Origin of the sequence: Actinomyces urinae (genome assembly GCF_900119695.1) — a bacterium.
Classification (GTDB): Bacteria; Actinomycetota; Actinomycetes; order Actinomycetales; family Actinomycetaceae; genus Gleimia; species Gleimia urinae.
Map to the genome: position 1 here is coordinate 1,394,893 of NZ_LT632547.1, position 230,686 is coordinate 1,625,578.

General features: G+C 56.3%; 190 protein-coding genes, 2 tRNA genes, 1 pseudogene and 1 riboswitch (1 of these 194 cut by a window edge). Of the genes and pseudogenes, 109 read left to right on the plus strand and 84 right to left on the minus strand.

What is annotated here, in order from left to right:
- Together BQ7114_RS07690 and BQ7114_RS07695 are read right to left on the minus strand one after the other, a co-directional pair.
- Window positions 1–290 (minus strand): annotated as a pseudogene (locus tag BQ7114_RS07690) (P-loop NTPase); the annotation flags it as partial.
- Complete coding sequence (locus BQ7114_RS07695; RefSeq protein ID WP_072344031.1) at window positions 257–1,144, minus strand: hypothetical protein; 888 nt, start codon at window positions 1,142–1,144, stop codon at window positions 257–259. The pseudogene BQ7114_RS07690 and the gene BQ7114_RS07695, both read right to left, overlap by 34 nt.
- A 60-nt stretch (window positions 1,145–1,204) precedes the next feature.
- Here BQ7114_RS07695 and BQ7114_RS07700 point away from each other — a divergent pair, with 60 nt between their 5' ends.
- From BQ7114_RS07700 to BQ7114_RS07735, 8 genes are read left to right on the plus strand one after another with little or no spacing between them, the layout of a single operon-like run.
- Entirely contained in the window at window positions 1,205–1,771 is a 567-nt protein-coding gene (locus BQ7114_RS07700; RefSeq protein ID WP_072344034.1) for a DUF6668 family protein, read from the plus strand.
- Entirely contained in the window at window positions 1,771–2,085 is a 315-nt protein-coding gene (locus tag BQ7114_RS07705; RefSeq protein WP_072344037.1) for a hypothetical protein, read from the plus strand. Before BQ7114_RS07700 ends, BQ7114_RS07705 begins: the two co-directional genes overlap by 1 nt.
- The gene (locus tag BQ7114_RS07710) at window positions 2,085–2,846 is read left to right on the plus strand and encodes a DUF8175 domain-containg protein (RefSeq protein ID WP_072344040.1); all 762 of its coding nucleotides are present in this window, start codon (window positions 2,085–2,087) and stop codon (window positions 2,844–2,846) included. Before BQ7114_RS07705 ends, BQ7114_RS07710 begins: the two co-directional genes overlap by 1 nt.
- Window positions 2,847–4,112, plus strand: coding sequence for a collagen-like triple helix repeat-containing protein (locus tag BQ7114_RS07715; RefSeq protein ID WP_072344043.1), 1,266 nt, complete (start codon window positions 2,847–2,849; stop codon window positions 4,110–4,112). It abuts the gene before it with no gap.
- Window positions 4,109–5,590 carry an SCO6880 family protein gene (locus BQ7114_RS07720; RefSeq protein ID WP_072344046.1) on the plus strand — a complete coding sequence of 494 codons (1,482 nt, stop codon included), beginning with the start codon at window positions 4,109–4,111 and terminating at the stop codon, window positions 5,588–5,590. Before BQ7114_RS07715 ends, BQ7114_RS07720 begins: the two co-directional genes overlap by 4 nt.
- A gap of 2 nt (window positions 5,591–5,592) precedes the next feature.
- On the plus strand, window positions 5,593–7,068 hold the full coding sequence (locus BQ7114_RS07725; RefSeq protein WP_143236832.1) for an ATP/GTP-binding protein: 1,476 nt from the start codon (window positions 5,593–5,595) through the stop codon (window positions 7,066–7,068).
- A gap of 44 nt (window positions 7,069–7,112) precedes the next feature.
- Window positions 7,113–8,777: a type IV secretory system conjugative DNA transfer family protein gene (locus BQ7114_RS07730; protein WP_230206007.1), complete on the plus strand. Its 1,665-nt coding sequence runs from the start codon at window positions 7,113–7,115 to the stop codon at window positions 8,775–8,777.
- Window positions 8,778–8,792: 15 nt separating this feature from the next.
- On the plus strand, window positions 8,793–9,854 hold the full coding sequence (locus tag BQ7114_RS07735; protein ID WP_072344051.1) for a hypothetical protein: 1,062 nt from the start codon (window positions 8,793–8,795) through the stop codon (window positions 9,852–9,854).
- A 47-nt stretch (window positions 9,855–9,901) separates the two neighbouring features.
- Here BQ7114_RS07735 and BQ7114_RS07740 read toward each other — a convergent pair whose 3' ends face one another.
- Genes BQ7114_RS07740 through BQ7114_RS07750 form a run of 3 tightly spaced genes read right to left on the minus strand, consistent with a single transcriptional unit; the run spans window position 9,902 to window position 12,631 of the window.
- Window positions 9,902–10,285, minus strand: coding sequence for a DUF4913 domain-containing protein (locus BQ7114_RS07740; protein WP_072344054.1), 384 nt, complete (start codon window positions 10,283–10,285; stop codon window positions 9,902–9,904).
- A 25-nt stretch (window positions 10,286–10,310) separates the two neighbouring features.
- Complete coding sequence (locus tag BQ7114_RS07745) at window positions 10,311–12,218, minus strand: relaxase/mobilization nuclease domain-containing protein (protein WP_072344057.1); 1,908 nt, start codon at window positions 12,216–12,218, stop codon at window positions 10,311–10,313.
- Window positions 12,215–12,631 carry a plasmid mobilization relaxosome protein MobC gene (locus BQ7114_RS07750; protein ID WP_072344060.1) on the minus strand — a complete coding sequence of 139 codons (417 nt, stop codon included), beginning with the start codon at window positions 12,629–12,631 and terminating at the stop codon, window positions 12,215–12,217. Before BQ7114_RS07750 ends, BQ7114_RS07745 begins: the two co-directional genes overlap by 4 nt.
- Window positions 12,632–13,122: 491 nt before the next feature.
- Between BQ7114_RS07750 and BQ7114_RS07755 the strand changes: the two genes are divergently transcribed.
- Both BQ7114_RS07755 and BQ7114_RS07760 read left to right on the plus strand, forming a co-directional pair.
- Window positions 13,123–13,383, plus strand: coding sequence for a hypothetical protein (locus BQ7114_RS07755; protein WP_072344063.1), 261 nt, complete (start codon window positions 13,123–13,125; stop codon window positions 13,381–13,383).
- Window positions 13,384–13,743: 360 nt separating this feature from the next.
- Window positions 13,744–15,435, plus strand: a complete 1,692-nt coding sequence (locus BQ7114_RS07760; RefSeq protein ID WP_072344066.1) for a hypothetical protein — start codon at window positions 13,744–13,746, stop codon at window positions 15,433–15,435.
- Between the two features lie 20 nt (window positions 15,436–15,455).
- Here the strand turns inward: BQ7114_RS07760 and BQ7114_RS07765 are convergent, their stop codons facing one another.
- From BQ7114_RS07765 to BQ7114_RS07880, 23 genes are all read right to left on the minus strand, one after another.
- Window positions 15,456–16,382, minus strand: coding sequence for a DNA adenine methylase (locus BQ7114_RS07765; RefSeq protein ID WP_083431797.1), 927 nt, complete (start codon window positions 16,380–16,382; stop codon window positions 15,456–15,458).
- A 449-nt stretch (window positions 16,383–16,831) separates the two neighbouring features.
- Window positions 16,832–17,245 carry a helix-turn-helix domain-containing protein gene (locus tag BQ7114_RS07770; RefSeq protein WP_072344069.1) on the minus strand — a complete coding sequence of 138 codons (414 nt, stop codon included), beginning with the start codon at window positions 17,243–17,245 and terminating at the stop codon, window positions 16,832–16,834.
- 66 nt (window positions 17,246–17,311) lie between these two features.
- On the minus strand, window positions 17,312–18,082 hold the full coding sequence (locus tag BQ7114_RS07775; protein WP_072344072.1) for a hypothetical protein: 771 nt from the start codon (window positions 18,080–18,082) through the stop codon (window positions 17,312–17,314).
- A gap of 173 nt (window positions 18,083–18,255) precedes the next feature.
- Entirely contained in the window at window positions 18,256–18,720 is a 465-nt protein-coding gene (locus BQ7114_RS07780; RefSeq protein ID WP_072344075.1) for a hypothetical protein, read from the minus strand.
- 152 nt (window positions 18,721–18,872) lie between these two features.
- Window positions 18,873–19,361, minus strand: a complete 489-nt coding sequence (locus tag BQ7114_RS07785) for a hypothetical protein (RefSeq protein WP_072344078.1) — start codon at window positions 19,359–19,361, stop codon at window positions 18,873–18,875.
- A 679-nt stretch (window positions 19,362–20,040) separates the two neighbouring features.
- The gene (locus BQ7114_RS07790) at window positions 20,041–20,595 is read right to left on the minus strand and encodes a recombinase family protein (protein WP_072344081.1); all 555 of its coding nucleotides are present in this window, start codon (window positions 20,593–20,595) and stop codon (window positions 20,041–20,043) included.
- Complete coding sequence (locus tag BQ7114_RS07795; protein WP_072344084.1) at window positions 20,595–21,416, minus strand: Fic/DOC family protein; 822 nt, start codon at window positions 21,414–21,416, stop codon at window positions 20,595–20,597. Before BQ7114_RS07795 ends, BQ7114_RS07790 begins: the two co-directional genes overlap by 1 nt.
- A complete protein-coding gene (locus BQ7114_RS07800; protein ID WP_070664752.1) occupies window positions 21,413–21,616 on the minus strand; it encodes an antitoxin VbhA family protein in 204 nt (67 codons plus the stop codon). Before BQ7114_RS07800 ends, BQ7114_RS07795 begins: the two co-directional genes overlap by 4 nt.
- Complete coding sequence (locus BQ7114_RS08955) at window positions 21,613–22,035, minus strand: antitoxin VbhA family protein (protein WP_230206008.1); 423 nt, start codon at window positions 22,033–22,035, stop codon at window positions 21,613–21,615. Before BQ7114_RS08955 ends, BQ7114_RS07800 begins: the two co-directional genes overlap by 4 nt.
- 1,034 nt (window positions 22,036–23,069) lie before the next feature.
- Window positions 23,070–23,318: a ribbon-helix-helix domain-containing protein gene (locus BQ7114_RS07820; RefSeq protein WP_072344092.1), complete on the minus strand. Its 249-nt coding sequence runs from the start codon at window positions 23,316–23,318 to the stop codon at window positions 23,070–23,072.
- Window positions 23,318–23,572 (minus strand): hypothetical protein, encoded by a 255-nt coding sequence (locus BQ7114_RS07825; RefSeq protein ID WP_143236833.1) that lies wholly within the window; start codon window positions 23,570–23,572, stop codon window positions 23,318–23,320. The genes BQ7114_RS07820 and BQ7114_RS07825 overlap by 1 nt, the downstream gene beginning before the upstream one ends.
- A 189-nt stretch (window positions 23,573–23,761) precedes the next feature.
- Window positions 23,762–24,916 (minus strand): ArdC family protein, encoded by a 1,155-nt coding sequence (locus tag BQ7114_RS07830; protein WP_072344098.1) that lies wholly within the window; start codon window positions 24,914–24,916, stop codon window positions 23,762–23,764.
- A gap of 1 nt (window position 24,917) precedes the next feature.
- The gene (locus BQ7114_RS09075) at window positions 24,918–25,052 is read right to left on the minus strand and encodes a hypothetical protein (RefSeq protein ID WP_268258628.1); all 135 of its coding nucleotides are present in this window, start codon (window positions 25,050–25,052) and stop codon (window positions 24,918–24,920) included.
- A gap of 13 nt (window positions 25,053–25,065) precedes the next feature.
- The gene (locus BQ7114_RS07835) at window positions 25,066–25,440 is read right to left on the minus strand and encodes a single-stranded DNA-binding protein (RefSeq protein WP_072344102.1); all 375 of its coding nucleotides are present in this window, start codon (window positions 25,438–25,440) and stop codon (window positions 25,066–25,068) included.
- A 44-nt stretch (window positions 25,441–25,484) separates the two neighbouring features.
- Window positions 25,485–26,423: a C40 family peptidase gene (locus BQ7114_RS09095; RefSeq protein WP_143236834.1), complete on the minus strand. Its 939-nt coding sequence runs from the start codon at window positions 26,421–26,423 to the stop codon at window positions 25,485–25,487.
- Complete coding sequence (locus BQ7114_RS07845; protein ID WP_072344106.1) at window positions 26,420–26,788, minus strand: glutaredoxin family protein; 369 nt, start codon at window positions 26,786–26,788, stop codon at window positions 26,420–26,422. The genes BQ7114_RS09095 and BQ7114_RS07845 overlap by 4 nt, the downstream gene beginning before the upstream one ends.
- Window positions 26,789–26,870: 82 nt before the next feature.
- The gene (locus tag BQ7114_RS08890) at window positions 26,871–28,307 is read right to left on the minus strand and encodes a hypothetical protein (RefSeq protein WP_143236835.1); all 1,437 of its coding nucleotides are present in this window, start codon (window positions 28,305–28,307) and stop codon (window positions 26,871–26,873) included.
- A 131-nt stretch (window positions 28,308–28,438) separates the two neighbouring features.
- A complete protein-coding gene (locus BQ7114_RS07855) occupies window positions 28,439–31,102 on the minus strand; it encodes a VaFE repeat-containing surface-anchored protein (protein ID WP_072344109.1) in 2,664 nt (887 codons plus the stop codon).
- A gap of 148 nt (window positions 31,103–31,250) precedes the next feature.
- Window positions 31,251–32,324, minus strand: a complete 1,074-nt coding sequence (locus BQ7114_RS07860) for a hypothetical protein (protein ID WP_072344112.1) — start codon at window positions 32,322–32,324, stop codon at window positions 31,251–31,253.
- A gap of 352 nt (window positions 32,325–32,676) precedes the next feature.
- Window positions 32,677–32,985: a hypothetical protein gene (locus tag BQ7114_RS07865; protein WP_072344115.1), complete on the minus strand. Its 309-nt coding sequence runs from the start codon at window positions 32,983–32,985 to the stop codon at window positions 32,677–32,679.
- The gene (locus BQ7114_RS07870; protein ID WP_230206009.1) at window positions 32,982–33,782 is read right to left on the minus strand and encodes a ParA family protein; all 801 of its coding nucleotides are present in this window, start codon (window positions 33,780–33,782) and stop codon (window positions 32,982–32,984) included. The genes BQ7114_RS07865 and BQ7114_RS07870 overlap by 4 nt, the downstream gene beginning before the upstream one ends.
- Window positions 33,783–33,859: 77 nt before the next feature.
- Window positions 33,860–34,654 (minus strand): tyrosine-type recombinase/integrase, encoded by a 795-nt coding sequence (locus BQ7114_RS07875; RefSeq protein WP_195906740.1) that lies wholly within the window; start codon window positions 34,652–34,654, stop codon window positions 33,860–33,862.
- Between the two features lie 405 nt (window positions 34,655–35,059).
- Window positions 35,060–36,073, minus strand: a complete 1,014-nt coding sequence (locus tag BQ7114_RS07880) for a LacI family DNA-binding transcriptional regulator (protein ID WP_072344121.1) — start codon at window positions 36,071–36,073, stop codon at window positions 35,060–35,062.
- Between the two features lie 176 nt (window positions 36,074–36,249).
- Here BQ7114_RS07880 and BQ7114_RS07885 point away from each other — a divergent pair, with 176 nt between their 5' ends.
- The 10 genes from BQ7114_RS07885 to BQ7114_RS07930 all read left to right on the plus strand — a co-directional run bounded on the left by BQ7114_RS07885 (window position 36,250) and on the right by BQ7114_RS07930 (window position 50,277).
- Window positions 36,250–37,461, plus strand: coding sequence for an ABC transporter substrate-binding protein (locus tag BQ7114_RS07885; protein ID WP_230206010.1), 1,212 nt, complete (start codon window positions 36,250–36,252; stop codon window positions 37,459–37,461).
- Between the two features lie 64 nt (window positions 37,462–37,525).
- The gene (locus BQ7114_RS07890) at window positions 37,526–38,476 is read left to right on the plus strand and encodes a carbohydrate ABC transporter permease (RefSeq protein WP_083431800.1); all 951 of its coding nucleotides are present in this window, start codon (window positions 37,526–37,528) and stop codon (window positions 38,474–38,476) included.
- Between the two features lie 89 nt (window positions 38,477–38,565).
- Window positions 38,566–39,348 carry a carbohydrate ABC transporter permease gene (locus tag BQ7114_RS07895; protein ID WP_230206011.1) on the plus strand — a complete coding sequence of 261 codons (783 nt, stop codon included), beginning with the start codon at window positions 38,566–38,568 and terminating at the stop codon, window positions 39,346–39,348.
- Between the two features lie 49 nt (window positions 39,349–39,397).
- The gene (locus BQ7114_RS07900) at window positions 39,398–40,789 is read left to right on the plus strand and encodes a glycoside hydrolase family protein (protein ID WP_072344133.1); all 1,392 of its coding nucleotides are present in this window, start codon (window positions 39,398–39,400) and stop codon (window positions 40,787–40,789) included.
- The gene (locus tag BQ7114_RS07905) at window positions 40,786–42,246 is read left to right on the plus strand and encodes a GH32 C-terminal domain-containing protein (RefSeq protein ID WP_072344137.1); all 1,461 of its coding nucleotides are present in this window, start codon (window positions 40,786–40,788) and stop codon (window positions 42,244–42,246) included. Before BQ7114_RS07900 ends, BQ7114_RS07905 begins: the two co-directional genes overlap by 4 nt.
- A 402-nt stretch (window positions 42,247–42,648) precedes the next feature.
- Entirely contained in the window at window positions 42,649–43,845 is a 1,197-nt protein-coding gene (locus BQ7114_RS07910; protein WP_072344140.1) for a cobalamin-independent methionine synthase II family protein, read from the plus strand.
- A 188-nt stretch (window positions 43,846–44,033) separates the two neighbouring features.
- The gene (locus BQ7114_RS07915) at window positions 44,034–45,230 is read left to right on the plus strand and encodes an ATP-binding protein (RefSeq protein WP_230206012.1); all 1,197 of its coding nucleotides are present in this window, start codon (window positions 44,034–44,036) and stop codon (window positions 45,228–45,230) included.
- Window positions 45,231–45,402: 172 nt separating this feature from the next.
- Window positions 45,403–48,615, plus strand: coding sequence for a DEAD/DEAH box helicase (locus BQ7114_RS07920; RefSeq protein ID WP_072344146.1), 3,213 nt, complete (start codon window positions 45,403–45,405; stop codon window positions 48,613–48,615).
- Between the two features lie 75 nt (window positions 48,616–48,690).
- Window positions 48,691–49,389 carry a TetR/AcrR family transcriptional regulator gene (locus BQ7114_RS07925; protein ID WP_083431842.1) on the plus strand — a complete coding sequence of 233 codons (699 nt, stop codon included), beginning with the start codon at window positions 48,691–48,693 and terminating at the stop codon, window positions 49,387–49,389.
- A gap of 150 nt (window positions 49,390–49,539) precedes the next feature.
- Window positions 49,540–50,277, plus strand: coding sequence for a phosphoglyceromutase (locus tag BQ7114_RS07930; RefSeq protein ID WP_072344152.1), 738 nt, complete (start codon window positions 49,540–49,542; stop codon window positions 50,275–50,277).
- Window positions 50,278–50,373: 96 nt separating this feature from the next.
- On the opposite strand, the gene phoU is transcribed toward BQ7114_RS07930, so the two are convergent.
- Window positions 50,374–51,024, minus strand: a complete 651-nt coding sequence (gene phoU, locus BQ7114_RS07935) for a phosphate signaling complex protein PhoU (RefSeq protein ID WP_072344155.1) — start codon at window positions 51,022–51,024, stop codon at window positions 50,374–50,376.
- A 177-nt stretch (window positions 51,025–51,201) separates the two neighbouring features.
- Here phoU and BQ7114_RS07940 point away from each other — a divergent pair, with 177 nt between their 5' ends.
- The 5 genes from BQ7114_RS07940 (at window position 51,202) to BQ7114_RS07960 (ending at window position 55,927) form a co-directional block, all read left to right on the plus strand.
- Window positions 51,202–52,386, plus strand: a complete 1,185-nt coding sequence (locus tag BQ7114_RS07940; protein WP_230206013.1) for a sensor histidine kinase — start codon at window positions 51,202–51,204, stop codon at window positions 52,384–52,386.
- Window positions 52,387–53,082, plus strand: a complete 696-nt coding sequence (locus BQ7114_RS07945; protein WP_072344157.1) for a response regulator transcription factor — start codon at window positions 52,387–52,389, stop codon at window positions 53,080–53,082.
- A 58-nt stretch (window positions 53,083–53,140) separates the two neighbouring features.
- Complete coding sequence (locus BQ7114_RS07950; RefSeq protein WP_072344160.1) at window positions 53,141–53,647, plus strand: CarD family transcriptional regulator; 507 nt, start codon at window positions 53,141–53,143, stop codon at window positions 53,645–53,647.
- 59 nt (window positions 53,648–53,706) lie between these two features.
- Entirely contained in the window at window positions 53,707–54,471 is a 765-nt protein-coding gene (gene ispD / locus BQ7114_RS07955; RefSeq protein WP_072344163.1) for a 2-C-methyl-D-erythritol 4-phosphate cytidylyltransferase, read from the plus strand.
- A gap of 70 nt (window positions 54,472–54,541) precedes the next feature.
- Window positions 54,542–55,927 carry an MFS transporter gene (locus BQ7114_RS07960; protein ID WP_072344166.1) on the plus strand — a complete coding sequence of 462 codons (1,386 nt, stop codon included), beginning with the start codon at window positions 54,542–54,544 and terminating at the stop codon, window positions 55,925–55,927.
- Window positions 55,928–56,017: 90 nt separating this feature from the next.
- Here the strand turns inward: BQ7114_RS07960 and ispF are convergent, their stop codons facing one another.
- Window positions 56,018–56,512 (minus strand): 2-C-methyl-D-erythritol 2,4-cyclodiphosphate synthase, encoded by a 495-nt coding sequence (gene ispF, locus BQ7114_RS07965; RefSeq protein ID WP_072344169.1) that lies wholly within the window; start codon window positions 56,510–56,512, stop codon window positions 56,018–56,020.
- Window positions 56,513–56,580: 68 nt separating this feature from the next.
- Between ispF and cysS the strand changes: the two genes are divergently transcribed.
- Together cysS and BQ7114_RS07975 are read left to right on the plus strand one after the other, a co-directional pair.
- Window positions 56,581–58,011, plus strand: a complete 1,431-nt coding sequence (gene cysS, locus BQ7114_RS07970; RefSeq protein WP_072344172.1) for a cysteine--tRNA ligase — start codon at window positions 56,581–56,583, stop codon at window positions 58,009–58,011.
- Window positions 57,996–58,649 (plus strand): rhomboid family intramembrane serine protease, encoded by a 654-nt coding sequence (locus tag BQ7114_RS07975; RefSeq protein ID WP_083431801.1) that lies wholly within the window; start codon window positions 57,996–57,998, stop codon window positions 58,647–58,649. The genes cysS and BQ7114_RS07975 overlap by 16 nt, the downstream gene beginning before the upstream one ends.
- On the opposite strand, the gene BQ7114_RS07980 is transcribed toward BQ7114_RS07975, so the two are convergent.
- The gene (locus tag BQ7114_RS07980) at window positions 58,633–59,418 is read right to left on the minus strand and encodes a fumarylacetoacetate hydrolase family protein (protein ID WP_072344175.1); all 786 of its coding nucleotides are present in this window, start codon (window positions 59,416–59,418) and stop codon (window positions 58,633–58,635) included. The genes BQ7114_RS07975 and BQ7114_RS07980 overlap by 17 nt on opposite strands.
- A 157-nt stretch (window positions 59,419–59,575) precedes the next feature.
- On the opposite strand from BQ7114_RS07980, the gene rlmB reads away from it, so the two are divergent.
- Window positions 59,576–60,547 (plus strand): 23S rRNA (guanosine(2251)-2'-O)-methyltransferase RlmB, encoded by a 972-nt coding sequence (gene rlmB / locus BQ7114_RS07985; protein WP_072344178.1) that lies wholly within the window; start codon window positions 59,576–59,578, stop codon window positions 60,545–60,547.
- Between the two features lie 29 nt (window positions 60,548–60,576).
- On the opposite strand, the gene BQ7114_RS07990 is transcribed toward rlmB, so the two are convergent.
- From BQ7114_RS07990 to BQ7114_RS08005, 4 genes are read right to left on the minus strand one after another with little or no spacing between them, the layout of a single operon-like run.
- Complete coding sequence (locus BQ7114_RS07990) at window positions 60,577–61,413, minus strand: energy-coupling factor transporter transmembrane component T family protein (protein WP_230206014.1); 837 nt, start codon at window positions 61,411–61,413, stop codon at window positions 60,577–60,579.
- Window positions 61,414–61,415: 2 nt separating this feature from the next.
- Window positions 61,416–63,371: an ABC transporter ATP-binding protein gene (locus BQ7114_RS07995; protein ID WP_072344182.1), complete on the minus strand. Its 1,956-nt coding sequence runs from the start codon at window positions 63,369–63,371 to the stop codon at window positions 61,416–61,418.
- A gap of 7 nt (window positions 63,372–63,378) precedes the next feature.
- The gene (locus tag BQ7114_RS08000) at window positions 63,379–63,933 is read right to left on the minus strand and encodes an ECF-type riboflavin transporter substrate-binding protein (RefSeq protein WP_072344185.1); all 555 of its coding nucleotides are present in this window, start codon (window positions 63,931–63,933) and stop codon (window positions 63,379–63,381) included.
- 43 nt (window positions 63,934–63,976) lie between these two features.
- Window positions 63,977–64,834: an SAM hydrolase/SAM-dependent halogenase family protein gene (locus BQ7114_RS08005; protein WP_072344188.1), complete on the minus strand. Its 858-nt coding sequence runs from the start codon at window positions 64,832–64,834 to the stop codon at window positions 63,977–63,979.
- Between the two features lie 277 nt (window positions 64,835–65,111).
- Here BQ7114_RS08005 and putP point away from each other — a divergent pair, with 277 nt between their 5' ends.
- Together putP and BQ7114_RS08015 are read left to right on the plus strand one after the other, a co-directional pair.
- A complete protein-coding gene (gene putP, locus BQ7114_RS08010; protein ID WP_072344191.1) occupies window positions 65,112–66,602 on the plus strand; it encodes a sodium/proline symporter PutP in 1,491 nt (496 codons plus the stop codon).
- A gap of 199 nt (window positions 66,603–66,801) precedes the next feature.
- Window positions 66,802–70,398, plus strand: coding sequence for a proline dehydrogenase family protein (locus BQ7114_RS08015; RefSeq protein ID WP_072344194.1), 3,597 nt, complete (start codon window positions 66,802–66,804; stop codon window positions 70,396–70,398).
- Window positions 70,399–70,472: 74 nt separating this feature from the next.
- Here the strand turns inward: BQ7114_RS08015 and BQ7114_RS08020 are convergent, their stop codons facing one another.
- Window positions 70,473–72,161 carry a glycoside hydrolase family 13 protein gene (locus BQ7114_RS08020; protein ID WP_072344197.1) on the minus strand — a complete coding sequence of 563 codons (1,689 nt, stop codon included), beginning with the start codon at window positions 72,159–72,161 and terminating at the stop codon, window positions 70,473–70,475.
- Between the two features lie 21 nt (window positions 72,162–72,182).
- Window positions 72,183–73,205, minus strand: a complete 1,023-nt coding sequence (locus BQ7114_RS08025; RefSeq protein ID WP_072344200.1) for a LacI family DNA-binding transcriptional regulator — start codon at window positions 73,203–73,205, stop codon at window positions 72,183–72,185.
- Window positions 73,206–73,491: 286 nt separating this feature from the next.
- Between BQ7114_RS08025 and BQ7114_RS08030 the strand changes: the two genes are divergently transcribed.
- The 14 genes from BQ7114_RS08030 to BQ7114_RS08095 all read left to right on the plus strand — a co-directional run bounded on the left by BQ7114_RS08030 (window position 73,492) and on the right by BQ7114_RS08095 (window position 92,100).
- Window positions 73,492–74,718, plus strand: a complete 1,227-nt coding sequence (locus BQ7114_RS08030) for a sugar ABC transporter substrate-binding protein (protein WP_072344203.1) — start codon at window positions 73,492–73,494, stop codon at window positions 74,716–74,718.
- 66 nt (window positions 74,719–74,784) lie between these two features.
- A complete protein-coding gene (locus BQ7114_RS08035; RefSeq protein WP_083431803.1) occupies window positions 74,785–76,404 on the plus strand; it encodes an ABC transporter permease subunit in 1,620 nt (539 codons plus the stop codon).
- The gene (locus BQ7114_RS08040) at window positions 76,404–77,309 is read left to right on the plus strand and encodes a sugar ABC transporter permease (protein ID WP_072344206.1); all 906 of its coding nucleotides are present in this window, start codon (window positions 76,404–76,406) and stop codon (window positions 77,307–77,309) included. Before BQ7114_RS08035 ends, BQ7114_RS08040 begins: the two co-directional genes overlap by 1 nt.
- A 247-nt stretch (window positions 77,310–77,556) precedes the next feature.
- Window positions 77,557–78,846, plus strand: coding sequence for an adenylosuccinate synthase (locus BQ7114_RS08045; RefSeq protein ID WP_072344209.1), 1,290 nt, complete (start codon window positions 77,557–77,559; stop codon window positions 78,844–78,846).
- 276 nt (window positions 78,847–79,122) lie between these two features.
- The gene (locus BQ7114_RS08050; RefSeq protein WP_072344212.1) at window positions 79,123–80,952 is read left to right on the plus strand and encodes a phosphoenolpyruvate carboxykinase (GTP); all 1,830 of its coding nucleotides are present in this window, start codon (window positions 79,123–79,125) and stop codon (window positions 80,950–80,952) included.
- A 150-nt stretch (window positions 80,953–81,102) separates the two neighbouring features.
- Entirely contained in the window at window positions 81,103–82,365 is a 1,263-nt protein-coding gene (gene purD, locus BQ7114_RS08055; protein WP_072345038.1) for a phosphoribosylamine--glycine ligase, read from the plus strand.
- 34 nt (window positions 82,366–82,399) lie between these two features.
- Complete coding sequence (locus tag BQ7114_RS08060; protein WP_143236838.1) at window positions 82,400–83,419, plus strand: hypothetical protein; 1,020 nt, start codon at window positions 82,400–82,402, stop codon at window positions 83,417–83,419.
- Window positions 83,419–84,285, plus strand: a complete 867-nt coding sequence (locus BQ7114_RS08065; protein WP_072344217.1) for a phosphoribosylaminoimidazolesuccinocarboxamide synthase — start codon at window positions 83,419–83,421, stop codon at window positions 84,283–84,285. Before BQ7114_RS08060 ends, BQ7114_RS08065 begins: the two co-directional genes overlap by 1 nt.
- Window positions 84,286–84,487: 202 nt before the next feature.
- On the plus strand, window positions 84,488–84,745 hold the full coding sequence (locus BQ7114_RS08070) for a phosphoribosylformylglycinamidine synthase subunit PurS (protein ID WP_034508853.1): 258 nt from the start codon (window positions 84,488–84,490) through the stop codon (window positions 84,743–84,745).
- Complete coding sequence (purQ, locus tag BQ7114_RS08075) at window positions 84,742–85,419, plus strand: phosphoribosylformylglycinamidine synthase subunit PurQ (RefSeq protein WP_072344220.1); 678 nt, start codon at window positions 84,742–84,744, stop codon at window positions 85,417–85,419. Before BQ7114_RS08070 ends, purQ begins: the two co-directional genes overlap by 4 nt.
- Before the next feature lie 322 nt (window positions 85,420–85,741).
- Window positions 85,742–88,195, plus strand: a complete 2,454-nt coding sequence (gene purL, locus BQ7114_RS08080; protein WP_072345060.1) for a phosphoribosylformylglycinamidine synthase subunit PurL — start codon at window positions 85,742–85,744, stop codon at window positions 88,193–88,195.
- A 236-nt stretch (window positions 88,196–88,431) separates the two neighbouring features.
- Window positions 88,432–90,144, plus strand: coding sequence for a helicase HerA-like domain-containing protein (locus BQ7114_RS08085; protein WP_072344223.1), 1,713 nt, complete (start codon window positions 88,432–88,434; stop codon window positions 90,142–90,144).
- 199 nt (window positions 90,145–90,343) lie between these two features.
- Window positions 90,344–91,678 (plus strand): NADP-specific glutamate dehydrogenase, encoded by a 1,335-nt coding sequence (gdhA, locus tag BQ7114_RS08090; protein WP_072344227.1) that lies wholly within the window; start codon window positions 90,344–90,346, stop codon window positions 91,676–91,678.
- A 68-nt stretch (window positions 91,679–91,746) separates the two neighbouring features.
- The gene (locus BQ7114_RS08095) at window positions 91,747–92,100 is read left to right on the plus strand and encodes a sterol carrier family protein (protein WP_072344230.1); all 354 of its coding nucleotides are present in this window, start codon (window positions 91,747–91,749) and stop codon (window positions 92,098–92,100) included.
- A 99-nt stretch (window positions 92,101–92,199) separates the two neighbouring features.
- Here BQ7114_RS08095 and BQ7114_RS08100 read toward each other — a convergent pair whose 3' ends face one another.
- A complete protein-coding gene (locus tag BQ7114_RS08100) occupies window positions 92,200–93,873 on the minus strand; it encodes a phosphoenolpyruvate--protein phosphotransferase (RefSeq protein WP_072345063.1) in 1,674 nt (557 codons plus the stop codon).
- Window positions 93,874–94,044: 171 nt separating this feature from the next.
- Between BQ7114_RS08100 and BQ7114_RS08105 the strand changes: the two genes are divergently transcribed.
- Window positions 94,045–94,302: an HPr family phosphocarrier protein gene (locus BQ7114_RS08105; protein ID WP_072344233.1), complete on the plus strand. Its 258-nt coding sequence runs from the start codon at window positions 94,045–94,047 to the stop codon at window positions 94,300–94,302.
- A 71-nt stretch (window positions 94,303–94,373) separates the two neighbouring features.
- Here the strand turns inward: BQ7114_RS08105 and BQ7114_RS08110 are convergent, their stop codons facing one another.
- Window positions 94,374–94,637, minus strand: coding sequence for a DUF4235 domain-containing protein (locus tag BQ7114_RS08110; RefSeq protein ID WP_072344236.1), 264 nt, complete (start codon window positions 94,635–94,637; stop codon window positions 94,374–94,376).
- A 131-nt stretch (window positions 94,638–94,768) separates the two neighbouring features.
- Window positions 94,769–94,868, plus strand: a riboswitch (TPP riboswitch).
- 60 nt (window positions 94,869–94,928) lie between these two features.
- On the opposite strand from BQ7114_RS08110, the gene BQ7114_RS08115 reads away from it, so the two are divergent.
- From BQ7114_RS08115 to BQ7114_RS08125, 3 genes are read left to right on the plus strand one after another with little or no spacing between them, the layout of a single operon-like run.
- Window positions 94,929–95,990, plus strand: a complete 1,062-nt coding sequence (locus BQ7114_RS08115) for a thiamine ABC transporter substrate-binding protein (RefSeq protein WP_072344239.1) — start codon at window positions 94,929–94,931, stop codon at window positions 95,988–95,990.
- 19 nt (window positions 95,991–96,009) lie between these two features.
- Window positions 96,010–97,713, plus strand: a complete 1,704-nt coding sequence (locus BQ7114_RS08120; RefSeq protein WP_072344242.1) for an ABC transporter permease — start codon at window positions 96,010–96,012, stop codon at window positions 97,711–97,713.
- 13 nt (window positions 97,714–97,726) lie between these two features.
- Window positions 97,727–98,725: an ABC transporter ATP-binding protein gene (locus BQ7114_RS08125; RefSeq protein ID WP_072344245.1), complete on the plus strand. Its 999-nt coding sequence runs from the start codon at window positions 97,727–97,729 to the stop codon at window positions 98,723–98,725.
- Between the two features lie 29 nt (window positions 98,726–98,754).
- Here the strand turns inward: BQ7114_RS08125 and BQ7114_RS08130 are convergent, their stop codons facing one another.
- The 4 genes from BQ7114_RS08130 to BQ7114_RS08145 form a co-directional block, all read right to left on the minus strand.
- The gene (locus BQ7114_RS08130; protein ID WP_072344248.1) at window positions 98,755–100,071 is read right to left on the minus strand and encodes a DUF4921 family protein; all 1,317 of its coding nucleotides are present in this window, start codon (window positions 100,069–100,071) and stop codon (window positions 98,755–98,757) included.
- Between the two features lie 192 nt (window positions 100,072–100,263).
- Window positions 100,264–100,671, minus strand: a complete 408-nt coding sequence (locus BQ7114_RS08135) for an ACT domain-containing protein (protein ID WP_034509081.1) — start codon at window positions 100,669–100,671, stop codon at window positions 100,264–100,266.
- 142 nt (window positions 100,672–100,813) lie between these two features.
- The gene (locus BQ7114_RS08140; RefSeq protein WP_072344251.1) at window positions 100,814–102,706 is read right to left on the minus strand and encodes an ABC transporter ATP-binding protein; all 1,893 of its coding nucleotides are present in this window, start codon (window positions 102,704–102,706) and stop codon (window positions 100,814–100,816) included.
- Window positions 102,703–104,433 carry an ABC transporter ATP-binding protein gene (locus BQ7114_RS08145; RefSeq protein WP_072345066.1) on the minus strand — a complete coding sequence of 577 codons (1,731 nt, stop codon included), beginning with the start codon at window positions 104,431–104,433 and terminating at the stop codon, window positions 102,703–102,705. Before BQ7114_RS08145 ends, BQ7114_RS08140 begins: the two co-directional genes overlap by 4 nt.
- Before the next feature lie 92 nt (window positions 104,434–104,525).
- On the opposite strand from BQ7114_RS08145, the gene BQ7114_RS08150 reads away from it, so the two are divergent.
- Window positions 104,526–105,143 (plus strand): hypothetical protein, encoded by a 618-nt coding sequence (locus tag BQ7114_RS08150; protein WP_143236839.1) that lies wholly within the window; start codon window positions 104,526–104,528, stop codon window positions 105,141–105,143.
- Window positions 105,144–105,150: 7 nt separating this feature from the next.
- On the opposite strand, the gene BQ7114_RS08155 is transcribed toward BQ7114_RS08150, so the two are convergent.
- A complete protein-coding gene (locus BQ7114_RS08155) occupies window positions 105,151–105,540 on the minus strand; it encodes an RNA-binding S4 domain-containing protein (RefSeq protein WP_072344257.1) in 390 nt (129 codons plus the stop codon).
- Window positions 105,541–105,578: 38 nt separating this feature from the next.
- Here BQ7114_RS08155 and BQ7114_RS08160 point away from each other — a divergent pair, with 38 nt between their 5' ends.
- Window positions 105,579–107,153, plus strand: a complete 1,575-nt coding sequence (locus BQ7114_RS08160) for an aspartate-alanine antiporter-like transporter (protein WP_072344260.1) — start codon at window positions 105,579–105,581, stop codon at window positions 107,151–107,153.
- A 66-nt stretch (window positions 107,154–107,219) separates the two neighbouring features.
- Here the strand turns inward: BQ7114_RS08160 and BQ7114_RS08165 are convergent, their stop codons facing one another.
- Together BQ7114_RS08165 and BQ7114_RS08170 are read right to left on the minus strand one after the other, a co-directional pair.
- A complete protein-coding gene (locus tag BQ7114_RS08165; RefSeq protein ID WP_072344263.1) occupies window positions 107,220–108,500 on the minus strand; it encodes a M18 family aminopeptidase in 1,281 nt (426 codons plus the stop codon).
- Window positions 108,501–108,509: 9 nt separating this feature from the next.
- Window positions 108,510–108,944, minus strand: coding sequence for a GNAT family N-acetyltransferase (locus BQ7114_RS08170; RefSeq protein WP_072344266.1), 435 nt, complete (start codon window positions 108,942–108,944; stop codon window positions 108,510–108,512).
- 147 nt (window positions 108,945–109,091) lie between these two features.
- Between BQ7114_RS08170 and thrC the strand changes: the two genes are divergently transcribed.
- Window positions 109,092–110,537, plus strand: coding sequence for a threonine synthase (thrC, locus tag BQ7114_RS08175; protein ID WP_072344269.1), 1,446 nt, complete (start codon window positions 109,092–109,094; stop codon window positions 110,535–110,537).
- Window positions 110,538–110,577: 40 nt separating this feature from the next.
- Here the strand turns inward: thrC and BQ7114_RS08180 are convergent, their stop codons facing one another.
- Both BQ7114_RS08180 and BQ7114_RS08185 read right to left on the minus strand, forming a co-directional pair.
- Window positions 110,578–111,240 (minus strand): LysE family translocator, encoded by a 663-nt coding sequence (locus BQ7114_RS08180; protein WP_143236840.1) that lies wholly within the window; start codon window positions 111,238–111,240, stop codon window positions 110,578–110,580.
- Window positions 111,240–111,620: a metallopeptidase family protein gene (locus BQ7114_RS08185; protein ID WP_072344276.1), complete on the minus strand. Its 381-nt coding sequence runs from the start codon at window positions 111,618–111,620 to the stop codon at window positions 111,240–111,242. Before BQ7114_RS08185 ends, BQ7114_RS08180 begins: the two co-directional genes overlap by 1 nt.
- A 231-nt stretch (window positions 111,621–111,851) precedes the next feature.
- Here BQ7114_RS08185 and dnaK point away from each other — a divergent pair, with 231 nt between their 5' ends.
- Genes dnaK through BQ7114_RS08205 form a run of 4 tightly spaced genes read left to right on the plus strand, consistent with a single transcriptional unit; the run spans window position 111,852 to window position 115,853 of the window.
- The gene (dnaK, locus tag BQ7114_RS08190) at window positions 111,852–113,717 is read left to right on the plus strand and encodes a molecular chaperone DnaK (protein ID WP_072345070.1); all 1,866 of its coding nucleotides are present in this window, start codon (window positions 111,852–111,854) and stop codon (window positions 113,715–113,717) included.
- Window positions 113,714–114,340, plus strand: coding sequence for a nucleotide exchange factor GrpE (locus BQ7114_RS08195; protein ID WP_034508901.1), 627 nt, complete (start codon window positions 113,714–113,716; stop codon window positions 114,338–114,340). Before dnaK ends, BQ7114_RS08195 begins: the two co-directional genes overlap by 4 nt.
- 29 nt (window positions 114,341–114,369) lie before the next feature.
- The gene (locus BQ7114_RS08200) at window positions 114,370–115,386 is read left to right on the plus strand and encodes a DnaJ C-terminal domain-containing protein (protein WP_072344279.1); all 1,017 of its coding nucleotides are present in this window, start codon (window positions 114,370–114,372) and stop codon (window positions 115,384–115,386) included.
- A gap of 11 nt (window positions 115,387–115,397) precedes the next feature.
- Window positions 115,398–115,853 carry a heat shock protein transcriptional repressor HspR gene (locus BQ7114_RS08205; RefSeq protein WP_072344282.1) on the plus strand — a complete coding sequence of 152 codons (456 nt, stop codon included), beginning with the start codon at window positions 115,398–115,400 and terminating at the stop codon, window positions 115,851–115,853.
- Between the two features lie 122 nt (window positions 115,854–115,975).
- Here BQ7114_RS08205 and BQ7114_RS08210 read toward each other — a convergent pair whose 3' ends face one another.
- Window positions 115,976–116,617 (minus strand): hypothetical protein, encoded by a 642-nt coding sequence (locus BQ7114_RS08210; protein ID WP_143236841.1) that lies wholly within the window; start codon window positions 116,615–116,617, stop codon window positions 115,976–115,978.
- Window positions 116,618–116,716: 99 nt separating this feature from the next.
- On the opposite strand from BQ7114_RS08210, the gene BQ7114_RS08215 reads away from it, so the two are divergent.
- The 3 genes from BQ7114_RS08215 to BQ7114_RS08225 all read left to right on the plus strand — a co-directional run bounded on the left by BQ7114_RS08215 (window position 116,717) and on the right by BQ7114_RS08225 (window position 119,767).
- Window positions 116,717–117,955 (plus strand): MurT ligase domain-containing protein, encoded by a 1,239-nt coding sequence (locus BQ7114_RS08215; protein WP_072344288.1) that lies wholly within the window; start codon window positions 116,717–116,719, stop codon window positions 117,953–117,955.
- The gene (locus tag BQ7114_RS08220; RefSeq protein WP_072344291.1) at window positions 117,952–118,689 is read left to right on the plus strand and encodes a type 1 glutamine amidotransferase; all 738 of its coding nucleotides are present in this window, start codon (window positions 117,952–117,954) and stop codon (window positions 118,687–118,689) included. Before BQ7114_RS08215 ends, BQ7114_RS08220 begins: the two co-directional genes overlap by 4 nt.
- A 94-nt stretch (window positions 118,690–118,783) precedes the next feature.
- Window positions 118,784–119,767, plus strand: a complete 984-nt coding sequence (locus BQ7114_RS08225; RefSeq protein ID WP_072344294.1) for a hypothetical protein — start codon at window positions 118,784–118,786, stop codon at window positions 119,765–119,767.
- Window positions 119,768–119,908: 141 nt separating this feature from the next.
- Here BQ7114_RS08225 and BQ7114_RS08230 read toward each other — a convergent pair whose 3' ends face one another.
- Window positions 119,909–121,975, minus strand: coding sequence for a prolyl oligopeptidase family serine peptidase (locus tag BQ7114_RS08230; RefSeq protein WP_072344297.1), 2,067 nt, complete (start codon window positions 121,973–121,975; stop codon window positions 119,909–119,911).
- A gap of 170 nt (window positions 121,976–122,145) precedes the next feature.
- Here BQ7114_RS08230 and clpB point away from each other — a divergent pair, with 170 nt between their 5' ends.
- Window positions 122,146–124,740 (plus strand): ATP-dependent chaperone ClpB, encoded by a 2,595-nt coding sequence (gene clpB, locus BQ7114_RS08235; protein WP_072344300.1) that lies wholly within the window; start codon window positions 122,146–122,148, stop codon window positions 124,738–124,740.
- A 101-nt stretch (window positions 124,741–124,841) separates the two neighbouring features.
- On the opposite strand, the gene BQ7114_RS08240 is transcribed toward clpB, so the two are convergent.
- Both BQ7114_RS08240 and BQ7114_RS08245 read right to left on the minus strand, forming a co-directional pair.
- Complete coding sequence (locus tag BQ7114_RS08240) at window positions 124,842–125,657, minus strand: serine hydrolase domain-containing protein (RefSeq protein WP_072344303.1); 816 nt, start codon at window positions 125,655–125,657, stop codon at window positions 124,842–124,844.
- Window positions 125,658–125,666: 9 nt separating this feature from the next.
- Window positions 125,667–126,428 (minus strand): exodeoxyribonuclease III, encoded by a 762-nt coding sequence (locus BQ7114_RS08245; protein WP_072344309.1) that lies wholly within the window; start codon window positions 126,426–126,428, stop codon window positions 125,667–125,669.
- A 65-nt stretch (window positions 126,429–126,493) separates the two neighbouring features.
- On the opposite strand from BQ7114_RS08245, the gene BQ7114_RS08250 reads away from it, so the two are divergent.
- Complete coding sequence (locus BQ7114_RS08250) at window positions 126,494–127,255, plus strand: SDR family NAD(P)-dependent oxidoreductase (protein ID WP_072344315.1); 762 nt, start codon at window positions 126,494–126,496, stop codon at window positions 127,253–127,255.
- A 101-nt stretch (window positions 127,256–127,356) separates the two neighbouring features.
- Here the strand turns inward: BQ7114_RS08250 and BQ7114_RS08255 are convergent, their stop codons facing one another.
- Window positions 127,357–128,805 carry a YkvI family membrane protein gene (locus tag BQ7114_RS08255; RefSeq protein ID WP_072344322.1) on the minus strand — a complete coding sequence of 483 codons (1,449 nt, stop codon included), beginning with the start codon at window positions 128,803–128,805 and terminating at the stop codon, window positions 127,357–127,359.
- 168 nt (window positions 128,806–128,973) lie between these two features.
- Here BQ7114_RS08255 and pyrE point away from each other — a divergent pair, with 168 nt between their 5' ends.
- On the plus strand, window positions 128,974–129,540 hold the full coding sequence (gene pyrE, locus BQ7114_RS08260; RefSeq protein ID WP_072344328.1) for an orotate phosphoribosyltransferase: 567 nt from the start codon (window positions 128,974–128,976) through the stop codon (window positions 129,538–129,540).
- A 155-nt stretch (window positions 129,541–129,695) separates the two neighbouring features.
- Complete coding sequence (locus tag BQ7114_RS08265; protein WP_072344333.1) at window positions 129,696–130,781, plus strand: Fic family protein; 1,086 nt, start codon at window positions 129,696–129,698, stop codon at window positions 130,779–130,781.
- 121 nt (window positions 130,782–130,902) lie between these two features.
- Here the strand turns inward: BQ7114_RS08265 and BQ7114_RS08270 are convergent, their stop codons facing one another.
- The gene (locus BQ7114_RS08270; protein WP_072344338.1) at window positions 130,903–131,760 is read right to left on the minus strand and encodes an HAD-IIA family hydrolase; all 858 of its coding nucleotides are present in this window, start codon (window positions 131,758–131,760) and stop codon (window positions 130,903–130,905) included.
- Between the two features lie 126 nt (window positions 131,761–131,886).
- On the opposite strand from BQ7114_RS08270, the gene BQ7114_RS08275 reads away from it, so the two are divergent.
- The 4 genes from BQ7114_RS08275 to BQ7114_RS08290 all read left to right on the plus strand — a co-directional run bounded on the left by BQ7114_RS08275 (window position 131,887) and on the right by BQ7114_RS08290 (window position 135,861).
- On the plus strand, window positions 131,887–132,561 hold the full coding sequence (locus BQ7114_RS08275) for a TrmH family RNA methyltransferase (RefSeq protein ID WP_072344343.1): 675 nt from the start codon (window positions 131,887–131,889) through the stop codon (window positions 132,559–132,561).
- A gap of 102 nt (window positions 132,562–132,663) precedes the next feature.
- Entirely contained in the window at window positions 132,664–133,689 is a 1,026-nt protein-coding gene (gene fbaA / locus BQ7114_RS08280) for a class II fructose-bisphosphate aldolase (RefSeq protein WP_016444689.1), read from the plus strand.
- A 124-nt stretch (window positions 133,690–133,813) separates the two neighbouring features.
- On the plus strand, window positions 133,814–134,596 hold the full coding sequence (locus tag BQ7114_RS08285; RefSeq protein WP_072344349.1) for a sulfite exporter TauE/SafE family protein: 783 nt from the start codon (window positions 133,814–133,816) through the stop codon (window positions 134,594–134,596).
- Between the two features lie 83 nt (window positions 134,597–134,679).
- Window positions 134,680–135,861: a hypothetical protein gene (locus tag BQ7114_RS08290; RefSeq protein ID WP_072344354.1), complete on the plus strand. Its 1,182-nt coding sequence runs from the start codon at window positions 134,680–134,682 to the stop codon at window positions 135,859–135,861.
- A gap of 128 nt (window positions 135,862–135,989) precedes the next feature.
- On the opposite strand, the gene BQ7114_RS08295 is transcribed toward BQ7114_RS08290, so the two are convergent.
- The 4 genes from BQ7114_RS08295 to BQ7114_RS08310 form a co-directional block, all read right to left on the minus strand.
- Complete coding sequence (locus BQ7114_RS08295) at window positions 135,990–136,925, minus strand: ROK family protein (RefSeq protein ID WP_072344361.1); 936 nt, start codon at window positions 136,923–136,925, stop codon at window positions 135,990–135,992.
- 30 nt (window positions 136,926–136,955) lie between these two features.
- The gene (locus tag BQ7114_RS08300; RefSeq protein WP_143236842.1) at window positions 136,956–137,735 is read right to left on the minus strand and encodes a glycerophosphodiester phosphodiesterase family protein; all 780 of its coding nucleotides are present in this window, start codon (window positions 137,733–137,735) and stop codon (window positions 136,956–136,958) included.
- Window positions 137,736–137,745: 10 nt separating this feature from the next.
- A complete protein-coding gene (locus tag BQ7114_RS08305; RefSeq protein ID WP_072344371.1) occupies window positions 137,746–138,990 on the minus strand; it encodes a DUF4032 domain-containing protein in 1,245 nt (414 codons plus the stop codon).
- A gap of 104 nt (window positions 138,991–139,094) precedes the next feature.
- Window positions 139,095–140,234 (minus strand): ABC transporter ATP-binding protein, encoded by a 1,140-nt coding sequence (locus BQ7114_RS08310; protein ID WP_072344374.1) that lies wholly within the window; start codon window positions 140,232–140,234, stop codon window positions 139,095–139,097.
- Between the two features lie 247 nt (window positions 140,235–140,481).
- On the opposite strand from BQ7114_RS08310, the gene BQ7114_RS08315 reads away from it, so the two are divergent.
- From BQ7114_RS08315 to BQ7114_RS08325, 3 genes are all read left to right on the plus strand, one after another.
- Window positions 140,482–142,179: a serine/threonine protein kinase gene (locus tag BQ7114_RS08315; RefSeq protein ID WP_230206015.1), complete on the plus strand. Its 1,698-nt coding sequence runs from the start codon at window positions 140,482–140,484 to the stop codon at window positions 142,177–142,179.
- 101 nt (window positions 142,180–142,280) lie between these two features.
- Window positions 142,281–143,069 (plus strand): DsbA family protein, encoded by a 789-nt coding sequence (locus BQ7114_RS08320; RefSeq protein WP_072344379.1) that lies wholly within the window; start codon window positions 142,281–142,283, stop codon window positions 143,067–143,069.
- A gap of 45 nt (window positions 143,070–143,114) precedes the next feature.
- Window positions 143,115–143,190: transfer RNA gene (locus BQ7114_RS08325), tRNA-Thr, on the plus strand.
- Window positions 143,191–143,364: 174 nt separating this feature from the next.
- Here the strand turns inward: BQ7114_RS08325 and BQ7114_RS08330 are convergent.
- The gene (locus BQ7114_RS08330; protein ID WP_072344382.1) at window positions 143,365–145,185 is read right to left on the minus strand and encodes an LTA synthase family protein; all 1,821 of its coding nucleotides are present in this window, start codon (window positions 145,183–145,185) and stop codon (window positions 143,365–143,367) included.
- A 106-nt stretch (window positions 145,186–145,291) separates the two neighbouring features.
- Window positions 145,292–146,329, minus strand: coding sequence for a LacI family DNA-binding transcriptional regulator (locus BQ7114_RS08335; protein ID WP_072344385.1), 1,038 nt, complete (start codon window positions 146,327–146,329; stop codon window positions 145,292–145,294).
- Window positions 146,330–146,496: 167 nt separating this feature from the next.
- On the opposite strand from BQ7114_RS08335, the gene BQ7114_RS08340 reads away from it, so the two are divergent.
- The 4 genes from BQ7114_RS08340 to BQ7114_RS08355 are packed head-to-tail and all read left to right on the plus strand — an operon-like array spanning window position 146,497 to window position 151,201.
- Window positions 146,497–147,372 carry a carbohydrate ABC transporter permease gene (locus BQ7114_RS08340; RefSeq protein WP_083309389.1) on the plus strand — a complete coding sequence of 292 codons (876 nt, stop codon included), beginning with the start codon at window positions 146,497–146,499 and terminating at the stop codon, window positions 147,370–147,372.
- A 3-nt stretch (window positions 147,373–147,375) separates the two neighbouring features.
- The gene (locus BQ7114_RS08345; protein WP_072344388.1) at window positions 147,376–148,176 is read left to right on the plus strand and encodes a carbohydrate ABC transporter permease; all 801 of its coding nucleotides are present in this window, start codon (window positions 147,376–147,378) and stop codon (window positions 148,174–148,176) included.
- The gene (locus BQ7114_RS08350; protein ID WP_072344391.1) at window positions 148,176–149,876 is read left to right on the plus strand and encodes a glycoside hydrolase family 43 protein; all 1,701 of its coding nucleotides are present in this window, start codon (window positions 148,176–148,178) and stop codon (window positions 149,874–149,876) included. The genes BQ7114_RS08345 and BQ7114_RS08350 overlap by 1 nt, the downstream gene beginning before the upstream one ends.
- Window positions 149,877–149,899: 23 nt before the next feature.
- The gene (locus BQ7114_RS08355; RefSeq protein WP_072344394.1) at window positions 149,900–151,201 is read left to right on the plus strand and encodes an ABC transporter substrate-binding protein; all 1,302 of its coding nucleotides are present in this window, start codon (window positions 149,900–149,902) and stop codon (window positions 151,199–151,201) included.
- Between the two features lie 292 nt (window positions 151,202–151,493).
- Here BQ7114_RS08355 and BQ7114_RS08360 read toward each other — a convergent pair whose 3' ends face one another.
- From BQ7114_RS08360 to BQ7114_RS08375, 4 genes are all read right to left on the minus strand, one after another.
- Window positions 151,494–152,345, minus strand: coding sequence for a carbohydrate ABC transporter permease (locus BQ7114_RS08360; protein WP_072344397.1), 852 nt, complete (start codon window positions 152,343–152,345; stop codon window positions 151,494–151,496).
- Window positions 152,345–153,466: a carbohydrate ABC transporter permease gene (locus tag BQ7114_RS08365; RefSeq protein WP_230206016.1), complete on the minus strand. Its 1,122-nt coding sequence runs from the start codon at window positions 153,464–153,466 to the stop codon at window positions 152,345–152,347. The genes BQ7114_RS08360 and BQ7114_RS08365 overlap by 1 nt, the downstream gene beginning before the upstream one ends.
- Window positions 153,467–153,586: 120 nt before the next feature.
- Window positions 153,587–154,828 carry a sugar ABC transporter substrate-binding protein gene (locus BQ7114_RS08370; protein WP_072344402.1) on the minus strand — a complete coding sequence of 414 codons (1,242 nt, stop codon included), beginning with the start codon at window positions 154,826–154,828 and terminating at the stop codon, window positions 153,587–153,589.
- A 37-nt stretch (window positions 154,829–154,865) separates the two neighbouring features.
- The gene (locus BQ7114_RS08375) at window positions 154,866–155,855 is read right to left on the minus strand and encodes a LacI family DNA-binding transcriptional regulator (RefSeq protein ID WP_072344404.1); all 990 of its coding nucleotides are present in this window, start codon (window positions 155,853–155,855) and stop codon (window positions 154,866–154,868) included.
- A gap of 128 nt (window positions 155,856–155,983) precedes the next feature.
- Between BQ7114_RS08375 and BQ7114_RS08380 the strand changes: the two genes are divergently transcribed.
- The 6 genes from BQ7114_RS08380 to BQ7114_RS08405 all read left to right on the plus strand — a co-directional run bounded on the left by BQ7114_RS08380 (window position 155,984) and on the right by BQ7114_RS08405 (window position 164,113).
- Entirely contained in the window at window positions 155,984–157,876 is a 1,893-nt protein-coding gene (locus BQ7114_RS08380) for a glycogen debranching N-terminal domain-containing protein (protein WP_072344406.1), read from the plus strand.
- 170 nt (window positions 157,877–158,046) lie between these two features.
- On the plus strand, window positions 158,047–159,339 hold the full coding sequence (locus tag BQ7114_RS08385; RefSeq protein WP_072344408.1) for an ABC transporter substrate-binding protein: 1,293 nt from the start codon (window positions 158,047–158,049) through the stop codon (window positions 159,337–159,339).
- A 74-nt stretch (window positions 159,340–159,413) separates the two neighbouring features.
- Window positions 159,414–160,490 (plus strand): carbohydrate ABC transporter permease, encoded by a 1,077-nt coding sequence (locus BQ7114_RS08390; protein ID WP_072344410.1) that lies wholly within the window; start codon window positions 159,414–159,416, stop codon window positions 160,488–160,490.
- Window positions 160,487–161,329, plus strand: coding sequence for a carbohydrate ABC transporter permease (locus BQ7114_RS08395; RefSeq protein WP_072344412.1), 843 nt, complete (start codon window positions 160,487–160,489; stop codon window positions 161,327–161,329). Before BQ7114_RS08390 ends, BQ7114_RS08395 begins: the two co-directional genes overlap by 4 nt.
- Window positions 161,330–161,363: 34 nt before the next feature.
- Window positions 161,364–163,025 carry a glycoside hydrolase family 13 protein gene (locus BQ7114_RS08400; protein ID WP_072344416.1) on the plus strand — a complete coding sequence of 554 codons (1,662 nt, stop codon included), beginning with the start codon at window positions 161,364–161,366 and terminating at the stop codon, window positions 163,023–163,025.
- Window positions 163,026–163,090: 65 nt separating this feature from the next.
- Window positions 163,091–164,113, plus strand: coding sequence for a LacI family DNA-binding transcriptional regulator (locus BQ7114_RS08405; protein ID WP_072344419.1), 1,023 nt, complete (start codon window positions 163,091–163,093; stop codon window positions 164,111–164,113).
- A 49-nt stretch (window positions 164,114–164,162) separates the two neighbouring features.
- Here the strand turns inward: BQ7114_RS08405 and BQ7114_RS08410 are convergent, their stop codons facing one another.
- On the minus strand, window positions 164,163–164,858 hold the full coding sequence (locus tag BQ7114_RS08410; RefSeq protein WP_072344421.1) for a M48 family metallopeptidase: 696 nt from the start codon (window positions 164,856–164,858) through the stop codon (window positions 164,163–164,165).
- A gap of 448 nt (window positions 164,859–165,306) precedes the next feature.
- Here BQ7114_RS08410 and BQ7114_RS08415 point away from each other — a divergent pair, with 448 nt between their 5' ends.
- The 3 genes from BQ7114_RS08415 to BQ7114_RS08425 all read left to right on the plus strand — a co-directional run bounded on the left by BQ7114_RS08415 (window position 165,307) and on the right by BQ7114_RS08425 (window position 177,846).
- Window positions 165,307–170,586 carry a YPDG domain-containing protein gene (locus tag BQ7114_RS08415; protein ID WP_072344424.1) on the plus strand — a complete coding sequence of 1,760 codons (5,280 nt, stop codon included), beginning with the start codon at window positions 165,307–165,309 and terminating at the stop codon, window positions 170,584–170,586.
- Between the two features lie 342 nt (window positions 170,587–170,928).
- Complete coding sequence (locus tag BQ7114_RS08420; RefSeq protein ID WP_083431808.1) at window positions 170,929–175,473, plus strand: G5 domain-containing protein; 4,545 nt, start codon at window positions 170,929–170,931, stop codon at window positions 175,471–175,473.
- Between the two features lie 363 nt (window positions 175,474–175,836).
- Window positions 175,837–177,846, plus strand: coding sequence for a bifunctional metallophosphatase/5'-nucleotidase (locus BQ7114_RS08425; RefSeq protein ID WP_072344429.1), 2,010 nt, complete (start codon window positions 175,837–175,839; stop codon window positions 177,844–177,846).
- A 61-nt stretch (window positions 177,847–177,907) separates the two neighbouring features.
- Here BQ7114_RS08425 and BQ7114_RS08430 read toward each other — a convergent pair whose 3' ends face one another.
- Window positions 177,908–178,588 (minus strand): uracil-DNA glycosylase, encoded by a 681-nt coding sequence (locus tag BQ7114_RS08430; protein WP_072344432.1) that lies wholly within the window; start codon window positions 178,586–178,588, stop codon window positions 177,908–177,910.
- A gap of 89 nt (window positions 178,589–178,677) precedes the next feature.
- On the opposite strand from BQ7114_RS08430, the gene BQ7114_RS08435 reads away from it, so the two are divergent.
- Together BQ7114_RS08435 and groL are read left to right on the plus strand one after the other, a co-directional pair.
- On the plus strand, window positions 178,678–179,271 hold the full coding sequence (locus BQ7114_RS08435) for a LytR C-terminal domain-containing protein (protein ID WP_230206017.1): 594 nt from the start codon (window positions 178,678–178,680) through the stop codon (window positions 179,269–179,271).
- 295 nt (window positions 179,272–179,566) lie between these two features.
- Window positions 179,567–181,186, plus strand: coding sequence for a chaperonin GroEL (gene groL, locus BQ7114_RS08440; RefSeq protein WP_072344435.1), 1,620 nt, complete (start codon window positions 179,567–179,569; stop codon window positions 181,184–181,186).
- A 117-nt stretch (window positions 181,187–181,303) separates the two neighbouring features.
- Here groL and BQ7114_RS08445 read toward each other — a convergent pair whose 3' ends face one another.
- The 4 genes from BQ7114_RS08445 to BQ7114_RS08460 all read right to left on the minus strand — a co-directional run bounded on the left by BQ7114_RS08445 (window position 181,304) and on the right by BQ7114_RS08460 (window position 185,248).
- Window positions 181,304–181,594, minus strand: a complete 291-nt coding sequence (locus BQ7114_RS08445; RefSeq protein WP_034509608.1) for a WXG100 family type VII secretion target — start codon at window positions 181,592–181,594, stop codon at window positions 181,304–181,306.
- 156 nt (window positions 181,595–181,750) lie between these two features.
- Window positions 181,751–182,950, minus strand: a complete 1,200-nt coding sequence (locus BQ7114_RS08450) for an HD domain-containing protein (RefSeq protein WP_072344438.1) — start codon at window positions 182,948–182,950, stop codon at window positions 181,751–181,753.
- Between the two features lie 72 nt (window positions 182,951–183,022).
- Window positions 183,023–184,522 carry a sensor histidine kinase gene (locus BQ7114_RS08455; protein WP_072344440.1) on the minus strand — a complete coding sequence of 500 codons (1,500 nt, stop codon included), beginning with the start codon at window positions 184,520–184,522 and terminating at the stop codon, window positions 183,023–183,025.
- A 3-nt stretch (window positions 184,523–184,525) separates the two neighbouring features.
- Window positions 184,526–185,248 carry a response regulator transcription factor gene (locus BQ7114_RS08460; protein WP_072344442.1) on the minus strand — a complete coding sequence of 241 codons (723 nt, stop codon included), beginning with the start codon at window positions 185,246–185,248 and terminating at the stop codon, window positions 184,526–184,528.
- Between the two features lie 142 nt (window positions 185,249–185,390).
- On the opposite strand from BQ7114_RS08460, the gene BQ7114_RS08465 reads away from it, so the two are divergent.
- The 8 genes from BQ7114_RS08465 to BQ7114_RS08500 all read left to right on the plus strand — a co-directional run bounded on the left by BQ7114_RS08465 (window position 185,391) and on the right by BQ7114_RS08500 (window position 193,739).
- A complete protein-coding gene (locus BQ7114_RS08465; RefSeq protein WP_083431810.1) occupies window positions 185,391–185,963 on the plus strand; it encodes a PH domain-containing protein in 573 nt (190 codons plus the stop codon).
- Window positions 185,964–187,613, plus strand: a complete 1,650-nt coding sequence (locus BQ7114_RS08470) for a PH domain-containing protein (RefSeq protein WP_072344445.1) — start codon at window positions 185,964–185,966, stop codon at window positions 187,611–187,613.
- The gene (locus BQ7114_RS08475; protein WP_072344448.1) at window positions 187,610–188,482 is read left to right on the plus strand and encodes a Rossmann-like and DUF2520 domain-containing protein; all 873 of its coding nucleotides are present in this window, start codon (window positions 187,610–187,612) and stop codon (window positions 188,480–188,482) included. The genes BQ7114_RS08470 and BQ7114_RS08475 overlap by 4 nt, the downstream gene beginning before the upstream one ends.
- An 83-nt stretch (window positions 188,483–188,565) precedes the next feature.
- Complete coding sequence (gene panC / locus BQ7114_RS08480; protein ID WP_072344451.1) at window positions 188,566–189,414, plus strand: pantoate--beta-alanine ligase; 849 nt, start codon at window positions 188,566–188,568, stop codon at window positions 189,412–189,414.
- A complete protein-coding gene (gene panD / locus BQ7114_RS08485; protein WP_083431811.1) occupies window positions 189,407–189,853 on the plus strand; it encodes an aspartate 1-decarboxylase in 447 nt (148 codons plus the stop codon). The genes panC and panD overlap by 8 nt, the downstream gene beginning before the upstream one ends.
- A gap of 151 nt (window positions 189,854–190,004) precedes the next feature.
- Window positions 190,005–191,552 (plus strand): lysine--tRNA ligase, encoded by a 1,548-nt coding sequence (lysS, locus tag BQ7114_RS08490; protein ID WP_072344454.1) that lies wholly within the window; start codon window positions 190,005–190,007, stop codon window positions 191,550–191,552.
- Window positions 191,553–191,608: 56 nt separating this feature from the next.
- Window positions 191,609–193,063: a TrkH family potassium uptake protein gene (locus BQ7114_RS08495; RefSeq protein ID WP_083431812.1), complete on the plus strand. Its 1,455-nt coding sequence runs from the start codon at window positions 191,609–191,611 to the stop codon at window positions 193,061–193,063.
- Complete coding sequence (locus BQ7114_RS08500; protein WP_072344457.1) at window positions 193,056–193,739, plus strand: potassium channel family protein; 684 nt, start codon at window positions 193,056–193,058, stop codon at window positions 193,737–193,739. Before BQ7114_RS08495 ends, BQ7114_RS08500 begins: the two co-directional genes overlap by 8 nt.
- Here BQ7114_RS08500 and BQ7114_RS08505 read toward each other — a convergent pair.
- Window positions 193,736–194,977, minus strand: a complete 1,242-nt coding sequence (locus BQ7114_RS08505) for an MFS transporter (RefSeq protein ID WP_072344460.1) — start codon at window positions 194,975–194,977, stop codon at window positions 193,736–193,738. The genes BQ7114_RS08500 and BQ7114_RS08505 overlap by 4 nt on opposite strands.
- 132 nt (window positions 194,978–195,109) lie before the next feature.
- Here BQ7114_RS08505 and BQ7114_RS08510 point away from each other — a divergent pair, with 132 nt between their 5' ends.
- Window positions 195,110–195,895, plus strand: a complete 786-nt coding sequence (locus BQ7114_RS08510) for an SDR family oxidoreductase (protein ID WP_072344463.1) — start codon at window positions 195,110–195,112, stop codon at window positions 195,893–195,895.
- Between the two features lie 3 nt (window positions 195,896–195,898).
- Here the strand turns inward: BQ7114_RS08510 and BQ7114_RS08515 are convergent, their stop codons facing one another.
- Entirely contained in the window at window positions 195,899–196,705 is an 807-nt protein-coding gene (locus tag BQ7114_RS08515; protein WP_143236844.1) for a DeoR/GlpR family DNA-binding transcription regulator, read from the minus strand.
- Between the two features lie 140 nt (window positions 196,706–196,845).
- Between BQ7114_RS08515 and BQ7114_RS08520 the strand changes: the two genes are divergently transcribed.
- Genes BQ7114_RS08520 through BQ7114_RS08530 form a run of 3 tightly spaced genes read left to right on the plus strand, consistent with a single transcriptional unit; the run spans window position 196,846 to window position 200,099 of the window.
- The gene (locus tag BQ7114_RS08520) at window positions 196,846–198,411 is read left to right on the plus strand and encodes an FGGY-family carbohydrate kinase (RefSeq protein ID WP_230206018.1); all 1,566 of its coding nucleotides are present in this window, start codon (window positions 196,846–196,848) and stop codon (window positions 198,409–198,411) included.
- Window positions 198,408–199,439: a 2-hydroxyacid dehydrogenase gene (locus BQ7114_RS08525; protein ID WP_072344471.1), complete on the plus strand. Its 1,032-nt coding sequence runs from the start codon at window positions 198,408–198,410 to the stop codon at window positions 199,437–199,439. Before BQ7114_RS08520 ends, BQ7114_RS08525 begins: the two co-directional genes overlap by 4 nt.
- A gap of 6 nt (window positions 199,440–199,445) precedes the next feature.
- Window positions 199,446–200,099: a class II aldolase/adducin family protein gene (locus BQ7114_RS08530; protein WP_072344474.1), complete on the plus strand. Its 654-nt coding sequence runs from the start codon at window positions 199,446–199,448 to the stop codon at window positions 200,097–200,099.
- Between the two features lie 90 nt (window positions 200,100–200,189).
- On the opposite strand, the gene BQ7114_RS08535 is transcribed toward BQ7114_RS08530, so the two are convergent.
- The 4 genes from BQ7114_RS08535 to glpK form a co-directional block, all read right to left on the minus strand.
- The gene (locus BQ7114_RS08535; RefSeq protein ID WP_072344477.1) at window positions 200,190–201,473 is read right to left on the minus strand and encodes an anaerobic glycerol-3-phosphate dehydrogenase subunit C; all 1,284 of its coding nucleotides are present in this window, start codon (window positions 201,471–201,473) and stop codon (window positions 200,190–200,192) included.
- On the minus strand, window positions 201,473–202,732 hold the full coding sequence (glpB, locus tag BQ7114_RS08540) for a glycerol-3-phosphate dehydrogenase subunit GlpB (RefSeq protein ID WP_072344480.1): 1,260 nt from the start codon (window positions 202,730–202,732) through the stop codon (window positions 201,473–201,475). The genes BQ7114_RS08535 and glpB overlap by 1 nt, the downstream gene beginning before the upstream one ends.
- On the minus strand, window positions 202,729–204,318 hold the full coding sequence (glpA, locus tag BQ7114_RS08545; protein WP_072344483.1) for an anaerobic glycerol-3-phosphate dehydrogenase subunit GlpA: 1,590 nt from the start codon (window positions 204,316–204,318) through the stop codon (window positions 202,729–202,731). The genes glpB and glpA overlap by 4 nt, the downstream gene beginning before the upstream one ends.
- 387 nt (window positions 204,319–204,705) lie before the next feature.
- Window positions 204,706–206,232: a glycerol kinase GlpK gene (gene glpK / locus BQ7114_RS08550; protein ID WP_072344486.1), complete on the minus strand. Its 1,527-nt coding sequence runs from the start codon at window positions 206,230–206,232 to the stop codon at window positions 204,706–204,708.
- A gap of 289 nt (window positions 206,233–206,521) precedes the next feature.
- Here glpK and BQ7114_RS08555 point away from each other — a divergent pair, with 289 nt between their 5' ends.
- Entirely contained in the window at window positions 206,522–207,490 is a 969-nt protein-coding gene (locus BQ7114_RS08555) for a sugar-binding transcriptional regulator (RefSeq protein WP_195906744.1), read from the plus strand.
- Between the two features lie 14 nt (window positions 207,491–207,504).
- Window positions 207,505–208,032, plus strand: a complete 528-nt coding sequence (locus BQ7114_RS08560) for an amino-acid N-acetyltransferase (protein WP_072344489.1) — start codon at window positions 207,505–207,507, stop codon at window positions 208,030–208,032.
- Between the two features lie 105 nt (window positions 208,033–208,137).
- Here BQ7114_RS08560 and BQ7114_RS08565 read toward each other — a convergent pair whose 3' ends face one another.
- From BQ7114_RS08565 to BQ7114_RS08580, 4 genes are all read right to left on the minus strand, one after another.
- The gene (locus BQ7114_RS08565) at window positions 208,138–208,698 is read right to left on the minus strand and encodes a PIN domain-containing protein (RefSeq protein WP_072344492.1); all 561 of its coding nucleotides are present in this window, start codon (window positions 208,696–208,698) and stop codon (window positions 208,138–208,140) included.
- Window positions 208,699–208,778: 80 nt separating this feature from the next.
- Entirely contained in the window at window positions 208,779–209,486 is a 708-nt protein-coding gene (locus BQ7114_RS08570) for a PspA/IM30 family protein (RefSeq protein WP_072345090.1), read from the minus strand.
- A gap of 101 nt (window positions 209,487–209,587) precedes the next feature.
- A complete protein-coding gene (locus BQ7114_RS08575) occupies window positions 209,588–211,576 on the minus strand; it encodes a coiled-coil domain-containing protein (protein WP_072344495.1) in 1,989 nt (662 codons plus the stop codon).
- A 43-nt stretch (window positions 211,577–211,619) separates the two neighbouring features.
- Window positions 211,620–212,795 (minus strand): hypothetical protein, encoded by a 1,176-nt coding sequence (locus tag BQ7114_RS08580; RefSeq protein ID WP_143236845.1) that lies wholly within the window; start codon window positions 212,793–212,795, stop codon window positions 211,620–211,622.
- Window positions 212,796–212,941: 146 nt separating this feature from the next.
- Here BQ7114_RS08580 and BQ7114_RS08585 point away from each other — a divergent pair, with 146 nt between their 5' ends.
- The 4 genes from BQ7114_RS08585 to BQ7114_RS08600 all read left to right on the plus strand — a co-directional run bounded on the left by BQ7114_RS08585 (window position 212,942) and on the right by BQ7114_RS08600 (window position 217,146).
- Window positions 212,942–213,319, plus strand: coding sequence for a cold-shock protein (locus tag BQ7114_RS08585; RefSeq protein ID WP_072344504.1), 378 nt, complete (start codon window positions 212,942–212,944; stop codon window positions 213,317–213,319).
- Window positions 213,312–214,055 (plus strand): DUF3027 domain-containing protein, encoded by a 744-nt coding sequence (locus tag BQ7114_RS08590; RefSeq protein WP_072345092.1) that lies wholly within the window; start codon window positions 213,312–213,314, stop codon window positions 214,053–214,055. The genes BQ7114_RS08585 and BQ7114_RS08590 overlap by 8 nt, the downstream gene beginning before the upstream one ends.
- A 95-nt stretch (window positions 214,056–214,150) precedes the next feature.
- Complete coding sequence (locus BQ7114_RS08595; RefSeq protein WP_072344508.1) at window positions 214,151–215,578, plus strand: NCS2 family permease; 1,428 nt, start codon at window positions 214,151–214,153, stop codon at window positions 215,576–215,578.
- A 266-nt stretch (window positions 215,579–215,844) separates the two neighbouring features.
- Window positions 215,845–217,146 (plus strand): MFS transporter, encoded by a 1,302-nt coding sequence (locus BQ7114_RS08600; protein WP_072345094.1) that lies wholly within the window; start codon window positions 215,845–215,847, stop codon window positions 217,144–217,146.
- A 116-nt stretch (window positions 217,147–217,262) separates the two neighbouring features.
- Here the strand turns inward: BQ7114_RS08600 and serC are convergent, their stop codons facing one another.
- Window positions 217,263–218,387: a phosphoserine transaminase gene (serC, locus tag BQ7114_RS08605; RefSeq protein ID WP_072344511.1), complete on the minus strand. Its 1,125-nt coding sequence runs from the start codon at window positions 218,385–218,387 to the stop codon at window positions 217,263–217,265.
- A 121-nt stretch (window positions 218,388–218,508) separates the two neighbouring features.
- On the opposite strand from serC, the gene BQ7114_RS08610 reads away from it, so the two are divergent.
- The 5 genes from BQ7114_RS08610 (at window position 218,509) to BQ7114_RS08630 (ending at window position 222,155) form a co-directional block, all read left to right on the plus strand.
- Window positions 218,509–219,204: a metal-dependent transcriptional regulator gene (locus tag BQ7114_RS08610; RefSeq protein ID WP_072344515.1), complete on the plus strand. Its 696-nt coding sequence runs from the start codon at window positions 218,509–218,511 to the stop codon at window positions 219,202–219,204.
- A gap of 111 nt (window positions 219,205–219,315) precedes the next feature.
- A complete protein-coding gene (locus BQ7114_RS09100; protein WP_195906745.1) occupies window positions 219,316–220,059 on the plus strand; it encodes a C40 family peptidase in 744 nt (247 codons plus the stop codon).
- Between the two features lie 128 nt (window positions 220,060–220,187).
- Window positions 220,188–221,117, plus strand: coding sequence for a universal stress protein (locus BQ7114_RS08620; protein WP_072344517.1), 930 nt, complete (start codon window positions 220,188–220,190; stop codon window positions 221,115–221,117).
- A gap of 74 nt (window positions 221,118–221,191) precedes the next feature.
- A tRNA-Arg gene (locus tag BQ7114_RS08625) sits at window positions 221,192–221,264 on the plus strand.
- Between the two features lie 195 nt (window positions 221,265–221,459).
- Window positions 221,460–222,155: an HNH endonuclease family protein gene (locus BQ7114_RS08630; protein ID WP_230206019.1), complete on the plus strand. Its 696-nt coding sequence runs from the start codon at window positions 221,460–221,462 to the stop codon at window positions 222,153–222,155.
- A gap of 201 nt (window positions 222,156–222,356) precedes the next feature.
- Here BQ7114_RS08630 and BQ7114_RS08635 read toward each other — a convergent pair whose 3' ends face one another.
- Window positions 222,357–224,579, minus strand: a complete 2,223-nt coding sequence (locus tag BQ7114_RS08635) for an NADP-dependent isocitrate dehydrogenase (RefSeq protein ID WP_072344527.1) — start codon at window positions 224,577–224,579, stop codon at window positions 222,357–222,359.
- Window positions 224,580–224,731: 152 nt separating this feature from the next.
- Between BQ7114_RS08635 and BQ7114_RS08640 the strand changes: the two genes are divergently transcribed.
- Both BQ7114_RS08640 and BQ7114_RS08645 read left to right on the plus strand, forming a co-directional pair.
- Window positions 224,732–229,252: a hypothetical protein gene (locus BQ7114_RS08640; protein WP_072344531.1), complete on the plus strand. Its 4,521-nt coding sequence runs from the start codon at window positions 224,732–224,734 to the stop codon at window positions 229,250–229,252.
- Window positions 229,242–229,505: a hypothetical protein gene (locus tag BQ7114_RS08645; protein WP_143236847.1), complete on the plus strand. Its 264-nt coding sequence runs from the start codon at window positions 229,242–229,244 to the stop codon at window positions 229,503–229,505. The genes BQ7114_RS08640 and BQ7114_RS08645 overlap by 11 nt, the downstream gene beginning before the upstream one ends.
- Window positions 229,506–229,945: 440 nt before the next feature.
- Here BQ7114_RS08645 and mscL read toward each other — a convergent pair whose 3' ends face one another.
- Both mscL and BQ7114_RS08655 read right to left on the minus strand, forming a co-directional pair.
- Complete coding sequence (gene mscL, locus BQ7114_RS08650) at window positions 229,946–230,353, minus strand: large conductance mechanosensitive channel protein MscL (RefSeq protein WP_072344538.1); 408 nt, start codon at window positions 230,351–230,353, stop codon at window positions 229,946–229,948.
- Between the two features lie 169 nt (window positions 230,354–230,522).
- Window positions 230,523–230,686 carry the 3' portion of an SAF domain-containing protein gene (locus BQ7114_RS08655; RefSeq protein ID WP_072344541.1) on the minus strand. The gene runs 457 nt beyond the window's last position, so only the last 164 of its 621 coding nucleotides appear in the window; its start codon lies off the right edge, out of view; its stop codon occupies window positions 230,523–230,525.

Genomic DNA, 230,686 nt, shown 5'->3' on the forward strand with positions numbered 1-230,686 from the left:
AACATGGGGCCGCGCCACACAACCGCCTGCCCATCCGGCACAAACATGCCGATCGACATGACCTTAACATCGTTAGCGATAGGCGGAATGATCATGCCGTCAATAACCTGCGGTTCGTGTTCAACGCCCATCATGCGAGGAATTGAAAAACCGTAAATGTCGGCGTCAACCACGCCGACCTTCAAACCTTGCTTTGCCATCGCAGTTGCGAGGTTTGCCGTTACGGAAGATTTTCCAACTCCGCCCTTACCTGAGGTCACCGCAATGACGCGAGTGAGGGAGCCGGGGCTGGCGCTGGCGCGGGTGCGGGCTGTGGCGCGGGTGCGGGTTCTGGTTCGGGCTCGGCTTGGGTGGGTTGTTCTGTTTCTTTAGTTGTCGCCTCGGTCGTAGCTTCCGTCGTGGCTTGCGTCGTTGTCTGCGTGGTCGCCTGGGTTGTAGCTTCCGTGGTTGGCTCGGTTGGTTTTTCGCCATCTGCTTGTAGCCCGCGCACGCTCAATACGGCCGCTAGTGCGATGAGGATGATGAGGATAGGCAAAATGAGTTTTAATCGTTTGTGTTGTCTTGGCTGGTTTTTACCTTCGTCTGCGCTTTGCGCTGCAGGTTCTACTTCTTCCTCTACTTCTTCTGCTGGCGGTTCTTCGCTTGTGTCTTGAGGCTCCTGGCTATCTGCTTCTTCTAAGAGTTCCGGTTGTACGGGCGCTTGGGGTGGAAGGCTGGCTTGTTTGTGCAGGGTTTGGGGTAGGTGTTGGGTTTGGTCTAGCGCGTCCTGTTCAAGGTTGCTGGTGTTGCTGGCTTCGCTGGTGTGGTTGTGGTTGCTGGCAACTATGGCGTTGCCGTCATTGCCGTCATTGCCGTCATTGCTGGCATTGCCAGTCTTGGTGCTTGGCGCGGTGTCTGGTGGCGGGGTTTGGTGGGTGTCTATGTCTCCGTTTGGGTGGATGCTCATGTGGTAGGTGCCGTCTGGGCCTGTGGCGGTTACGGGTAGGGTTCGCCCGTAGTGTTTGGCGATGGCACCGGCTATGTTCATGGCTTGCTTGTGGACGTTTGGCGCTGGTGGTAGTTGGGCTTGGGTGATGCCCGCGCTGGTGATGGTGACGGTGCCGTCAGTGTTTTGGGTGATGGTGATTGGTGGCCAGGCGGTCATTTCGTGTCCTTATTTTTCTTGTGTGCGCACGTTCTACGTAGTACGTAGAAGGGAGCGCACATGAGTGAAGTTAATCCGTGGGCTAACGCGCCTGTTGCGCCTGAGCAAGCGCCGGTAATGGCTAGGCCTGAGCGGGTGCGCGTGTGGAAGCCGGGCGCGCAAGTGTCTATGACGGGCGGGTTGCCGATTGTTTCTGCTAAGGGTCAGGATTGTCCGCTTTGGGTGGTGGCCGCTCATGGTGGGGCTGGGGCCACGTCGTGGGCGAGGCTTCTTGGTGCGGGCGATGCGGGCGTGTCTTGGCCTGATCCGAGCGGGTTTACTCGCGCGATCGTGGTGGCCCGAAATAGTTATGTGGGGCTTCGCGCCGCGCAAGCGGCGGCTATCCAGTGGGCTTCTGGCCAGGTAGAGCAAGTTGAGTTGGCGGGCTTGGTGCTGTCTGCGGACGCGCCGGGCAGGCCAGTTAAAGAGCTGGTGGAGCTGCGCAGGCGAGTAGAGGGAGCGTTCCCGCGCGTGTGGCTGGTTTCGTTCCAGACTGCTTGGCGCGCGCAGCTGGCGTGGGAGGCTCCCACCTCGCGTGAGGTTCGCAAGGTTTTGAAGGATTTGTCTTTGATTGGAAAGGAAGTTTAATGACTGTTTTTTCTAAGGGCGCTGCCCTGATTACTGCGGGTAAGGCACGCTTGGTAGCTGGCTTGACCGGTCTGGAGTTGAACCCGGTGCCTGTGGCTCCCCCTGGCGTGGAGGTTAAGGTGCAGACGGTGTTGAACTGGCTGATGTGGATCGCCGGGGCAACGGTGATTGTGGGCTTCATTATTGGCGGCATCATGCTGGCGGTCTCTAATGAGCGGGGCATGGGTAATGAGAATGTGCGCCGTATTGGCTTTGTGATTATGGGCGCGGTCGTGATCGCTGCGGCTGCGGCTCTAGCGAAAGCCTTGCTGTAATGGCTACGGAAGAAAAGGCTGCTACCAGCCTGGTTCGCCCAGGGTTTATTATCTCTGCCTTACTCGTGGTGGCCCTTATTTTGGGGCTGGCGTTCTTATTGTTTACCCGCGAGGACACGGGTAATGCCGGTGGCGATAAGCCTGTGGAGGTCTCAACTACCACACAGACAAACGGGGACGCGGCCAATGCCGCTCCAACCGGCAACGCGGGTCAGGCTGAGTCTGATTCTGTTTGTGGTCTTGTAGCTCGCGACCAGGTGATTCCAACTCAAGCTTTGCCGTCTGTGCCTGTGGAGGTGGGCACTCGTATTCAGGTGCCAAGTATTGACGGGTACGGCCCGGGCGTGAGGGAGGGAGTTTCGCACTGTTTTGCGCACAACCCCTCTGGCGCGATTCTTGCGGCTGCCAACTTCCTCACTTGGTTTTCATCGAAAGAACAGCTGGACGAGGTGGTTCCTGCGCTTATGGCCAAGGGGCCTAACCGGGATCGGTTGGAGTCTCAGATTAAGGCTGAATGGCAAGGTGAGACGGGATCGGCTTTGACGATTCGCGGGTTTAAGTACGAAGATCGCGGGCCAGATAACGCGATGGTGGTTCTAGCTGTTTCTCATGTGGCCTTCCCTGACAAGATTGCGGGGTTCCCGGTGGTGCTGGTTTGGCAGGACGGGGATTGGAAGGTAGAGGCTCCATCTACTGATTCTTGGGGTGAGCGGGTTATTGATTCGTTGCCTTTAGAAGGGTTCGTGGAGTGGGGCGCGTAAATGTGTCATTTTTGGGAGCTGTCTTGCAACATTAATGAGGCCGTGTCTGAGGCGACTGAGAACATTATTGCCCAGTGGGCGTTCAACATCATTCAAGATGTGTCGGCCACTTTGTTGAAGGTGGGCACGGTGTGGGTAGGTATTGACACGCCTAGCTTGGATGGAGCCGATTCTGCGGTTGGTTTCATCCATTCCACCACTCGCCTTCTCGTACTGGCTTTAGCTATCGGCTCGTTTGTGGTGGCTGGTATTCACTTGTCCTTTTCTAAGCGCGGGGAGGGGGCGATGAACGTTTTGCAAGGCTTGTTAGCGCTAGCTTTGGTGTCAAGCGTCTCTGTTGGTGCGGGCCAGCTTTTGGTGGAGGCTTCGGATGAGTTCTCCACGTGGGTTATTGGCTTGGCTGTCGAAGGTGATGCAGGCCAGTTTGGCGGCAAGATTCTAAACGTTACTGGTGTTACCGGCGGGCTAGGGCTAACGGTTTTGATCGTGGGCGGTCTGGGCGCACTGTTGGCAAACATGATCCAGGTTGGCCTTATGTTTATCCGCTCATCGATGCTGATTTTGCTGGTTGGGATCATGCCGTTGGCGGCCGCCACGTTTTCTACCAAGTGGGGTAGGGCGTGGCTAGGCAAGATCATCGCCTGGTTTTTCGCGTTCTTAATGTTCAAACCGGCCGCGTCAATCATTTACGCGGTGGCGATCAAACTGGTGCAGGGAGATTCGTGGTCCATTGCCGATGGCGATGAGCTAACTCGGTTCATTACCGGGGTAATCATGCTGATTTTGGCGGTGCTGTCGTTGCCCGCACTCATTACGTTCATGGTGCCAGCCACCGAAGCGCTAAGTAGTGGTGGTTCTGGTGCTGGAGCGGGTGCGGGCGCGGTTCTGGCTACTGGCGCGATGACGGTCGCCAGGGGCGCGGGAGCGGCCGCTAGTGGTGGTACTACCGCAGCGGCAGGCGCGGCCCTTGGCGCAGCCCAAACCGCCCACGGGGCGGCTAATAGCGCAGTGGCTGGAGGTTCTAGCGGCGGTGGTGATTCTAGTTCGCCTGGAGCGTCTGGCCCGGCAGGAGCTAGTGGCTCTAACGGTCAAGACGGCGCTTCTGGCACGGATGGGGCTGCAGGCCCGTCTGGAGCTAGTGGTCAAGATGGCGCTTCGGGCGCGGACGGGTCCGCGTCCACATCTGCCCCATCTGGTGCTAGTGAAGCAACAGATACGGGCGGCTCGCCAGGCGGGCCTAGTGGCGGGCAGGAGGCTCAGCGGTGAGTGATGAGGCGGTAAAGGTCCGCACCTACGGTAACTGGCGGGTTCCACGCCGGGCAGGTTTTGGCAAGCTCGGTTTTGGTGAGTCCTTGATTGTTTTGCTTGGCCTAGCCGTGGTTTCGGTGCTGGCCATGTCTAAAGGCGTGATGATAGCCGCGCTTGTTGCCGTGTTGTGGTCAGGCGCGGTGCTACTCGCGATTACTCGCGACGTGCACGGCGTATCAGTTTTAGAAAGGATTGGGCAAAAGATGCGGTTTCGACGAGCTGCGCGCAGGAAGTCAAACATTCACGCTTCTGGCGGCCTTGCGGTTGATCCAACGCAAGGTAAGTGCCACTTGCCAGGAATGTTAAGCGCTTCGCGTCTTAGCGAACACAAGGACTCTTACGAGCGTCCCTACGGGCTGGTTGAGCACGGTGATGGCACCCTTAGTGTGGTCATGTCTGTCTCGCCAGAGGGAGGCGGTCTGACCGACCAGGACACGGTGGATCACCAGGTGGCATTGTGGGGCATGTGGCTTGGCGACTTAGGCGGCCAAATGGGCGTGGCACAGGCCAGCGTGTGTGTGGAGACGATTCCTGATAGTGGGGATAGGCTACGCCGCGAGGTAGGTGCGCGCATGAGCGACCAGGCCCCACTGGTAGCCCGCCAAATCCTCAATCGAGTCGTGGATGACTATGGGCAGGGCGCGGCGAGGGTGCGCGCGTGGATTACGATCACGTTTGACCCGTCTAAGATGGGCACTTCGGCTAAGAAGCGCGCGCAAGTTGTTTCACGTATTTCTTCGGACTTGCCCGGTCTTACCCAAACGCTTATGGGCACGGGTGCGGGGGGAGTGCATCTTTTAACCGCGCGTGAGGTGTGTCAGCTCACGCGCGTGGCTTACGACCCGGCTAGTGAGGCCTTGTTTGAGCAGGCAGCTAATGCTGGTGAGGAAGTGGCTTTGACGTGGGAGGATGCCGGACCGATTAGGGCGGTGGCCGAGTGGGATCATTACCGGCATGATTCTGGTCTTTCACGCACTTGGGTAATGTCGCGGCCCGCGCGCGGATACGTCCAATCTGGCGTGCTACGCAAGATTTTGGAGCCGTCTCGGGACGTGCAACGCAAGCGCGTAACGATTGTTTACCGGCCTTTGGACGCGGCGAAGGCTCCAGCGGCTGCGGATGCGGATGTGAACCGCGCGGCCGCAAGGGTGGAGAACACGCCCCGGCCGACCGCAACTGCGCGCCGGGAGTTGCGCGCAGCCCAACAGGTAGCCGATGAGGAAGCATCGGGCGCGGGCTTGTTAGATTTCGCGCTGATTATTAGCGCCACAACTAGCGCCGATGAGCTAGATGATACTTCTAGCGCGGTCCAGGCACTGGCCGCTTCTTCACGCCTTTTGGTACGCCCGGCTTATGGCGCGCAAGATAGCGCGTTCGCCCTCGGTTTGCCCCTTGGGCTTCGCCCCGCTTCGCAGGCATTGTCTGGAGGCTGGTAGGCGTGGCTTTTGTAACTGACCTGGTATCAGCCCTTTTCACAGGCGCGCCTACCACTGCTGGCAGTAGGGGCAAGCCTGGTTCTGGCACGGTAGCTAATCACCCGGTGATCCAGCCTTGGCGCGCCACTTCTAAGCAAGTGTGCGGCATGTTCCCCTTCATCGTGGGATCGAACACGGCTTTAGTAGGAGCGCCCCTTGGCCGTGCCTTGCACGGTGGGGGAGCGGTTTGCGCCGACGAAATCTCGTGGTTTGAGCGCGGGCTGATTAGTGCCCCTTCGGCAATGGTGCTCGGCTTGAATGGGTTAGGTAAGTCATCGCTGGTTAGGCGCATGATTACCGCCTCGGCCGGATTCGGGGTACACACGATGGTGCTGGGCGATATTAAGCCAGACTATGTGGCTTTGATTGAAGCTCTTGGAGGCCAGGTAATCAGTATTGAGCATGGTGGTGCGGGTATTAACCCACTCGATGCTGGAAACGTTAGTGAGGCTGCGGAGTTGTTGGAAGCGGCAGGCAAGCTAGACGATCGCGACAAGCTCTTGGCCGCAGCCCATGAGCGTAAGAAAGACATGGTGTGCTCCCTGATCCACATTATTCGCCGCACGCCCCCTTCAGATAGGGAGGAGACGATTGTGGATGAGGCTATCCGTATTTTGGAGACCTATGATCGGCCAGTAGTTCTGGCTGATTTGTTAGAAGTGGTGCGCGCCGCTCCAGATGAGCTACGCGCAGCCGCACTGGATCGCGGCGATATTAACCACTACAGGGCGGTTACAGAGAGTCTGGAAGCGTCCCTAATGGCTTTGTTGTCGGGCCGTTTTGGCGGTCTGTTCGCGGTGGAGACCACCACGCCGATGATGATGGACCGCTCGGTCGCATTTGACGTGTCGGCGTTTAAGGAAGCCTCAGAGGACCTGCAAGCCGCGCTACTGCTTGCTACTTGGTCTTACGGGTTTGCAACCGTGGAGATCGCGCAGACACTGGCTGACGCGGGCGTTGCCCCGCGTCGGCGTTACAAGATTGTCATGGATGAGCTGTGGCGTATCCTGCGCGCCTCATCGGGCCTGGTTGAGCGTATTGACTCCCTTACTCGTCTTAACCGAACGGTTGGTGTGGGTCAGCTTATGGTCACGCACTCGATGGCCGATTTTAACGCGTTGGCTTCGCCTGCGGACCGGCTGAAAGCCTTGGGGTTTGTAGAGCGGTCGAAAATGCTGTTTTTGGGTGGCCTTCCCGCCCGTGAGATGGAGCTATTGGAGGGCGTTTTTGCTTTGACCGATAAGGAAAAGTCGATGCTCACCTCATGGAACGCGCCTGGCACGTATGACCCGACTACCGGTAGGGATGCCCCGCCCCTTGGTATGGGCAAGTTCATGCTGAAAACTTCCAACGCTCCAGGCACGCCGTTCCAGGTGCGTTTCGTAGCGGGGGAGGCGGCCTTGTCGGATACGAACCAAAGGTGGAACAAAAGAAGATGAGCACGCGCGATGATGTATCAACCTGGGAGCCGTCCACTGTTTTAATGGCGGTCTTTATCGCCATTGTGGCCGCGGCCAGCCTACTTATCACTCTTGGCGCACACGCCTGGGCGCTAGTGCGCGGGGTAGATGGTCTTTCATGGAACCCGTTTAGTCTCATGATCGAGTTGTTTACTGACCGGCTTGACCCAACCGGTGAGGTGTATTGGTGGATTGGCGGGGTAGGTGTCGGCCTAGTAGTCCTTGCCCTCACTGCTTTGGTGGTGGCATTGCCGCGCCGCTCTAAGCGCTCTAGGCGCGGTGATGAGGCCGCGAAATGGGCTGGAAGGGGCAAGGATATTGAGCCGATCACGCAGCGGGCTGTGGCCGCTAAAGCGCAGCGTTTAGGCGTTGAGGGTGCGGTCGGGTTTCCGGTGGGCCGCACGGTGGCTGGTGACGTGCCGGTAATGTCCTCGTTTGAGGACGTGTGTATCACCATTGCAGGCCCGCGTACAGGCAAGACCACCTCTTGGGTGGTGCCCCGTATTTTCGCAGCTCCAGGCGCGGTTGTAGCCACGTCCAACAAACGCGACATAGTAGATGAGACACGCGCACGCCGAGAGCAGACCACGGGTGAACAAGCGTGGGTGTTTGACCCTCAAGGGCTAGCTGGTGAAGAACAATCGTGGTGGTGGAACCCACTGTCTTACGTGACTGACTATGTGCAGGCAGGCGCGTTAGCGGACATGTTTTTATCTGCTGAGGACGTGTCGAATAAGGACGGTAACGACATGTGGGATCAGTGGGCTTGCCAACTGATCGCCCCGATGCTTTTAGCCGCCGCTAAGGCAGGTAGACCGATCACAGCTTTGCATACTTGGCTGTCTGACCAGACCAATGATGAGCCGGTTCTTTTGTTGCGCAGCATGGCTGGCGAGTGCGATGAGGAAGATGTGCAAGATGACCTGCTCAAGGCCGCCACGAGCCTAGAAGGGTTTATGGGTATGCCCGCTGAAACGCGCGGCAGTGTTTATGGCGGCGCAGTGCGAATCATGCACTTTTTGAACAACACTCGCCTCATGCGGTGGGTCACCCCCGTCAAGGGTATGCGCGAGTTTCACCCAGGCGAGTTTGTGAAAACACGCCAGAGCTTGTATTGCTTATCGCAAGAAGGGCGCGGGAGTGCAACCCAGATCGTTACACCGCTTACCGTGGCTGTGGTTGAAGCAGCCACAGCCTACGCCACTACCCAGCCGGGCGGTAGGTTGGCTACCCCCATGCTGATCGAGTTGGACGAGGCGGCGAATGTGTGTAGGTGGAACGAACTACCCTCGCAGTATTCCCATTTTGGTTCTCGCGGGCTTTGTGTAGACACGGTGCTGCAGTCATGGAGTCAAGGGGAGCGCGTGTGGGGCGAGAAGGGCATGAAGGCCCTTTGGTCTGCTGCGAATTTGAAGGTTTATGGCGGCGGCGTGTCAGAGCCAGAGTTTTTGCGCAACCTATCAGAGCTGATTGGCATGCATTGGGTGGACTCTACCCAAATTTCAAACTCAAGCCAGGGCCGGTCGTATTCAACATCTAAGGCATCCCAGCAAAGGCCCATTGCCACGGTGTCGGACTTGCAGGCACTACCGCAAGGGCGGGCGTGGGTGTTCGCTTCGGGCGCGGTAGCCACTTTGGTGCGGCTGATCCCGTTTTGGGAGCAGTCAGATTATGAGCCGGTTAAGTAGTTAAGGAAGATTGTCATGGCAGATCAAGTGATGAATGAGACCAATGCGGAAATGGTGCGCGCATGGCGAGTAGCTATGTCGGTGGGACGGTTCATGGCTATGCGCCGACACCAAGCCTTGCGCAAGGCCGAACAGTCCTCAGTCCAGCATGAACGCGCGTTGCGAAGGGCGATTGAGGATGAGCGTTTGTTAGCGCAAAAGGTATATGCTCTAGCGCTTGACGATAAGTGGTGGAACAGTGCTGTCCAAGATGACGCGGCCTACGTTTACGGTGTGGCTCGCAGGTTTAGCGATATTGACCCCCAGGCCGAGTTAGCAGCCCGCAGGTGTGAGAGGGAGGCTAAAGAGCGGTGGGGCATCGATGTTCACGCCCCACTGGCAAGCGTTAGTGATATTCCCAGCGTGGAGGAGGCTTTGCAGGACGCTCCCGTGCTCGACGGCGAGGACGCAGCCGAGTTGAAACCGGCTGTGCAAGAAGTGTTATACCGGGCCTATCAGGACGGGGAGTACCAGATGGTGGGCCAGGATCGGGCCGAAGCTATCTTGGACTACGTACAAGAGCAGAAGGCCACGGCCCCAGATTGGCTAAATAATCTTTGGCAAGAAGATTTATCCCACTGGCTAGACGGGGACGCTCACATCGCGCAGCGAGTGCGCGATATTTACCCCGACATTAAAGCAGCTGAGCAAATGCAAGCCCAAGCCGCGGGCATGGCCGCTCACGCTCAGCACGAGGCGCGCATTGAAGGCCGGGAAGGGCGCCAGGCGAGGCAGGAGCTAGAGGTGGGCGATCCTAGCGAGGCTGAAGAAGGAGAAGCGGTTAAGGAGATGAGCGAGGCCAAGCACGCCGGACGAGGCGCTGAGGCGGCGTGGGACACGATGCAGGCCCGCCAGGCACACGCCCAGTCCTTGCTGGATCAAGGAGCGGACCCGCAGGCGGTGCGCGCAGCGATGACGGCCGACAAGGGACTACATCGGCCCGCTAGGACGGCCACGCGCAAGACCAGCAAGACAAACACTACGCGCGCCCGCGTGCCCAGTAAGAAGGCGGCGCGCGTGCAAACCCGCCACATGTAGCACGAGATGAAGGCGGCCGACACTAGGTAGTGTCGGCCGCTAATGTTTTATTCGCGTGGAGCGATAGCTTTAGGATCGGCTGGCTCGCAAGGCAATTCCCCATCAGGGTGAGGACGCAGGTCACGGTGACCGCCCTCGACGCTGCAGCCCTTGAAGGGGCCATCGTTGTCTAGTAGTACCGCCATGATTGGATCAGCGTAGTTCACCAGCCACTGTGCAGATGCTAACGGCCCGTCGTGTACACGCATGTACTCCCATGCAAGCCATAAGGCTTGCAAGCGGTAGACCGCTTCGGCGTGTTTCCACCATTGCGGGCACCACGTCATCCGCCCTTTTGGCAGGGCGCGTTCGTAGATGCGCACAAGAAAATTACGCACGAACACATCCAAGGTGGGGTAGTACAAGTCTGGGGTATCTGCTTCTTCGCTCATACCTACTACGTGGGGTGTGCGCGCACTAGCGGGAGCGGCCACGCCCCCGTTCGGGTGGCTGCCAAGTTGGCATGTTTGGGTGCCGCGTTGGATGGTCTACCTTCTTCATCTGCGGGACCTCTCCAATACCAGGTAGCGGCGGCCGCTTATGTTTCGGCGTTTCGTCACTGTTGGCAGTGTCGTCATTCGCGGTCAAGGTTTGGTACATTTCAGCGATGTAGTCACGATGGCTATTACCATCAGGGGTGTCGCCGTGCTCTGTTGGTTTGGTAAAGCCTTGGGGAGTGGCAAGCCAGGGCCTGTGCTGGCGGATACGTTCATTCTCTGCCTCGTGACTATGTTCACCTACATTGGCTTGAGCTGCTACTGGCTCAATGATCTGCTCGGGTGAAAGGACCGGCTCCGGCTCGGTCTTGATTTCCGGGAGTGTGTCTTGTTGCAATGGCACCGGCTCGGCTTGCAACTGTGTGAAGGCTTGTAGGTGCGGTGCTTCCATGCGCACGCGCTCGTACACGCCGCGCGTGTCTCGCAACATTGCGGCCGCAGTGTTGGCCTGTTGGGCTTGCACGTACAAGTCGGCCAACGCTTTTACTAGCTCCATTGTTGCCACTAGCGCAAGCGCGTAGGACACTTCACTATTCTTTGGAGTAATAGCAGTGCTTAGTAGTTGTGCTCCAAGGACAACCCACGGGCTTGTCCCACCGTGTTGCACGGGTCGCTGTTTTAGTTGAGCGCTACGCCCCACTTGGCGCGCGCAGTAGTCCAACGCGCCTCGCATCTCATCGCTTAAGTCTGGTTGTTGCGCGGCGGCCGCGAGTAGCCCAGCCACGTCATTAGTGGCGTTAGCAAGAGCCAGTCGGTCAGTTGGATCAACCTTGGCTAGTTCGTCGCGGAAGATTTCCAAGCCGCGCTTGTGCCCAAGCCATTCCTCCCTCGTGTATGAGCGGCGGCCGCCTGCTAGGGGCATACCCTTCCAAGCGTCTTGCCACGCGGCAACCGCGTCAGTGGCGGACTCGATAGTGTCGGGCCAACGATCACGAAGCGCACTCAGCGTGAGGTCACGCGCGATTGATCCGCCCGCATACCATTGCGTCTTTACGCCCGGCTTAGTGTGTAGCGCGGCCGAGTAGCCCACCACCACATCGGTGCGTCCCTTAGCAAAGCGCGGACGCAACCTAACGCCCAGGCTACGCGCGCGGGCGATGAAGTCCACCTCGCTAGTAGCGGCCTTGGATGCTGCGCGCAAGCGTGACTCGAGCGCGGCCCGGTCGGTAACTTGTTTACCTGCTCGCGCTGCTGCGTTGAGCGCTTTAGCACTGTCGCACTTGGAGCTGCGCGCGTGTTCGCGCGACTCGACAATGCGCAGCTCGTATTTGTGTTCAAGCGTGTTGCACGCGCGCTGGCTACGCGGTTGATCGTTCCAGAAGTTCCACCTGGTGCCGTCTTCGCGAATAATGTTCGCGGCAATGTGAATGTGGTCCCCACCGTTCTTAGACGTGCCGTGATGGATGGCAACCCACCGGCACTCAGACTTGCCCGACGCGGCGGTGAACTCCATCTCGTCCATGAAGTCGCGCGCGATTGCCGCCCACTTGTCCTCAGACAATGGCCCCTCATCGGGGGAGAGGGACAAAGAACAGTGCCACACGTGGTTCGGCCCGTAATCGACTACGCGCGTCTTACCCATCTCAGGATCAAACTTGCGGATAGGCCCGCGCGGGAAGCATTCGGTCTCGTGCATGAATGAGTCGAGGTAGTTCGCTATCTCGCTTGCTTGAGCGATGGACAACTCCGACCAGTCGCCCCACCGGTTCATGATGGTGCTTGATCCAGCTACCAGGTGTGGCTCGGTGTGTTCGTTAGCGCGTCCAGGGCCAACCAGGTAACGCATGAGGCCGCCAGTGTCGCCGCCATCAACAATGTTGGGCATCATCGGCGCACACTCGCAAGTAAGTAGTTGATCTCATCAACGCTACGCTCGACTTGGCCTAGCACATCATTAATATGTTTAGGCAGTTCCTGTTTCGCGTGAGCGTAGCGAGTGAGTTGGTTGAGGTTGTTAGCCAAGCCGGTGAGCTTGCGACGGTAATCTCGCAAGTCGGTAATAACCTCAGCAAGATTGTCGGTATCAATTTCTTGTGCCGAAGCTGGATGCAATGCGGCGTGTACGAGAGTGCGTGAGAGTGACCAGCCTTGATTGTTCGCCTTAGCTTCAAGCAGTGCCCGCTCATCACTTGTTAAGTGAACACGCAACGACGAACGTTGAAGGCCGTTAATCGATCGGGGAGCGCGACGAACATCGCGCGGTGCAACGCGCTGCCTATCGGCCTTGTCCGACTCACTCATCAGTCTCAGTCTCCTCAGCGTAGCGACCCGAAGGGATCACACCTCTAGTGTGCCCCAGGTAGAACCTCGTGTCTACCTGCAAGCGTGTTATTGGTACCAATAACATATAGCTTGCTACCCAGGCGTCCGCGCACACTGTTGTGTGCGCTAGGGCGCGAGGTGGACGCACCTTGTGCGTTTGGTTGGCGTGGGTTGCAAGCTACATGGATGTGGCTTGACCGCTGCCGTGTTGCGCACGCGGGCGAGTCGCGCAACACGCGGGGAAGCGATGGTAAGTAGCGCGGCCGTGTCTGCGTTTCAATGTCGTAGCGTGAAGGCGCGCTGCTGCGCCTTGAGTCAAGAGCGTTGCTGATAGTTCGCACCCGCGCTTGCGTGGGTGCGTTGTTGGTTCGGTTTGGTCTGGTGGTTGTGCGCGTTTGTGCGCGCACAACCTACGTGGCTTACGAAGCCATTAACCCTTGGCTTTTTGTGAAGTGAAAGGAACACATCTAATGTCGAACCAATTCGATCCAGTGGCCAAACTGTTGAACCAAGATGAGAATAGGGAGCGCGCAGTGCGTGAACTCGGCGCGGCGATGGTCCAGCTTGAAACGGGCGTATCTTCATACAAGGACGCTTATAAGGCGGCGACTGGCGCGGGCTGGACAAAGCGTGAACTGAACGCGGCAGGTTTCTTCGACGTGGTGAAGCTACCCAAGGTGAAGAAGATCGATACCCAAGCTCACCGCGCGCCCTCTCCGGACTTGGGCTGAACATAAGGCGGCTAACCCCTCCCAGCGGGTTAGCTGCCTTATGCGCGAAGTCTCGGGCTGCACATCTTCTCGCGGTAGAACAAGTGACAGGTAGCATCATCTAAGAGTGGATAGATGTAAACCAGCTTTGCTACCAAGTCTCTGAAGTGAGTCTGGCCTCGTACTACGGGCGTGAGTCCGAATCGCCTTCACGCGATAAACAAGTATTCATCGTGTGATTGAGCAAAGTCGCATATCCGTAGGTGTCGTTATGGCTATATTCGAAACATGTGAAGTTCGTGTTGAGCGCGGCAGAGTCTGGCGATATTGCGCGTAATAGGTACAGGTTTTGCTTAGACTTAGTCCAACGTTAGGAGAATAATGCATCCGCGGCCCTTGCCTGTGAAATTAGTAGCTCTAGAGGAACTAGAACTTGACCTACGTAATTATCGTCTGCCGATACGCGTAACCGACGAGCATCAAGCCGTGCTGTATATGTTGGAGAATGAGAAGATACTCGAACTAGCAGAAGAAATTCTTAAATACGGTTATCTGGATAATGAGTTCCCCCTTGTGGTAGCTGATGTATCTAGATTCAAAGTTGTTGAAGGCAACCGGCGGGTTACAGCACTTAAACTGTTGAATGATCCGACGCTGATTGAAAAATATGGGCCAGACAAATCCCACCGGTATAAGCGCCTCAAAAACAAATATCAGGACAGGTACGCGAGTATTCCACCGCAAATCCGAGTGATGGTCGCTGATTCTGAGGAAGAACTCCAGCCACATATCGCCCGTCTTCATACAAAAATATCGAAAAAGCAATGGAGCACTGAACAGCAAGCACAGTTTTATTACGCACAAATTGAGGCGGGTACTACGATCGCACAACTCAAAGAGCGATATAACATAGGATCGCGCCTCAAGCGCCTGTTACAAACCGCATCGTTTTCTCATCTAGTTGAAGAGCTAGCGCGACGTTTGGATGACGAATCGATTAAACGATTAAAAACGATTAAACCATCCCCGCTCGAATACGCCTTAAAGGTAGATGAAATACGTGCCATAGTTGGAATAGAGTTCGCTCCAAGCGGGCTTCTATCCCCAGAGGGAACAACAGCAGATATAGCTAATACGCTGACTGATAATAATCTGAAAGCGCTCCTGCGATTAGCAACGCTGATGACAGATGCAGAGCCGAAGCTAAACACGCGACACCCAGCGTTAAGCGGAGATAGAAAAGCCCTAGAGACTGTTTTGCATTATCTCGAATATGGCGATAAGCCTATTGGAACTGGCAAGGCTCACATGGGTGAGTCAAACGCGGTCATCAATGAACCGACAACACATCATCCCGATCCTGTTCCCAGCTCTAACGTGTCGTCGCTTACTGAAGTCCCGCAACGGCAGACGCCCATGCAACAACCAGATGACAAACATAGTGACATAGCGGACCATGAAGAGCTCCACAACGTTACTCCCGAAGATGCCGATGCAGACTTGCAACAGCAATTAAAACGAAGCCTGAAGAGCGCCAAACGCGACGACACCAACCATGTTGGAAATAAATTCGCACATCTAGACCTGCGAATCGACGATAGCAATAATTTTATGGACGCCAATGCCCTAGTCCTCGGGATCCTTGAACACGGGGGCCTTCCACAGCGGGGCTCTTCTAGCAGACAGACAAAGCTCTATGTCCTAGCCCCAGCACTTAGACCAATATTCGAACTTACTATGGCCGGTCTGAGAGCGTCCAACATTGAAGAATTCCAGCTGGAACAACAGGGTCGTTCACGACTCCAAAACGATGTTCAGCAGGTTACAGACAGGCTCTGCGATACTGAGTTTATAAGGTACCTATCTGAGCAGTTTCCAAAGCTCGGAGGGTTTCATTCAGCCAAGTCGACCATCACAAATTGCAACTTCGTCAGGTCCGCAACAATAGTTGGCAACACAGCTTCTCATGGTTCTTACCGCAATCTATCTGAAGATACGTTGAAAAGCGCATTTAATGATGCCGTGCTCTTTGCGCTTTTGTGTCAACAATACGCTGTATACAAGAGGGGATAGTAGTTGGTGAGACTTGGCAGCTAAGTTACACTATTGCGGCCAATCTCCTTTACTATCGGTGCCAGGTTCGCTGATGCGACCAGGATCTCTTTTGCTTTTGTTTTCTTCTGCGCGGAATAATTGATGGACAAGGGGATGCAATAATCCACCTCGTACAATTCGTGTACCAATGGGTGATCGTCGTACGTCAATATCCAGTTCCCATCAGGATGACCATGAATTGTGGCTGCTAGCCCTTTGTGGTCATAATCTTCAAACGCATTTAAATACAAGCGTTTCCCAGCCTGAACGTAAGGTGGGTCAACATACAATAGGGTCTGATTGTCATTTCCATAGTCGTTGATCACGCTACGGCCGTCTTCATTTGTGACAGTTATCTTTCCTAAATGGGGAATTAACGCTTCCACGCGTCTCACAAGAGAATCCCGGTTGAATCGGGCATCCATCTTGTAATTGCCTGTTTGAGTCTTCCCTCCAATCACGCCCGCGTTTAATATTCCTGACCGATTTGTCCTATTTAGGTAAAAAAATGCTAAACCTAGTTCAGCAGAAGCTGAGGAGCCAGCCTTATAAATCGCTCGCTGACAATGCCACTCTTGCATGGTTAGAGGGACAGAATCAATAAAGTCAACAAGCCGTTGTGGGTCCGTTACTAGCAGGCGCCAAAACGAATATACGGCCGGGTCAAGATCGTTTATATGTAGATGGCCAATCCGTCCTGTCAACAGGAGAGCTAGGCCAGCGCCCGCACCACCGGCGTAAGGCTCAACATATCGGCTAATATGTCGGTTATGAGCGAGGATGTCGGCGAAAAATCCAGCGAGTTTCGCCTTCCCCCCAGGGTAACGCAATGGTGCAAACACTGAGTGCCCGTGCCTTGCCACAATACGCAGAGGCTCGGTAGAAAGTGGGGCCTCTACGCCCACGGCCACCGTATCTAACCCCATGCGCCCTCCTTATACCCCCAATAATAAACGAGAAAATGGTCGCCTTTTGCATCCACATTCATGTGCGCCCGTAATTTCGATGCTGTTCCTATTTTTGAATCGGATCTATTTCGTCACCCGCATTTTTCTTTTAGGCAAGTTCTTCCCTGTCGTAAATGTGGGTGGCGGTGAAAAGTAGCGCAATGATTAGCACTAGGCTGCTGGTTATTGGCCATGATGCTTCGCGGAGTGCCACTCTTGGCGTGGTGGATAGAGGTTGTGCACATTTGTGGGCGGCCTGTCCGTCCACACTTGGGCGCAAGCCAGTCGGCATGGCTTGTGGTAAACAATCGACACCCCAAGAAGTGTCGGTTTTCCACACGCCAGGCCGCCACACGCACCGCGTGAACCCGGCCGCGCTATGCGCGGCAAAATTTCAAGCGACAATCACTCGCGCGACGAGGTTATGCCTAATCTTCTTCCGCGACCGTGTTGAATCGAACTCGATAGCCTTCACCGGCAAGAATGGTGCCTATCGTAGAGATGAGCGCCTTGTGGTACTCCCAAGATTCGCCAGGGTGAGCCAGCTCGTGTGATTGCGGCGTTTTGAATGAAGCTATCTCAACTACTCGATCAACCTCATCTGCTGCCGCGTCGGCTTCGATCTGTTCCATTTGGTCAATCAAGCTATCAACGCTACTAAGCACGCGCTCGCCAAAGGCGGCGTGCAGGTCATCAAGGTCGCCAGCCGCTCCATCAGGTATGGGCATTTCGTTTTTCTCCCACCGCCGCACAGTGCGTTCAGCAACGTTAAGCAGTCCGGCTAGTTCTTCTTGGCTAACGCCTAGCCCTCGCCGCTTGTAATAAAAGTCCGTCCCATCCATTACTATCCTCTTTCTTGTGTAACCAAGGTTGAGGGGCAAGCCAAGTGCTTGCCCCTCAACCGCGCGTCAAGCGCGAGTGCGTCGTATGCACTCTAAGATGTGTTCCTGGTCCAACCAGGTAACGGCCGCAACCAGCGCGATATCGCTCGTGTCATCTACCAGGCTAGTGACCATCTGGCTTTGATAGTCAAGCGCTACCTCGCGCTCCGTGCCGTCATAGACTTCGATCGTGGCCTGTAGAGTATCAAGCGTTTCGATCACGTCCCCCTCAAGCTCACTAACGTAAACCGTGTCGCCGTCACACGCTACAAGCAAGGCTTGCCATGTCATTGCCTGACACAGATCAACCAGTGACGGGTAATCGGCATCGCTTCTCATACGGTCCGTGTCTAGTAGCTCAGAGCCAGATAGATAATCAAATACTCGCTGATAGGAAGCCTCATCAGCTAGCAAGTCTGCGATAGTGCCCGCCCAAGGGCCGAAGGCGGAAGTTGTGATAATAAAACGCTTCGGGTTTTTCACCATCGCATCGCGCGCGTCTGCCGCGTAAGCCGCATACTCGTCAAACGCTACGCCTAGCAAGCCAGTCTCACCATCCTTGAGGTCACGCGCGCGCCGCTCAAGCACCAGGGCTGCCGCCGCGTCGCTCGGGGCTTGCTGCGCGTGAGCGTGCAACACTGCCTCGCCGCTATCGATAGCGCTCATCGTGAGCTTCCACCCCTTAGAGACAAAATCGCGCTCTAGCGTGGCCCTGTAGCATGTCCTGCCGCCATCAATGACCTGCCACATTTTTTGACCGGCCACAATCTTCTTTGAGTTAAGTTTTTGTACCTGCATAAGAATCTCCTAATATCCTCTTGGCTGGGACTTGCTCCCTGTGTGCCTTGCTCTTACATTCTATGTCCGGTAAACCGGACATGTCAGGTGTTTTCGGGGGTTTCTTTTAATTTGGTGGGGTAGTGGCCACCCTTTCGAGTGGCCACTAGCAGGCTGTTAAGCCTGGATTGAGTTCATGACTGCCAGCCAAGCGCGTAGCAGTAAGGAAGCGGTGCGTGGAATAATTTATACGCTTTATCTTCACCGTGGATTGTGTCTACTACGTCTGAAATCCATAACACCACATCGTGATCGAAGCCGAAAGCAATTTCGATGGCATAGTCCTCTATCGCGCTACACCTCAATTCGTGATAGACGGTAGCAAAAGCTGTAAAAGCCTCTTTGTATTCCCGGTCTGTCTTGATTAGCTCATCGTGATTACTGTCTTGGCTTGTAATCGTCTGGTAAGCGTCCTGCATGATTGTGAGCACCTCATGCGGACGATTAGTGAGGATAATACCGCGCTTAGGGTTGAAAAAGTCTGCGATGGTTTCGCTCTCATTCTCGGCTATGTAATCACGTAGCCTGCCCACATATGGCCGCACATACGCTCGTGTCTGCCTTTGGGGATCGTAAATTACGAAGTCTTGGATGCTCATGATGTTTTCCTTTCTTCGGCTGGGACTTGCTCCCTGTGTGCCTTACTCTTATATTCTATGTCCGGTAAACCGGACATGTCAAGTGTTTTCGCGGTTTTCTATTAGTTTTGGTGGGGTGGTGGCCACCTTGTTGGCGGCCACCACGGTTAGGGTTATGCCGCTGGCTGAGCTTGCTTGACGTTGGTTCGGTTGGCCTGTGCTAGTCGCGCTATTTGCCATGCAAAGTCGGCCTTGCAGGTTTCTGGAATCGTGTCCTCCTGGCCTTTCCACTGCATGAACGTGTGCCACACGCGCCACGTGTTGTTGTCGAGTAGGTATAGGAACTCTGCGCCCGCGCGGTCTGCTAGTTCAATAACCTGCTTGATCGCCTTATCTTTGTCACCGTTTTCGATTGGGTAGATCGCGGCTACGTTGCGTTCAACTGGTTCGCCGTGTTCGGCGAAGGCTTTCCCGTCTCCTGCATAGGTCGACAGGGTGAGCTGTTCGCGGTCGCCCAAGTCAATGATTGGCTTAATGTCCTCGATAGTGGGGAATCCGAACTTGAGTGCTTGCCCCACGCCGGTTAGGTATCCGTCAAAGTGTACGTAGATGAAGCGGATAGCGTTTTCTTCAACGATTCCAACAAATGAGCGAGTAGACATTTTCAGTTTCCTTTCTTCGGCTGGGACTTGCTCCCTGTGTGCCGGTTGTGACTTTCTTTTTGCCTGCTGGCAAGGAGTCAATAAAGTCGCGATCAAGGTCTGCCCGTCACCTTTGGCAAGTGGGCGTGGGTCATGGAATAAATAACGAAGTGGTTTATGCCGTGAAAGCCCGCGCCCGCTTGAACGCGAAGCGTTTGACGGGCAGGCCGCGCGACGTAGACTCGAAAGCCAGCAGGAAAAAACCCTTAGATAACTAGAGTGCGCGCTTGCGCGCTCCTTGTTTCCACCACGGGTGGCTTAGAACAAATGAGGCCACGCCCGCGTGGTCGATAGGGGTTGTGCACATTTGTGGGCGGCCTGTCCGTCCACACTTGGGTGCAAGCCAGTCGGCATGGCTTGTGGTAAACAATCGACACCCCAAGAAGTGTCGGTTTTCCACACGCCAGGCCGCCACACGCACCGCGTGAACCCGGCCGCGCTATGCGCGGCAAAAGTTGGTCTGATCCGTCGTGGGTGGGGTATTGACAACCGCGCGCTATTGGTACTATCTTTTGAGGTAGCGGACCGCTTCCCCGCGCTTGCGGGGATGACCCGATTTTTTCAATCTAAGGGTTTTGTCCGCTTATTTATTCCCTGCGCTTGCGGGGATGAGTGAAGGCCCTCCACGTGAGGGCCTTCACTATTTATGAGGGTTCAAAGCTCTTGAGACGGTTGAGCGACTAACGCCTAGAACTCGGGCGATTTCAGCATTATTAGAGCCACTTTCTTGCATGGCTCTAGCGGTCTTTAATCGTTCAGGTGTCATGAGTGTGGGCCGTCCTCCAAGCCGTCCTTGGGAGCGGGCGGCGGCAAGGCCCGCTCGTGTGCGCTCTTTAATCAGATCGCGCTCGAACTGAGCAAAGGCTGCAGCCATGTGGAACACTAAGCGTCCACCTGGTGTGGTGGTGTCGATCGATTCGGTAAGGGAGCGAAACTCAATGCCGCGCTTGTCCAGGTCCTCAATAACTTCTACAAGGTGGGGTAGTGAGCGGCCTAAGCGGTCGAGTTTCCACACTACAAGCGTGTCGCCTTCGCGCAAGTAGTCCATTGCCTTGTCTAGCTGTGGCCGCATGGTCTTAGCGCCCGAGGCGTGGTCAGTAAAGATGCGGCTACACCCTGCCTGGGTGAGAGCGTCTATCTGTCCGTCCAGATTCTGCTCAAGAGTAGACACACGCGCATATCCAACAAGACTCACTACATCCCCCGTCCATAACCGTGCTTCATGCCCTTGCTTTGACGCGGTTTAGGCGCGACGTGCTGGGTTGGATGGTCCAGCTTCTTTATCTGAGGCACCTCTCCAATGCCAGGTAGTGGTGGCCGTAGTGGAGTGATGGCCTTGCTCAATACTTTTGCCAATCGCGTGTTGCTTCCTGTGGCTTGGCTGTAGAACCGGGCTGCTACAAAGTCCTCAAGCAGTGCCTTGCCGGGGGTGAGTAAATCTTCGTTGAGTTTGTATCCGGCGTGAGCGCAAAGCTGACTGTAGAAAATGAACTGGGTGCGAGTGTTGCCTTCACGGAAGGGGTGAATAGTGTTGATTTCGCCCCATGACTCAGCCAACGCCGATATAAACTCGTCGGAGGCTAGGCCGCGAAAATAGTCATTATCTCTAATGTAAGAGAATTGGTGTTCTGCCGCTTCGGTGAGTGCGGGTCCTGCGGGATAATAGTAGTAGGTGCGCCACGGGGCGTTAGCGTCTCCAGGAGGGTAGTCCACCACGTCGGCATGACCTTTCGCCATGAACGTATCTGGCGCGGTTCGTTCTTGTCCTGCCCATTCGTACACGTCTTGAAAAAGGTGGTAATGAATGGCTTTCATGTGCTGGTAATCAAAACTGCCGGGGATGGGGTGTAAACGCAGTTCACCCGCGCGAAGCGCGGTAGCGGCTTCTTCTGCTACTCGTAGTATTTGAGCGTCAGGCTCCCCATAGGGGTGGGCTGCCGTCACGAATTTATTTCTCAGCGTGGTCGTTCCTGGAATGTAATAGTCGTTCCAAGAGTAGTAACGTTGTTCGATCACTGTGTGCGGCGGATGTGTTGGATGACTTGGGCGAGGTATTCAGTGTCGCTGATTTGTCCAGATAAACACTGCTCGAGCAAATCTCTAATGTAGGCGTCAGTAACAGTGTGGCCAGCTAAAGCAAGCGCAGCATCTGCAAACGACATGGCCTCGCGTACTGCGGCCTGAGTTACTAATCGCGGTTGTGTTGGCACGCTCATAATGTTTCCTCACTTCCGTGGTACACGCCTACCGTTGCGTGTGCTCTAGCCCTGTATTCGTTAGCGTCAATAATACCCGCAGCGTAGTTGGTAAGGTTTTCGACATCTTCTCTGGTCAGCTCGAATCCTTCATGCCACAATGCCGCAAGCGTATTGCGCACGCCGAGGCGTTGCTGCTCATCAAGAGATTGGAAAAGTTTACGAAGTTCTAAGCGCTTAGTCTCAATTGCCACAACATCATCGGGGTCGATAGCACGAACCTGGGCGCGCAACGCAATTCCGGCTTGTTTCCAACGTTCTTGTTCTTCCAAAGCCGTAGCTTGACGCTCCCACTCGACATATTGACCACCGATACGGGTAGTCAGTTCCAAGAGGGCATCGTAGACCATAGGATCGAAAGCCTGCTTCATTTCACTCATAATGCCTCCCACGTGCTATTCGAATTCTACCGTAGATGCGTGCATTACTCAATGGGTGACGGTTCTGCACGGGTTGGGTTTTGGGCGCTAGTTTTGCACGTTTTGTTTGCTTGGTTTTAAGCGGTTTCTAGTTTTGGTAGTTCAGGCGTGCGTTATCGGTCGATAATGCACGCGCCGCGTTGTTGGACTAGGCCACGTCTAGGCTGAGGTCGGTTAATCAGATTTGTCGATTGAGACTGAAAAGCTGTCTTAGATTCGAGTGCGTATAAGTGTTAGGGGAAGCGGTTTGCCGTTCGATCATTTTTATGAAGTTAGTGACGGTAATACCAGAGCAGTTGATTCCCGACTCGTTTACTTCTGCCAGTATTTGCTTATCTATTTGATTAGCGAACCCGCCTGCTATGTAAGAAAAGAACGCTAGTGGATAACTGCTGTGACTGTAGGTGTCGAGTTTGCCAATGTAGTTGTGCACCATGCGGTTGTGGTGATCGCCAATGATCGAGTATTTCGAGTAGGCCACAACAGGTCAAGCAAAACAGACACGGCCGAAGCCGCTAACCAAACCAAACCAAACCGCCAAGCGTGTCCCAGGTACGTCTTGAACCAAGTCAGATGTTTCGGCAAATTGCGCCTTGCAAGGAGTCTCTGAGTGGGAGGGCTTCCTTGCAAGGCGCCTAGTGGGAATGTGTATAGATCAGTGTTACCAGGGCACGAATCCGTGGTAGGCTGCTTTGCCTTTATCTATGTCTTGGTCAATCTTCTCTAGGTATTGGCGTTCTTCTTTGGAACTAGCATTTCGGTGGTTTCTTCTGATGCTTCTTTGCACTGAAAAACGAGACAGAACAATGCTCAACACAATGGTTAGGCCTACTGCAAGCCAGAATGTCCAATCCATTTGGGCCTCTCTAAGAGATCAAGGGCGTTCCAGTCCAGCCCATGCCGCGCACGCGCGGGACAGAGCGAGGAATACTTAGTCGCCGGTTGAGATTAAGGGGGTCATCCCCGCACGCGCGGGGAAGAGATCCCTCCCCCCCCTAGAGGGATGCGGCTACGGCTTTGCGGATGAAGTCAGATCGGTTCTTCGTCTGGTTGTCTATGGCTTTGACCATCGACTTAGGAAACTTCACCGCGACGGTGATTAGTTGCTCGTCGCTAATAGCTGCCGGGCCGTGGTGGATACGTTCTAAGTGGCCTGTCCATGACTCTGATTCAAACTCGGCGCATAGTTGATCAATGTCTGCGTCAGTGATCGTGGTGCCGTTAGCTAGCTTGTATTCACTCATCATCTTCTCCTTAACGCCTTATCGATCTCGGTGCGGACTTTCTTAGTAGGTGGGGTCATTGCGTGGAAGATAAGCCAGTTGCCATCAGCAAGTAATGAGCCAATGAGTTCAACCTCTCTACCCTCGGGAGTTAAACCGATACGCACTTCCATCTCTCCAGGAACACGCACCGCTCCAACCAGATAATTCTCCCAAGCTGACTGCACCTGCTCCGTGGTCAAACCGTGCTTAAGAGCGTTCGGATGAACTACCACCACACCCCCTAATAATACCCATGATATTACCCATTATAATACCCGAAATAATACCGCGCTAGAGGTAGCCAGAATCTACGGTTAAAAATGTACAATAACTGTATTGATAATATACGCGCCCCATAGGGGTCTAGGGGTTAATTCCTAAGTCTGAAAACAGGTAAAAATGACCGGCGTTCAAGCTGGTTCCTATCTGCGTAGGGCCAGGCCTGCGGTTTGGTTTGGTGCGCGCCTGGTGGTGGTGGGGTGCTGGGTTGGATGGTCTAGCTTCTTGAGCTGTGGCACTTCCCCGATGCCGGGTAGTGGTGGTTTTGCGCGCGCGGGTGTTGTTTCTCCCGATTCTTCGACTTGGGATTGTTCTTGTTGTTGTTGCCGGGTTTGGGTGCGTTGCAACGTTTCTACTGCTTCTTCGCTGGGTGTTTGTGGGTTGAGCTGGTCGATGATCCAGTTAGAGTTTTGGATTACTCGCTCCCCGGTGGCGAGGATGGTTTCTTCGTCCGCGTTTGCCCATCCGGCGATGTATCCGGTGGAGTAGTCGGCCGTGTCTAGGCCGAAGTATTTACTGACTAGGTAGGCGCATGATTCGGCTTCTACTTCTTTGATTCCCCGGTGCATGGACTCGGCTTGGTCTGCATGGTCCATGTGTAGGCGGGCGTGACTGATCTCGTGGATGAGGGTTTTGAATTGGTGACCCTCGGGAGCGTCGGCGGCTACTGCGATGGTTTTCTCGCCTTGCCCCTCGATCATTGGCCGTATTGTTACCCCGTATGCGCCTCCAAGAGCTTTGCGCGTGGTTTCTTCGTACTTGTATCCAAGGTCTGCCACGATCTGTTTAGCGCGCTGCCACAGTTCTTCGGAGCGCTGCCCGGTTACTTGGGGCAGGTCTTTTCCCTTGATTGGCTCGCCTTGGGTTTGGTGGTAGCCAAACGTGGGGCGGACGGTAAATCCTGTGACGGCGCGTTTCCAGATAATGTCTTTCTTGTCGTATTTATCTAGCTCGTCTTTATCTATTGGCCGGTCCTGACCTTTTAGGAAGGGTAGCTTGTAGGTGACGGGGGCTAGAACTTGGTAGCTTTTTTCTCCTTTTTGGACTTGTCTACCTAGCTTTTTCCAAGCCGTGTAGGAAGCAAACGAGGATTCCATGCTTCCGCGCTTGCGTGCCTGGTTGTTGAGCCACACCAAGTTGCGGAATGAATACTGGGGCATTTGCGCCATGTAGTACAGCATGTCTTTCCATGTTTGCGTGTCTTTGAACCGGGATGCGGCGGCGGCTATTTCTTCGTGAGCTTTCGCGAGTTTCGCTTCGCGTTCTTCTTTGGCTTTTTCTTTGCTTCGACTAGCCATGTTAGTTGCCTACCTGGCCGGTTTTAGCTTCTAGGGCTTGGACTCGCCCCGTGAGTTGTTCGATCTGGTCTTGCTGGGCTTCGACCTGCTCGATGAGGGTTTCTACTAGCTCTAACGTGGTGTATTGGTTTTCCATTTGATTCTCCTGGTTAGTTGTTTTTGTCGTTTTGGGTGATGATGTGTAGTTCTTGGCGGGCAATGTCTGCTCCGATGTGGTCTACCCACACGTCGTGGGCTACTCGCTCTTGCCCGTCTTGACTGGTGTAGTCGCGGGCGCGGTAGGTGCCGGTGAAGATGATGGCGGCGTTACCGTTTAAGTCTTGGAAGTCTTTTAGTTTCACGGCGGCCTGGCCTTGGACTCTTAGGTAGTAGGCGGTTGTGGCCGCGTCCTCCCATTTGCCGCTTTCTAGGTCTTTTGCCCGGTCGTTCACGATCACGGTGGCGCGGCCTTGGTAGGTTCCGTCATCGTTCATGGTGAGTTTGACGGGGCCTGCTAGGTTTCCAGCTCGTACTATGTAGCTCACGGTTTCACTCCTTAAATTCAGTGGTTGGTTTGTTGTTTCTCGGGTTAGATGCGGACGGCTTGCCATTGCATGCCAAGCCAATAAGCGGTGTCGAGGGGTACTTGTTCGACGTGCCCGCCCACGTTAGGGGCGTGGATCATGAGCCGGTTCCCACCTGCGTCTTTACCGGCGTAAATACCGATGTGGTGGTAGTGCCCGCTACCCGGAGTGGCGAAGCCGATCAGGTCGCCTGGCTGTAGGGCTGATTCGTCTATGGGCGTGCCTGCTTTGGTAATGATGTCGTGGGCGGTGCGCACGTTGAGGGGTTGGCCAAGGTCGGCGTAGACGCGCACGACTAGGCCCGAACAGTCCAGTCCGGCCGCGCTGGTGCCTCCCCACACGTAGGGAGTGCCAAGATATTTTTGAGCACCAGCCACTACTGACGAGGCTGAGACACTGCCTTGAGTGTATTTTCCGGCCAGTTGTTTAATTTTGGCTACGTAGTCTTGCGTTTCAGAGTATGGGGGTATGCCCCGGTGTTGTTGTACTGCTCCAGGGCCTGCGTTGTATGCGGCCAGGGCAAGATCAACCACGTTGCCAACGGCTTGCCCGCTAGCCACGTAGGCTTTCACGGTCTCTACTAGCCCGCACATGAACTGGCCTTGACTAGCGATAGCGTCGATGGGGTCGAACGGGTCGGCCACGCCGTCCCCGTTTGCGTCTATCCCGTTAGAGGCCCACGTGCCAGGCATGAACTGGGCGATACCTTGCGCGCCTGCTGGGCTAACAGCGGTCGCGTCCCACCCGGATTCAGCCTCGATTTGTCCGGCGATGAGGCTGGGCGTGATTTCGGTGCAGATACTGCCCGCTTCCATCACGGCTTGTATGTATTCAGGGGGCACTCCCTCCAGGCCCGCTCCTGCTCCTTCAGCGTCGCCTCCAGCCATCATGAGGGGCAAGAGCATTAGAGGGCCTGCGAGGAAGGCGATTAGTGATTTTTTCACAGCCTGCGCCCTTGGCTTTGCTGCGCGCTTGCAGAATGATTGGGGTTCCTGGTGTGGCTGGCATTGCTGGCATTGCTGGCATTGTCAGTATTGTTGGTTGGCCCCGTCTGGTTTGGTTTGGTGTAAGGGTCTGCTAGGGCGATGATTTCGCGGATGCGTTCAGGGTTAAACCCGGATGAGCGGCCCTTTTGGGTCTCTATGATTGGGGCTGATAGTAGGCCTTCATTTTTGAACTGCTCTACCAGGTCGGGCCGCTTGCTCAAGTCGATAGCGTTATAGGTGATTCCTGCCTTGTCCAGCTTGCGTTGTGTTAGCGCGCAACCTGGACAGTGCGGGGTGGTGTAAATAGTAATGTTTTCGCTCATACCTACTACGTGGGGTGTGCGCGCACAGTTAAGGCCCACACCTTCTGGCGTGGGCCTTGACTGTTAATAGAGGACGTGAGGGTTAGTTCTCGCGTCGCTTAGTTGCAAGGGCGATGGTGCCTCCTGCGGCTAGTAGCGCTGCTGCGCCGCCTAGCATTGCCGTGTTTGCACCTGTCTGGGCAAGTGGCTGGGACGTAGCGTTATTCGTAGTGCCACTGGTCGTAGTGGGTGTTGTGGACGGGCTTGCCGTCGTGGTTTCCGACTCTGTCGGGTGCGTTGGTTCTGTCGCTGGGCTCGCCTCGGTCGTAGCCTCGCTGGTCGCCTCAGTAGTTGCCTCGGTTGTGGACTTAGTAGTCTGCTGGGTCGTGGCTTCCGTTGTGGCCTTAGTAGTAGCTTCGGTTGTTGCCTGGGTCGTTGCTTCCGTAGTCGCTTCTGTTGTCGCCTCGGTCGTTGCTTCCGTAGTCGCTTCTGTTGTCGCCTCAGTTGTGGCTTCTGTCGTTGCTTCCGTAGTTGCCTCGGTTGTAGCTTCGGTAGTTGCTTCCGTGGTTGGCTCGGTTTCGGGTGGTGTGGGCTCCGGCTCGGTGGTGTCGAACTCTATTTTCTGGCGCTGGATAGCCTCATCTGCAGCCTTGCCCGGGCCTGTGCGCACCGAGGTCAGCCCGTTAGCATCGATTTGGATAATGAGAGAGTAATAGCCTGTCATGATTTCAATTTCGGCTTCGACGGTTCCAGCTCCGGTAGCTTGCCAAGGTATTTGGAAGCCTTCGCTTGTGCTTTCGCCTTGCCATGTTTTAGTGCCACTGTCTTTGAATACGGCCGGGCCATCTAGGGTGGCCGTGGCTTTAAGCCCTTGGCTGGCCTTGCCTAGGGCGTTGATATAGCGCAGGTTGATCGTTCCCTCGGACGTGCCTGCGCCTTGGACGGTTGGCGTGCCGAACTTTTCGGGCGATGCGTTTACTGCTTGGTTAGCGTATTTTTTGGCCAGTTCCACCACGTCTGGGTGTTCTTGCTGCATGGCCGCTGTGGCCTTGGCGGCACGCTCGCGCGCGGGCCGAAGCAATTCTGAGTTCGGGTCGTGGCTAGGGTCAAGCGCATATGCCGAAGCGTCAAAGTTGAGCCGGTTAAGTAGTGATATGGCGGCGCGAGACTCGGCGGGATTAACAGATTCGTAGGTGGCTAGAATCCACCCCATCTGTGTGCCAGTCACACTGAGCTTTGGGTCTTGGTGGTTATCAACGTTGGTTGTGTTAAGAAAGTAGCCTTGCGAGTTGTAGGGGATTTTATTGGTGAAGATGGTGGACCAGATGAGGGGATCATGCCCGTCAGGGTTTTTCAATCCCCCAAACCATACAAGATCGTTATCGATTTGTAGGTGGTAGCCTTGCCCAACTTCTTCCAGCGGATCACCTTTTAACATGGGCGGTTCGGCGTTAGCTGCAAGTCCTGCGCTTGTAGCTAGCACGGCGGCGGCCGTGAAGGTCATTGCCGTAGTTTTTATGAGTGTTTTGAGTCTAGACACTGTTTTTCCTGTTCGTAACCGGTGTTGTTTCAGTCCGTGTTTAGGACTTCACCTATTACGTAGAGCGTGCGCGCACAGTTAAGGCCCACACCTTGCGGCGTGGGCCTTAACTGTTAATAGAGGGCGCGGGGTTAGTTCTCGCGTCGCTTAGTTGCAAGGGCGGCTGCGCCACCTGCGGTTAGTAGCGCTAGTGCTGCGCCTCCTAGCACTGCGGTGTTCACACCGGTCTTGGCCAGTCCCTTAGCTGCGCCGCCGCCAGAGTTGTCAGCGGCTGCGAGCTTAATGGTCTGATCCTTGTCACCTGCATCCTCGTGGGTGCCTACTAGCTCTCCATCAACGTCGTAGACGTATTCGAAGGCAACTAGTTCAGTGTTTGCCATGCCGGTAGTGTCCAGGTTGGCTACTACCTTCCCGCAGTCTTGCGGGGTTTGTGGCGTGAACTTAGCGGTTGCTTCGTATTCCTTACCGCCTACCTTGACCATCTTGCCGGTGGTCTTGTTGTGAATCTTGAGCTTGAGGGTGTACTCGGTGCCGGGAACGAGTTTTTCGTTCGCGTCACATACCTTGTCAATCAGCTTGGTGTCCTTGCCAGGCTTGAGCGTCTTTTCACCGTTTTCTCCGGTGAAAGTGGTCTTTAGCTTCGGGCCAGGCTCAAACGTGATTGTCTGGTTCTCATCGGTAATGTCAGCGTGGATGGTGATGGACTTGCCCTCGTGGAATAGTTCCTCGAAGGCAACCGTGGTCTTACCAGCAAACAGCGCCGCGTCTACCTCGAAGGCGACTTCGACACTGCCGTTAGCGGTTTCAGGTGTGAACTTCGTGGTCGAAGTGATTTCCTTACCCCCGCCGTCAAGCATGGGCTTGCCGGTTTCTTTATCCATGAGCGTGCCAACTACTTCGTATTCCTTACCGGGTTCAAGGTTGGTGTAGGTAACCACGTCGGTAAGGGTGCGTGTGCCGTATCCAGGGACCGGGCCGCGCTTGTTTTCGTACATGAGCGTGGTGTGAATACCAGGCTCACCTGCGATAGTGAACTGCTCGGTCACGTCCTCTACAGAAGTGGCTAGCGGGGCTACGCGGTCATCACCAGCGAAGGTAGAGATGAATACGTAGGTGCCAGCTACTAGCTTGCCGTCCGCACCAGTCTTAGCGATCCAGGAAGTATCACCAATGCTGGGGTAGAAGCCGTTCTTGGCTGGAATGGTGACGGTTTCACCGATCTTTTCAGCCTTGTCACGGTTCGCCTCCGTTACTTCAAGTCCAGCGGGGAAGAACAGCACCTCGTGAGAGATTTCTTTCTCGTCTGCCTTAAAGCCGGCCGCGCCTTCAAAGTTAGGGTGATCCTTGGGCATGCCGGTTACAAACACGTCATCTACCAGGTAAGTACCAGCCTTGGTGTCACGCACACTCAGCTGAGAATCAATCTGGGCGGGGTGCCTTACCGACGTGGTTTCCTCGGCTAGACCGTAACCATCAACAAAGTCGGCCTTAATGTACTTAGACCAATCAGCGTCTTGGTCATCAGCCTTTACTTCCCACACCCACGTGTAGAAGCCGTCCTTGGGAGCCGTGCCCGCGTTAGCGGTAATCACCGTTTCAGGCCCTTCTGCCTTGACGGTGACGGACTTGATTAGCTCTGCGCCTTCTGGCACGGTATCGCTCTGTTCTGCCGGTGCTAGTGCGGATACGTAGTAGACGCTTGCACGGTAGTTCACGGGCACGTCAGTGCCGTCAATGTTGAGCCATTTGCCGTCCCCGTAGTTCGGGTCAGCGTTTGGAGTGAACGTGTCAGTTAGTTCAGCGCCACTGTCGATGACCTTAGCGGTATCCACATTCGATACGCCTTGTGGGCGGAAATCGAAGATAACATCCCACGTCGGAGACTCAACCGTCTTAGCCGTGAGCTTCCCAATATCGTAAATCACGTCCTGGTTACCACCGCCAGGCGAAGAATGGCCAAGAACGGGCGAAACAATGTTTTTGAACTTTACGCTTGCACTAACCTTGCCGTTGCCAGTTGAATGCCACTTAATACCGGTAATGGGGGTAGATGCGGTAGTACCGTTATAAGTATTGGTGCCAGTTGCATCAAACGCTGCAGGACCGTTTAGGGTTACCGTGAACGGATAGCCCGGTGCTGCAACGCCATTGCCATTAACTAGACGTATTCCGTCGAGGGTGCCGTACATGCCATTATCAGTGGTTGCTTCCCCTGCTTCCCAACCGACTACACCGGCAGCCTTGGCTTCCGCGACCATCTGGCGGGCGCGGTTTTGCACGTTCGCGGGTGCTAGCTGTAGTAGCTCGTTCACGTTCTGCTGAGAAGCTGCTGCGCCGAACTGTGAGTTTTCAAAGTTCACGTGTGCAAGGAAGCCTGTAGCTGCCGCGTCCACGTCAGTATCGGAATGCTCCAAGGACTTCGGAGTCCATTTCTTCATGATGTAAGCCATCTGAGCAACATCCACGCTCAGATCGCTCGGACGGTTAAGACTAGGCTGGCTGGTCAGTTCTCCAGGAGTGGCCGCAACCGCTGCTGAGGGGTTCACCGCGTCGGCCTGGATACAAAGACCAGGCACGGGCTGGCCTTGGTAAGGAATCCAGGTGCCAAGCCATCCAACACTTCCTCCAATAGGCACACCTCGCACCCAAGAGCCTGCCGCTTGAGCAGGTAGGGCACTTAGAGAGCCCGCAAAGACAAGCGCAAGCGCTGTAAAGGCCAGAGCCAGCCGGTAAGCCAGTCCTCCCTTATTGGCGCGAGGCGCGCCTGGAGCTTGCGTGGTTATAGGAATACTCATTACTACTCCACTTTCAAATAGGTTTAATGATCGATCATTAAAAGGCTCGAAAGCCCTTCACCTATTACGTAGAGTGTGCGCGCACAAAGATGGCCCGCAGACACTATGTCCACGGGCCATCTGAATACTTAGCGATTAACTCGGCAAATCAGTCGCAGTCGCCTACACAGACTTCGCCTTGAATATCGCCGATCCAATCGCCGTTTCCATCTTGAGGTAGTTGGTGGTGCCAACTTCCATCCTGGTTATCTTGTATCCATTCGGGGTGATCGGAGTTGTAGCAGTATTGCCCACCACCACACACATCACCACCGCCAGAGCTGCCACTGCCGCTATTACTACCTGCGTTCCAGTCGCTGTAGCCGCCGCCACTGTAGTCATTGCCGCCGTAGTTGCCGTCGTAGGTTTGTTCGTAGCCGCCTGAGCTTTGCGCCTGCTCAGCCTGTGCTTTGGCTTTCGCTGCGCCATTTACAGCCTTGGTTGCTTCGTTCAAGGCTTTAGCACTCTTACTCGCCTCGTCAGCGCGAGTAAACGCGGCCTCAATGTCGGCCACGGCCTCTAGCGTTTCTGGCTTGGCTTGGTCGATAGCTTTAGCTTCTTTCAGCGCAGCATCAAGCTTGTCGGTCGCTTCTTTTTCTACGCCTTCACGGTTAGCTTTACCCGCCTGCTCGATTGCCTCGTTAAGGTTCTTTACTGCCTGGTCAAACTCAGTTGCGGCTTTGGCTGCGACTTCCTCGCGCACGTCTTTGAATGAAGCGGTGAGCTTATCGAGCACGTTTTGCGCCTGCTCTTGCGCGGCTTTAACCGCGTTTGTGGCTTCCTTGGCTTTTTCGCGCCCTAACGTGGAGGCATCCTGCACCTCAACGCTTGCCAGGTTGTCTGCTTCTTCTACCGCTTCGGCAAGGGTCTTAGTGTCGGTGTCTTTTGCGCGCTGCGCTGCGAGTTCAAGTAGCGCATCCGCCTGCGTCTTGGTCTGGTCTAGTTCGGTTAGGGTTTGCTGGTAGCTCGCTTGGGCTGTTTGGTATTGCTCGCGCGCGTTCTTAGTATCGGCCTGGGTTTTCCATGCCAACCCGACCGCTACTAGCACGGCGATTAGTGCTACTGCGATAGTGGCAATAATGGGCGGCCGCTTATACCAAGCCGGTTTAACCATAGTGGCTGGCTCACTCATCGCGACCTCGGTTGTTTCTTCTGGTGGAGTGTTGGACTGGTTCGTGCTCATGGTGTTTTCCTTTACTTGCTGGTGTCGAGTCTAGTTGATTGGTCCGCGTGGTCCGACTGGTAGGGTGCCGGCTCCGCGTGGTTGGACTGGTGTTTGTAGCCTTGTTCGGACTTGCTTGTTGTAGGCGATTAGGGCTTGTTCTACCCATTTGCTCCATGTGGTTGGTCCATCGTTGGCGAGGTCGGCTAGGAATAGTCCGCGTGCTTCGTCTGCTACTTTTTCATTTACGCGCACAGTGATCTTTTGCTTGCGGACTTGCTGTGGGCTTGGTGTGGGCTTGTCTGCTTGCAGCCCTGCCATGGGTTGTCCGATTACGCTTTGTCCAGCTAGGGCGCTGCGTCTGGGTTGTGGCTTAGTCATTGGTTTGTCTTTCTGCGAGTTTTCGCATGTGTTTGCGTAGTCGGTTTATGGCTTGAGCCGTTTCTGATAGGCGGGTTTCGAGCTGGAGTATTTGCTCAAAGTCTTTAGTGTCTAGCACTTGTTTGACTTGTTCTCGCCACGTGTAGTCCCCTGCCGCGATGCGTTCTGGTTCGATCCAGTATTGGAGGAAGTTAGCTATTCTTACCGTGTCGTTGTAAAGCAACTTAAGGTAGATTTCTTTGTCTTCAAGGCTTGCCTGGTTGTATGAGGCTAAGAGCTGTTTGTTACTGATTCGACTCATTGTTTGCCTGCTTGGTGGTTTTGGATTGCGTGTAGGTATTGGCTGTAGATGTCGGCGAGTTCTGCTGCTTCTTGTGTGGGCCATTGTTCTAGTGGCTTACTGGCTTCCACACTGTCTGCAATTGCTACTCGCTTGGGGATGGGCGGGTTGAAGATTGTCAGGCCGCGTTGTTCTACTTCGTGGGTTAGCTCACTCATCCAGTGCCCGCCACTGGTGGTTCGGGCTTCGTGTTGGTTAATAATGATTCCCCCGATTGTGAGTTCGGGGTTGTAGTAGGTGCGAATCTGGTCGATGGAGCCAAGTAGTCGGGCTAGTCCGTTAGCGCTCCACAGCTTGGAGTGCGTGACGATAAGGGCAATATCAGTGGCGGTTAGGCCATTGATTGTGAGTTGATCGAGTGATGGTGGGCAGTCGATAAGACACAAGTCGTAGTCGTGTGCGACTTCGTTCAGGGCGGCGCGTAGCCTGCTTTCACGCCCGGCTCCTGCTACTACTAGCTCGTCTCTTACTACTGGTAGCGCCTCACCTGTGGTGGGCACTAGGTCTACCCCGTCCCATAGGCCAGGCACGGTGACTTCGCTTATGGGTAGCTTGGTGCGGTTTGAAAGCACGTCGGCCAACCCCGTAGCGTCCTCGTCTACTGGGTGGCTTGCGAGACTACTGGTGATGTTGCCTTGCGGATCGAGGTCTACAACTAGCACGCGCATGCCCTCAAGAACGACGGCGCGGGCTAGGTGATAGGTGGTAGTGGATTTACCTACCCCACCTTTTTGATTACAAAGCGAGATGGTGAGCATCATTGTCTCCTTGGGTGTAGAGGTCTATTAGTTGCCATCATTGCCGTCATTGCTGGCAATGCTGGCGTTGCTGGCAGTTAGAACAAATAGTTGTTGAACACGTTTGGTAGTAGGTCTAGAGCTTGGCGTTGTAGGCGTACTGAAACGTTCATGTATAACGCGGTTGTTTGTAAGTTTTCGTGACGCATAAGGGTTTGAACTACGCGCGCGTCTACTCCTGCTTCGAGTAGTGCCGTGGCGAAATAGTGGCGTAGCTGGTGGGAAGTCATTGTGATTCCCACTCGCGCGAAGGCATTAGAAATGCTTGAGCCAACTGCCCTCCGTTCGACATGCGTGTTAGGGCACGTAGGGGAGGGGAACCACCAGCCACGTAGAGGGTATTGTTCAGCCTCATGCAAGATGATGGGGTGCACCGGTAGCGTGGCAGTTTTATCGCCTTTTCCAACCACGGTTATCATTCCGGTTGAGTGATCGAAGTCTTGTCCGCGTATCTTTGCTATCTCGTGGACTCGCAGCCCGGCAAAGGCAGCTAACATGATGCGGGTGCGCGTGGCAGGACGTAGAGGCGACGCGAGCACCGTTCGGAGCTGCTCATCCGTGATGGGGCGCGGTTGGTACTTGGGGCGCTTGGGGGATGCTACGCGAGACATGGGATTGTCCTCGCGGTGATCGCTAATCACTAGCCATTGGTAGAAGGCTCGCAGATGCACGTAGTACGTGTGGCGCGTGATCGCAGATGGCAACGCGGCAAGCCACAAAGTAATGTCCTCGAAATTGGCGACTTGCGCGTTCACTCCCGTTTGTCGAGTGAATTGGTCTACAACTCGCAATCGTTCATCAATCGTCCTGGGCGATAGAGAACGTGCAGACATTTCTACAGTCCATAGTCGTGCTAGTTGTTCGAAGGGAATAACAGTTTTGAGCATGACTAAAGTTTCGGCCATTAACGTTGGCAAGCGTGCCCAATCGCTGCAGTTCCGGGCATTGCTGGCAGTGCCATCATTGCCGGCAATGCCGGCATTGCCATAGTTGCTGGCAATACGGGCAAAAAGAAAAGTGAAGGGCAGGGTTAGTACAGATACTATGCCGAGAATGAGTGGGTTCTTGCGTCCAACTTGTAATGAATAGGTCGTGGGTTCGATTCCCACAGGCGGCTCTGAGTTGGCCCCCGCGAAAGCGGGGGTTTTCTCATGCCACGAGAATGATTACTGCAGTGGGCGGTTTCTTTCGCGTGTTGGCGGGAACCCTTTTAGCGTCGCGACCCTACTTGGCATCGGCTACGATCGGATAATCAAACGCGTAGGCAGGTATGTTGTTTGGGGCTCACCTGTTTCTGTGCCTTTAATCCGAGCGAATAAACGTTGTGCTGCAATGGTTCCAATCAGGGTTGGATCTTGCGCAACTACTGATAAAGGATTACTTAGTAAGTCTGCTAGCTCGAGATCGTCAAATGCGACATGGTCCAATTTCGCAGTTACGTACGTCGGGGCGTGAAGCGTGGAAATAGTGTTAAGGCTGTTTCCTGTGATTAATGCAGTGGCAGGTTCGTCTAGGGCTATACAGGTCTGGAGCGCAGCCTCTGCCCGTTCTGTGCTGGGATGCCCTAAATGTACTAAACGATCGTCAAATGCTATGCCTTCAGAAGCCAAAGCATCTCTGTAGCCTTGCACGCGTTCGTTGCTGGCGTACATGTCTACGGAATCGCCGATGTAGGCAATTCTCCTGTGGCCCCTCTTGATTAAATGCTGAGTCGCATCAAATGCGCCGGCGCGATTATCGGACAAAACCACGTCCGTAAGTAAACCGAGCGGAGATCTGTCTACGAAGACCACTGCCATTCCCGCATCAATTTCAAACTGCAAATACCCATGGTCTACCGGTGAAGGAATAATGATCAGGCCATCCACTCTTCTCGAAATCAAAGCTTGAATGGCTTTCCGCTCCCGATCCGGATTATCGGATGATGAAGCTGTAACCAAAAGATAATCTTCTTCGAGCGCAACTCGTTCTACTGCACTTGCTATGGAAGCCTGAATAGGCTCCGAGAGATTCTCTACGACCAGCCCCACCATCGATGATTGTCCCTGCCTTAGGTTTGCTGCCGCTTCGTTGCGTCGGAAATTAAGTTGAGCGATCGCTTGCTCAACAGTGGCGATGGTTTCTTCGCTGACATGCGGTTCGCCATTGACTACGCGTGAGACGGTTTTGATTCCCACACCCGCAAGTGCCGCAACGTCTTTCATTGTGGGGCGCGCAACTTTTTGACTGTTGTTTTTCTTAGGTGATGCCATCTCGTCCCTCCTGACAACGTTATCTTACTAATTTTAATCTATCTCTTAACCCTTGTAATAAACAGCTAATTGTGTGTATATTGTTTATGACAACGTTGTCGGACACTTTGGAAATAGTGAGAGGCTGATCGATGAAGATTAGGAAAACTGCAAAAGCAGTTGCTAAAGGAGCAGTAGTGGCAGTAGCAAGCGCTCTGGCGCTTACCGCCTGTGGAGGTGGAACCGGACAATCGTCAGCGGACGGCGGTCAGGTTGAGCTGCGGTGGATAATGTCTGCAGACTCCCAAGCTGAAGTGGATGTTTGGAATCATCTCGCGGAAATGGTGACTGAGAAATATCCCGATATCAAAGTGAAGTTTGAAAGCTCGCCATTTAAGGATTACTACAATAAGCTCACTGCTCAGGCTGCAAGTGGTGACCTGGCATGTATTGCAGGCCTTCAAGCACAGAGAGTTCCGGATGTCGGATCATTGTTCACTGACCTAAATCCGGCAATCGAGGCTGATGGATTCGACATTGACGGGTATGAGCCTTCTATTGTTGAAGGCTTGCAGCAGGACGGCAAGCAACTCGCTATTCCGTATGACGTTGGGCCGTACTTGTTGTTCTACAACAAGGATATGTTTGACGAAGCCGGCGTTGCAGAACCTTCGCCTGGGTGGAGCGAAAAAGAATTCCTTGATTCTGCACACGCACTCACTAAAGACGGTGTTTATGGTTATGTGGCCGATGGCAATCCGGACATGTGGTTGCCATATGCATTGAGCATCGGTGGCGATTATCTGAAAGACGGTAAGCCGAATCTGACAGATGAGAAGGTCGTTGAAGGGTTCAAGTGGGTAACCGAACTTGTTACGAAAGAGAAAGTTGCCCCAGCTCCGCCAGCTACAGGTGCCGCGAACTGGCCTGCCGACCAATGGCGTAATGGGAACGCGGCAATGTATGTGGATGGTCCTTGGCAGCTTATGAACGCTAAGAAGAACGTTGACTTTACACTCGGGATTTCCACGGTTCCCGCTTTTGATGGATCTAGTGTGACCACCATGTCAGGTACAGGATTCGGTGTAACAGAAAGCTGTAAGAATCCTGACGAAGCATGGAAGGCTATCTCCGTTATCATCGGGCCGGAGGCGCAGGAGTACATTGCCGGCGAAGGACGAGGTTTCCCGGCCTATATGGCTGCTCAGGATACCTGGTATTCGCTAGCCGATGTAGAGGGTGCGAAGGAAGCGATCGATACTGCGTTCGAAACCGTCAATGTCTACCGCACGGTGCCAAAATGGAACCAGCTTTCTGCACTAATGGAGCAGTACGGAGTTGAAGCCTTCAACGGCACATCTACGCCTGCCGAGGTCTTGGAACGAGTCCAAATTCAGGTTGAAAACTGATAACCAGTTTCTGAATTGCCCGTTGAGGCAATCCCGCTAATAGGCAGACTCAGAGGATACTTCAATGTCACAAACAGTGGTTTCATTAGCGAAAACCGGTGATGACAGGAACAGGTCAGATCAAAGAAACCGCCGAAGCAAGTTGCAGCGTCGAAACCTATTCGCTGCATTGGGTTTTCTAGCCCCTAATCTGCTGGGTTTTTTGATCTTCACGATCGTTCCTGTGGGCGCTTCCTTGGTGCTTGCATTCTATGAATGGCCGCTCTTGGGAGATGCCGTGTTTACGGGCGTGGATAACTTCGTCCGTCTCTTCACTGAAGATCCGGTTTTCTGGCAAATAGTAGGGAATACTCTCTATTTCGTTGTGGGGTACGTAGTGTTAAACCTCATCGTGTCTTTGACAATGGCGATTTGGCTAACGTCTCGCGTGAAATGGAAAGGGTTTCTGCGGTTTGTATTCTTCCTACCGGTGGTCTCACCTATGGTTGCTAACGCTGTGGTATGGAGGCTCCTTTATACTCCGGAGGATGGCCTATTAGCGTGGTTCTTCAAAACGTTCACAGGAGCCTCTGGTCCTGATTGGCTTGGTTCATCTGAATGGGCGATGCCAGCGGTGATCATCATGTCGGTATGGGCTGGGTTCGGCTATAACATGATCATCTTTATCGCGGGGATTGAAGGGATTCCCTCCACGGTTTATGAGGCCGCTGCGATAGATGGTGCAGGCTGGTGGCATCGTCTTTTCCGCATCACTCTGCCATTGCTCACGCCGAGCATATTTTTCGCAACAGTGATGACTGTGATCTCTTCGCTCCAAGTGTTTGCACAACCATTTATCCTCACCGGAGGAGGGCCAGGGGCTTCCACGACCACACTCGTGTATTACCTGTATCAGAAAGGTTTCCAAGCCTACGAGATGGGTTACGCATCCGCAATTGCTTGGTCACTATTCGTGTTGATCATGTTTATTACGGTCCTTCAGTTCCGTAGCCAAAAGAAGTGGGTGCACTACTAATGGTCATGTCTTTAAGCAAACAACAATCGCAAATAAACAGCCTTAGGACAGGGCCGCGGTGGGGGAGAGCTCTATCCCAAATACTGGTGATGGTTGCTGCCTTAATCGTCCTAACTCCATTTATCTGGATGGTCTCGACGGCTCTTAAACCGGCCAGTGAGGTTTTTGCATCTCCTCCCTCGTTGATCGGCTCGAAGATTCAGTGGTCAAATTTCGCAGACGTATGGACTTATCTGCCTTTTGGCAAGTTCATGGTTAACGGCGTTATTGTCGCTGGAATTGGAACCATCATGGTTGTCTTCACTTCCTCGATGGCTGCGTATGCATTCTCTCGAATCAAATGGAGGGGACGTGACGGGACGTTCCTGCTCTATCTAGGTACGCTGATGATCCCGCAGGAAGTGTTGATAGTTCCAATGTTTATCCTGATGCGTGAACTCGGATGGGTGAACAGTTACCAGGCTCTAATCGTTCCTTGGGCGTTCACGGCATTTGGAACCTTCTTGCTTAGGCAGTTCTTCCTTACCTTGCCTGATGAACTTGAAGAGGCCGCACGGATTGACGGGGCGGGACGATGGACTTCATTCAGTCGAATAATCCTTCCCCTGGCAAAGCCGGCACTTGGCACTTTGGCGGTATTTACATTCATCGGATATTGGAATAGCTTCCTCTGGCCGTTGCTGATCGTGAGCGATGTGAACATGGCAACCGTTCCACTAGGCCTAAACATGTTCCTTGGGCAGACCGGAAATCAATGGAACCTGCTTATGGCTGCATCCACTATTTCAGTTATTCCTAGTGCCATTTTGGTTCTCTTCCTGCAGCGGTACCTTGTGTCGGGAATTGCCCTCAGCGGAATGGGCGGCCGTTAACAGATCAGAATGAGTAGCAAATAGGCACATAAGTTTGAAAGGCGTATTAATGCATTCTTTGTACTACAAGCCGACAAAGGCTTGGTTCGGCGACTGTATGCCGGTTTTCGCAAAAGGCAAATTCTATCTCTATCACCAAAGAGATACGCGTAATCCGATTCCTTTGTTTGGAGAACCGTTTGGATGGTCGCTCGTAACTACTACCGATTTCGTTCATTTTGAAGACCACGGTGAGAGTTTGAAGCGTGGTGGCGATGATGACCAAGATCAGTATATTTTTGCAGGTAGCGTGTTTGAGGCTAACGGCTCCTTTTACGCTATGTACACCGGTTATAACCACAATTTTGTGCAGCAAAACAAGCCTTCGCAGGTGTTGATGATCGCAGAGAGCGATGACCTCATAACGTGGAATAAGACGGATGAGAAATTGGTTCCGCCCCAGCCGGGCTACGATCCTGATAACTGGAGGGATCCGTTCGTGCTTTGGGACGAAGAGAATCAAAACTATCTGATGATACTCGGTGCACGAAAGGACGGAGAGAAGATCCTTTCCGGTTCTACTGTTGCCTTCAGATCTGAAGATTTGAAGCACTGGCAGTTCGAGGGAGATCTCTGGGCGCCTGACCTGTACACCATGCACGAAATGCCAGATTTGTTCCGAATGGGCGATTACTGGTACCTGCTGACTACTGAATATAGCGATAAGAGCAAGACCATTTACCGGATGAGTAAGTCACTTGATGGGCCGTGGACTGCACCAGTAGACGATGCATTCGATGGGCGCGCATATTACGCGGCTCGTTCGGCTAGCGATGGAGAGCATCGGTATCTCTTTGGTTGGGTTCCAACCAAGACTGGTGATGATGACGAGGCTAGATGGGATTGGGGTGGAACGCTCGTTGTTCATGAAGTGTTCCAGCGAGAGGACGGGTCACTCGGTGTAAAACCCCCTGCTACTGTTGAGAAAGCTTTTGCAACACCCCGTGCAACATCTAATCCTGAAATTGAGATGCGTTCTGATGATGGCGAAACGCATCAGACCCTCGTTAATAAATCAGGGAATTTAATCTACTTGGAAGGAAATCTTGTTGTTGAGAAGGGGACTCGTAGCGTCTCTATTCGCATCTACGAAGATCCGGTGACCGGGGAAAGTTATGAGTTCCTAATCCTGCCGGGGGAGCAGCGTTTACTGTTCGATAGGCGTCCAAACTTCCCTTGGTACCAGTATGACAACAAGGGGATGGAACGACCTCTGACGCTGGAGCCAGGAGTGTCCCACAAGTTCCAACTTATTGTGGATGAATCTGTTGCCACGTTCTACATCTCGGGGGTCGCGCTTAACGCGCGCATGAATCGTCGCTTTGGTGACCGCTTGTCTGTCGGTGTAACAGACGGAGGCGCCGTTCTAAACAACCTTCGTTTCTCGCAGGAGTTGTCATGACCCAATCCTCGCTATTTTACCGACCCAAAAATGGTTGGTTCGGTGATGTTATGCCCATAATCGACGGCGACACGTGTCATTTGTTTTACACGCATCTAAATGCAGACGACACGGGCAGCCCCCTGTTCTCGAAGAAACTACAGTGGGGGCACCTATCTACAAAAGATTTTGTGACTTTCACCGAACATCCGATTGCTATTGAGGCAGGAGAAAGAGACGAACCGGATCTCCTGGCAGGGGCAGGGTCCGTCATCGGTCCCGTAGAAGGGCGCTACATAGCGTTTTACTGCGGCATTAATCCGCATGCTCCGGCGACAGGTAAGCCAGAACAAGTGGTTCTACGCGCGTTTTCGGAAGATCTAATGACCTTCGAAAAAGACACCGAATGGCAACTTCAAGCACCGGCAGGATATTACACTCATGCGTGGCGAGATCCTTTTGTTTTCAGGCAATCGGATGGTAGCTGGGAAATGCTCTTGTGTACGCAGCTGGATCAGGTCTCGGGGCGTCGCTCCGGTGTGATCGGTCGCATGCGGAGTGTGGATCTAGACAACTGGGAGCTCGAAGACCCGCTATGGCAGCCGGGGATAACTCTTGCGCCTGAATGCCCTGAAACGTTCGCTCTCGATTACGAAAACTACATTCTGTTTTCTACCTATTCTGATCGTTTCGCTGTTCGTTACCGGCGGCGTGATGCTGAGAAATGGACTATCCCTGCCTGGGACACATTGGATTCGAATGATCTTTACGCCGCAACCAGCGTTAATTTTAACGGGGAAAGCATCCTCATTGGTTGGCTTGCTACGCGAGCAGGTGACCGTGATCGCGGTGAGCGTCAATGGGGTGGGGACCTCGTGGCACACAAATTGGTGGTACGTGAAGATGGCAGTCTTGGCACCGTACCTCTTGAATCGCGAACCGGCGGTTACAACCCGCATCCACTCGACGTGCAGGTGCGTAAGGGAGAGTGGAGCGTAGACGCTAATTCAGTGTCCTCTGCCCCGGCTGCAGGCCTTAATTGGCTCAGCCTGGCAGAAGTAGATACTCGAAAGCAGAGTATTTGCGCTAACTTCACCGTCTCGTTGGACGCTGATTCCGAAGAGTCGGGTATAGCGTTATTCGCAGATGAGGAGTTCAGCCGAGGATACCTGCTGAGGTTTGAGCCGCGACGGGGTAGGTTCGTGTTCGATCGACGCCCTCACAAGATTTCGGTTCCGTTCGATTATGATGCGGAACGCGGTTATGTAAGCCAGCCAGATTTCGAAATTGAGCGTCCATTGCGTGAGGGGCTTACACACGAGGTTTCCGTCATTCTCGAAGGCACGTGTCTTTCCGTTTACGTGGATGATGTAGCTTTGACTACCCGTGCTTATGATTTGCGCGATGGTCTCATCGCCGCTTACGTAAGTAACGGCAGTATTGGGATTCATAATGCCTCTGTCGGAGTGCGTGCCTAATGTCTTAACACTGCGGATCGCAACAAACCCAGGTTGAATTGAGATGGCTGATAGCTTACATATGTGCGCCTTAATTCTCACAGGAGCATTAATCTGCAGGCCTAAAATCATCTTGGGAAATAACTGCCTAGACTTCTCTAAATGGTGGCCGTTTTAGGTGGTATACGCCGTTTGACCGTGCGGGTTGGGCTCGGTATAGACCGAGTTCAGCCCGCGCTTGTTTATCTTGAAGCATTGACCTGCTTTCTACATGATGGTCAGGTTGGGATGCGCGTATGCCTCTTAGCACAGCGTGGCACTCTGTCCACTTGCATGACCGGACTGTGACGGCATCGAATTCACTCCTCCCAAAATCGCTATCTTGAAAAGCACCATCGTCGATTTATTGTTGAAGGAGGAATGATGGCGATTCGTACCACCCACGTCGGCTCCCTGCCGCGTACTGATGAACTGCTCAACGCAAATTTGAGGAGAAAGGAGATGGGAGAGGCCATGTTCGCCCAGATCCTTCAATCTTCGGTAAATGATGTTGTTGCAAGGCAGCAAGAGATCGGCATTGACTGGGTTAATGACGGTGAGTACGGCCACGTAATGACTGAAAAACTCGATTTCGGTCCGTGGTGGTACTACTCGTTCTCGCGTTTTGCGGGACTTGAAATCACTGACAAAGAGTACCCGCTTGCACCACCCGCGTCCGGATCCAACATTCAGCTGGTGGAGTTCGAACAGCGCCGAGACTGGGTGAAGTATAAGGACGTTTATTCCGATCCGGAGGCTGCGGTACTGCCAGGCGTGAAGCAGCTGTCGGAAGATGACCAAACTAAGCAGGGCTTCCCTGCGATTACCGGTCCGATCGAGTACATCGGTCATGACGCTGTGAAGCAAGATATTGATGCGCTGGTCAGTGCTCTTGAGGCTAACGGAATTGATCGTAAAGACGGATTTATAGCTGCGGTTTCTCCTGGCTCGGCAGCCCGTCTGTCTAACGCCTACTACGACAATGATGAAGATGTCGTGCAGGCGTGGGCGCAAGCCCTTCGCGAAGAATACCGCGCCATTACGGATGCGGGCCTCACCGTGCAGATCGATGATCCGTCACTGGCGGAATCGTGGGATCAAATCAATCCTGCGCCTAGTTTTGATGACTACAGGCGTTATATCCAGGTGCGTGTTGATGCGATTAATACCGCGCTAGAAGGGATTGATCCTGATCTGGTGCGCCTACATCTTTGCTGGGGTTCTTGGCACGGGCCGCACACCACGGATATCCCATTGAAGGAAATCGTGGACAACGTTTTGACTGTAAACGCTAACTACATTTCGTTCGAGGGGGCCAATGCGCGCCACGAACATGAGTGGACGGTGTGGCGTGAAGTCGACCTGCCTTCGAACCTGGTTTTGGTTCCTGGCGTTGTCAGTCACTCTACAAACGTTGTGGAACACCCTGAGCTGGTAGCTCAACGCATTTCCAGATTTGTGGACATCGTTGGCCCAGATCGGGTGGTGGCATCCACGGACTGCGGCTTCGGGGGACGTATTCATCCCTCGATCGCGTGGGCGAAGTTGCAGTCATTGACTGAGGGTGCGCAACTAGTTTGAGTCCGCTTAGAAACGAAGCCTCCGCGAAAGCGGAGGTTTCGTCATGTAACGGCGGATTGTGAAGACAGAAAATGAAAATGTCGGCTAGGAATGCTTGAAAGTGTCGGATAGAATAGCGTGAAAGTGTCGGCTAGAAGCCCTTGAAAATGACGGATAGGTGTTTTGGTATGGCTAATTACATTCCTAGAGTGGCTGATAAATACCTCGTGGAGGCACTTCAGCGTGCAGGTGCGGTACTCGTTGAGGGGCCCAAAGGTTGCGGGAAAACCGAAACCTCCCGTCAAGCTTCCAAGAGCGAAGTTCAAGTTGATACCGATCCGAACGTGGCGATAGCAGTCGGTTTAGACCCGGCTCTTGTACTTGAAGGAGCTGTGCCTCGCCTCGTCGATGAATGGCAGATACATCCGGTGCTTTGGGATGTGGCTCGTCGGATAGTGGATCAACGTCGCGCCAAAGGGCAGTTTATACTCACCGGTTCAACGGCGCCGAGTGAGTCGGTGGCTAGGCACTCTGGCGCGGGCAGGTTTGCACGGTTAACGATGCGCACTATGACCATGTTCGAGTCTGGAGAGGCCTTTGGAGGTGTGTCGATATCTGCGCTAGCGAAAGGTGAATCTTTTACTAACGCCGGAGAAGACTGGACAGTTCATGACCTGTTTGAACGTATCTGCCGGGGAGGATGGCCGGGCAATCTTGACCTCAATATCAAACAGGCACAAGAGAACAACAAAGATTACCTGCGCACTATCGCCGAGGTAGACATAAATACCCCCGATGGTGTGCGTCGGGACCCTGTGCGGGTAATGGCCGTGCTCCGTTCTTTGGCTAGGGGAGTGGGAACAGAAATGAGCGTCGCCACAATTGCAGGCGATGCGGAAGTGACGCGGGAAACTGTGTCCGATTATCTGGATTCTCTTGCGCGAATTTTTGTTAGTGAAGATCAACCTGCCTGGACGCAAAAGTTGCGTTCGCGCGTGCCTCTTCGACAAGCTCCTAAACGTCACCTGACGGACCCGGCGTTGGCAATGGCCGCACTCGGCAAAGGACCCGAAGCTCTGCTGGGCGATCTCAATTACGCTGGTCAGCTTTTTGAATCGTTTGTTGTCCATGAACTGCGAGCTTTGACGCGAAGCTCCGTCTATCATGCTCGACTTCAGAACCAACAGGAGGTTGACGCTCTCGTTGAAGTAGACGGAACCGTCCTAGTGATTGAAGTGAAACTCGGGCACAATTCAGCAGTCGTAGACCAGGCAGCTGAAAACCTATTGCGGTTCAGTGAGCTTATAGATTTGCCCGCGGTTCCCCTCGTAATCACGGGTAGCGGATTGTCATATCGGCGAGAAGACGGAGTCAACGTAGCGTCAGTGGCTGCCCTTGAGCCTTAACTGTTGGTGAGGCGCTTTCTCGTGTAAGGGCAAAACCTAACAAGGAACTTGATGCAACCACGCCGGAATCCGCGTGTATTACGGGCTTCGCAAACTACCGACAGAAAATTTGCGCTGCGCTTTCGTAATATAAAAGCAAAGAACAAGCTGCGTAGTCTTCTGGAAGTGTTTGATGGACGAGCCTTTCGACCTGCCTCCCGGTCTATACGAAACGATCATTGACGCCGGTCTTGAAGTGGCTCTGCAAAAGTACGGCCAGCGCGTCGTAAGTGAAGCCATTGACAACGCGGACTTCCCCTACGTCATCTCCAAATACGTAGCGGAGCGCTTCGAAAACTCCCTCCTGAAAACCAAAGGGCAACACGAGAGATTCCTTCTAACAGACCGCGTCCTGGAAGTCATCAACGGACAGAACGACGGCAACAGAACAGACAAGCCGATTGCCTTGAAGGACGGCAGAGCGCAGCTACTTACCGAAATCAAAGCTTTCGACAATTCGGACAAAACGGTTAGGCCCGATACTCCGCTTACTGACGCGGCGCTACTGACCAACGCCGAGTATGACCCCTCTATTCAAACGGAGCTTAAGAAGGAGTTTCGTTCCGCGGACCGTGTGGACGCCCTCATCGCATTCATTAAATGGACGGGGATCCGCACTATTGCTGAAGAACTCGCTGATCTCAAAGTTCGTGGGGTTCCTATTCGCATCATTACAACCACGTACATGGGGGCTACAGATCGCAGAGCTCTTGACCGCCTCGTTCGCGATTACGGTGCCCAAATCAAGATCAACTACAACACCAAATCCACGCGCCTGCATGCGAAAGCCTGGCTGATTCACCGCAACACCGGCTACCACACCGCATTCGTAGGCTCCTCCAACCTGTCGGCTGCCGCTATGCAGGACGGCCTGGAATGGAACGTGCGTCTGGCAAAAAATAACACTCCCGCAGTATTTGAAAAGTTCGAAACTACCTTCGACTCATACTGGGCCTCGCCCTCGTTTGAAATTTACGATCCAGATCGCGACGCGGCAAAACTTGACCGGGCGCTCCAAGATGGGCGTGGTTTCGACACGAAACGCGACACGGAGCTCGACTTCACCGCACTGGATATACGGCCCTATCCCTACCAGCAGATCATGCTGGACGACCTCGAGTATGAACGAGCGATGGGACGCCACCAAAACCTTGTTGTGGCTGCCACGGGCACAGGGAAAACCGTTGTGGCGGCGCTCGATTACAAGGCGCTACGTGAACGCATGGCCAGCGAGTTGGGACGGCTCCCTCGCACTTTGTTCGTTGCCCACCGCAACGAGATTTTGAACCAATCCATGAGGACCTTCCGTGATGTAGTGAAGTCGCGGCAGATCATCTGGTCCACCTCCGACGGCTACAGCCTGGCGCGGCTCAACGACGCGGCACTGGTCGGCTACGACAACATTGCTTTCGCCTCTATCCAGTCGCTACGCGCGGATGTGCTAAACGAAATTCCGCGAGATTTCTTTGACATCATCATTATCGACGAATTCCACCATGCTCAAGCCGCCAGTTATCGGTGCCTGATGCGCCACTTCAATGCACGCGAATTGGTGGGCCTAACCGCAACCCCCGAGCGCGGCGACGGCGTGAACGTTGCCCTCGAATTCTTCAACGGGTGCGTGGCAAGCGAACTGAGGTTATGGGACGCACTAGAAGAAGGCCTGCTGTGTCCCTTCCACTACTTCATTCAATATGACGACACGGACTTATCCGGTGTGAAAATGGTGCGCGGTGACTACGTAACCAGCGAGTTGTCGAATGTCTTGACCGGCAATCACGCGCGTGTGCGCCAGATCGTGCAGGCCATGCGCGACAAGATCTTGAACGTAGAGTCCATGCGTGCACTTTGCTTTTGCGTGGACATTGATCATGCGAGATTTATGGCGGAGTCGTTTAGGAAGTTTGGTCTTAGAGCCGAGTATGTCACCTCCACTGAATCCTCTATGGAGCGTGACAAGGCGCTTGGAGCCCTCGCTAGCGGCCACATTCAGATCATTTGCTCAGTAGATATTTTCAACGAGGGCGTGGATGTACCGAGTGTGGATACGGTGTTGATGCTACGGCCAACCCAGTCGCCCACGGTGTTCTTGCAGCAGCTGGGCCGTGGCTTGCGACTGTCGAAAAACAAGACGGTGCTGACTGTTTTGGATTTTGTGGGTAATCAAAACGAGGCCTTCCGCTTCGATCTCAAGCTACAGGCGCTAACGGGTACATCACGCAAAAAACTCGTGGCAGCTGTGGAGAAGGGCTTTAGCCATCTGCCTGCCGGATCGCAGATTTTCCTCGAAGAAAAGTCGCAGGAGGTAATCCTCAAATCGATAAAGAACAATCTGAACGTATCTACGCAGAAACTACCGGCCGAAATCAGAAGCGGCGCCCTTGCCGCGCGGGTTGACGTGCAGGACTACCAACTCACGGATTATTTGAAAGATTCCCACCGCGACATTGCAGATATTTACAGTCGAAAAGACTTCAGAAAGCGCCCCATTTCGTGGAAGCGTTTACTGCACATGGCGGCCACGGGCAACGATCTTGCAGCGGATGCTTACGACGATGTTCGCCGCAGGCTTCGCGCTTTTGCACACGTGTCTGACCCGGAGCGGATCGAAACCTATCTCAAGATTCTTTCCACGCCACACTACCGTTACGAGGCGATGTCGGCGCGTGAAAAGTTTTACGCGCACATGCTCATGTACTCGTTTTGGCCCAGCGGTAAACGTGACGAGAAAAAGATCGCGTCCATCGACTACGCCTTGCAAATTTTGAGATCCACGCCGAACCTCGTTGATGAACTGAGGCAAATGTTCGTAGCTGTTAGCGATCGTACGAAGAAGCTATACCAGCAGCCCGCTGGCGAAATGGGGCTGTGGACGCCGCTTAAAGTGGGCGCGGCGTACACGCGCGAAGAACTGCTGGCTGGCATCGGCGTCGGATACGAGTTTCAAGGCCAGGCGCCCGGCGGCGTGCGTGAGGGGGTTAAGTACTGCGAGTACACCAACACGGAAGCCTTGCTGGTGACACTTGTAAAGTCGGAGGCTGACTATTCACCTAACACTCTGTACCGCGATTTCGCGCTTACGCCCACGCTATTTCACTGGGAATCGCAGTCTAACGCGGGGCCGCACACCAAGGCGGGCATGCGGTACCTGGAGGGGGAATCCAACATTGCCCTCTTCATCAGAGAGCATAAGAAAGACGCTTTGGGGGAGGGCGCGGCGTACACGTTTGCTGGTCCCGCACATTTGGTTGAAGCCAAGGGCTCGCGCCCGATGCGGATCAAGTGGGAGCTTGACCACCCGCTACCTCCAGACCTTTACATGTCCGCCCGGGCGGTAGCCTCCTAACTTGGCGCTTCAAACCGGGTAGGCTATCCAAACCCGCATGTAATCTTGAAGGCGCACGTGATGGGAGGGGGCGGCGTGAGCAGCAGGTTTGAGACCCAGCAGAGACTCATTGATGCAACGCGCGAGATCATAATCCTCGAGGGAGTAGAGGGCTTCACTCTGGATAACGTGTGCCGTCGCGCGGGTTTTACCAGGGGCGCGTTCTACTCAAACTTTTCTACCAAGGAATCACTGCTCGCGGCGCTCGCGGAGGACGAGTATGCGGATCTGATTGAGCGCCTTGACCTGCAGGTTGAAAAATGGCGTAGCGGCGACACGGCGAAGCCAGCACGGATCGACTCCCTGTTGTTTGACGCGATGGACGCGATTGGGGTTAACCGCACTCTTTACGCCCTCCACACTGAAATGCAGGCCCGTTCGGTGCGAGACCAGGAATGGGGCGCACGTCTGGCCGGCCTCAATGAGGAGTTTTTAACCGCTTTGGGGGGAGTCCTTGAAACGATCCTTAAGGCCGCAAGGCGTAAACCCGAAGCGCCGATGCGCGTGATCACTCACGCGGTGATCGGGATTGTCATGAGGGCAGCGGCCGTTGACGCCCTAGTGGAGAGCTATAAGGAACACCGGAGTGAGGCTCGAAGCCGCGTGGTTGGTCCGGCCTCGCCTGCGCGGATCGAACGCACGGTGCCACAACATCTTCCCATTGCGCAGTCGCCAGCTAAGCCGATTGTTGAAACGATCATTCCGCTTCTGTACGCGATGTCGAAACCTCTTTGAGTAAAGCTCCTCGCCGGATAGTGCGCCCTAAATCAAGACGTGTAGTAATTGGCGGAAAACAGGGGCAAACGCGCGACGAGTTGGAAGTTTATTGACCAAAACCAGGCTTAACCTAAAGACATTGACCGCCAGACATGGGATAATGAGGCCATGGCTTTTAAATTGATTCTGCTCCGTCACGGGCAAAGCGATTGGAACGAAAAGAACCTGTTCACTGGATGGGTTGACGTTCCGCTGACAGAACTAGGTAAGGAAGAGGCCGTTCATGGTGGCGAGCTTCTTAAGAAGGAGGGTGTCCTGCCGGACATCCTCCACACGTCCCTGCTTCGCCGCGCAATCTACACGGCAAACCTGGCGCTAGACGCCGCTGACCGCCATTGGATTCCAGTCAAGCGTTCCTGGCGTCTAAATGAGCGTCACTACGGTGCGCTTCAGGGCAAGAACAAGAAGGAGATCCGCGACGAGTACGGCGAGGATCAGTTCATGCAGTGGCGCCGCTCCTACGACGTACCGCCACCGGCAATCGAGGCTGGTTCGGAGTTCGCTCAGGATGGCGATCCACGCTACGCGGGCGAGCCGATTCCGGCAACCGAGTGCTTGAAAGACGTTCTCGAGCGTCTGCTTCCGTACTGGGATGAGCAGATTGTTCCCGATATCAAGAGCGGCAAGACCGTTCTGATTGCAGCGCACGGCAACTCGCTACGCGCAATCGTGAAGCACCTTGATGATGTTTCCGACGAGGACATCTCGGCAGTGAACATTCCCACCGGTGTTCCGCTACTTTACGAGCTTGACGAAGAAACGCTCAAGCCTATCAAGAAGGGCGGCACCTACCTTGATCCCGAGGCTGAGGCGAAGATCGCCGCTGTAGCTGCGCAGGGTAAGTAACCAAACTACAAGGGGGCGATGACCGTTACGGTCATCGCCCCCTTCTTGTGCGCTAAGAACAGTAGGGAGCGCCTCTAACTAGCAGGAACACGTAGCCTAGTCGGTGAGGAAGCGTTCGCCCTCGATCAGGTACATGACGTTGCGGCCAACATTGGTGGCATGATCGCCAAAACGCTCGTAATAGCGGCCAATCAGCGTCAGGTTAATGATCTGCGCAGGAGTGAGCACAAAGCTGGGATCCAAAAGCATGCGGTGGAGCTGCACGTGCAGGTCATCCATCACGTCATCATCGGTCTGCATTTGATTTGCGAGATCGGTGTTGGGATCTTCCATCAGCTTGGCAGTGTTCTCGCCCGCGATGCGCGCCTGTTCGCCCATCTTCGTGACAATCTGTGCGATCTCGGGCGGCAGTGCGTCGGTGTGCGCCTGCTGACGAGCAATAACCGAAATGTTGCGCGCAAGGTCGCCCATGCGCTCTAGCGTCTTGGTCATGCGCAGGCCGGTAACGATCAGCCGCAGGTCGCGGGCAACGGGAGCTTGCAGGGCCAGAAGTTGCGTGCACATCTCATCGATAATGTAGGCGAGGTCGTCAATCCGCTCATCTGCATCGATGGTCTGTTCCGCCAGTGCACTGTCATTCTCATCTAGTGCGCGTGAGGCGCGGCCAACAGCTCGTGACACCTGCCCCGCCATACGTGAAAGTTGGTTGCCGAGCTGGGTGAGCTCCTGGGTGTACATCTCCCGCATTCTTATTCCTCCAAGGTGGTGCTCGAGGCCCAAAGGGAGGGCCTACTTATAGCCGAAAGTAATAACACCATGCGCGGGTGTCCCGGCTGGATGCAACAGGTTAACGAACGGTTAACGGTTGGCGGATGTTTAGTGTAATCACGACAAGTGCCGGGTTTGCCCCCTATTGTCTATATTGTGGGTGGTGTAGAGACCAGTTTGCTAATTTTGGTGGCCCTCGTCGGTTTATTTGTGGGGGCCGGCGCGGGGCTTGCATTTCGCGTATCGCAATCCCAGATTCACGAATCAACACAGGAAGAGGGAATTGAGCCGCCTGTGAACCCGGAGCTTAAGTCGGCCCTCACCGCGATGGCGTCAAGCTCTGTCATTGTGGACAGCGAGAATCATATTGTGAGGGCGGATGCGCAGGCGTACACGCTCGGCCTCGTTCGTGACGAGGAGATTGCGCACACGCAGGTGCTTGAAATGGTTGAGGACGTGCGTAAAAACGGGGTGACACTACGCAAGAAGATGCAGCTACCTCGCTCGCGGTACTCGTCGGATTCTCCCATTTACCTAGATGTTCGCGTGGCGGCGCTCCTGGGCGGGCGCGTGCTGATTTTGATCGATGACGAGACGAAGCAAAAACGGGTTGACGCGGTTCGCCGTGACTTCACTGTAAACGTGTCCCACGAGTTGAAGACTCCGATTGGTGCCATTGGTCTGATTGCTGAAACTCTGCAAGACAGTGACTACGATCCCGAAGTGGTTCGCATGTTCGCTCCCAAAATGGCGTCGGAGGCTACGCGCCTATCCACTCTTGTGCATGACCTGATTGAGCTTTCGCGCCTGGAAACCGGCGATCCACTGATGCGGGCCCAGCGGATTAACATTGACGAGGTCGTGTGGGAAGCTGTGCAGCTCGAGAGCAACCAGGCGGCTGCCTCAAATATCGATATCGAGGTGGCAGAGCCGTGTGGTGGCATCGTGTGGGGTGACCATAACCTGCTTGTCACCGCGGTTCGCAATCTGGTGGATAACGCGATTCGTTACTCGGATCCGCACACGCGCGTGAGCGTGAAAAGCTCGGTTGTGGATGACCTGGTTCGCGTGGCGGTTGTGGACACCGGAATCGGTATGGACGAGGCCGAAAAGGAACGCGTGTTTGAAAGGTTTTACCGCGTGGATCCGGGTAGGTCGCGAAACACTGGCGGGTCGGGCTTGGGCTTGTCTATTGTGAAACACGTTGCTGCAGATCATGGTGGAACTGTTTCGGTGTGGTCCAAGAAGGGCCACGGTTCCACATTCACACTGGTGATTCCGCAAGCCGAGGGCGAAGAGAATGTGGATTCTGAGGATTTGGAAGAGAGCGAGGAAGGCTAAATGAAAACGATTTTAGTTGTTGAGGATGAGGAATCGTTGCGCACTCCTCTTGCTTTCAGTCTGCGCAGAGACGGGTACGAGGTGCTAGAGGCGGAAAGTGGCGAGGTTGCGCTAGCAACTCTGGAGGCCGCCACTCCTGATCTGATCTTGCTTGACCTGATGCTTCCGGGAATCTCAGGCACGGAGGTGTGCCGCCAGGTGCGCCGCACTTCGAAGGTGCCGATCATCATGGTGACGGCTAAAGACGATGTGGTAGATCGCGTGGTGGGGCTGGAGCTCGGCGCGGATGATTACGTGATAAAGCCCTACTCTTACCGCGAGCTGCTTGCGCGCATTCGTGCGGTGTTGCGCCGGCGCGTACCCGAAATTGAGAGTGGGGACGAGGAAGATGTCCTCACTGTAGGTAAGGTTCTTGTGCGCGTTGATCGGCACGAAGTCGAGGTGGATTCAGAGCCGGTTCACTTGCCGCTTCGCGAGTTCGAACTGCTTGAGCTTTTGATGCGCAACGTGAACCGCGTGCTTACGAGGACGCAGATTATCAACATCGTGTGGGGCCCTGATTATGTGGGGGACACGAAGACGTTGGACGTGCATGTAAAGCGCTTGCGTTCGCGCATTGAAACAGATCCTTCTAACCCGCAACTGTTGCAGACTGTACGTGGGTTGGGATACAAGATGGTGGATCCCCTCGAGTAAGTGCATGTAATTGCTGGTAAAATAGGGGCGTTGAGCTAACATCAGGAGTTTTACAGCAATGACATTCAAAGTGGGCGAAACCGTTGTGTACCCACATCACGGCGCTGCCACAATCGAAGAGATTTCTACGCGCAAATTTGCTGGCAAGGAAAGAACTTACCTTACGCTTCGCGTGACTACGGGGGATCTAACTATTCAGGTTCCTGCGGAGAATGTGGAGCTCGTGGGGGTTCGTGACGTCGTTGACGAAGAGGGTTTTGAAGAGGTCATGGATACGCTCCGTGAAGAGAACACGGAGGAGCCTTCCAACTGGTCGCGCCGTTACAAGGCGAACCAGGAGAAGATTGCGACGGGCGATATTGTTCGCGTTGCCGAGGTTGTTCGCGACCTGTCGCGTCGCGACGCCCTGAAGGGCCTATCTGCCGGCGAGAAGCGCATGCTCTCTAAGGCTCGCCAGATTCTGACTTCCGAGTTGGCTCTCTCGCGCGAGGTTGATGAGGACGTAGCTAGCGATCGCCTTGATGAGATCCTCGCGGAGGGGATTGAAGAGGCGGAAGAAGAATAAGCTGATCCTGCGATTTTGAGGCCGCACCTGCGGCCTCAATCTTTATGCGAGGAGGCGTAATGAGCAGTTCGGTATTTGCAGTAGTTACGGCTGCAGGTTCGGGATCGCGGCTGGGCTATGACATGCCGAAGGCGCTGGTGCAGCTAGCTGGAGTGCCCTTGGTGCGTCGAGCTGTGGATGGTATTCGCGTTGCGGGCGTGGATGGGGTTGTGGTGACTGCTCCGCCAACTCACTTGGGCAAGTTCGAACAGATTTTTGCTGGAGAACCAGATGTAGTTGTGGTTCCAGGGGGTAGCATCCGCCAGGATTCGGTGTATAACGGCTTGCTCGAAATTCCTCGCCTCGCCAAACGGATTGGCAAGGAATTGGATGAGCGCACACCCGTGCTCATTCATGATGCCGCCCGGTGCCTCACTCCCAAACGTGCCATTAGAGACGTCATTGAAGCGCTCGAGGGTGGGTTAAAAGCCGTCATTCCAGCGGTTCGCGTTACCGACACGCAAAAGGTTGTGGAGCCGGTGGGCGCCTCCTCGAAAATCGAAAGGGTCATTGGGCAGGTTGATCGCGCGCAGCTGCGTGGAGTTCAAACCCCGCAAGGATTTCACTGGGAAACCGCTATGCGCGCCCACGAGGCGGGCCGCGAACTCCTAGCAAATGGTGTGGAACTAACCGATGATGCGGGACTTGTGGAAGCCCTCGGTGAGGACGTGCACGTTACGCCGGGTAGCGCGCTGTCCATGAAGATTACAACCAAACTGGACCTGGTGGTTGCCACAGAAATCCTGGCCCGACCAGACCAGTATCAGAGCCTGCTGGACGAATAGCGCAGACCAGCAATGAAACGAATTGGTTTTTGAATCCATAATTTTGTGATTTCGGGTTAAAGTCAGAAGCGTGACTACTTCATCAACTAATCACAGCTTTGGCAACGAAGCCCCTGCAAAAAAAGAAAGCATCCTAAATAAGACCGTCTTGGCATGGTCGCTTTGGGACTGGGGGTCCGCCGCATTTAACGCGGTTGCCACCACTTTTGTGTTTTCCGTTTACCTGACTTCCGGCATGTTTGCCGATACTGATAAGGCATCAGAGTCGCTGAGCCTTGGCCTCACTATCGCGGGTTTTGTGATCGCGCTCCTCGCGCCGATTACCGGCCAGCGTGCGGACCGGCGCGGTAAGGGCACGTTCTGGCTGGGCTTCAACACCTACGTAGTGGTGATGCTGACCGGCATGATGTTTTTTGTCCACCCCGAGTCGGTGTTTGGCCCGCTCGGTGCAATGTGGCTCGGAATCGCGCTACTCGGCTTCGGTAACGTCTTCTTCGAGTTCGCGTCCGTGAACTACAACGCGATGCTCGCACGCGTGTCTACGCCCAAGACGATGGGTCGCGTGTCTGGTCTCGGTTGGGGCCTTGGTTACGTGGGCGGCATCATTTTGCTCTTGATCCTCTACTTCGGCTTTATCGCCCCCGAGGTGGGCCTGTTCGGTGTAACCGCTGAGAATGGACTGAACGTTCGCGTATCGATGCTGCTCGCCGCGCTCTGGTTTGGATTGTCCACAATCCCCGTTCTCATCGCGGTTCCTGGCCGTAAAGTGGAAGGCACTGACGAGGCTGGACACGAGTCGATCATCGACTCCTACAAGCTTTTGTTTAAGACCGTAAAAGATCTATGGAACGCATCGCCGCACACGATCTTCTTCCTGATCGCGTCGGCCATCTTCCGTGATGGACTCGCGGGCGTGTTCACATTCGGCGCTATCATCGCGGCCGGCACGTTCGGATTCAGCGCGGGTAACGTACTGATTTTCGGCATTGCGGCAAACGTTGTAGCGGGCATCGCAACTATCGGATTTGGTGCGTTGGACGACAAGATCGGCCCGAAGGCCGTCATTTTAATCTCGCTCATCGCAATGGTGGTAGATGGCATTTTGATCTTCATCCTTCACGATGCGGGCTCCGGCATGTTCTGGGTGCTTGGTCTGATTCTCACCGTGTTCGTTGGTCCCTGCCAGTCGGCTTCACGCACCTTCCTCGCCCGCCTTATTCCGCAAGGCCGCGAAGGAGAAGTATTTGGGCTGTACGCCACAACCGGCCGTGCCGTGTCCTTCCTCGCACCGCTGTGCTTCGGCCTGTCCGTGCGGCTTGGATCTAACTTCGTTCCCGAGGGAACTTCATCGCAGTACTGGGGCATCCTCGGCATTGTCCTCATTCTGTTTGTAGGTCTCATGCTGATCCTGCCGGTCAAGACCGAGCAGGCACATCTGGCTACCTTTGAGGACTGAACGCTATGAGCGAGCCGCAGCCGCCCGCGCAATTTTCATTTCGCGGTTGGTGGCGTTTGCGCTAAGGAGAGTTAAACCGCTTGGAGCGCGCTAGTCTACGCGCTGCACTAGTGCAGACGCGATGCCCGCAACTCCTTCGCTCCGCCCGGCAAAACCCAGCTTGTCGGTGGTTGAAGCGGCGAAACTGACCGGCGCGCCCACAACCTCGCTCATGCGCGTCTCCGCCTCGGCCCTACGTGCCCCGATGCGTGGGCGTTCCCCGATGATTTGCACCGACACGTTCACAATCGCGTAACCAGCCTGCTCCACCAGGCGTACTGTTTCGCGTAAAAGCGCCTCGCCGCTCGCGCCGGACCACTCGGGCCTTGACGTGCCGAAGTTTGTTCCTAAATCGCCCAGGCCCGCCGCCGCAAGTAGCGCGTCGCAGCACGCGTGTGCGGCAACGTCAGCATCGGAATGGCCTTCCAAGCCAACCTCGCCGGGCCATTCAAGGCACGCCATCATCATCTTCCGCCCCGAATTCGCGGGCGCAAAAGCGTGCGTGTCAAAACCAATACCGGTGCGAATAGGTAAAAGCGCAGTCATGGGGCCAGTTTAGCGCCGCGCGTTGAAGACGTTATGCCCTATGCGCGCAGGCTGGGTAGGCTAGGGGCGTGAATCTTCATCTTTACGACACCAAAAGCCGTTCTCTCCAGCCGTTAAAACCCGTTCATGAGGGCGAGGTTGGCATCTACCTGTGTGGAGCCACCGTGCAGGGTAGTCCCCACATTGGACACTTGCGGTCTGCGGTAGCGTTTGACACGCTGATTCGCTGGCTCAAGAAGAACGGTATGAAGGTCACCTACATTCGCAACATTACGGATATTGACGATAAAATTTTGAATAAGTCTGCCGAGGCTGGGCAGCCGTGGTGGGCATGGGCATCCAAGTTTGAACGCGAGTTCGCACAGGCTTACGACGCTCTTGGGCTTATTCCGCCCACGTTTGAGCCGCGCGCAACCGCGCATATCCTTGACCAGGTGCAGCTGGTGCAGCGCCTTATCGATCGCGGACACGCATACCCGGATGGGGCCGGCAACGTCTATTTCGATGTGCATTCGTTAGATGATTACGGTTCGCTGACCCACCAGGATCTTGCGCAAATGCGCACCACGGAAGACGAGTCGCAGATCGATTCCAGCGTCGAGGTGGGAAAACGGGACCCGCGTGACTTTGCCCTATGGAAGGCCGCTAAGCCCACCGAGCCGAGCACTGCTTCTTGGCAGTCCCCGTGGGGGCCGGGCCGTCCGGGCTGGCACTTGGAATGTTCCGCAATGTCGCGCCGCTACCTGGGGGAGGCGTTCGACATTCACGGAGGCGGAATCGACCTGCGTTTCCCACACCACGAGAACGAGCAGGCACAGTCCCATGGCGCTGGATGGCCGTTTGCAAGCCTGTGGGTGCACAACGCGTGGGTGACGATGAAGGGAGAGAAGATGTCGAAGTCTCTCGGCAACTCCCTGGTGGTTGCAGACATCTTGCAACGCGTGCCCGCACCGGTGTTGCGCTTCGCTCTGGGCACGGTGCACCACCGCTCTACCGTGGAGTATTCCGACGAGACCATCCGCGTGGCAGCCGCCGCCTGGGAGCGCATTTCTGGCTTCGTTCAGCGCGCCAGTGAGGTAGCGAGCGTGACCGAGAGCGAGGTGGCCGAGCGAGCTGTGCCGCAAGCTTTCGCAGATGCGCTCGACAATGATCTGAATGTGGCTGGCGGCTTGGCTGTGGTTTACGAGCGCTTGAAAGCCGGTAACCAGGCCCTCACGGATGACGCCGGGGGAGAGGTGCGCGAGGCGTTGCTGGATGTGCGCGCAATGCTCGACATTCTCGGCTTGGACCCGGCATCGCCGCAATGGGCCAGCGAAGAGGCGGAGGCCGGCGGGAAAGACAAGGCTCTGGACGTCCTCGTAAATCACTTGATTGAACAGCGCCAGCAGGCGCGCGGCGCGAAAGACTGGGCTACGGCCGATTCGATCCGGGACGGCCTGGCTGCCGCCGGAGTTGTTGTTGAAGATGGAGCTGACGGCGCCAGATGGCATATCGGCTAGATCCGCGCGTTCAAGAGGTCGTACCTCGCGGGCGCGGCCCTCTCTCGGAGCGTCTTGCCGGCCCTCTGGGCGTGGTCTTGCTCGTGTGGGTAGCATTCATCCTGCAACCGCTTGGAGGCCGGGAGTTACTGCTTAACTTCGGCGTTCCCGCCCACGATTTCACGAGGCCCTGGACCTACTTCACGTCCATATTCCTGCACGGATCCGTGGCACATGTAAGTGGCAACACGACATTCCTAGCTCTGCTTGGCGTCCTGATTGGGCTAGAAGGGACGCGGCGCTGGCTGGCCGTGTTCGTGGGGTCTGCAATCGGTGCGGGCCTGTTTATCAGCGCATTCACGCCAGCGGGCCTCACTATTGGAGCGTCTGGAATCGTGTTTGGCTACTTCGGATATATCCTTACGGCCGCCCTCGTGGAGAGAACCCCGTGGGTGAAACTGGTGCGGATCGTGGTTGCGATTGCACTTCTAAGCGCCTACAGCGCCACCATTCTTGTTGGTTTCCTACCATCTGGGGGAGTGTCCTGGCAGGCACACGTTGGTGGTTTTGTAGGCGGCATCGTGGTTGCGGTAATAGCCGAAAAGGTGGTTGAACCCAGATCCGAAAAGGCCACGCGGCGCCCTATAAATCGCTATTAAGCGTGGTGTTCCTGAGTGTTCCTAAATGTTCGATTCGGATTTCAATCGAATCGCCATCTTTCATGGGGCCGGCTCCTTTGGGCGTTCCCATCAGTACAGCGTCGCCTGCAACAAATGAGAATGCTTCGGAAAGGAAACTGATTATTTCCGGTATTGTTCGCTTCAAGTAGGCAGTGTTGCTTGACTGCACTAGTTTCCCAGATAGGTGCGTTTCAAGATTTAGATTTGACGGATCCTGAACACTTAGATCCGTATTGATCCAGGGGCCTAACGGACAGAACGTGTTTGCTCCTTTTGCGCGGAACCATTGGGAATCCAGCTTTTGCCACGGCTGAGCAGAAACGTCGTTTGCAATCGTGTAACCAAAGATGGCTTCTCCAACTTCAGATTCTGAGATTTTGCCGTCGGTATCTTTCATGATGACGGCCAGTTCTCCCTCGAATGTTAGCGAGTCTGTGCCCTCTGGCCGCACAATGAGGTCATCGGGGCCGCACACCGCACTGGAAGGTTTCAAGAATGCCATAGGGGTGCTGAACGGTTCCCGCTTTTCGCCGGGTGATAAGAAGTTATCCCCGATCCCAATGATTTTTGAGGGAACAACAGGAGCGAGCAGCTTACACGATTCCAGGGGTTGCGCTTCGCCCGTATGGTTTGCAGGACCCGCAATAGGATTTCCTTCAAAGAACTTAACTTGTGTGATGCCGTCCGGGTCCTCGCAAAGCTCACCGTATGTAGGAATGGAATGTCTTAAAACTCTTACTAGACGCATATTTAAAACTCTACAGCGCGGAGTTTCGAAAAATGGGTGGTTTTATCTAGCAATGCCATTAGTATTATTCGCCACGGGATTCTGTCGGACACGCTGCCAGTAAGGTCAGAACTGCCTGTAGAATGGGCGCCAGTAAATTAAGCAAAGGCAGGTAATCATGGCGGTTGATGGCGGCGCGCGCGGACGCAAGCGTGCAGGCAAAGGTCCAACCAAGGGAAGTGGCGGTCAGCGTCGGCGCGGACTACGCGGAAAAGGCCCAACCCCGAAGGCTGAAGACCGCGAATACCATGTAGCGTACAAACGCAAGCAGGAGCGCGAGGCCGAGCTGGCTAAGCAACGTCAGCGCGAAGCACACCGTAACCGCACCTCCATTAAGATCGCTCGCGGACACGAACTCATCGTGGGACGCAATCCCGTGTGGGAGGCCGTCGAGTCGGGCATCGAAATCATCCGCGTGTTCATCGCCAGTGACCCCACCGACGAGCGCATTGCCAGCGTTCTCCGCGCCGCGTCCACCCAGGGCGCTTCCATAATGGAATGCACGCGCCGAGACCTAGAAAACGCGTCCGGCGAAACCGCACATCAGGGCATCGGAATTGAAGTACCCGAATACGAATATGTAGCCGCAGCTGACCTTCTTGATATTGCACAAGACGACTTCAAAACCCCGCTTATCATCGCTCTGGATCAGGTAACCGATCCGCACAACCTTGGTGCCGTACTGCGTTCGGGCGGCGCATTTGGCGCTACCGGTGTGCTAATCACCGAAAGGCGTAGCGCCTCGGTGAACGCAACCGTGTGGAAGGTGTCTGCTGGCGCAGTTTCGCGAGTGCCCGTTGCGCGCGAAACAAACCTCGTACAGTCGCTACGCGCATTAAAAGAGGCAGGATGCTTCGTCATCGGCCTCGATGGTGGGGCAGACGTAAGTCTGCGCGACGTTGAACTAGCAAACGAACCACTCGTTGTAGTCACCGGAGCGGAAGGTAAGGGACTGTCCCGCCTGGTGCGTGAAACCTGCGACCAAATCGTGTCTATCCCGATCAGCTCCGCAGTTGAATCTCTCAACGCCGCTGTCGCGACCGGCATCGCGCTCTACGAGATTTCACAAAAACGAGCCACGCAGGGCTAAGCACAGTTTGCAATCGGAGTGGTCGGCCCCTAGATGAACGGGTTGTAGAACCGTCCTCCATTAACGGTAATGAGCCAGGCGGCCAGGGCAAGCAAGGCTACAGAAAGTGCGATGGCTACCCAGTCGCGGACAAGTAGCGGGCGAGTGGTGTACCACGTGCGCGTCTTGTGCTTACCAAACCCGCGTAGCTCCATCGCGGTAGAAATCGTTTCAATGCGTTCCAGGGAGGACAGTAATAGGGGGAACAGGATGGACGCGCTGTTTTTGACCCGCGTGCCGAATGAGACATCTTTGGACGTGTCGATCCCGCGAGCTTGCTGGGCTTGAGAAATCTCGCGGTACTCGCGCTGAACGTCCGGAATGTAACGCAACGCTAATGCAACCGAATAGGAAGCGCGGTAGGGAACTCCGATTCGGTTGAGCGACGAAGCGAACTCGGATGGGGACGTGGTGACAATGAACAGCAGTGCTACGGGTAGTACCGCGAAATACTTCAGCGTCACGTTCAACTGGTAAAACAGTTGCTCCGCCGTAAACGTGTAACGGTTAGTCAAATGCCAAAGCGGCGTGCTTGTCCCATAAATCTCGGTGCCGTACTGCGGGGCGAAGACGAAAATCATGAGGTTGTTCAAAATCATGAGGACAAAAATGAACCACAGCACGATCTTCAGTTTTGACAGCTCAATTTTTGAAGAGATCCACAAGAACACGGACACGAACACCATCAGTACTAAGAAGCGCGTATCAAACCCCAGCATCGCCGCGATGGAGGCGTTGATCATCATGATGAGCTTTGTGGTCCCCGTTAGGGAATGCATAAACGATTCGCGGGGAATATAACCTAAAACGGCAGTTCTTTCAGCCACTGTTATCGCCCCGTTCCCAAGTGTTTAGCGAGCACTACTTCGCGCCACTCGTTTTCGCGCACAATGAACTGTTCGATGAACGCGGTTGGGTCAAGCGTGCTTTCTGCCTTCGCGCCGGAGCGCTCGTTGGCGCTGTCGAGGAGACCCTGCTGCGCTCCGATTCGAACAGCCAGATCATACAGCGAGGTGGTGCGCAGTGACGCCGCGTGGGCTAGTTCGGGGTCTGCTAGCACGGAGGCGGAAGAACGAGCGGCTATCACCTTGCCATCAGACATGACGAGTGTGCGCTCGGTATATTCGAGCGCCAGGTGCATGTCGTGGGTAATCAGCACAATCGTGATGCCAGCGTTGTTCAAACCCTTTAGGAACTCCATGATTTCGGTGTAGTGCGCCCAGTCTTGCCCGGCTGTGGGCTCATCTAAAATGATGATTTCTGGAGTTGTAACCATCACCGACGCGATCGTGACGCGCTTGCGTTGCCCGTAAGATAGCGCAGATATAGGCCATTCCCGATACGCCCACAGGCCGCACGTGCGAAGCGCTTGCTCAACGCGCCGCTTCTTCTCTTCGGCAGAAATATCGAGGCCTTGCAGGGCCAGGGAAACCTCTTCAATGATAAGGGTTTTCGAAATCATCTGATTGGGGTTTTGAATGACAAACCCGATTCGGCGGCCGCGGCGGGTAATGGGAGAGTCAGTGATGTCCTCGTCATCTAGGTAGATGCGACCAGAATCTGGCTCTTCAAAACCGCAAATGAGTTTGGCCAGAGTGGACTTGCCCGCGCCATTGGTGCCGCAGATAGCAACTACCTCGCCGCGGTAAATCTCGGTTGAAACCCCTTTGATTATTTCAACTTCGTTAATCCCGAAATTGATGTTCTCCAGCTTCAAAATCGGGTCGGGCTTGCGCGGAGTCTTGCGTGGTTCACGCGCCCACTGCAAGAGCTCAGCCCGCGCATTATCTGGAATGTGAACGGAGCGTACAGACTCAGGTTGGTCCGCGGCCGTGACGTTGTGGCCGGCCATGCGCAGAGCCGTAATGTAGAGCGGTTCGCGAATCCCGTGATCGGTCAGTACTCGCGAAGCAATAATTTCGTTCGGCGTACCGTCCGCTACGATCTGGCCGCGATCTACAACAATTATGCGATCCACATGCCGGTGCAGAACGTCCTCTAAACGGTGTTCGATGATGATGACGGTTGCGCCCTCGGGTGGGCGCTGGTGTAACGCATCAATCGTCTCAATCGCCTGCTGGCCAGAAGCAGGGTCTAGGGAGGCAAGAGGCTCATCAAAAAGCAGAATCTGCACGTCGTCTACAAGCACGCTGGCCATGGATACGCGCTGCTTTTGGCCGCCTGACAAGTCTTGAGGGGAGGCCTCTAGGCGGTTCCCAATGCCAACGACGGAAGCCGCCTGTTGCACCCGCGAATGCATCTGGCCTTGCTCCACCAGATCGTTTTCCAGAGAGAAAGCAATGTCTTCTGCAACTGTTAGTCCAATGAACTGGCCATCGGGATCCTGCAGTACGGTGCCCACGATTTTAGAAAGCTCATGCAGGGGAGTTTGTGTTGGGTCAATGCCGGCAACCCTCACCGTGCCGGAATACTCCCCGGGGAAGCGGTAGGGGATGAGCCCGTTGATGACATGTGCCAGTGTGGACTTCCCAGAACCAGACTGGCCTACAATCGCAACCTTCTCACCCCGGTTGATCGTCAGATTGATACCCCGAAGGGTGGGCGAGGATTGCGCGCGATACTGAAAAGTGAAATCGCGAAACTCGATGATGGGTTCAGGCGCAGTACCTGACGAGGTCGGTTGGCCCTGCGAAAAGGAGGCTTCCGAGCCTAAGTGAGGGGTGGACTTTGTGGAGGCGTCATTCGCGGGGCGAGCCTGAGTGCCCGCAGCGCTTGCCGCACTGTCGGTGCTTGGGCCCGCCCCATTCGAATGAAACTCAGTCACAGCTGGCTTATTCCTTTTCCGCAAGCGAGCCGGCAGAAGTGCGGGTCTTCGCGTAGGCAATCACAATCAAGGAGCCAATGATAGCGGTGGTGAGGATGTTAGAAACACCAGCGACCGCTCCCTGAGTGAACACCTTCGAGGCCGGCTCAGAGTAGAACAAGATGTCCAAAAGCGGGGCTACGATACCCCACGACACGGCGTGTGCTACCACCACGGCAACGTTGAAACGTACCATGCCGCCACTGTTCATTGGGCTGTCCTGCACGTTATCTTTCAGCATCATTAGGCCCATGATCACGCCCGCAATTGCCGATGCTACGATCCAAGACCACCAGGGGCCGTACGAGGTGACGTCGATCAGGAAGTGCCCAATCAGTCCCATAAGGCCGGCAACCACCGGGCCGTAAAGCAGCGCGAACACGGCCAGAAGCGCGTATTGGATGTTAATGGTCGTGTTCGGAATCGGCGTTGGGATTACAAGAAAACGGCCGAGCACGAAGAAGAGGGCCGCGCCAATACCCGTAGCTACCACAGCAGTGGTTGGCGAAGTCTTATTAATCATTGTTTTCCTTCTACTTGTATTTGTACTGAACGGGATTAGGAGATTAGGCGAGGGGCGCGTCATTTAGCGGATACTCGAAATCCACCTTCCATTGCGTTCCCTGCCCAACCGAGTAGGCCATTGCGAACGAACCGCGGTTAATCGCGATAGCCATGTTGTCCAAGGAGTTCGTGTAAATGAGCGGTTCACCAACCGACACATCCGCAAACGAGCGCACGTACTTAAGCGGAGCTGAATAGACGTCCCCGTGCTGGTTTTCAATGTGTACGCGGACGTACTCGCCCATTTTTACGCCAAGTTCAAGGAATAGCTCGCGAGGAATGTTTGTCCAAAGCGACCCGTATCGAACGTCGTGCGTGTCAATAGTGCCGAAGGCCTTGTACTGTTCAATTTTCGGCTCCATGACGGGCAACTTGATGGCCTTCTCAACATCTAGGGAGGGGCCGACCTCCTCGAACGTGATTCTGCCCGATGCTAGCCGAGCGCCCGTGTACGCGTAGATGTCACGCCCGTGGAACGTGTAGGAGTGGCCCGAGCCTGGCAGTCGGTTAACAGACTCGTCAATCTCGCGAAGTTCATCCAAACCGTACGTAACAGCAATGTGGGTCAGCGTCCCGTTGTCAGGTGTCACGATGAAATGCCCAGACTTGGTTTTTGCCACCACGGACAGGCGGTCCGAGCCAACGCCGGGATCCACAACCGAAACAAACACCGAACCTGCGGGCCAGTAAATAAGAGTTTGTGCGAGCCTACAAGATCCCTCCCACACGTCGTAAGGAGGAATGTTATGAGTTAGGTCTTCGATGGGAAGACTCGAATCCACGCCGTACGCCACGCCGTGCATGGCTGACACGGCACCATCTGAATATCCGAAGTCAGACTGCAAAATTAGGGGCTTCATGGGTTTCCTGAACCTAGGGATCTCGGAACGGGTCCATCATACGTGCATACCCGGACAGTAGCTTCACGCGATCTCATAATGGACGCGTAGCGTCACGCAGTGCTCTAGAAGCGCATTTGTGTGCAAATGTCCTGTTATAACGCCAATTTCTTAAAAGTGACCGAAACGTGAGATCAACAGAGAGCCAAATGTCACGAAAAGATAACGAGCCTTGACATCGAGGTTCTTCGTCGCGAGTGTTAGGTTCACTGAAAACGCCCAGAAGGAGGATACCCGCATGTCGACGACGACATATCAGGCAATCGCCATGATCATCTACCTCGTAGCTATGATCATGATCGGCCTGCTTGCCTACAACCGAACGAGTGATTTTGACGATTACATGCTCGGTGGTCGCAAACTCGGCCCAACAGCCGCGGCCCTATCCGCCGGTGCATCCGACATGTCCGGCTGGCTGCTCATGGGCCTTCCTGGAGCTATCTACCTGAACGGTCTCATCGAAGGCTGGATCGCGGTTGGTCTAACCATCGGTGCCTGGCTTAACTGGAAATTCGTGGCGCCGCGCCTACGCTCCTACTCGCAGGTGGCGTCCGATTCTATTACCGTTCCCTCATTCCTTGGCCATCGTCTACGCGACCGCTCGCACCTTATCCGCGTCGTTGCGGGCATTATCATTTTCGTTTTCTTCACGTTTTACGTCTCGTCCGGCATGGTGGCTGGCGGCGCCTTCTTCGAAGCGTCATTCGGCATGAACTACCACCTCGGCCTTGTCATTGTTTCTGCAATCGTCGTGCTCTACACGCTAATCGGAGGCTTCCTTGCCGTGTCGTGGACGGACGTGGTGCAGGGCCTCATGATGGTCACTGCGCTCGTCCTTGTTCCAATCGTTGGCATCGTGCACGTGGGCGGCTTCTCCAACATGGTTAGCGCCATCAACGAGGTTGATCCCGCTATCTTCTCCCTCGCCGGTGGGGCTGCGGCGAGCGCGGCCGCGATGGGCATCATCTCAGCGCTTGCTTGGGGCCTCGGATACTTCGGCCAGCCCCACATCATCGTGCGCTTCATGGCCCTTCGCTCCGCGAAAGAATCTGCTGCCGCTCGCCGCATCGGCATCGGCTGGATGTTACTTGCAGTTATTGGCGCCGGCATGACTGCCCTCGTGGGTGTGGCAGTGTACAAGCACGACGAGGCCCAGCTGGCTAACCCCGAGTCGGTATTTATTTCGCTCGGCCAGCTCCTAATGCACCCGCTTATCGCAGGCTTCATGCTTGCCGCTATCCTCGCCGCAATCATGTCTACCATTTCTTCACAGCTGCTGGTCACGTCTTCTGCGGTTGTTGAGGACATCTACCGCGCGTTCACCAAGCGCGACCTATCGGGCAATGATGGCGTGCTCGCGGGCCGCGTTGTTGTGGCAGTCATCGCGATTCTGGCTGGAGCTCTCGCGTGGCCGCGTTCGGACACAATCCTCGCCCTCGTTGCATTCGCGTGGGCCGGATTCGGAGCTTCGTTTGGCCCCACCGTTCTGCTTTCGCTCTACTGGCGCAAGTTCACCTATCAGGGAGCTATCGCCGGCATGATCGCTGGAGCGGTCACGGTTGGTATCTGGGGCAATGTTTCGGGTGGCATTTTCGACCTGTACGAGATCCTGCCCGGCTTCCTTCTGAACCTCCTGTTCGCGGTCATTGTTTCTAACATGACTTACAAGCCGAACGGAGAGATCGATAAGGAGTTTGACGACGCCCTCGCTGGAATCTCGGCAGACTAATCCACACAAGTAGCGCAGCTCTTGCAAAGTGCAAGGGCTGCGCTCACGTGTGCACCAGGTATCGCACGCTAAAACGGATAAAAGTATCCGCGCAAAAGATCTACATTGCTTTACCTGTGCACCAGAAGAATTCCCCAATATAGTTAGAGCAAAACCTTCGCATAGCCTCGCATGCGTAAAGTCAATCAAAGGAGATCAAATGACTGCGCCGGAAGCAACGGACTTTTCCCAAATCGCAGAACGGGCGCTCATTCGGGCGCGCAAATGGGCAGACGGATCAACCAAATACCCGATTGATCCGGCCGCAAAGCTCCTTGCCGATGTCCTTGAAGATGAGGGCGGCCTTGACTACACCGTTTCGTTTGTCGATGGCGTTGTGAGGCCCGAAGATCAGCAGGTAGCGGCAGACCACCTTGCTGAAACCGGTAAGAAGAACCCGGATTTCCTCCCTTGGTACCTGCGCACCCCCGCCCTCATCGGTGGAACCGTAGGCAAGTTTGTTCCAGAGGTTTCCGTGCCGGCCGCACGACGCGTATTCCGCCAGCTAGTAGGCGACCTCGTTGTTGATGTAACCGACGACAAACTCGGCCCCGCAATCCAGCGTCTCAAAGCAGGCGGCGCCTCGCTGAACGTAAACCTACTTGGTGAGGCCGTTCTGGGGGACAAGGAGGCCGCGAAGCGTCTAGCCGACACCAAGCGCTTGCTTGAGCGCGATGACATCGACTACGTTTCACTGAAAGTTTCAGCCGTAACCGGTCCGCACAACCCGTGGGGTTACGACGACGTTGTAGATCACGCGTTCACCGAACTGCTCCCTCTGTACAGGTACGCCGCCGCGCACCCTGCCCGCAAGTTCATCAACCTGGACATGGAAGAGTACCGCGACCTGCACCTCACCATTGACGTGTTCAAGCGCCTGCTCGAGCAGCCGGAAATGAAGAACTACTCGGCAGGCATCGTGCTACAGGCCTACCTGCCAGACACACTCAACGCCATGAAGGACCTGCAAGCGTGGGCAGCAAAGCGCGTTGAAAATGGTGGGGCGCCCATCAAGGTGCGCGTGGTGAAAGGCGCGAACCTTGCCATGGAGCGCGTTGACGCCGCTATGCGGGGATGGGAACTAACCACCTGGGAATCTAAGCAGGCCACCGATGCGAACTATCTGCGCATCCTCAACTGGGCGATGACCCCCGAGCACCTCCAAAACGTCAAGCTCGGCGTTGCCGGACACAATTTGTTCACCATTGCAGCGGCTTGGGAGCTCGCCCTCGAGCGCGGCGTGCAAGACCAGATTGAAATCGAAATGCTCTCGGGCATGGCCACCCAGCAGGCTTCAGCCGTCCGCGAGGACGTAGGTAACCTACTGCTGTACGTGCCGGTTGTAAGCCCGGACGAGTATGACGTGGCAATCTCTTACCTGGTGCGCCGCTTGGAGGAAAACTCGGCGGATGAAAACTTCATGGCCTCCATCTTCGATATCGGCACCGACCCCGGTGCATTCGATAAGGAGAAGAAACGCTTCCTCGCCGCCGTTGAGCAGATGGAGCGCGAAGGTGACCGCCGCGTGGGTGCGAACCGCCACCAGGACCGCAGCACGGAAACGGCCGCAGACATTGCGAAGCCCGTAACCACTCCCGCGGGAGGTTGGACGTTCAAGAACACGCCGGACTCCGACCCCTCGCTGCCGGAGAACCTGCAGTGGGCACGTGACATCACTGCCCGCATCAAGGACTCCAAGCTCGGTAATGAAACTATCGAAGCCGCGGTAATCGACACTGAAGACGCACTGAATGAAATGCTCGATCGGGCGGTCGAAGGAGGCCGCGAATGGGCGGCACGCAGCGCTAAGGAACGTTCCGACCTCCTCCACAAGGTCGGTGTGGAACTGGGTAAGCGTCGCGGTGAACTCATCGAGGTGGTTGCATCCGAACTCGGTAAATCGCTTCAGCAGGCAGACGTCGAAGTTTCTGAAGCTATCGACTTTGCCCATTACTATGCAGAGCGCGCCCTTGACCTTGAGAATCTCCAGGGTGCCAAGTTCGAACCGGTAGATGTCACCCTTGTGACTCCGCCGTGGAACTTCCCCATCGCTATCCCCGCGGGCGGCACGATCGCGGCGCTCGCGGCCGGATCTGCAGCCATCTTGAAGCCGGCCTCGCTTGCTCGTCGCACCGGCGCAGTGTTGGCCGAATGTATCTGGGCTGCAGGCATCCCTGAAACCGCGTGCATTCTCGCCTCCGTTGGTGAACGCCAGCTGGGCCGCGAGCTAGTAACCGATAAGCGCGTTGGCCGCGTCGTTCTGACCGGCGGTGTGGAAACGGCAGAAATGTTCCGCTCTTGGGATCCCACCTTGCGCATCATGGCGGAGACCTCAGGTAAGAACGCCATCGTGATCACTCCGTCAGCCGATCTTGACCTCGCTGTGAAGGACGTGATCGACTCCGCGTTCGGTCACGCAGGCCAGAAGTGCTCGGCAGCCTCGTATGTGGTTCTCGTGGGATCAACCGGCTTTTCCAAGCGCGTGCGCAATCAGTTGGTCGACGCCGCGAGGTCTTTGCACATCGGTTGGGGAGACGACCTATCGGCAGAAATGGGGCCACTGTCGTCCGAGCCTGGAGAGAAGCTCCTGGCCGGCCTCACCACCCTAGATGAAGGGCAAAAGTGGGTGCTTAAGCCGCGTCGCCTTGATGACACGAACAGGCTGTGGAGCCCCGGCGTGCGCGTGGGCGTTGAGCCGGGATCTGAGTATCACATGGTCGAATACTTCGGCCCGATCCTTGGCGTAATGTGCGTTGACACTCTTGAAGAGGCCATTGAAGCTCAGAACATGGTGGACTTTGGCCTCACCGCTGGTCTGCACTCGCTTGACCCCGATGAGATCAACTACTGGCTCAACAACGTAGAGGCCGGCAACGTGTACGTTAACCGCGGTATTACCGGCGCAATCGTGCAGCGCCAGCCGTTTGGCGGATGGAAGCGCTCCGCGGTGGGCGAAACCACCAAGGCGGGAGGCCCGAACTACCTGTACGGATTTGGCGATATCAAACCCGTTGAGCCGGCCGCCGAGGGCGAGCGTGACGCCGCCTATCCGCCGGCTGTTGAACACGAAGCCAACGTGAAGGCACCGCAGCTACGCGAGCTCCTAGAATCTGCAAAGCGCCTGCTGTCAGAAGAGGATTACGCGCGCCTCGCGATTGCCGTCGAGTCCGACCAGCATGCCATCGACACCGAGTTTGGCCGGTTGCATGACCCGTCGAAGGTCGGCGTGGAACGCAACATCTTGCGCTACCTGCCCGTTGGCGCTCAGATTCGCGTGGGCAAGGACGCCTCTCTCTACGAGGTGTTCCGCGCGGTCTCCGCAGGTATCGCCCTGGGGGAGATCGTGAAGGTGGATCCGGATGACGAGACCTCGTTTATCCGCGAACTTCCGGCCGGAGCATACACGGGCATGGACCTCACGGTGTCAACAGAAACGTTCCTCCCAACCGATCCGTCAATCATGCTGGGCAATCTTGGCGTTGACATCCTCGTTGAAAACAAGCGCCAGTTTGCTGAGCGCGTTCAAGCTGAGGTGGAAGTGGGCGAGAATCTTGATATTCGCATCCGTATGATTGGCGAGGACGGCGACGAGCTGCGCCGCGCAGTAGACGGATCGATTGACGTTGCCATTTGGGATGGGCCAGTCACTACGTGCGGTCGCGTGGAGATTCTGCCGTTCGTGCGCGAGCAGGCAGTCTCGATCACGAATCACCGGTTCGGCAACAAGACTCCGCTCTCAACCCAGGTGTTGGTGTAGTAGGCGCTAGGAGTTTGGGCGGCTACCTCTTGGGGCGGTCGCCCAAACTCTTGCTCTGGCATAAAATCAGACGCTTATAGCGTGTACCAAACCGTCGAGTTTGGCGCGGCCTCCTCGCTAGAAACTTGGGCGGGAGTGACCTCATTGGTAGACAGCAAGATGCGTGCGCCCGCGGGTAGTGCGACGGCCTCATCAAACGCCATAACAATGTGCACGTCAGAGCGCCCAGGAAGCCTTGACACGTAGTGCAAATCGGCCTCCTGCGCGTCCAGAAGCTCGGCCCGGCCAAGTCCTAGATCTTCACGCAGGCGATACATTTTCTTGAAGAAGTTCAGGGATGAGGACGCCTCGGCTTTCTGCACGTCCACGGCAAGTGTTTTCCAACTTGCTGGCTGGGGGAGCCACGTGGAGCCGCTGGGAGAGAACCCAAAGCCTGGGGCGTTTGCTTCCCACGGCAGGGGCACGCGGCAGCCGTCACGGCCGGCTTCGCGACCCTGGGTGCGGTAGAAGGCGGGGTCCTCGCGCAGCTCGTCGGGCACGGCCATGTGTTCGGGTAGTGACAATTCTTCGCCCTGGTAGATGTACATGGAGCCGGGCAGTGCTGCTTGAAGGGCATGAGCGGCAAGGGCGCGGCGCCGCCCTAGTTCCGCGTCCGGTTGCTCTTCAAATGGGCGGATGCCGTTAGGTCCCTTACCAGTCGTGGATAGTCCAAAACGGGAGGCGGCACGCACCACGTCGTGGTTTGACAGCACCCAGGTGGTTGGCGCGCCCACAGTGTCCATCTCTTGCAAAGAGTGGGCTATCACCCGACGGTAAGATTCGGCGTCCACAGGTGAAGTGAGGAAGTCGAAGTTGAACGCCTGGTTCATCTCATCCGCTCGTACGTAGAGCTTCGCGTCCTCGGGTCTGTTTAGCCACGCCTCGGCAACTAGCGCCCGGTCGCCTTCGTACTCGTCCAGCACCTGCCGCCATTCGCGGTAGATGTCGTGTACGCCCGGCTGGTTCCACTGGGGAGGTTCGGGAACATCCTCGGGTAGCATGTTGCCGCCCGAAACCATGTCCCAGTGGTACTGGTAGTTTGGTAGATCAGGATCTTTTACGAGGCCGTGTGCCACATCTACGCGAAATCCGTCCACTCCTAGGTCCAACCAGAACCGCAGGACACTGCAAAACTCTTCGCGCACCCGCGAGTTGTCCCAGTTGAGGTCCGGCTGGGAGGAATCGAAGAGGTGCAAATACCACGATTCGTCGTTCTCCCAAGCAGAGCCGGGAGCGTCCGCACGATCTTTCACGCGCGTCCACGCCTTCCCACCAAAAACGGAAAGCCAGTCGTTGGGCACTTGAGAGCTCTCGCGGAACCAATATAGGTCACGCTCTGGCGCGTCCGGTCCGTCCGCAAGAGCCTTTTGGAACCATTCGTGTTGGTCCGAAGTGTGGTTAGGCACGAGGTCTACGATTACGCGAAGTCCAAGCTCGTGGGCCCGCGCAATTAGGACGCGAGCGTTGTCCAAGTTTCCAAATAGTGGGTCAATGGATCGGTAATCGGATACGTCGTAGCCGCCATCTTTTTGTGGGGACGCGTAGAAAGGGGAAATCCAGATAGCGTTGGCGCCTAGATTCGCAATGTGGTCAAGGCGCGAAGTGATTCCGGCGAGGTCTCCAATCGGCCCGGAGCTGGAAGCAAAGGAGCGTGGATAAATCTGGTAGATGACGGCCTCGCGCCACCATTCGCGTGAGGTGTTTGCCGGGTGAAGAATCTGCATGGTCCACGGGGCCCTATTCGTTTATGAGGATGTGGCCTGCTTGGCCGGAGCGGTGGTTTCACGTACCACCAGTTCTGGTTTGAACGTTGTGAGAGTCATTTCGTTGGGCGTTTGTTTGATACGAGAGACGAGGGTGGCTACCGCTGCCTCGCTGATGGCGCGCACGGGTTGGCGAACGGTTGTAAGCGCGGGGGATAGGAATGGCATCATTGCGGAGTCGTCAAAGCCGATGATAGAGACGTCCTCGGGAACGCTCATACCCTGGTCGACGATGTAGCGCATGGTTCCAAGCGCCATGATGTCCGAGGTGCAGATGATCGCGGTCGCACCTTGATCGAGGACGGCCTTGGCTGCTACCTGCCCGCCCTCTACGGTGAAGAGCGTTTCGGAATGGATAGGTGCGCAGTCGGGTAGCATTTGTTCCACGCATTCGAGGTAGCGTTCGAACTTGATCTGCGCCGGACTGAATCGTAGCGGGCCGGAAACAAACCCGATGTGTTTGTGTCCTAGGCCTACCAGGTGACGCATGGCCTGAGTAATGGCGTCCGCGTCGTCGGTGGAGAAGTCGGGAGCATCGATCTTGGCGTTGGCTCCATTGATTGTGACGAACGGGATGTGACCTTCGATCAGGTTTTGATAGCGCTGCGTGTTTGCTGTGAGGTCGGCGTGCAGGCCGGAAACAAATACCAGGCCGGCAACGCCTTGACTCATGATGCCTTCTACGAGGGAATCCTCGGTTGAGCCGGCCGCAAACTGGGTTCCAAACAGCGGGGTGTAGCCCTGCCGGAGCATTTCGGTGGATAGGTGTTGCACGAACTGCGGGAAAATGGGGTTGGTGAGCTCTGGAACGATCAGACCGATGAGTCCGCCGGAGCGGGCTCGCAGCTTTTCTGGGCGTTCATATCCGAGGAGGTCTAGGGCGCGAAGAACGGCCTGGCGAGTATCTTCGGCAACCTCTGATTTTCCGTTGAGCACTCTTGAGACCGTTGCGGCGGATACGCCGGCTTGCTGCGCAAGGTCAGATAAGCGCAGTCGCTCAGCCATTGCCACTCCTTTGTAGGCTGCTCTTACATCATGTTTGAAAATGGTCTGCAAATATTTGCACGTTACATAAAACACTACATGAGGTGCGGTAAAAATGAGAATAGTTCAATCTGTTCGTCTAGAAATCCGCCTATTCGCCCCTCTTTATAACCATTTGATTGCAATTCCTTACAGGAATCTCTGAAAACCCTTGCAAATACCTGAAAGCTCGTTACAATCAGGAGTGTCTAGATCGCTTGTGTGACAATGACGAACACAGTTTTAGGTTGAATCTCAAGGAGAAAAAATGCGAAGGGGCATTGCACTAGCAACAATTGGCGCTCTGTCTGTTCTTGGGCTTTCCGCATGTGGCGGCGGCTCAGGTACCACAGAGGTAGAGACCGATGGGTCAGCGGCAGAGTCCACCGGCCAAGGTCTAACCGTTTGGGTTGACGCCAACCGCGAAGCCGCGTTTAAGAAGGCTGCGGAAGCATACAAGAGCGCTACTGGTAACAACGTTGAGCTGGTTGTTAAGGATAACGACCAGATGCGCACCGAGTTTTCCACGCAGGTTCCAACCGGTCAGGGCCCGGACATTGCGTTTGGTGCTAACGACTGGATCGGCGAGTTCGTGAACAACGGCCTCGTAGCTCCCGTTGAGCTTGGCGACAAGGCGGGGGACTTCTCGGAAGGTTCCGTTGCAGCATTCACATTTGACGGCCAGGTTTACGGCGTTCCTTATGCGGTTGAGAACCTTGCAATCATTCGCAATGCCGACCTCGTTGACGCAACGCCTGCCACATTTGACGAAATGATTGAAAAGGGCAAGGCTGCGGGCACCGAGTACCCGTTCGTCATCCAGGTTGGTGACGAGGGCGACCCGTACACCATGTACCCGTTCGAGTCCTCCTTCACCGGCCCGGTGTTTGAGCAGAACGCTGACGGTTCCTACACTTCGAACCTCTCCATTGGTGGTGCGGAGGGTGAAGCCTTCGCTAAGTGGCTGCAGGAAAAGGGTAATGAGGGCGTCATTAGCCCCTCCATTTCTTACGACGTTGCTGTTGATGCGTTCAAGAACGGCAAGGTGCCTTATATTCTGGGTGGCCCGTGGATGCTCGCCGACTTTGAGGGCATGAACATCGCGGTTGATCCGATTCCGTCTGCAGGCCCGAACAAGGGTGTCCCGTTCCTCGGCGTACAGGGTGGCTTCATCTCGGCTAAGTCCGAAAATGCTCTGCTGGCTAACGATTTCCTCGTTAACTACGTGGGTTCGCAGGAAGTTCAGGACGAACTGTTCGCAATCGGTAACCGCCTTCCGGCTCTGACTGCTTCGGCTGACAAGGCTGCGGCTGATCCGCTAATGGCTGGCTTCCGGGCAGCATCTGAGGGTGGCTACCCAATGCCGAACATCCCAGAAATGGGTGCTGTGTGGAACTTCTGGGGCAAGACCGAAGCTCAGATCCTGAACGGCTCCGATCCGGCTGAGACCTGGAACAAGATGATTTCTGACATCCAGGCCGAGCTCGACAAGTAGTTCACTTAAAAAGGTGCGGCTGATTATTCCGGCCGCACCTTTTTAATAACAGGAACCGATGCTGATATGTCGCAAATGTTGAAAGAAACCGACGCAACACGTCGGAGGAAAGAGCGCCGCGCTGAACGCCGTAAGCGTGATTCTGTGGCTACCTCTTGGGGGCCGGGCTCCATTGTGAAGCTCATCCTCATGGCGCTTGTTAACGCGCTTGGCATTTACATTGCCGCAACCGCATTGAGTGGCGGATCCATGGTGCTCGGCATCGGAATGCTGCTCTTGCTTGTTGCCGTTGATTGGATCTACTTCTCCAAGCGAGACAGTCTTATTCCCGCGAAGTACTTGGCTCCCGGTCTCGTCTTCCTAATCATCTTCCAAGCGTTCACGATCGTTTACACCGGCTACATTGCGTTTACTAACTACGGTCACGGTCATATCCTCACGAAGGAAGCGGCAATCGAGTCGATCCTTCTGCAAAACAACACGAAACGTGTGGAGGGATCCCCCGAATACCCGCTCGCCATTGTGGAGCAGGGTAACGAACTAGGTTTTGCGGTTTTCGATGGGAACCAAGTGAAGGTTGGTAGCGCCGAGCAGCCGCTTGAGAAGGTGGGTGCGAAGGTCTCCAACGGGCGCATTACCGAGGTTGATGGGTGGAAGGTGCTTTCCGTCGCAGAACTGGGTGCGCGCCAAAGTGAGGTAACGCAGCTTCGAGTGCCTTTATCTGAAGACGTGAATGAGGGTGCAATCGGTACCCAAAACGGTATGACGGGCTTCCAGTTCACTTCGACCATTCAGTATGACCAGCAGACTGACACGATGGTGAACACGGATAACGGTACTGTTTACAAGGCCGATGACACGGTGGGTTCGTTCATTTCAGAGGACGGCAGCGCCCTGGGCGTTGGCTGGCGTGTTGGCGTTGGGTTTAAGAACTTCGTCGACGGGTTCTCGGGTGCACGTTACGCGCAGCCGTTCCTCAACGCGTTGGTATGGAACGTGATCTTCGCGTTCATGTCCGTGGTGACTACCTTCTTGCTGGGCATGTTCCTCGCGATTGTGATGAACGATGATCGCATGCGTGGGCGCAAGGTTTACCGAACCATCATGTTGCTTCCGTACGCTTTCCCCTCGTTTATGACCGCGTTCTTGTTTGCGGGCATGATGAACGAAAAGTACGGCTTCTTCAACCAGTTGCTTGGAGCTTCCATCCCGTGGCTCACCGATCCAACGATGGCCAAGGTTTCGGTGCTCCTGGTGAACCTGTGGATGGGCTTCCCCTACATGTTCCTGATTGTTACGGGCGCACTCCAGTCGATTCCTCACGACCTTATTGAGGCCGCAGAGATCGACGGTGCGAGCTCGATGGAAGTGTGGCGCCACGTGACGCTCCCGCAGCTCATGATTGCCCTCACTCCGTTGCTTATTTCATCGTTCGCGTTCAACTTCAACAACTTCAACCTGATTTACATGTTGAATGGCGGCGGCCCGGCAATGTCGGATGCTTCCGTCCCGGTTGGGCATACGGACATTTTGATTTCGATGGTTTACAAGATTGCTGGCCTAACTGGCGAGGCACTTCCAAACTACGGTCTGGCCGCAGCCATGTCGCTGGTTATCTTCCTGATCGTTGGCGCAGTGTCCATGTACTCCTTTAAGAAGTCGAATGCCATGGAAGGAGTGGCGTGATGAGCGTTCAAACAGTTACTGCAAGTGCGAAGCCAGCTGCAACGCAGAATCGGATGCCGTTTGGCAAGTGGTTCCGCGGTATTGGTTTCCGTCACGTCGTGGGTGTCCTCGCAGCGATCTACGCGGCTTTCCCCATTCTGTACGTGATTTCGGCGGCTTTTAACCCGAACGTTAAGACAACGCTCACGGGTGCAAACTCGCTGTTCTCATCGGTTTCAACCGAGAACTTCACGGAGCTGTCCGACACGATGTTCTGGACCTGGTTTGGCAACACGATCATCATCGGCGTGGCCACCTCGATCGGAACCGTACTGATGGGTGCCGCGGCAGCCTACGCGTTTTCGCGCTACCGCTTCTCTGGTCGCAAGCTTTCGCTTCAAGCCTTGCTGATCATCCAGATGTTCCCGCAGCTGCTGACCTTCGTAGCTATCTTCCTGCTTCTAACCACACTGGGTGAGGTCATTCCGGCGCTCGGTATTAACTCGAAGATGGCGCTGATCTGCGTGTACTGGGGCGGTGCGCTAGGCGCGAACACGTTCCTCATGTACGGCTTCTTCAACTCGATCCCGATTGATCTAGACGAGGCCGCGAAGATTGATGGAGCCTCCCACGCCCAGGTTTACTGGACCATTGTTCTACCACTGGTCATTCCGATCCTCGCGGTTGTAGGCCTGCTGTCCTTCATCTTGGCGTTCAATGATTTCGTGCTTGCGCGCACGATCTTGACCTCGCAAGAGAACTGGACGCTGGCGATCGGCATGAACATTTGGGTTGGTGGCAATGAGAAGAACTGGGATTGGTTTGCATCCGGCGCGGTGATTGCGGCTATCCCAATCTTGCTTCTATTCCTGTTCTTGCAAAAGTACATTGTTGCCGGTTTGACCGGTGGCGCTGTGAAGGGCTAGAAGTCTCCTGATGGTGGGGCGCTCGCTTGGTTGAGCGCCCCGCCATTTTTGTGCCGAGTCGTATGTGAGGACGAGGCGGGCTAGGTGCAGGGGGATCCGTCCTCAAATGTGGGACGAAGTGTGAGCAAAGTATCGTCCCTGCCGCACTTCACGTAGACTCTGGGAGGTAGAAGCTCCATTCTGCTCAAGGCAAAAGCCTTGAAAAAACGAGTTGCGCGAGGGGTAGGACCTCGCATGGAGGGTAAAAATGCCAGCGGTAATAGTCGTCGGAACGCAGTGGGGCGACGAGGGCAAAGGCAAAGCAACCGACCAGCTAGGCTCTGGTGTTGACCTGGTTGTTAAGTTCAATGGCGGAAACAACGCGGGCCACACTGTAGTGGTTGATGGAGAGAAGTACGCGCTTCACCTCCTTCCCGCAGGTATCCTCACCGAGGGCGTAACGCCGATCATTGGCAACGGCGTGGTGGTGGACCTTGAGGTCCTGTTCCAAGAGATCGATGAGCTGGCTAGTCGCGGCCGGGACACTTCTCGCCTGCGCATTTCCTCGAACGCGCACATCATTCCCTCGTATAACCGCCTAATGGATCGCACTACCGAGAAGTTCCTTGGCAAGCGTCAGATCGGCACTACGGGCCGCGGCATTGGCCCAACCTACGCGGACAAGATGAATCGCATCGGTCTACGTGTGCAAGATCTATTTGACGAGTCGATTTTGCGTCAGAAGGTCGAGGGGGCGCTCGCGAACAAGAATCATCTGCTGGTGAAGGTCTTCAACAAGCGTCCTGTTGATGTTGACGAGGTGGTGGCGGAGCTACTGTCTTACGCTGATCGCGTTCGTCCGATGGTTGTGGACGCCTCCCTGCTGGTTAATGATGCGCTGGATGAGGGCAAGACAGTGCTGTTTGAGGCGGGTCAGGCAACGATGCTGGACATCGACCACGGCACCTACCCGTTTGTGACGTCCTCGAATGCCACCGCGGGTGGTGCGTGTACGGGCGCCGGCGTGGGGCCCACGCGCATCACTTCGGTGGTTGGTGTGACGAAGGCTTACACGACGCGCGTTGGTGAAGGCCCCTTCCCCACGGAGCTTTTCGGTGACGAGGGCGACGAGCTGCGCGCTCGCGGCGGTGAGTTTGGCGTGACCACGGGCCGGCCTCGCCGCACCGGATGGTTTGATGCCGTGGTGGGCCGCTACGCGACCCGCGTGAACGGTTTGACGGATCTGGTTGTGACTAAGCTGGATGTCCTCACAGGGTATGAGCAGATTCCTATCTGTGTTGCGTACGAGGTGGACGGCAAACGCATGGATGAGATGCCTATGAATCAGTCCGACTTCCACCACGCGAAGCCCATCTACGAGTACATGCCCGGCTGGAGTGACGACATTACGGGCGTGCGCAAGTTCGAAGATCTGCCGACTAATGCACAGCGTTACATCGAGCGGCTTGAGGAGCTTTCTCGCGTGCGCGTGTCTGTGATCGGGGTGGGCCCGAGCCGTGATGCGGCGATTGTTCGTCACGACCTCGCGGCGAAGTAAAACCAAATAGGTAAAACTGCCTTTGCTTTTACGCCGGTCCCTTTGGGCCGGCGTAAATCGTCTTAGGCGCATTTGCAGACCGGCAAAAACCGCCATATTGCACAAATATGCGTTTGTGTATGGCTATTTCGGACATATTTGGCTCGTCCAGAACGTGCAAAGTCTTGTTAAATAAGCCATAATTAGAGGCAGTGGCCAAGACCCCTAAAAGGGGTCTAGTCGATACCTTTGGGTGCATACGGCACCCAGGAAATACAACGCCCAGGAGGCTTAGGTATGACCGTAACGATTGAGGATATCAAGTCGGCTGCCCCGGCTAATGTTCCCGAAGAAGTTATCAAGTGGGTTGCTGAGATCGCTGAGCTCACCACCCCGAAGTCAGTTTATTTCTGTGACGGATCCGAGGAAGAGTGGGATCGTCTCACTTCCGAGATGGTTGAGTCCGGAATGTTCACGAAGCTGAACGAGGAGAAGCGCCCGAACTCTTTCCTTGCTCGCTCCAAGCCGTCTGACGTGGCTCGCGTTGAGTCCCGTACCTTCATTTGCTCCGAAAAGGAAGAGGATGCAGGCCCGACCAACAATTGGGCTGATCCGAAGGAGATGAAGGAGACCCTGAAGCGCGTATTCACCGGTGCTATGAAGGGTCGCACCCTTTACGTAGTTCCGTTCTCGATGGGCCCGATCGGTGGCCCGATCTCCCAGCTGGGTATTGAGCTTACGGACTCCCCGTACGTTGTTGTCAGCATGCGCATCATGACTCGCATGGGCAAGGCTGCTATGGACCTCATTGCTGAAGGCAAGACTTGGGTTCCGGCTGTTCACTCCGTTGGCGTTCCGTTAGAGGACGGCGAGAAGGGCGACTCCTGGCCGTGCAACGACGAGAAGTACATCACCCACTTCCCGGAGACCAACGAGATTTGGTCCTTCGGCTCGGGCTACGGCGGTAACGCACTGCTCGGCAAGAAGTGCTACGCCCTGCGTATTGCTTCGACCATGGCACGCCGTGACGGCTGGATGGCTGAGCACATGCTCATCCTGCGCCTCACCCGCGAAGAGACCGGCAAGCAGTACCACATCACCGCGGCATTCCCGTCGGCATGTGGTAAGACCAACCTCGCTATGCTTCAGCCGACCATTGACGGCTACAAGGTTGAGACCGTTGGCGACGACATCGCTTGGATGCGCCCCGGTCCGGATGGCACGCTCCGCGCCATCAACCCGGAGGCAGGCTTCTTCGGTGTTGCACCGGGCACGTCTTACAAGACGAACCCGATGGCTATGGACACCATGCGCGCGAACACCATCTTCACGAACGTTGCACTGACCGATGACGGCGACGTCTGGTGGGAGGGCATCGACGGTGACGTTCCCGCACACCTGATTGACTGGCACGGCAATGACTGGACGCCGGAGAGCGGCGAAAAGGCTGCTCACCCGAACTCGCGTTTCGCAACGCCTGCTTCGCAGTGCCCGATCATCTGCCCCGACTGGGAAGCTCCTGAGGGCGTTCCGGTAGACGCAGTCCTCTTCGGTGGCCGCCGCGCTTCCAACGTTCCGTTGGTTGCCGAGCAGTTCTCGCCGGAGCACGGTGTGTTCATCGGCGCAACGGTTGCTTCCGAGCAGACCGCTGCTGCTGAGGGCGCTGTTGGCTCGCTTCGTCACGATCCGTTCGCAATGCTCCCGTTCTGTGGCTACAACATGGCTGACTACTGGGGCCACTGGATCAAGATGCAGAAGGAGCTTGGCGACAAGTTCCCGAAGGTATACCAGGTCAACTGGTTCCGTAAGGACAAGGACGGCAACTTCATGTGGCCGGGCTTCGGTGACAACGCTCGCGTTCTCGACTGGATCGTTCGCCGTCGTGCGGGAGAGGTCGACGCGATTGAGGGTCTCACCGGCTACTACCCGAAGTTCGAGGACTTCAACCTCGAGGGCCTCGACATCGACGAGAACGTTTGGGCACAGCTGTTTGAGACCGATCCGGTAGCTTGGGAAGCTGAGCTTGCTGACACGGAGAAGTACTTCGAGCAGTTCGGCGACAAGGTTCCTGCACCGGTCGTTGAGGAGCTCAAGAAGTTCCACGCTCGTATTGAAGCTGCTAAGTAATCCAACTTAGTTAAACGGGGGTCTGCGCTTTGCGCGGGCCCCCGCTCGCTTTTGCGTGCAATCGAGGCCGTCTTTTGGGCGTCTACGCATTTCAGTTTCAAAAATTGGCAGAATGGAAGAGTATTGCACCGCAACAATAAGGGTGAAACCATGAACATCTTGCTGCTTGGATCCGGAGGCCGCGAACACGCGCTGGCGCTCGGACTCGCACGTAACAACACCTTGTTTATTGCTCCCGGAAATCCTGGTACTAGACGCGTTGGTAGCAACGTGTCGATAAACCCGAATGATCCGGCTGAAGTTACGAAGTGGGCAACCAGTAACGGCGTTGACCTTGTGGTGATCGGTCCAGAAGCGCCCCTCGTTGCGGGTGTGGCAGACGCGGTGCGAGCGACGGGCCTGCCTGTTTTTGGACCTTCGCAGGCGGCAGCGATGCTGGAAGGGTCCAAGGCATTTGCCAAAGATGTGATGGAAAGTGCAGGTGTTGATACTGCTGCATCGGTAGCATGCAAGACAATGAGCGAGGTCCAGGCCGCGCTGTCTCGCTTCGAGCCTCCGTACGTGGTGAAGAACGACGGGCTGGCAGCCGGCAAGGGAGTTATCGTCACTCCTGATATTGATGCTGCTCTAACGCACGCGCGAGGTTGCCTGGAAACACCCGGGGGAGCGCTACTGGTAGAAGAGTTCATGGACGGCCCCGAGGTGTCCCTATTTTGCGTGACTGACGGCAAGACGGTGGTGCCACTTTTGCCCGCACAGGATTTCAAACGCGCCCTCGACAATGATGAAGGTCCAAACACGGGTGGAATGGGAGCCTATTGCCCACTTCCATGGCTACCGGAAGGCTTTGCTGATGAGGTTGTCGCAAAGGTAGCGCAGCCGGTGGTTGACGAGATGGCTAGCAGAGGCACGCCTTTTGCAGGCCTGATGTATTGCGGCTTGGTGATTACTAGCCGCGGCACACGCGTTATAGAGTTCAACGCGCGCTTTGGTGACCCTGAAACGCAGGTGGTGCTCTCCCTACTTGAAACGGATCTAGCTCAGCTACTGTTTGCCGCTGCAACCGGCACTTTGGCTGACTTGGAACCACTGCGATGGAGTGGGGCCGCCGGGGTAGGCGTGGTTGTGAGCGCCGAAAACTATCCGGCAACGCCTGTGCTTGGCGATCTCGTAGAAGGAATAGAAGAGGTGGAATCGGATCTGAACACGCGCGTTTACATCGCGGGCGTAAGTGAGGGCGAGGACGGCCTTGTAACGAGTGGTGGCCGCGTGCTCATGGTCAGCGCCACGGACAATACGATCGCGCAGGCCCGCGAACGCGCGTACGAGGGAGTAGCTAAGATCTCGATCCGAGGTTCACACCACCGCACCGACATTGCTGCTCGCGCCGAGCAGATCCGTATTCCCAGCTGAACTTAGGTGCCAAAGCGTGTAGGCGGTAGGCTAAATGAGTTCAGGGAAAGGCAGCGCCTTTATGACATGGAATGGCTCTGGTGAGCAGGGCGAAAATGCAGATAACGCTTCGCGTAGCTTAGATAGGTTGTTGCGCGAGACGCGGCGCCGGCTCTACGCGGCGGCAGCAAGTGCAGATGCCGAGGTGTTTGGGGAAGTCCAGGCGCTTCCAAACTCTGAGGTTGAGGCTATGGAGCGACGCTTGCGTGGAGGCCTGCGTTCGGCTGAGCTTGACCACCGCCGGGCAGTGGCTCGCCTTGCCAGCCCCGAAACCCCCTTGCCGTTTGCTGATGCGGCCTCGGAATTTGAATCTCCTGGCCGTATCAGTGGTCGGATTGGTACTCAGTATTCGCCAGAAGCGAGCGTGGATGAGGGGGAGCGTTCACAGCTAATGGGTGCGAGCCTTAGCAAGCTGGGGCTTTCCGAACTGGGGTTCACAAAGGGTTTGCCGGTGGGTGAACTGCCGCGTTTCAGTGTGAAACCGGGCCAGGCAGTGGTGGTGATTGGCCAAAATGGTCGGCCCGAGGATGCTCTGGACGTGGCAAGCCGCCTGGGTGCGCGCATGAGAGCCCCCTATGAGATTGTTTTGGCGGGTGCGCGAACGGTGAATCCCGGATCGGGACCGCGCGCTCGTTCGGCTGAGGAATTCGCGCAGATTCGTGAGGAAAATCCGGACGCGGTAGTAATCCTCTCGGTAGTTAATTCGTCCGTGGAATCGCATCAGCGCAACGCGGCTCGCATTATTTCGTCAACCGAGTTTGCTGCCGTGTGGGCGGTTGTAGATGTGCGATCCGACATGGCTAATGTGACGCGGGCGGTTAATGATCTGCCGGGCGAGGTTGAAGCTAGCATGATCGCTCTAACTCATGTTTGGGAGGCGGCAAAGCCCGGCCAGGTGCTCGAATGCGGAATCCCTGTGGGCCTAATAGATGGGGCTCCGGCGTCAACAGCATTGTGGTCGCTTGTTGCAGATGACGCGTATATTCGGATGGTTTCTAAGAACAAGGAGCAGTAGTGCAAAACATCGCGGGATTCAAACACGTTTCGTCGGGAAAGGTTCGCGACCTTTACGTAAGTGAAGCCGATGAGAATCAGCTTCTTGTTGTTGCATCTGACCGCATTAGCGCTTATGACTACGTGCTGTCCACACCGATCCCGGACAAGGGCAAGATCTTAACGCAGCTTTCCGCATGGTGGTTTGAGCAGTTGGGCTTTGACAATCACATGATTTCTATGGACGTGCCGGCAGAGGTTGCTGGCCGTGGCATGCTCTGTGAGCGTCTGACCATGTTCCCTGTGGAGTGCGTTGCGCGCGGATACCTGACCGGCTCGGGTCTCGCTGAATATCGCGAAACTGGTGAAGTCACGGGGATTGTGCTTCCCGAAGGGCTTACCGAGGCCTCCAAACTCCCTTCGCCAATCTTCACTCCGGCCGCTAAGGCGGAACTTGGTGAGCATGACGAGAATGTTCCGTTTGAGCGGGTTGTGGAGATGGTTGGCGAGGACGTGGCGGCAGCGCTACGCGACGCCACGCTGATGATTTACTCGCGTGCAGCCGAGATTGCGGCGGAGCGTGGCATCATTTTGGCTGATACGAAGTTTGAGTTTGGTGCGCGTGAGGATGGCTCCCTGGTGCTTGCAGACGAGGTACTCACCCCGGATTCGTCCCGTTTTTGGCCGGCAGGCCAATGGGTGGAGGGCCGGGTGACTCCATCGTTTGATAAACAGTACGTGCGTGATTGGCTAACGTCCGAAGCTTCGGGTTGGGATCGCGCGAGCGGTGCGCAGCCTCCAGCATTGCCAAGCGAAGTGGTGGAACGAACGCGTGAGCGTTACATCGAAGCATTTGAGTTGCTGACCGGCACCAAGTTCAACGAGTAGAGCTCCCAAGAACAAAGAAGTGGCTCCGTGGGCCTTCTAGGCGGCGGAGCCACTTTTTATTCTAATTACTAGATTTTGCCGCAAAACCTGGCCGCTTCAAAATAGCGTCCAAATACCGCCCGCCCCCTGTTTTTCAAGGGCGGCGCTTGTAGCATTAATTTGTAAGTCAACCGCTTCGACTTACGTCGGGAAGGAAGAAGTGATGGGACGCATCAAAGTCGAAATTCTGCCAAAATTCGAGATTCTGGATCGTCAGGGTAAGGCCGTGATTGCCGCGCTTGCGCGCGTCGATGTCACGGCCTTTAAATCTGTCCGTCAGGGGAAGACGTTCTACCTTGAAACTGAAGGCCCTGTTACCGAAGCTGATCTGGAAGTTGCACGTGAAGTTGCAACTTCTGTTTTGTCTAATCCAAATATTGAGGACGTCGTGAGCGTTGAGGCGTTGGAGGACGAGCGGTGAAGGTTGGTGTTGTAACTTTCCCGGGCACGCTCGACTCGGCGGCCACAATTCGTGCCGTTGAGCTTGCGGGCGGGCAGCCGGTAGCTCTTTGGCATGAGGATAGCGACCTGCACGGCGTGGACGCCGTGATTTTGCCGGGCGGCGCAACTTATGGAGATTACGTTCGTCCCGGTGGCCTCGCCACGCTATCACCCATCATGACCGCGATTGCGGCGGCCGCCGAGCAGGGGCTACCCGTCCTCGGTATTGGAAATGGGTTCCAAATTCTTTGCGAATCGGGCATTTTGCCGGGCGGTTTTGTAAGGAATGAGGACGGCCGTTACATCTGCCGCGATGAGTCGTTCAAGGTAAACGCAGATTCCGCGTGGACGTCCAAGTATGAGCAGGGCGAGGAAATTAGGCTTCCGCTACGCACAGCGACGGCTCTTTACGTTGCTTCTGATGAGGCTCTCAAAGAGCTGGAAGAGAAGAACTTGGTTGTGCTCCGTTTTGCCCACAATCCAACTGGTTCTGCCGCTGATATTGCGGGTATTCGCAGCGAGGCGGGGAATGTGGTTGGTGTAATCGCAAGCCCTGAGAACGCGGTTGAGGCCGGTTTCGGTCCAGAAACTGAGGCCGGACCGGCGGCCGGCACGGATGGATTACGGATTTTCACCTCGATTATCGCTAAGTAGCCCAATCTCAAAGAGTTACACGCGAGGGATTCAAGTCGAGAAGATTTTGCTTCTGTAAGGCTGTGAAAAACTCGCTTCCTTAACAACTTCAAACCCTGGTTATCCACAGGTTCGTGGAAACCTTGAAAATTCAATACACAGATGTGGACAACTTGGTGGATAACCTGTGGATCAACGCGGTGAACGCATGTTAACCCATAGAAAATTCGCCGGAAAATAACAGCAAGCACGTTAAACAGTGGTAGATGTCACGAGGCGTGTTTTGTTTGTACACATGTGTAATAGGCAAGACGGAATGGCAATGGTGAACAAGGAAGAGAATATGGGCGCGCAGACCATCTCTAACGTCATTTTTGAAAATCCCTGCCCAAGTGGGGTGCCAGACACGGTTGAGAACGCGAAAGCGACTCCTAACGAGGAAATGCCGTGGCACTCGCTTGGTCTTAAAGAAGATGAGTACAACAAGATCGTCGAGCTGCTTGGGCGCCGCCCCACGATCGCGGAGCTCTCCATGTATTCGGTTATGTGGTCTGAACACTGCTCCTACAAGTCCTCAAAAAAGCATTTGAAAGAACAGTTTGGTTCAAAAACCACCGAGGAGATGGGCAAGAACCTCCTGGTCGGTATTGGTCAGAACGCTGGCGTTGTTGATGTTGGCGACGGCTGGGCTGTCACATTCAAGGTTGAGTCTCACAACCACCCGTCTTACGTTGAGCCCTACGAAGGCGCGGCAACGGGTATCGGCGGCTGTGTTCGAGACATTATTTCTATGGGTGCCCGCCCGATCGCGGTTATGGATGGTCTGAATGTTGGCGATCCTAACCACCCCGACACCGCTCGCGTGGTTCGCGGCGCGGTTGACGGCCTGGCCGGTTATGGCAACGTTCTGGGTGTTCCCGCCATTGGCGGTGAGACCACGTTTGACTCCTCCTACCAGGGCAATCCGCTTGTAAATGCGGTTTGCGCCGGAGCTGTACGCCACGAGCATGTGCGCCTCGCCGACGCTAAAACGCCGGGCAACATGGTGGTCCTCTTCGGCGCGCGCACGGGTGGAGACGGCATTGGCGGCGCGTCGATCCTCGCCTCCGAATCATTTGAGGATGATGAGTCGATCGCACGCCCCACGGTGCAAGTTGGCGACCCGTACATGGAAAAGCAGATCATCGAATGTTTGATGGAACTGTTCGAAGAAGGCGTAATTGAAGCTATCCAGGACCTTGGTGCGGCGGGAGTTTCCTGCGCCACCTCGGAACTGTCTTCAAACGGCGGCACGGGCATGCACATTCACCTTGAGAACGTGCTGCTACGTGACCCCACGCTGACGGCCGGCGAAATCCTCATGTCTGAATCGCAAGAGCGCATGATGGCAACCGTTGCCCCGGAAAACATGGATGAGTTTTGGCGTATCGCAACCAAGTGGGGAGTGGAAGGCTCGGTGATCGGTGAGGTAACCGATACGGGGCGCCTCATTATCGACCACTTCGGACATCGAATTGTTGATGTGGATCCCAAGACGGTCGCCCACGACAGCCCGGTTTATGATCGCCCATACGCCAGGCCAAAGTGGCAGGATGCGCTGCAGGCAGACACGTCTGAAAAGCTTGCTCGCCCGGCGTCGGGTGAGGAAATCGCCGAGCAAATCAAGACGATCATCACTTGTGCTAACGGCGCTTCGAAGAAGTGGATGACGGATCAGTTTGACCATTACACGCTGGGTAACACCGCGATGGCGGCTCCCGATGACGCGGGTGTTGTGCGGGTGGATGCAAGCACGGATCGCGGTATCGCAATGGCGATCGATTCCAATGGTTGGTTCACGAAGCTCGACCCGTACGAGGGGGCGAAGCTCGCACTTGCAGCCGCTTACCGCAACGTGGCGGCTGTGGGAGCGAACCCGATCGCAATCTCGGACGGCTTAAACTTCGGTAATCCGGAGGACCCGGATGCGATGTGGCAACTCGTGCAGGCCATGACCGGCCTGGCCGATGGATGCAAGCAAATGAGCATTCCGGTAACCGGCGGTAACGTGTCGCTATACAACTCTTCTGGCACGCAGATGAGTCAGCCGGACTCATCGATCAACCCCACGCCAATGGTTGTCATGCTGGGTGTAATCGACGACGTGAAGCGCGCTCGCCCGTCCGGCTGGTTCGAGCAGGGCATGGCAATCTACCTGCTGGGCGATACTGCGGAAGAGCTGGATGCTTCGGCTTGGGCACGCGACGTGCACGGCCACTTCGGCGGTCTGCCTCCGAAGGTGGACCTGGACGCAGAAATGGCGCTTGGGCGCGTAATCCAGGCCCTGGTAAACACTGACGGCCCGGACGGCCAGCCTCTGATCCACGCCGCGCATGACGTGGCTGAAGGCGGCCTTGCGCAGGCGTTGATCGAGATGGCAACGCGCCGCGGAATCGGTGCCAGCATCGACCTGTCCGCGTACGTGAAGTCGCAGAAGATCAGCGACTTTGTAGCGCTGTTCTCCGAGTCCACTGGTCGCACGGTTGTTGCGCTTCCCGAGGGTGCAGTTCCGGCCCTTACCGCCGCGACGGAGGCTGAAGGCGTCAGTTGCACGCGCATCGGTATTTCGGGCGGCACACTGCTCACCATCGCTGGCTTTGACCAGCTGGGAGATGCGGGTGGTTTTGACGCGCAGGTGCTCGCCGAGGTTTCAGGTGAGGATATTCCGGATGGTGTTGGTCAATCCGGCCCGATCGTGTTCCGGGTGCGTGAACTTGCTGAGCAGATGGGCGCGGTGATTCCGGACCTGTTTGCCTAACCGGTTGAACCTATAAGAGAGGGGGTCTGTGGCTTTTGCCGCAGGCCCCCTTAGGTCGACCGGTTCCGCAGAACTAAGCTGACAACTTTTCTTCGCGGCGGCCCGAACCTAACTTCCAGTATTTATGACTGCGGGGCCGAGTGCAAAATTTTTCGCTCGATAAGTGCGTTCGTGCGCAGTACAGGAGCGACACGAGTAACGATTCTTCTGTCCGTGCTGGGCGCTACTATGAACGCATGAGTGACATGCCAGATCTGGAAGCATTGAAGAAAGCTGCGCAGGCAGCAGCAGAACAGGCCGCTGCCGCCCAGGCCGCGCTTGAAGCCGCGATGACAGCTGCTGTTTCGGATGATTCCGTTATCGGCCAGATTGCCAGTGGATACCGGTTTGAGGGCCAAACTCTGCCGCTCGGAGTTGCGCTAGACGATGGTGAGCCGCTGCCGGCCGCTAAGGTGGGGTTGCCGCTGGCGATGATGAACCGGCACGGCCTCGTTGCCGGAGCTACTGGTACGGGTAAAACCAGAACGCTGCAGCTGATGGCAGAAGGGCTTTCTGATGCGGGTGTGCCCTCGTTTGTAATGGATATCAAGGGCGATCTCACGGGCCTGCTTGAACCGGGGGACTCATCCGAAAAACTCCTTGAACGCGCGGGTAGTCTTGGGCAAGAGTGGCAGCCAAAGTCATTCCCCGTAGCGCTTTACAAGCTTGGTGAGGGTGGGGTTGGAATACCCATCCGCACGTCTTTGTCAGACTTCGGGCCGCTACTTTTGGCGCGCGTGTTGGATTTGAATGAGACGCAAGAGTCTGCGCTACAGCTGATCTTCCACTGGGCAGACATGCAGCACCTGGCCCTTATTGACGTAAAAGACCTGCGCTCTGTTGTGGGTTACCTGACGGGGGAGGGCAAGGACGAGCTGAAAGCGATTGGTGGTATTTCTTCGGCAACAGCCGGGGTGATCTTGCGCAAGGTCGCTGCGCTGGAGGCTCAGGGCGGTGACGTGTTTTTTGGGGAACCGGCTTTTGATACCTCGGATCTGCTGGAAACCAGGGGCGGAGCGGGCGTCATTTCTGTGCTGGAGCTACCTAATGTGCACGACCAGCCGGCATTGTTCTCCACGTTTGTGATGTGGCTGCTGGCCTCCCTGTTTCAGACTTTGCCGGAGGTGGGGGACCAGGAAAAACCGAAGCTCGTGTTCTTCTTCGATGAGGCCCACCTGCTGTTTAACGGAGCTTCAAAGGCATTCCTAGCGGAGGTTGTGAAAACCGTTCGGTTAGTGCGCTCCAAGGGCGTGGGTATCTTCTTCGTTACTCAAACTCCTAAGGACGTTCCCGAGGATGTCTTAGCTCAACTGGGGGCCCGTGTGCAGCACGCGTTGCGCGCATTCACTCCTACGGATGCGAAGAAACTAAAAGAGACGGTTTCTACATTCCCTACCTCTCCGTTCGATCTGGGCGAGATCCTTACCTCGCTGGGCACGGGCGAGGCTGTGGTAACCGTGCTGGACCGCAAAGGCCGGCCAACTCCGGTTGCTCCAACGCGTCTGTACGCACCGGCTGCGAACATGGGTGAGGCGAATGCGGCGGTAGTGCAGCAGCACGTGGCCGCGTCGCCAAATCTGGCGAAATACAAGGATGCGGTGGATCCTGAATCCGCTTTTGAACTGCTCGAACAACGTGTAGAAGCTGAAGCGCTTGCTCGCGAAGAAGAACAGCGAAGGGCGGAGGAGCAAAAGGCGCTTGATGCCAAGGCTAAGGAGCTAGAAAAGGAGCTTGCCCGTCAGGCGAAAGAGCGAGAACGTGAATATGAGAAGGCTCGGCGGGAGGCAGAGCGTGCAGAGCGCGCGGCGCAGGCAAGGCGTGAGCGTTTTGCAGATGACCTCCTGCGCACAGCAGGACGCACCCTAACTAGAGAGATTACTCGCACACTTTTTGGCACGCGCAGGCGCTAGCTGGCCCGCACGGACCGGGCAACAAGGGAAGATTTGTGCGCGAGGGTAACGTATACCACTACCGGAAAATGAGAAGAGAAGCATAGAAGTTTTTAAGTGAAGGTCTAGATGGTGTTTACTGTTTTATGACTGAGTTTTTCCTATTTGGAGATTCATCCGTGTGTAGCGGAAGGCTGCGCAGGATAAGAGGGAGACGAAAATGAAGAGAATTGAAGAGGTCTACGAGGAAGTCCTAAAACGAAATCCCGCAGAACCCGAGTTCCACCAGGCAGTACACGAAGTGCTGGAAACTCTCGCTCCCGCTATTAAGAAACACAGCCGCTACCAAGATTACGCCCTCCTTGAGCGTCTGGTAGAGCCGGAGCGCCAGATTATTTTCCGCGTCCCGTGGATTGATGATGAAGGTAAAGTCCAGGTGAACCGCGGCTACCGCGTTGAGTTCAATTCGGCGCTCGGCCCCTATAAGGGTGGTCTGCGCTTCCACCATTCAGTGAACCGAAACATTATTAAGTTCCTCGGTTTTGAACAGATCTTCAAGAATGCTCTAACCGGTCAGGGAATCGGCGGGGGCAAGGGCGGCTCTGACTTCGACCCCCACGGCAAGTCCGATAACGAAGTCATGCGTTTTTGTCAGTCATTCATGACGGAGCTGTACCGCCATATTGGCGCGCAAACAGACGTGCCGGCCGGTGACATTGGCGTGGGTGCGCGAGAGATCGGTTATCTGTTTGGCCAGTACAAGCGTTTGACTAACCGCTTTGAGGCCGGTGTGCTTACAGGTAAGGCCCTCGGCTGGGGCGGTTCGCTGGTGCGTACGGAGGCAACCGGTTACGGCACGGTCCTGTTTGCGCAGTCGATGTTGCAGACCAAGGGCGAGGGCCTGGCGGGCCAGCGAGTGGTTGTGTCCGGCTCCGGTAACGTGGCTACCTACGCGGTAGAGAAGGCGGAGCAGCTTGGCGCAATCCCTGTCACCATCTCAGACTCATCTGGTTGGGTTTACGACCCCGAGGGCATTGATGTAGAGCTACTACGTCAGGTGAAGGAAGTTGAGCGTGGCCGCGTGTCCGATTACGCGAGCCGCAAGAAGGGCGCGGAGTTCTATAAGGAAGGCTACGTGTGGGACGTTGCCTGCGACATCGCGCTACCGTGTGCAACCCAGAACGAGTTAAAGGAAGAGGACGCACGCACCCTCCTCAAGAACGGTTGCAAGGTTGTTGCTGAAGGTGCGAACATGCCGTGTACCCCGGAGGCCATTGAGCTGTTCCAGGAGTCGCGCATTCTGTTTGCTCCGGGCAAGGCAGCCAACGCTGGCGGTGTAGCAACTTCAGCCCTCGAGATGCAACAGAATGCTTCGCGCGCTCACTGGTCTTTTGACCGGGCAGAGCATGAGCTTACGAAGATCATGGAGAAGATCCATGATGATTGCCTTGAAACCGCGGAAGAGTACGGCCAGCCTGGTGACTACGTGCTGGGCGCGAACATTACCGGTTTTGAGCGCGTGGCTGACGCGATGCTCCAGCACGGCGTCATCTAAGTAGCCCGACGGGTTCGATAAGCTAAAAAGCGTGGCCTTTTGGCCGCGCTTTTTACTTTGGAGGAAGCATGCGCCAAATAGATGATGCGAAGGGCCTGGAGGCCGTGAAGCAGTGGCAGGAGGGCGGCACTGCGCGTCCGGTGGTGGCTCTTGCTACTCGTTGGAGCTTGGGCAAACTAGAGAGGTTGCTTCCGGGCCACGCGGTGGAGGTGCGCGTGCCGCCGTTTGGGGCGGTGCAAATCCTAGGAGGAACTACGCATCGGCGAGGAACTCCGCCAGCCGTAGTGGAGATGAATGCCAGCACTTGGCTTGAACTTGTAACCGGAAAAGTGGTGTGGAGCCAGGCCCTCGAAAATGGGGACATCACGGCTTCGGGGCAACGCGCAGATCTGTCGGCGCACTTTCCGCTGATTGGTTTTTAAGGTCCCCAACCCGTCCTAGCCTCGCGCGTAGGTCGAGGGGGAACGCGCATTGTGGGCCGCTCTCCCGGTGCGAATCGACCTCGCTGGCGTTAGGGCCTCCTAGCCATTGATTCCTAGCGCCTCGCGCACGCGATAGCGAGCATCGCCCTGATCCCACGCGCCCAGCACCGCCTCGGCGGCTGCTTGACACTGCTCCAGGGTGAACTGTGAGAGTTGTGCGCCAACGGCTTGCAATGCTGATGGGGACATTGAAAGCGAGGTGATCCCCATGCCGGTGAGTACGACGGCAAGCAGTGGGTCAGCTGCGGCCTCGCCGCAAACACTAACGGGTGTGCCGGTCTTCTTTGCAGCGCGAGCAATTTGATTGATGAAGGCGAGTGCGGCAGGCTGCCACGGGTCTGAATATTCGGCCAGGTCGGGTGAAAGCCTGTCGGCCGCCATCGTGTACTGCGTGAGGTCATTGGTGCCAATGGAGACGAAATCGACCAGCTCCATGAACTGCTCCGCCAGGATTGCGGTGGATGGAACTTCCATCATGATGCCCGGAATCATGCCGCGTTCGCGAACCAGACTGGCAAACCATTTCGCTTCAGGCAGGGTGGACACCATGGGAGCCATAACCCAGGTTTTGTCATGCCCGTGGCCCTGTGCCGCAGCTGCGATGGCATCAAGCTGGTGCGGAAGTAGATCGGGGTAGTGTCCGGATGTGCGCAGGCCGCGCACGCCAAGAGCCGGGTTGGCCTCCTCGTGCAAAGTTGCGTAAGGGACGGGTTTGTCCGAGCCGGCGTCAAGCGTGCGCACTACAACCTTGCTGGTTGGGAACGTGCCAAAAGCGGGCTCGTAAACCAGGCGTTGAGCTTCAACGGATGGCTCAGATTGCGAGTCTAAGAAGCATAGTTCGGTGCGAAGCAAGCCAATGCCTTCGGCTCCCAAACTGACGGCCTCCTGCGCGCTTTCTCCGTCACGCACGTTGGCAAGTAGCTCGATGCGCGTACCGTCCGCAAGACGCCCCGGGCCTTCCCACTGCTCAATCAGCTTGCGTCGCTTCTGGTCTTCCTCCAGCTGCCCCTTGGCCTCCTCGGCCGTCACCCCAACTTGGATGGTGCCGGCCCGACCGTCTACCAGCACATATTCGCCTTCGGAAATGTTGGAAATATTACGGGCAGCAACAATGCAGGGAATTCCTAGTTGGCGGGCGATGATTGACGTGTGCGAGGTGGGCCCACCCAGTTCGGTGACGAGGGCAAGGAAGATGTCCGGGTTGAGTCCGGCAGTGTCTGCCGGGCTGAGGTCATCAGCGAAGAGGACAACGGGGTGATCCGGCTTGGGCACCCCCGGTTCGGGCCTACCTTCGAGATGTGCAATCACGCGGTCACGCACATCGCGCAAATCCGTGGTGCGCTGCGCCATGATGCCGCCCTGGCGCTCAAACACGGTGACGAACTCTTCGGTTGCTTCCATTGTGGCTTGAACAGGCGGGATCCCGCGGGCAATGCGTTTCTTGATACCTTTGCGCCAGGCAGGGTCGCTAGCCATGGAGGCGCCTACCTCAAGCAGGGCGCTGGCGTGGCCGGTAGCTTTCGAGGCGCGCGTGCGTAGGTTAGCAACTACGGCGTCTGCGGCTTCCTCAAACTGCGCCATCGCCGCCGAGCGTTCGTACTCGGGTAGGTCCGGTGCGCTGAGGGCAGGAATACTGGGCCTGCGCGTCCACACCACGGGGGCGTACGCGATGCCGTCTACAACGGGCGTTCCATAAACAATTGATTGTTCCACGAGGATCACCTTTGTTAATTGTCCGCAACGTTTTAACAATACTCGAGTGAGGCTCATGAGGCGTCGATCGTTCATGCCCGCGCTCATTTGTAATGAATCGCACTGAGTTGCGTGGGTAGATAGAGCTGTTTTTATGAGAATGTATAGAAGGCGAGCTCGCGAGGAGGCGAAATGTACACGCAGACAGCACGGGTAGGTTCCGAAGTGGGACTACATGCCCGCCCAGCGGCTCTGATCGCTCGCAAGGCTCAAGAGTTCGAGGCCGCAGTTTTTGTGACCCTCGGTGAGGAAACAGTCGAGGCCACATCCGGGCTGATGATCATGACTTTGGGCGCTCAATACGGTGACGAGGTTGTGATCTCTTCTGAAGATGAAGAGGCCGTGAGGCAGGTCTCGAAGCTTGTTGAGCAGGCGATAACGCCGCTGTAACCGGATCCCGGCAAGTAAAAAGCCCGCAAGATGCGGGCTTTTTGGTGCCTCGGTAAGGCCAACTTGGGACTTTAGGAGGCGTCAGGTGCAGCTTCGATGCGCGGGGCAAAGAACTTCTTGGTGCTCTTTAGTGCGTAGCGGCGTGTCACTGAAACGAGTACACCGGAGATGACGGCAAACGCGATGAGCTCCGCGAACCTAGCCTGGTCTTCATCCTCGCCTTGCGGGGAGGGGCGCCCGGTGACGAGCTTCCAGCCCTGGTCAACTACCTTGTTTGCGATGATGCCGGATAGCGCTAGAGCGCCAGCGGTTGCGAGCTTATATGGAACGTCCACGGATTGTTACTCCAATCTTGAAAGTTATGGCTTTTGTTATCCATCATGCCTAGTTTTTGCCGGTCTCGCCAGATTTTGGGGGCACCCGGTGAGTCAGGATTAGATTGAATGGGGCCTGCAAGGTAGGCTTTTATGTGCGACAGGGGAGCGGTGATCCGCTGAGAGTGCGCGTTGCGCAGACCCTCGAACCTGACGGTTAGTACCGGCGTAGGAAGTCGAGTTCTCTAAACGCACTAAGGGTGCGATTCTCCTGCACGCAACTGAACCGTACATTTTTGTGAGGAGAAGTTAATGAGGCGTGTTTGGGCTGGCGTGGCAGTTGCCGCGGCATTGGTTTTGGCTGGATGTTCGTCATCCACAGGCGGATCGTCGCAGGAGTCTTCACCGGCTTTAGATGCCGGCGCAGGCAAGGTCACGGTTGTTTCATACGACTCGATGGATCTGCCCGAAGAGATGATTGCGAAGTTCAAGGAAGAAACGGGCTACGAACTGGAGGTTTCCCAGGTTGGTTCGGGCGGTGAGATGGTGAACCAGTTGGTTTTGACCAAGGATGAGCCGCTTGGTGACGTCGCATTTGGGGTAGACAACATTTCGGCTTACCGCGCGGTTGCCGAGGGCGTGTTTGCCGATGATGCGGGAGAGGTTCCCGAGTGGGCCGCCAAGCAGCAGATCGAGGGTGCCCCGGGCTTGGTGCCGTTTGATCAGGGCGATGTGTGCGTGAACATTGACCACGCGTGGTTCAAGGAAAAGGGAGTGGAGGAGCCAACCACTTTTGAGGACCTCACGGACCCGAAGTACAAGGACATGTTTGTGACGATGAACCCAGCTTCGTCCTCGCCGGGTATGGCACTGTTTGTTGCAACGGTTGGCGCGTTTGGTGACGGTTGGAAGGATTACTGGACGAAGTTGCGAGACAACGGCGTGAAGGTAACCAAGGGATGGTCGGATGCGTTTGGCGTTGATTATTCGGCAGGTGAGGGCGCTGGCCCGCGTCCGCTGATGACGTCGTACTCGTCGTCCCCGGCATACACGGCTAATGATGATCTAACCGAGTCCACCACCGGTGCGCTGCTGGACACGTGTTTCCACCAGGTGGAGTACATGGGCGTTCTAAGCGGCGCGAAGAACGTTGAGGGAGCGAAGGCATTTATTGATTTCATGCTGCAGGCTGAGCAGCAAGAGGTTGTGTCTGAGTCCAACTACATGCACCCGATCAACCCGGAGGCAAAGGCCCCGGAGGCGTTGGCAAAGTTCGGCAAGATGGCCGATAAGCCGCACCAGGTGGATGCTAAGACGATCGCGGAGAACCAGCAGGAGTGGCTGCGCGAGTGGTCTGACCTGATGGGTCAGTAATCCGGGATTCCGGCTGACCATGGCTGATTTGAGGCGGGCACTCCCAGACCGCGTCATACCACTGGCGTTGACGGTGGTGGCGGTGGGGGTGCCCGTCATCTTTTTGGCTATATTCTTTCTCGCTCCCACGGCAAACCTGGTGGGGCGAGGTTTTTTGGATTCGGCAGGATCGCTGGATCTGAGCGGATTTGTGCAGGTTTTGGGCAGGCCCCGCACGTGGCGAGTGGTGTGGCAAACCGTGTGGATGGCCGCGGTGGCAACCGTTTTGTCAGTGACGATCAGCTTGCCTTCCGCGTGGATTCTGTACCGCCGAGTTTTTCCTCTGCGAGGTGCGATTCGCGGGATTGTGGCCGTCCCGTTTGTGTTGCCGTCAGTGGTTGTGGGCGTGGCATTCCGCTCGCTGTTTATTGAGTCTGGGCCGCTCGGCTCGTGGGGTTTGGACGGCACCCACACGGCGATCATTATCGGCATGGTGTTTTTTAACTATTCGCTGGCGGTGCGCACTATTGGAAACATGTGGGTGCGTCTAGATCCGAAGATGGAGGAGGCGGCAGCTGCTCTTGGGGCGGGCCCGTTGCGAGTGTTCTTCACCGTGACGCTACCTCGGCTTATGCCGGCATTTGCGTCCGCAGCAGCGGTTATCTTCTTGTTTTGTGCAACTTCGTTTGGTCTCGTCCTCATTCTGGGTGGTACGCGAACGCAAACGGTTGAGACGGAGATTTACTTCCTTACCAGCGCGCTACTTGATTTGCGCTCCGCGTCAGTGCTGTCAATCGTGCAGCTGATAGTGATTGCGCTTGCCCTATGGATGGGGTCGCTTGCGCGCGGCGCTGGAGCAGCCACGCAGAAGATGCGCACGGACCTGGCTCCCCAGCCTCTCAAACGAGCGGATATTCCCGCTCTGGTTGCAACTTTGGTGCCCGTGCTAGTGCTACTGGTAGCTCCCATGGGCATGCTGGTGTGGAGGTCCTTGCACCGCTCTGGCCAGATCACATTTGCTAACTATCAAGACCTGTTCAATGTAGACGCAACAAAGTTCTTGCAAACCTCGGTAGTTTCTTCGACGGTGCGCTCTGTTGAAATCGCGTTGATTGCAATGGTGACAGCTGTGGTGATTGGCGGCCTGGTAGCGATTGTGATTACGCGCAGGCCAAGAACTCGCGCGGGTAAGGGAGCATTGAAGTTCCTGGACGGCCTGTTCATGCTTCCACTGGGCGTGTCCGCAGTGACCGTAGGATTCGGCTTTTTAATCACATTGAACCGCCCGCCGTTGGATCTGCGCGGCTCGTTCTGGCTGATCCCAATGGCGCAGGCGATGGTTGCCATTCCGCTAGTTGTGCGAGTGGTTAGCCCGGTCCTCGCCTCTATCGATCCGCGGCAAAAAGAGGTGGCGGGTGTGCTTGGGGCCGGCCCTCTTCGCACCCTGTTCGCAGTGGAAGGCCCATACGCTGTGCGATCACTGGCAATCGCGGCGGCGTTCGCGTTCTCAATGTCGCTGGGCGAGTTTGGTGCCACCAGCTTCTTGGCTCGCCCCGCTAATCCAACGCTTCCAGTGGCGATTTACCGGTTGATCTCACAGCCGGGCGCAACCGAGCAGGGCATGGCGCTAGCGGCCTCGGTTTTGCTGGCTGTGCTAGCCGGGTCGGTGATGGCAATCGTGGAGGCCGCCGCGGACCGCTCCTCTCGAACCGGCACCAGTGTGAAGCTTGTAGCGGGCATGTAGGGAAGAGGAAAAAATGGGTTTAAACCTTGAAAACATCGACGTGTTCTACGGCCGTGTGCACGCGGTGAAAAACGTATCCTTGCAGTTAGAGACGGGGCAGATCCTGGCACTGCTGGGCGCTTCCGGTTCTGGAAAGTCCTCGCTTTTGCGTGCTATTGCAGGGCTGGAGGCTTCCTCGGGTCAGATAGTGTTTGACGGCGAGGACGTTTCCCGACTGCCCGTGCACAGGCGCGGGTTTGGCCTCATGTTCCAAGATGGGCAACTGTTCCCACACCAGAACGTGGGGCAAAACGTGACGTTTGGACTGCGCGGACGCATTCCACGCGGCCAGTGGCAGGAGCGCGGCCAGCAGCTCCTTGACACGGTTGGTCTGCCAGGTACAGCGAGCCGTCGGGTAGCTACGCTTTCGGGTGGCCAGCAGCAGCGGGTGGCGTTGGCTCGGGCTTTGGCGCCGCGGCCTCGTTTGCTACTTCTTGACGAGCCCCTATCTGCACTGGACCGTGCGTTGCGTGAACAGCTTTCGGTGGAGATCCGTCGCATTGTGAAGGAAACTGGCACAACGGCCGTGTACGTGACGCACGATCAGGATGAGGCGTTCACCGTGGCGGACCAGGTTGCGATCATGGAGGACGGCGTGATTGCTCGCATGGGCACACCGGCGCAGGTGTGGGCGCAGCCGGGCACAAGGTCAGTGGCTAGCTTCTTGGGTTACAGTCCGATTTTGGGGGCCGAGGAGGCCGCGGCCTTCGGCGTGGACGTGGCTCCCGGCTTGGAGCTTGCGTGCGGCCCGGGGGCGTGGAGCGTGACTGATACGGCCGGCGAGGGGGCGGCGGTGCAGGTCGTGGAAAGCCACGCGGTACGCGGCGCCAAGCAGGTTACCGTGCAACTGGATTCGGGCAAGATCGCCCGGGTGAACCTGCCAATTCATGCGCGCGTGAGCGAGGCCAGCATGCGCGTCAAACTGGATGCGGAAAAATGCGCGCAGGTTACCTCAGGCGCAACCCACAACTAGCTGCGCGAATCCAAGGAGCCTCGACGCCGTTACGCGTCTAGTGCGGTGACGTCCACCTTGCACTCGTCGCCGATCTTCATGGGCGCAATCTTGCCCGCCTCACGAAGTTCAACCAGCTTTGGCAGAACGCGGTCACGCACACCCCACGGGTCGATCGTGTTCAGGTAGATGCGCGTGCCGCCCTCAAACCCGGCCAGAGTCGATATGCGCCACTTCAGCAGCAGACGCCAACGCATGGGGGAGGGCACATCAACGGGGCGGTGGTACCACTCCTCGTTGCAAGGAACTTCCGCTCCGGTGGCGGCGTGCATTGCGTGTACGAGGTCGGAGACGCCGCGCAACTTCTGCGGGCTTGCTTCCCAGGGGTTGTGCGCTTTGCCGAGCGGCCAGATCGCGATGGACGGGTAGCGGTGTCCGATGCCGGCGAGGGCGATGGCATGCTCATTTTGAGCAAGCAGTAGGCCGCGCGTGATGGCGGTGTGCAGGATTTTCTTGTAAATGTCGGGGTCGCGGCGGAGCCGGCCGAGCTCAGCTTCGGTTTGTACCGAATGCTCATCGATTGCAACTAGCTGCTTGTGCAGGTGGTCGAAAGAAGCTCCCGCGGGCTTAAGCCAGTTCTGGAAGCACGCCACGTATGCCACGTGCTCGTTGAGCTGGTACAGGTCCTCCATCGCCTCGATAGTTAGCTTCATGTACTGGTAGTGCTCCTCGGGCGTTAGCGTGCCCGAAGATGCCAGTTGCGTGTCCATCGTCGCGCCCGGCGTGTAGTGGCGTCTTGCAACAATGAGGTCGTGACCACCGCTAAAAAACCCGGAGGCTTCGGGTAGCAGTTGCGAATCGTCCAGGCTTGCAACCTCGTCCACGGTTTGCCCCGATGCCATGAGGCGGGCTTTAACCACTCGCATAACGTGGTCGTAACCCGCAGGGCTGGCCAAGTAGTCGGCCATCCGGCGGTGCTGTGCTTCGGAGGGGACGTGCCCGTGGTTTAGGTGCCAGTACTTGTAGGAAACGATCTCAAACAGGTTGGGAACCCGGCGGAACTCCGCCACGGTTTCACGCAGGTCTTCAGCGCGTAGGTTTTCAAGCTTTTGCCAAGTTCCGTCCTCGTGCTTTACTACGCGCGCTTTTTCAGGAGGGGTTTCGAGGTAACGGCGCTCGCAAAATGCACAGTATTCTCCGTGGCGCTCTAAATCGATTGGAGCCTGCGTGGTTGCGGGGACGGTTAAAGGACGATGTCCGCGTCCGGGAACGGTCCACACTTCCGTTCCGGTGAGCATGTTGGTTTGTTTAACAGTTCCATCGGCTAGACGCTCGATTGCTTTTACATCAGATTGCTCTTTGGACATACTCCAAGCGTAATGGATTGAGCCTGCCCAGGTGGGTAGAGGGGGCTGATTGAAGAATAAAGCGGCCAAATGAGCGGAAAAAGAATGTGCCCACGCTATGCGCGGGCACCGGTATGAATCTCGAGAATGTTGTGTGAGTTGCGGAGTTGGAAGTGCTACGTTGCTCGGCCAATACCGCTGGAGTCTGTTGGCTTACTGGGGGAGCCAGCCCTTTGCTTGCTCTTTGAGGTCATGGAGAATCTCAAGAGCCTCGTCTGCCTTATCTACTTGAACAAACAGGTGGTCGCGGTGGAAACCGGCGAGTGAGTTACAGGTGATAGATCGAGACGCAAGAATCTGCGCGATCGTCGCTGTAATGCCAATGGTTTCCAGCGAAGAAGGCACGTCAAGCGAAATCCGTGTGAAGCGCTTTTCAGTGGGTAGGCCAGCTTCGATTGCACGATCTTCAGAAATGACGATTGTTTGGCCCTCGTATTCGCGTACGGTTGCGAAGGGCTCAACGCCTTCTGGAATCTCATCAAGTGCTACGAAAACGTAGATTCCCTGCGGCTTCAGCTCCATGTTCGCAAGGATATGATCCAAAGATAGTGAACTTGTCATGTAGGCACCGTAACGCAAAATATACGTTCCGTGCGTGTCTGTCTCATGTCTTGATTCTCATTAAGCGCTCCGCCCGCGCGCTCGGAACAATCGGGGCCGGCTCTCCAGAGAAAGCCGGCCCGGGTGAGATGAAGCGCGAGGTTTATTCTTCGAACTGCAACGCGTGCAACTTTGCGTAAGCTCCTTGCGCCGCGAGTAGTTCTTCGTGACTGCCCTGCTCTACCACATCGCCATCTTCAAGAACTAAAATCACGTCAGCCGAGCGGATTGTAGAGAGCCTGTGTGCAATAACAAACGAAGTACGGCCCTTGCGTAGCCGTTCCATGGCCTCTTGAATCACGGCTTCTGTGCGCGTATCAACAGAAGAAGTGGCTTCATCCAAAATGAGAATGTCCGGCTTAGAGATGAATGCCCTCGCAATGGTTAGCAGCTGGCGTTCACCCTGTGAAAGGTTGGAGCCCTCGGCCTTCACAACCGTGTCGTAACCGCGGGGCAGGTGGCGAATAAACGAGTGTGCCTGCGCCTTCTTAGCGGCAGCGACTACCTCTTCCATCGAAACGTCGCGATCGGCGCCGTAAGCGATGTTCTCAGCAATCGTGCCTTCGAACAGCCACGTGTCTTGCAAAACCATGCCGATGCCCGCGCGCAAATCATCCTTATTGATGTCTGCAATTGAGCGGCCGTTAATCGCGATCTTGCCCGAATCAATCTCGTAGAACCGCATCAAGAGGTTCACGAGCGTCGTTTTGCCGGCGCCCGTGGGGCCTACGATAGCAACCATGTGGCCGGGCTCTACGCTCAAACTGAGGTCGCGAATAACCGGCTTTTCCGGGTCGTAGCCAAACCGCACGTGTTCGAATGTAATCGACGCATCGCGCAAATCTACTGGGCTTTCCTTTGGCGCGTCCTGATCCATTTCCTGCGCGTCGAGGAACTCAAAAATGCGTTCCGCAGAAGCAACCATCGACTGCGCCAGAGTAGCCAGCGAAGCGAGAGAGGCAATCGGATGCCCAATCTGGCGCGAATACTGGATGAATGCCTGCACTCCGCCCAGCGAAATCGCGCCGGCTGCCACCTGCAGGCCACCCGCAATCGCAACCAGAATGTAAGAAATATTGGATGTGAGCATCATCGCTGGTTGCATGAGCGAAGAAATTGCCTGCGCCCGCACAGCAGAGCCGTACAGGCTCTCATTGGCCTCATCGAACTGGCTGAGGAACTCGTCGTTCATTGAGAACGCCTGCACGACCTCGTGACCCGTGTAGGCCTCCTCTACGATGCCGCCCAGTTGCCCCGTGGCCTTCCATTGCTGGCGGAAGTAGGGCTGCGCTTTTTTCGCAATCATGCCGGCAACAATAGCGCCGAATGGGATCGCAATAATCGCCAGGATTGCCAGGCGCCACGAAATCCAAAACATCATGAACAAAATGCCAATGATGGTAAGGAAGCTTTCAAGCACCTGCTCAATCATTTGCGATAGCGACTGCGTAACGTTGTCCACGTCGTTAGTTACGCGCGACATGAGGTCGCCGCGCCTGCGTGAATCCATGTAGGATAGCGGGAGCTTATCGATCTTGTCCTGCACCTTCTTGCGAAGGGTGAAGCCCGTGTTCTGTACGATTTTACGAATGATCATGCCAACGGTTAAGTAGGACAAAGAAGCCAATGCGTACACGGTAAAAGCAAGCAGGAGGACGCGGGCAAGGGCTTCGAAATCTACGCTCGAACCAGGAGTCAGGTTCATGGATTCCAGCATTTGCGCCAGCTGACTATTGCCCTCGGTGCGCAACTGGGTCACGTACTGAGCCTTCGTCATGCCCTCGGGGATGAAACTGGAGGCGACGCCGTTGAAGATGATGTTTGTGCCATCACCCAGCAGCTTCGGACCAGCAACCGTGAGAGCTACCGCAAGGGCCGTCAATAATACGGTTAACGAAATGCGTAAACGCTCCGGGCGAAGCTCACCAAATAAGCGTTTTACAGAACTCCAAAAGTCGTTGGTGTCGTTTTTGTAAGCGTCGCTGTGAGAACTCATTTTGCCTCCCCAACCTGCGAATTAGCGATCTCGCTATATAGCGGGCAATCGCGCAGCAACTGCGAGTGCGTGCCAAGGCCCTGCGCTTGGCCCTCGCCAAGCACCAGAATCTGATCCGCATCCGCAATCGAGGACGTCTTTTGCGAAACAATCACCACCGCGGCCTCGCCAACATACTCGGGCAGGCCATCGCGAAGCCTCTTCTCGGTAGCTGCGTCAAGGGCAGAGAGGGAGTCGTCAAAAATGTACAGGTCCGCGTCGCGGTAGAGGGCGCGTGCAATCGCTAGCCTCTGCCTCTGGCCGCCCGAAAAGTTCTGGCCGCCCGTGTCTACCTCGGAATCGATTCCCTCATCGAGGGCGCAGACGAAGTCGTAAGCTTGCGCTCCCTTTAGTGCCCACTCAACCCGGTCACGGTCAATCAGCTTCTCATCCGAGCTGCCCGAAACCGTTGAAGCGATCGTGCCTGAAAACAGGTATGCCTTTTGCGGCACCAGTGAAATGCGGCGGCGTACCTCGGATAGGCGATAGTCGCGCACGTCCTCGCCATTCATCTGAACTTCGCCACCAACCACGTCAAACAGGCGCGGAATCACTTTTACCAAAGACGATTTGCCCGAGGCCGTTGGGCCAATCACGCCGGTCACGGACCCGCGCGGGAAGTTCACGGACAGGTTCTTGAGGACGGGAGCCTCAGCCCCTGGATAACTGATGGTCACATCGTTCAAGCTGAACTCGGCGGGGCCGGCCAGAGCCTTAGGGTGGCCCGGAACGTGCAAGTTGGACTTGGTTACCAGCACTTCGTTGATGCGCTCAGCGGACACTGAGCCGCGCGGCACCATCACAAAAATGAAACCGGCCATCATTACCGACATGAAGATTTGCATCAGGTAGTTGATGAACGCGATCAGCGATCCAACCTCCATGTTACCCGCTGCAATCAGGTGGCCACCAAACCAGATGACCAGCACCTGCGCCGTCCAAGTCACCAGTTGCGTGGCGGGGAACATGAACGCAAATAGGGCGCCGATCTTCATGGCTACCCCGCGCAGTTCAGTATTGACCTGCTCGTACTTGGCGCGCTCGGTTTCTTGCCGCACAAATGCGCGGATCACGCGCATACCCGAAAGCTGCTCGCGAAGCACAGTGTTCATGCGGTCAATGCGCTTTTGCTGCGTCTTAAACAGCGGCACCATCTTCCACATCACCAGGCCGATTACCGTCGCAATCAAAGGAACAACCACCAGCAGCATTTGTGACACTTGCACGCTTTGACGCAACGCCATCACAATCGCGCCCACGCCCATCAGTGGCGCCATTACGGCCATGGTTAGTGTCATGAACGTAACCATTTGTACCTGCTGCACATCGTTGGTTGTGCGCGTGATTAGTGACGGCGGCCCGAAGTGGGTTAGTTGATCCGTAGAGAACGTCTGTGCGTTTACAAACTGCTTCCGCCTGAGCCAGCGTCCCAGCCTCATCGACACTACGGCAGACAAAATGATTGCCAGCGTTGAGCACGTCATCTGAACCACAGTGAATGCGATCATTAACCCGCCCAGGCGCCAAACCGTTGCCGTATCGCCAACCACGACGCCCTCATTAATGATTCGGGCATTCAAATCAGGCAAAAATAGAGCGGCTACCGTCGCACCGATCTGCAAAAGAAAAATGCCAAGCAGTGTGGGAATGCGGCGGTGTAAGAACTTCCAAGCCAATTTGAAAAGCAACGAAACTCCCAACAAGCATTGACCTGAACCAGAACCAGAACCAGCCTCTAAGGCACGTAAAACAGGTCAGTAGACCATAGTAACTTTAAGACATGAGACAACTTAAGTCTTTTTCAGACAGTGTGTTAAAAATCGCGATCCACTACGCGTTTGCGCGCACCCACGGTCTCGCTCCGATTGAAACAGCCGAGGACTCCGGGGAGCTCGCCGGTATCCTCGCCGGCCTTGGCGTGGCTGATCCGGAGGGCAGGGCCGGGCAAATCCTCGCGCTTGCGGCCGCTTCTAAACGTCGGGCAGACGAGGGAGAGGGTGCCTCGCTCTCTGCACAAAGGTATGACCAGATGCGGGTTGAAATTCTGGCTGAACTGGGGCTTGAATCCGCGCGCGGAGTGAGGCTCTGGCCGCCCACTTACCAAACCATCATGCAACGGTTTGGCGGAACCTGGGCCGGCGCGATGAAAGGGTGTGGGCTCACAGCGTCTAGCGATGGGAAAGTTGGGCGCAAAAACGCCCGGTTTAGTGAAACCGACCGGATTCGCGCCATCCGCGCCTACCTCGCGGAATGCGAGAGTGCGCAAACCTCGGCCTCCTACGCCGGCTACACCAAGTGGGCTAAAGAAAACGGGCGCCCATCCGGCTCAAACATTCGCCAGGTATACGGAACTTGGAACCGGGCGCTAGAGCAGCTGGTGGGCCTCGAAAACGCTTAACGGGGCCTCAAATGCGGCCGGTGTTTGTATCGCGACCACGCAGGCGATCCAGTTCACGACGCTCGCGCTTAGTAGGCCTGCCTGAACCGCGCTCGCGGCGAGGAAGCGCCATCATGACGTACGCCTCGGGTCTCGGCTCTGAATGATCTACATACGCTTTTTGAGCAATCGGAGCGCCCACGCGCGTACGGAGAATCTGAACTACTTCTAGCACGCGATCAAAACCTTGAAAACGATACGTCACAGTGTCGCCCACACTCACTTTTTGGGACGGCTTAGCGGTAGAACCATTGATTTTTACGTGACCCGCCTTACATGCGGCAGTAGCTTGAGAACGCGACTTCAGCTGCCGCACGCTCCACAGCCACGTGTCTACTCTGACGGATTCATCACTCACATTCCCATGCTATAGGAGCTGTGGCATAGGCTAAGAGCGTGTTCGAAATTCTATCCCAAAGCGCTATCCTCACTTTCTTCCTGGTAGTGGCACTTGGCGCCGCATTCGGCCAGATCAAGTTTTGGCACCTAAAGTTCGGTGCGGCAGGAGCCCTCTTCGTGGGCCTGGCTCTGTCCGCCGCCTACCCTGACCTCGGCCAAAACATGTCGCTGCTACAGTCCATCGGACTCGCCATGTTTACCTACACGGTGGGTGTTGCCGCGGGCAGCACCTTCATGCAGCAGTTGAAGAGCCAAGCTCCGCTAATCGGCGCGGCCGCCCTAATGACCCTGGCCGCCGGCGTCGTCACCGTTGTGGGAGGCAAACTCCTCGAGATTCCCGCCGAGTTATCCACCGGACTGTTTACCGGCGCCCTCACCTCCGCGCCGGCCCTCGACTCCGCGCTGCGCGTCACCGGGTCTGCAACTCCGGGCGCCGGCTACGCCGTGGGCTATCCATTCGGCGTCATCGTTGGCATCATCATCGTCACCATCGTGGTGGAGCGGCCCTGGAAGGGCGAAAAAGATACGCCTTCACTTGCCGGCGCCGGCCTTGTAGCCCGCACCGCGCACGTGCAAAAGACCATCAACCTGCGCCAAATCGAACCGTGGGCGTGCCAGGACGTGCGCCTATCCTACCTGCGCCGCGGCGACAAAACCCGCGTGGTTGTCCCCGGCGAAGAACTCCAGCCGGATGACCTCGTTGTAGTGGTTGGCATTGAAGATCGCGTACACGAAACCATCGACATCCTCGGATATGAATCCAGCGTTCACATTGCAGATGACAGGCGAGCGGTGGACTTTGAAAAGATCCGCGTCTCCAACTCGGACATGACCGGACGAACCATCGCGGAGCTCAACATTCCCGTGAAGTTTGGCGGCATCATCACGCGCGTTACGCGCGGCGACCTAGAGCTGCTAGCCAAAGACGAACTGGCGCTACAACCCGGCGACGAAGTCTCGGTTTCCGTCCCGTCCTCGCAGCTGAGCGCGGTGCGTAGTTTCTTTGGCGATTCGGATCGTCGCATCGCCGAGGTGGACGCCCTCACCTTTGGGCTGGGCATGGTGCTCGGCCTGCTTCTTGGCCTTGTGTCTGTTCCCATGCCCGGAGGCGCAATGTTCTCACTTGGCGCAGCAGCCGGTCCGCTCGTGGTTGGCATGGTGCTGGGAGCGCTTCGCCGCACCGGCAACCTGATCTGGTCCATGCCAGAATCTGTGAACCTCACGGTGCGCCAGCTTGGCCTCCTGTTCTTCCTTGCGGCTCTTGGCCTTGGCGCCGGGCCCGCATTCAAGGAGGTCGTGGTTACCTCGCTCGGTTGGAAGGCCGCGATCCTCGCCACCTCAATTACCTTGATTTCTGCAACCCTGCTTGCCATTGCTGGCCGTCTGCTGAAGCTGTCCGGCCCTCGTACTGCGGGTGGCGTTGCCGGCTTCCTCGGCCAGCCCGCCATCATGCAGGCTGCCGCCGCGAAGGTTGCGGACGAGCGCATCGAGTCGGCCTACGCGGCCCTCTTTGCCTCCTCGATCGTGTTCAAGATCCTCCTGGTGCCAGCGATATACGCTTTCTTGGCGTAACAAACAGCCCTTCGTTTCCTAGGTGGAACCGAAGGGCTGTTGCGTTAGATTACGCAAGGCGGGCGCTTATGCGCCCTTCCAGTATTCTTCGAGCACGCGCGACATCGTCAGGTGGTCGCTAACGTGGCTCATTTCGCGAGCCGAGTGCATAGAGAGCAGACCAATGCCTACGTCCACGGTGGTGATCCCTAAGCGCGTTGCCGTTAGCGGTCCAATGGTAGATCCGCACGGCATCGCGTTATTAGACACGAACGCCTGCGCGGGCACTCCCGCAGCCTCGCACATGCGCGCCCAAAGCGCTGCTCCCACCGCGTCCGAAGCGTAACGCTGATTCGCGTTCAGCTTCAGCATCGGGCCCTTGCCCGGCATCGGATGGTTATTTGGGTCGTGGCGCTCGGCGTAGTTCGGGTGCACAAAATGCCCGGCATCAGCAGACACGCACGTGCTGCCTGCGAGCATCTGATGGTATCCGTCCTCGTCCTTGCCCAGGCCAGCCGCGATCCGACGTAGCGTTGTTTCAAGGATCGGGCCCGACGCTCCCGACCTGGTGGAAGACCCAACTTCTTCGTGATCAAATGCGGCAAACACCGCAATATCAGCAAAATCGGAAGCTTCCATGCGCTCTAAGGCGGTAAGGCCGGCGTGTACTGAAGATAGGTTGTCCTGCCGTCCAGCCGCGAAGAATTCCTCGTCCAAACCAAAACGAGCCGGAGCCTGCGTTGCAAATGACACGAGGTCGTGGCCCACAATGTCTCGCTCTGACTCCAGGCCAGCGAGCTGCGCCAAATGAGTGAATAGCGACTTGTCGCCCAGGGTCCACACCGGCTGCATGTGCTTTTGCCGGTCCAGCTTGAAACCTGAGTTAATATCGCGATCCAAGTGAATCGCCAGTTGTGGAACGCGCGCAATCGGGCCCGTCTTAACCAAGTGCTCGTTGCCGTGGCGGTCCATAATTCGGCCGGCAAACCCGATCTCGCGGTCCAGCCACGAGTTCAGCAGCAGGCCGCCGTACAGCTCGACATCAATCTGACCCCAACCGTCGGGCGACTTCGACGAGCCGGACGGTTTTACCTTCAACCCTGGTGAATCCGTGTGGCACCCAACGATCCGGAAGGCCGGCCGGACCGCCTCCTCGGGAATGAACCACGCCATCACCGCGCCATCTCGCACAAAGAAATGGCCACCCGGCGTGACATCCACCGGATCGCATTCAAGCATCTGCGAATACCCGTGGGCTTTCAGCCTGGTGGCAATCTCCCGTGCTGCGTGAAAAGAAGAGGGGGAAGCCTCAATGAACTTCCCGAAATCCTCTACCTGCTTAACTTCTGCATCACTAAAAATACTCACGTATCCAAACTAGCAGCAATAGCGGTACACATTGGTCTCACGCTGCTCAAAACCAGCCCGGCGGTACAGGCGATTCGCTGCCTCGCGGGTGGGGCGTGATGTCAAGTCCACGGTTTTCGCACCAATCTTGTGCGCGTACTCAACCGATGCGTCTACCAGCTGGCGGCCAGCGCCCTGACCGCGAGTTTCTTCGGCCACCACAACGTCCTCAACCCAGGCGCGCACGCCCGTTGGAATCTCGAACACCACCAGTGTTAGCATGCCCAAAATGTTGTCCGGATCATCATCTGTCGTGTACACAAATAGTGTTGTAGAAGGCTGTCCCAGGAAGCGTGCTACGTCCTCTCCGCTCATTGAAGTGGCAGAAGATGAAAGCTGTGGCAGTAGCTTGTTCATGCCGTCAATAACGGCCTTAGACGCCTCATTCACAATCTTGATAGCCATGACGTGTCCCCTTTGTGGTTGATAATTTTCTTCATTCTAAAACGAGGAGGGGGCCCGCGCGCAGACCTGGGATAAAGTGGCGCGCAACTTTTGCCCCACACTCTGGAACGCTCGGAAGCCAGGGCGCGAAATCGGTAGGCTTACCGCATGCGCTACATTTCTACTCGCGGAGTGCCAACCGACCGGGCCCGCACGTTCACCGAGATTCTCCTCGCGGGCCTCGCGCCCGATGGCGGCCTCTACATGCCTGTCGAATACCCGCAGGTAGATCCGGATACGCTGCTGGAATGGTCCAAGGTTTTCCGGGAAGAAGGATACGCGGCCCTCGCTTTTGAGGTAATGCGCCTCTACATTGATGACATTCCCGAAGAGGACTTGCGGGAAATGTGTAAGCGCGCATACAGCGTAGAGAACTTCGGTTCGCGCGCGGTTGCGCCCATGACGCAACTATCTGACCACATTTGGCTGTTGCACCTGTCTAATGGACCAACCGCTGCGTTTAAAGACATGGCGATGCAAATGCTGGGGCAACTTTTTGAGTACGCGCTGAGCCAGAGTGGGCAAGAGCTCAACATTCTGGGGGCAACTTCGGGAGACACCGGCTCTTCGGCCGAATACGCGATGCTAGGCAAGGCCGGAATCCGCGTCTTTATGCTCACGCCCGCCGGCCGCATGACGCCATTCCAGCAGGCGCAAATGTATGGCATTGATGACCCGGCGATTGTCAACATTGCTCTCGACGGAGTTTTTGATGACTGCCAAGACGTGGTGAAGGCAATCTCGGCAGACGCTGACTTCAAAGCGCGTTACAGCATTGGAGCGGTGAACTCGATTAATTGGGCTCGCCTGCTCGCCCAAGTGGTGTATTACGTAGCCGCATGGATCCAAGCTAGTGGCACGCCTGCCAATAAGGTCTCATTCTCAGTGCCAACGGGTAACTTTGGCGATGTTTTCGCCGGCCACGTCGCGCGCAGCATGGGCGTGCCCATTGACCGGCTGATTGTTGCAACCAACGAGAACAATGTACTTGATGAGTTCTACCGAACCGGCATTTATCGCGTTCGTTCCTCTGAGCAGACTTTCAAAACGTCAAGCCCGTCGATGGACATCTCTAAAGCGTCCAACTTCGAACGTTTCGTGTTTGACCTGGTTGAGCGTGACCAGGCGCGCGTGCGTGAACTGTTTGTGAACCAGCTGGGCGCTCGCGGAGAGTTCTCTTTGGCCAATACGCGTGAGTTTAAAGATGCGCGCCGTAAGTTCGGTTTCCTTTCGGGATCTTCAACGCACGCTGACCGGATCGACTCGATCCAGTCGGTATACCGCCATGACCGCGTCCTCATTGACCCGCACACCGCGGATGCGTGGAAGGTTGCGCGCGATGCTCTGCGCGGGGGAGCGGTGGAACAGCCCCTCATTGTCCTCGAAACCGCTCTTGCGGTGAAGTTTGCTGAAACCATTGAAGAGGCGTTGGGAATCACGCCGGAAGTGCCCGAGCGTTTCGCTTCGGTGATGGATGCCGGCCGCCACGTGGTAGATCTACCCAATGACCCTGAAGCGGTGAAGGCTCTGATTCGCGAGGTTGTAGACGGCTAAAGTCATGGCGCGCAGTGTGGTAACGCTGATGCTACGGCACTTAGGCGAAGAGCGTCCCCCACGGGATTAGGGCTACGCCTAGAATCACGAACAGTCCGCCAAGGGCGGCATCGATCGGTTTATGCAAGCGTTCATAACCTTGCACAAAAGCCGGCATTGACGCGGCGAGGGCAACCGCGGTGAACCAACAGCTGGAAATCGCTACCATCACCAGGGTGAGCGCCCCGCCTTCCAAAAAGGTGATCGAGGGCGGCAACATTGAGGCAAACAGAGTTGTGAAAAAGATGACCGCCTTCGGGTTGCCAACTGTTGTGGTCAAGAAACCGAGGCGGAATGCCTTCCAAGCCGGGTAGGGCTCGTTCGAGGGTGCTGCTGGCTCCTCATCCGCGCCTTCAGAGGGGGCCTCATTCCTCGCACGCATAAGTGAGACAAGAATACGGATGCCGTAGCCCGCAAGGAATATGGCGCCGACTAGGCGAACCGCGAAAAACGCAGTTTCAGAGCGTGAAATGAGGGCCACCACCCCGGCCATGGTGCCTACCGCCCACGCGGAAGTGCCCGTGCCAATGCCAATGCCCGTTGCTATTCCGCGGCTACGCCCCCTTGAAAGAGTCATGCGTAGCGTCGCCAGAAAGTCAGGGCCCGGCGAAATGACCGCCAGAGTGAACGTTGTTAAGAGCGTCATCCAAGTAGATGCAGTCACTACGCCCACCCGAGTTCGTGCAACTGATCGTCATCAATGCCGAAGTGGTGGGAAACCTCGTGCACGATCGTCACCTTAATCTCGCGTCGAAGTTCCTCCACATCTGCGCACATGCGCAGTAACGGTAGCCGGAACAGCGTTATCTGGTCGGGCAAGTCACCAAATCCGTAGTTGTCACGCTCGGTCAGATCGACGCCCTCATAAAGCCCCAACAGGTCAGAACCGTCCTCAGGTTCTTCGGCCACGAAAATCGCTACGTTGTCGGTGTTTTCGAGCATGGACTCAGGCAGCTGCGCAAGAACTTCCTCCACGAGGGTGGCGAAGGCGTCCTCGGATATGTCCAATGCGGTCTCGCCGCGCTCATCATTTTCGCTCGACATGTACCCGATGTTAACGGCCTAACGTCTGCCTACGCACGTCTAAGTCGTGGCCAAGAAACGCACAGCGTGGCGCGGTTCACACAAAACGGCTGAGAGGTGGGAATAAACGAAAGGCGCTAGAGGTTGAGCTTAGTAGACTCAAGTTTGGAGCATTCGGGTTGACAGGGTGGCCGCGAAAGGTAGACTTGAGTGCAACAGACTCAACTTGATTTTATGAAGGAGGCCATTGATATGGCACGTGCAGTAGGTATTGACCTTGGCACCACGAACTCGGCAATCGCCACGCTTGAAGGTGGCGAGCCCACAATCATCGCGAACGCGGAAGGTGTGCGTACCACCCCGTCCGTTGTCGCATTCTCAAAAACGGGCGAGGTCCTGGTAGGTGAAATCGCAAAACGCCAGGCAGTGACAAACGTTGATCGCACCATCATGTCGGTTAAGCGCCACATGGGCACCGACTGGGAAGTGAAGATTGACGACAAGGCTTACACGGCTCAGGAAATCTCCGCTCGTATTCTTGGCAAGCTCAAGCGCGACGCAGAGGAGTACCTCGGCGAGCCGATTACCGATGCAGTGATTACCGTTCCCGCATACTTCAACGACGCTGAGCGTCAGGCAACGAAGGACGCGGGCCGCATTGCCGGCATGAACGTAACCCGTATCGTGAACGAGCCTACCGCGGCTGCTCTCGCATACGGCCTCGAAAAGGGTAAGGAAGACGAGCTCATCCTCGTATTCGACCTCGGTGGCGGTACGTTTGACGTTTCACTCCTCGAAATCGGTAAGGACACTGAGGACGGCGCTGAGTTCTCCACGATCGAGGTTCGTGCAACTTCCGGTGACAACCGCCTCGGTGGCGACGACTGGGATAAGGCAATCGTGGACTGGCTGGTCAGTCAGGTAAAGAGCAAGACCGGTAACGACCTATCGAAGGATCCGGTAGCGATGCAGCGTCTGCGTGACGCGGCAGAGCAGGCAAAGAAGGAACTCTCATCCGCAACTTCCACGAACATTTCGCTGCAGTACCTCACGATGGTTGACGGCGTACCCGTCCACCTCGACGAGTCGCTGAGCCGCGCAAAGTTTGAGGAAATGACGGCTGACCTGCTTGATCGCACGCGCGCTCCGTTCGAGGCTGTGATCCGCGATGCGGGCATTTCGGTGAACGACATCGATCATGTGATCTTGGTTGGTGGCTCCACCCGTATGCCAGCTGTTGCCGAGGTGGTTAAGAAGATGACGGGCGGCAAGGAGCCCTCGAAGTCCGTTAACCCGGACGAAGTTGTAGCGCTTGGCGCTGCCCTCCAGGCAGGCGTAATGCAGGGTGACCGCAAGGACGTCCTCCTCATCGACGTGACGCCGCTATCGCTTGGCATTGAAACCAAGGGCGGCTTCATGACGAAGCTGATTGACCGCAACACCGCGATCCCGACGAAGTCCACGGAGATCTTCTCGACGGCTGAAGACAACCAGCCTTCGGTTCTGATCCAGGTGTTCCAGGGTGAGCGCGAGTTCGCTCGCGACAACAAGCCGCTGGGAACGTTCGAGCTGACCGGCATTGCGCCGGCTCCGCGCGGCATCCCGCAGATTGAGGTCACGTTCGACATTGACGCGAACGGTATTGTGCACGTGTCCGCTAAGGATCGCGGCACGGGCAAGGAGCAGTCGATGACGATCACCGGCGGCTCCGCACTACCGAAGGACGAGATCGACCGCATGGTTAAGGAAGCGGAAGCTCACGCGAAAGAGGACAAGAAGCGTCGTGAAGACGCGGAGGTCCGCAACCTTGCTGAGCAGACCGTATACCAGATGGAGAAGATCTTGAAGGACGAGGCGGACAAGATCTCGGACGAGACGGCGAATGCTGTCAAGACCGATGTCGAGGCCGTCAAGAAGGCGCTTGAGGGCGACGACACCGAAGCGGTGAAGAAGGCACTTGAGACGCTGAACGAGTCCGGCATGAAGATCGGCCAGGAGGTCTACCAGGCTGCACAGGCCGAGCAGGCCCAGCAGGCTGAAGGTCAGGCCGCTGACGCTGGTAATGAAGACGACGTCATCGACGCGGAAGTTGTCGATGAAGAAGAGGACAACAAGTGAGTGAAGAGCAAAATCGCGATCCCTTCGAGGACCGTGAGGAAGGTGCGGGGGAAGACCCCCGCACCGGCTCTGGCTCGCAATCATCCCCCGGCCAGCCAGCTGATCCGAATGATATTTCGCATTTGGAGGAGCAGCTTGCAGATGTCAACGCGGAAGCGGACGTCGATGATCCGGCGGCGCTGCGCGAAGAACTAGCGAAGCAGGGCGATGAGCTTGCGCGCGCGAGGGCTGACCATTACAACCTCACGCAAACGCACAACAACTATGTGCGCCGCTCGAAGGCCGACATGTCCAACGCTCGCAAAATCGGACAGAGCGAGGTCGTGGAGGCGCTGATGCCGGTGCTGGACGACATTGCTGCGGCTCGTGATGCGGGCGCGCTAGAAGACGGCCCGTTCGCATCGATTGCGAACAAGTTGGAGCAGACGCTGGCTTCCCAGTTTGGGATTGAGCGCTTCGGCGCAGTTGGTGATGAGTTTGATCCAATGATTCACGAGGCCGTTATGGCGCAACCATCTTCTGACGTGCAGGTGGAAACGGTTGCGCAGGTTATCCAGGCGGGTTACAAGATCGATGACAAGGTGCTACGTGCAGCGAAGGTCATCGTGGCAAACCCGCAGTAGCTGCAACAAAACTTTGGAGGTGAGAAGTAGTGGCTGGACAAGATTGGATGGAGAAGGACTTTTATAAGACGCTGGGCGTGTCTAAGGATGCGTCGGAGTCGGAGATCAAGAAGGCTTACCGAAAGCTTGCGCGCAAGCATCACCCTGACCAGAATCCGGGTGATAAGAGCGCGGAGGAAAAGTTCAAGGCGGTTGGCGAGGCCTACCAGGTTTTGTCTGATCCGAAGCAGCGTAAGCAGTACGACGCGATTCGTGCGATGGCTGGCGGAGGGGCTCGCTTCTCTGCGGGGCCGGGTGGTTCTGCCTCTGGGTTTGAAGACGTTTTCTCCATGTTTGGTGGGGGAGGAAACGGCTCTCGGGTTCGGTTCTCTACTTCTGGCGGCTCATCCGGTGCGGGTTTTGAAGATATCCTTTCGAACCTGTTTGCCGGTGGCGGCCAGGGTAGCGCCCCGAATTTCTCGGATTTCGCGGGTAGGGGAGCATTTGGCCAGGCCGCGCAAAAGGGCGCTGACCTCTCGGCTGCTACCACTTTGACGCTACGCCAGGCTGTGGAGGGTGCGACGCTGAAGATGACCGTCGAGGGACGGTCAATGACGGTGCGCGTGCCGGCCGGCGTGACGGATGGGCAGAAGGTTCGTTTGCGCGGCAAAGGCAGGCCGGGCGTGAACGGGGGGCCTGCGGGCGACCTCGTGGTTGCGATCTCGCTTGAGAAGCATCCGGTGTTCAGCCTGGACGGGCAGAACTTGCGCATGAAGTTGCCGGTTTCGTTTACCGAGGCCGCGCTAGGCGCAAGTGTTTCCGTACCGCTACTCGATGGCTCATCCGTGACAGTGAAGGTGCCGCAGGGCACGTCCTCTGGGGCGCTTTTGCGAGTCCGCGGCCGCGGCGTGAAGAAGGGGCGCAAGAAGGGTGACCTCATTATTGAAACTGAGGTTGCTGTGCCTAAGAACATGTCGAAGGAAGCGAGGGCGGCTGTGGCGAAGCTCGGTGAGCTAACCGCTGACTTCGATCCGCGTCAAGATCTAGAAGCAAACGCTCGTAAGTAGAAGGAGGTCATATGGCGAACAAGAGAGGTGCAACCTACGTTATTTCGGTTGCTGCTGAACTTGCGGGTATGCATCCGCAAACGCTTCGCCAGTATGACCGTCTGGGCATAGTCACGCCGGCGCGCACAAAGGGGCGGGGCCGCCGCTACAGTGCAAGCGACGTCGAGCGGCTGCGTGAAGTTCAGCGCCTATCGCAAGACGAGGGCGTGAACTTGGAGGGCATCCGGCAGATTCTAGAACTGAAACAGCGTCTAGACGAGACCGCTGAGGCTATGCAGCTAATGCGCGAAGAGCTGAAAATGCTGCGCGCGCTGGTGCAGGAGGAAAGCGAGAGGCGATCGCGCGTTTTTGCGGCCACACCCGATGGTAGTGTGCACACGGTTCGCCGTGGCAGGCGCGTGCGCGTTTCTGGTAATGAACTGGTGCGTCATCCACAATCAGGGGCGCTGGTACTTTTCCGGCGCTAGACCACATGGAATTGAAACTGGGGGTGAGTTTTCTCGCCCCCAGTTTTTCTGTTTGAACAAAGCTATCTTGTGCGTGCCGACGGTTTCGCTCAGTCGGTCATCCTCGCCAAGATTTGCGTCGACTAACCCACCGCCTCGCCGGGCTTAAAACTCATGGTCTCACCATTTTCGTGCGTGCACGTAGTCGCGCCCTCGTTTATTGCGCACGTGAACTTGCTGGCGGTGATGACTTCACCATCATTCAGGATGGGCGCTGACAATAGATTGTTTTCGCAAAACTCGGCAGAAAAATCGTCTAACGAGGCTGGGCCGCTCAGGCACATTTGCTGAAGCGGCACATCCGACTGGCACCTGCCGTACTCGACGCCGTCTGCGGAGAGCGTAGCTGCAGTTCCACTGAAAACACCCTGGTCGCACGGAGCGTCTTCCACGGGGAAAGGTGGGAATGCTTCACAGCGAACGTAAGGGGCGGAGGCTGCCCCCTCGACAATAATGGTGCAAAGAACCGAATGGTCACTGTTTGCAAACCAGTAGCCCGCATTGCCGGCCTGCGCTAGTTCCGTGTTGGCGCCAAGCTGATATGCATCCAGATCGACCTGCTTGGTGCTGGCCTCGGATGGAGCGAGACTTTGAGCGCTAGTTTCGGAAGAGGTGGTGAGTGGAATCGGAGTGGCCGGAGGGCCTGGAAGCTCTTCGTCAGATGAACACGCTCCAAAAATCATTGCGGAACAAGCGAGCGCGGTCAGTGCTACGTGGCGCTTCATTTCTAACTCCCAACGGCCCAAGACGATGAGCGTAATTATTTCGGTGACCCCAAACATTTGTAAACTGAGTCTTGTTCATCTTAACGAGAGGTGCGGACAATGCAGGTTGGTTTGCGCGGGTCCCTTGCGAAAAATGCGGGCCGTTTCGCGTCCTGGGCGTCGCAAAAAAGTGGCCGCGGGTCGGGCGGAGTGATTGGTGGCCGGGTTGCGTTAGCTCTTGATCCCAAGGTTTTAGACAAGGTTAGCCGCGGCAAGAAGATCGTTATTGTGACGGGTACCAACGGCAAATCGACTACCACCTCGATGGTGCGCGAAGCCTTGAAAACTAAGGGGCGCGTGGCATCCAACGTGCTTGGCGACAACATGACGGGTGGCGTTGCCGCCGCGTTGATTGAAGAGGACGAGGCCCAGTTTGCTGCACTGGAAGTTGATGAGCTCTACGTGCCGGCAGTTGCCCGGGCGGTGAAGCCGGCGGGTTTTGTGCTGCTGAACCTGTCGCGAGATCAGTTGGACCGAGTGGGTGAGGCCGGAGCGGTAGAGGCGCGAATCCGTCAGGCGGTTGATGAGAATCCACAGGCGTTTGTGGTGGCTAACTGCGATGATCCACTGATTGTGTCGGCCGCGTGGGATGCGAAGAGCCCGATCTGGGTGTCTGCGGGAGTGACCAGGACGGCCGACTCGGTGACGTTCCCCCGCACTAACACTCCGGTGATTCGCTCGGGCGATTCTTGGCACGTGCCCGGATCCTCATTCGCGCGGCCCGAACCCGCGTGGACAGTGAAAGATGGTGCGGTTGTGTTTGCGGGCGCTGCGCATCCCCTCGCTCTTGCCCTGCCCGGACGGGCAAACCAGGGCAACGCCGCACAGGCGGTTGCGGCTGCCCACGCCCTCGGGGTCAATATCGATCAGGCCATATCGCAGATCAACAAGGTCACGCAGGTGTCTGGACGCTATGCTCGCCGTAACTTGGATGGCCGACTAACTCGCATTGTCCTGGCAAAAAATCCGGCTGGATGGCAAGAATCGCTTTCCATGGTTGAGGAGGATGCTTGCATTATCCTCGCGGTGAATGGCCGGGTTGGGGACGGTGAGGATCTTTCTTGGCTGTGGGACGTGGATTTCGCGCCGCTACAAGGACGCAAGATCATCGTGTGCGGAGAGCGTCGCGCGGATCTTGCCGTGCGGCTGGAGTACGCCGACTTCGAGTTTGAGCTCGTCGAAACCTCGCAGGATGGCCTCGAACGCGCGCCCGAAGGCAATGTGGACGTGGTGGCTAACTATACGGCGGCGCACGGGCTTAACAATTGGATTTCCCGCGAATATGAGGAGGCCAAATGAGCGCCCTACAAATCGGTTTGATCATGCCCGAAACGATGGGCGCCTACGGTGATAGCGGCAACGCGCTCGTGCTTGAAAAGCGTCTGCAAAAGCGCGGTTTTGACGCTGAAATCGTGACCGTGCACGTGGGGGATGAGGTGCCGGATAGCCTCGATTTTTATCTTCTTGGAGGAAGTGAGGACGCGGCGCAGCAGGTTGCGGTGCAGCGGCTGGAAGAGTCGGGAGCGCTACGCCGAGCCGCGGATCGCGGAGCCATAGTTTTTGCGGTTTGCGCAGGTTTGCAGGTGCTAGGCACTTCGTATGAGGACGAGGATGGGCGCCAGGTGGATGGGTTGGGGCTACTCGATGCACAAACCCGGCGCGGGGCAGATCGTAGTGTGGGTGAACTTGTAACCACGGCTGTGTTGCAAGGCGTTGGCGAGCCCTTGACCGGGTTTGAAAACCACCTTGGAGTTACCGGGCTGGGGGCTGACGCGCAGCCGCTTGGAGCCGTCTTGCACGGACACGGAAATGCGTTAGATCTAAGCGGTGAGGGGCAACGCGTAGACGGAGCGGTGCAGGGAAGCGTGTTTGCAACCTACATGCACGGGCCCGTGCTGGCGCGAAACCCGCAGCTGGCGGATTACCTTATCCGTCTTGCAACCGGTCAAAAAGATCTGAACCCGATCGACACTGCCGCAACTGCGCTGTTGCGTAAACAGCGGTTGGAAACCTCCGGAATTACCCTCAAATGACCCTGAAATAGCCCTGGTTTTGCGCGTTATGCATTAAGTAAAATCGAGGGTCCAAGTAGTATGAAAGTGTAAGCCGCGAGCGTAAGGATTTACCATGAGCGACAATAAAGACTTTGACCGCAACGAGCCGCAAGACGGTGGGCAGGTGCCCGAGCAGCCGCAGTTTGGCCGCAGGATTGAGGACGAGCCTGGCTACGGTCAGCCAGGTTATGGACAATCCAGCCAAGGTGATAGCCACGGCTACAGTGGTTTGAACGGGGAGCAGCCCGATCACAATCAAGCCGGCCAGCCCGGTTACGGTCAGCCCGACTACAGCCAGTCCACTTATGGCAGCTATGGGTACGGAGAAACGAGTGGCCGCACTCAGCAGGACGCTGACGGTTATGGTCAGACCGGTTACAATCAGCCGGGTTATGGTCCGGCTTATGGGCAGCCTTCTAACGGTCAGCCGGAATATGGCCAATCTGGATACGGGCAGCCCGGCTACGGCCCGGCTTATGGTCAAAGTGGTTATCAGGGTGGCGGTAGAGCGCCGATGCAGCTTCCGGGTAGGGGCGGCTCGATTGCGATGATCGTGATTGGCGTGGTCATGATGTTTGTGATTGCTCCGGTAGCGTTCTTTATGGGCGTCACGGTAGGTACGCTTCAGTCCTTGGATACGTCTTCTTTTGAGCCGGTTCGAAACGGTGGAAGCATCGAGGTTGGAAGTACGGGCGTGGTCACGGTTGTTTATTCCAGTAGTCTCGATGGTCAGGTTGGTGCGGTAACCCCATCTTGTACTCTGGTTGGGCAAAATGACACCTATCCGCTGGTGTCGGTGGGCGATGGGGACGGTGCGATGGCAACTGATCTACCTGCCGGAACTTACACGCTGAAGTGCGAGAACGCGGACGGTCAGGACATCCTCGTTTTCGGTGGCGAGCTCGTTGACGACGTGCTCTCTTCGATCGGGCCAAGCTTGATTATTGCGACGATCGTCGGAATTGCTGGTTTGGCGCTGATGATTTGGGGCATTGTGAAACTTGCGCGAGTGAACCGCGAGCGCAGGGCTATTGAGCTGCGAATGCAAGGCTGGTAAGCCGCTTAGCGAAGTAAAAATGATCGGAGCGATAAAACGCTCCGATCATTTTTATGCTCTAGCCGTGCTTGGCCTGGACCCTCACGAGGGGGACATGCATGTTTGGCGATGTGACGGCTGCCGGGCAGGGAGGTGTGACTACTACTCGTCGCCTAGATGTTGCCAGAGAAACTCCCAGGCCAGTGCACTCATTTTTGCCCGCTGCTGGTTGTCGGCCGCACCGGCGTGGCCTCCTTCAACATTTTCGTAAAAGAGGACGTTGGCGCCCGCCTCATCCATTTTCGCAACCATGGTGCGCGCGTGGGCGGGATGCACGCGATCGTCGCGCGTGGAGGTGGTGAATAGGACCGGCGGGTATTTTCTGCCCGGCTGGAATAGATGGTAGGGGCTGAATGTTTGAATGAATTCCCATTGCTTCGGGTCGGATGGGTCGCCGTATTCTGCCATCCACGAGGCGCCGGCCAAAAGCGTGTGGAAGCGGCTCATGTCTAGTAGCGGAACCTCGCAGACGATGGCGCCGAAGTGCTCGGGATACTTGGTGAGCATCATGCCCATTAGGAGGCCGCCATTGGAGCCGCCTCGCGCGCCGAGCTGTTCTTTTGTGGTTACGCCACGAGCTACGAGGTCGTCAGCAACCGCTACGAAATCCTCGTAGGCGCGGTGACGGTTGGCTTGCAGTGCGGCTTGGTGCCACTTGGGGCCGTACTCGCCGCCTCCTCGAATGTTGGCAACCACGTAGGTGCCGCCGCGCTCAACCCAAGCCGGGCCAGCCGTGGCGAGGTAGGAGGGGGTCAGCGACACTTCGAATCCGCCGTACCCGTACAGCAGGGTTGGTGCGGGTTCGGTTCCCCGCGTGCTGATTTGGAAGTAGGGAACTTTGGTGCCATCTACCGAGGTCGCAAAGTGCTGACTTACTTCCACGTTTTGCGCGTTGAACGCCCCGGGGGCTTTGCGAACCATGGTGGCGCTCAGGGTTTCTCCGGATTTGGATAGTTCGAGCAGTGAGAGCATCATGGGCGTGGTGAAGCCAGTGGTGTGCAGCCACAGCTGGTCGCTGGTTCGGCTATCAACGGCGTTTACTTGGATGGTTGCGTGTGTGGGAACCTGTCCGTTGCCGCCGGTTGCTAGTTTCAGGTCGCGCCTGTCCCACCCCGTATGTTCGGTAGTGGGAGGGGTGAGGATACCCAGGCGATTGGAGACGTGGTGGAGCACGTTCACCACAACGTGATGCCTGGTAGTTGTGACGTCTTCTAGGGCAGAGGTGTCCGTGGGTGTAAACAGGCTGTGTGCTTCGAAGTCCTCGTCGAAGGCGTTGTCGAACTCGGTTGCAACCAGGGATCCTGCTTTGAAGGTTTTGTCGCCTACGGTCCAGTCTTTCTTTGGACGCATTAGCATCCAGTCGCGCCAGGGCCCGGCCTCTACGTGTGTTGGGACCTCGACCTTCTTGAGGGCGTATTGTCCCGTCGGGTCGGCAATGTACGTTTCTGATTCGTAGAACGTGATGAGTCGGCTGATGATTGTGCGTTGCCAGCCGGGCATTGAGTCGAAGTGGGGGAATACGCCAACGTCGCTTTTCTCGCCCTCAAAAATGATCTTTGCGTCCTCGAGGTCTTGTCCGCGCTGCCATAGTCGAACTTGACGCGGATAGCCCGAATCGGTCATGGTGCCTGGGCCGAAGTCGCGGCTTACTAGGATTTGGTTCGCTGTTATCCAGCTGCATTCCCCTTTTGACTCGGGCAGGTTGAAGCCGTCTTCAACGAACGTGCACGTGTCAACGTCGAATTCGCGAATCACGTCCGCATCGCAGCCGCCATCGGAGAGCGCGATGAGCGCCCGCGAATATTCGGGGAAGAGGAGGGAGGCGCCGTGGAACACCCACGCTTTATCTTCGTGCTTGGCCAGCTCGTCGATGTCGAGCAGGATCGCCCAGTCGTCTGCTCCTTGCAGGTATGCCGAGGCCGGTTGGCGCCGCCAGAGGCCGCGCGGGTTCTTCTCGTCAACCCAGAAGTTGTACGCAAAGTCGCCTCTTATACTGGCGTAGGGGATGCGGTCTGGATCGTCTAAAACGGCCTTAATCTGTTCTTCGATGTTTAAAAAACGCTTCGTCCCCAGCTCGCTAAGTGTGCGGTTGTTGTGGCGGTTTACCCAGGCAAGGGCCTCTTCGCCCTGAACCTCGTCAAGTAGTTCGATGTTGATCTTTTCATTCATGTTTTAAGTATCGGGCACTGGGCGGCTTGCGACTACTTCGAAACACGAAAGTCCTCTGCTGACTGTGAGCTGGTTCTCAAAAAACCTGAAGTTGAGTGGAATAGACTCAAGTTTAGAAGCGTTGTACTTCATAGATGACATTTGCCCAGTGGGCGAAAGGATGATTTGAAGTGGAGAATAAATTTACAACCAAGGCCCAGGAGGCGATCAGCGCAGCCGTACAAACCGCTGGCGCTGCAGGCAATCCTTCAGTTGAGCCCATGCACCTCCTAAACGCGTTGCTCGATCAACCTGAAGGCATAGCAATTTCAGTTTTGGAGGCCACCGGAGTTTCTCGTAAGGGCGTGGGACAGAAGGTCCGCGCCGCGCTAACCCAAATGCCGTCAACCCAGGGCGCCTCGGTTTCGCAACCGGCCGCCTCGCGTGCGTTCGGCAATATTTTGGTGGAGGCGGAGTCGGATGCGCGCGCCATGGGGGACGAGTACACCTCCACGGAGCACCTGCTCATTGCGCTCGCAAAATCTGACACGGATGCGGGCCGCATTTTGAATGAAGAGGGCGCTAGTGCAAGCGCCTTGCAGTCAACACTATCTGCGCTTAGGAAGGAGCCGATCACGACTGCTGACCCGGAGGACTCATTTGAAGCTCTGAAGAAGTATGGGCGCGATTTAACGGAGGTTGCGCGCGAAGGCAAACTTGATCCTGTGATTGGGCGCGATGAGGAGATTCGCCGCGTCGTTCAAGTGCTTTCTCGCCGTACCAAAAACAACCCGGTTCTAATCGGTGAGCCGGGCGTTGGTAAGACCGCGGTTGTGGAGGGTCTGGCGCAGCGGATTGTGGCCGGTGACGTGCCCGAATCGCTTCGCAACAAGAGGCTGATCGCCCTTGATCTGTCCGCTATGGTTGCGGGCGCCAAGTATCGCGGCGAGTTCGAAGAACGCTTGAAGGCTGTTTTGAACGAGATCAAGTCTGCAAACGGTGAGATCATCACGTTCATCGACGAGCTTCACACTATGGTTGGTGCGGGCGGTGGCTCCGAAGGCGCGATGGATGCGGGCAATATGCTCAAGCCAATGCTTGCGCGTGGAGAGCTTCGCATGGTTGGCGCAACCACCCTCGACGAATACCGGGAGAAGATCGAGAAGGATCCGGCGCTTGAGCGGCGTTTCCAGCAGGTGTTTGTGGGCGAGCCTTCCGTGGATGACACGGTTGCGATTTTGCGCGGTATTGCGCCTAAGTACGAGGCCCACCACAAGGTGACCATCTCTGATGGCGCGCTCTTGGCAGCCGCGGAGCTGTCCAACCGCTACATCACGGGCCGGCAGTTGCCGGATAAGGCAATCGACCTTGTGGACGAGGCGGCGTCTCGTCTGCGCATGGAGCTTGACTCATCTCCCACGGAGATCGACCAGCTTCGCCGTCAGGTGGACCGGCTTCGCATGGAGGAATCCTACCTAACCGAATCTGATCCCGAGGGTGAGGACGAGCAGACCGTTACGCAGCTTGAGAAGGTTCGTGAGGAGCTTGCCGATCTTGGGGAGGAGCTGGCTGCGCTAACCGCCAGGTGGGAGGCCGAGAAGGCTGGCCGTAACAAGGTTGGTGATCTGCGCGTGAAGCTTGATGAGCTTAGTACCGAGCTGGAACTCGCAATGCGCGAGGGCCGTTGGGAAGAAGCAGGACGCCTACAAAACGGTGATATTCCCCAGGTTGAGGCCCAGATCGCGAAAGCGGAGGAAACTGAGGATCGCGCTGATGAGGGCGAGCCGATGATTCCGGAGCGGGTTGGTCCTGCTGAGATTGCGGCCGTGGTTGAGGCGTGGACGGGAATCCCCACGGGCAGGTTGCTGCAGGGCGAAATGGAGAAGCTGCTTTCCATGGAGTCCTACATCGGTAAGCGCCTGATTGGACAGGTGGACGCGGTTCGCGCCGTGTCTGACGCGGTGCGCCGCTCTCGCGCTGGCGTGTCCGACCCGAATCGCCCAACCGGTTCGTTCATGTTCCTGGGCCCAACGGGCGTAGGTAAGACGGAGCTTGCGAGGGCGCTCGCGGACTTCCTCTTCGATGATGAGCACGCGATGGTTCGCATTGACATGTCGGAGTATTCGGAGAAGCATTCGGTGTCGCGCCTGGTTGGCGCGCCTCCGGGATATGTGGGTTACGACGAGGGTGGCCAGTTGACTGAAGCCGTGCGTCGCCGCCCATACTCGGTGGTGTTGTTGGACGAGGTGGAGAAGGCTCATCCGGAGATTTTCAACATCTTGTTGCAGGTGCTTGACGATGGCAGGTTGACGGATGGTCAGGGTCGTACGGTTGATTTTCGCAACACGATCTTGGTGCTTACTTCGAACCTTGGTTCGCAGTTCCTGGTGGATTCTTCGATGGGTGAGGACGAGCAGCGTGAGGCCGTGTTGAACACGGTTCGTGCGGCGTTCAAACCGGAGTTCCTGAACCGTCTGGATGAGATCTTGGTGTTCAAGGCGCTTACTAAGGAAGAGCTGTCGAAGATCGTTGATATTCAGGTTGATCAGATGGCGCAGCGTTTGCAGAGTCGTCGGATTGCTTTGCACGTTGATGATGGCGCGCGGACGTGGCTGGCTGAGCACGGGTATGATCCCGCGTTTGGTGCACGCCCGCTGCGTAGGTTGATTCAGCGCGAGATTGGAGACCGCTTGGCCCGCATGATTATTGGAGGCGAGGTCCAGGACGGCGGCTCGGTAACCGTAAAGGTAAGCGGTGATGAGCTGAAGTTGGAGGCCAGCGCCTAATCTGAGCCCAAGTTAGAGGGGTTAGCTCAATGAGCTAACCCCTCTATGCGTACATCTACGCTTAGTTCTTTTCCAAATTAAGCACCAAAGTACAGCCTGGGTCAGACCATTTCGAGGAAGTGGTCGCCCAGGGCTTGCCAGTTCTTGCGGTGCCACGCGCCAAAGGGCTGCGTTCCGAGGAATGCCATGGAGCGCCCAGATTCTGGGTCTACCCAAAGGAACGAGCCGGACTGGCCGAAGTGGCCAAACGTGGAAGCCGAGGCCGCGCGTGGGAACCAGGTGCGCACTTTCGCTCCCTTGATTTCAAAACCTAAACCCCACGTGTTGTCCGAATATCCTCCGTAACCCGGCGTGACGCCTTTCAAGCCAGGGTAAGCAACAGAGGTTGCCTCCCGCGCCAACTCAGGCGATATGAGGGTGGGGTTTTGAAACTCGCGGGCAAGGGCCACGAGGTCGCGGATGGATCCGGCCCCCGCGTATGCCGCAGATCCGTCGATGTGTGTTTCAACCAGGCCGAGCGGCTCTAGGACAGTTGCTTCAACCCAGTCCTCGAACGTGAATCCCGTGGTTGCCTCTACCGCCCAAGATGCTTCTTCGATGCCACGGTTCGAATAAATCCGTTTTTCTTGGGCACCGACCTCCAGCACGGGCTCATTGAAGGCAAGACCGGAGGCGTGGGCGAGCAGGTGTCGTAGCGTCACCACCCGCTGACCGTTGGCAATAGTCACCTCATCATCAAGGCTGATCATGGCCCGTTGCACGGCCACAAGAATCCCCATTGCGGAGAGCAGTTTGGTGACCGACATGAGGGGGTAAACCAGCATGGAATCGCCGTATTCGAGGACGTGGCCAGGCTCTATAAACGCCATCGAATACTCGAATGGCGGCCTCAGGTTGTCGGGCAGGCCGTCAGGCATTTCGGCCTCCTAAAACTCGATGATGACGGGCACGTGGTCAGAAGCGCCTTTGCCTTTACGCTCGTCGCGGTCAATCTGCGCGCCGGTCACAGCGGAGGCTAGGGCGGGGGAGGCGTAAATGAAATCGATCCGCATTCCCTCATTCTTGGGGAAGCGAAGTTTTTGGTAGTCCCAGTACGTGTAGTTGGTGACTCGCTCGCGCGTAACTTCTTCCATTCCGAGCTGCGCGAAGTAGTTGAATGCGTCGCGTTCGGGCTCTGACACGTGGGTTGCGCCCTCAAAAACGGAAATGTCCCACACGTCCTCATCGAATGGGGCAACGTTGAAATCGCCCACAACCGCTAGTTGACGCCCTTCCATTTGCGTGGCGGCGTGGTCGGCCAGGCCGTGCATAAACTCGAGCTTGTACTGGTAGTGCGGGTCGGTGAGCGAACGCCCGTGAGGAATATACGTGCTCCACACGCGAACCGGGCCGCACGTGGCGCCGATTGCGCGCGCCTCAACCTTGTCGCGGAATGCGGGCTGGCCGGGGAAGCTGGTTTCAACCTCATCTATTCCAACGCGAGAAGCGATTGCCACACCATTCCACTGGTTGTAGCCCACCATTTCCACCTGGTAACCGGCCTCTTTGAACGCGTCCAGAGGGAACTGGTCGGGCTTGCATTTCAGTTCTTGCATGGCAAGCACGTCAATGTCAGCGCGGTTCAAAAAATCAATTACGCGCTCGTGACGCGCGCGGATGGAGTTCACATTCCAAGTGGCTAGTCGCATGGTTTAACCCTACCTTCCGGCGTCAAATGTGGCATAAGGGAGGGGATGCCGCCTAACCTATTTGTATGGGTACTGCTTTGGTTACCGGGGCGTCTTCGGGCCTTGGGGAAGAGTTTTGTTGGCAGCTGGCGGCAGCACGGCACAATCTGGTGCTGGTTGCGCGCCGGGAGGATAAGTTGCGTGAGATCGCCGCCAAGATCGAGGCAGCCTCAGGCGTGCACACCGAGGTGCTCGTGGCGGACCTTGGCACCGCGAGGGGGCGCAAGGCGGTTGTGGAGCGGCTCCGCCAAGATGAGCGCCCCATTGGTCTGCTCGTGAACAATGCCGGTTTTGGCTTGGGCGTGCCGTTTCGTGAGAACAGTATGACCGCTGAAACAAAGGCGTTGGACGTGATGGTACGGGCCGTTATGGAGCTTACGCACGCGGCGGTGAATGCCATGTTCGACCGAGGTCACGGTGCAGTTCTCAACGTTTCTTCCGTTGCGGCGGACACCGGCATGGGCACATATTCCGCACACAAGGCGTGGGTGAAGGCGTTTTCCGAGGGAGTGGCGGAGGAACTGCGAGGAACGGGCGTGAGTGTCACGGCAGTCATGCCAGGCATGGTTAATACTGCGTTCCACGACAGGGTGCAGACGGTTCCCGAGGAGGTTCCAAAAATCTCTTGGATCAGCGAGGCTCAGGTAGTGGAACAGGCCCTCGCAGCGGTTCGTCGCCGCCAGGTGTTGGTCACCCCTTCGGCGCGCTATAAGGTAGCAATGTTTGCCACCAAGATGTCGCCGCGTTGGATGGTTCGCGCGGTCACTTCGCGCCTGCCCCACATGTGAGTGTTTTGAACTCGCGGGCTTTAGCTATTGCAGCCTCGCTCCTGGCCCGAAAGTCAGATTAAAGAGGTGGCCCCACTGCATGCGCAAGCCTGCGCTAACGGTTAGACAGGCTTTTCCGGGTTAGCTTCCTGCGTCGAGGCACTGGCGTCATCCGTCGAAGCCGAGGTAGATGCCGAGTCCGTTTCTTCCGCTCGGGCAGCTCCCTCGGTTGCCTGATCGGTTTCGGGCTCTTCGTAGTCGTCGAGGGCGTCCTCTTCGAGCTCCACGTTGGTGATCTCTTCGAAGTCGATCGTTGCTGGATGGTTGTAAGCTAGGCCCTCGTCTTCCAACTCGTCCACCACTTCAAGCACAGAGCTGGTTTGCAGGTCCGAGTTATCAACCGGTGATTGCTCAATCGCGTCGGCAAGCTGATCGGCATGTCCCTGGTGGAAGTGCTTGTCATGACGCATGAGGCGACGCAAGAGTTTGCGGATAGCCATGCGGCGCGCCACTTCCTCACGAATATCTTCTCGGCTTCGCACCCAGTGCACTACCAGAAGCAGAATCAGCAGCATGCCCGCGTAGCCGATCACCGGGTACAGGTAGCTCACAAACGTTTCGAATCCAACAAATGAGATCACGAAGCCAATCAGAGCCATCGAGACTAACCAGATGCGGAAGCGTTTTGGGTCGCCCTTTGAGAATCTGGAGGCGAGGGCGTAGTACATGCCGATTGCGGTGTTGAAGATCATGCCGAAAACCACGAACGCCATGACGGTGCCAAATGCGGGGTGGATGCTGGTTAGCAGCATGAGGGTGGGCATGTCAGAGTGGCCCACTTTGTCGATTTGTGTAAACAGGGCGGAGGACGCGATGAGGATCAGCAGGCCGTATATTATGCCGCCCAGCATGCCGCCGCGTCCTGCTACGCGGGGATCGCGGATTTGGCCTCCCATCACGATTGACATGGACACGGCCATTGCAAGCGCTAGAGCTACGTAGTTTGTCGCGGAAATCCACCAGTTTGGCAGGGTTGATCCGACTTCAATTGCCATGTCGTTAAGCTGCGCGAATGAGTAGTCGATGTGCGTGTATGACCAGATGGCAGCGCCAACGATCAGCACAATGATGAACGGCGTGATGGATCCTATGATTGCGGTCACGCGGTCTACGTCAAGCATGCCAACCAGGATTACCAGGACGGTGATGATGACAGATCCCACCCAGACGGGTAGCCCGAATTGTTGGTTCAGGCTGGTGCCTCCGCCGGCGATCATTACAAAGCCCATGCTAAACAGCGTGAGGGTGATGAGGATGTCGAAGAAGCGGGACGTGATGGGCGGGGAAACTTCGGTGAGCACGCGTTTGTGGTCGCTGGCGAGGAAGAAGGAACCGAGCTGGAGGATCGCGTATCCGGCGATTCCGAAGATTATAAGCGCGAGGGTGACCGCCCACATTCCTTGGACGCCAAATCCTACGAAGTATTGGAGGATTTCTTTACCTGATGCGAATCCTGCGCCTACTACTAGGCCTACGAAGGCCATCGCAACTGTTATTACTTGCCGGTTCATGTTTTGTGCCAGCTGTGTAGATTTGGCGGCTGGTACGCCTCAGTGCTTTTACTTTACCGAGTTTTAGCCGGCTTGGGGATTTTCGTTGCGCATGTAACGAAACGGGGGCGGGGCTAGGTTAATCGCGCGATTGTCGAGGGGAAGCTGGCTTTCGCTTACGATAGGGGTATGACTAACGATCCGCGCAAGGCCCGCCTGGCCGAACTTGTTAAAGAGCTTGCTGTTATTCACCAGAAGGTGACTTTGGCTTCGGGTAAGGAGTCTGACTTTTACGTTGATATGCGCAGGGCAACGCTGCATCATGAGGCGGCTCCTTTGGTGGGGCACGTGATGCTCGACATGCTCGAGGATAATGGTTTCGCTCCGGATGATTTTGATGCCGTGGGTGGCCTCACGATGGGTGCGGATCCGGTTGCGACGGCGATTTTGCATGCGGCGGCCTCACGGGGCTTGTCTGTTGATGCGTTCGTGGTGCGCAAGGAGGCCAAGGATCATGGCATGAAGCGCCAGGTTGAGGGGCCGTCTGTTGAGGGCAAGCGCGTGATCGTGTTGGAGGATACTTCGACCACGGGTGGCTCTCCGATGCAGGCGGCTCGCGCGCTTGAGGCCGCGGGCGCGCAGGTTCTAGCTGTTGCGGTGATTGTGGACCGCGATACCGGTGCGCGCGAGGTCATCGAGGGCGCTGGTTACAAGTATCTGAACGCTTTGGGGTTGGAAGACCTCGGCCTCGCCTAAGCTAAGCATCTTCACTTTCGTCTTATCGGGACGTGTACAGATTGTGTACACGTCCCGATAACGTGTTAAAAATTTCGCGAATTCTGTACACGTCTAGATAATGTGTTAAAAATTCGCCATAATTTGTACACGTCATGAACGTTTGGAGGTGCAAGATGAGTGTTGATCCGAAAAAGCCGTATCAGGATCTGCCGCCTCTTCCTCCTGCATGTGAAGTGGAGACCCCGGAAGTACTGCGCGCAGTTATATCCGCTGCGAGGGCATTGGAAAAGGCAAATACCGCTGCAGAGCTCCTTCCGAATCCGCGCATATTGATCGATTCGGTCCCCTTGCTCGAGGCGCAGGCATCGATAGAGATAGAGAACATCGTCACCACTAATGACGAGCTTTTCCGCGCAGCGTTGGAGGTCGGTAAACCGACTCCCGCTACACGTGAGGGATTGCGCTACCGGGAGGCCATGAATCTTGGTGTTGCTTTGTTGAAAGAACGCCCGATCACTGTGAATATGGCCAAGCAGATCTGCTCACGCATCACGAACTTCGATATGGATGTTCGCGGCGGCACGGGCACGTACATTGGCAATCCAACAACGAAAGAGCGTATTTACACGCCTCCCGAAGGCAGGAGCGTTATCCTGAGGCACCTCGCTAACTGGGAGGAGTTCTTACACGAGGATGACTCGCTAGATCCATTGATCAAACTTGCCTTACTGCATTACCAGTTTGAAGCTATCCACCCGTTCTCGGATGGTAATGGGCGAACCGGCAGGATTCTGAACGTCCTCTATTTGGTTCATGCCGATCTGCTTACCAGCCCGATTACTTACCTGTCGGGTTACATTGTGCAGCACAAGCAGGAGTATTACCGGTTGCTTAATGGCGTAACGCAGCGAGGTGAGTGGATTCCCTGGATCCTTTTCATCTTGCGCGCGGTGGAAGTCACTTCAAAGTGGACCAGCGATCTCATTTACGCAGTTAATACTCTGATTGACGAGGTTGTGGAGCTACTTCGCGGTAGTGGTCTGCCGCAGCGGGATGTGGCCTTCATGCTGTTTGAGAAGCCGTATGCGCGCTACCGTGATTTTGAGGCTGAGCTGGGCGTGAGTCGGCAAACTGCCGCGAAGTACGCGGGCAAATTGGAAGCCTCGGGTTTGCTCGAAAAGGTGTCTGCTGGTCGCGAAGTACTGTTTGTGAACGGCAGGTATCTTGATTTGTTGTTCAACACAGCACTGCCTAGGTGAAGCTAGCGGGACGTGTACAAAATCTGTACACGTCCCGATAACGTGTTAAAAATTTCGCGAATTTTGTACACGTCGCACATACGTGTACAAATGTTTAACAGTTCGCGAGGTTAGCTGCGTCCTACTCGCCGGATTCTTCGAGGAGTCCTGCTTCTTTGGCTAGCCGGTGGTTTTCGCGCACAACCTCGATCATGTCTGCAATCGAGTTCTTGGTGCGGTAGGGGCGGAACGGGAAGTTCTGAATTTCGTATTCGCTCGTTGAACCACTGAGAACGAGGAAGGTGCGTAGTCCCGCTTCGATGCCGGCTTGCACGTCGGTGTCCATGCGGTCACCGATCAAAGCGGTGACTTCAGAGTGTACGCCAATCTTGTTGAGGCCGGCACGCAGCATCATCGAGTTGGGTTTGCCTAGAAAGTAGGGTCTGCGTCCGGTTGCTTTGGTGATCATTGCAGCCACGGATCCGGTTGCGGGCAAGATTCCCTCGTCGGATGGGCCGGTGACGTCCGGGTTGGTGGCGATGAACTTGGCGCCTGCTTCGATGAAGCGAATGGCCCGGGTGATGGCGTTGAAGTCGTAGCTGCGAGTTTCGCCGAGCACAACGTATTCGGGGTTGGTCTCGGTCATCACGTAGCCGGCGCTGTGTAGGGCGGTGGTGAGTCCGGCCTCGCCAATGACAAATGCGGACGAGTTTGGTGACTGCTGTGAAAGGAATGCGGCGGTTGCAAGCGCAGAGGTCCAAATGTGCTCTTCAGGCACGTGCAGGCCAGAGTTGTCGAGGCGTGCGGACAAGTCTCGCGGCGTGTAAATCGAGTTGTTGGTGAATACGAGGAACGGGATGTTCAGCTCGTGCAGGGTGTCAATGAATTCCTGTGCTCCGTCGATTGCGCGTTGCTCGCTTACGAGGACGCCGTCCATGTCGGATAGCCACGAGGTAATCGGGGGCATTTCGTCTAGCGAGAAGTTTGTTGTAGTTTCCATACTTGTCTCCTTCTATAACTGCTTTTAGCCTATCGTTCTAAGTTCGTGCGAGGCAGGTGATCGCAGGTTTTATGCACGCTCGTGCATGGCGGTCGGCTGGCTTTGACGGTTTCCCGCGTTGTTTGTATGTTCGAGGACGTGGCAGAAATAAGCGAGAATGAGGTGCGGTCGGTTCCGGGTAGCGGCGTGGGGCCGTGGCCCGGTGGTGAAGAGAACTGGCCGCAGGGCGATCAGTATGATCCGGTATTGCTTCGCGAGGGTGATTCGCGCAATGTGGAGGATCGCTTCCGTTATTGGTCTAACGAGGCGATTAAGGGCTTCCTAGATAGCGTGGGTCGGCCGGATTGGCTTGAAGTTGCGGTGCAAAACCTAGGGCATGACTTTAACATTGGATCGATTGTGCGCACAGCGAACTGTTTGGGGGTACGTCGCGTGCATATTGTTGGGCGGCGCAGGTGGAACAGGCGCGGGGCGATGGTGACGGACAGGTATTTGGAGGTCGTGCACCACCCCGAGATCGATGGGTTCTTAGACCATGTGGGTGCCCGTGGTTTGCATGTGATTGGGATTGACAATATTGAGGGGTCTAAGCCGCTGGAAGGTCAGGCGCTTCCGGATAAGTGCGTGCTGGTGATGGGGGAGGAATCGACGGGACTCAGTGAGGATATGGCACGGGCGTGCGAGTCTGTTCTACACATAACGCAGTATGGTTCTAGCCGGTCGATGAATGTGGGGCACGCTGCGGCAATCGCTATGTGGGCGTGGGTTATCCAGCATGGAGGCGATCCGAAAGACGCGTAGATGGGTAAGTCGAATAGGTCTGTGGACTTTGGACGCTAAAGCATTGTGAAGCTAAATGTGGGATAATGAAGAAGTCAAAATGTCTAGGCAAGGAGGCAATTAATGCCTATCGCAACCCCTGAAGTTTACAACGAGATGCTGGACCGTGCGAAGGAAGGCAAGTTCGCTTACCCGGCGATCAACGTTACTTCTTCGCAGACCTTGACGGCTGCTATTCAAGGCTTCGCCGAGGCCGAGTCTGACGGTATTATCCAGGTTTCGGTTGGTGGCGCCGAGTACTGGTCGGGCTCCACGGTTAAGGACCGTGTAGCTGGCTCGCTCGCGATGGCTGCTTACGCTCGTGAGATTGCTAAGAACTACGACGTTACGGTTGCGCTTCACACTGACCACTGCGCAAAGCAGAACCTTGATTCTTGGATTATTCCGATCATGGAGCTCGAAGTTGAAGAGGTTAAGGCTGGCCGCCTTCCGTTCTTCCAGTCCCACATGTGGGATGGTTCGGCTGTGCCGTTGAAGGAGAACTTGGAGATCGCGCAGAAGATGCTTGATCTGGCTCAGAAGTCGCACACCATTCTTGAGGTTGAGATTGGTGTTGTTGGCGGCGAGGAAGACGGCGTTGTTGGCGAGATCAACGAGAAGCTATACACCACCACTGAGGATGGTATTGCAACGGTTGAGGCTCTGGGACTTGGCGAGAAGGGCCGTTACCTGACTGCTCTTACGTTCGGTAACGTCCACGGTGTTTACAAGCCGGGCCATGTAAAGCTTCGTCCGGAGATTCTGGGCACCATTCAGGAAGAGGTTGGCGCGAAGTACAACGCTGGCGATCGTCCGTTCGACCTGGTTATGCACGGTGGTTCGGGCTCGTCTGCTGAGGAGATCCGCACGGCGGTTGAGAACGGTGTTATCAAGATGAACGTTGACACGGACACTCAGTACGCTTTCACTCGACCGGTTGCCGAGTGGATGCTACGTAAGTACGACGAAGTTCTGAAGATTGACGGCGAGGTCGGCGTTAAGAAGTCTTACGACCCGCGTTCGTGGGGTAAGGCTGCTGAGGCTGGCATGGCTGCTCGCGTTGTTGAGGCTTGTGAGCGCCTTGGCTCCGTTGGCACCAAGATGAAGTAAGTCGCTTCTGGCTTCTTTCGAAGGGCGCGTCCAAATGGGCGCGCCCTTCGCTATGCGCGGTAGTGTGGCTGAAGTAGGTATTCATTTTGCGAGGCCGGTTGGTTCTGACTAGAGGGAGCGCGGTTTGGAAGCGGTTGCGTTCGCGGTGGTAATTGGTGTTGGCGTGGGCGTCGTGGTTGGAGCGCTTGGCGCGGGAGGTGGTATCCTCGCTGTTCCCGCGCTGACCTACCTGCTGGGCCAGACACCGCACGCGGCTGCCCTCGGTTCCCTTGTGATTGTGTTGGCAACCGCTTTGTCTGCATTGCCCCAGCGCCTTCGCGCAAAAACTATCCGAGTGAAGCAGGGCCTGATTTTTGGGGCAATCTCGATAATTGGTTCTGTGGTGGGAGGGCGTCTGGCCGTCCTGGTGGATGGTAAGGCGTTGATGCTGTTATTTAGCGCGATGCTGGCGGTGATGGCGGCGGTGATGATCTGGAAGGGCCTGCGTGAGCGCGACCTTCCGGACGGAGAAGCTCCGAGGGGTAAGCCGCGCAGCCTCGTGGCGATAACCCTGGCTGGCCTGGGAACAGGGTTCTTGACGGGTTTCTTTGGCGTGGGAGGCGGCTTTATAGTGGTGCCGGTACTCACAATCGTCCTCGCGTTTGGAATGAGAGAGGCCGCGGGAACCTCTTTGATCGTCATGTCGATGGCCGCCATTGGAGGCCTGCTGGCTAGAGTGGGCAATACGCCGCCGATCGATTGGGGCGTTGTGGTGGCGTTCATGCTGGGGTCGATGAGCGGAGCAGTGGTGGGAGGCCCTCTGTCTAGCCGGGCTAAGCCGTACCAGTTAACACTGATTTTTGGGGCGCTACTAGCAGTGGTTTGCATAGCGAGCTTGAGCGCCACGTTACTAGCCATTTTCGCGTGAATACGCGAGTAAACTTGCGGTATACCTATCAAAACTCTCGCGTTCGTGGTGTGATGGTAGGTAGTAGATATTAGGAGGCCACTTTGGAACACGCACAGCCCAACTGGACACGAATCGAAGGCATTATTATTGCCGAACACCTGGATCCGAAGGTGGTTGCCGACTTCATAAATAAAACCAGAGTGGTTGCGACAATCGACTGGTACGATCGCACGCCGAACTTGATGGGCCTAACACTTGCGGAAGAAGACGGCCGCCTGGCCACTGTGAACGATGCGAACGAGATCGCTCCGATAGTTGAGATTGAAGATTTCGCGCTTGATCTTGCCAACGAGTTCAGCGCGGAAGTGATGATCGATGAGGTCAGCGCGGATGCTCTACCCGAGGGCGCAGAGGTTGGTTCAGATACGCCGGAGCTGGCTGAGGAGTCAATGAAGATCGTAGAACTGGTGAAGATCCCCGAATCTTCCATCCCGCTTGCAGCCGCCCTTCTTGGCATCGATGTTGCTTCCATTGAGCTTGAAAACGGTTGGCAGGCCCTCGCGTATGACGCGCAGTATGCGCAGAACGTGGGTGACTTCGGGGAGTTCCCGCGCGTGACGCTGATGGCGTCGGGTGACGAGTTCTTTGCCAGCCTCGCCGTTGATGATGACGACGAAACGGAAACGATTTACAACTGGTCGATGTCTACGAGGACGCTCGCGGCAGGCCGTAGCGGCGATAAGATTGCGGCTGAGGCGGAGGAACTCGTTGGAGCTACTTCGGACTTGCGCCGGATTGCCGAGGCCGTGCCGGGTGCGGACGTGGCTGCGGCGGAGGGTACCGCTCAGTTGCGTGGGTCGCATGCGGTTGCCAGCTTCGTGAGGGCGCTTGGCGTACCCTCGCAGATCGCAACGTACTTGGTAGAAAACGAGTCAGCTGATGACATTCCGGGCCTTGAAATGCACTATGCGCGGGGTATCTCGAATGCGATTGGTCGTAGTGTGGACAGGATTTTGCTGGAGCCAGAATCTGCAAGCAACCCGGTTTGGGAGACCTACCATAAGGTTGCAGTTGAACAGCCCAGTATTGTGCGCGTGATTGCCAGTGTTGAGGCCGCGATTGGTGCCACGCTGGTGGTAAACGCGTTCCGTAGTGCAAAGCCACGTTCGGGTTGGGTGAAGCTTGGCGGCGTTGTGGGTTCGATGATGCTAGTCGACTCGGTTGCCGAGGTCATGCTTTCGAAGTACCTGATTGAACGCACCAAGAAGCACAGGGGCGAGTAAGGCTTACGCAATGGTGGGGAGAACCGGTTGGTTCTCCCCACCATTTTTTGAGGAATAAGCCCAGCATACGAGCACCTGCGACGGTGTTTTGGGCTGGCGACCAGCCTCGTTGTCGGTCAAGCGATGAGTTAGAACGTATTTGGTTGGCTATCAGCGAGTTGGAGGGCGCGCAGGCCAGCGCCCATCAGTTGAGAGTTCGAACCCAGTCTTGCGCCAAGAACTCGAGGGCTCGGCACGATTCCGAGAGCGTCGCCAAGGAGAGTATGGAACTGGTCGAATAGTTGCTGTCCGCGGTTGGCGAGGCCTCCACCAATCACGATCGGAACTGCTCCTGCCGATGCCACTACCGGGGCTACCGTGCGGGCAAGCTGAGTGAGTGCATACTCAACAATCTGGGCGGCCTGCGCGTTTCCCTCATCTAGCAGGCGGTAGACGCCAGCTGCGCCCTCGGCCTCGTCAATCAGGCCAAGTGCGGCGCCGCGGCGTGCGATACCGGAGGCCGAACACACGCGCTCAAGTGCGATAGGTTGGCCGTCCCAGCCCGGAATGCGGATTTGGCCGAGCTCGCCAGCCCAACTCGACACTGCAACCGCCTTGCCATCCAGCACTAGCACGGTTGCGATTCCCGTGCCAATCGCAATGTAGTAGAAGTTTTTCAGTTTGACGCCCCACGCTCCTTCGGCAAGTGCGCCCGTGCGCACGTCGTGCCCAAAACCCACGGGGCGAGACAGCCTTTGCGTTAGCATTTCGCGTGCAGGGAAGTCTTTCCATCCCAGGCTTGCCGAGAAAATCGCCATGCCCGCTTCCTCGTCCACGATTCCGGGCAGGTCAAATCCGATTGGTTCCACCACGTCTTCGGGTTTGATAGCCCCGTTCTCGCCTATGGCCTTTCCACTACGCACAAGAGCGTCCAAGTCCGCTACGATCTGCGCCAACGTCTCTATCAGCTTCTCGGGATTCGCGGGTGTAGGAGTGGAGAGGGCGTGCGATACGGAACTGTTTTCGCTAACAATCCCCGACTTTATTGTTGTTCCCCCAACGTCGAGGGCAAGGGCGTAGCGCATGAGGCTCCTTAAGCGTCGTGGTTTGGGTGGTTAGCGGTTTGAGATTGGACGGGCCGAGCGCGATTCTTGTGGAAAGTCTTGCGCGATGTCGCTAATCACGGAGTGCGCGCCCCAAGAGGCGAGCTGCGCAGCTCGTTCCAGGTCATTAACGGTCCACACATTCACTTGGAAACCGGCCTCGGTCATGGCTCGCATGGCTTCTTCGGTTAGGCCGCGCTCGCACGGGTGGATGGCAACCGCCTCGAGTTTGGAGGCCTGTTTAATCCATTTGTCTACCTGCTCCATGATGGGAGCGCCAGACGGTTCGAAAAGGCAGGCGCGGCGGTACTGTGGTGCGCGCGCTTTAAGCGAGGTAAGTAGGTCCATATCGAAGCTGGACACGAGGACCGAGTCGTGACTCTCTAGCTTTGCGAGGGACGCAATAATGGCGTCTATCAGGGTGTTGCGTAGCTCAAAACCGGCCTTGGAAGGCTTGATTTCAAGGTTTGCTTCCATGCCGGTGCTGTCCAACAGTTCAACCACGGTAACAAGTTCGGGGATGCGTTCGAACGTGTAGGTGGGGGAGAACCACTTGCCGGCATCCAGCTTGCGGATGTCTTTGAACTGCAGGTTGTAGTAGCCGCCTTTGCCGTTGGTAGTGCGATCGAGGCGATTGTCGTGGATAACTATGACGGAGCCGTCTGCGATTACGTCCACGTCAAATTCGAACGAGGACACTCCGTAGTCGATGCATTTAACGAATGCGGCCATCGTGTTTTCGGGTGCCAGTGAGCTCATTCCGCGGTGGGCGATTACTGGTGGGTAGTTCACGTTGCTTCTTTCAGTCTTCTAGGGTGTGTTCGTCATTAGGGTCAAGGTCAAGCAGGAGGGCCTCGTCTCGCCTGGTGGCAAGAATGTTGTCGATGTAGGACTGCGTGGCTTCTTCGAGAGGCACGTCGCCGCCGCGTTGCTCGGCAAGGAACCAGCGGTGTTCTAGGATTTCGTGGAAGATCTGTGCGGGTTGTAGCTTAGCGCTGTATTCGGGAGGAACGGAGCGTACGGTCGGCTCGAATACTTCGGTGAGCCACTGGTGAGCTACGAGTTCGATGGGCTGGTTTTCCTGCCCGGTGACAGCGCGGTAGGTTGCCAGGTCGTTCAGCATTCTGCGAGCCTGCTGTTCTTGCACGTCGAGGCCGGTTAGGCGCATGATCTGGCGGTGGTGGTGGCCGGCGTCCACAACTTTTGGTTGCAGGATGATTTTGGTGCCGTCCGGGGTCTGCTTCATGGATACTTCGCCCACGTCGAATCCGAGGTCGTTGAGTTTGCGGATCCGGTTGGTGATGCGCCAGCGTTCACCGTCAGAGTAGACCTCTTCTGCGGTTAGCTGGTTCCAAAGCTCGTGGTAGCGCTCGTGAATGCGGTCTCCGATTTCGATGGCGTCGGAGTCTTCAGCGAGCATTCCGCCGGCTTGCAGGTCCATCAGTTCGCCAATGATGTTGGTGCGGGCCAGGTCAACGTCGTAGTTGCGTTGGCCGGACGTGAGGCTGGGGTGCAGTTCGCCGGTTTCAGCGTCTACGAGGTATCCAGAGAATGCGTCTGCATCGCGACGGAACAGCGTGTTTGAGAGGGAGACGTCGCCCCAGTAGAAGCCCAGTAGGTGCAGGCGTACTAGCAGTACTGCGATGGAGTCGATGAGGCGTTCAGCGGTTTCGGGCCTCATCGACTGAGAGATTACCGCGCGGTAAGGCAGGGAGAACTGGAGGTGTTCGGTTATGAGGGCGGGGGTGAGTTCCTCGCCATCGGGAGATTTACGTCCGGTGATTACCGCCGTTGGGATTACGGAGGGAGCACCTAGCCGGTTGAGGTCTCGCAGTAGCTGGTATTCGTGGTAGGCCACGGTTTCGCCAATTTCTTTCACTGCGATTACTCGCCCGCCGAGGTTAACGAACCGGACTACGTGGCGCGAGATTCCTCGAGGCAGTGCGGCAAGCACAGATTCGGGCCAATCTTCTAGCGGGGTTTCCCACGGGAGGTCAAGTAGCTCTGGGTCCAGGTTTGCAGCGGTGATCTGTAGGGATTGTCGCATGGTTATATCTTGTCAAAAAGCACGCCAGATTAAAAAGAAATACGAACTGAGGGAGCTCCCGGTTGGGAAGCTCCCTCAGTTATGTTCACTTATTGTTTTCCCGATTATGAGGGAAGACGCATGCCAGTGGACTTGGAGAAGTTGTGCTGCTGGCCCTCACGAATACGGACGTGGACGATGGAGCCCTTCGGGGGCGCTGTGCGCGGAGCGGTGCGGATAATGATCTGATCCGATGCTTCGTCGTCCGGGTTCGCGTCGGTGCCGGAACCAAGGCCGCCGCCACCAACGAGCTTGCCGTACATGTAGGAGTCAGAGCCGAGCTCTTCAACAAGGTCGATTTCAACCGGAATGGTGTGCTCGCCTTCTTCAACGATTTCTAGGGCCTCAGGACGGAAGCCGATCACAACCTGGTTGTTGTCTTCCGGCTTCAGGGCTGCAATCGTTGCTTCGGATAGCTTCACGTGAGCCTTGCCGAGCTCTGCGTAGCCGCCTTCGCGGTTAACGGTGAAGGTACCGAGGTTCATTGCGGGGGAGCCGATGAATCCTGCAACGAACTCGTTTGCGGGCTTCTCGTACATTTCCTGCGGGGTGCCAACCTGCTGGAGGACGCCGTCCTTCAACACTGCGATGCGGTCACCCATCGTGAGGGCCTCAGTTTGGTCGTGCGTAACGTATACGGTGGTTACGCCAAGGGAACGCTGCAGCGAGGCGATCTGGGTACGCGTCTGAACGCGCAACTTCGCGTCAAGGTTCGATAGCGGCTCGTCCATGAGGAACACCTGCGGCTTACGAACGATTGCGCGGCCCATTGCCACACGCTGACGCTGGCCACCGGACAGTGCCTTCGGCTTACGGTCTAGGTAGGGGGTAAGGTCAAGAATCTCAGCAGCTTCTTCAACGCGCTTGTTGATCTCTTCCTTCGGGGTGCCAGCGATCTTTAGTGCAAAGCCCATGTTGTCGCGAACCGACATGTGCGGGTACAGAGCGTAGTTCTGGAACACCATTGCGATGTCGCGGTTCTTAGGCTGCATGTCGGTGACGTCGCGGTCTCCAATGAAAATGCGGCCGGAGTTAACGTCTTCCAAGCCAGCAAGCATGCGTAGGGTGGTTGACTTACCGCAACCGGAAGGTCCTACGAGGACGAGAAACTCGCCGTCTTCAATCTTGAGGTCGAATGCATCAACTGCGGGGCGATCCATGCCCGGGTAAATGCGGGTTGCTTTATCAAAAGTTACGGTTGCCATATTTATTTTCCTCCATCGGCAGGTACGTGCCGAACGATCCGTTGTGAAGAGGTGCTAACACCATTGCCAGCACGGCTCCGTCTCGCCTATTGAGCCAGAACTAATCTGACACTAGCACAGCTTGATGCAAATAAGTAGGCACATTGGGTCACAGTTTTACTTTTTGGAAACCCAGTTGCGCATGCTGGTTATAGCTGGGTTCGCCGTGCCTCGTGTATTGCATTTGATTACGGGTAAAGTTTTGGTGATGGACGTTGCAATTCCAAAAGCTGGCGAGGAGATCGGTGGATACCGACTGGTGCGCCCCCTGGGTAAGGGGGGCGCTGGAATTGTGTGGGAAGTTGAGGATGGTGAGGGCGCTACGTTTGCGCTGAAGCTACTTCACCCTGCGATCGCTGCTGACCCCTCCAGTAGGGTGCGTTTGGCACGCGAAGCTGCAGTTTTGAACCGTATCCGAACCGACGGGGTCGCAAACGTTGTCGATTTAGAGACGGAAGCGGCCCAGCCCTTTGTGGTGACCGAACTTGTTGACGGCCTGGATCTACGTGAGGAGATCAGATCCGGAGGGCCGTTTGCATTTGCAGACGCGCTAGAAATCGCCCGGTCATTGCAACAAACGCTTAGCGCCGTGCACGCTGCGGGCGTGGTTCACCGCGATTTGAAACCGTCGAACATCATTTTGGGTGCTACGCAGCCGGTTCTGATTGATTTTGGCATCGCACAGGCGGACGAGGATGAGCGGCTTACCTCCACGGGCTTAGTGTCTGGCACGGTGGGGTGGGTGGCTCCGGAAGTGATGCGCGGGCGTGAGCCTGACGAGGGGTCTGACTGGTGGGCTTGGGCGGCGATCTTGCTGAATATGCTCACCGGCCGAGCCCCGTATGGGGCAGGAAGCCAAGACGTGGTGTTGTCTCGTCAAATGGCTGGTCAGCTGGATCTTGCCGGCTTATACCCCCCTCTTGCGCGGATTCTGGAGTCGGCCCTGGGGGAGCGTGCTCACCGGCCGAGCTCGGCCGAAGTTTTGCAGCGCCTCGATGATCTCGACTCTGATGCTGTGCAATCTTGGGTAGGCGAGGACGGCGAACCAGGCGAGGAAACTAGCTTGCTGTCGGTACCGCCGGTGGATCGAACCAGCGTGCTCCCCACTGACCATGAAGAGGAAGTAGAGCAAACCGCTCTGTATCCCGCTGCCGCCAGTCAGGCTACGGTGGCCCCTGAATCCGAGCACCCTGGTGGCGCGCCTGTTCCGTATCAGCCGGGCTACCCTGGAGCGTTGCCTTCCGAACAACACGCTTATCCGCCGGCCTCGCAGCCGTACCAGGAATACCCGATCGCGCCGGACTATCCGAATGCGCAGTGGGATGCGCAGCAGTACAACTACGTAGCTCCCTCGAACGCATTCGTGTTCTCCCTGTGCGTAGCAAGCTTCCTCGCTGCCCTGCCAGTTTCGCTCGGCATCGTTGGCGGTGTGCTTGCCGTCGGCGTGCTCCTCGTCATGGAAACGGTGGGCCGCTCGCGGGTGTGGCGCGAGAAGCGGCGCGTTAGGGCGGGTGAAAAGCGCAGTGGTGACAACTGGCTGGCTGCTTTGAATGGGGGATTGCAGTGGATCCCCGCGGCTGGCGCCCTCGCGTTTAATCTCGCGTTCGCGATTCTGATTGCAGGGGCGGCGTGGGCGCTTTACAGCGTGAATAATGGCCTTCCTCCGTTAGAAAACCCTTACATGACGATGCTGATGGGGGCGCCAAGCGAGTCGGATCCTGTTTTGGGAGCGCTACTGTGGGGTTCGAACATGTTCGCCATTTTGCTTGCCCGCGTGGGGGTGGGCGGAAATTTCCTCCGCGAAGGCTCCTATGCAACGGCCGGCACGATACCGCGGATTGGTAGGGTCATTTTGTCTCTGCTCGCAGTGGTCGCGGCGTTCCTCTTTGTAGGAATCACCTTGTAAATTTAAAAATGTGCGCTCCATCATGCTCGTTTCGTGGCGTTGGGGTGTGCGTATTTGCGCGCTTCCCGTTACCCTTTTAGCAAACGTTGAATCGAGGGGAAATGGCAAATACTCCGTCATCCAAGGATGCGGCTCGCATTAAAGCGCAGGAATTACGCGAGCGTCAGGCTAAGAAGGAACGCAAGACGCGAGCGATCATTATCGCGGTAGTTGGTACTTTGCTGGCGCTTGCGATTATTGCTGTCATTTGGGTGATTAATTCAGCAAAGTCCAATGAGAGCAATCAGGCTATGACCGGCGAGTTCACGCCTATCGTGGTGTCTTCAAAGGGCGTTGGAGTCGCAGATCCTAATGCCCCGGTTGTTCGCGAGTACTTCGATTATTCTTGCCACGCTTGCGCAAATGTAGATGTGCTGGTGGGCTCGAAGCTGTGGGATTCGGTTAAGAGTGGCGAGATTTCGCTTGAACTTGTGCCCGTTGAAGTTGTTCGTATGCCGTGGCATTACGCGATGACTAGCGCCGCTTACCTCGTTTCACAGGAGGAGCCGGAAAAGTTTGAGCAGCTTCACCATGCCTCCTACGAGTTCTTCAAGAGTCAGTTTGATGGCGGCGACGGTTCGGTTATCCAGGACGAGGCCGCTTCGCTGGCGAAAATCAAGGAGCTTGCTACCCAGGCGGGAGTGAGCCAGGCTGTGGTGGACAAGATTAGTCTTGACGGCGCGAAGAGCGTTTTAGAGGCAAACACCACCGAGTGGAAGGATGCGCAGGTGGAGGGGCGCGAGAAGCTGGGCACGCCTGAGTTTGTTACCGGTGGTAAGGCCGTGCAGCTTAGCGGTAAAAACGCTGATGAACTGATGAACAGTATTCTGACTGCTGCTAAGGGCGAGTAAGCGTATGTGACAATACGGGCCACTTCATGGCAAACTAGTGGCCGCGCCACCTTAGCTCAGTTGGTAGAGCACCCGCCTTGTAAGCGGACGGTCATCGGTTCGAGTCCGATAGGTGGCTCCAAGAAGAAGCTCCGCCACGAAAAACCGTGGCCGAGCTTCTTTTGCATTCTCTTAGAAGCGCGGTGCTACTACACGCGTCATGTAAGGCAGGCGTTGGCTATTCAGGACCGCAACAGAAAAACCAGCGCAACCTACCGCGGCAGTGTTCGAATTGGCGGCCGATGATGTCGTCTTACTATTTCGCATCTTGCCAGTGGTCTGGCTGGGCTGCCCTCGTCTCACGGTGAGAGTCGTAGAAGGGCGAGCGTTTCGCAAACTCTTCATTCATCAAATCCGCGCCGTCGCGCTCAACCAGGGTTTCTTTGCCAGAGAACATGTTTACGCCTAGTCCCAGCCGGTCTCCCTCAACCTCAGCTCCAATAGCGGTGAGGATTGTTGGGAACATGTCGAAGGGCGAGAACTCACGATTCTTCGTGACTGAATCAGGGAAGTCGGTGCCGGGCACGGGATTCAAAATCAGGTTCACGATGGTGCGGTGGTAGTTCTTGTCCCACCCCTTAAAGAACGCTTTGTCCATAGATCGGTGGTCTCCAGTCACCACAATGGTGGTGTTGGCCGCCCAGGGTTGTTCCTGGATCCATCGAACCAGCTTCACGGTTTCGGCTTGTGAGTAGTGGATTACGTTCGCGTACTGGGAGTCAAAAGGTGCTTCGGTCATGTTTTCAGATACGTAGCCGTCGGGGAAGTGGGTGTCGCCGTTTTCGACGATCATGTAGAACGGTTTGTCCTGGCCTCCCAGTCTGGTCAGTTCTTCTTTCGTGTATTCGTAGAGCTTGTCATCCTCCACGCCCCACCACACGTAGTAATCGTGCTCTATCTTGCCGTCGGCAACAAAACGGGCGCGGTCATGAATGTCAAAATCTCCGTGCCGCTGGTAGTACCTGTCCAGACCACCCCACGCAGCCGTTGAAGCCTGCATGAATGTGGTGTTGTAACCATCTTCTTTCAGGATGTCGCCAATGGTTGTGAAATCCGGGTAGGAAAAATCACTGTTTGCTGTTCCCGAGGCGAGCATTGGTACGCCTGCTTGCATTGCGATCATGCCGGCCACCGAGTGGCCGGTTGCGTACAGCTGGGTAGGGCCTCCAAACTTGTCGGTATTTGACCAGGAGATTCCCGTTTCGGCAAGCGCGGCAAGTTCAGGCATCAGATTCTGCTCCATGTAGCCGCCCAAATCTTTGGAGTAGTAGGAGTTTTCAACGGACTCCATGTAAATGTGCACTAGATTGCGCTTTTGGGCGGGTAACGTCACATTGTCCGCGGTTGGAGCAACATAGTTGTCCTCCAAATAGCTGGAGGTGGTGAAGAATAACTGCGCGGCTTCTTTCATAGGTAGCCTCGCGTAACAATAGGCAAACGATCCCGCAAGGAGCGCAAAAATACTCATGAGGGCTACGCCGCGCAGATGCGTGATTCGCCAGGTTCGAGCCGCCGGCATCTTGAAGTGAAGATCGGAGCGGATGAATCCGATGCTTGCCCCTAGCAGTGCAAGGAAGATGGCGGGGGCTACGATTTCGTTTAGGAGTGCAAGGTCTTGCGCGTCAGTGGAGGTATCGCCAGCTGCTGTGAGGATGAAGATAAAGCTCGGGTCTTGAGGTATCTCTCCAACGCTGTCTTCGAGCCATTTGGGGATAAAAAAGAATAAGCCTGCGAGCAGTCCAACAACTGCACCTATGAAGGTGGGGAACAGGCCGCGCCAGTTCCAAGGTTCGCTCTTCTTTACCAGAGTCCCGTGCGACGTAAGGAATTCCAAGAGTAGAAGAGCAACTACGCATAGCCCGAGAACAATAGCGGGGAATCCAACGTAGAACTTGGGTGAGTGCGGGGCGCCGTAGATGGTGGTGCGACCGGTGAGTATTAGAGCGAAGAATGCCAGGGCATTCATGGATACGCCAATGAGGGTGCCGCGGATAAAGGACCCTGCGGAGGTCCCAAACAAATATAGTGCTCCGGCCCCGGCCAAAAGGCAGGTCAGAATCTGCAACGCAACAACCATGAAAGTGAATTCTACATTAATATTCAGTGAGCATTTGAAGTGTGTTATTGGCGTTGAAGGCACCCCGCTTGTGTTGTATCTAAACGGGAAGCGGTCGGGGCGTTGTCTATGTGCGAGTTATTAGTTCGAAATCGGTAACAACATGTTTTTGGTGGTCGCCCTCGAGTAGAGAAGTTGAGCCAAATAATTTGTTTAATGCAGTGTTTGCAATGGTCCCCATGTGTGGGTCGATGGTGTCGAATGGTGGGGTGACAAACTGCGCCTCTTCAATGTTGTCGAATCCCACGATAGGGATATTTCTATCGCGTGTTGAGTCGTTAGAAGCTAGAATGGGTAGAGCGCCTAGTGCAAGCGTGTCGGAGAAACAGAGGATGCCATCAAAATGAGTGTTTGAATCGATGATGCGTTGCAAAGCGCGGGCGGCTTCACCGCGGTTGAAGTCGATCACGGTCCCAATCAAATTTGGATCCAGAGGTATCCCGGCGCCAGCTAGAGCTTCTTCGTATCCCTGAAAGCGCAACCTGGAGGTAGCCTGCGTTCGGTCTTCTTGTTGACCCAATACAGCGATTCTCTGCGCACCTTGTTTGAGGAGGTGTTCGGTTGCCACGCGCGCTGCCTCGATGTTGTTGTATCCGATTTGCAGGTCATAGCCGGGGCCGCTGAACTCGGATGCGTATTCGCCCAGAAGTACAAGTGGGAGCGCGGAGTTACGGCTCCGCAGGTCGGCTTCTGTCAGGGCTAGTGGGGAACAGATGATGGCGTCGATGCCCGGGAGGTTGTGTCCTTCGATAGCTAACTTCTCGCGGCTACGTTCGCCATTGGTTTCGGTAACAAGTACGAGCACGTTCATCTTTTGTGCGCAGGTTACGAAGGATGAGGCTAGTTCAGCGAAGTATGGTTCGCGTAGCGTTGGGACGGTAAGCGCGATCATCCTGGAAGATCCTTGCCGCAGGTGTCGTGCAGCTAGGTTTGGCCGGTAATCCAGGCGTTTTATGGTTTGTAGGATTTCCGCGCGCACGGCATCGGAGACGTTGCCTTTGTTGTTGACAACGTTTGAGACGGTCTTTGCGCTGACTCCCGTCTCTCTTGCTACGTCCATAAGAGTGACGCGCTTACGTTCTGCCCCCAAGGCGTAGTCCTCCATTTAATTGGGGTATTGCGAAACCTACGCACTTACTATAGTCTGTGATCAACTCTAGTTCATCGTTGAACTAAAACTCCAGGCCGCCTCAAACGGTCAAAAAGTTTGATGGTTCAACGTTGAACTGCTCGGCTAGGTTTTATTCTCCGGCGATGCCAGAAGGCGGCAAAATGAGAGAGCTCTCTCGCGGTTTGAAGCCGTACCTGTATGTGGCTCCGATAGTCCTCATATCGGGCGTGCTGATCTACTTCTTTATTGCGTTCACGGTGTTCACGTCCTTTACGGATTGGAATGGGCTAACGAAGATGAACTTTGTTGGTCTGAGCAATTACCGTGAGCTTTTTAGTGACAGCACCTTTTGGGTGGCGTTGAAAAATAACGTCATCTTCATGGTGGTAACAGTTTTTATCCAAGCGTTCCTGGGGCTTGTGGTTGCAGTAATCTGCGCCGAGAGGCTTCCAGGTTCCAACTTCTTCAAAGCGGTATTCTTCTTGCCGATCTCGATGGCACCGGCAATTGTTTCAACGGTTTTCAAATACATGCTCGAAACGAACTACGGAACGTTGAATGAAGCGCTTCGCTCGCTTGGGCTACTAGGCGAGGGGGAAGTAATCCAGTGGCTCGGCGCAGATCTGGGGCTCTGGAGCATCGTCGCGATCAACGTCTTCCAGTGGATGGGATTCTCGATGATGATCTATTTTGCAGGCATCATGCAGATCCCAGCCGAACTCTTCGAAGCTGCGGAACTTGATGGAGCTGGATGGTGGAAACGCTTGTTCCACGTCGTGATCCCCTCGCTACGCGGAGTGACCGCAACGTTGATAGTTCTAGGCATTGTCGGATCCTTGAAAACCTTTGACATTGTCTGGCTGACTACCGCGGGTGGTCCTGGAGTTTCCACCCAGTTCCTCACGACCTTCTTGTACATGGAGAGGGCCAACCGTCAAGCGGGGTACGCCTCTGCTATCGGCACAGTGCTGCTAGTTATCGCCCTGGTCTTGTCCGTGGCTCAAATGGTGTGGGCACGGCGAAAGGATGCGAGGTAAACAATGTCTTGTCACAGACTAATTCCAACCCTGGCCAAGTACGCCGCCCTAGTGTTCTTGTTTGTCATTTGGATGTTCCCTATCGCATTGGCAATCTACAAGTCGGTGTCGGTAGGAGGTTTTGAAAACTACGCGCGAGTATTGCGCCACGACACTTTCAACTACTGGCAGGCCATTGGTAACTCGGCTCTTATGGCGATGGTTTCAACGGTTGTGATTGTGATAATCGCATCGCTCGGTGGATACGCGTTTTCGAAGATGGAATTTAGAGGCCGCAAAGTCCTCTATTCCGGGCTGATGGCTTGCCTTGCAGTGTCGATCGCGTCCGTAGTTACCCCAGTCTTTTACGTCTTTAACTCGCTGGGGCTTAGGGACTCTTACACGGGCGTCATCATCCCCATGATCTCGTTTAACGCCATCATGATGCTGATGATTATGAAGACGCACTTTGATGGTTTGCCAAACGAGATCATCGAGGCAGGTCTTATTGATGGGGCCAGCCCGTTTGAGATCTTCCGAAAGATCCTGATGCCAATTTCTGGCTCTTCGGTGGCAACTATTAGCGTCCTCTCGTTTGTCTATACCTGGAACGAGTACCTGCTGCCGCAGTTGCTAATGAAATCTGCAACTAAGTTCCCAGTAACTAAAGCGATCTCGTTGCTCCAGTTCGACAGGATGAGTCAGCAGGACATCTCCGTTCTTTATGCGGGGCTGATTCTTATGACTTTGCCAACGCTACTCATTTATCTGTTTAGTCAACGGTTCTTGCAGTCCGGCATGACGAGCGGGGCAGTGAAGAGCTAATGGCAAAGAAACAGTTTACGAATCCGGTTCGCTATGTAGATGGGTCGCAGCATACAAACCCGGATCCATTTGTGATCAACTTTGCGGGCACCTACTTTTGCTATTCCACGGGGATCGATGGCGTAAATCTGAGCGTTTCTAAAGACCTCGTGACGTGGGAGCACAAGGGGTTTTGCTATCGCGAAGAAGGTAGAGATTCATACTGGGCTCCGTGTGTGGTTTATAGAAACGGCGTTTTCTACATGTACGTTTCTAACCGCCCTGCGGGCGAGGCGGATCCTCATTTTCAACGAATGAGGGTGGCAACCAGTCAAACACCTGAAGGCCCGTTCATCTTCCATTCCCAAATGCTGGATGAGTTTGCGATAGATGCGGACGTCGTTACGGGCAATGATGGCGTGACCGTAATGTTTTACGCTTCTAACGAGCTGACGAGCCAGTGCAGTGAGCTGATTGGAACCAGCGTTGTGGTTGACGTAATGCCAACGCTGTTTACTTTAAGAGGCAAGCCGGTTCCCGTGATTGTCCCGACCATTAAAGAAGAGATGTTCGAGGCGAATCGGTTTGGTGACGGCCGAGACTGGTACACGATTGAGGGCAGCACCTATTTCACGGATGGCGAGTTTGCCTACCAAACCTATTCGGGGAATGCGTACGAGAATCCTGACTATTTCATTGGTGTGACGCGGGCGAAAGTTAAGCCTGCAATCGCGCAGATGGAGTGGACTAAGCAGCCTTCCGATGATGTTTATATGCCGCTGATCAGGCAGTCTGATCTGATTGAGGGCACTGGGCATAATTCCATTGTTAGAGGCCCGAACTTGTTGGATAGGTGGATTTGCTATCACGGCCGTGATCGCAAAGCGCTAAGAGACTTCTCGGTTGAGCAACGGCAGTTCTACCTGGATCGCATTTTTATTGCAGGCGATGAGGTGCTCTGCTGTGCACCTACAAGCCAAGCCCAGGACGCTCCAAAAATGGCCACGATGTCAGGAGTTGGACGCCCGACGGAGAATGGGAAGCCGCTTGCAGAATCTGTACGCGACTTTATCGCTGAACTGTACTTGAAGAGCGATCCCGGTGAAGCGGCAGGCGATTGCCGCGAGGTGGGGTTCAGCCTAAGTACAAATGACGTTTGGATGCGTTTTGCCGTGCGCGAGACCGAGGTTGAGTGTTCAACCAGTGACGGAAGAGTTGAAAACTCTTCGGTTCCCATTGAGATCAATCTGAGTGTTTGGCAACCCTTCAGGATCTTGCGCTCGCAGGGGCGTGTAGCCCTCCTCGTAGGGGAGGTCGAGCTTCTTTCCATGCCAGATGGCGTGGTCGGCCAGCCTTGCGAGCTTCAGGTGAGCGAGGGGGCAACGCGGTTGTCTTACTGGCGCTTAACGCAGTTGTTTGAAGCCTCGCGGGCGCAGCTTGAGTCGAATGGTTACCTGCGTCCTGCTGAATCGTTGCAAACGGGTGGGAGAGTGCATGAACTATCGATTCCGATTGAGGGTGAATGGCAAGTAGAGCTGTATTTCAACGGTAATGCTCCGGACTCTATTCAGTGTGATGGAGAAGAGCTCAATACTCGCGTGGTGAATGGTCGAGAACGTGGTGTCATCACCTTTGCGATGAACTTTAGTTCGCCTGCTTCGAGTCGAATTCGAGCCGATTTGTCCGGTATCGCAAGATGTCTGGCAACAAAAATTTCATAGGTACAAAATCTAAGGAGAAACAAATGAGAAACGGATTGTCTGCAAAGCTTGCAGCGATTGCAGTTGGTTCTGCTCTCATCATGACTGGCTGCGGCGGTGCAGGTAGTCAAGACGAGGGCGCGACTGGTGACAAAGCCGAGTTGAACTTCCATACTTGGCTTCCCACCCAGGTGCAGTGGCCTGAAATTATCGAGGCGTTTGAGAAGGAAAACCCGAACGTAACGATCAACTACACGCGTGAAGAGGACTACGATAAGTTCCGCACGAATCTTGATAATGAGATTCTGGCAGGGGAAGTCCCAGACATTTACGGCATTCAGGTTGGCGCGTCGTTTGATGACTACGCCGAGTTTGCGAAGCCGGTAGATGAATACGCTGCCGATTGGATCGATAAGGTAAACGACGTTGCCGTTGAAGAGACCAAGACGGAAGACGGCACGCTGGCTGCGGTTCCGATCCTGAACGCGGGCATGCAGTTTTACCTGTACAACAAGACTCTGATGGACGAGATTGGCGTGCAGTTGCCGAAGAACTACGACGAGCTGGTTCAGGTCAGCAAGACTGCGGCAGATGCGGGTTATTCTCCATTCGCAATGGGTGCCAGCGATACTTGGCACGTGGCTGACTTCTTCGTCTGGCTGAGCAACCAGTACGGCAATGGGGATGACATTTACAAGGCCGCTAGTGGAGACATTCCGTGGGATTCAGATTCTTTGGTAGCGGCTGCTACGGATTGGCAGAAGCTGTTTGCTGATGGCGTTTTCCAAAAGGGTGCGGTGACTACTAACACCTACCCGCAGGCTCGTGATGACTATTTCTTGGCTCGTCGCGCAATTGCTATGCCTACCGGATCTTGGCACGTTGGTATGGCTCTAGAAGGGCCGGATCAGGAGCAGCCGGGTTCTGCGATTGAGGCCGACGAAGTCGGTATGGCGGCATTCCCACAGATTGGTCCTAACCCGGGCACTGCAACCACTGGTGTTGACTTCGCTCTGGCTCTTTCGTCGGAGCTGGATGGCGCAAAGCTTGAGGCTGCCGCAAAGTTTGTGGAGTTCATGGCTGTTGGGCAGGGCCAGCAGATTTGGGTCAACACGCTTCAGGGCTTCCCGGTTGCTAATGACATTAGCGTCCAGGTAGATCCGGCCGAGCCCGAGCTGGGCCAGGAATCGCTAAAGCTCGTTGACGAGACGCTTGCGGGCGCGAAGTACGCTCGAAAGCTGTCGGTACCCGGACGCGAGTCGCTTCAGGATGATCTTGGCATTGTCCTCCAAGAGATCGCTGATGGTGCAGATCCCAAGGCGTCGCTTGCAAAGCTGAACCAGTAGGGTGCAGCGGGATAGCTCAACCGAGTTCCTCGGTTGTAGCTAGCAAAGCTCCGGCACAGGGGGATCACCCTCTACCGCAACTGCCGGATGATAAGTGGAGGTTGGTCAACCAACAGGTTGGTCAGCCTCCACTTTGTTGTATCCGCAAATCAGGGGGGGAGGAACGAAAAGCCGAGGGGCACAGAGCATTCTCGTAGTGGCAGAGCCACTGGATGCCTCGTTTTCGTGCCCTACACATACAGCTGGGGCGGCGAACCGAAAGGATCGCCGCCCCAGCTCTAACAACTACGAACTACTCCTTCACTGCACCAGAAGTAGAGTTCATAATCCGCTTTTGGAAGATGAAGAACAAGATCGCAACGGGGATCGTCATTAGCAACGATGCTGCGAGCTTGATCGGATACTGCGTGCCCTGCGAAAGCTGACCCGAGGAGAGCTGGGCCACGCCACGCGTTAGGGTTGTTAGCTGCGGGTTCTGCGTGGAGATAATGAAGTGGCTGAGCTCGTTCCATGAACCTTGGAAGCTCATGATCGTAATCGTAATTACCGCCGGCATGGCCATTGGTAGAACGATCGACCAGAAGGTGCGGAAAATGCCTGCTCCATCTATACGCGCTTGTTCTTCAACAGAGGCTGGTATCGACTCGAAGAAGTTCTTCATAATGAACACGCCGGCCGCGTCCACAAGCAGAGGAAGAATCATGCCCAAATAGGAGTCATAAATCGATAGCTGCTTAATTACCAGGAACTTTGGAATCATCAGTACCACGGCAGGAACAGCCATGACTGCTACCAGGCCCGCGAAGATAATGTTCCGGCCTCGGAAGCGGAGCCGTGCAAGAGCGTAACCGGCGAGTGAATCAAAGAACACGCGTCCTGCGGTCACAAACAGGGTGACGATAAACGAATTCTTGGCCCACAGCGGGAAGTCAGAGCGCTGGAACAAACGGGCGTACGCCTCTGTAGTGAAGTACGCCGAACTAAAACCAAGCGGATCGCTTGCAGCGCCCGCCTCGGTTTTAAAGGAATTAACTACCTGAATGAGGAACGGCGAAATGTAAAGGGCTGCTAGTAGGATCAAAACCACGTAGGTAAGCCACCAGAACTTGCCGTTATGTCTTGTCTTATTTGGCTTTGCAGACATTAGTTAGCTCCTTTCTTCGTAGCTCTTGCTTCGACGCGCTTCTGCTTGCGGATCCTTCGGCGTAACTTCGCCTCATCCTTGTCGCGTAGTGCCCAGCGCTGGATTGCTGCCATTAGAACGATAATGGCGAACAGAATGAACGAAATTGCCGCGCCTTCGCCCCAACGGTTACTGATGAAAGCGGATTCGTAGGAGAGGTATGCGGGAGTCAGCGTAGTGCGTGCGGGTGCGCCTGGATCGCCGGACGCGTAAATCTGGTCAAACACCTGCCATGTGCCTATCAACCCCAGTGTCACAACCGTGAAAATAGTTGGTTTCAGCATCGGGACAGTAACAAAGCGGAAGCGTTGGAACGAGTTAGCGCCGTCCATCATTGCCGCTTCTTGGACTTCACCGTTGATCTGTTGCAAAGCTGCGATGAATAGAAGCATGAACGTTCCCGAGGTGGTGAACACAGCCATCAGGATGAATGCAGACCATGCGATCGATGGGCCTGCCAGCCAATCCCAGTAGGTTATGCCTAGGAATGTGCCCGACGTTAGCGCGGCTGGGGGAGTGTGTACGCCAAATACGCCTAGAAGTAAGTGGAGTAAGCCACGTGGGTCATTAAACCAGTTGGGTCCGTTCAGCGAAAACCATCCGAGAACTTGATTGACCGCGCCCGACACGGAGAACAGGAACAACCACAACACTGTGATCGCTACCGATGAAGTGATGGAAGGGAAATAGAAGGCAAGTCGGAAGAACGAGCGGGCCTTCAACGCGCGATTTGAAACGAAAACGGCGAGTACCAGTGCCACGAATGTTTGGATCGGAACCACAAGAATCACGTAGTAAATATTGTTACGCAACGCGGTTCCAAAGTTGCGGGTCGAAAGGCCGCCGTCCACGAGAACTTGTTTGAAGTTCTGCGCCCCGATGAACGACACGTTTGACGAGAAGGGGCTTCCCCTTCCCGCCCAGTCAGACACGGATACCCACAGTGCCATGAAAATTGGCGCCACCAGGAATATGCCTAGGATGATCAACACTGGCGACACGAAAAGCCATCCGGCTGCGCGCTCCGCACGTTCAGACTTGGTGAGTTTTCTTCGCGTTTTGCGAGAGGGGAGCTTCCTCAAGATCATGACCTACGGTGCCTTTCTGCCGACGACAGTCTTGATTACGAAAATGTGAGTATGTAGTGGTGTCAGGTGGGCTCTTGCCACCCGACACCACTATTGAGAACCATGAAATGGTGATTAGTTAGCGTCTAGGACACTCTGCATCGTCGTGTTGGACCCCTTCAGAATGGAGGCCACGTCACCGGTCTTTAGCGTTGCAATCTGGGAGTTCATGTCTGAAATAACATCAGCCGAGCCTGCATTCGACGGCAGGTTGATTGCGTAATCAGCGCCGTTAATGAACGCGCTCATTTCCGGGTACATTTCGGTCCAGCCGTCAGCAGCCGATTCTACGGACGGCATGACGCCGAATGCCTTGGCAAACTTGAGTTGCTGATCAGTGCTCGTCAAGTACTCAACGAGGTCCTGGGCGCCCTCGGTGTTGTCAGCGTCAGCCGCAATACCCCAGCAGTTCGTGTACTGGATCGTGCCCTTGCCTGCAGGGCCAGCAGGAAGCTCAATAACCTTGTATTCCACATTCGGGAAGTCATTCGTGAGAGCACCGGTAATCCAGTTACCTTCGATTACCATTGCAGAGAGCTCCTTGCCGAAAGCTTCGCCGCCCCAGCCGGTGCCCAAATCGCTCGAGTAAGCAAAGGTGCCGTCCTCCAGGTGAGACTTCACATAATTGAGCGCCTCAGCGTTCTCGGGAGAATCAATCGTTGCCTTCGCTCCGTCCTCAGAAATGAAGCTTCCGCCCGCCTCGGCCATGAACACGCCGATGCGCTGGATCTCTGGGCCGAACCCAAGACCCACAACACCGTCTTTGGTTAGTTTCTTCGCAACGTCTGCCAACTCGTCCCACGTGGTCGGGTAATCAGCATCGGTTAGACCGGCTTCTTCCCATAGGCGGGTGTTGATCACGAGTGCCAACGTGGAGAAATCCTTAGGTGCGCAGTAGAACTCGTCATCGATTGAAAATGCGTCGACGAGGGCTGGGTAAAAGTCCTTCGCGTTTGACAGGTTGGATGCGTACGGCTTCAACGAACCGTTGCTGGCGTAGGAATGAAGCTGGTCGGTGGACAGGTAGAACAGGTCAGCCGGGTTGCCTCCAGCAAAACCTTGCGAGAGTTGCTGGGGAAGGTCCGAGGCAACCACTACGCTCGCGGGAATGCCGCTCTCCTTCGACCAGGCTGCAACCGCCTCTTCCACTGCGGCTGTCTCGGCCTCGCCGGACGAGCCGATGAGCACCTCGATTGAGGCGTCAGAAGCACCGCTTTGAGAGCCTTCTGGCGTCTCGTCGAATCCTCCGCCACCGCATCCTGTAAGAACGAGAGCTGCAGCTGCAAGGCCTGAGAGCCCAACTACCGACTTCTTCATCGTATTTCCTTTCAATAGGGGAGTGTTTTACGTCAGACTAGTTAGCTCGTCGGAACACGAGTTCTGGAGCTAAAAGAACGTGGCGCGGCGATGTATCTCCTGCCAACTGGGCGAACAGTGCGTCAACGGTTTGCCGCGCGACCTCATTAATGGGTTGTGCAACCGAGTTAAAGCCGAGGGCGCGGCTTACTGGAGTGTCGTCGAATCCGACCACGGTCACTTCCTCCGGAGCCACTGTCAGGGCGCCCATCGCGAGGGTGTCGGAAGCGCATACGATCGCGGTTGCCCCACTCGCAAGTAAATGCTGTGCCTGTACGGCGCCCTGGTCGGCTCGATCTTCGCATTCGTAAACGAGGTTCTCGATGTCTAGCCCGCAACTTTGCATACCTCGTTTCCATCCGAGGTAACGATCTTCACCCACGCCCGGTGTGATTGGCCAAGACACGTAACCAATCCGCTTATGCCCGATCGTTACAAGGTGCTTCACCACGGCTTCGGTACCGGCAGCACCATCTACGTCGACCCACGAAGAGGGTGAGGTGGCTGGGGGTATGGTTTCACTCCACGGACGCCCAAAGGCTACGAAAGATGCTTTGAGTTTTAGAAGCCTATCCACACGCGGGTCATTCAGTGTTGTCGCTGAGAGAATGATGCCGTCAACTTCGCGTGCGGCGAGCATTGTCTCGTATTGCGCAATTTCGTCTTGTATGTCCGTGGCAGAGAAAACGGATAGACGATAGCCACGGGTACGCAGGATCTCGGCGAGGTCATGAACGAACTGGTCGAGGATGTGTCCGTTGATGCCATCGAACGTCGGCAATAGTCGGATTGCGATCTGTCGTGACCGGTCTTCCTTTAGCTGTCTGGCAGCGCGCGAAGGCACATAACCGGACTCGTTAATGTGTTTTAGTACTCGCTCTAGGGTTGCAGGAGCTACTACCTCGGGACGATTGATCGCGTTGGATATAGTTTGGCGCGATACTCCAAGCTCTTTCGCCAAGCTCTGTACAGTTGGCCGCGAAGTCATGGTCACCTCCTCAGCATCGAAATCGGGGACTTCTCGAAACTTTATAATCAGTATTTGAACGATCAAATATTAATGTTATTGTTGCTTCCAACACAGGAAATGTCAAGCTTTTTAGTTGGGAGCTCGAAATGGTCGGTATTCAACCCCTGCTGCATGATCTCGTTTGTAGCGTGACTGCGCCTATTCAGGTTTGGTCTTCTGCTAATGGCCAAGTAGAGAGCGCGGGTGCGCAAGGCGTTTATATTGCCGATCAACGCGTTGTTTCGAAAATGGTACTGTCCAGCCGAACTCATACGCTAGAGGTGGTTGGTTCTGAAGTGTCGAACCACGGCAGTAGCTGCTTTTACTCAACAGTTCGCAATGGGTCCATGGCGGTCGATCCTGAAGTGCAACTTGTGCGTGCACGTGCGGTGGGGGAAGAGCGCGTAACTGAGTCTTTCAAGATTACTAATTCGTCTTCGAGGCAGGAGGTTGTGCAGTTGCGTCTCACGCTTACTCCTGACGCTGCCTCCATGGAAGAGGTAAAGCAGGGTTTGCCTGCGGGGGCGCAAGCGATGGTTTCTAACAGTGAGCGCGCTGGTGAAATAGCTTGGGAGAGTGTAAAGGCGAGGACTTGCGTGAAGACCGATGGCGCTTTGTCTATGGTTGGGCGCGATGTGCTAATTGACTGGTCGGTACAGGTGCCTGCGGGTGCCACTAAGAGCGTACAGGTTGACATTTTCCCGCAGTCTGATGCTGTTGTGAGGCCTGCGCGAAGCAGAGAGCTTACGCAGCGAGGTCAACAGTTACTTGCGAAGTGTGACGATGGCTCAGACTTGAAAGTCTTTTTGAGCCAGGCTCTATCGGATCTTGATGGGCTGACGCTATCGCACGAAAGCGATGCATCGTTACGGTTCGTTGCCGCTGGAGCTCCTTGGTTCCTAACCTTGTTTGGGCGTGACTCGTTGATCACAGCCGGATTCTTGAATGGCGTGGATCCCGATCTGTCGCTCGAAACCCTACGCTTGTTGGCAAGCATGCAGGGCGAGCGTGTGCGTATTGAAACTGCGGAGCAGCCCGGCAAGATTTTGCATGAGGTGCGTAGTGAGCCTCTGTCGTTGCAGACCTCGTCGGGGCCTCTTCATTTGCCGCCGGTGTATTACGGCACTATTGACGCTACACCGTTGTGGATAAGCACGCTGTATGAGGCGTGGAAATCTGGTGCAGATGAGGATGGTGTGAGAGCTCTTCTGCCTAACCTGCATCGTGCCCTTGTTTGGATGAGCGACTTTGGCGATGCTGATGGCGACGGCTTCCTGGAGTACCTGGATGAATCTGGTAGTGGTCTTGCAAACCAGGGGTGGAAGGATAGTGGCGATTCGGTTCGCTGGCATGACGGATCTTTGGCCGAGGGGCCGATTGCGCTGTGCGAGGTCCAAGGTTACGCGCATCGCGCGGCGCTTGATGGTGCTGACATGCTGGAGGCTTTTGGTGAGGACGGAGCTGAATGGCGTAGTTGGGCAGCGGAGCTGAAGGGGCGCTTCCACGCTCAGTTCTGGGTGGAAAAAGACGGATTGCGATACCCGGCGGTTGCGCTAGATGCGAAGAAGAGGCCTGTAGATTCGCTAACATCTAACATTGGTCATCTACTCGGTTCTGGATTGTTGGACGAGTCGGAAGTCAATGACGTCGTACGAGCGCTGATGAGCCCGGAAATGTTCTCTGGTTACGGCATTCGTACCGCCTCCACTACCAATGGAGGCTTCTGGCCTTACAGGTATCACGTGGGTTCGGTGTGGCCTCACGATACGGCGATGATTATTCGCGGCATGTGGCGTGAGGGTAAGAAGACAGAAGCGCAGCTTGTGGCCCGTGGTCTCTTGGAGGCTGCGCGCAGGTTTGATTGGCGTTTGCCGGAGTTGTTTGCAGGGGTGGCCCGCGATCCCTTCGCAAGTCTGTTGCCGTATCCGGCGTCATGTAGACCGCAGGCCTGGGCTGCCGCATCAGCGGTGGTAGTGGCTGAGGTGCTTACTGGCTGCTGAGCGTCAAACGCTTCGCGTTCTACGGGCCTTTATCGATCTTGTAACAGGTTGATAAAGGCCCTTGACATTGTGTCTGGGCGTACCCTAGTTTTGAACGTGTCGACGCGCGTCGATAGATTCCGAGGCGTGTGCCGATTCAACACATTGATTGTTAAGACGAGGGAGTCTTCATGAAAGCAAAAGTCGCGTTAGTGGCGGTGGCAGGCTTGGCATTGGCCGGCCTCACCGCGTGTGGCACAGGGACGCAGTCGAGTGCCCCGTCGGCGGATGACGTCAAGTTCGAAGGCCGCGGTCCTATTACCTACGTTCAGGGTAAGGACAACTCCGGCAAAATCCAGGGTTTGATGGACATGTGGAACGAGGAGCACCCTGACGAGAAGGTGACGATGATCGAGCTCTCAACGGAGCCTGATCAGCAGCGTCAGTCGATGATTCAGAACGCTGAGACTAAGTCAAACGCGTACTGTACGGAAAGCGTTGACAATGTTTGGGTGGGCGAGTTTGCTGCTAACCAGTGGATTTTGCCACTGCCGGAAGACGAGATGAACAAGGAAGAGTTCCTTGAGCCGGTTTGGAACACGGGCCTGTACCGAGACCAGCTTTATGCGGTTCCGCACGGCTCGGATGGGGCGCTCCTCTACTACCGTGCAGATCTACTACGCGAAGCCGGTTTTGATCACGCTCCAAGCACCTGGGATGAAATGGCTCAGATGTGTGAAGCCGTGCAGGCTAAGCCAGGTAACGAGGGCATGAGTTGCTATGCGGGACAGTTTGCCAAGTATGAAGGCCTGACGGTTAACATTGACGAGATCATCCACACTGCTGGTGGCCAGATCATTGATCCTTCCACTGGCGAGGTAGTAGTTGATTCTCCCGAGGCCAAGGCTGGTCTGGAGAAGTTGAGCGAATGGATCAAGGACGGCAAGATCGCTCAGGAAACCCTGGATTACAACGAAGAGGATGGGCGTAGCGCGTTCCAGTCCGGTAAGGTGATTTTCCTGCGTAACTGGCCGTACGTTTACTCCCTGGTTCAAAACGAGGTTCCTGACATGGAGTTTGATGTTGCTCCTTTGCCGGGCTTTGAAGAGGGCAAGATTGGTGCCTCCTCGCTGGGCGGCCACAACATTGCGATTTCCAGTTTCTGTGAGAACAAGGCAACTGCTTTGGACTTCGTCAAGTTCTACACGAGTGCTGAGGCTCAGGCATATATGCTAAGAGAAGCCTCCCTCGCCCCGGTTTATACCTCGGTTTATGACGATCCTGCCAATATTGAGCAGTATCCGTACCTGCCTACGTTGAAACAGTCGATTGAAGCTGCTTACCCGCGTCCTCAGGTGCCGAACTACGGTGACGTGACCGCTGCGATTCAAGATGCTTCGTTCCCTGTGCTGAAGGGCGAGCAGTCTGTTGATGCTGCGATTGCGGACCTAGCCGCTAAGCTCACTGAGCTGACCGGACAGTAAGCGAACGCTTAGAACCTGTTGGGCTGTCGCGTTTTGGGTTCAAAATGCGACAGCCCAATGGGAAAGAGGCATAAATGTCTGCAAGCACAGTGGTAAAACCTTCACGAAACCGCAAATCTTCTAGGGCGAAGCAACAGGCGCGATTGGCGTGGTGGCTCGTCGCTCCAACGATTCTGGTTATTTCAATTGTTATTATCTTCCCTACCCTTACCTCGGTTTACCAGTCCTTCTTCGGGGCTAAGGGCATAGATCCGGCAACTGGATTTGTTAACCAAACAGAGCCCTTTGTTGGGTTCCAGAACTACATCAATATGTTCCAGGGCGATAGTGGTGCTCGATTCCAGACGGCCTTTTGGAACACCACGCTTTTTACGGTAACTACCGTTGCTGTCGAGACGCTGCTCGGCGTAACGATGGCGCTTATTATGCATAAGGCAATGAAGGGCAGAGGCCTGGTTCGCGCTGCAATTTTAATTCCTTGGGCAATCCCAACGGCGGTATCGGCGATCCTTTGGCGTTGGATCTTCGATACTAACGGTATTGCAAATGCGCTTATTGGTACCCAGGTTATTTGGGCGATTGGTGACTGGTCAGCAAAACTTACTGTCATCATTGCGGATAGCTGGAAGACAGCGCCTTTCATCGGATTGCTTACCTTAGCTGGTTTGCAGATGATCCCCGAGGAAGTATACGAAGCAGCAAAGATCGATGGTGCGAATGCTTGGAAGCGTTTCGTCCATATCACTATGCCGCTGGTGAAGCCTGCTTTGATTATTGCTGTGCTGTTCAGAATGCTTGACGCGATGAGGATGTTTGATCTTCCATACATCTTGATCGGGGCAAGGAAGAGCTCGGTTGAGACGCTTTCGATGCTCGTACAGGACGAGGCTTCGAATCTTCGCTACGGTAGCGCGGCTGCGTATGCGCTGGTGCTGTTCCTCTACGTCTTCCTTCTGGCTTTCGCATTCGTGAAGGTAATGGGAGCAGAGATTATTTCTAGTGAGGGTGAGAAACGTAGGGGCGTTCCGCTCTCCCTTATTCGCAGGGGTTACAGGAAGGATTCATCTCCCAAGTCCGCAACTGCTACGGCGGAAGCGGCTGGCGTGCATGAGAGCAGTAATCAGTTGTTAGCAGGAGGGAAAGAGCGATGAGCCCGAAATTGAAGAGGTCATTAACTTCCACGTCCTCATGGCTGGGAATTGTGGTAATCATAATTTTTTGCTTGGCTCCGTTTTATTGGATGATCGTTTCCTCCCTACGTCCAGCGCGAGATATTTTCGACATTTCGCTATGGCCGAAAGAAGTCAGCTGGGAGAACTACCTTGCGGTGTTCGATCCGGAACGTGGCTTTGGAACATCACTGTTAAACTCGCTGATTGTGGCCGGAACAACCACGATCTTGGCTCTACTCGTAGCAACCGTGGCCGCTTACGCGTTGGCACGTTTGGAGTTCAGAGGCAAGACGCTTTTGCTCACGATTATTATCGCGACGTCGATGTTCCCGCTGGTGGCGATCATCGTCCCGCTGTTGAAGTTGTTTACGTCTTGGGGCTGGATTAACACTTACCAATCGATGATCTTGCCCAGCCTTTCGTTCGCATTGCCGCTGGCAGTGTGGAATCTGACGAGCTTCTTCAAGCAGATTCCGGTGGATTTGGAACAGGCTGCGATGGTGGACGGTTGCACGCCCGGTCAGGCGTTTAGGAAAGTTATTTTGCCTATTGCGGCCCCCGGCATGTTTACCACGGCAATCATTGTGTTCATCAATGCTTGGAACGAATTCCTGATTGCCGTGACGATGGTTAATGATACGGCGATGCAGACCGCGCCTGTGGCCATCTCAAAGTTCGGTGGAGTTAGTCAGTTCCAAACGCCATACGGCTCGCAAATGGCTGCAGGTGTTGTTGTGACCATCCCGCTTCTGATTCTGGTTTTGATCTTCCAAAGAAGAATCGTTGCCGGCCTTGCTGCCGGAAGTATCAAACAGTAGAGTTCCGCATTTCGTAAAAGAGGAGGAGATTTCTTTGACCAACGTTCAAAGAAGCGACTGGGATCAGTGGTGGCGCACCGCTGTGATTTACCAGGTTTATCCGCGTAGTTTCAGTGATTCAAACAATGATGGCCTAGGCGATGTGCGGGGCATCATTAACCGGTTGGATTATTTGAAGAAGCTTGGGGTTGATGCGATTTGGATGTCTCCGCACTATCCATCTTTGCAGGCTGACGCGGGTTATGACGTGGCGGACTATTTCGATGTCAACCCTGAATATGGAACTTTGGACGAGTTTGATGAGTTGATCGCGCAGGCGCACAAGCGCGACATCAAAATCATCATCGACGTTGTCCCGAACCACTCTTCGGATCAGATGAAGCTGTTCCAAGATGCATTGGAGGCGGGTCCGAACTCGCCGGAGCGTGACCTGTACATGTTCCGTTACCGCGAAGGAAAGCGACCAAACAACTGGGGTTCCATGTTTGGTGGTCCAGCGTGGACTGCGGTTGATTCCCTCACGAATAATGAGGCGGATCGAAACTGGTGGTACCTGCACTTGTTTGCTCCTGAACAGCCGGACTTCAACTGGGAGAACCCGGAGGTACACGAGTTCTTCAAGTCCTATCTGCGTTTCTGGTGTGACCGGGGAGTGGATGGTTTCCGCGTTGACGTGGCGCATGGCCTTGTGAAGGCGCCGGGCCTGCCTGATGATGAGATTGGTCCGGATCGTTGGTCGGATGAGGCGCTGAGCTTCGACCAAACGGGCGGTCCGTTCTGGGATCAACCCGGTGTGCACGACATTTACCGTGAATGGCGTAGTGTCCTCGATGAATATGGACGCGATCGCATGCTTGTTGCGGAAGCCTGGCTGACGCCAGAGCGTGAGGCCCTCTATGTTCGTGAGGACGAGATGAGTCAGCAGTTCAACTTCAACTATTTGAAGGCGAACTGGGATGCGAAGCGTGTTCGCGCGGCAATCGATGACCCTATTAAGGCTAATGGAGTAGTGGGCGCTCCGGTCACTTGGGTGACGAGCAATCATGACGTTGTGCGCGCGACTACGCGTTATGGTTATGAACCGCAGATCAACTATGACCGGGGTATTGGTGTGGATGATCCGCAGCCTGACCGCGAGCTAGGTCTTGCGCGTGCGAAGGGCATGGCGGTATTCACCATGGGTCTCCCGGGTTCGATGTACATCTATCAGGGTGAGGAACTTGGGCTTCCCGAGGTTACTGACCTACCCGATGAGAGCCGTCAAGATCCAAATTGGCTTCGTACAGGCCATCAAGTTCGAGGTCGTGATGGGTGCCGCGTGCCGATTCCGTGGGAGGCAGATGCGCCTCACTTCGGTTTTGGCACGGGTGACACGTGGCTACCGCAGCCGGATTACTTCGGTGAGTTCGCGGCGGATGTTCAGGAGGATGATCCGGCCTCGACGCTTAACCTGTACCGCCGCGTGTTGAAGCTCCGCCGCGAGCTTGAGCTTGCGAACGGCGCCGTCGAGTGGGTAGATCTGGGGGACCAGAACATCCTTGCGATCCGCAATAAGGGCGTGCTACTCGTGTTGAACATGGGTTCTAAGCCGGTGACAATCAAGGACGTTACTAACGTAGTCGCGTCGTCTTGCGATGTTCTTATCGATGACGGCGAGGCCGTTGTGCCCGCAAACGGTGGAGCGTGGCTCCGATAGGTAAGTAATGCATGTGCATAGGGAGCAAGCCCCTATGCACATGCATTATTGTTTTGGGAGGTTGTATGGGCGTTACGCGAGCTGACGTTGCTAGGTACGCCGGAGTGTCGCCGTCGACGGTCTCCTACGTGTTCTCGGGGGCGCGTCCGATTGGTGACGATACGCGCCAGAAGGTACTTAGCGTTGCGAAACAGCTTGGGTATGTGCCCAATGCCTATGCGGCAAATCTGGCGGCGCGAAACTTGCGCACTATCGGTATTCACTTAAACCTTACGAACTCTGGCTTGGATCGTAGCTCTGCTGAATACGTGACAGGCATGATGCAGCGCTGTACTGAGCTGGGGCTCACCCTGTTGGTGCCGACAACCGTGGGTAATGATGAGGACACATTTCGCACGTTTCTACGGTCACGTTTGCTTGATGGCGTGATTTATATGGAAGTCGAGCTAGATGATTGGCGCGAGGATGTCCTGCTGTCAGAAAAGGTGCCCGCGGTGGCCCTGGGATTCTCAGGTAGGAAGGGCGGCGTTCCTTACGTTGAGACTGACTTCGACTCCGTGGGGCGAGTCGCGATTGATGAGTGTATCGCTCATGGACACGGCCAAGCTTTGTTAGTGGGCAGAAAACCCCGCTATTCAAGCTCTGGTGATCGCGTTGGGAGATCGATCCATAAGGCTGCGATAAAGCACGCTTGCGAACGCGGTTTTCACCTGGATGAGGTGTTTTTGCCTGTGAACTTCCTCGCCTCCCAGCAAGTCATTCCTTGGATGCGTGATAATCGGGATCAACATCCGGTGATTATTACTGACAACATGCCGGTAGCGGAGGGCGTGATCGGTTTTGCTGCCGACAATGGGTTTGAGCTTGCCCGCGATTATTCGATTATGACTCTGGGCAGCCAGATCGGTTACACGGCTGATACAGCGTTTGATTTGTCGGAGGTTTCAACGGATCGCGAGCAGATGGGCCGCCAATGCGTGGATCTGTTGGTTGAGGCTTCGCGCGCGAAGTCCGTTGAAGACCTCCCAAATAGTGTGGTGTTTGAGCCGAAGTTTATTGATCGAGGCTCGCTGGCATCACTGGTATAGCAGTAGACGGGGGCGACGCAGTGGCATATTTTTGCCCTTCACATCTGGCTCATAACCGAGGGGCTTTAAGCAGTTGCTCCGCTTCTTCGTGTCCGGGGAAGTAGCGGGCAACGAGGGCATGAAAGCGCGGAGTGTGTCCACGCTCAATCAGATGCACGAGTTCGTGGGTTAGCACGTAGTCCAAGCACTGCTCGGGTTTCTTCGCCAGGTTGGTGCTCAGCCAGATTCGTGTTGCGCGCGGGTTGCAGGTGCCCCAGCGGGTCCGCATTTTCTTGACTCTATACTCATTGGCGGTCAGCCCGGTGATGGCCTCGCACCGTTTAATAGCTGTAGGTAAGGCGAGCTTGAGCTGCTCGCGATACCACTCGGTTAAAACGCCCTCTCGCTTTTGGCGTGTAGAGCCGGCGGGCAGGGCCATAATCAAATGCTCGTCGCGCACGTGCACACTCGTGTGGGCGGATTCGCGCACTTCAAGGGTGAGGGGGCGCCCCCACAGGAAGTGAGTCTCACCAGCAGCGTAGGAGGGGCAGTCGCGCACCTGCCGTTCAATGCGCTTGCGGCCGCGCTCGATGGTGGCCAGGTGAGCCAGCACAAAGTCGCGTAGCGCCCGCTTGGGTACGCCACGCGGAGCGGTGATAACAACATTGCCAAACGGCGGCTTCACTCGCAGGTACATGTTCTTCAGGCCGATTTTACGCAGAACAGTAATAGTGATCCCCGCGACCTCAAGCGTTTCGGTGCTCACAACTCGCGGTTGCGCGCGTCGTATCCGCCTTCGCGGGCGCGGGGATCGGCCAGTCATGAAAGTTCTCCGTGGCGTTCGGGCGGACATTTTGAGTAGTGACTGCAGTTTAGGTGGCAAGGCGGGAAGGTAGTGAGAGGATTCTCAAAACTGGTTTTTTTGGGGGGGGGATCCTTGCCATTACAGGGGAAAGTGCCAAAAGCTCTTTTCAAATGTGATCTTGCAGTTCGAAAACGGAAATTATAGTCTCCACGTAAGAGTTTAGTCCTATAGTCCTAATTTCCATTAATTCGGCAGTTGTGGGACTGCTGATCGTTGCTCTAGTGCAATTCGTGTTAACCGTGAGGTTGGCACGGCTTACTTCACCATCAACAGATGCGAGTGGTCGCGCAGCGAGCCGTCAGATCTGCTCTATGTCCAGAATATCTTCGCGGAAGGAAGATTTAACAGCATGACGAAGCAAAACGCGATCAGTCGTCGTGGTACGGCGATTTTAGCTGCTGCTTTCTCTTTGGCCATGGTGGGCACTATTGCCCCTGCGGTGACGCCTGATTCTCCGCTCGTTCCGCCTGCTAGCGCGCAGGATCCTGCTCCGGCAGCCGGCAGCGACAAGGCCATCTATTCTCCTGGTCAGGCGAGTGAAAAGGGCACGATCTCTGGCTCTGTTAAGGAGATTGTGGAGGCGGCCGTTGGTTTCGGTACAGTTCAGGATTCCGGTAGGCCAATTGCGGGCGTGAAAGTATACGCCCAGTGGTATGAGGGCGTAAACACGGAGCATTCGTCCCCGGTGTACTACACCGAGAGCGACGCTAACGGTAACTTCACCATCAAGATGGGTCCGTACACCGATGCAGCCGGCGTGACGCGTGAGTTCGAGGCCGACGCGTCGGTCGGGGTGGGGAAAAAGCAGGATCACGCGCGTGAGAAGATTCGTGTCTGGACGGAGTTGCCGGACAGCGATACCGATAAGTATCGTCTCATGCACCAGCCTGCAGTAGGCATCTTCCCGAACCCGGCTGTTGCATTGCCCACCACGCCAAACACTCAGGGCGATGGTCAGTGGACCGGAAACAGAGTCACAGGAATGACCATCCAGTACGTGCAGAAGGACAAGCTACCGCAGCACCTTCCGGAAAACGAGTGGGTAGAGAGCGTTGGAAAGTCCAGTAACCGGGGTAACTATGCTGGCCAGGCGTTTTGGAACCTTGACGTCTTGCAAGGCGGTTTGAGCCACAACGTCGTTAGTAAATTTGACCCCAAGGACGTCGCTGCTCCTGGTTTGAAAGTGGTTGCCTCTTACCTAAACGACGAGGCCGTAACCAAGATTGAACAGTACGCGAAGGATAACTTTGCGGGTAAGACTCTGCGTGGGAGAGGATGGACTCCTGCTGACGAAGAGGGCCTGCAGCGCTGGATTAATGAGCAGGTAGCTGCGGATCCAGAAGGCTGGATTGCCGAGACGGTCTACACTACCACTGGCGCTGATGGTAGGTTCCAGCTGTTCTGGAAGGGTCTTTACGGCAATAACCACACTGGTACGGGTGGCGGTATTAATCCTCCAGCAGACAAACTGCACAAGCTGGCTGGTGCGTGGGATGAGGGCTCCTGGCTAAACGGTAATTCTACTTCCAAGCACGTCAACATGGATTGGTCCTACCTCAGTGTTTATGGTGCTGATGGCAACGAGCTACCTGACAACATCGGCGTGATGCACCCGTGGTCGTTGGGCCGCTGGATGGGACTTGGCAGTGGGGGCGGTGACGCCCAGTACTTCGGTGGTGATGGTGCCTTTATTGAGGCTACTACTGATGGCTACACGGGTTGGAACATTGCGCTTGCGCCGCAATCCTTGAAGTTTGATGTAGTGGATAAGAACACCACCGATAACTGGGCGACGGTCGGCGATACGGTTCAGACTGATACCTCCGGTCTGCCGATCACTCAGGATCTGAGCTACTACATCCAGTGGGTAGACAAGAACGGCAAAGTCGTCAAGACCTGTGAGACCGCTAAAGCTGATGCCGCGACCAAGATCCCAAGCTGTCCCTTCGAAGTTCCTGCGGATGCCCAAACTGGTGATACGTTCACTGCCCGCCTGAAGCTTGCTGATGGCGATCCAAATCCTGAGGACGATCTGGTTCTGGCTCTAGATGCCTTCGCTGTAGCTCGCGAATACTTGGAGTACAACGAGGTTGAGGCTAAGCAAGGCGTGGCGGCTTCCGCCATGCCGAAGTTCGACAACCCGGCTACCGATTTTGCGGAAACCAAGCCTGAAAAGGCGAGCTTCAGGCTTGGCACATTGCCGGAGGGCGTCACTAAGGATCAGGTTTCGGTTGATCCTATGACTGGTGTTGTGACCTTCACGCCGAACGCTGACCAGGTTGGTAAGACTTTCAAGTTCCCAGTTGAGATGCGCAACGAGGATCTGCGGGTCCCTGTTCTCGACAAGAACGGCAATCCGAGGATTGATAAGAGGACCGGCAAGCCGATCACCCAGGGCCGCGTTGTTGCCCATGCCGATGCCCCATTCAAGGTAGCGGACACCACCGCAGCAACTGTTGAGCCTGAGTATGAGGGTAAGTTGGTTGTTCCTGGTGTGGAGACGAAGTCTGCTCCGTCCTTTACTGATAAGGATGGTCAGGATGTAACGGTTCCTGAGGGTTCGAAGTTCGCTGTTGATGGTGGCTTCACGGTTCCTGAGGGTTACGAGGTCAGCATTGATGAGTCCACTGGTGAGATTACTGTTTCGTTCCCGGATGGGTCGAAGTTGAATAAGGACACTGTTGAGGAGTTTGATGTTCCTGTTACGGTGACTTATAAGGATGGCACTACTGATGAGGTGAAGGCTAACTTTAAGCTGGATACTGATGGTGATGGCACTCCTGATACCACGGATGAGGATGACGATAACGACGGCATTCCTGATGGTGATGACTCTAATCCGAAGGTTCCGAACCAGAACACTATTTACGAGCCTGAGTATGAGGGTAAGTTGGTTGTTCCTGGTGTGGAGACGAAGTCTGCTCCGTCCTTTACTGATAAGGATGGTCAGGGTGTAGATGTTCCTGAGGGTTCGAAGTTCGCTGTTGATGGTGGCTTCACGGCTCCTGAGGGTTACGTTGTTGAGATTGATCCGAATACTGGTGAGATCACCGTTACGTTCCCGGATAAGTCCAAGCTGAACAAGGACACGACGGAAGAGTTCGATGTTCCTGTTACGGTGACCTACCCTGATGGCAGCACTGATAAGGCGGATGCGAACTTCAAGCTGGATACCGATAACGACGGTAAGCCTGACACCACGGATGAGGATGACGATAATGACGGCATCCCGGACGAGGAAGATAGCAACCCGAAGGTTCCGAACCAGAACACGATCTACGAGCCTGAGTATGAGGGTAAGTTGGTTGTTCCTGGTGAGGAGACCAAGTCGTCCCCGTCCTTTACTGATAAGGATGGTCAGGGTGTAGATGTTCCTGAGGGTTCGAAGTTCGCTGTTGATGGTGGCTTCAAGGCTCCTGAGGGCTACGAGGTCAGCATTGATGAGTCCACTGGTGAGATTACTGTTTCGTTCCCGGATGGGTCGAAGTTGAATAAGGACACTGTTGAGGAGTTTGATGTTCCGGTTACGGTGACTTATAAGGATGGCACTACTGATGAGGTGAAGGCTAACTTTAAGCTGGATACTGATGGTGATGGCACTCCTGACACCACGGATGAGGATGACGATAACGACGGCATTCCTGATGGTGATGACTCTAATCCGAAGGTTCCGAATCAGAACACGATCTACGAGCCTGAGTACACGGATGGTTCGGGTAAACCTGGTAGCGAGGTAACGGTTCCTGCTCCGACCTTTACTGATAAGGACGGCAAGGATGCTACGCCTCCGGAGGGTACCAAGTTCACTCCTGGTGAGGGCACGCCTGATGGTGTGACTATTGATGAGAACACTGGTGAGATCAAGGTGACCATCCCTGAGGACGCTACGCCTGGTAGCAAGATCGAGGTTCCGGTTGTAGTGACCTACCCGGATGGCACCAAGGACAACGTTGACGTCACCATCACGGTTGAGCAGCCTGAGGTGAAGGACAACGAGAAGTACGAGCCTGAGTATGACGGTGGTTCGGGTAAGCCTGGTGACGAGGTAACGGTTGACAAGCCGACCTTCAAGGACGGCGACGGCAACGAGGTAACGCCTCCGGAGGGCACCACGTTCACTCCTGGTGAGGGCACGCCGGACGGCGCAACCGTTAACGAGGATGGTTCCATCACGGTGACTATTCCTGAGGACGCTAAGCCTGGTGACAAGATCGAGGTTCCGGTTGTTGTGACCTACCCCGATGGCACTACCGATGAGGTGACTGTTACTGTCACGGTTGAGCAGCCTGAGGTGAAGGACAACGAGAAGTACGAGCCTGAGTATGACGGTGGTTCGGGTAAGCCTGGTGACCAGGTAACGGTTGACAAGCCGACCTTCAAGGACGGCGACCGCAACGAGGTAACGCCTCCGGAGGGCACCACGTTCACTCCTGGTGAGGGCACGCCGGACGGCGCGACCGTTAACGAGGATGGTTCCATCACGGTGACTATTCCTGAGGACGCTACGCCTGGTGACAAGATCGAGGTTCCGGTTGTAGTGACCTACCCCGATGGCACCACCGACGAGGTTACGGTCACGATTACCGTGACGGAGAAGGACGCAACTCCAGTAACGCCGGGTGAGCCGACTGAGCATAACCCGTCCCTGGGCGCGTCTGCGGACGACCCCGCAGACTGTGAACTGCCTCCGTTCGTCACCGTCGAGAAGACCGAGGGCGTTGTATACAAGGTCACGGTTGATGGCAAGGAGCTAACGCCTGACGCTGAAGGTAAGTACGTCTACGCGTACGGTCAGACCGTCAAGGTTGAAGCAACCCCTGCTCAGGGCTTCACCTTCCCCGAGGGTGCGAAGACTACTTGGACGTACACGACCGCGCAGAACGAAATCTGCAACGTTCCCGATGTTCCTGAAACTAAGGACAACGAGAAGTTTGAGCCTGAGTACGAGGATGGCACCGGTAAGCCTGGTGAGGATGTTACGGTTGACAAGCCGACCTTCAAGGACGGCGACGGCAACGAGGTAACTCCTCCGGAGGGTACCAAGTTCACTCCTGGTGAGGGCACGCCTGATGGTGTGACCGTTAACGAGGATGGTTCCATCAAGGTGACTATTCCTGAGGACGCTAAGCCTGGTGACAAGATCACCGTTCCGGTTATAGTGACCTACCCGGATGGCACCAAGGACAACGTGGATGTCACTGTCACGGTTGGCGAACCTGACACCAAGACGCCAGACTGGAAGGACGGCTCTGGCGAGCCGGGTGGCAAGGTCGTAATCCCGAACGATGGCGGCCCTGTTGATGACGGCACCACGGTCGAGACAGACGGCCCCGGCAAGGCAGAAATCGATGATGACGGCAACCTCGTTGTTGACATCGACGACAACGCTAAGCCTGGTGACAAGATCGTAGTTATCGTCAAGGATAAGGACGGCAACGAGATTGACCGCGTGACGGTCACCGTTGAAAAGCCTGCCGCTGGCGACACGACCGAGAAGGTAGTCCAGAAGCCTAAGCTTGCACGCACTGGTGTGCAGGTAGCAGGACTCGCTGGTATTGCAGCCGCAATGGGCGCAGCAGGCCTTGGCCTGGCGTTCATGCGACGCCGTCGCGAAGACGAAGAGAACTAATCGCCTAGCCGACGAAACACCGGCATAACAGTACGGGGGTGAGACCCTAAACGGTCTCACCCCCGTCACTCATATAAATCTCAAATAAAAACGCGGGCTGCCGGACTATGAGTCAGCAGGCCGTTGGTTCCGCACAGTGTGTAACATCACCTGCCGAATGCAGAAGTTACCTGTAAAGTCGTTTTCGCGGATGATATAGTATATGAGCTCCCTATGGACGTAGAGCGAAGTCATAGTGCGCCGGAGTGCATCGGCGGTCATAGAACAAAATACTGACTTCATAAGGGCCATTGAGCCTTCTAGAGTGTCCCAGGACTATTTGGATAAGGATACACAATACATATGTCACACCCCACTACCGGGGTAAAACGCCCCTTGCGTTCATCTTTGGTTACGCTATCAGCCGTAGCTTTGATAGGAAGTACGCTTGGAGTTGCCCCGAGCTTTATAGCCCCGCAAGAAGCCGCCGCAGCAACAGTGTCTGGCGGTATCCGCGACAAGTCCGGCGCGGTTGAGAAGGACGCTCAGCAGGCTTCGGACCTGCCGGCCGGTTCGTGTGTCGTTGAAAGCGCCGAGCCGGAGGGCAGTCAGGCAGGCTTTACATGGAATACCTTGGAACCAAGTCCAACTAGTGCTGACCAAAAGGCATGGGGACTGAGCCTTGCCTTTGATAGCTCCAAGGATCGCACGTTCGCTGATTGGAGTTTTACAAACTCGGGCTTACTTGCTGCTGTTTTGAACGCTGGATCGGTTCCTTCGGCAGACATCGGCCAGACTTTTCTTGGCGATCCAGTCACTGCCAAGGCAGACGAAAACCTCGAGATCACTGCTGCCCGCCTCCAAAGGAATTTGAATCTCCTATCGGAACTGAGCGAACAGAAAGTTAAGCAGTACGCCGAAGCTACTGCGGACAACCCGGTGCGTTACGCTTGGCACGGCCAGTATACAAAGGACAACCCGGATGGCCTGAGAGCTACTCAGGGACCCAACGCCATCGTTACGGCTGTTGTGAACCCGTGGCCGAGCGAGAACATCGAATGTAACCCCATCACGGTGTCTTGGGAGAGCTTCGAGAAGCACGTGATTGTCCCCGGTGAAGAGACCAAGGTCGGCAAGATCAATATTCCTGCCGTGCAGAACGGCGGTACGGATGACTCCATGTCCCGCATGATCGTGGAGGCCTACGATGGTACCGGTCAGTTCATTGGAACCACCGACGCAGAGGCTTCCGGCGGCACCCAGAACTTGCGTATCGACGACAACGGCGATATCTATTTCACTTGGCCTGAGTACCGAGGTACTGACTTGGCGGACGACAAGAACGTGCATTTCGCGGTGTTGGCCAAGCCTCGTACCGTGGACCAACTCCAGGCTGCGGTCGAGAACAACAACTTCGGTATAGGAAATGCGTTCGAGAGCGCTAACTCGCTGACCCGCTACAACACACCGAACGTCATCGACTCGAAGGCGTTCTCTCTGGATGACACCGAGTACCACAACCCGCAGTATGACAAGACCGATGCCTCGATCATCTCGGGCGTTGACAGCGAAACCGGACCGCTGGCTACGCAGCTGCAGAAGGTTGTCTTCACCCAGACTCCTGACCTGATCAAGGAACTTGCAAAGAAAAAGCCTGAGGGCGGTTTCGAAGCTACGGTTGAACTGGACGAGAAGTACATCTACGAGGGTTGGACCGTTGAGATGGACGATGACTACAACGTCACCGTGACTGCCCCAGAGAATCCGAAGCCGGGCACTTTTGCCCGCCCGAAGATTACGGTGGAGTACTCGAACGGTTCTACGGACGTTTTGGAACTGCTAGTGGTAGTGGACCCGAACCACACGCAAGTCACGGACCTAGTGCGCCCGGGCCTTTCCAAGGGCAGACTGAATGAAGAGATTACCGCTCAGGTGGGTACCAAGTCCATCATGAAGGGCCACAGGCCTGTTCCGCCGGCAAAGTTCGAAATCGACCCGGCTACCGTTCCGGACGGTTGGACCGTGAACGTTGACGAAACTGGAACGGTCACTGCAGTGGCGGACGATACGGTTCCACCGGGAAGCATCATCACCCCAATGGTGAAGGCTACCTACCCGGACCAGACCACGGACGAAATCGAAGTTCAGTTCCAAGCGATTGTGGATATCAAGGTTCCCGATTACAACACAGTGACGGGGCAACCGAGCGCGAATGTCAGTCTTACGCCCGAAATTCCTGAGCGGGGGTTGAGCGGAAATACTACTGACGAAGCTCCAGTGCGGTACACCTTCGAAGATGGCACTACCCAGACCACCCTCACAAGCAAGGATGGCAAGACTTGGACTGTCTTTGTTGACGAGAATACTGGTGAAATCACCACCACTATTCCTAAGGATGCCGTGGAAGGGGACTTGCTGAACGTCCCGGTTCTCGCGCACTACGAGAAGGACTTCAAGCCGCAGCCGGTTGTTGGCACGGTTGTTGTCATTAAGGGTGATCTCAAGGCGTCTTACGACGTTCAGGTGACCGGGCCTAATGAGGCAGTCGATCACCACGTTGATGGCGCCCCAGATGGTTCCACGTTCTCGTTCGGTTACACGGACGGCAAGCCTGTCCTGGAGCAGACAACTGAGAACGGCTGGAAGTACACTATCGATCCAAAGACCGGTGTTGTTTCTTCCACCCCGCCGGCTAACTCGAAGCCGGGTGACAAGAATACCGTTAGCGTCAAGGTGAATGCGCCTGACGGCATGACCACAGAGGTTCCCGTAACCACCGTGGTTAAGCTAACTAACAGCTGGGAGTCTAACCCGGTTGTCCCGCCAAAGACGGTATACCCCAATGGCACAGTGACCTCCCCTCTGACGCTGGAGAAGCCAGAGAGCATCAGCGTTGCCAAGGAGAACCCGTACGAGATTGCTCCGCTGCCAGATCACATTACTCCGACCGGCGATACGAACGAGTACGGCAACCCGACCTACACGTTGAAGACCGATAACGGCGACTGGATCGTTAGCCTGGATGACAAGGGCAATGTAATCTCCACGGCACCCAAGACTGCCGAGCCGGGTGACCAGATCGAGGTTCCGGTCACAGTCACATATGAAGACGGTTCTAAGGACATCACTTCCGCTGTGATCAACGTTGTTGATGTGCCCGAGCGTGAGATTCCGTTCAAGGTTGAGTACAAGTATGACGACACCGTCCCTGCTGGCACCTACAAGGTTGAAACCGAGGGGAAGCCGGGCGCGGAAACCTTGAGCGCAGATGGTACCTGGACCCGTATCGTAGATCCTGTTAACGAGGTTGTAGTGGTCGGCACCAAGCCGGCTGAGAGCGCCAAGGACGTCACCTGGACCGTTCCGATTCCGTTCCCCACCGAGGTTCGCGAAAACCCGGATCTAGCCCCTGGTGAGACAAGGGTTGTCCAGGAAGGTGAGAACGGCGAGAAGACCTACACGGCTAAGTTCACCGCTCAGGGTGACAAGGCCGAGGTGGCCGAGGCAGAAACCACCAAGGCACCGAAGCCGCGTATCATTGAATACGGTCCGCGCTTGGGTACTGACGAGTTAGTAACCAAGACGGAGAAGCCGATTCCGTTCGAAACAGAGGTTGTCTTTGACAGCACTTTGGAAGAGGGGCAGCAAGTTGTTGACCAGAAGGGCGAGCTAGGTACCGAGGTCACCACTTCTACGCAGAAACTTGTGGACGGCAAGCCTGATGGCGACCCGATTGTAACGACCGAGCGCACCAAGGAGCCGGTCAAGCAGATCATCCGCGTTGGCACCAAGACCACTGGTACTAAGACCTCTGAATACGAGGTAGACGTGCCATTCGAGACAGAGATCATCTTCGATGACACGATGGAAGCCGGCACGCAGGAAACCGTGCAGGAAGGCAAGCTCGGTAAGGACAAGGTAACCACCACCGACACCATTGAAAACTCGCAGGTTGTGGATACCAAGACCGAACGTGAGCGGGTGACAGATCCGGTCAACAAGATCATCAAGGTTGGCACTAAGGGCGAGCCTGCTTCCACTAAGGTGGAGTGGACGGAAAAGACTCCGTTCGAAGTCGAGGTGCGAGTCAACCCTGAACTGAAGCCTGGTGAAACCAAGGTTATTCAGGAAGGCAAGCCGGGCGAGATCAAGCATACCGTTACGGTGAATGTTGAAAACGGGGAGGTTTCTAAGGAGGATTCCTCCGAGAAGATCAGTGATCCGGTCAAGCAGATTGTCGAGGTTGGTCCTTCCAAGACTCAGACTACGTTGACGGATAAGCACACGGAAAAGACCCCGTACGAAACGGTGATTGAGTACGACCCGAACCTCGAAGTTGGCAAGATCGTTGAGGACCAGCCAGGTTCCTACGGTGAGAAGGAAATCACCAAGACCTGGCAGCTCGAGAATGGCGAGCCGGTAGGCGATCCGGAAACATCCGAGAAGGTCATAAAGGATCCGACAACACGCAAACTGCGCGTTGGCACCAAGTGCCTGTGCGTAGATCCGACGGAGCCGACGGATCCCACCGAACCTGCCGAGCCGACGGATCCAACGCAGCCGACGGATCCAACGGAGCCAACGGACCCGACTGATCCGACGCAGCCGACCGAGCCGACGGATCCCACGGATCCGACGCAACCGACGGACCCGACGGACCCAACTGACCCGTCCGAACCGACGCAGCCAAGCGAGACAACGCCGGGCACGACGGCGGGTACGATGCCAAGCGACAAGGTGACCACTCCAAGCACTGAAGGCAGCAAGTCTGCTGAGTCGGGCGCTCAGAGCGGTTCTTCACTGGCTCGCACCGGTGTTAGCGTCGGGGGCTCGCTAGCGGCAGCCGCTGCGCTGCTACTGGCCGGTGCTGGCTTCACCACAATGCGCAGGCGTAACTCCCAGCGCTAAATGAGCAATAGCGGAGCCTTCGGGCGTTAACCGCTAACTCAAACCAAATATGGCGGGAATACAGAATCTGTATTCCCGCCATTTTTTATTGCGCTCGATCCCTTCCTCGGCCGGCCTCATGTATACCAACGCAAGAATTTGCACCCCGTTGCGCGTCCGTTATTGAAATGTTTACTTAAATCAGTGAGTGCAATATCGCAAATAAATGGGACCTGCGCTCCAGTAGTTGCCGTAGCAGCCAAGAAAGCTTTGCTCAATTTGTTTTTAACGGCCAAAAGTTTAATTTATGGAATAAAAATTGTGCATACTAATACTCCCTTTAAATCGAAATGCAAAATCTGAACACATCACGAAAGGGAGTAAATGAAGAGAATCGCAATCGTTGCGGCGCTTCCTCTGGTCCTCGGACTAATGAGCGTGCCCGCATACGCTGAAGGTGGAGTTACCGATATTGATGACCTCACCCTCCTAGCTACTACTGACATTCACGGCACCCTAGTGGACCATGACTACTTCACCGGCCAACCCTTTGGGGCTTCTAAACCCCAAAATGCTCGCGGTATGGATCGCCTCTCAACGGCAATCCAGAGCGTTCGTGAAGAAAAAGGTAAGGACGCCGTGCTTCTTCTGGACAACGGTGACGCTGCGCAGGGCTCCTCAATCGAAACTGTGTACCACGCGAACCGGACAGATAGCACTGTGGATCCGATGGCTAGTGTTTTCAACTACTTGAAATACGATGCGGTGGGTGCCGGTAACCACGAATTCAACTACGGCCTTGAAGCCCTAGACCAATACATTAAGAGTCTTGACATGCCCTTCCTAGCAGCTAACGTTAACGTGCGTGAAGCTGGGCAACCCGCATACAAGCAGTACACCATCGTCAACAAGAAAACTGCGGACGGTCATGACGTGAAAATTGGTGTAATCGGAGTTGTAACTCCGGGCGTGCCTGGATGGGATGGGACGAAAGTGGCCTCCCTCGACTTCCGCGACACCGTGCAAGCTTTACAAGAGGTGGTGCCAAAAGTTAAGGAAGCCGGCGCTGACGTAGTTGTGGTGGTCGCACATACGGGTGAAGACCCTACCGATTACAAATGGGACTCTGCCGATCTGCAAGAAAACGCGGCCCGTTCAATCGCGCAGAACGTGCGCGGTATTGACGTGCTCGTAGCAGGCCACTCACATGTGACTAACCTAGAACAGAAGTACTACACCAATCCGGACGGACGCGAAGTGCTCCTAACCCAGCCGGGATATCACGCGCGTTTCCTCTCCCAAGTCAATATTCCGCTCGTCCTTAAAGACGGCAAAGTAGTTGTGGAGTGGGATGCAAACAAGCCAACAGTTACGGCTCTTGCAGCGCCTGACTACCAACCGGACCCCCAGATTGAGCAGGTTATTGCGCCCTGGTTTGAACAAACTAAACAGTGGGTCGCAACGGTGGTTGCACAGTCGAGTGAAGAAATGAAGTCTGAAACTTCCCCGTGGGAAGACACCCCAATCCTTGACTTCATCAACAAAGTGCAGGTAGATGAACTCGCTCGCGCCCTCAAAGGCACTGAATATGAGAACTTGCCAATTGTTGCCGAGGTTTCCCCGTTCTCACGCACAGCAGTATTTGCAAAGGGAGACGTGACCATCGCAGACATGGCGTCTATTTACGTTTACGACAACACGCTATTTGGTATCAAAATCAACGGCGAACAGCTGAAAGACTACTTGGAGTGGTCCGCGCGCTACTACACCCAGCAAGAAGAAGGAGCTGAGATTTCTGACTGGCCCGCAGTCCTAAACGCCCAGTATGAGGGCATGACTCGCGGTCTGCCAGACTACACGTACGACGTGCTCTCGGGGGTCAACTACCATATCGACATCTCCAAGCCGGTTGGGCAACGAATCGACCTACTCACCATGCCGGATGGCTCTCCAATCCAGCCGACCGACGAGTTCGTTCTTGCCCTCAACAATTACCGTCAGTCCGGAGGGTCTTCGTATCCGCATGTGAAGACCGCGCCGATTGTCTACGACGAGCAGAAAGCTATCCGCGATCTGATGATCGAGTGGGCGCAGGAACACGGAACCATTAACCCGGCTGAGTTCTTCGTGAAGAACTGGTCGGTTTCGACTTCCGCCGCAGTGGTAGAAACGCCAGAGCCGAGTCAAACTGAAACTGAGCCGACCACGGAGCAGACTCAACCTAAACCCACTCCAACGGTCACGGCTAGTCAGGTAGTAAACCCGAGCGAATCCAAAGGCGTAAACAAGCCGCTGCCTAAGACGGGTTCGAGTGATGTGCTGGCCCTCGGAGGCGCGGCACTTGCCTTGCTGCTTGCAGGTGCAGTTCTGGTTGGTAGGCGCTCTAACGCGTAGCTAAACTGCCGCAAGTGCAATAACAGTTGAGGTCGGAAGCGTTTGCTTCCGACCTCAACTATCAAGCTCTCGTCAAATCCCAGTTCACGGGCGTAGCGCCCATCTGGATCAGCTGCTCATTTGCCCTCGAAAATGGTCTGGACCCGAAGAAACCTCGGCGGGCTGACAGGGGAGAGGGGTGTGCAGATTCAATCACCGGCGTGTTCCCCAGCAGGGGCTTTACCGACCTCGCGTCCCGGCCCCACAAGATAGCCACCAACGGCTGGTCGCGAGCTACCAGAGCGCGGATAGCGGCCTCCGTGACGGCCTCCCAGCCCCGACCCCTGTGCGAACCCGGGGCGCCCGGACGGACAGTGAGCACACGATTCATGAGGCACACGCCTTCGCGCGCCCACGGGGTTAAATCTCCCAACGTCGGCACCGGCACGCCCAAATCCTCATGCAACTCGTTGAAAATATTTACCAACGAGCGCGGCGGAGCCACCCCTGGGCGTACCGAAAAAGACAAACCCATCGCATGCCCCGGCGTGGGATAGGGGTCCTGCCCAATAATGAGCACCTTCACGTCCTCAAACGGGTACGTGAACGCCCGCAACACGTCCGTTCCCGCCGGCAGGTAGCCGTTGCCCAGGCGGTTCTCCTCACGCAGCATGTTGCCAAGCCGGTGAATCTCCGGCTCCAGTGGGCCCAAAGCCTGGGCCCACCCCTCGTCAATCAAATTAGATAAAGGCAAAGCAGTCACGCCCTCATCCTACGCGGCAACGCGGCACCCAATCAGCCAATATCGGCGTGGATCAGCAGATGAAAGTAGAAAACCGGTACGCTGAAACCGTGAGTTTGCATCAATATCCTGAAGACGAATTCGATCAGGCAGGCGCCGAAGGCCCAGTAGGCCTGTTCCGCGAGAAGCCATCGCGCTGGAAAACCGTGCTGCCCTTCCTGCTCGTCCTAATCATCGTCCCTGTGCTCGCATGGGGTGCCGTGTCATTCATCACCAGTCGCAGTGACAATCAAACGGCTGAAACGCAGCCCACCACAGCCACAACGCAGACGCCCACCGAAACCACGGAAGCGCCCACAGGGGCCGAGGCCACCACGGAAGCTACCACGCAAAAGCCAACAGAAGAGCCAACCGAGACCGAACCGACAGTCTCTAAAGACGTCGCCATTCAAATCCTCAACGGCACGCGGGTCAATGGTCTAGCTGCCGAGGCTGTGGGCAAGCTGCAGACGGACGGCTACCAGTACGTGAGTGCTTCCAACGCTTCGGGCTGGCTCACTGAAGCCACCACCATCTACTACGCGCCCGGAACGCGCGCCGGAGCTGAAGCGATTGGTGAAATCCTCGGCATCAGCAACTTCTCAGAGAACAGCACGGATCTGGGTAACTCTGACTACGTGGTAGTTCTAAAGGGCGATTACTAAAAACTTCTCGTAACTCCCCGCGTCGTGCGAGGTCTACATGGCGTGGGAGTGTAGATACAAACTCGCAAAGGCGGCCAGACTTGAGTCTGGCCGCCTCAACTTTTTGAGCTATTAGCTGACTCGTCTTGCACTCTGCTCGTTAGAGTGCCAAAATACTTATTAGCACTCACAAGCATTGAGTGATAAAGCAAGGGTTACCGGGTGAGGCCGCCATTTGCGAGACAGAAACGCAAACCCGGCTGGCTGTCCGTCGCGGGCACCTCGTAGCCAACAACCGCTACAGCGGAGGAAAAACATGTCCAAGTTGATTGCGTTCGACGAGGAAGCACGCCGCGCCATGGAGCGCGGGCTTAACACCCTCGCCGACACCGTAAAGGTAACGCTAGGCCCCAAGGGCCGTAACGTCGTCCTCGATAAGAAGTGGGGCGCTCCCACCATCACGAAGGACGGTGTTTCTGTTGCAAAGGAAGTTGAGCTAGAGGATCCGCTCGAGAAGATCGGCGCCGAGCTCGTCAAGGAAGTTGCAAAGAAGACCGACGACGTCGCAGGTGACGGCACCACCACCGCAACCGTTCTAGCTCAGGCACTCGTAGTTGAGGGCCTGCGCAACGTTGCCGCAGGTGCAAACCCGATCGCTCTTAAGCGTGGTATCGACACCGCCGTTGCGAAGGTAGTGGAGAATCTCCACGCCGACGCGAAGGAAATCGAAACCGTTGACCAGATCGCAGCAACCGCATCCATCTCGGCAAACGACGCTGAGATTGGCCGCCTTATTGCGCAGGCCATGGACAAGGTTGGCCGCGAAGGTGTTATCACGGTTGAAGAGACCAACTCGTTCGAAACCACCCTCGAAACCACTGAGGGAATGCGCTTCGAGAAGGGCTTCCTTTCCCCGTACTTCGTAACTGACGCGGAGCGTCAGGAAGCCGTGTTCGAGGACGCCTACGTCCTGCTCGTTGAAGGCAAGATCTCTAACGTGAAGGACCTGCTCCCGCTGCTGGAGAAGGTCATGCAGGCAGGCAAGCCGCTACTGATCATCGCTGACGACGTTGAGGGCGAGGCTCTTGCAACCCTCGTTGTGAACAAGATCCGCGGTCTGTTCAAGTCCGTTGCTGTTAAGGCGCCGGGCTTTGGCGACCGTCGCAAGGCCATGCTGCAGGATATGGCTATCCTGACCGGTGGCCAGGTTATTTCGGAAACCGTTGGTCTTTCGCTTGAAACTGCTGACCTCGACGTTCTGGGCCAGGCTCGTAAGATCGTTGTCACCAAGGACGAAACCACGATCGTTGAGGGCGCAGGCACCAAGGAGGCCATTGACGGCCGCGTTGCGCAGATCCGCGCTGAGATCAAGAACTCGGACTCCGAGTACGACAAGGAGAAGCTCAACGAGCGCCTTGCCAAGCTCGCTGGTGGCGTAGCCGTCATCAAGTCAGGCGCTGCAACCGAGGTTGAGCTGAAGGAGCGCAAGCACCGTATTGAAGACGCCGTCCGCAACGCGAAGGCAGCAGCTGAAGAAGGCATCGTCGCCGGTGGCGGCGTAGCCCTCATTCAGGCCGCGCAGAATCTTGCCGATCTCGACCTAGAAGGTGATGAGCTCACCGGCGCGAACATCGTTCGCGTAGCGGTTGAAGCACCGCTAAAGCAGATCTCGGTAAACGCTGGTCTGGAAGGCGGCGTAGTTGTAGACAAGGTCAAGCACCTGCCCGCAGGTGAAGGCCTCAACGCTGCAACCGGTGAATACGAAGACATGCTTAAGGCTGGCATCGCCGACCCGGTAAAGGTAACCCGCTCTGCACTGCAGAACGCGGCATCAATCGCCGGCATGTTCCTCACCACCGAGGCAATCGTGGCCGACAAGCCCGAACCGCCGGCACCAGCAGCGCCGGGCGCCGACGAAATGGCTGGCATGTACTAAACCAGCAATAGGCTAGCTGTGGGCGCGGGTTTCCCGCGCCCACAGTCATACCCACCCTTATTCATCGTCCCTTAATCTCCAGCAGGGAAGGTGCGAATCCGGGTGGGTTTTGTTTATCTACCTTGCGAATAGGGCGGCCGCGCCGGCCTCGGCATCGGAATACGTACTTGCTGCTGCGGCAAGCTGAACCCCAATCTCGTCCAGAGACTGCTCCACAATCACCTGCGTTGAACGCCAACTTTGCGCCGCCGCCTCAAACTGGGCTGACGCCGCGCCAGACCAAGACCCCTGCAGCGCATCCAAGTGCCCCATCATTGCCTGCACCTGAGCGCGAATCGTTTCCGCGCTTGCACGCACCATTGCTGAAGCCTGCGCCACCTGCGCTGGATCCACATGAAAAACCGTCATCGCCATTCCTTTCTTTTCAACCGGCCATGCAACGCCATCGTCGCAGGGCGCTGGAAAAGAACGCGCGCCGCGCCGCTTTAGGTGTGGGCAGGCGAAGGTCTAGCCGGGGTGTGGAAGGAGCCGCGCACAAGGAACGGGGTGCGTAGCGGATATGGGCTACTGATCTTGATCTGAAAGGCGCTGGCGAAGCCGACTTATGTCCTCGCGTTTTTCCTGAATACGCTCGCGGAGCTTGCCTGCGTCCGAGGCCGTCTTGTCGAGCCGCTCGCGCAAGCGGCTGGCATCCCCAGCGGTAAACGCGTCCTCGTGGACCTGCTCGGCCCGCGTGCGTGCAAGTCGAGCCAGCTCTTTCGCCGATAATCTGCGAACACTGCGCTGCGCGGGGCGGGTAATCACGTCCGGTTCATCCTCCAGCGAGGAGGCCCCGTCATCTTCTAGCGACGATGCATCGTCTTGCTCAGGTCCTGCGGGGTCTTCCACCGGGGGAGCCGCTTCGGGAAGCTCCGCGCTGGTATCTTCCTCAAAATCGCTTTTGCGCCTAATGATCGGGTCATCTTTCGCCCCGATCTTCTTAATAATCATCGTGGAGGTCGTAGTGAGCGGGTCAAACTCCTGCTCGGGCTCGTCCTCAAAACGCGCACCTGGATCAGCCTTAGCGATCAACGCGTCCAGATTAGCCAGCTCGGCCTCAAGATTTTGCCTTGCAGAACCCTCCCACGCTGCTCCTCCCGGCGACAAATAAATCTGCGGACGAGAAAGCATGGAGCTCACAAAGCGGCGCCTTGCGTTCCAAAACTGCAGGTCTGACAGATTAGGGAACTCCTGGCGAAGCAGGCCGCGATACTGCTTGTACTCTTGCGGGGTTGCGGACAGATCACGCTGCGTTGCATCAAGTAATGCAGTCGCATCCACGTCCTGGGCAGGCGCGCGGTGAGTCACCACCACCCGGATCAGCTCACAAACTCGCTTACAAACCGCGGGCGAAAAACCAAGCCGCGTCAAAGAATCCGAGATCCGGTGCGAACACGACGCCTTAAACTCAGCCGAATCCGCAGTGTCAACCTTCACGGCTTCGGGCGGAACCAAACCCGCATACCAAACCGCAATCTGTAGCAGCTCCGGGGTGTGAGCGGCGGCAGCCAGCTGGTCAAACGCGGCAATTACGCGGCTCAAATAAGCAGCATTATGATACGGGCGATCCGCGGCCTGCCAAACTGTGAGCAGACCGTGTACCTCTTCATCAATCACCGGCTGCGCTGGCTCAACGCCGCACGCGAGCACCGCGCTTACAAACGTGCGTGGAAGCCACTGCGGAACCGTCGCGCTGGCAGGCAAATCCTGACCTATTTCAGCCACAGACCTATGCTAAGTCCATCGCGAGACATAGGCAAAGAAACTTCCTCGAAAACCAACCGTCCTCGCGCCCGGCTACTGCGGCTTTGTGGCGGGCACTGCATTTTTACCTTGCTTCAAAGGAAGTACCAGACGAACCGTTAGGCCCCCGCCCTCAGTCTTATCGAGCGTTGCCTGCCCCGAATGCAAAGCCAGAATCGACGCAATAATGGATAGGCCCAGGCCAGAACCACCTGAAGCACGCGAGCGGGACACGTCTGTGCGGAAGAAGCGCTCGAACACGCGGTCACGGTCAGGAACTGAGATGCCCGGCCCGTGGTCACGAACCTCCACGATCGCATTGCCTTCTTGCTGGCCAATTGCAATCTCTACCGGCGAGCCTTTAGGCGTGTAACGAATGATGTTTCCAATCAGGTTGGTGAACACCTGCGTGATCTGGTCTTTGTCGGCCTCGATAATCAGACTGCTTGGTGCAGGCTCGCCCGCGTTCATACTAATTACGCTCACAACGCGCGACGCGTCCAAAGCACGCACATCAAACAAGGAATCGTGAGCCAGTTTTACGAGGTCAACCGGCTCCGGGTGAATCTCCGGCACCTCATCCAATCGGGCTAGGGTCAACAGGTCTTCAACTAGCTTGCCCATGCGAACCGACTCGTTCTCGATGCGCTGCATGACCTCCGGGACGCGCTCATCCGGCACGCCGCCCATGCGATAAAGCTCGCCATAACCGCGCAGTGCGGAGAGGGGAGTGCGCAACTCGTGGGACGCGTCGGAAACGAAGCGACGCATGCGCTCTTCTGAACGTTGCTGCTGGGCAAACGAATTCTCGATCTGCGCAAGCATCACGTTCAAACTCTTCGCCAGCGAGCCAACCTCGGTCGATTCCGGCTCGGGGTTAACGCGCTGGGCCAAATCTCCCTGAGCAATCTTTCCGGCCACGTACTCAATGCGGCGAAGCGGGAACAAAGACTTGCGAATCAAATAGTACGAGGCCATCGCGCCCACCACCACGATCAGCAGGCCAAGTAGAGAGAAGTATTGGGCCGAGTTAAGAATCGTTTCGGTTGTATTAGCAAGTGGGAGCGCAACAGTGACCACACCGTAAGGCTTATCGCCAACCGACACGGGCACGGCAACCGCGCGCCAATACGAATCACTCTTCGAAGAAGGCACGTTCACCGGCTTTGTCACCGCGTCAGGCGGCACAACCGAATCAAGCGCTAAAAGCGTCCCCGGATTTGGAGTGCCGTAGCGCTGCGACGTATCGGTAGCAATAGCCACCTGACTTACCCCATCGGTTGACGTAAACCGAATGTAATAGTTGGAAGGCACATCGGCCGGCACGCTGGCAATCACCGAACGAACGGTAGAGACGGCCAGCTGCTTACCCGTGCTCTCCAGCTCACGGTCCACCTGGTTCACCAAATGCGCCTGCACGATGCCAACCATCACGGCTCCCGCAATCGTGAGGGCAACAGTGAGTAGCGAGGTGAACAAGATTACGAGTCTTGCCCGCAGGGTTGCGGAGAACCAAACCTCCCGCAGGGTCCGACGTGATTCGCGCGACCTCATAATTTAGGCGTTCTCAGGCCTCAACATGTATCCAACGCCTCGGCGCGTGTGGATCAAATCGCCCGAACTTCCCGGAACGGCAAGCTTGCGACGCAGGTATGAAATATAAGATTCCACAATCGCGGCTTCGCCATCCCAGTCGTATTCCCACACGTGATCTAAAATCTGCATTTTTGAAACGACGCGGCCCTCATTGATCATCAGGTAGCGCAAAAGCTTGAACTCGGTGGGGGACAGGTCAATCTCGTGACCCGCGCGCCGAACCTCATGCGCGCCCTCATCCAGCTCCAGGTCCGCAATGCGAAGCACGTTGTCGTCATCGCCCGCCTTCGTCCTACGCAGAATCGCGCGGATACGAGCCACAACCTCCTCAAGACCAAACGGCTTCGTCACATAATCATCGCCACCAACCGTGAGGCCCTCAATCTTGTCATCCATCTGATCACGAGCCGTCAAGAACAGCACGGGAGTGCGTGAACCGGCCTCGCGAAGACGCCTCGTAACCGTAAAACCATTCATATCTGGAAGCATCACGTCAAGCACGATCAGATCCGGATTTTCCGTAGTAGCTAAATGGAATGCGGACTTCCCATCCGAGGCTGTGAGCACCTCAAAACCGGCAAACCGCAACGATGACGCCAGTAGATCAAGAATATTTGGCTCGTCATCAACCACCAGCAGACGGGCTTCCGCGCCCGTATCATCCACACTCATCTTCAAACCCATTTCTCCATCACATACCTGTTGCCTTAAGAATATCTGAACAGCACATGCAAAACCCCCGCGAGCATAGCCGTGTAGAAACCAAAATGCCAGAACCTGTAACCTTGAACCTGGAAACGCCGCACGTCACAGACAGGTGAAACAAATGAGCGAAGCGCAAAATGCCGGCCAACTGCCGGAGGGAGTGTTCCCCTTTCAACCTCCAAAAACCCTCAGCGGTAACGCCGAGGTGGTTGGTGACAGCCCCTTCTTGCCCGCTGGCGTGCAGTTCTACGGTGTTTCTCCCGCGCTCGTGAAAGTGCGGGTTGTTAGCCTGCTCATTACGTTTGCCATCATGGTTATTCCCGGCATAGTCATGGCCATTCTTTTAACTAAGTGGATCTGGCTTTACGTTCTGGCCGTCGTTGCCCTTTTCGCGTGGCTGCTGTGGCTTGTTCCCCGGCAGGTGCGCGCCATCGGTTACGCAGAAGCCGAATCTGACCTGCTGATCCGCTCGGGCATCATGTGGAAACAACTTACCGTTGTGCCTTACGGGCGCCTGCAGTACGTAGATGTATCCGAGGGCCCCATCGCGCGCGCCTTCGGCATCGCTACCGTGCAGCTACACACGGCCTCGGCATCCACGGACGCATCTATCACCGGCCTGTCCGCAAAAGAAGCGGCGCGCCTGCGCACGAGTCTTGCCGAGCGCGGCGAATCCGAACTGGCAGGACTCTAAATGGCAAAGGAACGCAAAGAAACCGCAGTCGAAAGCGGCGTTGCAGAATCCGAGTGGAGGTCGCTGCACCCCGTCACGCCCCTAGCGAAAACCTGGGCCGTGTTTGCAGCCTTTTTCGCATTCGTCTTCTACCAGTTTGCCGACGTACTTAAAGAGCTCACCACGCTCGGTCTGCTCGAAACCTACGGGCCTGTGGTCGTCTTCCTCGTGATCGCGGCCGGGATCCTCGTGATCGTCATCGCGGCCGGCATCTACTCTTGGATTGCGTGGCGCAAAATGGGGTTTGCAATCACCCATGACGCCGTGTACTACCGCGAAGGAATCCTCTTTCGTAGTCAACGCCATGCGCGACTAGACCGAATTCAGGCTGTAAACATCACGCACCCGTTGATTGGCCGCATTCTTGGCCTGGGACGTATAGATATTGAGGTTGCTGGCGGGACGGACTCTAACTTCCAGCTGGGGCTACTTAAAACGCGACAGTTAGAGGACGTTCGCCGCGAAGTGCTGTCCGAGTCGCGCACTGCGAAACTGCGCAAAGCAGGGAAGCTAGACGCTGATACATCAGCCGGTGTTCTCGGGGGCGAGGCCGGTGTAGTCTCGACCGCCTTGGAAGATGGTCAGGCAGGAATCGATCAGGCTCAGGGCCTTGGCGCGCCGGTAGACGATCTTGAGCAGATCATCTACAAGGTTCCAGCAGGCCGTCTTGCCGCGTCACTGGCGCTCAACATGGGGATTATCTTCTCTATTCTCACGGGGTTGGCCATCGCCGCGGGTTCCATAATCGGCACTTTGGTTGAGGGCGCTTCTTTTGCCGCAATGATTCCCGTGCTTGTTGGTGGGTTCGCCTTGTTTGCCTACCCGTTCAACCAGTTTGCAAACAACTTTGGATTCACCGCATTCGTCACCCGCGATGGTATTCGCGTACGCTCTGGCCTGCTATCTACCCGCGCGCAAACCATTCCGGTGCAGCGCATCCACGCAGTAAAGGTTTCCCAGCCTTTCTTCTGGCGCTTTTTTGGCTGGTACCGCGTTAAAATCATCCAGGCCGGTTTCGCGGCGAACTCCCAAGACAAAGTGGAACACGACGTGCTGCTCCCCGTCGGTACGCGTGAAGAAATGCTCCAAGCCCTATGGATGGTCTACCCCGACCTTGGTGTTTCTAACCCAATTGAAACAATCATGTACGGCATTGAGGGCGAAGGTGAGATGCTTGGATTCAGCCAGAACCCGCAACGCTCACGCCTGTTCGACCCGCTGGTTTGGCGCCGCCGCTCAATCAAACTAACCGATGTGGCGATCCTGCTGCGCGACGGTTTCTTAACTCGGTCATTCTCTGTTCTAACCTATGATCGCCTGCAGTCCACACTCATCAACCAAGGCCCGCGGGACCGCAAGAAAGACCTCGCGGGTATTCACTTCCACCTGGTTGAATCTGGTTTATACATTGAGCACCTGGACAGCGCGCTTGCATCCACTCTCTACGCTGAAATCACGCGCCGCGCCACCATCAGCCGTCAAAAGGAGAGCCAGGAAGCCTGGGCCGCGCGAGCCGTTCCCGGTGCTCGCCAGACCCACAGCATTTACGAAAACAGTGCGGCCGGTAGCGACCCCGATAGCCTCGAGCAAAATGAGGGAGAGGCGCAGTGAAACCGGGGCGTTTTCGCGTAGGCATTATCGGCGCTGGCCGGGTAGGGCCAGTGATTGGCCGAGCCCTGCAACTCGTGGGGCATGAAATCATCGGCATCACCCGTTCCTCAAATCCGCAGCGCAACGATGCCGTTGAAGCGATCCTGGGCGCTGCCGTAATCGAGCCGGATGAAGCGTGCCGGGCCGACCTGGTAGTCATAGCTATTCCTGATGACCAGATCGAACCTCTCGTACAAGGCCTAGCAAAACTAGGGTGCTTCCGCCCCGGCCAAGTTGTTATACACACGAGCGGCGTGCACGGCATCAACGTGCTCGAAGCCGCGCAAGCCGCTGGGGCCCTACCCATCGCCCTGCACCCCGCGATGACATTTACCGGCACGAGCTTGGACGTTGAGCGCCTGCAGATGTGCCCGGCGGCCATCACTGCAACCGCGGTTGCCCAACCCATTGCATCTGCCCTCGCGATGGAAATGGGTATGGAGCCTTGCGTGGTTGAAGAGGAAGACCGCACGCTCTACCACGCGGGCCTTACTCACGGCGCCAACCATCTCGTCACCCTTGTTAACGAGGCCCTTTCTATCCTTGAGGCCGCCGGCATCGAAAACCCGGAACTCTATATTCGACCCCTCCTAAATGCCGCCTTAGATCGCGCGCTCTCCGAAGGCGTGCACGGCCTGACAGGGCCCGTACGCCGCGCGGATACCGGCACCCTCAAAGATCACCAGAAGGCATTAACTGAGGCCGGTTTGGACTCGATCCTAGAGAGCTACAAGAATATGGCGCGAGCAACCGCTCACCTGGCCGGCGACAACCTGCTACTCAGTGAAAAGCAAGTGCAGACCGTCTTGCGTGCTTTGGGTGAAGAATAAAAAGTGGCAAGTTGGCCACAAGTGGTCCTCCGGATTCGCGCCTAGCGCACCCAAAGGAGCACAATAGTCGCAAAGGAGGCATCTTGGAACCACAAGTCGTAAAGACCCGCGAAGAACTACGAGCCGCACTAGCGAAACTGCCTGGAAAGCTCGGCCTTGTCATGACCATGGGCGCGCTGCACGACGGGCACCTCAGCCTCGTTAAAGAGGCCAAGAAACACGCTGACCACGTCATGGTCACCGTGTTTGTGAACCCCACTCAGTTCGCGCCCGGTGAAGACTTCGACAAGTATCCGCGCGACCTCGATGCTGACCTCAAAGCAGTTGCGAAGGTAGGTGCAGACCTCGTGTTTGCACCCGCCGCTAAGGAAATGTATCCGGGTGAAGCCGCCGTCACTATCAACCCGGGTCCCACCGCAACGGTTCTGGAAGGCAAAACGCGGCCCACACATTTTGCGGGCGTACTGCTGGTAGTGCACAAAATGTTCAACCTCACCGGTGCGGACGTTGCCGTATTCGGTCAAAAGGATGCGCAGCAGCTGGCACTCATTCGTCAGATGGTTCGCGACCTCGACATGCCCATCCAAATCGTTGGCGCGCCCATCGTGCGCGGTGAGGACGGCCTAGCCCTTTCCTCGCGCAACGCCTACCTCTCCGATGCGGAGCACCAGCAGGCGCTGGCCCTCAGCGGCGCCCTCAAAGCCGGCAAACAAGCCAGTAACAGTGGGGCGAGCGCGAGCCAAATCAAGCAGGCTGCCCGCTCTGTCCTCGAAAACGCGGGCGTAAAAATCGACTATGTAGAGCTGGTTGACCAAACCACCTTCCAATCCGTAGAGGCCGGGGAAGCCGTGCTGGCCCTCGCCGCCTACGTCGGAAACACACGCCTGATTGACAACGCGATCTTGAAGATTGGGGAGGCCTCTAATGGCTAACGAAATCTACCGCACGCTAATGAGCGGCAAGATTCACCGCGCCACAGTGACGGGCGCGGACCTCAACTACGTTGGATCCATCACCGTAGACAAAACCCTGTTGGAAGCAGCCGGGATTCTTGAAGGTGAACGCGTTGACATTGTGAATGTCACCAACGGAAACCGCCTTTCCACCTACACCATAAATGGCGAGGCCGGATCGGGAATCATCCAGCTAAACGGTGCCGCCGCGCACTTGACCGACCCGGGCGATATCGTCATCATCATCGCCTACCAGTGTGTGCCCGAATCCATGGCACGCGGCTTCAAAGGCAAGGTTGTGTTGGTCGACAAAGACAACCGGATCATCGACCTCGGCTCAGACCCGGCCAGCGTGCCCGCCGGCCTCGAAAACGCTTCCGGTGGCGAAGGTCCGCTCGCGGCCCCAAACCGAGGCTAACGGGCCGGCTCTGAAGCGCGGATAATCTATCTGCCCCAGTAAGCCCTCGCGGCTATCGATAGCTTCACGCGTATGGGCCGCTGGGCGTGCGCGAAACGTGATATTAGCCCACTATTTCCCGCATGTAGCGCCCCTTTAGTACGATGGGGACGTGGAAAAGAACAACGAGTCGTCTGAAATTCAAGAAGCCCCCGAGCAGTTTCGTGTTCGCGCCGAAAAACGTGCGCGCATGCTCGCAGAGGGAACCGAACCCTACCCGGTAGAACTGCCCATCACCAGCACCATCAAGAAGGTACGTGAGGAGTTCGACCACCTCGAAATCGACGAACAGTCACCCGCGCCCGTGGGCGTCGCTGGACGTGTCATGTTTATCCGCGGCTCCGGTAAGCTCCAGTTCGTTGTCATCCAAGATGGCGAGGGCAACCGCATTCAGGTGATGCTCTCCGCTAAAGAGGTGGGTACCGACTCGCTAAAGGAATTCAAGGCAAACGTAGACCTTGGCGATCACCTGTTTGTGCACGGCCCGGCAATGCGTTCGCGCCGCGGCGAGCTCTCCATCTTCGCTCAGCCGAGTGAGGACGCGCCCGCGTGGCGCATCACCTCGAAGGCGCTACGTCCACTGCCGAAGACGTTCACAACGGATTCCGGTGAAGAGATGAGCCTTTCGGAAGAGGCTCGTATCCGCCAGCGCCACCTCGACATGATTTTGCGTCCGGCAGCTCGCGAGATGGTTCGCACGCGCGCGGACGTTGTGTGGTCGCTACGCGACTACTTCCACCGCGAGGGATTCTTGGAGATCGAAACGCCGATGCTCCAAAACATTCACGGTGGCGCGGCCGCACGCCCGTTCCAAACCCACATGAATGCATACGACACGGAGCTTTACTTGCGTATTGCGCCGGAACTGTTCTTGAAGCGCGCAGTGGTTGGTGGCGTGGAAAAGGTTTTTGAAATCAACCGTAATTTCCGAAATGAGGGCGCAGACTCGTCGCACTCTCCGGAGTTCACCATGCTTGAAGCCTACGAGGCCTACGGCACTTACAACACGATGGCTACCCGCACTCGCGATTTCATTCAGAAGGCCGCACGGGACGTGTTTGGTACCGAGAAGGTAACGCTTGCCGACGGCTCCGAGTACGACCTTTCTGGACAGTGGGATGAGATTTCACTTTACGAGGTTGTCTCGGAAGCGGTAAAGGAAGAAATCACGCCGGAAACCGAGCTTTCCCGCCTTGTGAAACTGGCAGAGGAACGCGGAATTGCTGTTCCGGATCACGCTGTGGCGGGCAAGGTAGTAGAAGAGATTTTTGAGCACGAAGTTGGCGATCACTTGTGGGCTCCGACGTTTGTGCGCGACTATCCGGTGGATACGTCCCCGCTGGTTCGCCAGCACCGTTGCCTGCCTGGCCGCGTGGAGAAGTGGGACCTGTACGTTCGCGGTTTCGAACTAGCCACCGCTTACTCCGAGTTGGTTGACCCGGTTATTCAGCGCGAGCGTTTTGAAGCCCAGGCGCTGGCCGCGGCTAACGGAGACCCGGAAGCGATGGTTCTTGACGAGGACTTCCTGCAGGCCATGGAACAGGGCATGCCGCCTACGGGTGGTATGGGTATGGGCCTCGATCGTCTGCTGATGGCGCTAACTGGCTATGGAATCCGCGAGACCATCACGTTCCCGCTAGTAAAGCGAATCGAGAACTGACGGTGAGTTAACTCATACTCAATCGGCATAACGTTTTCTTTGGCCAGAGCACTACAATGCTTGGTATCAAAGCCAAGATGTTAGGCGAGCAGAAGGCTCGCAAGCAGAGGCGCGTGCAAGCGCGAAGCGTAGGATTTTACCCGGCGCGAATGGCCCTGCTTGGACTGGGCATAGCGATTTTGGTTGGAACCGTATTGCTAATGCTCCCTATAGCGAGGTCTGACGCTCCCATGTGGCCAGGAAATGTGCCGGTGGCAGTTGCCGGCCCCTCCATTGCGGGAGGGGCGCCGCTGTCTGTAGCTCTATTTACCGCAACCTCGGCCACCTGTGTAACCGGCCTGATCGTGGTGGATACGGCCACATACTGGAGCACATTCGGTCACGCGGTGATCGCAATACTCATTGAGATTGGTGGCTTGGGGGCGATGACGTTCGCTGCCCTCCTCGCCGTATACGTAGCCCACCGCCTGAGTTTGAGCCAGCGCCTCGTGGTCGCTCAAATCACCGGCGCCCTCACAATGTCAGATATGCGCGGATTCGTGAAACGTATTGTGGGTATGGCCCTGATTGTGCAGGTAGTTCTTGCGATCCCGCTGGTAATCGACTTCTACGTGCGCTCCAAATCGCTGGGTGAGGCGCTGCAGTGGGGCACGTTTTTCTCGATTTCTGCGTTCAATAATGCCGGCTTCTCTTTGGAAACCGACAGTTTGATCCCGTTTGCTACAGACCCGTTCATAATCTTGCCAATCTCAATTCTGATTGTGATTGGAGGCCTCGGGTTCCCGGTTCTGGCTGAAATCGTGCACGCGTTAAAAACAAGGACGAGGAAGCCGTGGCACTGGTCGCTTAACGCGCGTCTAGTAGTGCACGGAACCATTGGTCTCATTCTTACCGGTTGGTTACTCATTACGCTGCTTGAGTGGAGCAACCTTTCGCAAACGGGTCAGTACAGTACTGCAGATAAGCTTCTCATCACACTGTTCACGGCAATTTCGCCGCGTACAGCCGGATTTAACTCGATGGATATAGCAACGCAAAGCGACGTCACTTGGCTGGTCACAGACATCCTCATGTTTATTGGAGCAGGTCCGGCTGGCACCGCGGGCGGTGTGAAGGTGACAACCATGCTGGTGCTCGTCTTTTTGGTTCTGACTGAGATCCGGGCGGGCCAGGCCGTTCAACTGTTTGGCTCCCGCATTGGCCGCTCCACCCAGCGTGCGGCGATTACGGTGCTCATGATTGCATTCAGCCTGGTTGTGGGTGCCACCGCCATAATCATGGTTCTCACGCCTTGGGGAATGGACCCGGTGTTGTATGAGGTCATATCCGCACTTAGCACGGTGGGCCTAACAACGGGCATCACCCCGCAGCTGCCTATAGCGGCGCAACTGATCATTTGCGCGCTTATGTTCTTCGGACGAGTGGGGCCCGTGGCAGTTGCAACAGTCTTAACTATTCGACCAGATACGAAGCTGTATGAGCTTCCTAAGGAAAGGCCAATCATTGGTTAGTTTTTCATTCCTTCCGCGAGTTCTTGCCGGAGAAGCTGGCGATGTTGCCATCATCGGCCTGGGACGTTTTGGAACGGCAATGGGCGAGGAACTCGTTGCATCCGGCGTGCAAGTGCTTGGAATAGATAAGGATACGGACGTAGTCCAGGCGATGAGAGGGCGTTTCACGCAGGTGGTGAAAGCCGACGCGTCCAGCGTTGAGGCGCTACAGCAACTGGGCGTTGATGAGTTCCAAACTGCCGTGGTTGCAATCGGGGAGAACTTGGCGTCCTCCATCCTCGTCGCATCTGCGCTATTACAGCTAGATGGGCCGGAAATCTGGGCTAAGGCGGCAACTGCGCAGCAGGCTGAAATATTCCGGCAACTAGGAATAAAACATGTGTTTGAGCCAGAGAAGAACATGGGGCAGAGGGCTGCGCACCTCATTACTCGCCGGCTTTCAGACTTTTTTGACCTCGGAAATGGGTTTGCGTTGGCAACGGCTACTGTGCCTGAAAAAGTGGGCGGGAAACTGGTAAGCGAAACGCGTTTCAGGTCCGGGCACGGAGTCACCCTGATTGGGATTCGCCAAGAAGATGGGACGTGGGAGCAGGTTTCTCCCAATACCAGGCTGGTTGCGGGGCAAACTGTTTTGGCCGCAGGTCCGTCCAACAACCTCGAGATCGCGTTCGCTTAATCCGTCGCAGGGTTTGAAACCTCGGGTAGGTGAGAGGCTGCGAAGACTCCCGCAAACCCAACGAGTGCTAGGAAAATCAGTGCAGGCGAAGCACCCCACATTGCGAGTGCGCCGGAGATCAAACCCACTAGAAGTAAGATGATGCCCATGAGCGTGTTCGCGGCTCCCACGTACCGCGTTCGCACGTCCGATTCGGCCATGTCAACGATGTAGGTTTTTCGGGCCACGCGCACCAAAATATGAGCGAGGTTGAGGGCAAAGAACGAGGTTGGCAGGATCCACGTGAGGGCAGTTTGAGGCCCAAAACGAACTGCAGCGAGGGTGAGCAAAATGATTATGGAGGCCGCCCCCGCTCCAATGGACATGGTGTTTTTTGAGGACTTGTCAGAAAACTTGCCGGAGATTCGCCCGCCAATAAGTGCGGAAAGTCCGGACGCAACCAGGAATAGGCCAAGCCCTGTGATATCGCTATCCACTTCTTGCGAGAGCAGGACGATAAAAGCCGTTGAAAGCGCCGATACGAGCAACAGTGAACGCACAATCACGAAGTTGCGGAAGTCCTTTTGATCGCGAAACAGTTCCCAGGTGTCTTTCCACCACGCTTTGTCGAGGCCTCCTCCATCGGCATCCGGATCGATAGGCTCGTCAATCTTGTTGAACACCAGGGCGGCCAGGAACCAGATGAGTCCGGAAAACACAATGAGAACTACGAGGGAGCTCGGCTTTTGCAAAGCTGGCGTGAGGGAGATGCTTAGGCCAATCACGAGCGAGACGAGGCCGCCGATAGCAGCTGATCGTCCGGTGATAAGACCGCGTTTGCCCTTATCCACGATCCGTCCCTGCACGTCCTTCGAAGCGATTGAACTGAGGGAGCGGAAGGTAGCGAAGACGGCGAGTAGCAGGAGGAAAGCGAGGCCAAGAGCCAAGCCTTCGAGGAGGAGTGCGGCAACTGCCATGAGCAGGGCAGCTACGCCCTGGCCGATCGCTCCGATCACCCAGATGCTCTTGCGGCGTTTGTGTCCGATAACCCACGGGGTGAACGCGGCCTGGGGGAGCATGGAGAGGGATTCACGCACTGGCACGAGCATGGCGATTGTGAAACCGGGCGCTCCGCCGGCCTGTAGTATCCACGGCAAAACAGTTTTGGCGGCAATGACCTGGTCACCAATATTTTGCAGGGCATTCGCGCCAATAAACCTGTTTACATTGGACCTTTCGGTCTTTTCTTCTTCTGCCACGTGCCACCTTCCTCGCTCGGCTTCCACCCTATGAAACATGGATGAGACCGGCTAATAAGGCTAACCAAACTACCTGCCTAGCCGTGTGATGGTAACGCTATTAGGCTGGTAGTAAAACGGTTAGGAGATTCTATGGATCTGCAAATCAGCGGGACAGTTGCGTTCGTTGCGGCCTCAACATCCGGGCTTGGAAGAGCGAGTGCAGTGGCGCTTGCCGCGGAAGGAGCACATGTTTGCGTTACGGGCCGTACTGCAAAGGCTCGTGAGGAAGTTGTGAAACAGATTCGCGAGGCCGGAGGAGTTGCGCTTGAGGCGCCACTAGATGTTGAGGATGCCACCTCCATTGAACAGGCCATCAGCACGTGCGAGCGCGAGTTGGGGCCGGTTAGCATCCTGGTGTTGAACGGGCCGGGACCGAAGCCAGCTTCGCCCTCAACAATCACGAGTGAGGATGTTGCTGGAGCCGCCGCGCGCCTTATTGAGCCACACGTGCTCATGGTTAATCGGGTTCTGCCCGGAATGCGTGAGCGCGGTTGGGGCAGGATCATTGCAATCGGGTCTACTGCGGTGGTTACCCCTTCACAGCAGCTGGTGCTCTCAACCATTGGGCGCCAAGGCTTGGCGGGGTACTTGAAGGCTCTGTCCCAAGAAGTGGGTGGGGACGGTGTCACGGTGAATATGGTTCATCCAGGCCGCATCTTGACGCCGCGTATCGACCAGCTTGACCAGGACGCCGCTACCCGCGAGGGCGTGAGTGCCGCAGGTGTTCGCGAGCGGTTTGAACAGACCATTCCGGTGAAACGCCTGGGCGATCCGGCCGAGATGGGCGCCGCGGTGGCCTTCCTCGCTTCGCGGCAGGCGGCTTATATTACGGGTACCGCCCTTCGCCTTGATGGGGGAGCAACGCCCGTTCTTTGATGGTTAAACCACCCGCACGTCGCTGCAGTATCTGCGCAGGTTCTCCACGTCCTTGGAAGATGCGTGAGTTGTTGTGAAAATGGTTGTGAACTCCTCGAGTGATGCGGTGCGTTGCCAGGCAGCGCGCGAGAACTTGTTGTGATCTAACATCAGCACTTTGCGCCCAGAAGCCTGCAGTATCGCCCGCTTCATGTTGACCACGAAGTCTTTCGGATTGTAGATCGAGTCAGCCCAAACCGCTGCATCTGACATGAATGAGATGTCGGCACGGAAGTCTTTAACCATTTCGGCCGCATGTGTTCCGTAGAATGAGTCAGCCCAGTTCATATAGTTCCCGCCCAGCAGGATTAGCTGGACCGAGTGAACTTCGCTAAATTCGCGCGCCACGTAAAGCGAATTAGTGATGATGGTTAGCGACTTTATCTGTTTCAAGATTGGGATGAGGGGCATGTTGGTTGTGGAATCGTCGAGGATAATTACATCGCCGGGTGAAACAAGTTTTACCGCTGCATGTGCAAGGGTGCGTTTCTCATCCAGCTGACGTTTGGCTCGCACGGCCGCGGGCAGTTCGGCAGTGGAGGGGGCTACCGCGCGGAGAAAACCCTTGGAGCGGATAACGATTCCCTGGTTTTCCAGGGTTTGCGCGTCTCGATAAGCGGTGGCGGTAGAGATGTGGAGGGCATCTGCAATCTGCTCAATGTGGAGCTCGCCCAGCTCAAAAAGCATGTCGGTTATCCACTCGCGGCGGCTAGGTGGATCTGACCAGTCGGTTTTTGTAGGGGCCAACGTGGGTTTTGGCTTAGTAGACATACGACAATCCTTGCGAAAAATGATGTGACTTAACTTAAGAATATCTAAAACCTGCACTGACTTTGCATGATTTTCTCATTTATTTGAGAAAAACTGCAAGCGTATTGATAAAAAACGCCTTTCGCTCTAGCCTGGCTGTGGTGAGCGACACTGGGGTTGCTCGGTTTAGGGAGGCGGAAGCTGTGCAAGAAGTTGTTATCGGCGTAGATGGCGGCACTACAGCAGTAAAGGCTGTGGCATTTGATCTGCACGGAAAGATCTTGGCAACGCATCACGAAGCTGTTCCTGTTCAGTACGGGGACAACGGTGAAGCTGAGCAGGACATGAATCAGATTTGGGAGGCCGTGGCCACCTGCTTGCGCGAAGTTGCAGGCGAGGTCAAGGATTCCAAGATCGTTGGTATCGGTCTTACCGGCCAGGGCGATGGTGCGTGGCTGATTGATGAGGCCGGCGAGCCGGTGCGTCCGGCCGCGAACTGGTTGGACGGGCGTGCTGCAAAGCGGGTGAAGCAGTGGGACGAGGATGGCCGCGCTGCAAAGGTGTTAGAGGTTACGGGTACAACAACGTTTGGTGGCCTGTTCCCTGTACTGATCGAGGAGCTGGCGGCCACGCAGCCCGAGGTAGTAGCCCGTGCAACTACGCATTTGAACTGTAAGGACTGGATCCGGTTTAAGCTCACCGGTGAGCGTTTGACCGACTACACAGAGGCCTCGCGCTCGTTCTTGGACGTGCGTACAACCGACGGTTTTAGCGCAGAACTCGCTAAGGATCTGGGGCTCGAGGAATACGCAAGGCTTCTCCCGGAGATCCACCGCGCGGACGGCAAGGCGGTGCCCCTCAGTGAAGAGGCAGCGCGTGAAACCGGTATTCCTGCGGGCACTCCGGTTGGCGTTGGCATGATCGACGTTGCGGTAACCGGAATGGGCCTGGGCGCGCTCGAGAATGGTGATTCGTGGCTGATTCTTGGCACCACCGCTTTTGTGGGAACGCTGCTACCGTCGGTTAGTGAGCGCCGCTCCGACCTATCGATGGTGCTTGCTACCGGCAACGGCAAGCAGGTGTTGGAGTTCATGGCGCCCATGACGGGCACGCCCAACCTCGACTGGATTCGCAAGGTATTGGGTCTGGAAGAGAAGAACTGGTCCGAACTTGAAAAACGTGCACGCATGTCGAAGCCAGGCGCTTCCGGCGTGGTGTACCTGCCCTACGCTTCACCCGGCGGCGAGCGCGCCCCCTTCCTTGACACGAACGCGTCGGCCTCGTGGGCGGGCATGTCGCTCACGTCCAGTACCGAAGACATTTTGCGTTCCGTGTACGAGGGCGTAGCGTTCTCCCTCGTTGAATGCATTAACACGCTGCAGATCCGCTCCGACCTGGTAGTCTCTGGCGGCGGCTTCCGCTCCGACCTCATTTGCGAGATCCTGGCGGATGCCACCGGGCAGACCGTTGTACGCCAAGACGCGCCCGAGGCTGGCGCTCGCGGAGCCGCAGTTTTGGCGCTAGTTTCCGCAGGTCGCTTCGACACTGTGGAGGAGGCATCGGAGGCTCTGCGCACCTCGCTAGAGACTTTCGAGCCGGACCCGGCAAAGTTCGAGGCTTACAAGAAGTCGCATGAGGTGTTCGTGAAGACGCGTCAGGCTCTGCAGCCGGTGTGGCCCGAAATGCGCGAGTTGCGTCGTAGCAGTGGTGAAAGGAGCGAGGCGTGAAAGTTTTACTCGCATCAGACCAGTTTTTAAGGGACGACATTTTGAAGGAGGCGCTACTGCGTGAGCTTCCCGACGCCGAAGTTTCTTCGATTGCCTCCACCTGGCCCGTGCCCCCATTCCATGACGTGGGTGAGGTTCGCGAGGCCCTCGGTGACGAGGACGAACTAATCGAAGCGCTCCAAGGCGTTGACGTGGCGTTCTCGCACACGTTCCCCTTTACCGAAAAAGTGATCTCTTCTTGCCCTGACCTGAAGATGATCACCATTTGCCGAGGCGGGCCGGTAAACGTAAACATTGACGCCGCAACCAAACACGGGGTGCTCGTCAGCTACGCACCGGGACGTAACGCGGTAGCAACCGCGGAGCACACGGTTGCGCTGATCCTCGCCGCTGCCCGTCAGATCGCGCAGCGCCACATGGAGGTTGTGGGCGGTCAATGGAGGTCGGACTACTACATTTTCGACAACGTGGGGCCCGAGATAGGCTCGTCAACCGTTGGCGTCATTGGCTACGGCAACGTCGGGAGGCGAGTGGCCAACATTATTGCCGCATTTGGTGGCAAGGTGCTGGTTTACGATCCGTGGACCAAGGATCGCAGCGGGGCGGACAATATTGAGTTCGTAGACAATCTTGAGGACCTACTCAAGGCCTCTAATATCGTTACGCTTCACGTGCGCGAATCAAAGGAAAATACGCGCATGATGAACGCGGAAAAGTTTGCGCTCATGCCGGAAAGCTCAATCTTCATCAATGCTGCCCGCGGAACGCTGGTCGATTACGACGACCTTGCGGATGCGCTCGATTCTGGCCACCTATTTGCGGCGGCGCTCGACTGCTTGCCAGAAGAGCCCATGCCTGCCGACCACAGGCTGCTTAAGACGCCCGGAATCACGTTCACCCCGCACCTTGCGGGTGCCTCCAAGAATGCTTCCATTCTTGCCGCCAAGATCGGCGCGGCAGACATCGCCGCATTCGCTCGCGGCGAAACTCCCGCCCACGTTGCCAACCCGGATGTTCTCAGAAAGTAGGAAATCATGCTTCTAGAAGAAGTACGCAAAGAAATCGTTGAAACCTGCCTGTTCATGCAGGCCGAGAAACTCATTGTCGGCACCGCTGGAAACGTGTCTGTTCGAGTCGATGACCTCGTTGCCATCTCTCCCTCGGGCGTTCCCTATGAAGAAATGACCGCCGAGGACGTTGTGGTTACCGACATGGAGGGCAACATCGTAGATGGCAAGCTCAAGCCGTCCTCGGAACTGCCCCTTCACCTCAATATTTACAAGTCCACGGACGCACGGGCTGTCACGCACAACCACGCTCCGGCTTCGACTGCGCTCGGCTTGGTTGTGGATGAGATTCCCACGTCGCACTACTACAGCGCGATGTTTGGCGGGCCGATCCGTGTGGCCCCCTACGCGGGCTTTGGCTCTGATGACTTGGCAATCAACGTAACCAAGGCGCTTGAAGGCCGCACTGCAGCGCTCATGAAGAACCACGGCGCTATCACCATTGGCCCTAACTTGAAGAAGGCTGTAAATGGCCTGCCGCTACTCGAATATATTTGTGAGATTCAGTTGCGGGCACTCTCAACGGGTCTGCCGGTGGCGCTGCTCTCGGAGCAGCAGATGCACGATGCGGGAGTTGGCATGGCCAACTACGGCAAGCAGCCCGCGCGCGACAAGGACTAGCCCGGCAAACTCAGGCGTAACCTAACTCCTAGTTGAATTAGGACGCGGCCCCGATTGCTCGGGGCCGCGTTTCATATGGTCGAAATCTACCTACTTCTGCGCCGCTGCGGAGGCGTCGATTGCGCCCTCAAGCAAATCGTCAGAGAGGCCGTATGCCCAGTGCAGAAGAGAAACCGGGTGAATCATCTTCGCGCCGGATCCCTTTGCCAGCTGCCAGCGGCACGTTTCCGTGTCACATGCTGCAAGGTCGGGGTTGTTGCGGCGAATGAAGTCAAACACGGGCTTGCCAACAGCCTCGGCAATCTCGCGCTTCTCTGACTTCATGCCGTACGTGCCCGCAATACCACAGCAAGGCTGGTTGGACTCCACTACCTTGACGCCCGGGACGAGCTCCATGAGCTCTACGGCCGGCATGCCCATAGCCTGGCTCTTCACCTGGCACGGCTGGTGGTAAGGAATCGTCATATCCAGACGGCGCAGGTCCTCCACGGGAAGTTCGCCCTTGTAGTACAGGTCAAGGAGGAATTCCGACGTCTCCACGGTGCGTACCGCAACATCTTCAAGCCGAGGATCATCAAGACCCATGATTTCCTTAGCCTCGTGCTTCAGCATGCCCGCGCAAGAGCCAGATGAGGACACGATGGTGAGGTCCTTACCTTCCGAAAGGAGGGCGTCGCACAGGCGCAAAACCTTCTTGGTTGCGCCGCCGAAAATGCCGTTGGACTGCTCAGCTAAGCCACAGCATCCCTGCTCTGGCACCAGAACCTCATAGCCGAGGTGTTCCAGTAGCTCGATGGTGTGCTTCGAAGTCTGAACCTCAAAGTAGCCACCTGCACAGCCATGGAAGAACACGATCGGGCCGCGCGGTGCCGGGCCGGCCGGAGCCTTGCGCTTCTTCAACCATCCGCGAAGCGACTGGTTGTGCGCAGTGGGCATAGGCGCTCCCTCAGAAACGCCGACAACAGCGGAAACAACCTTGCGCAGCGGCTTGATGCCCAGTGCAGTATTCGCAATGGGTGCGAACGGGGTCATTACCTTGCCCATGAGGTCGGTCTGGGTGATTAGGCGGTCACGAATCGGCATGCCATTTTGCGCCTTCATAACCGCGCGGGCCTGCGCGTTAATTTCTGCGATCTTCACGCCCTGCGGGCAAACCATGGTGCAAATACCACAACCCGAGCAGTAGTCCAGCGAGTGGTCTACCGACTGGCCGTGGCGGAACCGCTCTGCTTGCGGGCCCACAAACTTAGGTCCGGGGAACAGTGGAGTTACGCGGGCCACTGGGCACTGCGTCTCACAGATCGTGCACTTAACGCAGTTGTCTAGGGTTGCGCGCGCAAAGTTTTGCTGTGCGAACTTCAATGCGTCACTCATTACTTACCTCCGAGAATCGAATCGGTTGCCCGAATCATCGAACCAAGAGCAATACCTTCGCCCGACTTCTCTCGCCAACGCTTAGCGCCAGCAATCGTTCCACCAATTACACGTACGTTGTCGTACACAACCTTGCCGTCGCGGTCCAGCGGCCTCATTTCGCCATCAACCGCAACGCCTACCTTGAACAGGTTCTGCTGCTCGCCCCAGTAGTCACCGTGTACCAGGTCTGGCAGTTCACCACCCGTCACTGGCAGACCCAATGCGCGTTCAAAAATCTTGCCGTAAGAATCCAGCGTTATCGCACCGGACTCGAACCCGCCGCCAGCCAGGACCACGTTGTCGCACGCAATCTCGCGACCGCCACCTGCACTGTCGGTGATCACATGGGTGACGCGCTTGCCATCGGTTTTAACGCCGGTCACTTCAGCGCCGAGCATCAGGCGAACCCGCAGGTCCTTGATCCGTTGCGTGAGCTTCTGGTTCAACCTCATGCCGAGAACCGACGGGGGCTGTAGAGCGATCTCAAACACCGGGTGTCCCAGGAGTTCACGGAATTGCTTCCACACGCCCTCGCCGTTTACACCGAGGATTGCTGGAAGCGCTACGACCTCGCCATCTTCTACGTGCGGGCGGATCGTGTCAGCAAGTTTGCGCAGCAAAATCGGATCTTCCAGTGCGCGCGCAAACGTTAGTGCCGTTGAATCTATCTCGCCCTCGCGGACCTCGAAGTCCAGCATTAGCGTGCGTGCCTTAATCTGCTGACCGCCAATCTCTTGGCGCTCCAGGTTGCCCGCCACGAACTCGGGGAAGAAGTCCTTCATCTGTCGGAATCCAACCACCAGGTAACGCTTGCCCGGTTCGATCGCTCCCTCCATCATTGAAGGCTGCACGATGCAAGTGGGACGCATTGCGCCAATAGCCGAGGGCAGCAGGACGTTCTTCTGGGCATCTCCAACCAGTAGGCCCTCGCCAACCTCGTTCATCATGAACTTAACGCCCTCGCGAACCGCATCCGCGCCAATAATGGAGTACGGGTGATCGCCTTCCGGAGCGCCCTTTTCGAACTTATTCTCCGCGATTGTTTCAAGCGGCTTCTCAAGACGATCCGGAGCATATCCGAGAACGTCAATCGTGCCCTGTGAAAGCTGCAGGCCGCCGATACCCTTCGAGGCCAAAATAACGGGCTCGCCGGCCTCGCGAAGCCGGATTGCTGCGGTAAGTCCCGCGATACCCGCGCCAATAACTACCGTTGTCATCGCACTGCCTTACTGTTGTTCGAATCGTCCGCGCTGGGAAGGTGCTCAATGTCGTAAATACCCTGGAAAATCCAGTCATCAAGCGCTGTCTGTCGAGCTTGACGCCCGTACAGGATCGGCCACAAACCAATCCACCTGTTCTTCAAGAACAAGCGCATCAGCTCCGTAACATGAGCGGCATCGCCGCGCCCCATCTGCTGGGTGATACCCGCTGCGCGCATAGAGCAGAAACCGCCCTGACACGGGCCCATACCTAGGCGAAGCTGGCGACGCAAATCGTCGAACGTTGCATCCGGCTGCGACTCAAGCAGGGTTTCAAACATCTTGCGGTTCATGAGCTCACACTCACAAACAATCTGCGCGTCAAAGCGGTCGCCCTCACGCTCTTCGAGGCGGTGAGTGACCTCGTAGTTGTCACCGCGCTGGGTGCCCGGCATGATCTCTTCCGCCGTGCGGCAAGGGCGCCAGTCATCCATCTGGCGGCACATCACGTCAACAACGTTCTTAGCCATCAAGCGGTACGTGGTGAGCTTGCCGCCAGCAATCGTGAGTAGGCCGCCAATGCCGTCGCGCGTGGAGTGGTCGATGATCGACATGGTGCGCGACATGTGGCGCGTATCCGAAGCGTCCACGCGGCTATCCCTAACGAGCGGACGAGCGCCCGCCCATGCGTGCACCGCACGCGCCTCGCGGAATCCTGGAATCAGAGCTTCACCAGCGTCCAGCATCTGCTGAACTTCGTTGCGTGGAATCTCCAGGTGATCTGGGTCCTCCACCTTCACATCCGTGGTGCCGATAATTGAAACCGTGTGCACCGGAACGATGATGTCACCGTCGGAGGGGTAGATACAGCGGTTCACAACCTGGTTTACCAGGCGGTGGTTCATCGCGATCATGATGCCGCGGCCAGGAACCACGTCCACGCCATGCGCACCAGCCATCGCCGCGATCTGACCGGACCAGGGGCCACCGGCGTTGATCACAAACTTACAGTTGATGCGAACGTCCTCGCCGGTTTTCATACCGTGGGCATGAACTGCGATCACCTGGTTGTATGCGGTCTCGATCTTCTCAACGCGGTGGTAGGTGAGAACCTCAGCGCCGTACTGCTTTGCGGAGCGGATTGCGCCCCACAGCATCGCCCAACCATCAACCGTCTTATCTTTCACCTTGAATGCGCGTAGCAAACCCGGGTTTAGACGGGGCTCTTGCGCCAGTGCTTCTGACGGTTCAATTTCTTCGGTCCACACGCCGGTAGCTTGGGCACCGGCAAGGAACTGGTCGCCATACTCAGGATCATCCTCAGGCGTTACAACAAAGAGGCCGCCCGTGTCCTCCACTGCATCCGGGTGCAGGTTCGCAATAATCTCGTTTTCTTCAGCACACTCGGCTGCCGAAATAGGGTCTGATACGACGTATCGTCCACCGGAGTGGAGGAGTCCGTGGTAACGGCCCGTGGTGCCCTGGCCAATATCGGCGCGTTCTACCAAAACTGCTTTGAAACCACGCATTACGAGGTCCCTCAGCACGCCGACACCGGTTGCTCCACCACCGATAACAACAACTTCTGTGTCGAGTTTCTTCATTGATCACTCCTGGTCATCAGGGAGTGGCCGCACCCGCGGCCACTCATCTCACCTCAAGGCTAGGACGAAAAACATTCGCTAATTGCCGATTTTCGGATTCCCAATGCTTGCTTCTTCTGCTGAAATTATGTGCAATCTAGTTCTTGTGTTTTCCGCTTGTTTACGCGGATTTATAACTTTGCTAAACCGGACCTTGCAGGCGTGGACCGGAATTTTGTGTCTCGCCGTGCACGTTTGTGAACAGCCAAGGTCGGGTATTTATGAAACGAAAGACTTAGATAAATCGTGATCGCTGTCTCTTGACAGGTCAAATCAAAACTTGCTCGAACGAATGTGCAAAAGGTGTGGCCCCGAAAAATCGGGGCCACACCTTCTTGGAACTAGGAGTTATGCGTTCCGAACGTCCTCGTCAACCCAGTCGAAGGTGCGAGTTACTGCCTTCTTCCATAGGCGGTAGGTGCGTTCGCGCTCTTCCGCATCCATCTTCGGCGTCCAGCGCTTGCCTTCAGACCAGTTGTTGATGACGTCCTGCTCGCCCTGCCAGAAGCCAACCGCAATACCAGCTGCGTATGCAGCACCAAGAGCGGTGGTCTCCGTGACCTTCGGAGCAACAACGTCTACGCCAAGCACGTCAGCCTGGAACTGCATGAGCAACTCGTTAGCAACCATGCCGCCGTCAACGCGAAGCTCGGTCAGATCAACGCCCGAGTCAGCGTTCATAGCGTCAAGCACCTCGCGGGTCTGGAACGCGGTGGCCTCAAGGACAGCGCGGGCGATGTGGCCAGCGGTGTTGTAACGCGTGAGGCCAACGATGGCGCCACGGGCCTCGTCCTTCCAATACGGGGCGAAGAGGCCGGAGAACGCCGGAACGAAGTAGACGCCACCGTTGTCCTTAACGGACTTAGCAAGCGGCTCGATTTCTGGAGCGGTGTGGATCATGTGCAGGTTGTCGCGGACCCACTGTACGAGCGAGCCTGTAACAGCAATCGAACCCTCGAGAGCGTACTTGGTTGGCTGATCGCCAATCTTGTAGCAAACGGTGGTCAGAAGGCCATTCTCGGACTGAACGGGCTCTTCACCGGTGTTGATAAGCATGAAGCAGCCGGTGCCGTAGGTGTTCTTAGCCATGCCCTTTTCGAAGCAAGCCTGGCCGAACGTTGCAGCCTGCTGGTCACCGAGGATACCCGCGATCGGGGTGTCGATGATCAGCGAGTTCTTCGAACCGTAGCCGTAGACCTCTGCGGAAGAGCGAATCTCCGGAAGCATCGACATCGGGATGCCCATGTCAGCACAGGTGTCCTCGCGCCACTTCAGCGTCTTGATGTCCATGAGCATCGTACGAGAAGCGTTCGTTACGTCAGTTACGTGAACACCGCCATCCGGACCGCCGGTCAGGTTCCATAGCGTCCAGGTGTCCGTGTTGCCAAACAGGAGATCGCCGGCCTCAGCGCGCTCGCGAGCGCCCTCTACATTGTCGAGAATCCACTTGATCTTTGGACCGGAGAAGTAGGTGGAAAGCGGGAGGCCACAACGATCGCGGAAGCGGTCGTTGCCTTCGTCGCCGGCGAGCTCGCGAACGATCTCAGCCGTACGCGTATCTTGCCAAACGATTGCGTTGTAAACCGGCTCACCAGTGTTCTTGTCCCAAACGATCGCGGTCTCACGCTGGTTGGTGATACCGACAGCGGCTAGGCTGTGACGGTTGATAGCCGCGCCTGCCAATGCGGAGCCGATTGCCTGATGGATGTTGTCGCGAATCTCAATCGGATTGTGCTCTACCCAGCCGGCCTTCGGGAAGATCTGCTCGTGCTCGAGCTGCCCTACCGAAACAATTTCGCCGTCATGGTCGAACACAATTGCGCGAGATGACGTAGTGCCCTGATCAATGGCAAGTACGTACTTCTTTTCGCTCATGTTTACCTTCACTTCCTTGTGCAAACAGTTGAATAATGGGCGAATCAACAAGCGTTGACCTGCGTCGCTGCACCTTTGTGCCATGCATCACGAAGTCTATCGCTCATCTTTGAGACTTGCACTACAAACCAATCGGGTCGCCGGTTTGCAGTTAGGCTCCTTGAATGCGCTGTCTGGTCATCAGTAAGCGACATCGATAGCTAGTTGTATCCCAAAACTGTGGTCTAGATTGCAGGTATGAACTCCTAACCTCCTGAATTGAACAGCCGTGCATGGCAAACTATGAAGAATGAGCATACGTGATAACGATGCGCACGAGGCTGCATCAATGTACTACCTGCAGGGCGAAACCATGGAGATGATTGCGCGTCACCTCGGGGTTTCGCGGTCCTCCGTTTCGCGACTACTGGCATATGCCCGCGAATCCGGCCTGGTCCGCATTACCGTAGCGCCAGCGCCCGGCGAGCGCGGCACCCTAGCCGGCGAGCTCAACCAGATTTTCGGCATCCACTCAACCGTGGTGCGCGTGCGCGACCACGACACCGGCGTGAACCGCCTCGACTCGGTAGCTAAAGTTGCGGCCGAACGCCTGCTCGACTTCATCCACCCAGGCAGCAAGATCGGTATCGCGTGGGGTAATACCACCGCTGAGGTTGCCCGCAATCTCACGCCGGTGAACATCGACAACACAACGGTTGTGCAAATGAACGGCGCAGCAAGCGCATCCGGCACGGGCGTCAACTACATCGACACTACTATCTCGCGGGCAGCCGATGCTCTTGGGGCGTCCATGGTGCATTTTCCTGTGCCCGCCTTCTTCGACTATGAAGAAACGAAAGAAGCGATGTGGCGCGAGCGTTCGGTGAAGAGCGTAGTGGATCTCATCTCGAAGGTTGATGTGGCGATGTTCGGCGTAGGTGCTTTTGGGGGAGACGTGCCCTCGCACGTGTACTCCGCGGGATTCCTCGACCCATCCGAAATGGCGGAAGCACGTAACGAGGGGGTGGTGGGAGACATTTGCACCGTCCTCATTCGCGAAGATGGCTCGTATGAAGACATGTCCATTAACCGGCGCGCATCCGGTCCCACTCCGAAGCTACTGAAAACCATTCCCACGCGCCTTTGCGTGGTAGCGGGAGAGGCCAAAGCCATCCCCCTCATTGGCGCGCTACGCGCCGGCGTTGTCACCGACCTGGTGGTTGATGACCGCACCGCCCGCCGAGTGCTGGAACGCGCGCGCACCACCGGCCTGCGTTAGCCATACTGGAGGGGATGCTTAACCAAACCGTTCAGACCGCTGCAGGGGAAGTGCAGTTGCGCTTTGCCCGCCCGGCTGATGCCCGCGCGATATGGAACCTCACCAAGCCCTACGTTCAGCAAAAGATCCTTGTGGACAAACCCCTCATCGCCTACTTTGAGGACATCCAAGAGTTCATCGTTGCTGAAAGAGACGGTGAAGTTCTGGCCTGCGGCGCCCTCCACGTGCTCTGGGACGACATCGCGGAGGTGCGCACCCTTGCCGCTTCCCCCACTGCGCGTGGAAGTGGCGTAGGCTCGCTCATCTTGAATGCCCTTATAGAGCGGGCGCGTGACCTGCAACTAAAACGCATCTTTTGTCTAACATTTGCAGTTGATTTCTTTGCCCGGCACGGCTTCGAAGCCTTTGAGGGTATGGCTGTAGGGGTAGATGTGTACCAAAAGATGCTGCGCACCCACGATGACGGCGTGCGCGAATTTCTTGAACTGGCATCTGTCAAACCCAACACTCTGGGCAACACTCGCATGATCTTGCACCTTTAGGAAAGCGCGCTACTTTAGGTAGCCGCGCGCCCAGACGCCAAACAAAAGCGGCTTCCAGCCATAGTTGAAAGCCGCCCTCGTTAGCCGTTATTCGCCGTCGAACACCTAGATGAACTCGTACGGGTCGAAGTCCTCCAGATCGATAATTCGCAAGCGAGGCAGGCGCACCTGGAATGCGTCAATACCGTGCTCAATGTCGATGATCTCTAAGCCCTCGTCTGTTAGATCGTGCAGGCCCGACGAGATGAACTCGGGGAAACCGAGAATGCCAACGCGGTGACCAGCCTCAAGGAGGCGCTTGATTTCTGGCTCGTAATCGCCATCATGGCTGGCCAAAATCACGTCACCATACCCGCGTTCGCCGATCGCATCCAGCGTCTTCTTAATGCCCTGGTCAACCACCTGGTCATCCGGTATGCCCGAAAGGGGGATCGGACGGTAACGCATTGCGAGTAGTGCCTGCACGAAGTTCATCGGCATGTAACCCGACGAAGCATTCAGGAAGAACAAGCCCCTTACCGGCTGGTCCCAAAGTTCCTCGGTGGATGTTAGAACGCGATCCCACCGGGGGCGTTCTTCTGAGGCTGGCTTTCGATCCAGCACCGATACGCCAAGCGTGGTGTCAATATTTTCGCCATCAATAATTAAATAAGTAAGCGGATCCATTTTGGTACTTTCAATGGGTGGGGCAGAAAGCCCCACCCATGTAGTTGAAATTTGTAGTTGAAGCCTTGCGTCTAAACGTTTTAAGACTTCTTCTTTAGAGCGGCCAAGCGAGCCTCAATTTCAGACTGCTCGTCCAAGTTGTCCAGTTCGTCGAACTGGGACGCGAAAGAGTCAGCAGCGAGTTCTGCGCGGCCTTGAGCCATCGCTTCTTCGCGGCGAATCTGATCCTCAAAGCGCGAAAGCTCTGAAGTGGGGTCAAGCACGTTGATTGAGCCGACCGTATCCTGCAACTTCGCCTGCGCGGCAGCCGTCTTCTGGCGGGCCACAAGCTCATCGCGGCGGCGCTTCAAGTCCTCCAGCTTTTCCTTCGACTGCGAAAGACCAAGCTTGAGCTTGTCAACAACCTCGGTCTGGCTTGCAATCATCGGCGCTGCATTCTCAGCCGACTTCTCGTAGCTAAGTTGCTTGCCAAGAGCAACCTTTGCCAGGTTATTCCACTTGTCAACTTCTGCCGGATCGGTAGCGGAATCAGCGCGGGCAGATGCGGCTACAGCCTTCTCGCCCCACTCCTTGGCAGCCGCTACGTCAGAGTCGTAGTCGGCCTGTGCAAGACGGAGGTTTCCAATGGTCTGCGCAACGGCTTCCTCAGCCTCCGCGATCGAGTTGGTGTAGTCGCGAACAAGCTGATCAAGCATCTTCTTCGGGTCCTCAGCGCGGTCCAAGAGTGCGTTGATGTTCGCCTTTGCGAGTTGGGAAATGCGACCTAGGATCGACTGCTTCTCTGCCATGTGATCTCCTTTCAAGGAAAACGCCAGGGCGAAGGCGCCCAAGACGCGCACAAACGTGCATTCTCATTATATATGTGACGCGACACTCACCGCGCGCCAAATCAGAACTTGCCGGATCCACCCGAGCTAAAACCACCGCTGAAACCGCCGGAGCCTCCGGAACTGAAACCGCCGCCGAAATCACCCGATCCGCCGAAGTCAAAGCCTCCGCCGAAATCACCCGATCCTCCGGAGCCAAAGCCGCCGCTAGAGCGGCCGCTAGATCCACCGCCGCCAAACAAAAGTCCACCCAAGATCAGTGAGGTGAGGTCAATTCCGCCACTCGAACCTCCCGAACCGCGCGGCGGCGTGGGGCCGGACGACAAATCGACGGCACGGTTGGCAAGCACAAGCGCGTCAGCGAGCAAATCAAGGGCTTCAATGGGGGAAGACGGTGCAACCTTCGCGGCCTCTGCCCGCTTCGCCTTCGCCCGCGCGATGAGAGTTCGCGCCTGCGAACTAGCGCTGAACGGGTGGGCTGACACGCGTGAATCGGCCCGGACGATCGCGGCATCTACCTCTGCGAACCTGCGATCCAGGCGAGCATTGGTACGAAGCTGCTTCTCTTCTGCGTTACGTAGCGGTAACAATGCGTTGTCGAGGGCGTCCTCGGCTTCATGAAGTTCGGTCAGAGCACTCAGTGGATCCGCGCCGCCACGTCGGGCCGCGTTACCGTGCTCGATCGCGCGATGAGCATCCTCAACCAACGGATTGAACGACGCCTGGTTGTGGGCTAGACGCGAAACGTCCTCAAGATCTGAAGAGATCGAACCGATAGCTTGGGCCAGCTTATTCTTTGCATCTTGCAAGTTCGCCTCAGCGCTCATAACCTCCTTGATCTGAGCAAGCGCCTGCGTGAGCGCGCGCATTGCAAGATTCACGTGGAAAACGCCCGTCTTGCGATCCGAATCCTTCTTCGCCTTGGCCTCCGCGAGTGCCTGGCTTGCCGCGTCGAGCAGGCGGTTGGCCTCGTCCGGATTGTCTAAAATAGACTGCAAAACCTGATCGGAGTAGGTGAGACGAAGCGACTTAATCTCCAACTTCGCATGCTCCACCCGCTCGCGCGCCTCGCTTATGCGCTGGTCGATGCTGGAAATATTCGAATCGATATTAGATTCGACGTCTCGAAGCTCGCTAAAACGCTTGGCCTGCGCGTCCAAAATCGCGCTAACGCGAGTTACATCGTCTTCTAGCTCGTCAACCAGCTTGGTCTGCGTATCGGGGTTGGTTTCCGACTCCATCTCGGGTTGCTTCTTGAAGGCCTGCGTCATGATTGCCGTGGCTTCATCCAATGCCTGCGCAAATTCCGTAGTTTCCAGCTCGCCAAACTGAGCCTGTGCGAATGCTAGGTCTTCCTTGGCCGCACGAACCGCGTCATCAGTCTGCATCATTGAAACATTCAGCTTCTTAATGCGATCTTCAAGCTGTTCCGTGCGGCGCTTCCTGGCCTGACGCAGATGCTTCTTCTTGCTTCGTTGAGCTGCTATAACGATGAGAACGAGGCCGATAAAACCTACGAAAACTATGATGAGGAAGGTCCCGGCTGCTAGATCGCTATCGTAATCATCATCCGAGGTGCCACTTGAGCCGTTCTCGCTATCGGACAGGAGCCTGGAGGTGTCGGACAGTGCAGCTATCAGGTTTTCGGGCGTTATACCCCCACGTAAGTTTGAAGATCCCGCGGCCGCCGCAGAGTCCGCCTTCGAAGATCCAACTGGGGCGGATGGTCCCAAACAAATGTTGTATTCGCCCAGCTCCGTTGCAATCGCGTAAACCACCGCTGACGCCGGCAGCGACGGGTTATCATCACCCAGCTTGGAACACCACGACGATGGAGAAGTGCCTTCCCAATCCGTCGTAATCACCATGTAGAGCGGGAAATCCACCGCGGTTGTGGCCGTAGTTTCAAGCTGGGCCTTGGTATCAGCGTCGAGAATCCCAACCTCGTCAATCACGTGAGAATCATCAATGCGCACCGCTGCGCTGGCCATCGACGGCAAAAACATCAGTAGGGCAGTGGCTAGAGCTACCAGTACAGAACGCTTCTTCATACCCCTAGTTTTGCGCAAAAGCTGACTCGTGTCAGGTCAAAGTTCAAACTTCGCTCACTGCAAGCGCGATCTGCTCACATGTTCTTGTTATCTGCTCGCATGTGCGAACCGGTAGGCTGGGTTGTTCATTTTGCGGACCGGCATCGAGTAGCACGAGGCAACCCGCGAGCTTTGCTAGATCTTCGGCCTCTACGATCTCGCGCAGATCTATCAGGATCTCGGCAAGGCGAGTAGAAAGCACCGCTAGGCGCGTCCACTCCACCTCGCTGCCCGACACGCGTGCCCACTCTTTAGCTGGCAAGTATTTGCTCGTCAGGTCAATTGCGCGGCGAATCCACACTGCCTGAAGTAGGTCAGCCTCAATCTGAAGCAAGGCCGTAGCAGTTGGATCTTGTAGCAAGGCCAAAGCCTTCACGGATTCAGACACGATCTTTTGTGCCTGCGCCAAACCCGCACGCATGCGTGCGGAAACCTCCGAGCCTGCGGTGGGGGAAACCCTTGCCACCTCCAGGCGTGCCGTGGCAAGCCCCTCCTCGATTTCACTGGCGAGTCGAGCCAAACCAAACGTTGGATCTGGGCTTACGTAGCGTCCCGCACGAACCGCGGCGCGATGCGGATTGACTGAAGCGGGATCTTCCGCCCTGTACGCGGCTAAGGCATGTGCGTACTTGTTTGCACGTAGGCTACGCAGAGGCTCGGCCGGCTCTTTCAAAGCAGACACTGCGGCGTTCATTCGCGTGCAACCGGCGGGAAGTTCAGCTTTTCCTTCCATCACAGTTGCGTCGGCCAGGCAAGAAGCCGTAAGCGCGCGAGCCCTGCCCAGTTCAAACCGCAAATCGGCGCAGGCATCCTCTCCAAACATCCAGCGCGAAGCCCAATACTCACGGCGCATCTCGCGAATCGCACCATCCATGTCGAATGCGTTAAGCGGATCTGCGGCCGGAGATAACACCTCGTTAGTCGGGGCTGGCACTTCTTCCGAGCTGCTCCCTACGTCCTCGCTTGCGTCATAATTCGCTGCGTCGTCCGCGGCCTCGTCTGCGGGTCCACTCTGGTGTTCATCTGCGGGTTCAAAGGGAGTAATCGAATCTACCCTTTGCGAATCTAGACCGTCCTCGCCGTTCTTTCGAGCCTGGGAACGCCGCGCAATAACAGCAACAGCAATCGCAACAACCACCAGCGCCGCGCCCGCGCCAAACAACCAAACTACCGTGCTCACGCGGCCTCCCTCACCAATTTTGCGATGCGCCACACCAACCAACTCCCAGCGCAAATGCGCCACCCTTGGCGATGACAATGTCTCTCGCACTATCATAGGGGTTAGACGTAACAATCAAAGCGAGAAAACAGACTTAGGAGGCCCTCGTGCCCACCGGCAAGGTGAAATTCTTCGACGCGGATCGGGGATTCGGATTTATCGAAGGAGACGACGGCGAGTCCGTGTTCCTCCATGCATCCGCACTGCCCGAAGGCGTTCGCGCGCCGAAGGGTGGCACTCGCGTTGAATATTCTGTAGTTGACGGACGGAAAGGCGCGCAGGCAATGTTCGTAGAGATCCTGCAGGCCTCGCCCTCCATAAGTAAGCTAAACCGGCGCAAACCGCAGCAAATGGTTGGGCTAGTTGAAGACCTGATTAAGGTACTCGACGCCGCATCCGGATCGCTTCGCCACGGAAAGTACCCGAACAACTCAGAGAAGATCGCGGACCTGCTCCGCGCTGTAGCGGATGATTTCGATGCCTGAAAACGAAAAGAACGAACCCGCCGTAGCAGCCGATAAGATCCTAAAAGACGCGGTAAAAGAGACACTAGAGATCGTCCTTGAGGTTGTAGAACAAAGCGAAATCGGTGACCACCTGGGCTATCGCGCTGAAGGTGAACGCTTGCTCACACACTTTTTTGCGGCAAACAAAGAGGGATACCAAGGCTGGCACTGGGCCGTAACCGTATCTCGGGTTCCGCGAGCGAGGCGAGTGACCGTATCTGAAATCGATCTTCTGCCCGGTAAAGGCGCCTTGCTCGCACCCGAATGGGTGCCCTGGGAAGAACGCCTGCGTCCATCCGACGTATCCCCCTCAGACGTGCTTCCCTACCGTCAAGAGGATTCCCGCCTCGCGCTGATCCGCGACTCCAAGTACGGATCAGACGAGCCACCCCTCTCGCGTGTACGCACCCTCTCGCGAGAAGGCATTGACACCGCGCGCACCAGGTGGCACAGACGCTCGCGAGCCAAGGTGAACAAAACCGACTCGAAGTCCACTTGCGCGTCTTGCGGCTTCCTGGTTGCCCTTCGCTCCGAACTAGGGCAGAGCTTCGGCGTGTGCTCCAACGAGTGGTCCGGCCATGACGGCCGCCTTGTTCCCCTCACCTATGCCTGCGGCGCCCACTCCGAAACCGACGTGCAGGAAACCGGTAGCCAATGGAACGTTGTGCCTCCGCGCGTGAACGAACTGGACCTAGAGGTCATCAGCGACCTGTAAAACCTGAAAACACGCGGGAAATGTGACGCCCGCTACCCAGTGTCCACATGGTGGTAGCAGAATCGAAAAAGTACGCACAGTGAGAGCATTAGCCTGTGAGTACCAATACTGCACAGCGCTCAAAGCTAGATAGTTTCTTTCACATTACTGAACGCGGTTCCACAATTGGTCGCGAAGTACGAGGTGGCTTCGTCACCTTCTTCGCAATGGCCTACATCCTCGTTCTTAATCCCATCATCCTATCCGCAGCATTCCCCGAAGACGGATCCCTAACGATACCAACCATCGCGGCGGCAACGGCACTCGTCGCAGGCGTCATGACAATCCTCATGGGCCTGGTTGCCAACTACCCGATGGCGCTCGCGGCCGGCATGGGTTTGAACGCCATGGTTGCGTTCACCCTCGTTCTCGGTTCGGGCCTCACCTTCCAAGAGGCAATGGGTCTAATCGTCTGGGAAGGCATCCTCATCACAATCCTGGTTCTAACCGGATTCCGCGAGGCCGTCTTTAACGCGGTGCCGAACCAGCTCAAGGTAGCTATTTCGGTTGGTATCGGCCTGTTCATTGCGTTCGTTGGCCTAATTAACGCGGGCATCATCCGCCCCGGCGGCACCCCCGTTCAGCTGGGCATCGACGGGTCGCTTGCCGGCTGGCCAGCCCTCGTGTTTGTAGCTGGCCTTCTGCTAACCATCGTGCTGTACGTGCGCAAGGTTCGCGGCGCGATCCTAATCGGCATCATCTCTTCTACCGTACTTGCCGTCATCATTCAGGCCGTCGCAGCGATCGGACCGAAGAGTGATGAGAATCCGACCGGTTGGGGCGTTACCGTTCCAGAGCTTTCCGGCTCCCCGGTATCGCTTCCCGATTTCTCGTCGTTAGGCGCATTTGACCTATTCGGCGCGTTCGGCAAGCTCGGCCCGCTAGCCGTTGTCCTGCTGATCTTCTCGCTCATGCTTGCCGACTTCTTCGACACCATGGGCACCATGGTTGCGATCGGCGCAGAAGGTGATCTACTGGACGAGAACGGCAACCCGCCGCGCTCGCGCCAGATCCTCGTCATCGACTCTCTTGCAGCCATTGCCGGCGGCCTGGCAGGTACTTCCTCCAACACTTCCTACGTTGAATCTTCAGCGGGTGTTGGTGAAGGTGCACGCACCGGTCTCGCTTCTGTTGTAACCGGTATTCTGTTCCTGCTGTCCATCTTCCTTGCACCCGTCGTGGAGCTAGTACCAACCGAGGCTGCGTCTACCGCTCTCGTGTTCGTGGGCTTCCTTATGATGACGCAGGTCTTGGACATTGAATGGAAGAGGCCAGAGATCGCAATTCCGGCGTTCCTTACCATCGCGTTCATGCCGTTCGCCTACTCCATTTCGGTAGGTATTGGCGCCGGCTTCATCACCTACGTGATCGCTGCGGTAGCAGTTGGCAAGGCAAAGCAGATTAAACCGCTCATGTGGATCGTTTCCATTCTGTTTGCAGTTTACTTTGTGCTCGGCCCCATCCAGGCTGCACTGGGGGCCTAAGCTCCCGCTACGGGCAACCTGGCCAGACTGATCCTGAGCCAAGCCCGTAGGTACAACCCATTATTCGGCGCGGCTCGCGAAGATTACCTCTTCGCGAGCCGCATTAGAATTCCCAATCACAACCCGCAGGACAGGGGAAGATCAGGTTCCTCGTACATGGCGACAGAGGTCCAGATGTTCACAGATCAAGATGGATCCCCCGACGGGTGCCCTGGCGTAGCGACGCACAAACGATGCTGGCATTATTGAAAAAGGAGGTATACGAGGTGTCAAAAACGTTTGAATCATTAAAGTACTTCAACTACAGACTATGGTTCGGCGCCAACATCATCTCCTCCACCGGCATGTGGATGCAGCGCATCGCGCAAGACTGGGTGGTTCTCACCGTCCTTACCCAAGGTTCTGGGACCGCAATCGGTATTACCACCGCCCTCCAATTCTTACCCATTCTTTTATTCAGCCCGTGGGCTGGCGTGATCGTAGACCGCGTTAACCGCAGAAATCTAATCCAATTCACGCAGGGCATGATCGGCCTCATGTCGCTCATTTTAGGTGTCCTCATTCTGACGAATACGGCACAACTATGGCACGTGTACGTCCTTGCATTCCTCGCGGGCATACTCTCCACCATCGATGCGCCTGCCCGCCAAACTTTTGTATCCGAACTTGTTCCACTTGGATCCCTCCCTAACGCAGTTGGGCTCAACTCGGCAGCATTCAACGTGGCCCGCCTGATTGGGCCTGCTCTTGCCGGCCTCGTCATCGAATGGGTAGGGCCAGGCTGGGTATTCATCGTCAACCTACTTCTATTTGCCGCGCCCGTAACCGCGGTAGCTTTGATGAATAAGAACCTGCTCACCCCCGCCAGCCGGGTGAAGCGCGAAAGCGGGCAGATTCGCGAAGGCGTTCGCTACGTTTTGGGCCGCACCGACATTGTGGTCATCATGATCGTGGCCGGAACGGTGTCTGCATTCGCGATGAACTTCCAGCTCACCTCCGCCGTCATGGCCACCGAGGTTTACGGGAAGGGTGCTGGCGAATATGGAATCCTCGGATCATTCATGGCCATCGGATCGCTCACGGGCGCGCTTCTTGCCGCGCGCCGCAGGTTTCCGCGCGTGCGCCTGGTGGTTGTCTCTGCGTTCCTCTTCGGCCTTTGCGACATTGCGCTTGCGCTAGCGCCCACCTACGAATTGTTTGCGCTTATCGCCATCCCCACCGGCCTGGCCATGCTAACTATGATCACGTCGGCTAACGCCGCTATCCAGATCTCCACCGATCCTGCCATGCGAGGGCGCGTTATGTCGCTCTACCTCATGGTCTACATGGGGTCCACGCCCATTGGTGCTCCCATCGTCGGCTGGGTTGCCGACACCTGGGGAGGTCCCTGGTCGCTGGCCGTAGGAGGAATTTCGGCGGTTATCGTGTCTGTCGCCGCCGCCATCTGGGCAATCAAGTCCTGGGACGTGCGTATCAAAGCCAGCTGGTCTCGCCGGCCCATCATCACCTACGGCCCGCGTGAGCGTGCCCGCGACCTCGAAGCTGGCGGCGACCAGCCCACGGATTAGAACGCTCCTTAAAACAATCAGGGGCTCCGACAAACAGTTGTCGAAGCCCCTGATTGGACGCTGCTAGAGAATCCGGCTTGGCCTCATAAATCAAACGTCAAGTGCTTAGCGTCGTACTACAGGCGGGTGGCCACATAATCGATGCAACGCAGCAGGGCTGAAACATCTTGCGGGTCCACCGACGGGAACGCACCAATGCGTAGCTGATTGCGTCCCAGCTTGCGGTAAGGGTCCACATCAACCACTCCGTTATCGCGCAACACTTGCGAAACTGCGGAGGCATCCACGCCCTCAAAATCAATGGTTGCCACAACCGGAGAACGCAACGCCGGGTCAACCACGAACGGCGCGGCGAACTTGCTGTGCTCGGCCCACATGTAAATCAAATCCGTTGACGTCTTTGAACGCTTCGCCGTTGCGTCCAAACCGCCAAGGGCCAGCATCCACTCAAGCTGGGCGTGCATCATTAACAGTGTTGCCAGAGCGGGCGTATTCAGCGTTTGATCCTTGCGCGAGTTATCAACAGCGATCGAGAGATCCAAGAACTGGGGCATCCACCTGCCAGAATCAGCGTGCAACTGTTGCGCGCGTTCAATAGCCGCGGGGGAGAGGATTGCAAACCAGATGCCGCCGTCCGAGCCAAAACACTTTTGCGGCGCAAAATAGTAGGCGTCAGTTTGTGAAATATCCACGCTGGCCCCACCGGCAACCGAAGTTGCATCCACCAAGCACAGGCCTCCCGGCATGCGCTTCACAGGAGAAATAACGCCCGTGGACGTCTCGTGGTGCGGCCACGCGTACACGTCCGCGCCGGCAACCTCCTCAACCGTTGCAAGCTGCCCGGCAGGAGCATCAAAACGCGCGGGCTCGTCCAAGAATGGGGCGCGGGCGGCCTCCTCGAAAAACTTTGAACCGAACTCGCCAAACGTTGCGTGCGCGGAACGCTTCTCAATCAGCGAGGTGGTGGCTACCGCCCAAAATGCCGTGGAACCCCCATTTCCCAACACAACTTCATAACCATCGGGAAGGCTGAACAGGCGCGCGATCATCTCGCGTACCTCGCCAACAACGTTGCGCACCGGCGGCTTGCGATGGCTCGTGCCCATAATTAGGTGAGGAGACCTTGGCGTATTCCCGTCAGCCAAACGGTCAATTTGTTCCTTGCGAACAAGCGAAGGGCCGGAGCCGAAACGCCCGTCTTTCGGTAAAAGATCAAATGGAATCTGTATTTTGGTCGCCATACTGAAGAATCTAGTCGAATATGGTTCATTTAGGGCAACAGGTCAATAAATGGACCGCAAACAAAAAGGGGCGCGGCATGTGCCCCGCATTGTGGTGTGGAGACGAAAAGACGGGGAAACAATGCGCGATTTGATCGACACTACCGAGATGTATCTAAAAACCATCTACGAGCTCGAAGAAGATGGAATCACCCCCATGAGGGCGCGTATCGTTGAACGCCTCGGACATTCCGGGCCCACCGTGTCTCAAACCATTGCGCGAATGGAGCGCGACGGCCTCGTTATTGTTGAGGAGGACCGCACCCTAACTTTGACCGATGAAGGTGAGGGGCTGGCAATCGAGGTCATGCGCAAACACCGCCTAGCTGAACGCCTACTGGTTGATGTGATCGGTTTTGACTGGACGCTTGCGCACGAAGAGGCGTGCCGCTGGGAGCACGTGATGTCCGACAGGGTCGAACACAAGCTCAAAGAAATCCTGGACTGCACCAAGAAAGACCCCTATGGAAACCCGGTGCCGGGGGAATGGGAACTGCCCGAAGGCCCCATCTCCCTCTCTGACGTTCACGCCAGCCTCGCGGAAGGTGAGTCTTTGATCGCGGAACTTGCCCGCCTGGGTGAGCCCGTTCAATCGGAAGTGAGTGCTCTAAGTGCCCTCGACGATATCAAAATGAGACCAGGCGATGAGATCTCGGTCACTGTTAAGGGCGGGGAGTTGATGTTGTCTAAAAATGATAAATCCGCGGAAACTGGGGGATCCGTAGCAATTCCGGACTGGGCCGAGCCGCACATATTCATCCTCGCGACAACTATCTGAGTGGAACTGTTCACAACTTCGTTATCTTTACGTGACATTTCGGGTGCATGTTGGCTAGAGTGAACTTGTTATTTAAGAAACCTAAAAAGGCACCTTTTAAGGGAGAATATTTTGGCTAAGAAGATCGAGGCGCGGCACCGCCGAGCATGCCGTCCCGTGACGCCTCTAACGGACATCACCGAATCCATTAGCCCCGTCCGCGGCGTTGCAACGGTTTCCGCAACTGGACTTGCGCTAACCGTTCTTGGCAGTGGTATCGCAACCGCGGCCCCTGACTCGGCTCTAGACCTCGCTCCCAAAGCGCCTCCCACCATTCAGGAAGGACGTATCGCGCAGGCGAACCCCGTCCTTACCGCTCCTGCTGACGTCGAATGGGCATCCGGTGACGATCTATCGGTGAGCGTTGAGATCGTCGAAGAGGCAGTCGAAGAGGACGCCCTCGACGGTCGCGATGAAGCTGCTGACCGCGGTTACGAGCGCGAATCGTTCGAGCAGAGCCAGGCAACTCCGGTTTCGATTCCTTCAGCCAGCGCTTCTTCAGCTGTTGGTGTTGCCTCTCAGTACATTGGAGTTCCTTATGTTTGGGCGGGTGCCTCTCCGAGCGGTTTCGACTGCTCTGGCCTCGTGTCCTACGTGTACGGACAGCTGGGTTACAGCCTCCCGCACTCCTCGTATGGAATTGGTGCTTCCGGCACGCACGTTCCGGCATCTGAAGCGGCTCCCGGAGACATCGTCTACTACGGTGGCCACGTTGGTATCTACGCGGGCAACGGCATGATGATTCATTCGCCGGCCCCCGGCCGCGGCGTTGAATACGCTGCCGTTTACGGCGCGCCGAGCTACGTTCGCCTCTAAGGTTTATCGAAATAGTCCCAGCTCTCGCTGGGACTATTTTGTACCCAAAATGTAAAGCCGTTCAGTACGGCTCACATTTTTTGCCAACTGTGTGCAAAATAGAGGTGAAAGCTATAAGGGAGGCAACAATGGCTGGGCAGAAAGTAATCCTCGTTGGGGTAGACGGGTCTGCAGAGGCCAACATGGCACTCGATTGGGCAGCAGCTCGAGCAAAAGAAGACGGCTCTCTCGTCCACGTGGTCTGCACCTACGCCCTCGCCTCGTATTCCGCAGCCGCCCTCGATGGAGGATACGCCGCCCTTGACGATGACGCCCTCCAACAGGGCGCACAAAAAGCAGTTGATCACGGGTTGGAGAGGCTTCGTAGCCATGGCCTCACCGAAGTTACCGGCACCACTGAGCCCGGCGATGCTACGAGCGTCCTCGTGCAACTATCCGAAGAAGTAGACCTGATTGTTGTTGGCTCGCGTGGGGGTGGAGGCATTGCAGATCGGCTCCTTGGCACCGTCTCCTCGGCACTTCCGGCCCATGCGAAATGCCCCGTGGTTGTAGTTCCCAGGCACACGTCCGGCTCTCCCTTCTGGCCGATTAAGCGCATCGTCGCTGGCGTTGACGGATCTCGAACCGCTCACACAGCCCTCGAAAAAGCAGTTGACGAAGCCGCGCTGTGGGGCGCGCAAGTTGATGCGATCGCCGCTGTCCCAATCGCCACGGGTGCTGGCATGCTCTCGTGGGTGCCCACTACCATTGACCGCGAACGCCTTTATGAAGAAATGGAAGTGGAACTTGCCGCGGCATGCGACAAGGTAGTTGGGGACCGTGATGTGACGGTTAAACGGCACATTATTGACGGATCGCCGGCGGAGCTTCTGACCGAGTTCTCAACCGCTGTTGACCTCGTGGTTGTAGGTACAAGAGGTCGCGGTGGGTTTGCGGGCCTACTGCTCGGATCGACTTCACAAATCGTGCTAACTCACTCCACCTGCCCGGTTATGACTGTGCCGTCCGCGCGCGGCGCTGAGTCTGATAGCGTCAGTACGCCGTGGGAGCGTCGCTGACGCTGCGCCGGATCTATCAGGTGTCTGCGCATTCACGCGTCGACGCTTGCTCGTGGTAGGCTTTTTCAGGTTGAGCCCTCGTAGCTCAGGGGATAGAGCACCGCTCTCCTAAAGCGGGTGTCGGACGTTCGAATCGTCTCGAGGGCACTAAAGCGGCTTTGCTCCAACGAAAACGGCGAAATTTGGCGAGGTTTTGATCCGCAACCTGTAGTTGAAGGCCTGCCCCTGTTTGAAGGTTGAGCCCGTTCAGACTCTGTCCACACCATCCTCGTAGGCAGATTCGTGCACACCTCGGCATACCTAAGTGGCTTTTCGAGGCAAAAGCTAGGCATGGTGGTCTATGTGAAGAAAGTAAAACCCGGCGATGCCCTCGTGCTGTTTGTAGTGCTTGCAATTGGTGTAACCGTAGCCATTTGGGCTGGCGTGATGCGCTTTGATGGAGCGAAGGCCGAGGACGTGCCCATGTCGAAAGTGCGCGACGAACTCATGGCGCTTGAGGTTAGTGGGTGGGTGGACGCTCCGCCCTACGAACGCGAGGAATTTGGGGAGCCGTGGGCCGACGTGGACATGAACGGGTGCGACACTCGAAATGATGTTTTGGCGCGCGACATGGACCGCGTGGTTTTTCGAAGCAACTCCAGGTGCGTGGTGGCAGCCGGCATCTTGAATGACCCGTACACGGGAAGCGAGCTGTATTTTGAGCGGGGAGATAAAACGTCCCCACTGGTTCAAATAGACCACGTTGTGCCGCTTTCTAATGCATGGTTTGCGGGCGCCTGGCAGTGGGACGTAGCCAAACGGGAACAGTTTGCGAACGACCCGCAAAACCTCCTCGCCGTGGACGGGCAAGCCAACGAAGATAAAGCGAATCTAACGGCCGACAAGTGGCTACCCGAAAACGCCGACTACCACTGTGCGTATGTGGCCAGGCAGATACACGTCAAATATGTGTGGGGACTTAGCGTGAAAGAAAAAGAGAGGCAAGCCATGATCGACGTGCTCTCCAAATGCCCGGTGGTGGAGGTTCCAGCCCGGTAGAAACCTAGGGTAGCTCCGGTGGCTCATTTGCAATCGAGTTGATTGTGTCGGGAAGGGTGAGATTGAAGGGTGCGTGCAGGCCGTGTAGCTCAAATCCGCATATGACGAAGGGGGTGAGGAACCAGGTTTAGGGTTCCCCACCCCCTTTAGTCAGCTAGCTATAGCCTCTTGGAACTAACACTAGTGTCAGCTTGGAGCTGGCTACTTTTGTAGCTGATCAATAATCTGATTTAACGTATGCGACGGACGCATAACCGCGTAGGTCTTTTCCGTGTTCGGACGGTAGTAGCCTCCAATGTCAGCCGAGTGTCCCTGCACAGCGATAAGCTCGTCGTTAATCTTGTCCGCATTCTCGCGCAGCGCAATCGCAACTGGTGCGAAAACGCGAGCGAGGTCCACGTCCTCCGTCTGGTTGGCCAGAGCCTCGGCCCAGTACACCGCCAGCCACATGTGCGAACCACGGTTATCGATCTGGCCGAGCTTGCGGGCCGGAGACTTGCCTTCACTAAGTACCAGCTCCGTTGCCTCATCTAGCGCAGAAGCGAGGATCTGCGCTCGCGGATTGTCGTCGAACCGCGAGAGATGGCGTAGGGACTCGGCCAAGGCCAAGAACTCACCCAGCGAATCCCAACGCAGGTAGTTCTCCTTGAGCAACTGCTGCACGTGCTTGGGAGCAGAACCTCCCGCACCCGTTTCAAACAGGCCGCCACCATTCATAAGCGGCACCACCGAGAGCATCTTCGCGGAAGTGCCAAGCTCTAGGATGGGGAACAGATCCGTGTTGTAATCGCGAAGCACGTTGCCCGTCACACCAATCGTGTCCAAACCATCACGCATGCGCGCAACTGACAGCTTCGCTGCCTCAACCGGATCGAGAATCGAAATCGATAGGCCCTCCGTGTCGTGCTCTGGCAGGTACATCTCAACCTTCTCAATAAGAGCGGCGTCGTGTGCACGCTCAGGATCGAGCCAGAAAACAGCCGGTGTGGAGGACAGTCGGGCCCGGGTTACCGCAAGCTTTACCCAGTCGCGGATCGGTTCGTCCTTGGTCTGGCATGCACGCCAAATATCGCCGGCCTGCACCTCGTGTGACATCAGCACCTCGCCGGTTGCGTTCACAACCTCCACGGTGCCATCGGCAGGAATCTCAAAGGTCTTATCGTGCGAGCCGTACTCTTCTGCCTTTTGCGCCATTAGGCCCACGTTCGGAACCGTTCCCATCGTGCGCGGATCCAGCGCTCCGTTGGCCTGGCAATCCTCAATCACCGCCTGGTAGACGCCCGCGTAAGACGAATCGGGGATCACGGCAATTGTGTCGTCCTCCTCACCGCTTGGGCCCCACAGCTTTCCGCCATTGCGGATCATCGCGGGCATCGACGCGTCAATAATCACATCGGAGGGCACGTGCAGATTTGTGATTCCCCGATCAGAATCAACCATTGACAGGCGAGGACCAGCTGCAATCGCATCCTCAAACGCCTTGCGGATCTTGGCGGCGTCCTCCACCTTGCCCTCGTCAAGTGCAGCGAAAATCGTTCCGAGGCCATCATTGGGGGACAAGCCGGCTGCCTGCAACTGTGCGCCAAACCTATCGAACACGTCCTTGAAGAAAACGCGAACCACATGGCCGAAGATGATGGGATCAGACACCTTCATCATCGTTGCCTTCAGATGCACCGAGAAGAGGACATCCTTCTCCTTGGCGCGCGCAATCTCGTTCGCGATGAACTCCTCGAGTGCGGCAACCGACATGAAAGTGCCGTCAACAACCTCGCCCTCCAAAACCGGTAGGGAGTCCTTCAGCACCGTGGTTTGCCCATCGCGGCTACGCAAGCGAATCTGAAGAGTGTCGGCCTTATCCAGCACAATCGACTTCTCGTTGGACTTGAAGTCATTTGTGCCCATCGTGGCGACTTCGGTGGCCGAGCTTGTGCTCCACTCGCCCATGCGGTGCGGATTCTTGCGCGCGTAATTCTTCACAGCGATAGGAGCGCGGCGATCCGAGTTGCCCTCACGTAGCACCGGGTTCACTGCTGAACCCTTCACAGAATCGTAACGAGCTTTCACATCCTGCTCATCGCTGTTCGCGGGAGAATCAGGATAATCCGGGAGGTCGAAACCAAGCCCCTGAAGCTCTTTCACCGCCGCTTTCAACTGGGGGATGGATGCCGAAATGTTAGGAAGCTTAATGATGTTAGCTTCTGGCTTCTTCGCCAAAGCGCCGAGCTCCGCAAGCGCATCTTCAACCTGCTGCTCTGGCGGCAAACGATCCGAAAACGCGGCGAGGATGCGGCCCGCAAGAGAAATATCGCGAGTCTCAACATCGACTCCAGCGGCACGCGCAAAAGCCTCAATAATAGGAAGAAGCGAGTGCGTTGCAAGCATGGGGGCTTCATCAGTGTGAGTGTAAATGATGGTAGCCATCAGGGTTTCCTCTCCATTGGGTTCATCACGAGAATAACGAACAAAACCACGGTATTTTGCGCATTCAAAATAAGTATCTCACTCTTAAGTCTCTCGATGTCAAGAAATGTTGGTGGTGGTAGTCACGTTACAAGACGTCGAGCCATATAGAAATGAAACGGCGCCGCCGCGCCTACATCTTCAACTCCGTCCTCTTCGATAATGTTGAAACCGTGGTATCTAGTTTTTTCTCTCGCCCAAAATCGCAAGACCCGGACCGGTCCAAGAAAACCCGGTCCAACGAGACGACCTCAAATGAGGAGCTACACGACGGCCTCAAGAATAGGGAACAACGTGCGCATGACGCTGCCAGCGGAGCCGAAACTCGCAAGGTAGGCGTTGAGGAGGTAACTCCCAGTGCCAACGAAATAGACATGCGGCATGCGGTAGCGAAATGGGCACGCGAACTAGACGAAGTCACTCGCGAGTTCCTTGAGAACCCGAAGCGGCCAACACTCGACCTCACTTATGCGCACCCGGGCGGCATGGCGCAACTCTTCGCGCTTCGCACAACGCCACTGTCGTTACTCATACGCGAACCCAGCGAGGCTGAACGGGCCCGGGCAGCCGTGCGCTCCCTCATGAATCAATCCCGCGACGTAGCCGCTGCGCACGGTGTAGCCCCAATCCACATGGCCTTCGGACATGCCACCTGGCAGTCCGAAACCGGCCCGCGCACCAGCCCCATGTTGCTGTGCCCGACCGAACTTAAACTCGATGACGCCGGCGAACCTACCGTGCGCATTTCCAACATGCTTACCGTTGCGCCGGGCCTCATCGAAGCTGCTGCCGCCCGCGGCATCGAGCTAGACACCACCTCCATCGAAAACACTGCCCGGCAATCCCACGGCTTTACCGCAGCCCCCGCAATCACGCGTCTACGCAGCGCCCTATCCGGCCTCCTACCTGGATTCAAGTCTGATGAACGCATGGAACTATCACTATTCCTGCACCCAGCATCAGACCTACAAGCAGAACTTCAAAATGCTGACGCACTACTGCAATCCAACTTCGTGCTCGCGCTCGCAGGCAACAAACGGGCCGTTAGTGCGATCAAGAAGGAGCTCACCGAGCCCAATCCGTATGACCGCGATCCGTGGCAAGAACGCGGCATCGGAGACCAATTACCAGAAACGTTGGACCTGGTTGAAACCGTGGTTTCCGGCTCCAACGTCATGTTCGACACTCGCGGTGGGGCGAACCCCACGCCAGTGGTTGCCTCTATAGCCGCGGATGCCGCCGCAAACGGGCGCAAAGTCCTCGTTGTCGGTGCGAACAAGCACAGCGGTGAAGCCTTTTGGCGATACATGGACGAATCTGGCCTGTCGCACGCCGTGGCGCGAATCGACAGCAGTAAAGATGAGAAATCTAATCTTGTCTTGGAGCTCGAACGGATCTTCCGCGACGAATCTCCCTTTGTGGACCGCGAATCCATTGAGCTTATGCGCACGCAATTGCGACGCGTACGCGAATCGCTAGCGGAGCATACCGAAGAGTTACACCGGCCGGTAGCCGAATGGGGCGTATCCGCATACGACGCGCTTCAAGTGCTCACCGACCTCACTTCCACTAGGCCCGGCCCGCGCACCAAAGTGCGCCTATCTGCCGACACTCTCACCGCCCTCGCGCAAGACACCGATGACCAAGCTAAGGAGGCTCTACGAACAGCCTCCACCCAGGGCATGTTCACCAAGAGTGACGCCCATGACGCGTGGTTTGGCGCCGTAATTTCTTCGCCCGAGCAAGTCAGTCCCGTCCTCGAAATCGTTGCAAGACTTTCCACCGAATCGCTACCAAAACTACGCGTGGCCATGTCAACAACCGCCGGACAAACCGGCCTGCACCCCGCAACGACATTCAAAGAATGGGAAGATCAGTTAGTCATGCTGGAGGGCGTGCGCGAGGCCCTGGATGTGTTCCAACCTGCCATTTTTGAGCGCCCCATTGCCGACATGGTGATCGCCACCGCCTCCAAACAGTGGAGGCGCGACCACGGTTATCCAATGAAGCGCAGGCAGCGCAAATACTTGGTGAAGGCCGCAAAAGACATGCTGCGCCCGGGCCGCTACGTTGAAGACCTCAACGACGAACTGCGCAAAGTGCAACGCCAACGCGACGTGTGGCGCAAACACCAAGCCGTTGACGGGTGGCCAAAAGTTCCCACCAACCTCGACGAGCTCAAACAGCAGGCCGCGGGCGTGCGCGAAGACTTGAAGCTCCTCGACGCACACCTCGCAACCGCGCACGGGCCCCTGCAACGCATCGACATTGGCGAGCTTTCCCTTCTGATTGATCGCCTCCACGCGGACCCGAACGGGGCGCGCGAGCTACCGGAACGCCTCGAAATCATGAAGACGCTCCACAAGTTTGGCCTCGACGCCCTCGTCAAAGACCTACGCGAGCGCAATGTTCCAGACTCTTTGATCGACAAAGAGCTAGACCTTGCATGGTGGGCGTCCGCGCTGGGCGTCATGCTGACCCGCGTGCCCAGCCTTGGCGGCTTCGACCCCGCGAACCTGCAAAGCCTGATCGGCGAGTTGCAGCAGCTTGACCGTCAGCAGGTACAGTCACTTGCCGCAGTTGCCTCCGACAAAATCCGCCGCAGGCGCGTTGACCAGATGGCCCGCTACTTTGAAGAAGAAGCGCAGCTACGCACCGGCCTCGGCAATGGAACGCTTGTGCCCGGCGCGGCGGCATCACTTTATGCATCGTCGCCGCTCGTGCGCGCAATGTTCCCGATTCTGCTGACCGTGCCCGTGATGGTTCCACAGTTGCTACCACTGGGGCAAACGGTTGATCTCCTGGTTCTTGAGGACGTCAACCATCTGCCACTGGCGGAGCTAGTGCCCCTGCTTGCACGCGCACGCCAGGTGGTAATCACCGCCGACTTGACGGATCCAACACCAACCGTGGACGCGCTCCAACAGGTGACCGTAACCGCGCAGATTCATCCTGAACCCGTGCGAATCAACGAGTATGTTGGGCGCCTCTTCAACCGGTACCGCGTTGCGCACGCGGGTGTTCCCGTGCCAGTTCCGAGGGCTGGGTCGAAGCTCACCATCTCCTATGTTGACGGCCGGGGCATGCCCGCACCCGACAAGGCTGCCGTTGAATCCTCCGCTGCCGAAGTCGAGGCTGTCACGGAAATGATTATCGAGCACGCACTGCTGTACCCCGAGAAGTCGCTCGCTGTGCTCACCCTCAACGACGTGCATGCCGAGCGGTTGCGCGCGAACTTGGATGCGATGGTTGCCACCTCGCCAGCCCTTGAATCCTTCTTTGAGCAGGAACGACCTGATCCGTTCGTGATTGTAACGCCGAACTCGAACGCGGATGTCATGCGTGATCGTGCGATCTTATCGATTGGTTACGCGAAAACTCCGCACGGTCGAGTGCTACACGACTTTGGAGAGATCTCGCAGGCTGGAGGATTGGGGCTTCTTGCCCGAGTTCTAGGTTGTGCCGGCGACGAACTGAATATTGTCGCGGCTGTGCATCCCGCGCTGTTTGATAAAGACCGGTTCTCGAACGACGGTCCCAAACTGCTGCTGGACCTCATGACCAGCGCCGAAGCCGCCAGCGGTATTTCCTCCGGGGATCGCGATGCTGCGGCTGAATCGAGCGGCGCGAATGCAGACTTCCAGGCGGGCTCCCGCGCGGGAAAGTCTGTTGACACCGGGGCAGCGAACCTTGAGCCTGCTAGCGCAGACGATACTGCCGACGCCCCCGATGAGGAAGCGACGACTTCGTCATCTTCCACGATTCAGACCCAAAACGGCACACAGTGGCCAACGTTTGAAGCCAAACCGGATCAGCTTCTGATCGACCTCGCGGATCGGTTGTACTCGATCGGTTTGACGGTCATCCCTAATCTTGGGGTTGAAGGGGCGCTCCGCGTTCCACTGGCCATTGGGCACCCAGAATTTCCAGACGAGTTACTGGTTGCGGTATTGACCGATGACGACACGTACGTTGCGGAGCAGTCCTTGCGCCGCCGCGACCGCTACTGGCCAGAACTGCTGGAAGCAAACGGGTGGAAGACGCGAACAGAGCTTGCAATGGCCGTCTTCATTGACCCACAGAAGGAAGCGGACGCGATCATCGACCTAGTCCTTGACGCCGTGGATGAGCGCATGGCTGCGAGAGCTCAGGCTGAAACAAACGCTGGAGCCGCGGTTGATGAAATGCCTGCACAGCCTGCGAATGTCGATGGGGATGTTGATTCAGGTGAGAACGGTCCCGACCTCACGAATGAGACCGGTGAGTCTGCTGATTCAGGCCAGGCTCCTGCCGACTCAAATGAAGAGATGTTTGGCACGGAAACGGCGGCTCAGAAACTCGTGAGATTGCAGGCTGATCGGGATATTCACGGTAGCGCGGAGGAAACCGTTTGGAGGCCAAGCGGCGCCGAGCGAGGACGCCGGCCGGAGGTTGCGGTAGGCTTGCCGCTTGCAGCTTACTCGGATGATCAGTTGGACGAGATCGCGATGTGGATCGTGTCGGATGGTGTGGAGCGCAGTGAAGATCAGGTTGTGAACGAGATCCAAAGTGCGCTCGGCCTGACCAGGCGCGGCGCTCAGGTTGATGCCGTGCTGCGAAATGTTGCGCGCCGGATTGCTCGCGATGAACACTGAATCTGCGGACGCGACGGGGGAAGGGCTGCCAGCCTCACCGGCTGTGAGTGCTCGCCCCGCGCATGTGCGCAGACGACGCCGGGCTGAGCGGATTTCACGAGCTGACCAGCAGATTATTGAGGACGGCGGAAGCCCATCGTGGGAGCAGATTCGCCCTCTTGAACCGCCGGCTTGGGATGGCAAACTTGGTGAGCCAGTGGTGGAGTCGGCTCGCGATCGTGAGTTTCGGGAGAACAAACCGCCCCACTGGTAAGGCGCATTCTGTACCCGAAACTAGCCGACCCGGGTTGCTGTAGGTTGCGCTATTGCTCGCTTCTCCACCCGGTATTCAGACGGGAACTGCCGTTTTTGCACCCGGTTTTCACCAGTTTGGGTCGGAATACTGTTTGACCCAACCACGCAAAACCGCATCCGTGAGTGAAACTGCCGTTTTGGAAGGCGGTTTTGCCGGTTTGGGTCTGAATCGGTGCGGAGGGGGAGGTCCGGCGGGAGAGAGAAGGCGGAAAGGCGCGGTGGGGGGCAGGGAGATGAGGCTGCTTGCTCCTGTGGAGGGATGGGCGAATGAAGGAGGAAAGGCTAGACAGAAGGGACGAGAGGATGAAGAAAAAAGAAAGTCGACGAACCCCACAGGGCTCGCCGACTTCGTCTTCCTCAGTCAGCTAACGTGAGCTGACCGCCAGAAGACGTGCGTTTCTACTTGTTGGATGCTCGTAGCTCATCGCGGATTTCTTCGAGCAGGGTGAGGTGCGCGTCGGGTTGCGGCTCTTCAGCTACCTCGTCGGCAGCCTTCTGCTTACGCTCGGCCCACTTGTTCATGGGCATAACGATGAAGAAATACAGTGCGATGGCAACTAGCAGGAAGTTGATGATCGCATTGAGGAGCATGCCAGGCTGGACGACGGCGGGGTCTCCACCGATACCGATGGTGAACTGTCCGACGTTGTCGAAGCGTGGCTGGCCAAAAATGCCGCCGATAAGCGGATTGATGATGTTGTCCGTTAACGCGGTGACGATCTGCGTGAATGCCGCACCAATGACCATACCGACTGCGAGGTCAATGGCGCTGCCTCGTGAAATGAAATCCTTGAAGCCTTGAATCAAGACTGCTCCTTGTAGTTGTGGACTTGCTGCCTTGTAGGCGCATGCTACGTATCGGTTGCAACGGTGTGTACGCCGATGGCGAGAACCGTGCTGGTGAATCCTAATCGATAGGGATTAGCGGCCAGCGTTAACGAGGTTTTGGCAGGCTTGTTTGAAGCATGCGTGGAACCTAGTTTTGGCTGGTGTTCACCAGGGTGATTGTAGCGGAGTCTGTAACTCCAGCAACTACGGGAGTATCTTTGCGTGCGATTGCTAGCACCAGAGTCGCTGTTTGGGCCGCATTCCATTGGGTTTCTGCGGGGGTTGCGACTTTGGTTACAATTGCTCCTTGCG

Bases quoted from the DNA above. Each gene is read 5' to 3' on its own strand.
- BQ7114_RS07695 (WP_072344031.1), bottom strand. From the start codon at position 1,144: ATGACCGCCTGGCCACCAATCACCATCACCCAAAACACTGACGGCACC.
- BQ7114_RS07700 (WP_072344034.1), top strand. From the start codon at position 1,205: ATGAGTGAAGTTAATCCGTGGGCTAACGCGCCTGTTGCGCCTGAGCAA.
- BQ7114_RS07705 (WP_072344037.1), top strand. From the start codon at position 1,771: ATGACTGTTTTTTCTAAGGGCGCTGCCCTGATTACTGCGGGTAAGGCA.
- BQ7114_RS07710 (WP_072344040.1), top strand. From the start codon at position 2,085: ATGGCTACGGAAGAAAAGGCTGCTACCAGCCTGGTTCGCCCAGGGTTT.
- BQ7114_RS07715 (WP_072344043.1), top strand. From the start codon at position 2,847: ATGTGTCATTTTTGGGAGCTGTCTTGCAACATTAATGAGGCCGTGTCT.
- BQ7114_RS07730 (WP_230206007.1), top strand. From the start codon at position 7,113: ATGGCGGTCTTTATCGCCATTGTGGCCGCGGCCAGCCTACTTATCACT.
- BQ7114_RS07735 (WP_072344051.1), top strand. From the start codon at position 8,793: ATGGCAGATCAAGTGATGAATGAGACCAATGCGGAAATGGTGCGCGCA.
- BQ7114_RS07740 (WP_072344054.1), bottom strand. From the start codon at position 10,285: ATGAGCGAAGAAGCAGATACCCCAGACTTGTACTACCCCACCTTGGAT.
- BQ7114_RS07745 (WP_072344057.1), bottom strand. From the start codon at position 12,218: ATGATGCCCAACATTGTTGATGGCGGCGACACTGGCGGCCTCATGCGT.
- BQ7114_RS07750 (WP_072344060.1), bottom strand. From the start codon at position 12,631: ATGAGTGAGTCGGACAAGGCCGATAGGCAGCGCGTTGCACCGCGCGAT.
- BQ7114_RS07755 (WP_072344063.1), top strand. From the start codon at position 13,123: ATGTCGAACCAATTCGATCCAGTGGCCAAACTGTTGAACCAAGATGAG.
- BQ7114_RS07760 (WP_072344066.1), top strand. From the start codon at position 13,744: ATGCATCCGCGGCCCTTGCCTGTGAAATTAGTAGCTCTAGAGGAACTA.
- BQ7114_RS07765 (WP_083431797.1), bottom strand. From the start codon at position 16,382: ATGGGGTTAGATACGGTGGCCGTGGGCGTAGAGGCCCCACTTTCTACC.
- BQ7114_RS07770 (WP_072344069.1), bottom strand. From the start codon at position 17,245: ATGGATGGGACGGACTTTTATTACAAGCGGCGAGGGCTAGGCGTTAGC.
- BQ7114_RS07775 (WP_072344072.1), bottom strand. From the start codon at position 18,082: ATGCAGGTACAAAAACTTAACTCAAAGAAGATTGTGGCCGGTCAAAAA.
- BQ7114_RS07780 (WP_072344075.1), bottom strand. From the start codon at position 18,720: ATGAGCATCCAAGACTTCGTAATTTACGATCCCCAAAGGCAGACACGA.
- BQ7114_RS07785 (WP_072344078.1), bottom strand. From the start codon at position 19,361: ATGTCTACTCGCTCATTTGTTGGAATCGTTGAAGAAAACGCTATCCGC.
- BQ7114_RS07800 (WP_070664752.1), bottom strand. From the start codon at position 21,616: ATGAGCGTGCCAACACAACCGCGATTAGTAACTCAGGCCGCAGTACGC.
- BQ7114_RS08955 (WP_230206008.1), bottom strand. From the start codon at position 22,035: ATGAGTGAAATGAAGCAGGCTTTCGATCCTATGGTCTACGATGCCCTC.
- BQ7114_RS07820 (WP_072344092.1), bottom strand. From the start codon at position 23,318: ATGAGTGAATACAAGCTAGCTAACGGCACCACGATCACTGACGCAGAC.
- BQ7114_RS07830 (WP_072344098.1), bottom strand. From the start codon at position 24,916: ATGGCTAGTCGAAGCAAAGAAAAAGCCAAAGAAGAACGCGAAGCGAAA.
- BQ7114_RS09075 (WP_268258628.1), bottom strand. From the start codon at position 25,052: ATGGAAAACCAATACACCACGTTAGAGCTAGTAGAAACCCTCATCGAG.
- BQ7114_RS07845 (WP_072344106.1), bottom strand. From the start codon at position 26,788: ATGAGCGAAAACATTACTATTTACACCACCCCGCACTGTCCAGGTTGC.
- BQ7114_RS07855 (WP_072344109.1), bottom strand. From the start codon at position 31,102: ATGAGTATTCCTATAACCACGCAAGCTCCAGGCGCGCCTCGCGCCAAT.
- BQ7114_RS07860 (WP_072344112.1), bottom strand. From the start codon at position 32,324: ATGAGCACGAACCAGTCCAACACTCCACCAGAAGAAACAACCGAGGTC.
- BQ7114_RS07865 (WP_072344115.1), bottom strand. From the start codon at position 32,985: ATGAGTCGAATCAGTAACAAACAGCTCTTAGCCTCATACAACCAGGCA.
- BQ7114_RS07870 (WP_230206009.1), bottom strand. From the start codon at position 33,782: ATGCTCACCATCTCGCTTTGTAATCAAAAAGGTGGGGTAGGTAAATCC.
- BQ7114_RS07875 (WP_195906740.1), bottom strand. From the start codon at position 34,654: ATGTCTGCACGTTCTCTATCGCCCAGGACGATTGATGAACGATTGCGA.
- BQ7114_RS07880 (WP_072344121.1), bottom strand. From the start codon at position 36,073: ATGGCATCACCTAAGAAAAACAACAGTCAAAAAGTTGCGCGCCCCACA.
- BQ7114_RS07890 (WP_083431800.1), top strand. From the start codon at position 37,526: ATGTCACAAACAGTGGTTTCATTAGCGAAAACCGGTGATGACAGGAAC.
- BQ7114_RS07895 (WP_230206011.1), top strand. From the start codon at position 38,566: ATGGTTGCTGCCTTAATCGTCCTAACTCCATTTATCTGGATGGTCTCG.
- BQ7114_RS07900 (WP_072344133.1), top strand. From the start codon at position 39,398: ATGCATTCTTTGTACTACAAGCCGACAAAGGCTTGGTTCGGCGACTGT.
- BQ7114_RS07905 (WP_072344137.1), top strand. From the start codon at position 40,786: ATGACCCAATCCTCGCTATTTTACCGACCCAAAAATGGTTGGTTCGGT.
- BQ7114_RS07910 (WP_072344140.1), top strand. From the start codon at position 42,649: ATGGCGATTCGTACCACCCACGTCGGCTCCCTGCCGCGTACTGATGAA.
- BQ7114_RS07920 (WP_072344146.1), top strand. From the start codon at position 45,403: ATGGACGAGCCTTTCGACCTGCCTCCCGGTCTATACGAAACGATCATT.
- BQ7114_RS07930 (WP_072344152.1), top strand. From the start codon at position 49,540: ATGGCTTTTAAATTGATTCTGCTCCGTCACGGGCAAAGCGATTGGAAC.
- phoU (WP_072344155.1), bottom strand. From the start codon at position 51,024: ATGCGGGAGATGTACACCCAGGAGCTCACCCAGCTCGGCAACCAACTT.
- BQ7114_RS07945 (WP_072344157.1), top strand. From the start codon at position 52,387: ATGAAAACGATTTTAGTTGTTGAGGATGAGGAATCGTTGCGCACTCCT.
- BQ7114_RS07950 (WP_072344160.1), top strand. From the start codon at position 53,141: ATGACATTCAAAGTGGGCGAAACCGTTGTGTACCCACATCACGGCGCT.
- ispD (WP_072344163.1), top strand. From the start codon at position 53,707: ATGAGCAGTTCGGTATTTGCAGTAGTTACGGCTGCAGGTTCGGGATCG.
- ispF (WP_072344169.1), bottom strand. From the start codon at position 56,512: ATGACTGCGCTTTTACCTATTCGCACCGGTATTGGTTTTGACACGCAC.
- BQ7114_RS07975 (WP_083431801.1), top strand. From the start codon at position 57,996: ATGGCATATCGGCTAGATCCGCGCGTTCAAGAGGTCGTACCTCGCGGG.
- BQ7114_RS07980 (WP_072344175.1), bottom strand. From the start codon at position 59,418: ATGCGTCTAGTAAGAGTTTTAAGACATTCCATTCCTACATACGGTGAG.
- rlmB (WP_072344178.1), top strand. From the start codon at position 59,576: ATGGCGGTTGATGGCGGCGCGCGCGGACGCAAGCGTGCAGGCAAAGGT.
- BQ7114_RS08000 (WP_072344185.1), bottom strand. From the start codon at position 63,933: ATGATTAATAAGACTTCGCCAACCACTGCTGTGGTAGCTACGGGTATT.
- BQ7114_RS08005 (WP_072344188.1), bottom strand. From the start codon at position 64,834: ATGAAGCCCCTAATTTTGCAGTCTGACTTCGGATATTCAGATGGTGCC.
- putP (WP_072344191.1), top strand. From the start codon at position 65,112: ATGTCGACGACGACATATCAGGCAATCGCCATGATCATCTACCTCGTA.
- BQ7114_RS08015 (WP_072344194.1), top strand. From the start codon at position 66,802: ATGACTGCGCCGGAAGCAACGGACTTTTCCCAAATCGCAGAACGGGCG.
- BQ7114_RS08020 (WP_072344197.1), bottom strand. From the start codon at position 72,161: ATGCAGATTCTTCACCCGGCAAACACCTCACGCGAATGGTGGCGCGAG.
- BQ7114_RS08025 (WP_072344200.1), bottom strand. From the start codon at position 73,205: ATGGCTGAGCGACTGCGCTTATCTGACCTTGCGCAGCAAGCCGGCGTA.
- BQ7114_RS08030 (WP_072344203.1), top strand. From the start codon at position 73,492: ATGCGAAGGGGCATTGCACTAGCAACAATTGGCGCTCTGTCTGTTCTT.
- BQ7114_RS08035 (WP_083431803.1), top strand. From the start codon at position 74,785: ATGTCGCAAATGTTGAAAGAAACCGACGCAACACGTCGGAGGAAAGAG.
- BQ7114_RS08040 (WP_072344206.1), top strand. From the start codon at position 76,404: ATGAGCGTTCAAACAGTTACTGCAAGTGCGAAGCCAGCTGCAACGCAG.
- BQ7114_RS08045 (WP_072344209.1), top strand. From the start codon at position 77,557: ATGCCAGCGGTAATAGTCGTCGGAACGCAGTGGGGCGACGAGGGCAAA.
- BQ7114_RS08050 (WP_072344212.1), top strand. From the start codon at position 79,123: ATGACCGTAACGATTGAGGATATCAAGTCGGCTGCCCCGGCTAATGTT.
- purD (WP_072345038.1), top strand. From the start codon at position 81,103: ATGAACATCTTGCTGCTTGGATCCGGAGGCCGCGAACACGCGCTGGCG.
- BQ7114_RS08060 (WP_143236838.1), top strand. From the start codon at position 82,400: ATGAGTTCAGGGAAAGGCAGCGCCTTTATGACATGGAATGGCTCTGGT.
- BQ7114_RS08070 (WP_034508853.1), top strand. From the start codon at position 84,488: ATGGGACGCATCAAAGTCGAAATTCTGCCAAAATTCGAGATTCTGGAT.
- purL (WP_072345060.1), top strand. From the start codon at position 85,742: ATGGGCGCGCAGACCATCTCTAACGTCATTTTTGAAAATCCCTGCCCA.
- BQ7114_RS08085 (WP_072344223.1), top strand. From the start codon at position 88,432: ATGAGTGACATGCCAGATCTGGAAGCATTGAAGAAAGCTGCGCAGGCA.
- gdhA (WP_072344227.1), top strand. From the start codon at position 90,344: ATGAAGAGAATTGAAGAGGTCTACGAGGAAGTCCTAAAACGAAATCCC.
- BQ7114_RS08095 (WP_072344230.1), top strand. From the start codon at position 91,747: ATGCGCCAAATAGATGATGCGAAGGGCCTGGAGGCCGTGAAGCAGTGG.
- BQ7114_RS08105 (WP_072344233.1), top strand. From the start codon at position 94,045: ATGTACACGCAGACAGCACGGGTAGGTTCCGAAGTGGGACTACATGCC.
- BQ7114_RS08115 (WP_072344239.1), top strand. From the start codon at position 94,929: ATGAGGCGTGTTTGGGCTGGCGTGGCAGTTGCCGCGGCATTGGTTTTG.
- BQ7114_RS08120 (WP_072344242.1), top strand. From the start codon at position 96,010: ATGGCTGATTTGAGGCGGGCACTCCCAGACCGCGTCATACCACTGGCG.
- BQ7114_RS08125 (WP_072344245.1), top strand. From the start codon at position 97,727: ATGGGTTTAAACCTTGAAAACATCGACGTGTTCTACGGCCGTGTGCAC.
- BQ7114_RS08130 (WP_072344248.1), bottom strand. From the start codon at position 100,071: ATGTCCAAAGAGCAATCTGATGTAAAAGCAATCGAGCGTCTAGCCGAT.
- BQ7114_RS08135 (WP_034509081.1), bottom strand. From the start codon at position 100,671: ATGACAAGTTCACTATCTTTGGATCATATCCTTGCGAACATGGAGCTG.
- BQ7114_RS08140 (WP_072344251.1), bottom strand. From the start codon at position 102,706: ATGAGTTCTCACAGCGACGCTTACAAAAACGACACCAACGACTTTTGG.
- BQ7114_RS08150 (WP_143236839.1), top strand. From the start codon at position 104,526: ATGAGACAACTTAAGTCTTTTTCAGACAGTGTGTTAAAAATCGCGATC.
- BQ7114_RS08170 (WP_072344266.1), bottom strand. From the start codon at position 108,944: ATGGCTATCAAGATTGTGAATGAGGCGTCTAAGGCCGTTATTGACGGC.
- thrC (WP_072344269.1), top strand. From the start codon at position 109,092: ATGCGCTACATTTCTACTCGCGGAGTGCCAACCGACCGGGCCCGCACG.
- BQ7114_RS08185 (WP_072344276.1), bottom strand. From the start codon at position 111,620: ATGTCGAGCGAAAATGATGAGCGCGGCGAGACCGCATTGGACATATCC.
- dnaK (WP_072345070.1), top strand. From the start codon at position 111,852: ATGGCACGTGCAGTAGGTATTGACCTTGGCACCACGAACTCGGCAATC.
- BQ7114_RS08205 (WP_072344282.1), top strand. From the start codon at position 115,398: ATGGCGAACAAGAGAGGTGCAACCTACGTTATTTCGGTTGCTGCTGAA.
- BQ7114_RS08210 (WP_143236841.1), bottom strand. From the start codon at position 116,617: ATGAAGCGCCACGTAGCACTGACCGCGCTCGCTTGTTCCGCAATGATT.
- BQ7114_RS08215 (WP_072344288.1), top strand. From the start codon at position 116,717: ATGCAGGTTGGTTTGCGCGGGTCCCTTGCGAAAAATGCGGGCCGTTTC.
- BQ7114_RS08220 (WP_072344291.1), top strand. From the start codon at position 117,952: ATGAGCGCCCTACAAATCGGTTTGATCATGCCCGAAACGATGGGCGCC.
- BQ7114_RS08225 (WP_072344294.1), top strand. From the start codon at position 118,784: ATGAGCGACAATAAAGACTTTGACCGCAACGAGCCGCAAGACGGTGGG.
- BQ7114_RS08230 (WP_072344297.1), bottom strand. From the start codon at position 121,975: ATGAATGAAAAGATCAACATCGAACTACTTGACGAGGTTCAGGGCGAA.
- BQ7114_RS08240 (WP_072344303.1), bottom strand. From the start codon at position 125,657: ATGCCTGACGGCCTGCCCGACAACCTGAGGCCGCCATTCGAGTATTCG.
- BQ7114_RS08245 (WP_072344309.1), bottom strand. From the start codon at position 126,428: ATGCGACTAGCCACTTGGAATGTGAACTCCATCCGCGCGCGTCACGAG.
- BQ7114_RS08250 (WP_072344315.1), top strand. From the start codon at position 126,494: ATGGGTACTGCTTTGGTTACCGGGGCGTCTTCGGGCCTTGGGGAAGAG.
- BQ7114_RS08255 (WP_072344322.1), bottom strand. From the start codon at position 128,805: ATGAACCGGCAAGTAATAACAGTTGCGATGGCCTTCGTAGGCCTAGTA.
- pyrE (WP_072344328.1), top strand. From the start codon at position 128,974: ATGACTAACGATCCGCGCAAGGCCCGCCTGGCCGAACTTGTTAAAGAG.
- BQ7114_RS08265 (WP_072344333.1), top strand. From the start codon at position 129,696: ATGAGTGTTGATCCGAAAAAGCCGTATCAGGATCTGCCGCCTCTTCCT.
- BQ7114_RS08270 (WP_072344338.1), bottom strand. From the start codon at position 131,760: ATGGAAACTACAACAAACTTCTCGCTAGACGAAATGCCCCCGATTACC.
- BQ7114_RS08275 (WP_072344343.1), top strand. From the start codon at position 131,887: ATGTTCGAGGACGTGGCAGAAATAAGCGAGAATGAGGTGCGGTCGGTT.
- fbaA (WP_016444689.1), top strand. From the start codon at position 132,664: ATGCCTATCGCAACCCCTGAAGTTTACAACGAGATGCTGGACCGTGCG.
- BQ7114_RS08295 (WP_072344361.1), bottom strand. From the start codon at position 136,925: ATGCGCTACGCCCTTGCCCTCGACGTTGGGGGAACAACAATAAAGTCG.
- BQ7114_RS08305 (WP_072344371.1), bottom strand. From the start codon at position 138,990: ATGCGACAATCCCTACAGATCACCGCTGCAAACCTGGACCCAGAGCTA.
- BQ7114_RS08310 (WP_072344374.1), bottom strand. From the start codon at position 140,234: ATGGCAACCGTAACTTTTGATAAAGCAACCCGCATTTACCCGGGCATG.
- BQ7114_RS08315 (WP_230206015.1), top strand. From the start codon at position 140,482: ATGGACGTTGCAATTCCAAAAGCTGGCGAGGAGATCGGTGGATACCGA.
- BQ7114_RS08320 (WP_072344379.1), top strand. From the start codon at position 142,281: ATGGCAAATACTCCGTCATCCAAGGATGCGGCTCGCATTAAAGCGCAG.
- BQ7114_RS08330 (WP_072344382.1), bottom strand. From the start codon at position 145,185: ATGGTTGTTGCGTTGCAGATTCTGACCTGCCTTTTGGCCGGGGCCGGA.
- BQ7114_RS08335 (WP_072344385.1), bottom strand. From the start codon at position 146,329: ATGGAGGACTACGCCTTGGGGGCAGAACGTAAGCGCGTCACTCTTATG.
- BQ7114_RS08340 (WP_083309389.1), top strand. From the start codon at position 146,497: ATGAGAGAGCTCTCTCGCGGTTTGAAGCCGTACCTGTATGTGGCTCCG.
- BQ7114_RS08345 (WP_072344388.1), top strand. From the start codon at position 147,376: ATGTCTTGTCACAGACTAATTCCAACCCTGGCCAAGTACGCCGCCCTA.
- BQ7114_RS08350 (WP_072344391.1), top strand. From the start codon at position 148,176: ATGGCAAAGAAACAGTTTACGAATCCGGTTCGCTATGTAGATGGGTCG.
- BQ7114_RS08355 (WP_072344394.1), top strand. From the start codon at position 149,900: ATGAGAAACGGATTGTCTGCAAAGCTTGCAGCGATTGCAGTTGGTTCT.
- BQ7114_RS08360 (WP_072344397.1), bottom strand. From the start codon at position 152,345: ATGTCTGCAAAGCCAAATAAGACAAGACATAACGGCAAGTTCTGGTGG.
- BQ7114_RS08370 (WP_072344402.1), bottom strand. From the start codon at position 154,828: ATGAAGAAGTCGGTAGTTGGGCTCTCAGGCCTTGCAGCTGCAGCTCTC.
- BQ7114_RS08375 (WP_072344404.1), bottom strand. From the start codon at position 155,855: ATGACTTCGCGGCCAACTGTACAGAGCTTGGCGAAAGAGCTTGGAGTA.
- BQ7114_RS08380 (WP_072344406.1), top strand. From the start codon at position 155,984: ATGGTCGGTATTCAACCCCTGCTGCATGATCTCGTTTGTAGCGTGACT.
- BQ7114_RS08385 (WP_072344408.1), top strand. From the start codon at position 158,047: ATGAAAGCAAAAGTCGCGTTAGTGGCGGTGGCAGGCTTGGCATTGGCC.
- BQ7114_RS08390 (WP_072344410.1), top strand. From the start codon at position 159,414: ATGTCTGCAAGCACAGTGGTAAAACCTTCACGAAACCGCAAATCTTCT.
- BQ7114_RS08395 (WP_072344412.1), top strand. From the start codon at position 160,487: ATGAGCCCGAAATTGAAGAGGTCATTAACTTCCACGTCCTCATGGCTG.
- BQ7114_RS08405 (WP_072344419.1), top strand. From the start codon at position 163,091: ATGGGCGTTACGCGAGCTGACGTTGCTAGGTACGCCGGAGTGTCGCCG.
- BQ7114_RS08415 (WP_072344424.1), top strand. From the start codon at position 165,307: ATGACGAAGCAAAACGCGATCAGTCGTCGTGGTACGGCGATTTTAGCT.
- BQ7114_RS08420 (WP_083431808.1), top strand. From the start codon at position 170,929: ATGTCACACCCCACTACCGGGGTAAAACGCCCCTTGCGTTCATCTTTG.
- BQ7114_RS08425 (WP_072344429.1), top strand. From the start codon at position 175,837: ATGAAGAGAATCGCAATCGTTGCGGCGCTTCCTCTGGTCCTCGGACTA.
- groL (WP_072344435.1), top strand. From the start codon at position 179,567: ATGTCCAAGTTGATTGCGTTCGACGAGGAAGCACGCCGCGCCATGGAG.
- BQ7114_RS08445 (WP_034509608.1), bottom strand. From the start codon at position 181,594: ATGACGGTTTTTCATGTGGATCCAGCGCAGGTGGCGCAGGCTTCAGCA.
- BQ7114_RS08455 (WP_072344440.1), bottom strand. From the start codon at position 184,522: ATGAGGTCGCGCGAATCACGTCGGACCCTGCGGGAGGTTTGGTTCTCC.
- BQ7114_RS08460 (WP_072344442.1), bottom strand. From the start codon at position 185,248: ATGGGTTTGAAGATGAGTGTGGATGATACGGGCGCGGAAGCCCGTCTG.
- BQ7114_RS08465 (WP_083431810.1), top strand. From the start codon at position 185,391: ATGAGCGAAGCGCAAAATGCCGGCCAACTGCCGGAGGGAGTGTTCCCC.
- BQ7114_RS08470 (WP_072344445.1), top strand. From the start codon at position 185,964: ATGGCAAAGGAACGCAAAGAAACCGCAGTCGAAAGCGGCGTTGCAGAA.
- panD (WP_083431811.1), top strand. From the start codon at position 189,407: ATGGCTAACGAAATCTACCGCACGCTAATGAGCGGCAAGATTCACCGC.
- BQ7114_RS08495 (WP_083431812.1), top strand. From the start codon at position 191,609: ATGCTTGGTATCAAAGCCAAGATGTTAGGCGAGCAGAAGGCTCGCAAG.
- BQ7114_RS08510 (WP_072344463.1), top strand. From the start codon at position 195,110: ATGGATCTGCAAATCAGCGGGACAGTTGCGTTCGTTGCGGCCTCAACA.
- BQ7114_RS08515 (WP_143236844.1), bottom strand. From the start codon at position 196,705: ATGTCTACTAAGCCAAAACCCACGTTGGCCCCTACAAAAACCGACTGG.
- BQ7114_RS08530 (WP_072344474.1), top strand. From the start codon at position 199,446: ATGCTTCTAGAAGAAGTACGCAAAGAAATCGTTGAAACCTGCCTGTTC.
- BQ7114_RS08535 (WP_072344477.1), bottom strand. From the start codon at position 201,473: ATGAGTGACGCATTGAAGTTCGCACAGCAAAACTTTGCGCGCGCAACC.
- glpB (WP_072344480.1), bottom strand. From the start codon at position 202,732: ATGACAACGGTAGTTATTGGCGCGGGTATCGCGGGACTTACCGCAGCA.
- glpA (WP_072344483.1), bottom strand. From the start codon at position 204,318: ATGAAGAAACTCGACACAGAAGTTGTTGTTATCGGTGGTGGAGCAACC.
- glpK (WP_072344486.1), bottom strand. From the start codon at position 206,232: ATGAGCGAAAAGAAGTACGTACTTGCCATTGATCAGGGCACTACGTCA.
- BQ7114_RS08555 (WP_195906744.1), top strand. From the start codon at position 206,522: ATGAGCATACGTGATAACGATGCGCACGAGGCTGCATCAATGTACTAC.
- BQ7114_RS08560 (WP_072344489.1), top strand. From the start codon at position 207,505: ATGCTTAACCAAACCGTTCAGACCGCTGCAGGGGAAGTGCAGTTGCGC.
- BQ7114_RS08565 (WP_072344492.1), bottom strand. From the start codon at position 208,698: ATGGATCCGCTTACTTATTTAATTATTGATGGCGAAAATATTGACACC.
- BQ7114_RS08570 (WP_072345090.1), bottom strand. From the start codon at position 209,486: ATGGCAGAGAAGCAGTCGATCCTAGGTCGCATTTCCCAACTCGCAAAG.
- BQ7114_RS08575 (WP_072344495.1), bottom strand. From the start codon at position 211,576: ATGAAGAAGCGTTCTGTACTGGTAGCTCTAGCCACTGCCCTACTGATG.
- BQ7114_RS08590 (WP_072345092.1), top strand. From the start codon at position 213,312: ATGCCTGAAAACGAAAAGAACGAACCCGCCGTAGCAGCCGATAAGATC.
- serC (WP_072344511.1), bottom strand. From the start codon at position 218,387: ATGGCGACCAAAATACAGATTCCATTTGATCTTTTACCGAAAGACGGG.
- BQ7114_RS08610 (WP_072344515.1), top strand. From the start codon at position 218,509: ATGCGCGATTTGATCGACACTACCGAGATGTATCTAAAAACCATCTAC.
- BQ7114_RS08620 (WP_072344517.1), top strand. From the start codon at position 220,188: ATGGCTGGGCAGAAAGTAATCCTCGTTGGGGTAGACGGGTCTGCAGAG.
- BQ7114_RS08635 (WP_072344527.1), bottom strand. From the start codon at position 224,579: ATGGCTACCATCATTTACACTCACACTGATGAAGCCCCCATGCTTGCA.
- BQ7114_RS08640 (WP_072344531.1), top strand. From the start codon at position 224,732: ATGAAACGGCGCCGCCGCGCCTACATCTTCAACTCCGTCCTCTTCGAT.
- BQ7114_RS08645 (WP_143236847.1), top strand. From the start codon at position 229,242: ATGAACACTGAATCTGCGGACGCGACGGGGGAAGGGCTGCCAGCCTCA.